Below are 226,561 nucleotides of genomic sequence, written 5' to 3' on the forward strand. Positions count from 1 at the left end.
GGGGTTGCCCATTCCTTTGAGGACGGCCACCTCGGTGCCGAAGCCGATGATCCGGGCGGTCGGTGCGAGGGCACGGACCGCGTCGAGCAGCTGTTCTGAGGTGACCGGCCCGTACACCACCGTGGTGGGGTCGAGGTCGAACGCGGTCACATCGACGCCGAGGCGACCGGCGAGTTCCGCCGCGAAATCTTCTGCTGTGACTGGGTTTTCGAGCAATGAGACGGTGGCGTGGCCGGCCGGTGACCAAGTCGGGTCGCCGTAGATGGACATGCCCGCCGAATCGGGTCCGCGGTCACACATCTGGTCGAGCATGCCGGTGAGCAAGGTCCCCAATTGGGGATACAGCGCCCGGTCACGTAGGTGCAAACCCACGATTCCACACATGTTGTGCTCCTCTTTCGTGACGGTCAGAAGGCGGTGAGGTACTGGTCGATCTCCCAGCGCGACACCGTGTTGTGCCAGGCGAAGAATTCCTCGCGCTTGAGACGCGCGAAATATTCGGCCACCCCGGGGCCGGCGATATCGAGGGCGCCGGTGAGTACGGAATCCTGTTCGAGCGCGTCCATGGCGTGCAGCAGGGTCATCGGCAACATGTCGCTCTTGCGGTCGCCGCTGCCCGGCGCGCCGGGATCGAGGGCCCGTTCGACGCCATCGAGTCCTGCGGCGACGGCCGCGGCAGCCGCGAGATACGGGTTGGCCGAGCCGTCGCCGCCACGCAGTTCGACCCGGTGCGAGTCGGGGACGCGCAGATAGTGCGTGCGGTCGTTGCCGCCGTAGGTCGCGAAACGCGGCGACCATGTGGCACCGCTGCTGGTGGTTGTGGCCCCCATGCGCTTGTAGGAGTTGACGGTCGGGGCGATCACGGCTTGCAGGGCACAGGCGTGCTCGAGTAGACCGGCGATGAAACCGTATGCGGTCGGCGACAATCCGAGACCCTTGTCATCGGTGGGATCGGGAAAGACCGCGCCGTTCTCGCTCCAGAGTGACAGGTGCATGTGCATGCCCGACCCGGTCCGGTCGGTGAACGGCTTGGGCATGAATGTGGCTTGCATGCCGCGCTTCTCGGCGATCACCGACAGCAGATACCGCGCGGTGATGACGCGGTCGGCGGTGATCATGGCGTCGGCGTAGTCGAAGTTCTGCTCGAACTGCCCGTTCGCGTCCTCGTGATCGTTGGCGTAGTTGCCCCAGCCCAGCGTGTTCATCGCGGTGGAGATCTCGGTGAGGTGGTCATACATTCGGGTCACGTCACGGGCGTCGTAGCAGGGCCTGCTGCTCAGATCGGACGCGTCGGCTGTGACGAGTTCACCCGCGGAACCGCGATTGACCAGGAAGTACTCGATCTCGGCACCGACGTTGACCGTGAACCCGAGAGCGGCGGCCCGTCGCAGTGTCTCCCGGAGGATGACCCGCGGCGAGTACGCCCAGGGCTTACCCGCCACGTGTGGGTCGCAGTGGACCAACGCCAGGCCGGGGCGAACGAACGGTATCGGGATGAACGACGACGCGTCGGGCATCGCGACGAGATCGGGATCCCCTGGCTGTTGGCCCATACCGCCCGCGGCATAGCCGGCGAAGCCGACACCGTCGTTCTCGAGTTGCCCGATAGCCTGCGCGGGAACGAGTTTGGCGCACGGTTTGCCACTCAGAGTGACGAACAGCGCGAGGATGAAAGTGGTTCCGGTGTTGTGAACCAACTCGGTCAGGGTCGGTCGCGGATCCAGGTTCGGGGGTGTGGCGGCGAGTGCCTCGGCGGTGTCGATGGCCATGTCAGGCTCCTACTCGGAATGGTCGAAAGGTGATGGGCCGATTCAGCGCATTTCGCCTGCGCCCTCGTAGGGGTGCGGGCTGAGCAGCAGATCGTTCTCGGCGAATCGGCTGTACCGGAAATCGAGGGGATCGACATTGGGCAGCGTCGTGGTTCCGGTGGTGAGCAGGTCGGCGACCAGTTCGCCGACCGCTGGGGAGATCTTGAATCCGTGGCCGGAGAATCCGGTCGCGAGGAACAGCCCGGCGACCGGCGCAGCGCCGATGACCGGGTTGTAGTCGGGCGTGACGTCGTAGGCGCCCACGTAGGAACTGGTGATACGTGGGTCGGGCATGTCGGGCAGACGCTTGTCGAGTTTCAGGATGGTCTTCTCGATGGTGTCTTCGTCCGCGCGGTTGACGAAGTTGTCGGGGTCGATGTATTGCGGTGCCTGGTGGTCCGAATTGCCCACCAGGAGTTCGCCGTTGGGTTCGCGGCAGATGTATTGCAAACCAGCCAGGTCCGACAGCACCGGTACCTCGGGTGTCGGTTCGCCTTGGTCGACCAGAACGAGTTGGGCGCGTTGAGCTTTGACGTCGAGATCGATCCCGGCACCGGCGGCCAGTGCGGGTGCCCACGGGCCCGCGGCCAGAATCACCGTCTCGGCGTGGACCTGGGTGCCGTCAGCGAGCTGAACGCCGTAGACCTCGCCGGCGTTGTGGGTGAGAAGGCCGGTGACCGTGATGGATTGACGGATCCTGACGCCGAGTGAGCGCGCCGATGCGGCGAAGGCCATGCCTGTCATGTAGGCCTCGCCGCGGCCACCGAGCGGTTCGTAGGCGAAGGCGGCGAAGTCGTCCAGGCGCATGCCCGGCCACAACTCCGCCATCGTGTCATGGCCGATGAAGTCGACGTCGATGCCGAGGCCGCGCATCATCGCGACGTTGGCCCGCAGTGGCGCGAGATTGTTCTCGGCGACCCCGACGACGTAGCCGCACTGCCGAAAAGCCATGTCGTCGCCGAAGAGCTCCGTGGCACGGGTGAAGATGTCGACGCCGTACCACGCCATCGCCGCCAGCGACGGGTTTCCGTAGTGACAGCGGACGACGCCGCTGGACTTGCCGGTCATGCCGGAGCAGAGGGTGTCGCGCTCGAGCACGAGAACATCGGTCTCGCCGCGGTGGGCGAGCGACCAGGCGATAGCGAGGCCTTCCAGGCCGCCGCCAACGATGACGTACTTGGCTGTTTGCTTCACGTTGCCCCGCTGGGTTTCATAATAGGAATCAGTGTTGTCTACTAGGAAACAGTTGTTGCATTACCGTTGTGTTACGCGCCGGTCAATCACGTGTGTCTAGGGCGGAGGGCTTGGGATTCGCCCTTGAGTCGGTACGGCTGTCGGTTTCCTGTAGATGGTCTATGTTTCATCGTGGCGCTTAACGAGAACGTCACCGCAAGGCGAACTGCTGAAATCTCGCCGTGGTCCACTGCTGGTGGACGATGATTCTCTATGGCAGACCACTGCCGAATGACCCTCTGAGGTAGACACAATGCAAGAAGCAATAGCCGCGGCGAATACCGCTTGGCTGCTCGCCGCCTTCGCCGCGGTGAGTTTGATGGTGCCCGGTCTCGCCATGTTCTACGGCGGCATGGTGAGCGTGAAGAACACCCTGAACATGGCGATGATGACGTTCGGCGCGTTCGCCGTCGTCGGCATCCTGTGGGTGCTGTTCGGCTATTCGGCCGTGCTGGGCAATTCGCTCGGCGGGTTTGGCCTGCTCGGCGATCCACTGGAAGCACTCGGCCTCGCGTCGATGCTGACGGCACCCGCCGTACCCGCGCTCCCGCCCGCGCTGGTTGCCGGGTTCCAGCTCCTGTTCGCTGCCATCACCGTCGCGCTGATCTCCGGTGCCGTCGCCGACCGGATGAAGTTCGGCGCCTGGATGGTCTTCGCGGGCATCTGGGCCACGCTGGTCTATTTCCCTGTCGCACACTGGGTTTTCGCGTTCGACTCCGCGGACGGCACGATCATCGGCGGCTGGATCGCCAACACGCTCGGTGCGATCGACTTCGCCGGCGGCACCGCGGTCCATATCAACGCCGGTGTCGCGGCGTTGGCACTGGTGCTTGTCCTCGGCAAGCGTAGGACGTTCCCGGCTCCGCCTCGCCCGCACAGCCTTCCGCTGACCATGCTCGGCGCGGGCATCCTGCTGTTCGGCTGGTTCGGCTTCAACGGCGGGTCCGCGCTTTCAGCGGGCAACAGTGCCTCGGTCGTCGTGCTGAACACGCTGGCCGCTGCCTGCGCGGGCATTTGCGCGTGGCTACTGGTCGAGAAGGTGCGTGAGGGGCACGCCACCTCATTGGGCGCCAGTTCCGGCCTGATCGCGGCATTGGTCGGCATCACCCCCGCCTGCGGCGCCGTGTCACCGATGGGCGCATTGGTCATCGGCGCGGCAGCGGGGGCGCTGTGCTGCCTCGCTGTCTCGATCAAGTTCCGCCTCGGCTACGACGACTCCCTCGACGTGGTCGGAATCCACATGGTCGGTGGCATTCTCGGCACACTGCTCATCGGTTTCATCGCCGATCCGAAGGCGCCCAACGGGGTCACCGGCCTGCTCTACGGCGGCGGACTGGATCTGCTCTGGCGTCAGACCGTCGCGGTTGCCGCGGTTGTCGCGTACAGCTTCATCGTCACCTGGTTGATCGCCAAGGCGCTCGACAAGACGATGGGCCTGCGCGTGCCGCACGAGAAGGAGGCCGAAGGGCTCGACGTCTCGGTCCACGGCGAATCGGCCTACACGATGGAGACGATCACCCTCGCATCCGTCCCGGCCGAGGAATCCGACGCAGTCGGAGCCGCCGAGGAGATCATCACCGACGCGGCGGCAGAAGCTCCGGTCGCAGGCCGCTGACACGCCCACGTGCCCCCTGTCGGCCGACCGCGGCAGGGGGTATTCGCTGTACGTATGGTTTCCTCAGAGGAAACTTCGGCCCGTTATGATCGACCTATGGCAGACCGACCGACCGTGCGCGACACCGGTGACCCCGCTCCCGTTCAGCGTGAGGTCATCGGGACCGCACCGACCGGAAACGACCTCGAGGAGGCGATTGCTCGACAGGTGCGATCGCTGCGTAAGGCCGCCGGACTGTCAGTGGGCGACATGGCCGACAAGGTCGGCATCTCCAAGGCGATGCTGTCGAAGATCGAGAACGCCCAAACCTCGTGCAGCCTATCGACGCTCGCGCGCTTGGCCGCCGGCCTCGACGTTCCGGTCACCTCGCTGTTCCGCGGCGCGGATACCGAACGGGAAGCTGTGTATGTCGAATCCGGTCACGGGGCGGTGATCGTCGGCCGCGGCACCAGGGTCGGTCACCACTACGAACTGCTCGGTGCGCTGCGCGGTCAGCACAAGCGACTCGAGCCGGTTCTCGTCACGCTCACCAATGCCAGCGAGGTCTTCCCCCGCTTCCAGCACGCGGGCACCGAACTGCTGTACATGCTCGAAGGCGTGATGGTCTACGGCCACGGGGACGCCGAATACACGTTGCGGCCCGGTGATTCGCTCCTGCTCGACGGCGAGGGCATCCATGGCCCGAACGATCTCGTTCGGTTGCCGATCAAGTTTCTCGCGGTCACGGCCTATCCCGACAACCACGAGTCGTGACACTGTCCCGCCGTGGCGTACGACAGGGCGGTTCGACCTTCGCTACAGGGCGAGTGCTCTACCACTGAGCTAAGGAGGGGTGTGAGCCCGACGTGTTACCGAGGACCGTGCGGGAACTAGATCAAGGCCGGGTGCAGGCGTAGTCGCGATTGAACGAGCCGGCGCTTCCGGTGCCGGTGGGGAGGTTGCGGGTGGCGTCTGCGTATGCCTGATCGGGGTTCGCCCCTTTACCGAAGGCCAGGATCGGGAACCCTGCGACGATCGCGAGCGGACTCGTCACGACTGCGCCGCAGCCGTTCGCGAACGTCACCGTCATCCGGCAGTCGATGATGCCTTGACCCTTGCACGCTCGGTCGGCGGCTTGAATGGCGTCGGCTTCCGTCGGGTGGTTGACCGAAAACGCGTAGACATTGCCCCACACGCTGAGGGAAGCGGCGCCCCAGTTGACCGGGTCGGCGGCGGCGGGCGGTGCCGCGAGGACGGCAGCGGCGCTCACCGAGAGCGCGGCAGCCGCAAAGGACTTGCTGAACATGTGGTGTGTGCTTCCTCTGCGCGCCGACCAGTGCGGCGATCGCATGGAAGATACCGCAGTACATGGACGCGGGGTCGCCCCAAAAGTCTTGGGGTCACGGCAAAGACCGTCACGAACTGCGGCGTTCGTGACGGATCTGCAGTTGTTGTCGCGAGCGGCTTCGCATTGGATAGACCATGAGTTGTTCAGCGGCAGGCAGGCGGTCGGATGAGTCAGTACTACGAGCTGGACGGGACCACGCTGTGGAATCCCTCGAACGGCGCTTCACGGCTGTTCTTGAACCAGTTGGGATTCTTCGAGGAGGAACTCGGTGTTCCCTCAGGGATCGGTCCGATGGAATCGGACGCGTGTGAGGTCACTCCTGTTGTGCTGGAAGGGTTTTTGGCGACGGTTCTAGCCTGGCGTGGCCGTACTGGTCACGCTGTTGTACAGGCGCTGTCCGACGGGTTTCTCGCCACATTGTTGGTCATCGCTGAGCGGGCGGGCATCACGATGTCTTGGGCTGCTCTGGTCGGCTGTGGAACGGGTGGGACAGATGGCGTTCAGGTTCGTTCAAGTCCATCATCCGGCCGCGGCGGCGAGTACGAATGGAGCGCCACTGTTCGTGAGCACGCGCGTCAGCTCGACAGCTTCATGGCACGATAACGCGACCGGCCGCACAATAGTCGGCATGACGTGGGGTGCTGTCCAATTCGCGATCACCAATCGAGCGGTGCCGAGATTCGGGAGCAGAACCAGGCGGCGGTGGCGCGTGGCCGATGACGGCGGTGGCGGCCTGGTGGCCCGACACAAAAAGCCCCTGACCGACGGAGAGTACCCGCTGTTCAGAGGCTATTTATTGCTCCCCCATCTGGACTCGAACCAAAACCTGCAGCTCGAAATACGTTGTGTCCCAACATTTTTCATTGATTCTCAACACGGCCTATCACCTGGGTATTTGTTGTTCAAGGCGTTCCCATTGCTGCCCAGCACATCCCGATACACCCCGTTGATTCCGTGTTGTGGTTCGAGTCTCGCGTTGTGGCGGCGAGGCTGTTACGGCTCTGGGAGCTCAGTCCCGGGTCGCCTCAGGTCGGGATGTCAGCCCTACATTGCCACGGGCCGATGGTGTATACCGTGGCGGCTTCGACCGGCGAGATATCGCGAGTAGTTACGGCAAACCGCGCCGCGGCCGCGGTAGCGGTGATCATGCTGTCGGCGGTGCCGATTGTCGGCCCGGCGGCGTGAGCGGCCGACATCAGGTGGCGTAGTGCGCGGTGGCTTCGATGTCGTAGGCCAGAACGCGACGGGCGGATGCCGGCAGGATGTGATTCTCCAACCAGTCCGTGTACTCGTCGTGGCGTCGCCTTATCAGCATCGCCGCGATACCGTCACGGAGTTCGCCGACGGTGACCGCCGACAGATTGTTCATCTCCGCCATGCCCTTCGGATGTTGGAGCCACGCTGGTGTCGGAGGGCCCGGCTACTCTCGCGCGCCATGGATCCTTCTTCCGCACACAACGCCGGACTGATCACCGCGATGGAATCGTTCGATGACCTGGAGCAGCGACACATCGAGCAGGCCCTGCACTGGCTCGCTGGAACGGCGGACATCTACCGGCGTATTCCGCCTGCGACGCCGTCACCACATTTGGTGTCCTACGTGGTGCTGGTCGACCCCGATGAGCGTGGAATCTATCTCGGGCTGCACCGCAAGTCCGGTCTTCACCTTCCGATGGGCGGGCATGTGGAGCCGTTCGAGCAGCCGCTCGCCGCGGCGCAACGGGAAGGCCGCGAGGAACTCGGCGTCGACCTCGGATTCGATGTCGTCGGTGACGGGCCGCTGTTTCTGGCTGTCACGCCCACGGTCGGCAAAACTGCTGGGCACGTTGATGTTTCGCTGTGGTTCGTCGCACGTGGCGATCGTGCCGACCAGTATGACCTTGATCCGGACGAGTTCGTCGGTGGCCGTTGGTGGGATCTCGACCCGCATGGTCTACCGGAGTCGGACCCCCACCTTGGTCGGTTCATTCGCAAACTCGATACGGTCCTGCAGTCGAGGATCATGCGATGAGTCCTCTGGTGGTGATCCGCGGCAATTCCGCTTCGGGAAAGTCCACGACCGCCGCAGCCGTTCAGGGCCGATTCGAACGCGGACGGTGCGCGGTGGTGTCGCAGGATGTGGTGCGGCGGAACATGATCCGGGAGCCAGACGAGCCGGACGGATTCAACATCGAGTTGATCGAGCAGATCGCTCGGTGGTGTTTGGATCGGGGGATGGTGGTGATCGTCGAGGGGATCCTCGACGCCCAGCGGTATGGGGCGATGCTCGGCAGGCTCGCGGATTCGGTGGATAGATCCCTGTTCTACGGTTTCGATCTCACCTTCGACCAGACCCTGGCTCGTCATTCGGGGCGCCCGCTGTCGGCGATCGTTGCGCCCGAACAGATGGCTGCGTGGTACCACGGTTGGCAGCCGCTGCCGTTCGTCGAAGAGGTTCGTATCGACGCGAACTGGACTCTCGATGCCGTGACGGATCGGATCTATCGTGATATCGGACTTTGCCGGAACGGGATCAGCTGATCGGTGACTGTGGGGGCGGCCGACAATGCAACGGTCGGCATCGGTGCCTGGCGTGCGGTCACGGAAATCGGGTCAGCGTGTCCGCTGTCGTTCATTCGTACTCGACTCCGTGACGGCAATACGAATTAAGTGGCACGTGCTGCGGACGGCGGCGATATCGACGAGGTCGCGAGGGAGACCGCCGAGGGTGCTGATGACTCCGGCGCAGGCGAGTTCGAGCAGAGGCTCCGTGGGGAAAGAGTCTTCGCTGGGCCTGGACAGCATCGTCTCTCCGCAGGCGCGGCACTAATCGAACGTGCCTGCCCGCGAAGATCTGGCCGCGCAGGTCTTGGTCGATGCCACCGCGGTGCTCGGGGCGCCGTAGTGGATGTGGTCGCGCATGACGATGATTGTGGCATCGGTACGCGGGTTGAGTCATCCGATTCCTTCCGATGAGGGGTTGTCTGTCTAGAGGTCGGGGAGCTCGTCGTCGCCGGTCTACTGATGCGGTGACGCTGGACACATCGATGACGTGGTATTCGCCGTGAGTGGGTTGCAGATCGCCCGCTCGCCGCCGGGCCGGCACCATATACAGTCCTTACCTGCATAGATAGGTGCTGGTAGGGAAAATTGTGTGGATTGCTGCCAATGTGCTGGAGTGTCCACGGGGCGAAGGGAGTCGACTCATTGACAGGCCTGCTCGCCGAGCGCGCGGGTGGCCGCTGGAAGGAATTCTTGTGATCATTTCGACCTGGGGCCGGCGGGCAATGGTGCTCGCGCTTCCGATTGCCGTCGGGACGGCCGCTGTGGGGATCGCCTCGGCAGCACCCTTGGAATCGGCGCCGGTGCAGGCCTCGGCCGCTGCGGTCGGCCAGCCCGCCCTAGTTCTGCCGCCTGTTCCTGGGATCCCTGACCCGTTCGTAGACGGCCGTCCGACCAGCGATGCCGTGACTTTCGGAGCGGTCGAGGGTGCCTTGCTCGGTGGTGGGCTCGGTGGGGGCGCGGGTGCCGTGATCGGTGGCGTTCCATTCATGGCGACCTCGATCGCCGGCGGTCTCATCGGCGGCGCGATCGGCTGCACCGTCGCCCCCGGCCCGGGCTGCTTGGTCGGCGGTGCGATCGGTCTTGGCGTCGGCATGGCGGCTGGCGGGGCATTGTTCCTGCTCCCCGCGGCAGCGGCGGGCGTCGCATTGGGCGCGGCGGCCGGCGGCGCCGCGGGTGCGTACGCGGGTGCGTACGTTGATTCGGTCCTGCCGAAGTGATCGCGGTTCCGCGCTGGAGTAGGGCCTGATCCGCTGGTGGCGTGCGCCCAATAAGACCGTGGCGAATTCGGCAGCTCGATAGCAAGCGTGGTTGTCGGTGACGATCCGCTTCAGGTAGACGGTCCCGTGTACATGGAAGAACGCTCGTACGCGATCTATGAACCCTGCTGCCGTCGAGGCTTTTTCATCACTGAGGGCTGCGGTGTAGGCGAGTCGGGAGTAGCCGTCGACCGCAGAGCAAGTAGACGTATCCGGCCTTTACGCTGCGTCTATTGGCGGCTTTGGTCGCCGTCCCTGGCAGCGTGGTGGAGCGGTGTCCTACCCATTCGTCAAGCTCGCTCATCTGGGTTCGGCTCCCGTCGTAGGTCGGCTCTTGATTATCCCCTCGACGTGCGCGTATGGGTCCGTTGGTGCCTCGCTGGCTAGCCTCCGCGGGGATGTGACGTTGGATTCTCGGTCTTGGACCACCTTCGGCACGTTCGTTATTGTGGCTTACGGAATGGTGTCCGAGGGGAGGGTGTCAGCGGACATGTCGGTTGTCGATGTCGATTCTGCGCGGTTGAAGTCGGAGATCGCCGCGTTCTATGCCGGGTTCGGGGTGCCGAGTGAGCTGTCGGCGGCGTTCGAGTCGTCAGCGCTGTTGGTGCCGTTGATCGGGCCCGAGGACCGGGTGTTCACGATCGAGTCCGGGGGGCTGGCGTGGTTGTGCGCGTTCACCGGAGTGCAGGAATACGCACGGTTCATGACCGCGCGGGGTGTCGGTGCCGATCAGACCTACCGGTTTCATACCTTTCTGGGGCGGCGGTTGCGGGAGTTCGCCGCGGATCTACCGGAGCCGACCGGTGTCGCTGTCGACATGCTCGGTGCGGCGCCGATGGCGTTCCCACCGGAGATCGCGGACGAACCATCGACGGATGGCGAACACGGCTGATGGCCGATCTCAATGTCGACCCGGCCCTGCTGACGCAAGCCGCGACCGGCATCAACGCCATCATCAGCGAGCTTTCGGAGCTGGGTGTCGGCGAGACCGGCGCGGTCGGGCGCGGGTTCGCGCAGTTGACGATGTCGGCGATGGAGGCAGGGACCGGCAACGTCCAAACGTGCTTCGAAACCTTCACTGAACGCTGGTCGTGGGGCGTGCGCGCTCTGGTGCAGTCGGGTAACGAGATCGCCAAAGTGCTTGATTTGTCGGCGGGCCGCTACAACGAGATGGATGAGCAGATCTCAAACACCTTCAAGCAGATGTTCACCCACCTGGCGGGCAACCCTCACCTGGGAAAGGCCGACATCGAGGCGATGGACTGGGGCCAGGTTTGGGACAACAGCAACTTCAATACCGCCAGACAACCCGAGTACAGCGCGGAATCATTCGGTAAGGCGTTCTCGCATATGGGTGACAACGTGTCGATGTTGGGCCAGGTCGGGCAGTATCTGGCCTCTGATGACGTGCCCGAACAATCTGGCCTCGGGGACATGTTCCTGGCCGATACCGGGGCAGCGGCGAAGGCAGCCGAGATTCAACAAGCACAACTCGCGGCTCGTGGGGGGAAATAGTTCGTGGGTCTCGGGGACTTCATCAACAGTGTCGGCGACAAGATCGAAGACGGGCTGGAAACCGCGACCGAGAAGGTCGGTCAGGCTTACAACACCGTCCTCGATGCCGAGTCCAAGGTCGCGAAAGCTGTTGGCGCTGACGGGTTGTCGAGCTGGCTCGATGATCTCGGCGACAAGGTCGTCGACGCGACCGGTGGCGCGGTGCCGGAGAAGCAACTCGGCGAAACCACTGATCCCAAGGAACTGATCCGGGGCGAGCCGGCCAAGATCTCTGAGGTCAGCGAGCACCTGGGCAAGATCGGGACCGCGATCGACCAAACCGGTGACGCGCTCCGCAAGATCGATGTCGCCGATTGGTCCGGTGATGCGTCCTCGGCGTTTCACGAGGAGTTCGCCAAACAGCCGAAGCTGTGGTGGGACGGCGCCGACGCGATGGGCAACGCCAAGCGCGCGCTGGATGCCTGGTTCCACGAGGTCACCGCAGCCCAAGCCAAGGCCGCAGACGCGATCGCGAAATGGGAAGCCGCCGATCGCGAGGAGCGGGACCGTAAGAACGCGTGGAATGCTCAAACCGACGAGCAGCGTAAGGGTAAGAACCTCACCGACACCTGGACTGACATCCGCAACGAGGCTCGTGCGATTCTCAATGGTGCTCGTACCCAACGCGATAACGCGGCCAACACCGCGGTCGCCGCGATCACCGCCGCGACCGAGACCGCACCGACCGAGCCACCGTTCCTGTCGCGGTGGGGAAGCAATTTCGAAGACTTGAGTGCCGCGTTGGATCACGCGAGGTTGAATTTCTCGTCCGGGTTGTTGACTTCGTTGACCGGGATGGTGCAGTTCGTGCGGGCGATCAACCCGTTCGATATCTACAACATGACCCATCCGGCCGACTATTTGTCGAAGATGTCGGATATGAGCACTGGGATGGTGCTCGCGGCGGCGGATCCGAAAGCGACTGCGTCGGCGATGCTCGCGGGGTTCAAAACCAATCCGTCTGAGGCGTTGGGTGCGCTGACCGGTGACGCGTTGACCACGCTGGCGACCGGTGGTGCTGGTGGCGCGGCGAAAGCTGCTGCTACGGTGGCGAATCGGGCTGACGATGTCATCGGAGCAGCCAATACTGGGCGCAACGTTCTCGACAACGCTGCCGGTTCCGCAGGCAGAAATGCGCCTGAGCCGCCCAGCGCCCCGACCCAGCCGGCGAGCGTGCCGGACAGTCCCTCGTCGCCGGCCACGAATCCCGCAGGGAACGCCGGTGATTCGCCCGCGCCGAATCCACCTTCCACCACACCCGATGCGCCGACGGCGAACCCGAGCGGGCAAGGGGGAGAGGCCGCGCCGACCAATACAGCCGGTACTCCGTCGGAATCTCCTAATCCGAACCCTGAATCGGCCCCTGAGACCCCGCGAAATCCGGACAACGATTCTGTGGTCCCGAACAACAACGCGCCCGAGTCTCCCGAGAACACACCGCCACCGAACGGCACCGATGAACCATCATCGGACAAGCCGACTGCCGATACCGATAAGACCGAGCCGAGCCCGGAAACCCCTGCCACACGCTCGCCCGACGGAAACGATTCCTCCCCGAACCCGAATCAGAACGACGACTCCCCGACCCACCAAGACGGTGACAACGGACCCTCCGACACCGAGTCCGGCAAACCCGCGCCCGACAACAGCGGAAATCTCGACGGCGACGGCGACGACGGGACCAACCCGGGCAGCCACAACGGGGATGCCAGCACTCCCGATCAGAACGGCAACGGACCCGAACCCGCGCCCAGACCGATGCTGGCGGAAACGGGCAAGAAGGCGTCGGCGATACGGCCCAGAAGAATCCACCCGAGACCGACTCCACCCGAGATCAGACCACCGAATGCCGTGACCCAGTCAACGCCGCCACCGGTGAATTCCTGCTCCCGTTCACAGATCTCGACCTGCCGGGCATCCTCCACCTGGCACTGAAGCGGGCCCACCATTCCAACTACCGGTTCGGGCGCTGGTTCGGACCATCCTGGTCGGCCACGCTCGACATGCGCGTGGTCGTCGAACAGAACTGTGTCACTGTTGTTTTCGAAGATGGAATGTTGCTGCCATACCCGCACGCGGAAGTCGGCGTGGGAGTCGAACCGATTACCGGCGGCCAGCGCTGGAAACTGACCCGCACCGACGTCGGCGGCTACCGACTCTGGGATCCCGACCGAGAGCTGGTCTGGCACTTCGCTCCCGAACCAGCCCTCGACGGACTGGATACTCTCCTCGGCAATTTCGCGATCTCCGCGATCACCGACCGACACCACAACCGAATCAGGTTCCACTACAACACCAACGGTGACCCGACCGAAGTCACCCACTCCGGTGGCTACCGCGTCGTGCTCGGCACCGCGGACGGACGCGTGACAGCAATCTCGGTCGCTGGTGAGGTGAACGGTTGCGAGACTCTCACCCGTGTCCGCGAATTCGGCTACGAACACGGCGAGCTGACCACCGTGGTCAATGGCGTCGGGGGTACCACCCGCTTCGCCTACGACGCTGAGAATCGAATGCTGTCGTGGACCGATTCCAACGGCAGCTGGGTCGCTAACACCTACGACGAATCCTCCCGCGTCATCGCGCAACGCGGCCTCGACGGTGTTATGAACGCGGACTTCGAATACCTCGAACTAGGTAACGAAACCGGCCGCCTCACCCGTCTCACCGATTCCCGCGGTGGGGTCACGGGATTCGGGTTCGACAATGACCTCCGCCTGCGCGACTTGCGCGATGCCGACGGCGGCCGCCGCCACATCGACTACAACGCTGCCCGCAAACCACTGGCTGTGACCGAACCCGACGGCGCGGTCACCCGCTACGCCTACACCGACAACGGCAACGTGGCGACGATCACCCGCCCTGACGGCACTGAAATCCGCATCGACTACGCCTACACAAACCGCCCCGCCACCGTCACCAACCCAGATGGCACAACCGCAATTCGGGAATGGAACAAAGCAGGCAATCTCGTTGCTGTCACTGACCCCGCGGGCGCCCGAACCGAGTACATCCATAGCGCGTGTGGCGCGATCACCGAGATCCGTGACCCGGATGGGGCGATCACCCGTATCGAGGTCGATGGCGCAGGTCTCCCCATCGCGGTGACAGACCCATACGGTGCAACTACGGCAATCCGTCGAGACCCTTTCGGCCGCACTGCGGAGGTGACCGATCCCCTCGGACATGCCACCCGTTACGAGTGGACGCCTGAAGGACGAACCGCTCGTCGTGTCGATCCCGACGGATTCGCAGAGTCCTGGACTTACGACGGCGAAAACAACCTCCTCACTCACACCAATCGCAACGGCGGCGTCACCACCTACACATACGGTGGCTTCGACACGGTCACCGCCCGAACCGACCCTGACGGTTCGACCACTCGATACCTGTACAACACGGAACGCCAGCTGACTTCCGTCATCAACCCACTGGGCCAACGCTGGACCTACGATTACAACCTCGCCGGGCGCTTGGTGTCAGAGACTGATTACACCGGCGCCACAACCACATATACCCACACGGTCACCGGTCGCGTCGCGACCGTCACACCAGCGACCGGAATCACCCGCCATCACCGCCACGACATCCTCGGCAATCTCACGTCCATCACGGCAGACTCCGGTGAGTACCTCGCCTACACTCACGACCTCGCGGGCCGAGTCCTCACAGCCACCAATGGCACCGACGAGACCCCCACCCACACCCTCGAATTCACCTACACACCAACCGGTCACGTCGCGACACAGAAACTCGACGAACAACCGCCAATGGTCAACGACTACGACCACCGCGGGCGGCGAATCCGGCGCACTAGCCCGACCAGTTCGGTCACTACCTGGCGCCACAATGCACTCGGTCAAGTCACGGCGATGGACGTCGACGACATCGGGATCTCGTTCAGCCACAACCGCGCTGGTCGGCTCACTGGCTGGCGGGTCGGCGAAGTGCAAATTGACCGAGCCTTCGCCCCCAACGGCTATCTCGCGACCCAAGACGTCACCGGCTTCCCCGCCGCTACCTTCTCCCTTGACTTCGGCGATACCCCAACTGCCCGCCCCGACCCGTTCGCTATCCGCCGCGACGAGTATGCCTACCGACCCGACGGCTTTCTCACCCACCACACCACGATTCGCCCCGAGACCGATGTCTCTCATTCCATATACACCCTCGACCCCATCGGCCGCGTCAACACCATCACGCGGAACGACATGCTCACTGAAGCATATGAATACGACTCTCTCTCCAACATCACTACCAGCCTCCCTACGTCGGATGGGTCCACGAAACCTCCGACCACAGCCGTCCGACGGGAAGGCCGCGAATATCTTAGCAACCTCCTAGTCAAAGACGGCCGGAACCACTACTACTACGACCCTGCGGGTCGTCTCATCCGTAAAGTCACCACGAGAATTTCCCGCAAACCGGCTGTTTGGCATTACCGTTACAACGCCTTCGATCAACTCTGTGACGTTTATACGCCGAACTGCGAATGGTGGAAATACACGTATGACGCATTTGGGCGCCGCACTAGCAAGCAGCTGATTGTTGACGAATCTGCAATCAAGCGAATCGATCACATCTGGGATGATGCCTCGCTTATTGAGGAATCGAATGAGAAGGCAACGCTTCGATGGCAGTACTTGCCGAGTTCGACTACGCCAATTGTCCAGACTGCAGACTCTGCAGTCTTGGCGATCCTCAGCGATCGTGTCGGCTTACCGACCGAGCTCGTCGACGTTCACACTGGCCGTATACAAGCGAGTGCCCACACTGAACTGTGGGGCGAAACGGAGTGGCGCGGGCAGGGGGCGACTCCACTGCGCTATCCAGGTCAGATATTCGATGACGAAACGGGACTGCACTACAACGTATTCCGAATGTACGATCCGACCACCGGAAGATATCTGACTTCTGATCCGCTCGGGTTGTCGGCAGCCGACAACCCGAGCAATTACGTCTCCAACCCAACCCGGTGGGCTGACCCGCTCGGGCTAATGCCGGATGAGTGCGAAAAGGTCACGGTATATCGGACGCAAGATACGAATGTGCCTCAAACTCTTCGGCTCGACGTGGATGCCGCTGGCGGGGTAACGCATTCGGGCTCCGGTCAACTCTATTTGAACATGACTGGAGATCCTTCGCATAGTCTCGGTTTTAAAGGCAATCAAATCGTAGCTTTTGATGTTCCGCGATCCTACGTAGATGGAATCGCCGCCGACTCACTGCCGCAGCGAATGCCATCCGATTGGCCAGGCACGCGACGGGAATGGAATCTAGCGAGGAAGTCGGCGCCGGATCGTTCCGATGCCCCCGGTCTGTACGGGTTGCCTGGCGGCTACATTTCAGGTCTAATGGACGCGATAATACCTGGTAGTGGCAGAATTCTGTGACAGGAGTCGACAATGGGTGAACGTGGCAATTCGGATGAGCTTGCTAGGATTTCTTCGCATCCGTTGACCAAGCCTACTGCGATCTTGGCGGTGTTCTTGGTACATCCAGCTGTGAGTCCTGAGTTGTATATTGAACGATTGCGAACACTGATTTCTGCCGCCGTCGGCATCGCTCAGAGTGTGAATTTTGACGAGGATTCGGACATTGCTCTCGACTCGTTGCCTGAATGGTTTCGAACGACAGCGGACGTAGCGAGCAGCGAGGGCGCTCGGAACTACGTCGATACAGGCCTGGGTGATATCTGGGATCCGGAAGAGTGGATCTACACTTTCGACCCGGACCTGCGTGCGTGGACTTGGTGGGACGTTACAGTGCGAGCCGATGGCGTGGCTGTATGGGTTGACACTCTTGGTGAGGCACACATTCCGCATGAGGAACTGCTGTGGGCGTTATATGTCTCCGGCGCCGAACGGGTAGATCCCCTGTGCATGGAAGATGCCGCCGTTTGGGTAGAGGAAACCTGACAGTCTCAAGGTCTCAAGGGGCCGTCCCAATGGATAAGAAGGCCTTGGAAGGTCTAGTCGCGGAGGCGATTTCCCGAGGTACCGTAGCGCCGAGCCTGTTCAGCAAAGTGCGCAACGCAAACGAAATAAGTATGCTGCCTGTGTCGAGGTCAATTCTTTTTCGTATCTATAAGAGAAGGTTGAAGCATGCACGCGGAAACCCTGTTCTCTTGGAGTCAACAGAAGAGTTGGTAGATTTCCTTGCCGACTATCCGAACGATGAGCTGCTGATGATAGACGTAGCTGATCATGATGACTGTCATGCCTTCCTGCTCGCTAGTCGTGAAACCTCCAAAGTCCTGCACTGGATGCGAATGTTCGGTGAGCGGAGCCCGGCAACCGGCGCCGAATAGTTACAGGTGGCGAAGCTCAGCTCCGTTTAGAATCGGCACACCACCATACCGAGCATAGAGGTAGCGCCGAGCGGTCGCTTCGGACATCCGCGGATTCAAGTCGGTAAACACGTACAGGCGCGTAGATCCGACTGGAAGTCGTACGTGTACCTTTCCCGAAATGAAATGGCGGTCTCATAGTTGTCAGGCGGTTTCATGTGGTCAACTCCCCCTCGACCTCGCGGCTGGATGCCCATATCAAGCGCATCGCGCTCAACGGCCACCGCGAGAAGGCGCGCCGTCAGCGAGTCATCCTGTCAGAGATGATGGGGATGGCCGTCCGGCATGACGCGATCGACCGCAACCCCGTCCGTGAGGTCGCCGACCTCCCGCGCAAACACACCAAGCCCCGTTCCGCCGACATGGCGACCCTTGCCCAATTGCGGGCTCAGCTCACCGATTGGGTCAATGGCGCTCCACTCGACGGATCGGCGGGCTATACGTACGGTCCCAAGCGCAACAAGCGAGTCCTCGATGTCGTCGACGTCGAACTCGGTACCGGTCCACGCCCGGTCGAAACCCTGGCACTCCGCTGGTCCGAAGTCGACCTCGAATCACAGCCCCCGCGAATCACCTTCGCGGGCACAATCGTTCGTCTCAAAGGCAAGGGTCTGATTCGCCAACCACGAACCAAGACCGATTCGGGCTATCGGACAGTACTGATCCCGCCATTCGTCGTCGAGACCCTGCGCCGTGTTCGATCCGAAGCGGTTCCCAACGATCTCGACTTGGTGTTCCCCAACCGCGACGGAGGCATCTGGGACCCGCACAACTTCAACCGCTTGTGGAAGCAGGCCCGGGGCGAGAAGTTCGCCTGGATCACGGCCAAGACCTTCCGCAAGACCGTTGCCACAATGATCGCGACCGCGCACAGCCCCGAGGACGCAGCCCGCCAACTCGGCCACTCAGGCGACGCGGTGACCCGCCGCCACTACATCGATCAACCGACTCAGGCTCCCGATTTCACGGAGACTTTGGAGCGGCTGAAACGATGAAAGTGTGACGTTTCCGTGTCATGATGACCCCGAAAAGCAGAAAACCAGGGTCAAACGATGACGTTTGCCCTGGTAGATGCTCCCCCATCTGGACTCGAACCAGAAACCTGCCGTTGTTCGTTCGGGTTGTTCCTGTGGTCACAGCTGGTCACTGGCAGTCACCACGCGCGACCTACCTGCGGATATAGCGAAACATAATACATTGGCGTCCACTGTCGATCACGCGCAGTCATTCCGAAATCTTGGGATATTTTTGGGATGGGTCAAATCTGCCGCACAGCGCCACTCGTTCGATCCCCGGCTGAGCTCATATTCCGTTTCCCTCCGTTGGCTGAATTGTCAGGTCCCGAACCACGACGGTCTCGACAAATAACGTGAGCGCAGGGGGTACTGCGGCGCCGGAGGACGAGCTGGGGACGAACCGTTCGTCACGCAGAAATCCGCGGCGAGACGCATCGAGTTGTCCTGTATGGGCTTGTCGAAGACAGCTGGCGGGCAGGGGTTCCCACTTGGTTGCGCTGGCCGGATCGCGCAAGTACCAGCGCCCGTCGTAGAAGTTGCGCGAGGAGAACTCCGCATTGTAGTGAATCAACTCGCGATGAGCGTGTCGTACCGTTCGCGGAACTCTATGCTCGCGTCGTCTTTCGCGATGTCGCAGAGAGCTCGCAGGGGTTGCATTTCGCGCACGATGCGGCGTGACTGCACTTGCTGTTCCAGGACGTCTACTGTCGTCAGGCCTTCTTCGAGGGCGGCGGATCTGTCACCCAGGCCAGCCAGGGAGGCGGCCAGGCAGGCGCGGTAGGTAACCCGGTCGCGCGGTGAGGAGTCGCTGCCGTCGGCGATCGCTCGGTACAGGTCCGCGGCAGATGCATGGTGGCCCAGGTAGCGTCGGCCCTTCGCCTCGTGTGCGCGGACTTCCGATACGGTGACGAACTGCAGCCACACGTCGTCACTATTATCCAGGCCGTGGTCGACTTCTCGCCATGCTTGCCCGATCGCACGGTCGAACCCGTGCGCGTCCTGGGCTGCGGCGTGCGAGATCGCAACGCGAGCCGCGACGAGTGCGTGTAGCCGGGGTGATTCCGCGCGGCGCGTGAGATCGGCGGCGCGGCCACTGAACCGCACCGCTTCCTGGGCACGCCCCAAGTGACACGATTGACGCGTCATTGATTGCAGTACCCGGATCATCAGGGTGTCGTCACCCGATTCCGCGGCGAGGGTGAGCGCTTCGGTGTAGCAACGGCGTGCGAACTCATGATCACCGTTGTCATACGCCAGCCAGCCCGCGCATTCTGCCAGCTCCCCGGTCACCCTGGCCAGCTGCAGCCCCGTGGAATTGGTGAAGCTGCCATTGTCGAGAAGTGCGCGGGCGCTGCGGTACTGCGCAATCGCTGAGTCACCGACATGACCTGAGCCGTGCTGCTGGTCGGCGGTGTTCAACGCGTCGACCGCGTTGCGGAAGAACGCGACACCGTCGATGCCGACTACGGCCCCGGATACGGGTACCGACATTATTGACGCCGCCACCCCGAAAACAGCGAGTTTCCCGAAATCTCTGCGGTCCACGCTTTCACCTCCTGAGACGTGGCCCTCCGACCTCTTGCCCGACGTTGCCTCGTTGTGTGTAGATAGGTTCAGTAGCAGCGGAAACAGCGCCGCTGGGGGCACGCCGAGAGTGTCTGTCACCGCGATCAACTTGCGGATGTCGAAGAACGCCCCGGAATCGCCGTTCTCGCCTTTCGCAATCCACGACTGCGCCCGGCTCATTCTCGCAGCGAGCTGGTGCTGAGAAACTTTCGCGGCATCGCGAAGCGCCGCGACCGCCCGGCCCGGGCTGTGCCGTATCGCCCACTGGTAGTGGTCGGTGTCCCACCATTCTCGACCCGCCATATCGAGACGATACCCGCGATCGAACCGAACAGCGATGCCGAAACGGGATCGAACTCGCTATAGCGCGGACGCGTTGCCAGGGGCCCAGTTGCTCAGCTGTCCTGAAGTGGCGCCGCTTCGACCGAGGCTGCTGAAGCTACACCGGAGGCACCCATGACCGTCCTAGTCGCTGAATGGACAATGACCAGTGATCTCGCCCGAGTCTGCGTACCGAGAGGTCCCCACCGGCGGTGTGTCAGGTGAGCTGGCTGCCCCCCGGTCGCTCGCGAACATCCGAGCCACACACGGCTGGCGGTACGAAAGCGCCGCACGGAGGTGACGGCGGCCTGCAGCGACAACAGCCTCTCGGTCATAGCGGCACCGACGTATCGGAATCATTTGCGTAGCAAATGATCCACGACGTAGATCCACATGCGGGAGCTTTCGATGTCGACATCGAGTCAAACGTATGGTCCACTCACTCGATTCTCACTGCCCTAGAACCGATCCAAGAAGTCAATCAAACTCTTACGGAGAAGCGATGACAATTCGCACTGGATTCGATATTCATCCATTGCCAGCAGAGAAACCCGCGCCGAAGCGTGGCATCACATTTCTCTGGCTGGAGCTGACGGGGCGCTGCCAGCTCAATTGCACGCACTGCTACGCCGACAGCGGACCCACCAAATCGCACGGTACGATGACGACGAGTGACTGGCTGTCGGTCATCGATGACGCAGCCGACATGGGTGTCCGCGACATTCAGTTCATCGGCGGCGAACCGACCCTTTATCCAGCGCTCCCGGAACTCATCCGTCACGCGTCCTCTCGTGGGATCGCTACAGAAGTCTACTCGAATCTGGTTCGCATACGCGCCGACATCTGGGACACCCTAGTCGAGTACAGGGTCCGTCTGGCGACCAGTTACTACACCGATCAACCGGAGCAGCATACGCTGATCACCGGAAATGCCTTGGCGCACAAACGAACCACCGACAACATCAGCAAGGCAATTGCGCTCGGCATTCCCGTTCGGGTCGGCATGGTGTCGGTACTCGAGGACCAGCGGATCGACGAAGCCCGTCAACTCCTGACCGATCTGGGAGTCCAGTACATCGATGTCGATCACGTCCGACGGGCTGGTCGGGCAAATACGGAGGCGGACACGCCTCTCGAAGAACTCTGCGGCCAATGCGCCGGCGATGTCCTTGCTGTGTATCCGGATGGCGCGGTGCGCCCGTGCGTCTTTACCAGGTCCCTCCAGGTGGGTGATGTGCTGAAGTCCAGCTTGCGACAGGTCATCGACAGCCCACAACTGGCTACCGCCAGGACCGCCATCGGGAACGCGACCATGGAGAACCACAGCCACCGGGACGGGAGTTGCGGGCCGAATTGTAGTCCGGTCTGTCACCCCGGCTGCGATCCGCGCTGTGTTCCTGGCCAGTTCGTCTGTAGGCCGCGCGGTGGTCAGTACTGAGAAATTGCGACGGAACAGCATGAACACTCCGAATCCGGGTCTTAAGACTCCCGGTTCGTTGCGAAATCTGGAAATGGCACGAACGAAGGAGAACTCAGTGTCAACAATGATCGGTCGTATCGGTCGAACCCCCACCAGGATGGGTTTGGGCCTGCTGTTTGCGTGCGCGGCGCTGCTCGGAACTGCGGGAGCCGCACACGCGGAAGGTCCTCCCTCAAACTCTGACTGTGAGGCGCGCAACTACAGCTGGCGCTCTATAGAGGACATCAACAATCCATTCGCAATGCCGAGCATCTTTGCCACCTACAGTCATAGCGACTACCACCCGAACACTGACACGACGACTCGTTGGTACACAACTAACGCAACAAACAACTACTGGTTGTCATGCAACAAGCCGGGGCGCCCCTAACCCACAGCGGAACGGATAGAGGTACGTGATGGTGTGAGGTGCCCGCGGACTCACACCACTCACTTCGGTCGGGTCGTTGAAGAAGGTGTCCCCAGATCGGTTCTTTTGCCCGACCTTGGACCGGTGTTAGTCCGGATAGCAGCAGCGCCGTGCGGGCCCACGCCCACCCGCGGCGGATACCTCCCCAGAGGAGCCCGATGTACAGCGATCTGATCGCGATCATGTTGCCCGCCATGGTGATTCGATCGTGCTGCGGCCACGCCCCACCCCCAGGGGCGTCATAGGGTCAGCGGAACCCTCTGTCGTTCGCCGCGAGTACTGGTCGTGCGGGTCCATTAGCGCAGCTTCGCCCCGCCCTGGGAAATCTCCGGGTATGGGAGGCAGACGCAGGCCGACTCGACGAACACATCCAGGCCGTCGCAGCAGCAGGGCTGATACCGAAGGCCCGCCGCCACAAGACGATCCTCACCGGAATCATGGGGCTTGCAGTTCGGTACGGCGCTCTGCCCGAGAACCCCGTCCGTGTGCTACGCGATCCACACAACTTCAACCGCACCTGGTTCAACCGCACCTGGCGCGACGCTCGCGGCACTCCGTACAAGGACGTCACTCAGTACACGTTCCGGAGAACGGTCGCCACCCTGATCGCCGAGGGGGCGGATGCGAAGACTGCGGCCAAGCAACTGGGCAGTCCCGGGAGGCGATTGCGGAGCGGCATTACATCGCGTCGGCGGAACTGGCTCCTGACTCGTCGGCGGTTTTGCAGAAGGGACTCGGCAGGGACAGCTGATCGTGCCGCTGGTGGCCCCGGCAGGCTCCACGGGGTCACGCCGCGCCGCCTCCTGACCTGTGGTGGCCGCAACGCCTCATTGGCTACTCGGCGGCGAGCTATGTCTTCTCAGTCCTGCTTGGAGCGTGAAGATCCCGGTCTACGTCGTCGTAGTGTGCGGGGTTTCGGCACGGCTCTTGCTTGTCGGCGGCGCTCGGATACTCGGCGTCCGTGTCATCGGTGGCCGACTCTGGCAGTGTCGCGTCGTTGATCAGTTCGTAGACATTGCGAACTTTCACTCGGGCCTTGGCGCGAGCGTTGTTCGGGTTATCCGGCACGAGTTGCTTGGCTACCTGCAGTCGTCTGCGGTCGCAGAGTTCCTTTGCGTCGCAGGCGCGTAGTAGTAGGCGCTTGATGGAAGCGTGTAAGGCCGCTGCCGCTCTCGTCGAGGATCTGAACCTCCGACGGCCGTCGCCCTTAGACGGTCTCGGGTGGAGGCAAGCTGAGGACCTCGCTGTTTCCAGGCGAAGTCATGTCGTGCCCACTGCGAAGACGTAGCCCTCCGGAGAGTTGCCTGCGGTCGGGAACTTCGAGCTAGATTGGTCGTCGGCGCCATACGAGCGCTCGAGTCGCATGAAACAGGCAGGGGGGCACACGATGTCGTCAGCAGGCGGACCGCTCGGGGGCGGAAATCCAAGCGGATCTGGAACCGGTGCTGGTAGCAGTGGAGGGTCTGGAGGCTGGAGCGGCGCAACGTTCGTAGAGCGGGCAACAATTATCGGTAGTGTTGGCACTCTCGTCGGTGTTCTTGTCGCGGTAGTTGCGCTCTTCGGGCCATTCGGATCTGACAACAAGGAAGCCAGCGGCAACGCAGCGTCTTCTTCGGAGCCCACCAGTACCGCTCCATTGCCGACGTCAACGGGTCAGAGCGACACCTCGGTATCGCCGTCAACCACAGTGGAGAGTGTGCAGTCTGAGCCGGACTCACCTCTTCCCTTCTCCACGGGAACCTTCAGTGATTCTCAAACGATTAGCAGGATGTTGAATCTCGATAAGAACCCCTGGGTCGGTGAGTCGTGGCCGTTTGACATCAATTACCTGTCGGTGAACAACGATCACCTCGGCGGTATCCAGATGGTGTTGCTCGCAGACGGTGTGAGCGCGACCTATCAGACCTGTAGGAGCCAGTCGTATTCCCGAACTCAGATCAAGTGGACGGAGCTGAAGGCGGGCAGCGAGTTGTGCTTGCGCGTGAAGGATCCGAAGAATTCCAACAAGACTCGAGTTGGCCAGATCACGATCGGCTCGTTGACTGTCTCCTCGGACAGGTTCAGCGCCGGGAGCTTCACCGGGCAGGTGTGGGAGCCTACTCGCTGACCACGTAGGGCTACGTTCGTGGCGTTCGGGAAACGACTGTCTACCGAACTTCGCTCGCACCGGGCAGACCGACCTCGTCGGGTGTCTTGTCGGTCCGGATCCCCCGAAAACTGGGGATGCCGAAGCAGACTGCCTCAGTCGGCTGCGAGAGTAGGCTCGTTCCCTTCGCTCTCGGGCGGAGTCCCGGAAGCGGTGAGCCATGAGCGACCACATCCAGATGGAACCCCCTGATTACCACCGGTGTTTCGACACCGTGTCCGCCTCGCCCGTCGCCTGCCGCGATCTACTGCAACGACTTTCGGAGATGACCGAGTACGACATCCACTCGCGGTGGTCACCGTGGAAAGGGCAGGAGCCCCCGCCTTACGGTTCGCAGGTCGGTGAACAGATTCCGGTCGAGGTGCAGCTGGTGATGCTGCAGGCCCAGTACGACTCCTACGGCGAGGTCGCCGACCTTCAACTTCGCGACCTCGCCGCGGTAGTAGGAGTGCACCCGATGCAGATACCTGCGGCGATTCCAAGGTGTGATGCACGTTCGGTCTCGGACGATCATCGACAATCGCTGTGAATTTTTGGTGTAACTTTGGAATGGGTCAAATCGGTTGCTGCCGTAGCGGTCTGGCTTCTTCGCGTGAAGACACCGCGTGCGTTGGTAGGGCCGGTCGGGGCCAACGGATGTGCATCCGGCGATCCTGCCGAACTGACTGTCGCAGGTTCGTTTCCTCGGCGGGGCACATCGAACATGGGAACGCAGACGACCTGCGGTTATCGGACGGGCAATTGGTGATTGAAGCCGATTTTCGGCTGTAGGCGGACGGTGACGTCGGTGAGATTCGTCATTTGGACGACCGGGTTCGTGGCTACTTCCATGCGCCGCGCACGCTGTATGCCCCAACCGTTTAGTTTCTTGTTGTCAATATGCGTGCCGCTCGACACGCTCGGATGCAGCCCGTGGACAGACCGCGTCGATTGCTTGCCTCAACAGGTCGGCCGCTCGTTGGGTGGGGCGAATCCGGTAGTTGAGCCTGGCCAACTGGAGGACACGTTCTGGGTCGGAATTGTCCGACAACCACAGGGCGGCGGCATGGTCGGCGAAGGCTTCTGGATGGCTACGCAGTAGCTGTTCGTAGCGGGCGTCGGCCCCCTCGCGCAGCATTCTTGCTTCCTCGCTGTCGGAGTGGATCAGCAACTGGGCGAGTTGGCCGGCGTATTCCGGGTCGTCGCTGACGGTGACGGCGTGGCGAAGGCGCGTGATCGCGGAATCGGTGTTGCCGAGGCAGACTTCAGCGGCTGCCAGATGGCCTTGTGCGGGTAGGTATTCGGGCAGTCGGCGCACCGATCGGGTGAACCATTCTGCTGCTCGTTCGTGTTCACCGGCGGAGAGCCAAAGGTGGCCACGATGGAAATCCAAGGTGGCCAACGGAAAAGGGGACAGGCCTCGGAAGAGTTCTCGGGCACGGTCGTAGTGCGATTCCGCAGTCTCGAGATCGCCTCGAGCGGCATGGTGGGCGGCAAGTCCGGCGGTGGCGGCGAAGCCGTTGTTCTTGGTGAACGCGGCGCGGCGCAGCGGCTCCGCGCGGTCGTAGTCGCCGATCGCCTCGAGCAACGCTGCTTGCTCGGAATGGACGCTGTCGGTGTCGGCGCCGAGGCTCAGCGCCCGCTCGAAATGCTCGTTTGCGTCGCTGAATCGGTGAAACGTCGCCAGCGTGTGTGCCCGAGCCACATGGGCGTGGGCGGAATTCGGCTGGTCGATGACGAATGAGTCAGCCTCGGCGGCTGCGGATTGGGTGTCGGCGATCAGTCCCAGCGTGTGCCCCCGCAGCACGAGGAACTCGATCAATGCGGCTCGGTCGACATCGGTGGCGGGTCGGGCTCGTCGTCGCCCCTGGATCTGGGCGGAAAGGTTGCGCACCGCAAGGTGTCCGGCGGTAGTGACGAGGGGTGCGGCCGGTGACATCAAATCGCCAACTCGGTGATCCAGCGCAGCGCGGTGAGGCTGGGCATGAAGAAGTAGTCGCCACCTCGGGTGACGACGAAAGTCGGGATATCGGAGAGTCGGCGTCGAATAGGTCGTTCGGGGATGGTGAACGTGCCGTGCCCGGCGTTGGCGCCCAACAGCGGATCCCGTTCACCGTTGTGGCCGATGAAGATTCCGCTGTTGATCCATTCTTCTTGCACGAACTCGAACTGGCGCCGCAACGAGGACCCGATACAGCCGAACATCATGCCGCGGTCGGCACCGTCGTCGACGAGCCCCTCGGGCAGGGGCGGTCCGTAGCTGGCTTCGCGGCGAATGATCCGGTGGCTGCGCGGATCTCCGAAAATCTGTCCGTCACGCGGGTTCATCCGCCGGATGTGCGAGCCGAGGGGACAGTCGAAACCCCGAGCGTCTTCGGCGCGATAGCCGAAGGCGTTGTTGCGGGTCGGGTCGGCTCCGAGGACGGGATCATCGAGGTCTGGCGCCAGCTCGAGGGGAGCGCCGCTGCGCCAGCGGCCCATGATCTTGGCGGCGAGAAGTTCTTCGTCAGCGGCATCGGTGGTATTGTCGTGCAGGTATCGACGGAACTGAGGTACGCGTTGCTGGAGCTTCCGCAGGACCAGATAGGTGCCGTTGCGGCCGAGTTCCTCCGGCTGGGGCACCGGCTCGAGCCGACCGGACTCGGTGGGGTAGCCGAGGATGAATTCACCTGCTGCGAGCGGCTTCTCGGCCGGATTGGTGTTCGGGAGTCCACTGCCCTCGACGGGCGGCTGACTGATGTTGTCGGCGTACCCGAATGCTTCACGGCCGTTGGAGGAACGTGAGTCCTGCCGGTAGACCAGCGTGACGCCCGGGGTGTCTGCGGTGATCCGCTCCTCGCGGGCAACCAATTCGTCGCGTCGACGAGTATCGGGTGCCATCGCGCTGAGCGCCACGTGAATATCGCTGCTGCCCAGCGGCTCCTCCCAGTTCTCCGGAGCGCTTTCGCCGGTATCGTGCAAGATCGCCGACCGCGCGCGCATCCCTTCCCGGAACTCGGGTGCGAAGCTGTCGATCGACGTGCTCGGCACTCCGAGCGCGCGTAACCCTCCCACGGTGAACGACACACTGAGCCAGACGTCGGCGTCGGCGTCGGTGGGGTCGAGCGCGTTACGTAACAACGGGATCAATCGTCGCAGCCACGCCCGGCCTGCCTGCGGGTCGTCGATTCTGAACAGGTCGACAGTTCCGGCGTAGGGGATGGGCAGCGGGTGGAGAACGCCGCCCTGGATGTCGTGCAGTTCCAGACCGCTCATGCGAGATCCTTCGGTGCCGTGGTGTGCTCGGTGTGTGTCCTACGCGGTTCGCCGGCTGTTCGGTGGGGCGAGGTAAGGGAATTCGGTGCCGGCAGGGACGGTCGCCTGGTCGACCCCGTCGCTGATACGAGGTCCGTTGCCGCCGTTGATGAACCATGTGTAGTAGGTGTCGAGGAAGTCGTCGTTGAGTGCCCGCCCACCGCAACTGGTGTAGGGCCGCCCCGCCAGCATGGATTGTTCGATCTCCGACCAACTGTCCTCGGCGAACGGTTTGCTGACATCGACGACGAGATAGTCGTCCAACAGCAGATCGGTCAGCGGGTGGACGCCGTGTTCGTCTGCGGGCCAGGCGATGTCGTGGTCGAGCCGATCGTAGAATCGGAGATTCGCGCTGAGCCGTTCGCGAAATGCGTTGCGGTAGGTCTCGCGGAGTGCGAAGGCGTCTTCGTCGTTGTAGACGTCGCGCACATCGATGTCGCGGTTGACCGGGTCGTTGCCGTTCCACTGCAAGCCGATGTTCTTGATCTCGGGTCGGCCGACACGTTCGAGGCGAACCGGCCGCGGCCCGGCGGCGAGCGTTTCACCCACCAGCGCCCACAGTTGGTGTCCCGGTAGCCACCGTTGGCAGTCGATCTCGACGACCACCGCGAGCACGTCGGCGTCCTGCATCGTGTTGGTGGTGTATTTGCCGAAAGCCATCTGGCCAGTGGTGATGGTTTCCATGATGGATTCGATCTGGAAGATGAACGGGTCCGAGGCCGGTCCAGCGAAGTAGCTGACTCCGGCGTCGGTGACGCCGGCTCGGTCGTCGACAGTCACGTGCAGGCCGATTCCGTCCGGTGTTGTGCACGTGCTGTGTTGGGTGCCGGTGTCGTCAGTGCTGTCGAACGTGCAGTCGAAGACGACCTCGGTATCGGCGGGGCCGACATCGAATCGAGCATCGATCCCCGTCGCGGCGATCTGCACTGGGCGCAACCGGAATCGGCAGATCATCGCGTCGGAAAACGCCGCCGTCGCACTGGCTCGAGGAAAGACCGTCATCACCAGGACCAGGCGACCGGCCTGGCGAGGGCTCGGGAACGCGTAGAGGTCGCAGATGTCGGAGGCCGGGTCGGCTACTGCACGCGGAGAAGACAGATGATCAGACATGGAATCTCCGGTTTCGAGCTCAGTCGGCCGCGTGGTCGAGCAGGGCTTGGAACTCGGAGGTCGTGATCATGTCCGCGTACTTCGGATCGCGTATCGCGGCCTGGAAGGCCGGCGAATCGATCAACCGGTCGAAGGCGTGGTGCACGGACAGTGCCTTGCGGATTTCCTGGACCGTGCCGTCGTAGAAACGCATGTACTCGATCGCGGTGGCCTGATGGGCGAGGATGAACTCGAACACGCCCGGGTCTTGGAGACCGAGCTCTGGCCACCCCTCGATATGGTTGAAGATCATCTCGAACGCTGCGGCGTTGTGCTCGGCGAACGCCTCGATATAGGGCACCCACTCGCCGTCGTAGTTGGTGGAGAACATCATTCGGGTGTCGTCGTCGAAGAGCACCCAACGGCGGTCGTGCAGTGTGCCGATCAGTTCACCAGCAAAGGTCTTCTCCTCGATCGGCCATGTGTCGAGGGTTTCCAGGGCTGAGCGGATCTGCTTCTCGTGGCCGGGCTTGACGTGCCAGAAGGTTGTCAGTTCGCCGGTGGCACCTTGGCGCCGACCCGGCCGGGGTGCTTCGGTTGCCTGCTCGGACGTCGATTGGTCAGCCATGATGTGTCCTCTCGATCGATCGAAGAGCTAGAAGGTTGTGGACATCGAATCGGTGAAGTCAGGCGGGCCCCTCACCGAACACCGCGGGTGATTGTTGTCGCGTCCATGCCCGTTCCTGACGTGAGCGCACCAGCTCCGCCGATTGCGCGGGGTCGATCGTGCGGTAAGGGCCGGAGTCGGCTTCGACCAACCCGACCATCTCTTCGATCAACGAGTCGGGAGGAAACTGGTTCGCGAATCGTTCCTTCAGCGAGGCCAGGTCTTCGGGGCGGGTGAAGTTCTGCTCAGTGGAGAACCACTCGTCGATACTCGCAATCATCGCGTCGTTGAACCCGGTCGCGAACGGGCCGGGATTGAGGGTAGCGACCTGAATTCCGTGCGGGGCGAGCTCATCGGCCATCGACTCCGCGATCGCTTCGAGCGCGTGTTTGGACGAGGCGTACGCGCCGAGGTACGCGCCCGCGGTGAGGCCGGCGATCGAGGACACGAACACAATTCGACCGCGGCCGCGCTCCACCATTTGAGCGGCGATCGGCTGGGTCAGCGCCAGCGTGGCAAACACATTGACCTCGAACACCTCCCGGACCCGCTGTAATGGAATCTCGGAGATCGGGCCGCCCGCGCCTATCGCGGCATTGTTGACCAAAACGTCGATATTCCAGCCGAGCGCGGCATCGCGATCAGACTCCGAAGTCAATTCCAGGACCGGAACGCGTAGCGACAGACCTTCGGCTTGTGCTTGGGTCTCGAGGTCTTGCCGCTGAGCGTCGTTGCGCACTGACGCGATCACATCGTGGCCGCGCGCTGCCAGGATCAACGCCGCACCACGCCCGAATCCAGAACCGGCTCCCGTGATCAAAACTGTTCGCGGCTTCACGCACCATCAACCCTTCAGTCGACCTTCACAGCGATCCGATGGCAATCAGTATCAACGTGCGATTCGAGCGACTCTCGATCGAGATTCTAGCGGAGCCGGTGGTCGCTCCGGGTCGGATCAGGTACACGCGGCGTGCCCTGCTCAGTGATGGTAACCGACACGACTGCCTGCACAGAGGCGTGTTAGGCGGGCGTTGTCGTGTGAATGAGCCAGAGGGTTCACCATGTGAGTGATACCGTCTGGATTCAAGGTGGTTGAGCCCGTCTGAATGGCTATCGTTCGACTGGTTCAGCGTTCGGCAACTATATGGCATCCATGATTGCCGTCGATGTTCAGCGGTTGACCGGTGGTCGAATCGAGCCGAAGAGCCGACCGACGTTGTCGGGGGTCGACGAATCCTGTTGCAAGGTCCTGGGTCCCGTAGAGCCCGTTGACCGGTGCGGCGAACCCGTTGCCGACTTCGCCGCCGGTGGCGGTCAGTTCGATGTCATATTGGGCCAGCTCATCAGCAACACAGCGACAGCCCTGATCGTCGTCCCGATCGCGGTCGCCATCGCCGAGGAAATCTCGGTGTCACCCGTGCCACTGCTGATTACGGTGGCTGTGCGGTGTGATTCATGAATAACATCTTGCGCATGCTGAATCGATTATCTTTTCAGATTGTAGGCCTCCTGCGTAGTGAATGCCCTTCCGCTGGGTAGCCGCAATGATCTGCAAAATGTAGAGGCTTGAAATGTTGGGTTATGGTGCTTGCGGTTTCGGCAACGCGCAACCGTGAAACCCTGGCGGGGACCGCAGTCGAGTGTTGCGTTGGGGTACACCCACATGTGATCAGATGAGCCGCACGTTTCCGAGGAAGACCTTGCCGCCGACCGACACAGCCAAGTAGTTGCTCTTGATCTCCCAGACTTCGCCGTCGCTGCTCCACACTTCGAGTTGCTTGTTCGAAGTGGACACGTCGTTGGCGACGGCGATCCGACTGCCATCGGTGCCGAGCTCGGTGCCTTTCGCGACGACGCCGGGGATCACGTACTCGCCTGTGTAGGCATCTACCACACGGCCCGAGTCGGAGGTCATGATCAGGGTTCCGATACCGCGTAACAGGAGTAGCTCGGGTTGGTCATCGGCACCGAATGACTGCCGCTCCCACAGGACGGTCCCGTTGCGCGGGCTGATCCCCGCGTATGTTGTTTTGTTGCCGTCGGTCTGGATGGCGGTCGGCACCGAAGTCTCCACCGGCCCCGGCTTGGATACGTTTGTCGAGTGCAGGCTCGGCCGCCAGCCTTTCGGTAGGTCCGCGGTCCTAGCACCGTCACGGTTGTAGATCCCGGTCGGTGATTCGCCGTCGGAGACGACGAATCCGTCGATGAAGACGTTCCAGTCGGTGCTACGGATCATCTCGACGGTGTCGCGGCGGAACACCTCCTTACCGTCTTCGAGCCGGATCACCCGGAATACCCCCTTCGACAACGGTTGCGATGGATCCGGAGCGGAGGTGACCATGGCCAGGCGGACCAAGCCGAAGACCTCGATCGAATACGGCGGATCCTGCGACGATGGATCCGGATCGGCATCTGGCCAGCTGATCGCTGGAAGTTCCCGGCCGTCCTCGCCGATCGATCGAAGCGACGGTGCCAGGCGATGACCCGGCCTGTCCACGAAGACGAAACGCCCACCCGCGGCGGTCAGGCTGTCGATCTCGTCTACAGCGGCAAAGGTTTCGATGACCCGGCTTGCCGCGAGGTCGATGACCACCACCGCGTCGGAGGCCCCGTCGAGATGGCAGGCAGCTGCCCCATGATTCGCGCTGACGACACAGCGTCCGAGGGTTCGTGGTTTCGTGTCCATCGCGATGGGCTCGGTGTCTGCTCGCAGCTGACCGGTGTTCGCATCGATGATGTCGAGGAACTCGATGGTGTTGGCGTCGGCCAGGCGGACTTTGCGGCTGAAGAGAACGATGTCGGAATCGCCGCCGAGTGCTGATACACCATCCGGCTTGGAGCCGGGAGGGCCAGGAATTTCCGGCAGTGTCCAGACCGGGGTGTCGGGCCGCTTGTCGAGCGAGGGCAGCATCGGCGTCACGGGCTGACGGGGCAGTCGCGCGGCTTCCTCGGCACCGGCGTCGGGCATCAACGCGCGGACACCGATCACGGCGACGATCGCCAATATTGCGGCTGCCGGTGCTCCGATGAGCAGCGGTATCCGACGGCGCCTAGTCGTTGGTGACCCCGCACGCCCCGGCCGCATCGGCGGGGCCGGACGATGTGGTCCGTGGCCGCCAGGCACCGGGTTGGCGACGGTGGCTGCGTAGCGGTCGGCCGTCGCACCTGATGATCGCCGTCGCTGCGCGGGCAGGGCGAGCGCTTGACCGAGCGCGGTCGCGAAGTCTCTGCTGGTGGGAAAACGATCCGTCGGGCTCTTCGCCATCGCTCGTGCGAGCACCGCATCGACTTGTGGCGCGAGATCGGGCCGACGCACTCGCACACTCGGGACCGGCTGCTGGGCGTGCGCCATGATCACCGCTACGGGGTTGGTGCCGGTGAACGGCTGCATACCGGTCAGGAGATCGAAGGCGGTGGCGGCCAGTGCATACTGGTCCGATCGCGGCTCGACCGCCAGTCCCTGCATCTGCTCGGGCGAGGCATAGGCGATGGTGCCGATGGTCAGGCCGGTCCCGGTGAGGTCGGAGTTCTCCGGGACCGACCGTGCGATTCCGAAGTCGGTCAGCAGGTAGTGGCCGGTCCTGGCAAGCAGGATGTTGGCAGGTTTCACGTCGCGATGGACCAACCCGCGAGCCCCGGCGTAGTCGAGCGCATCGGCGATTTCCGCGATCGCGCGTGCCACCTCGGTACCGGGTAACCCGCCCGGCGAGCTGGTGCGAAACGCTGATAGATCGACGCCGTCGATCAGCTCCAACGCGATCCACAACCGCCCGTCAGCTTCCCCACGGTCGTGGACGCTGACGATGCCGGGATGTGAGAGGGACGCGGCGAGGTCGGCCTCGCGTTCGAAGCGGCGCCGGTACGAGTCGTCGCGGGTGAACTGCGCGGCAAGCACCTTCACCGCGTCGAAGCGGGGTAGTCGTGGATGTCGGGCGGTGTAGACCTCGCCCATGCCACCGACCCCGAGTAAGCGTTCGATGGTGTAGCCGGCGAACACCGACCCCGGACCCAATGCCCCCAACGTTCGATCCTCTCCGATACACGATAGTGAGAAGATCACACCGTACTCATGGCTCGTAGGCAACTGCGTCGCCCGAGGAGCTGGGGAGTTGCGTTCTTGTGCTGGATCGCCGCTGTCAGGAGTGTTGTGCTGCAACCCACTTCGCAATGTCAGCAGTACACGGCAAAGACTTTCACCGATCTGGGTAAGAAGTATCGCATCGGTGGTATCGCGTCAGAGTGTCAGAACTCGACTGGATCGCGCAGGATCGGACAGGTCATGCAGTGTCCGCCGCCGCGCCCGCGGCCGAGCTCGGAGCCGACGATCGTGATGACCTCGACGCCTTGTTTGCGGAGTTCGGTGTTGGTGTGGATGTTGCGGTCGTAGGCGAACACGACACCGGGTTCTACTGCCACGAGGTTGTTTCCACTGTCCCATTGCTGGCGTTCGTTGGCGTAGTAGCCGCCGCCGGTCTCCACGACACGCAGGGCGTCGAGGCCGAGTGCTTTGGCGACGACGGTCAGGAATGGATCGGATTCGTCGACCACCTCGACCGGTTCCTTGTCGCCGGGTCGGAGCGAGAACGCGTGGATGCCGTAGACGATGTCGGGAAATACGGTCACCAGGTCTCGGTCAGCGAAGGTGAACACGGTGTCGAGGTGCATCGCGGCGCGGAGTTTCGGCATACCGGCGACGATGACGTGTTCGGCCACGCCGCGATCGAACAAGGCCTCAGCGACCTGGCTGATGGCCTGTCGGGATGTGCGTTCGCTCATTCCGATGAGGACGACGCCGTTTCCGACCGGCATCACGTCGCCGCCCTCGAATGTGGCCAGGCCCCAGTCCAGTTCGGGGTCACCCCACCAGATCTGCGATCCGGTGAAAGAAGGGTGGAAGGTGTAGATCGCTTTCATCAGCAGGGTTTCATCGTGACGCGCCGGCCAGAACAGTGGGTTGAGGGTCACTCCGCCGTAGATCCAGCAGGTGGTGTCGCGGGTATAGAGGGTGTTGGGTAGTGGCGGCAGGAGGTACTCGCGCACTCCACCCTGTTCACGTGTCAGTGCGCGATAGTCACGGCCGCAGTCGGGTACGTCGGCCACGGCGAGCCCTCCGATGAGATAGGTAGCCAGCGTTCGTTCGTCGAGCGATTCGAGGTAGCCGCGGGTGTGATCGATGAGCCCGAGGCCGACCTGGTTGGAAATCACGGTGCGGTCCAGGATCCAGGCCGTGGCCCCGGGGATGGCGAGGGTTTCGGCGAGCAGGTTGTGCAGCTCGACGACCTCGACCTCGCGGTCGCGAAGCTTGGTGATGAAGTCGAAGTGATCGCGTTTGGCGTTTTGCACCCACAGCACGTCGTCGAAGAGTAGATCGTCGCAGTTGGTGGGGGTGAGGCGTTCATGGGCCAGCCCGGGCGCGCACACGAGGACCTTGCGCAGGGTTCCGACCTCGGAATGCACACCGTAGACGGGCGGGGGCTGGGTTCCGGTCATCGTTGGTCCCTCCTGAGGGTGGTGATCGAGCTGACTAGATCGAGATCGAACCGGTGGCCAGCCCGATGATCCCGGCGATGGCGGCGACGATCGACACCACCAGCAGGACCACCTCCCAGCCCTGGAAGTACTTCTTGCCGCGCTCGCGGCGTGCCAGCACGAACAAAATCGTCCCGGGGGCGTAGATGATGAACGACAGCAGCAGGAATTCCAGACCGGCGGCCAAGATCATGAACGTTGTGTAGAACGTGGCAACCGCCGCGATGACGAGTTCTCTGCGCCGGTCCTGCGGGCGTAGATCGGTGTAGGTCTCGCGGGTGATGGCCAGCTTCAAGGCATACGCAGCGGCCAGTAGGTAGGGCACCAGCGCCAAGGAGCTGCACAGCTTGAGCGTGAACGTAAACGCGTCGTCGGAGAACAGAGTGGTGAGCAAGACCAGCTGGATCAGGACCGAGGTGAAGATCATCGCGACGACGGGAACCTTATGGTTGTTCACCCGACCCAGGAACGAGGGCATGTCGTCATCGGCAGCGGCGACGTAGAGGACCTCAGCGGCCATCAGCGTCCATGCCAGGTATGCGCCAAGGACCGAGATGATCAGGCCGATGCTGATGAACCAGGCACCCCAACTGCCGACGGCGGACTCGAACACCGGTGACATGGAGGGCTGCTGGATGGTGGCCAGTTGTTCGCGCGGCATGATGCCGAACGACACCATGGTCACCGTCGCGAAGATCGCCAGGACACTGAGGAACCCGAGTACGGTGGCGCGACCGACGTCGGCGCGTCGTCGCGCGTACCGGGAGTAGACACTCGCGCCCTCGATACCGAGGAAGACGAAGACGGTCACCAGCATCGTCGAGCGGACTTGATCGAACAGTGACTCCGAATAGGCGTCCCCGCCCCAGAAGTTGTCGACGAAAATACCTGCGTCGAAATAGAACAGCAACACGATGATGAAGACCAGGATCGGCACGACTTTGGCGATCGTGACGGCCTTGTTGATCGCCGCCGCCTCCTGAACCCCACGCAGCACCATGAAGTGGAATGCCCAGATGAATACCGTGGACAGCAGGACCGCGGGAACGGTGTTCCCCTCGCCGAAGATCGGAAGAACTTGTCCGAGAGTCGATTTGATGAGCACCCAGTAGGAGACGTTGCCGACACACGCGCTGGCCCAATAGCCGAACGCTGAGAAGAAGCCTAGGTATTCGCCGAATCCGGCCTTGGCGTAGGCGTAGACGCCAGCGTCCAGTTCAGGTTTGCGAACGGCCAGTGTCTGAAATACGAAGGCCAGCATCAGCATGCCGGTTCCCGCGATCGTCCACGCGATCAGAGCACCGAAACCGCCGGTTGCCTGCCCGAAATTCCGGGGGAGCGAGAAGACTCCCGCTCCTACCATCGAGCCGACAACCATTGCCGACAGGGTCAGCAGCGGCATCGTTTTGGTCGAATCTACTTCGGTTTTCGTCATCCGCAACTCCCGGGCCAACCTGGTGGACGTGACGGGATGGAGCAAGCCGAATGTTAACGCGGAGATCGGGGAGCCGCGAGAAGTAGGTAGGAATAGTAAGTATCCGTCACCGGATCGTGACAGCCCCGGTGATTTCAGTGGCACGGCGAAGGGTGTTCTCGGGCCAATGCAGCGGTATCGGGTCGTTTAGTTACCATGCTTGGCCGGGCGATTTAGTTTCCATGCTCGATGGGCGATCCGATCCTCATCCGGCGTGTAGCGGTCCCAATTCGGGTCTGGCGTGCGCGATTTCGTCTACAGTGCGAAACACATCGGAGTCGGCGGGGCTCTGAAATTGTCCGAGGTAGGGATGATGCTTACCGGCAACCGCGAGATCCGTGATCCTTCACTGCAGGACGCTATCGTTCCGCTGCTCGCGCTGACCGTCCTGATCGGCGGTTCGCTGCTGCTGTTCGGCCTCGATGCACTCGACGGACCCCTGCAAGCTGCGATGGTGTTGTGCGCGATGGTCGCGGCGCTGATCGCGCTGAAGAACGGGCACACCTGGGTAGCCGTGCAGGAGGCAGGTCAGGCCGCCATGTCGTCGATCACCTCGGCGATGTTCATCCTGCTCGCAGTCGGCGCGTTGATCGGCACCTGGAACATGTCCGGCACGATCCCGACCTTGGTCTACTACGGCCTGCAGGTCCTTTCGCCGGGGTGGTACTACCTCGCAGCAGCGCTGATCTGCGGCATCGTCGCCATGAGCATCGGTAGTTCCTGGACCACCGTGGGCACCATCGGCGTCGGCCTCGTCGGCATCGCCACCATGCTCGGGGTTTCGGCGTCGATCACCGCCGGGGCGGTGATCTCCGGTGCCTACCTGGGCGACAAACTGTCCCCGCTCTCGGAAACGACCATTTTGACAGCCCAGATGGTCGAGGTCGATGTCTACGAACACATCAAACGGCAAGCGTGGACGTCGGTCCCGGCGTTCCTGATCGCCAGTGTCGGGTTTCTCCTCCTCGGCCTGATCGGACCCGACGCCGACGATATGGTGGCTACGGCCAGCGAACTTACCGCGTTAAGCGACATCTATTGGATCACCCCGCTCAACCTTCTGCCGCTACTGTTACTGGTCATCCTGTCGATCCGCAAGATACCGGCGTCGCTGGCGCTGATCACCTCCGCGCTCTTTGCCGGCCTGCTGTCGGTGTTCACCCAGCCACAAGTGGTCAAGGACTTCACCGGCGACGACAACCCGATCATGGCGACCATACGCGGGACCTGGCTGGCCGTGGCCAACGGATTCACGATGAACTCCGGAATCGGCGAAATCGATAGCCTGCTCAGCCGCGGCGGCATGGACAGCATGCTCGCCACGCTCTGGCTGATCATCGCGGCGGTTACCTTCGGCACCCTCCTCGAACGATTCGGGCTCATCACACGTCTGATCACGCCACTGCTGTTCCGCGCCAAGTCCACTGGGCGGCTCTATGCCACGGTCTTCGGTTGTGGACTCGGGCTCAACATCGTCGCTGGGGACCAATACATCGCACTCGTCCTGCCCTCCCGCATCTTCCGGGCCGAGTTCGCCAAACGAGGGCTGGCCCCGACCAACCTGTCGCGCCTGGCTGCCGACAGCGGCACCGTGACCTCGCCACTGGTGCCCTGGAACTCCTGTGGTGCCTTCATGGGTGCCGCGCTCGGGGTCTCGACGCTGCTCTACCTGCCGTTCGCCTTCTTCAACATCGCCAGCCCTCTGTTGAGCGTCGCGTACGGATTCACCGGATTCAAAATCGAGAAGGTGTCACCGGCATCGCCCGAAGACACCACCGGATCATGAATTCCTGATTGCCTCAGCGCGAGCGCTTACCGGGGTGTGGCGAATCGCGTGGTCGTCGGAGTCGGTGAGGTTTCGAAATCGCACACCCCAGGATCTGGGCTGGCAGTGCCCTGGGCCAACTTCCAGCCGCCGTTACGGTACGTCATTCCGCGCGAACACCTTTCGGCCCACTGTGGTGTTGGTGTTGACTGTCGAACATGTCGCAGATTGGTGTCCGACCTTCGCAGCCGTCTCAGCCGCAGAAGACCACACAGCGCCGGGCCGGCAACAGCTTGTTGGCGGCCGCGATTCTGGTAGCCGGGATCGGCGGCGGCCTGCTGGCGTGGCATCCCTGGGACAAGGGAACAACAGTGACAGTGCCGACGAAGGACCCGCAGCAAGTCACAACTCAACGCATAGGCACGGTGTGGCAACCAGGTCTGTCCGGTCCGGGTTTGCCGGTCGAATGTGTCACCAACGAGACCGGCGGAATCTCGTGCCTGATCCTGCCTGACCCCTACGCGCACATCAGAAAGCAAGACAGCTGAATCATGTGGTGGCCGCTGCTGCGGATGTATCGGCGAAATCGGCGCTGGGTTCGGTGTGGTCAGCCACGCAGGATTCGGGCTTTCTGAACCTCGAACTCGGCGCCGGTGAGTACTCCGTCGGTGCGTAGTTGACCGAGACGCTCCAATTGCGCGAGTGTGGCGTCGAAGTCGGTCGGCGCGGCAGGTTGCGACGGTGTCGACGCAGGGACGGGAGCTGGTGCGGGTTCGACGGGTTGTGGCGCCGGATGGGATGTCGCCCAACGGGCTTGCTGGCGGCGTTGGACGCGACCGTGAACCGAGGAAGCGACCGCTGCGCGAGCGGCAGTTTTGAGCAGGCTCATCAGAGTCCTTCGGTCTCGGTCAGCGCGGTATCGAGTTCGTCGAGAGTCAACTGGCCTTCGGTGAGGAGTTTCGCGCCGCTGTTCTCCCACGCCGTGAGCACAGGCAGCATGGTGAGTTCCTCATAGACAAGGACAGCGGCGACACTGGCTGGGCTGAGTTCGGCAGCGATCTCGGCGAAGTCGCTGCGATCGAGTAGCCCCGAGGTCGCTCCGACGAACGGGACGAGGTCAGGGCCGAGATTCTCGATCGGGAGCAGGGCGCCGGTGGCGTCGACGAATTCCAGGTCCAGTATTCGGAAGGCGCCACGGTCGACGAGGTCGAGCAGAACGGCGAATCCGTTGGGATCGATACGCCCGTCGGGAAACTCCACGACGATGTAGTCGATAGGTCCGAAATGATCGGTGTCGCTCATGCTTGGTTGGCTCCTAAGACCCGGACCGGAGATCTGTGACGACAGCGGGGGAGAAATCGAAGAGGTTCGGGTCGAATTCGAACCCGATTGGGCTGATGTTGCACAGCGTGACCACCACGTAGACGCCACGGGCCATGTCGGTGAACTCGCCGGTGATCCGCCCGTCATACGAAGCAAGTTGAATACGGGGGCCCGCGGCGACCGCGCCAGCCGCGATCAGGCGTTGCAACAGATCAGGCGCATCCGGTCGGCGCCCGCTCAGGGAATCCAAACCGGCGGCACCCAAAATTGGGGCGGCTGCGATGGTATCGACCGCAGCCGTCGTGCATTCACCACGGATGACAGGAAAGACGTCGCGCCGGTTGGGGACGTTGAGCACGGCGTAGTCGATCTCGGCCCCCGAGACCGTCGTGTTGAGCTCGACCGGGACCACCTGGGGAGCTGTTTGCGCGAATGCCGCCGCGGGAAATGCGAGGATGCTGAGGACAGCCAGTCCCGCTGCCACACACGCGATACGGACACCGACGAACGTCGATCCACGCATAGATCTCTCCTTGCTATGGCTTACAAGAAAGGATAACCGCATATTTGCTCGTGGATCAGCGGACACGCAGAAGAGAACAACAGGCCGGGGACACCTATGAGCATTATTCGCCGGGCAGTCGGAGTCGCGATCGCCAGTTCAGTTCATGGTCGAATCCAACGGCGCCAGCATGCGCGCTGGGCAAATCAGAACCGAACTGTCGACTCGCCCGAGGCGGCCGGCGTCAAGCCCGACGAGGAGTCAAGCATCTCCTGATGACGAACCGTCAAGCATCTCCTGAGACCACACATCGACACTCGGTGCGTGGATGGCCGACAATCGTCGGTATGGCTGGCGAGGAACAGGTCGATACCGCCGACTCGACGGTATCGGGGCTGGAGGTATCGCCGAGTCAGGAGTTGCCAGATACTGCACGTGCGGGAGGCCAGGATGTCAGTCGTGGTCATCTGGGCGAGTTACCTGGTGCGCGTGGTGGCATCTCGGCGTCGTTCGAGATTCGCCATGTCGACGGTGCGGAAGGAGAGCGCCTCGCCGCGGTGCAGGCCAAGGCAATTGCCGCGCTGTTGGTCTGGCTCCGCGATCATGGGGACGGTGTGAGCTGAATCCGGGCGGTGTTGGCCAAGACAGGCGATCCGGTTGATCGGCGTGTCATCGCAGTTTGATCGGTGTGTCGTGCGCACCTAGGGCACGAACCTGCGACGCGTGACCTGGGGTTTCTTGTGATGTCTAGTTGGTTTTGCTCTGCAGAAATCGCCCTGAACTGCGGAAATGCAGTCGCAGGTTGGTGCCCCCGGCGGGGCACATCCAAGATGGGAACGCGGGTGACCTGGGTATTTCGCGCTGGCCAGCTGGTGGTCGAAGCGGATTTCGCGCTGGTCTGACGGCGTAGCCGACCGGACTCGGCGCCAAATGTATCGGGAACCGCAGCGCTCGGGCGGCGACGGATGGATCGTCAATAGGGCGAGGGCTTGGTTCCCAACTCGTGATGGCCGGTGATCAGGCTGCCGCGAGATGGATCTGCAGCAGCTCGCGGAGTTGGGCGTAGGTGCGGTTGAGCGGCGCGATGTTGCGATCTGCGATCGACATCATCACCGCGCCCTCGATTGCCGCGATTGTCGTGGTCGCGAGGCTCTCGGCCGTCCGTGCAGGCACGCCCTGTGCGATGACCTTCTCCGCAAGGCGTTGTTCCCAGCCGCGAAATGCCTTCCTGGCCAGTTCTCGCGCGCCGGGTGCTTCGCTGCCACCGTATGCCGCGGCAGCTATCGGGCATCCGGACTGGTAGTCGCTGCTCACCAGCACCTGTTTCCAATACTCGACGAAGGCGTGCAGCATCTCCGGCGCGGAGAGTGTCTCGGCCATCTGCTCGATCATCTGCTCGATCCAGGCCCCCGCGGTCCGGACGGACTCCTCGATCAACTCCGTCTTTCCGCCGGGAAAGTGCTTGTAGATCGACTGTCGGGCGGTGCCGCTGTGCTCGAGTAGATCGGCCACTCCTGTGCCGGCCACGCCTCTGCGCCGGACCAGCTCGATCGTGCTCTCGACCAAGCGTCGCCGTGCGTCGGTAGCCATGAGTCTCTCCCGCCTCGGTGCAGGCCACCAGCCTAGCGGCGAGCCAGAGAGTGGACCAATCGGTCCTCTAACCGGAGCCGCCGTCCTGGAAAGCTCTGGATTCTCGGGAGCGCCGCTCTTGCAATAGACCAGCTGTTCTACTAGCCTCGCAATAGCGTTACGCACGGTTACAGAAACTTTCGAGGAGAGATCAATGGCGATCGAACTGAACCAAATCCGGGCAGGTGACGATGTCGTCGACAAAGCCCAGCCGTATGCGGACACGTTGATGTTGCTGTCGGAAGCCTCGGTGCACAGGCACTTCGGCCCGTTCCTCGATATCGACTGGGAACATCCGGATTTCGACGTCGACGCCGCGCCTGAGCGCCGGATCCTCACCGAGCCCGGCGAGATGCTGGGATCGCACCCCTGTATCGGGCATTGCCGCGAGACCCTCAGATCGCGATCGGCAAGTATCGACAGGCCAACATCGCGAAGGTCGGCTTGCAGTTCGAGCTGCTGTTAATCAGCGGCATGATACAGCACACATACCGGCTGAACAAAGGCTCGCCGGAGTTCCGGTACTGCACTCACGAAATCATCGAGGAGTGCAACCACAACCTGATGTTCCAGGAGATGGTCAACCGCATCGGTATCGATGTGGCCGGGATGAACCGTGTTGAAAACGCTGCTCGGATACGTGGTCTCGCCCGCCGGAGCGTTGTTTCCGAACCTGTTCTTCATGGGGCATGCGCGCTGGCGAGAAACCCATCGATCACATGAAACTACTCGGCATCGACGCCGCCCACTACGCGCTACCGATCCGAGCCTCATCGTCGCCCAGCTGCATGAACCGGCGTTCGGCGCAAAAGCCGGTGCTGTCGCGGAATTGAGCCGCCGCCGCCAGCACCTCTGTGGTTGTCGGCCCGGCTGAACCCTGTTCTCGGCCGGGTCGACAACCATTCCCACCCGAGCTTGCCCCAGCCCACCGATTAGGAGCCGATCCACCATGCCCCAAACATCTATCGCGGAATCAGCCGCGCGAGCACCAGAGAACCCCGTCTTGAGTAGGCAGGGGAGATGGCTGGCCCTGGTCGTCATCTGCGCCGCGGAATTGCTCGTGGTCCTCGACAACACCGTCGTCAACGTCGCATTGCCATCTCTGGGTCTGCAGTTGCAAGCCAGCTTCGGCGGGTTGCAGTGGGTAGTCGATGCCTACACGCTCACCTTCGCGGGCCTGCTGCTGGCATTCGGTCACCTCGGCGACCGCTACGGCCGACGTAAGGTGATGATGATCGGACTGGCAGGCGTCGCCGTCATGTCCGTGGGCGGCGCACTGGCGACCGACCTCGGCCAGGTGATCGCCGCCCGCGCCGCGATGGGAGTGTTCGCCGCCGCTGTCTTCCCCGCGACCCTGGCGATAATCATCAACATCTTCACTGACGTCAAGGAACGGGCCATCGCCATCGCCGCCTGGACCGCGATGGCCGGCTTCGCCATCGCGATCGGACCCACCGCCGGCGGCTGGCTGCTCGAGCATTTCTCCTGGCACTCGGTTTTCTGGATGAATATCCCGATCGCCGTGGCCATCTTGGTTCTTGCCCGGATATTTGTTCCGGAGTCGAAGGCCGCACACACGGGCAGGCTCGACTTCTTCGGCATCGCCCTGTCGCTGCTGAGTATCACCGCCCTGGTGTGGACCATTATCGAAGCGCCGAACCACGGCTGGCTTTCCCCGGTCAGCCTGGTCGGCTTCGCCTTCGCGGTGGTCTGCTTCGTGGTATTCATCCGGTGGGAGATGCGCACCACCTCGCCGGTGCTGAACATGAGCCTGTTTCGAATCCGCCGGTTCTCCTTGCCCGCGGTGGCGATCATGGTCGCCTACTTCTCCATGTTCGGGTTCCTGTTCATGATCACCCAATACTTCCAGGGTGTGATGGAGCTGTCGCCGCTGCAGTTCGGTCTACATTCATTGCCATTCGCCGTGGCAATCGCGGTCGGCGCCCCACTGGCGACACTGATCGCCCAGAAGATCGGGACCACCGCGGTCATCGTCTTCGGTCTGGTCGTGATGAGTATCGGGATGTATATCGCCGGTCAGGTGAAAGTGGAAACACCGTATGTGGGTCCGGTGCTGGTCTCGATGGTGCTGATGGGGCTGGGACTGGCGATCGTGCAGGGCCCAGCGACGGAATCGATCATGTCGTCGGTGGCGCTCGATGAGGCGGGAGCCGGTTCGGCGGTCAACGACACGACCCGTGAGGCGGGCGGCACCCTCGGCGTCGCGGTGCTGGGATCGGTTGTGGCGTCGGTGTACACGACCAAGGTCGGCCCGCGCATCGATGCCATCCCGGACTTCCTGATGACAGCGAACGAGAAGAGCTTCGCTCGCGAGAGCGTCATTGCCGTACTCGAAATGGTCAAACGGCCGACCAATCCCGCCTTCGCGCAACAGAAGGCCGATCTGATCTACGCGATGAAGTCGGCGTCCTTGGAAGGGTTCCAGCTCGCGTCCTATGTGACGGTTTCGGCGTCATTGTTCGTCGCGGTTGCGGTCGCCATCTTCCTGCCGTGGAAACCCGCGGATGAAACCGTGCTCCTCGCCTGGAAAGACAAGCCATGAATTGGATGCTGCCCGACCGTTCCCGGGGAGCGCACCGCATGCGGCTCGCCGCGACTCGGCACCTGGAGATCGACATCAACGATAGGAATCGACAATGACCACGTCCGAACTGCCCAGCGGCGCAGAGTTGCTGAGTTCCCTCGCCGCATCCGGCAACGACCTGCCAGGGATCTGGTCGTTGCTCGGGATGGACGGCGTCGAGATCGAGAACGGAAAGGTGTCGTTCACTCTCGTCTCGCGGCCGGATTTCGCGAACCCGTTGGGGACCGTGCACGGAGGGATCTGCGCGACCTTGCTCGATTCGGTGATGGGCTGTGCGGTGCACTCCATTCTGGGCCCAGGGTTCGGATACAGCACACTCGAACTCAAGGTGAACTACATCCGCTCGGTCGGAACCGATGGTGTCCGACTTACCGGCACTGGAACGGTCATCCACACCGGACGCAGCACCGCCACTGCCGAAGGCCGCGTGCTCGACGAACAGGGACGGCTCATCGCGCACGGCACCACCACCTGCCTGATCCACGCACCGAACTGACATCGCGCTCGGTGCGCGGTTCGAGGTCGTCAACACCTACCGGGCCGCGTCACCCCTGGCGCCGTTCGGCGGCTCCGGCCGCAGCGGACACGGCCGCGAGAACGGCATCGACGCGGTCCGGGAATTCACCAAGACCAAGACAGTGTGGATCGAGACCGGCTCGTCGATACCCGATCCTTTCGTCCCGCGCCTCTAGAGGGTGGGCATGGGTCGGAGCAGGTCTGACGGCCGGACTGTGACCGGCTCGGTTAGCCGGTATTTGACTACAACAGTCTGTTCAGCTGGGAATGGACGCGGTCCAGTGGCGCGGTGGAGCGGGCGGCGATGCACAGCACCACCGCACCTTCGATGGCGGCGATCGTCGTGGTCGCGATGCCGGCGGCCTCGGTCTCGTCGACGCCGTGCGCGACGAGACTGAAGATCAGCAGTTCCTGCCACCGCCCGAAAACCTGCTCCGCGCGTTGGCGTGCGGTGGGGGCTTCCAGACCCCCGTAGGCCGCGGCGGCGATGGGGCAGCCGGCCTCGAAATCCGAGCTCGCGAGCAGGTGCTTCCAGAAGCCGACGAAGGCGCTCAAGGCCTCTGGTGGCGTCTGGGTCGCGACCAGCTCCTCGATGAACGTGCTGATCCGGTCACCGGCCTGCGCGACGGACACGGTGATCAATTCGTTCTTCCCGTCAGGGAAATGGATGTAGATCGATCGGCGTGCCACTCCGCTGCGCTCGAGCAGGTCGGCGATAGATGTACCCGCCACGCCGCGACGCTGCAGCAACTCGACGGCGCTGCCGATCAAACGTTCCCGCACCGACTCCGCCATGTGCCCTTCCTCCCTGGGTTATCCGATCGGCACAAACCCTTGCATTAGACCAATTGTTCTACTATTTTTATGGTACGGCAAGTAACAGTAACTTTGGATTGGAGTGATTGCGGTGAGTGGACGTGACTATGACGCGGTGGTCGTCGGATCGGGGCTGGGAGGTGTCAGCGCTGCGGCCTACCTGGCAGCCGCGGGCAAGCGGGTGTTGGTGTTGGAGCGCTATAACGTGATCGGCGGCAGCTCGCACGTGTTCCGCAGGCAGGGTCGATGGGAGTTCGACTGCGGGGTGCACTACATCGGGGATTGCGGCCCCGGCGGCGCCGTGCCCAGCTTTCTGCGCGGTCTCGGACTCGACGACCATATCGAGTGGCTGCCGTTGGATTCGGCAGGTTTCGACACGATCGTGGCCCCGGACTTCGAACTTCGCACACCGCATGGCTGGGATGCCTATCTGGAGAATCTGTGCGCGGCCTTCCCCGACGACCAGCGAGGGCTGAGGCGCTATGTCGGTGTCATGCGGGCACTCGGCAAAGCGTTCGACGATCGCGCTGTGAGCCTGTCCTCGACCAGTGAAATGAGCCGCGCGTTCCTGCGTTCCGGCTTCGCCGGGGTCTGGGCCATGGCGCCGTTCGCGTCGTTGTTGGCTGCGTGTGGCCTGAAGCCGCGCACCATCCTGGCGTTGTCTGTGCAGTGTGGTGCCCTCGCCTCGACGCCGACGAGCACCACGGTCGGAACCATGGTCGGGTTCCTTCAGTCGTTTGTGGGCCACGGCGCGTGGTACCCGCGCGGTGGTGGGCAGATGCTGTCGGCGGCGTTCGCCGAGGTCGTCGTCAGCCACGGTGGACAGATCCGTGTCAACGCCGAGGTCGATCGGATTCTGGTCGAAGGGTCACGGGTGTGCGGAGTCCGGCTCACCGACGGCGAAGAAGTGCGAGCCGACACCGTGGTTTCCGATGCCGACATCATCCGCACCTATCGTGACCTCGTCGGTTACGAACACCTGCCCCGCGCAACGCGGCTGCGGGTGGACAACTGGCGCATGTCGCGGCCGCTGATCAATGGTTGCTTCGGAGTTGAGATCGACATTCACGCCACGCCGAACTCGAACTTCTACGCAATACCGACCTGGGACGATGCAAACTCGCTGTTGAGCCTGACCCGCATGACGCACAACCTGTTCTCCGGTTCGCGTGATGCCGGCGACCGGCAGAAGTGGGCGAAGAACTTCGCCACCCGCCAGCCCATGTTCGTGCAGTGCTCCACACGCCGTGACCCCAGCAACACCCGCAGCGCCCCCGCAGGCCACGCCGCGATCGAAGTGCAGACGATCGTCCCCAGTTCCCCGAAGTTGTGGGGATACGACGGCCTCGACGCCCGGACCACCGAGTACCGGAAAGACCCCGAATACCTGGCGATGAAGGAACTCGTCATCGAGGGCATGCTCGATCGTCTCGACCAGGTGTACCCCGGCGCGTCGAGCCGGGTCAAGCTCACTGAGCTGGGCACGCCCGCGACCCAGACACGGTTCACCGCGACCACCGGCGGTGCATCCTTCGGTCTGGAACCCAACCCGCTGCAGTTCGGGCCGCTACGCCCTGGCGTGCGGACACCGGTCAACGGTTTGTTCACCGTCGGCACCAGCACCCGATGGGGGCCCGGCACCGAAGGCTCGATGATGAGCGGAGTACAGGCTGCCTCAGCCATCACCGGCCGCGATCTGATCGCCGAGATCCGCTCCGGAGTCGTGCTGGCCGACCGGGCGAAGATCCGCAACTGGAAACCCGGCGTCGATCCGCTGGCAGTACAGCGCGAACTCAGCTCCAACAACACCGAAGAGGTGACGACATGACTTCCACGATCAACCCCACCACCGGCGAACTGGCGACACGGGTAGCGATCGTCCGCGCCAAAGCCGCAACCCCCGGCTTCGAGGAGCCGATCGCGCCCGCGGATGTCGACATCGAGGCGTGGAACCACGTCGGTGACCCCCTCGCCGAAGCGCTCGTCGAATTCATGCGCGACCACAAGCTGATGAGCGGGGACTTCTACGCGACCGCACGCCGCCTGCAGGCCGAGGGCGAGCCGACCGCCGAGGCATTCTTCGCCGACGTCGAACATATTCCGGCCTGGGTCGACTTCGACGCGATGCGCCCCGGTGCCGACATGGGACGCCGCAACCCCATCGGCATGATGATGGGCATGCACGGGGCGCTGCCTGCCACCTACACCGACCCGGCGACCGCACGGGTGATGGCCAGCACCGGCAGGCTGGAGAAGGGCGGTGTCGACTTCCACCGCCGATTCTGGGAAACCGCCAGCGGCTTCGCCGGCGCCCTCGATGTGGACGGAATGAGACCAGGCGGCCCACGCTGGGAACAGTGGGTACGCATCCGGCTGCTGCACACGATGATCCGCCTGGGCATCCTGCGCAGCGGTCGCTGGGACCTGTCGGAGAGCACGCCGATCAGCCAGCTCGCCACCGCCGCCGCGACACACCTGTTCGGCCCGTACCGGGTGGAGATCATTCGCTCTTTCGGTGGGATCGCGACACGCGAGGAGGAAGACAGCTTCGCCCTCATGTGGCGGTGGATCAGCCGAATCGAGGGAGCCAACACCGAACTTCTCGGTACCACGCCCGACGAGCAATTCGCCGTTTCCCGACGCATCCACCAATTCCTCTACCGGCCCGACGCCGACTCCGTGGCATTGACACATTCGCTGCTCGACGGATTGAACACCATGCGAGCCTTCCCGCTGCCCCGGCGAGGCCACCAAGCAGTGCTGCGCCGCATCGGAACCGCGGAGATGGCGAGAACCATGGGTGATGTGGACTTCGCTGATGGCCTAGGCGTGAACCCCGCCCCGTTGGCCGAGTTCCTCCTATCTCTCGCCGCCTTGGGACTCCGGGGATTCAATCAGATCACCCGCGTCCCGCTCGTACGGCGCGCTGCTTCCAAGCACGGTCAGGGACTTCTCGACTACGTCGTCACCCGCGGACTAGAACGGCGTACCGCCCAATACCGCCCCACCCCGGTGCGCCACGATCCGGACAGTGCGAAGGGCACTACCTCCGAGAAGAAATCCGCATGACCACGACAAAATCACCGGCGGACTCGCCGTTCCTGCGCCTCACGCTCCGTTCCGGGGGTGTCTTGGTCGCGCTCTTCTTCCTCACCACGCCGCTGGTCACCACCGGCGTGGTCACCCACGACAGCTGGCTGGGACGCCGCGTCATGTGGGGGCACGGCGGCGAGGAGTACCTCGTCATGTTGGCGGTGATCAACATCGCCCTCGGTCTCTACCTCGCGTGGGCAGCCGGTGATCCCGGCCGCCGATGGCTGGCCATCGACATCTTCATCGTCGTCGAGGCTGTGCACGTGGCGTCGATGTGCGTGATGGCGCTGAAGCCCGAACATCACATGCACTGGCTCGGTGACGTCACCGCGCCGGTGATCGGCCTTATCTTCCTCGCATGCGTCTGGTTCTCCCGTCGCAGCGCAGTCATCGCAGGGAGGCAACAATGACCGCCGTAGCCGTGGCCGAACTGGAACTCGACACACTCACCCTGGAGCGGGATGGTGCGGTTCTCATCGCCCGCCACTCCAGCCCACCTCACCACTTCGTGACGATGGCGTTCGTCAAGGACTTGGACGAACTCACGCAGGCCGTCGACGCGGATGATTCGGTCCGCGCGGTCGTGCTGACAGGATCCGAACAAGGCTTCTTCCTCACTCATGCCGACCCGGGCGAACTCGGCGGCGCAATGACCGCCCCACTGCCACCCGTACCGCCGCAACTCTTGCGGTCGGGCTGGCGCGCGACCCGGACGATCATGCGATTACCGGGGGTGTTACGGCTGACCGAATCTGCCAGCAGTCCGGTATTTCAAGCCTTGGCCTGGGGGTATCGCTGGCGGCAGACGATCCTTCGGATGAACAACTCCAGCACCGTGTACCTCGCCGCGATCAACGGGACGACCACCGGCGGTGGCCACGAAATCGCATTGGCCTGCGACCTGCGATTCGTCTCTGATTCCCCCGACCTGCGGCTCGGCCAGATCGAAATTCTCGCTGGTCTCATCCCCGGTGGGGGCGGCACCCAGCGTCTGCCGCGCATGCTCGGCACCGCCCGCGCGCTCGAACACATGCTCGAGGGGACGCCGATCACCGCGCAGCAAGCACTCGACCTGGGACTGGTCAATGCCATCGTGCCCGAGAAGGACCTGCTGAATCACACGCGCCACATCGCGGCCAGGCTCGGCCGCCGCTCGCCCACCGCGGTGCGCGCGATCAAACAGCTCACCTATTTTGCCGCCGACCAGTCATTGCAGTCCGGACTCGATACCGAAATGGCCGGTTTCGTCAGGGCCGGAACCCTACCGGGTATGAAGGATGTGTTGACCGCCTTCACCCACGACCTCACCGAAAGCGGTCATTCTCCGCTGGCCGGGGCAGACCCACGCTGGGTCGACGGCAAACGAGTGTGACATGGCAGGCAAGGCGGCGGCGAGTCCCTCGCGGGTCTGCGACGCGAGCCCGGAGAACATGCCGAACATGGCGCGCCCGTCGGTGGTGCCGATGTCGATGCTGCTCCGACGGTTCCGGGCTCATGCCGCTTCCGTCGATGAGCAGAGTGCCGGCGTTGGCTCGGTAGCCGGTCTGGATCGGCTTCGGGTTGGGAAGCGTTGGTCGAAGTAGCGGCGCAGCTGGCAGTTCTTGTCGGAGACCGCGGCAGCCAGGCTCGAGTATTGGTAGCTCATACGCATGAATGTCGCACGGCCCACCGACAAGTTCTGTCGCTCAAACCCATGCTGCCGAGGTGATTTCGATAGTGCAGGACACTGTCTTGCATTGGCAAGTGCCGTTCGCGGTCCGCGAGGCGCGACCTGCACAGTCTCGGCAAGGTGCGGCCGTTGTCAATGCCGAGCCAAAGCTGATCGGGTGATGCCGCCACGGCAGAATCCGATCAGTATTCAGTCGGCACCGACACGAGCGCGAGACGGCTTTGTGTATCGCGCCGACGGTGCGTTTCGTAGTAGTGCGCGAAGGACAGCACGAACGAGACGTGTCCGCTCCGTACGGCTTCGGAGGCGACGGTGTCCACATCTCGAAACCAGGCGCCGTCGAGGCGGCCCGCTCGATACTTGGACAAATCGACCCACTTGGCCTGGTCGAGATAGACGCGCAGCATCTTCCGATTATCCGCCCTGCTGTCCAGGGGGTTTTGCCCAGCGCAAGGCCGAGATCGTCCTGTCGTTCTACAACGGCGACGCCGTGACATATGCGAGCACTACCGCCGTCGCCATCGCCATTGGCACCGACAAACATCGTCGCCAGTCTGTCGGCGGGCGCATTTGTGCTCAATCTGGCGAAGATGCCGCGCCGGTAGGCGACCGAGACGCCCGTGAACATGTTTGCGGGCGGCACTCCCTGCCGTGATAGGCGGCCTTCTGCTCGGCTGTAGACCGGTCGGCACAGCGGAAAATCGTTGGCGCACAATGTAATTGTGAGAGTATCTCCGTCGTGAGCATATTGGCGTGCATGGTCTGTGGAGCGGGCGAGGGAGCGCAGGAACGATCTGTTCCTCTCCGGACCGTTGCCTGCGATAAGTGTTGGGACGAGGCGGTCAATTTCCCCGACCGCGAACCAGAGCAGATCGACATCGAGCTAACAGCCGACCAGCTCCGTGTCGCACCAGCAGCCGACATGCGAGAAGGCACGCCAAGCACCTGCAAATACTGCGAGACCGAATGCTCATGGCATCGAACGCTTCGCGGGCGCTGGCTTCTTCTCGAGCCCGGCGGCTATCCGACTTCGAAGATCCCACCGGGCAAACGCTGGCGCGTCGCTGGGGACGGCACAGCGGTCAACTTGGGCGGTGCCAACCCCACGGATGAATGCAGGATCACCCACTTCGACGTTTGCCCTGCCAAACGAGCTCCCGAGGACGGCGCACTGTTGCTCGCTATATGGCGAGGCAATCGCAGGGACTGGATGGCCAGACAGAACCTCTGACAACCCACACGTGAGGGGCGCGGGTGCGTGTATCTGCCGGGCGGCAGCGTCGAGCGCCCAACCGGCTGGGAACGGCTGCCAACTCCCCGTCGTCAGTAACCCGAGCCCGAGACTTGGCTAGCGGTGCCCTCGGACCTCGTGATGGTGACGAGCAGTCAGTCGAACATGGTTGGCAGATCTGGTTTGTTCCAATGCTCGTGGAGAAGTCGGATTTGGGTGTCGAGTACACGGGTGGTCGACAGCTCGGGGAGGTTGTCGATGTCGAACCAGCCGATTTCCATGGTCTCGACGGGGCTGGGTTGGCCGTGGGAGATGGTCTCGCACAGGAAGAACAGCTTGTACACGTGGTAAGGGAAGGCGGGCTGGTGGCCCTGCACGTCACGATCGTGCAGCGCCACCAGCTTGCTGGCGCGCACCGTGATTCCGGATTCTTCCTCGACTTCGCGTTCGACTGCGAGCGAGGGTGGTTCCAGGACGTCACACCAGCCGCCGGGCAAAGTCCACCTCTCGTCGCTGCGGTCGCGGATCAGCAGAATGCGGCCCTCGTCATCGAAGACGCCGCCTCGAACGTCGACTTTGGGTGTCATGTATCCCTTTTCGAGGAACACGTTCTTCTGCAGGTCCTCGACGGTGCTGCTGCTGATGAGGGCGAGCAGGTCCGCGGCGATCTGTTCGGCCTGTTCGTAGCGTTGCCGGTCGAAGACGTCGGTGGCGAAGACGAGGCCGTTGTGTGCGAGGGCGGCCAGGGCGATGGCGTGGTGCCGGATCTGGGCCTCAGCTGTCGGTTGAGCGTTGTCCATTCGGGGTCCTTCGGTCTGGTCGGCGTTGTCGCGGTGGCTGTTCGACTTTGGTCAGGGGGTCCTGCGGTAGGTCGTGGACTGGCGTGGGGCGAATCCGAGCCGCTGGTAGAGCTGGTTGGCTGCGGTTTTCGTCGGGGTCGACGTGAGGTCGACTGTGCGCGCTCCGTGTTCTTTCGCGATGGCGAGCGCAGCGGTGGTCAGGGCTCGTCCGGCACCGAGCCCGCGCGCGGCTCGGTCGACGACGACATCTTCGATACGTGCTCGCAGCCCGGTGGGGATCGTGTACATGACCAGTGTCAGCGCACCGACGATCACTCCGTCGACCCGTGCGGTGAGCAGCCGCGTCGACGGGGAATCGATGACCGCCTCAAGGAGGTCACGGGTCAAAGGCGCGGCGGTGGTGGATAGTTGAGGTAGAAGTCCTGTCAGCGAGGCCAGGGTCTCGTCGTCTACCTGGTCCACGATGTCGATCACAACCGCCTCGGGTGTCTGCGACACCATGGGCTCCTCCTGTGTTGCGTCACGGATTCGACGTGTTGAGCAGCCGAAAAGTTAAGGGCTGGAACAGTTTTCGACCTATCCACCGGGATCGGCCGCACGTGGCGGCGGTGGCAGCGGCACCAGCGTATCCCGTGTGGTGTGCGGTGGACCTGTAGCGGACACGAGCTCATTCGCCCGGCTTGTTTGCACAACTGTCTCCTGATTCGGTCAGTGCTCCCGCACGGTGGCGGCGGTCTGGACTGGGTGAGCGAGTCGGTGAACCGCTGTGGGCAGGTCGGTGTCGGCGGAGTTGAAGATCGCGCTGCCCGCGACGAGTGTGTCGGCTCCGGCGTCGATGATCTGTGGTGCGGTGATGGTGGTGATGCCACCGTCGGCGACGAGTTCGACGGTGTCGAGTTTCAGGTTGTGCAATGTGGTGCGCAGGGTGCGGATCTTGTTCGGAACGGTGGGATCGAAGGTGCTGGTGCCGGGACGGCTGGTCATGAGGACGACGAAGTCCAGGTGTGCCAGGTAGGGGTCGAGGAGTTCGAGGCCGAGGTCGGGATTGAGGACCAGCCCTTTGCGGATGCCGGCCTCGTGGAGTGTGTCGAGGGTGGTGCCGATGTCGGTGGCGGCGTCGATGTGGAAGCTGATCCGGTCCGCTCCGATGGTGATGAGGTCGTCGATGTAGCGCTCGGGTTCGAGAGTCTGCACGTGGACATCGAGGAGAAAGGTTGTGTGCTGGCGGATGGCGGCGACAGTGCGCAGGCCGAAGCTGATCGCGGGGGTGTAGTGACCGTCCATGATGTCGAGGTGCAGGTACTTGGCGGTGCTGGCCGTGACACCGTCGATGGCCTCGCGCAGCGCGAGTGTGTCGGCGCCGATCAGTGCCGGGGCGATGGACACGTTCATGCGAGGGCCTCCTCGGAGTCGGTGATTGCGGTGGTCAGGCGGTCACAGACGAAGTCGACCTCTGCTGGTGACAAGTCCGGTCGGATCGGCAAGCACAAGGTTCTGGTTGCCTGGTTCTCGGCGTGTGGGTACTTCCCGTCGAACCCGTGGCGCGCGAAGGCGGGTTGGTGGTGGATGGGGACGGGGTAGCGGACGACGGCGTCGATGCCGTCCGAGCGCAGCTGTGCGAGAACGGCATCGCGATGAGGCACCGCGACCTGATACAGGTGGTAAACGTGGTCGCCGGGATCTTCCGATGGAGGTGGCGTTGTTATGTCGGGATGTGTGAGGGCGTGGGTGTAGCGGGCCGCGATGGTGCGGCGGTCGGCGTTCCAGGTGTCGAGCTGGTCGAGTTTGGCGTCGAGGACGATGGCCTGGATGGCGTCGAGTTTGGAGTTCGCCCCGAGCGTGACGTGGTTGTCCTGGCCGTCCTGTCCGAGGCCGCGCAACGTCCTGACTGTGTGCGCGATTACGGGGCTGTTGGTCACGAGGGCTCCGGCGTCGCCCGCCGCGGCGAGATTCTTGCTCGGATGGAAGCTGAAGGCGGCGGCAGCACCGAAGGTGCCGACCCGCTGGTTGTTCCAGGTGGCTCCGACGGCTTGGGCGCAGTCCTCGACAAGGGGGATCTGGTGGCGGGCGGCGATGGCGGTGACTCGGCCCATGTCCAGGCTGCGACCGAACAGGTGGACTACGAGGATGGCCTTGGTGCGCGGCCCACACGCTGCGTCGAGCGCGTCGAGATCCATCAGATAGGTATCGGGTTCGCAGTCGACGAGCACCACCCTCGCCCCGACAGTGGTGATCGCCAGGGCTGTGGCGTGGAAGGTGTTGGCGACGGTGACGACCTCGTCGCCCGCTCCGATACCGAGCGCGGTCAAGGCGAAAGTCAGTGCGTCGGTGCCGGTGTTGACACCGATCGCGTGGGTAGCGCCGAGGTAGTCGGCGAATCGGCGTTCGAAGTGGGCGACGGTATCTCCGAGGATGTAGTCGCCGGTGGCCAGCGTGTGCCTGATCTTCTCGGTGGTGGCGGTCAGGTCTGTGAACTGGGAGCGGTGGTTGTAGCGGGGGATTTTCATCGCGACTCCGAGGGAAGGAAGGGGCGGATCTGCACGATCGTTTTGCCGAGGTCGCCGCGGGCCGCGTTGGCGGTGAGATAGTCGGCAGCGGCGTCGAATCCGAGGATGCGTGTGGTGAGTCGCTTGACGCACAACGAGGGTGACCACCCGGCATCGGCGCTGCGCCGCAACAGGTTCAGGGCGGTCTGGAAGTCGGCGGAGGTGGCCTCGTGGGTGCCCGCGAGGTAGCGCCGCCCGCTCGACCACGCGAATCCGCCGACATCTTCGGTCCGGCGCAGTCGGTCGACGTCGATGCCAGCGAGCTGGTCACCAGGTTGTGTGCCTGCGAAGACGAGCAGCAGTCCGTCGTCGGCGAGCATGTCCGAGCAGGTCTCCAGCACGTGCGGTGTGGCGGCGGCGGTGGCCACGACGATGCGCTGAAACGGTGGGCGGTGTCGGTTGGAGTCGAAGACCCGCGAGGGCAGAGCACGGCGGCGGCGTAGGAACCCGAGACGCGGTGAGCTGGGGTTGAGCAGGACACACTGGTAGCCGGTGGCGGTGAGCACGGCACTGATCAAGGTCCCGGCCATCCCCGCACCGAACACCGCGACCACAGTCTCTGGTGCCAGGCCGAGGTCGGCGGTGACGGCGTGCAGCCGGGTAGCGCAGTGCACCGCGCACGCCAGCGGTTCGGCGAACACGGCCACCTTGTCGGGAATCCCTTCCGGGACCGGGACCAGCGCGGTACGCAACTGGTGGGAGTCACCGCTGAGTTCGACCAGTTCGCCGAATCCCGATGTCCGGTGAGCCAGCGTGGGGTGCGGATCGAATACCACTGTGCGCCCTTGCAGGTCTGCCAGGGCCGGGGTGCTGTCGAGGACGCTGCCGACGATCTCGTGGCCGAAGTCGCAGCGCCCGAACCGGACCCCACTGATCTCGCGCAGGTCCGAGCGGCAGACACCGACCGCTCGGGGGGCCAGCACCACATGGTCGGTCGCAAGTCCGCTGGGCGCACCGGCCACCGTGGCGGTGGTGAGGAAGGCGGCTTGGTCGCGGTGCTCGATACGCCGGTATGTCGTCGTGAGGGGTGTGGTCATCGGATCACCTCGAGGTGATCGGCCACGGTGGTCGACAGGTCGGCCTCGCGCGCGGGCCCCGACATCGTCAGGTCGACGACGACCTTGACGTGTTCGCCGAGAGGGCGTTCACCCCGGGCCATCGACGGGATATACAGGGCGGCTTCCTCGAGCGAGATCACGTGGCTGATGACTTTGCAGAATCGGCTGGGAGACGCGAGGAGATGCTGTTGGACTCGGTCGAGGTGGGCTGGCGATGTCCCGCGATGCCCGGTTACTCGCACCCGCTTGCCAGCTGGGGTGAACACTTGAACGTAGGGGGTGTTGGGGGATTGCCCGCAGATGTTGGAGCGTCGAACTGCCGACAAGTCGATGCCAGGCAGTGCTGGGTGGCGAAGTCCGGCGGGGATGCCGCCGAACAGGTCGAGCGCGCCCTTGTCGCAGAGGCTGGCGGTAGCCGCGCCGATGGCCGTGTATGTCGCCTCACGCGGCAGACAGATGACTGCGCCTTGGATGCTGGCCCGTTGTGTCCGATCGGTAAGGGTGCTCGCGGGGAGCACGCCGAGCTGGTCGATGTAGCGCAGTCGCTCTCGGCGCGGGTGAACGAGCTGCATCCGGTACCCGAGGTCCTCGCCCAGCATCGCCACCAGCAGGGCCGCTGAACCGCTGCCGAACACCGCGACCGTGGCGGCCGGGCGCAGATGTGGGGCCATCAGCTCCCACCCGTAAAGAGCGGTGGCGGTGGGTTCGACCAGCGCACCGAGATCGACTGGGAGGCCCTCGTGCGCGGGCACAACCCCGCAGGGGAGCGCGGTGGGCACGTAGTCGCGCAGGATGCCGTCGTAGCTGTGGCCCAGGATCACGTCCTGGTCGCCCGGGTCGACGGGATTGAAGATCTCGCAACCTCGTTTGTCCGGGGTGACGGCGAGACCTTCATGGCCCAGGATCGTGGCGCGGTCGGACCGCGCGCCGCGTTGGATCTGCAGGTCTGTGCCACACACGCCTACTCGCAGGACGCGGCGGACCGTGGGCGGTTCGGACGCGTCCGGCACCGGCGTGCGCTGAAGATGCAGCCCATCGCCGCTGCGGACGAGGGTTCGATTGACGGCGGCGGTGTCTATGGTGCTCATGCGGTGCACAGTTCGGTATGGAACGGGCGCACCGTCTCGGCTGCTGTGGTCAGCTCGGTCGAGGTGATGTCTTGGGCGAAGATCGCGGTGCCGATTTTGGTGAGCAGCGGGATGTTCTGGTTGCCGTCGCGGTGGCGTATCGAGTCCGACAAGCCCGCTCGCAGCATTTCGTCGGTGATGCAGGTGTGGCTCAGCGGCAGTCCGACGCGGGCCATCAGTGTCAGGATTCGGCCCAGGCATTCGTCGTCGATCAGTTCACGCTGTTGGGCGAGCACACACGACAGAGCGATGTCGATGGCGACCGCTTCACCGTGGTATAGCTTCGGTTTCGCTGCCAGCTCGAACGAGGGGCTGAAGGTGTGGCCGAAGTCGGGCAGTCGGGCGAGGTTGTCCTCCCACAGGTTCGGTTCCAGCTCCTCGACGATCGCTGTGATCGCGGCGTCGATGATGGGGCCGCTGACACTGGTGTTGGCCGCGAAACCGGGAGCGGTGGTCCATTCTCGCTCGATGCGGTCGAACAGCCCGCTGTCTTTGACCAGTGCGATCTTGAGGATCTCGGCCATCCCGTTGGATATCTGACGGTCGGGCAATGTTGACAGGAAGCTCGGGTCGACGAGGGTCTCGCTCGAGGCGTAGTAGGTGCCGAGCCGGTTCTTGCGGCCGTTGAAGTTGATCCCGGTTTTGACGCCCACGGCAGCGTCGACCATCCCTAACAAGGTGGTCGGCACTCGGACATAAGGCACGCCGCGGCGGTAGATGCTCGCGGCGAAGCCGACCACGTCGGTCAGTACTCCACCGCCGACGGCGACGACGGCATCGCGACGCCGGCTGAGTCCGAACTTGTCGTACTCGCGGACGATCCGGCTCACCGTCTCGGAGTTCTTGGTGCGCTCGGTCGTTTCGATCGGCACGACGGTGCACAGTGAGCTGTAGGTGTCGAAGTAGGCGAGGATCTTGTCGCCGAAAAAGCTCATGACCGTCGAGTCGACGAAGACCAGCGTGCGACGGTTGCCGATGCCCACGGCGTCGGCCAGGTCGCTGTTGTCGGGGTCTAGGCAGTCTCGTGTCCGTCGGATTCGGTAGCACATCGTTTGTGTCGCAGCGATACCCCAGATGCGGTCCATGTCAGTAGTTCCTTCCCCCAGGCCGGGCGGTTGCCGGTAGCGATTGCGCGCGAGCGAAAAGCCCCGCTCCGCGCAGTGGATCGAGCCCATCGGATTCCAGCCGCGAGATCCGGTCGCGAAAGACGGTGGGCTGGTGAGTGGAGACGAGGTAGAGACCGTCGGCTTCCAGACAGCGGTACATGCTGTTCATGTAGTGATCGGCGAGTGTGTCGACCACCCCGCCGGACAAGAACACGTGCTCGATGCGGGCGTCGATGGTCAGCAGGTACAGCAGTGCTCGCGCCAGCGGGGCGGTCACCGAGTCGAGAAACGTTGTGGCGTGCGGATTGTTGTTCTCCAGCGCGGCAAACAGGCGAGCCAGTGGTGATGGTTCGGTGGTCGCGTCCGCACCCAAGATGCTCGCCAGCTGCGCGAGCTGTCGGTCGATCGCCTTGCCCGCCGCGATGGCAGAGACGTGGCCGACAGCTCCGCAATCGCACACCGGCGGATCGGTCGACAGTGTTGCTGTGACAACTGCTGGCAGATGACCGATTTCGCCCTGAATCCCGTGCACCGGGTCCAAGACCACCTCGCCGGAATCCACGTCGATGGTGCGCGCGGCGATCCCGCTGCTGACCGTCACCGCCGCAACAGTTTTCACGCCCAACTCCCGGACCTCGCGCCTGTTGGCGATCGCTATCGCGAGACTTGTCACGTCGTTGACCACCCACCACCGGGCTCGTGATTCGTTCTCCCGCAGCACTACTCGCAGATCGAAGGGGTCGGCGCTGTCACCCCACAGCGGCGCACTGGCCAGGATCTGTCCGGTGTGACCGTTGGTGGCGGCACCGATCGAGATCCCCACATCCGCGACACCGGGATGGATTTCGAGAAGTCGACGGGTCTGGGCGAGAAGAAATTGCACCATCAGCTCGCGCAGTGTGGCGGTATTGCTCCCGGTACCGGCCTTGGTCACTGCCGGGTGCCGGTCGTGATCGGTGAGCACACCGGATGGGGACAAAATTGCGCAACGCCACCACGTCCCGCCCAGATCGAACACGATCACCGGACGGCCATCGCCAGCTACGTTCCTCATTCTCACGCCTGGCCTGGGTGGGCGGCGGCGTCGGCCAAGACATAACCGTCCTCACCGAGCACGACAGCGGCTGGCACCGGAGCAGCGCCTATGGCGGGCGTGAGGACTTTCGCCAGTGCCGCACTCTTACCGGATCCAGTGGCCAGCAGGATTCGAGTCGGCACCGCCCGCAGATAGTTCAACCCGAGGCTGACTCGCGTCTCGCGTTGATAGGTCGTGGCAACCACCCGCTGAAGGGGTGCTTCGTAGAGATTGTGGTCGAAGATCGAGGCCGTGTGGCCGTCGGTTCCCAACCCGAGGACCGCGATGTCGGGTACGCCCTCGGCGCGCATTCGCGAAAGTTGTTCGTCATATGCCGCAGCGGTCTCCCGGCTGTCCCCGCTCACCAGAATCGGGCACCAGGTTGCGCGATGACCCGGTTCGCTCAGACCCAGGGCAGTCTCGATCGACCCAGCGGATCGATCGGTTGGCTGCGGTGTCACCCGCTCGTCGGTCTGAACAAAAACGACTTTGGCCCAATCGATATCGAGTCTGCGCAGCTCTCGATAGGTCAAGACCGGTGTCGTTCCACCGGCCACCGCAATGAGACATTCTCCCGATGCGTCGATTGCCGAATAGATATGTGTGGCAATCAGATCGGCTGCTGCCGAGGCCAGATCCGCTGCTGTTTCGTGGACCGCGCATGTCAGCGGCATTGGGTACCTCCTGGGTGTCGAGACGTAGCCGGGACGAAGATCGAAGTCGAATGCCCCCTATCCGGATGGATGGTCGTCGGCGGTGCGGGCGGCAATCAGTGCCCGCAAGGTCGCGATGCGGGTCGCGTCGTGGGGAGCCAAGGTGTGGGCGCTGAGCTGGCTGGCGGTGATCAACCCCGCACCGAGCAGCCGGTCCACGAGCTGGGCGAGTTCTTCAGGCGTGGGCAGGTGGTGCTAATGCCAAACCAGCCACCCGATCGGGCCGTCGCGGCCATGGGCGGAGGTGGCCCACCAGCGACAAGCTTGTCGACGTACGCGGTCATCCCGGCGCGGCGCATGAACCCGAGCTGTCCGTAGTACGCCTCTGCTCTGTGCCGCCCTCGTACTCGTCGTCGCTGTCGTGGTCCCAACCCATCGTTTCGTGTCCTTTCGCGCTACGGCAGTTGGCCGATGGCGGCGTAGGCGGCCAGGTCCCAGGTGCCGGGGTGCAGGGGCCGCAGAGTGTCATGCTCGGTATCGGTGGGCCGCCACCGGTGCGGCGCGATCAACCCGGGTTCGACGAGCCGGTAGGGGGCCAGCATTGTGGTGATCGTGTCGCGGTCGCGCGAGTGAAAAGCGATGCCCGCGTCGCCCAGAGCTGCGACAGCGCTGCTGATGTCGTCTCCGGCGTTGTCGTCGGTGATGTGGCTGAACACGATCCAGGTTCCGGGCCGGAGCTGGCGAGTCAGGGCGTCGAGGACGGCGGGGGCGTCGGCGAGGAGTTCAGCGGTCCCGGACAGACAGACCGCCAAAGGCGCGGTGGAGTCCATGACCGCGGTGATCTCGGCGAGGACGGCGGCGGTGTCGGTGAGGTCGATATTGGCGACGGCGTTGTTCGGTTCGGTCAGCAGGGCACGGGAGTGGGTGGCGGCGAGGAGGTCGTTGTCGATGTAGAGGACGCGGGCGGTGTCACTTGCGTGGTTGGCGATCTCACCGATGTCGGGGTGTAGCGGGAGTCCGCAGCCGAGTTCGACCATCTGGGTCACCTGATGCGTGTGGCTGAGGTATTCGACCGCGCGCCGCGCGAAGAGGCGCGCTTCGGTCATGGCGGTCGCGAGCTGGCTGTCCACAAGGGGCTTGGCGATCACATGATCGAGCTCGTAGTGGTCTTTGCCGCCCAGCAACGCATTGCACACACGGGCGGTGTTGGGGCGGCTGGTGTCCAGCACTGTCTCGTTGGGGGTTGTCATGTCCTGTCCTCGCCGGAGGGTGCCGCGAATCACCGAACAAACCTCCTGGTCGCCGTGACAAGGGATGACGGCGTCGGGTTGTTGCGGGGGCTCGCGGGCGGTCGGATGGATCAGATGCCGGACTCGGTGTGGCTGGCCAGCGCCCGGGCCAGGATGGCGTGGGCTTCCTCGCCGTAGACGGCCGTGGTGGCGAGCAGGTCGAAGGTTCGCTCGACCAGCTCGACGGTGTCGGTGTTCTCGAACGGATCGATGATTCGCTCGTTGTCGGAGTCGGTGGCGGTGCTGAAGTCGAAACTGTCTGCTGGGGCGAGGAATTCGGCGTTGAGGGCGATGATGCCGATGCGGACGTGTGCGCGAGCGGTCAAGATGTTCATCAGGTGGCGGATCTGGGTGGTCATCACCTCGCAGCTGCCGACGGTGACTCGCAGCGCGGCCTCGTCGATGAGCATGTGGAACTCGTACCCGGGCGTGTCGAGAACGGTCTGGCGTTGCAGGCGCGCGAGCGCAAGCTCCTCGCTGTCGTCGGCCATACCCATCACGGCCGAGCATCTGTCGAAGAACGCACGGGCGTAGTCGTGGGTCTGCAACAGTCCCGGGAGGAGTTTGGTGCTGTAGGAGCGCTGATGGATGGTGTCGGACTCGCTGGCGATCAGGAAGCGCTGCAACGTTTCCGGCCCGCCATCGGTGGTGTCGTACCGGCTCGTGTTGACCATGGTTCTAACCTCTCCAAGTCGTTTCGTTGGTTGGGATTCGGTGGAGGGTTCCACCGGGTGTGGTTCGTGTGGGTCGGGTAGGCGTCCCGGAGGCCGGGAGGTTGGTCGGCGTCCGGGGACGTTCCCCACCCTCGGACCCGACCGGCTCGGAGGGGCGCCGGATTCGGTCCGAGGTATTCAGGTGGTCTGTGTGAACGGCCCCGTGTCAGGCCAGGGTGATCTCGCTGATCAGGGTCACCCCGTCGACAGTGCGGGTGGTCACCGTCTGTCGGGCGATCCAGGGCTCGGTGCTGGGCCGGAACTCGGCCACGGTCACCGCCCACTGCGCCGACTCGCCGCCGGTGGTCAACGGTGAGATGCTCACGCAGTGGCGGGTATCGGTAGGCGCAGCGTCGATCCCGGTCTGCAAACCGGTCACCAGTGGCGATCGCGGAGTCGGCTGTCAGGAATCGGCGCGCCCCTGCTCGGCGGATCGGTCCACGTAGTAGGCGTGATTGAACCCCAGGATCGCGGCCGGGCCGTTGGTGGTGTCACCGGGCCCGGAACCGGTGACCACGTCGGGTCCGGAGGTTTCCTCGCAAGCGAAACCGGTCGGCTGCGCACTCCCGTCCGGGGCCGTCACCACCGCGACGACTGCCAGTGCGGCGAGCCCTACCAGCACTCCCGCCGCTATCCATCGGTGGCGGTGTGACCGTGGGGTGGAGGCAGTGGTGGTGTCGAACTTCGCGTACATGGTTTTATCGGTCCTTCGGTGTGGGTGGCGGGGTTGGGGGTGGCCCCGGCAGTCGCTGGGAACGACTCCCGGGGCCGCCTTGGCGCGGGGCAAGCCCGGGTGAGGTGTCGTGTGGTCTCACCGGGCCGTCGTGCCAAGGTCATTCGGGCGGTCGGAAGGTGCGCTGGGCGCGGGTCAGGGCTGTAGGAACAATTTCTCGTTCGGAAGCCGGGGCAATCCGGCGCAGTGGCCGGGATAGACAGCGACTGCGCCGGGACGGCGGGCGGCCACATCACAGACGAACACCAGTGCGGCCGTCAGGCACGCGGCGAAATACACGCGCACACCGGCCAATTCGACCGAAAGGCGAACGTCGGGTTCGTCAGGGCGAGGTGACCGGCCGCCGTTGTTCATTGCCCGGTCTGCCTCAAGATCGATAGCGCGCATTCGATCACCACAGTCCCCGAGGGACGGAAAGCGCTGGTGGCCGGGGACACCCACGTGCGAATCATCAGCGGGTCCGGCACCGGGGACGGCAACGCTATGTCACCATCGCGGATTACCACGACTCGCGCCTTCCACAAGCGAGCTACCTCGGCGGGGTCACCGATCGGCTGAATGTCGGCCCGGACAAGGTATGTCCACATTTCTGCGCGGGGGTGACCGATGATTGACAACGGCGCGACACCGCGAAGGTCGAGACTGGTTTTGACCCGCTGAGCCAGCTCGGTCGGCATCATCACCGCCCCGACAAAACCGGCCCGCATCATGATCCGCCCCGAGGCCGGGTCGATCACGGTAGGCAGCGAGCACACGCTCCGATAGAACTGGCAGCGTGAGCGGGGCGATTCGGTCCATGCCCTGGGTGCGCTGGTCTGGGTCACCGCCACTCCCCAGCTGACGCGGTCACGTCCGCCGTGTCGGCGGCTTCGGTCGTGGTTACAGCGGGCGCAGTCGTGAGAAACCCGGCTAACGCCATCGCCTCGAGCGCTCTGACAAGCTCGGCACGCGACTGGTTGTGAGTAGCCTCAGCGACGGGCAGCGAGTCGACGGAAGAGCTGACGCTACCGCCCGATGACCGGGCACGCCTCGCCGCAAGCTGCGGGTTCAGCTCGTCGGAGTGTCTCATGCGCGGGCCTCCCTGGTGACGCTTCCAAATAACGAGGGGCACCCGTTAGACGTTTTCGCTACGGATTCCCTGAAACGGGTTCTGGTTCCAATCGTGGCCCGCCCACAGCATCGGCGGGAACCGCACAGTGGTGGCCTACCGGTGGCGTACTGGTCGCATTTCCCGGCCAGCTCCTGGAAACTACGGGGAGCCATAACGTGAGGGACACGTGTCGTCGCCTGAAATGAACTGAGACTGGCCAGCATTGGACCACCCGCCTACGGTTGAATCGCTGGAAATTTGATTCCGCCCAGTGCCGGAGTGAAACCGGTACCGGGCGCACAAACAACCTTGCTGGTTGACAATTAATCCCGGAAGTCCACGTAGGTACACGCGGTACACGCGCCGGTACATGCCCGGTACACGCTGGTACACAATCCCTTTCGCGAGGGGCCAGGAGTCGACTATGAAGAAGTGGACAGGAGCGGACGCGGCGGATTTGCGCGAAGCACTGGACCTGTCGCACGAACGCTTCGCTGTTCGCGCGAGCATCCACATCAACACGATCAAGAAGTGGTGCAAGCGCCAGGAAACGATCACGCTCCGCCCCGAGCACGCCGACCGACTAGAGGCCGTCCTCACCGCGGCCACCCCAGGCCAGCGAGCAAAGCTCAACCAACTGCAAACCCGGCGGGCACTCGCGCCCGGCACCCTCGAGATCGACGCTGATCCGGCGATCTGGAAGGCGTCGTGCGAGGACGTCGCCGACGACCTCGCACGGAAGGACCTTCTCGTGGATCGCCGCGAAGCCGGGACAACGCTCATCGGGGTCGTCGTCGGCGCGTATCTCCTCGAACCTCTCGAACGCTGGCTGCGTCAACAGCGCGGCACCACCCGCCCGGTCCCGGTCGTCACCGGCACCGGCGCCCAGGAACTCGACGAACTCGAGCATGCCGCCCGGCTGTTTCGTGAGTGGGACGACAAGTTCGGCGGTGGATTGCGACGCAAAGCCGTCGTCGGTCCAGTTGTCCGAGGTGAACGACATGGTGGCTGCTGAAACCAACCCCGGTCGACGTCAGCGCCTGGGCCACATCCGTGCTCTGCTCGCCGAAACGGCGGCCACCATGTCCTGGGACTCCGCCGAGCAGCACACCGCGCAGGGCTACTACATGCTCTCGGCCCGTTCCGCGCGTGAGGCCGACGACCCGAGCTTGTTCGCCAACGCACTCGCCGGCCTCGCGCGCCAGATGCTGACCCTGCAATCCGAGGGCAACGGCGTCGATCGAATCGTCTACTCCCGCGACCGCGCGAACGATGCCCTCGAACTCGTGCGCCTCGCCCAAGACGTCGTCGGACGGTCGATCACCCCGACCACCCGCGCACTGCTCCACACCCGCGAAGCGTGGGCATACGCCAAACTCGGGCGCCCAGCTGCATTCCAACGCGCCGCCGACAAGGCCCACTCCGCCTTCGCCGATACCTGCCCGGCTGACGACCCCTACTGGATGCACTACTTCGACGCAGCAGAACTGTCCGGCACACTCGGTGGCCGCCTGCTCGAACTCGCCCGAACCGAGCCCGAGTTCGCCGACGAAGCCGCCCAAGCGATCACCTTGGCCATCGCGTTGCGGCGCCCCGAACGATGGCGTTCCAGCGCACTGGATCGGCTCGGAATAGCCGAGGCCCGACTCATCCAGGGCGAATACGCCGAAGCTCTCCGCCTCGGCGAAGCCGCCATCGAGGACGTCAGCAGGACCAGTTCCCATCGTGTCCAGGCGAAAGCCCTGGAGCTGTACCAGCGCGCAGGCGAATGCGGAACCAGCCGACCAGTGGCCGAGCTGCGGGACATGCTGCGCCTACTGGTGCACTCCCCGGCATGATGGGCAGCATGAGGATCAGCGTCACCGGACACATGAACATCACCGCCGCGACAGCCGACCTGGTGCGGAAAGCGATCACTGATCTGCTCGCCGGAATTCCCGATCTCGTGGGCATCTCCTGCATCGCCAGGGGTGCCGACAGCGTGTTCGCCGAAGCCGTCCTCGACATCGGAGGTCGGCTGGAGGTGGTGTTGCCATCGATCGACTACCGCGAGGCAAAGGTGAAGCCGGACCACCTTGCGCAGTTTGATGCGTTGGTCGCCCGCGCCGCTACGGTGCGGGTCATGGACTTCGACAGTGCGGGCCGCGAAGCTTACGAGGCCGCGAACGAGGCGCTCGTCCAGGGGGTCGATCGGATGGTCGCGGTCTGGGACGGCCATGACGGTCAGCGCGCAGGCACCGGCACCGTGGTCGCGCTGGCGCGACAGCGCGGCGTTCCGGTCGACATCGTATGGCCAGAAGGCGCAGCGAGGGACTAGCGATGCCAACCGCTGATGCACCTTCGGTATCCGAGCACCGCCAACTGAAAGATCGGTGAATATGGTTGAGACACAGGCGGGACTCATCGTCTGGGACGTTGACGGCACGCTGATCCCGGCAGACTTGCGTTGGCTCCGACGGGCCGTGGCTCGCACGTACGACGTCGAGGAGTCCGCCGTCGTTTTTCCCCCGTCACGGGTGCACGGCTACACAGACCAGTCCATTGTTGTCGACACGGCAATCGCGTCCGGTGTCACCAGTGAAGCGGCTGAAGATGGCTTCAACCGGTACGCCGATGTACTGATGGAGGTCATGTCCGACGGTGCGGCGGAACTAGCCCGCGACCAGGCCGCGTATCCCGGTGCTGCCCATACGATCACCGCGTTGGCCGAACATGGATATGTTCAGACCGCCCTCACGGGCAACCTGCGGATTTCGGCTGAGTTCAAGCTTTCGGTTGCGGGCCTTGACTCACATCTGGACCTGGACATCGGCGCGTTCGGCTCCGATGCGCGGGACCGGTTCGATCTGCCCGCGTTCGTCGCCGACCGGTTCCGAGCAAAGTACGGGCACCCGATAGATCCCGGGCGAACCGTCATCATCGGCGACGCGCCGAACGATGTCGCCACCGCTCGACACGCTGGATTCGGAGTTGTTGCCGTAGCGCACCGACTGACGCGAGAAGAGTTGTCGGAGCACTCGCCGGATGCGATCGTCAGCGAGTTGGACCCGGAGGCGGTGTTGCAAGCGATCCGCTCGGCGCAAGCGATCCAGTCGACCGTTGGGATCGATCGATAGCCGGAATGCTGTCTAACTGCTCGCGCAACGCGAGGACCGGCCTCTCATGTTGCCAGGGAGCCATCCTTTCGATGGCTCGTTGTGCACGCTCGATGCCGCGATGATTGCCCATCGTCGCCAGCTCGTCGTAGGTTTCGCCGAGGACTCTGCAACCTTCTTCGAGCTCGCCGGACAGGGCGTACGCGCTGGCTAGGTCAACGTGGGCGGCGAGAGCGACGTTGGGGCTGTCCATCTCGGGCGTCGCCAAGGCTTCGTTGAGCGCGGCGATCGCTCGTTTCGGTTGGCCGAGGAGAAGTCGGCACGTCCCGACATAGACCTGGATGCGGGTGGTGTTCCAATCGCTGAACAGTCCGGCGCGGTCATGGTCATCGATGTCGTCGGCCGCACGTTGTGCTCGGGTCAGCGCTTGCTCGCATTCGTCCCGGAGTTCCAGCACTGCGTAGGCTTGCGCTTGTTCGGCTCCGATCCGTGCTCGCGCGGCGGGCGGCAGATAGTCGGAGAAGTTCGCGGCCTCCCTGAGTACTCGGAGCCCGATGACGACATCGCCGTCCGAGCTGATCAACGTTGCAGCGTCGGATCGAAGGTTGCTCTCGAATATGCGCGCAATCCCGCTCATCGTCTTGTCTTGGAGTTCGTCCGCGAGCTTCCGGGCGAATGCACAGTGGGTGAGCGCCATGTCGCGGTCACCGATGGCGCTCCACACCCGGCTCGCCACAACGGATGCCTCGCCCAGCAGCGCCCCAGCTTGCTGCTTGACGCGGTCATCGGTCGCAGCGCGAAACAGGGCGGCGACGGCGTCTCGATGAGCTTCTATCGGGCCGATCAGCGCGTCGGGTGCAATGCTTTGACGCTGGCCCGCCAATAGACGAGTGACGGCGGCGAAGCTGCTCAGGGACCTCTCCGAAGCCGCTCGCGATCGTCTCAGTGGCGAAGTCGTGTTGAAATCGAATGCCGCGACGACCCCTGGATTGTTCTTCACCGGCAAAGAGTCGTTGAGAGGAGAGGCGGAGAGCTCGGCCTTCGTTGGTGCTGTGGCCTCGTGCGAGAACGCGGGGTGTCGGTATCTCCACGCGGCTTCACCTTCGGCCACGATCTGATCGAACCGAGCCCTGTCTGCTGTCGTTGCATGTTGTGCGTAGGTTGTGTCCAAGATTTCTTGCGTTCTGGGTCGGAGTGTGACCACGCTCAGTCCCGAACGCCAATTACTGATCGTTGTCTTCTCGACACCCAGCAGGGCCGCGAACTCCCGGTTCGACTTTCGCATCGCTTCCTGCAGCGCAACCGCTTCGAAGCCGGTCCATCCCCGCCCTCGTATCATCGCCGCCCCTACTTTCCTGCCTCTGACCTGGGAAATGCAAACGATAGATCCAACGGTACCCCACTACTGCCGGTCCAGATCGCTGCTGCTTGAAGACCCGATCTGTACCAGCATCCGGTCGACGAACCCGATCTCGACTGCGGCCGGACCGACGTTGCAGGTGACTACCATGCGGCAGAGGTGTTCTCAGCAAGCGATTGCGGCTGTGCTGTAGAGGCCGTGGACGATGAGGACGGTGGAGCATGCCCCGTATTCGTTGATCTCGAGATTGAGTGCGAGCGGTTGTCTGATGCCGGGTACGCGCAGACGCATCGGTGTTGTGCGGGGCCAGTTGTAGGCGACTTGCATCGGGGTGCCGTCCCAAGCGCTGCGGAAGGCGATGTCTTTCCGCAGTGTGTGGAACAGTTCTTGGGCCTGGGGATCGTCGCGATAGCGGGCGAGCACAGTGCGCAGGTTACGGACCAGGTAAAGCAATTCGCCGTGCCAGCCGTAGACGCGGTCGCGGGCGGCGGGGGTGAGCATCCAACGAATGACGTTGTGGTCGACCTTGCCAAGGCCGGGCATCATCCGGTGGAGTACCTCGTTGCCGTGCACGACGGTCTGGAGCGGGTCCACGTAGCCGCCGAGGACCTCGTGCTGGTCGAGGTAGTCGAGGTGGGCTTGGACTCCCTGATCGGTGAGGCGGCGGCGCAGTTCGTCAGTGGACAGCAGACGCCCGGAGGGCTGCATCAGCTCTTCCAGGTGCCACCGCTGTGCGGGTGTCAAGCCGAAGAACCAGACGAGTTTATCGAACACGGTGGAGCCGGGAATCTTGCGTTGCCAGATGATCTCGTTGAGGTGAGTGCTGCTGATTCCAGCCTTTTGGGCTGTGGATTCGCGGGATAGCTTGCGGTTGTGGCGCAGGTATTCCACCGAGTCGTGGAAGTCGGGCATCCCGGGTAGCAGAGGCGGGTTGAACATGTCATTGGCCTCGCATGTGCGGTGGGATGAGTACGATGTCCACCTCGCGCTGGGCACGAGGTCCCGGTTTGGCGTCGTGATGGCTGGTGCGGGTGAAGACAGCGGTCATTGTCTGCTCCTGTGTCGGTGTTCGGTTGTCTCGCTGCGTGTTCGCTAAGACGAGTCGTTGTTGAGCGGGGCGGGTCAGAGGTGGGTCGGTGGGTCGCAGGGGTCGCGGTAGCCCATGCAGAATCGGAGATCCGGGGTGTCTCTGGTGCCGAGGTGTGTACGACCCTTGGCACCGAGGTGGATCCGGACGCAGTACAACTCTCCGGTGCCGGGTTCGCAGAGTCGGAGGGGTTCCTCGGTCTGGTAGCCGTAGGCGACCCCGAGCCTGGTGTTCCACAACTCGGTGAAAATGACTGAACCACACAACTTCTCGAACAGGGCCTGTGCCTGTGGGCTCTGACGGTAGATGCCGAACGCGGCGCGCAGGGACGCGACCAGGTAGGCGGCGGCGATATCCCAGTCCACGACAAGGGATTCGGCGGTGTGTGCGGTCGTGTCGGGATGGAAGAACCACAAGCTGACGTTGTCGTCGTAGTAGTCGATACCGGGCAGCTCGGAGCGAAATCGTTTGTTGGCGTGGACCAACGACCACAAGGGGTCGATGTAGGCGCCGACGAGGCCGCGCTCGTCGAGGCTGCTCAGTGTCGAGAGGTGGTCGCTAGCGCTGGGTCGGGTTCGCAGTTCCTCGACCGGGTCCAGCGACACAGGGGTCCGGGCGAGGTCGCGGGTGTGGCGGGCTTGGGCCATATCCAGGCCGTAGGTGGTGATCATCTGCTCGAGCACCGGCAGGGTGCACGGGGCGGTGCCGTACTCGATCTTCTTGAGCAGCTCGTAGCTGATTTTGAGCAGGCCGGCGGCCTCGGGCCGGGAGAGGTCGCGATGCTCGCGGACCCTGCGCACCCATCGGCCCAGGTCAGGTAGCTCGGATGCGGCGCGCCCCTGGCCTCGCCGCGGATCGTTGGTCGGGTTGGTCCTCCGGTTCATATCAAGCCCCTCCTACTACGGTCTTCCGTTGCCCTCCACCAGGAGTTAGGTTGAAGGGTTGACTCCCCCGAGTTGATTAATTCGTACCAGAAAGGGAGCGGTCCGGCCACCAATAATTCGCTGTGACCTGGCTGACAATTAGCTACCACCGCCGCGTCGGGCGTGTCGGGTATTCGGAGTGTCCTTTTGGCGGGGGGACAGGCCCCGGAAATTTTCTTATCTGACACTTTTCTTACCAGTTTCGCCGATCGGCGCAGGCCACCCGCTGTCGGCGGGGTGGTAACCGGAGTGGTACCACAATTTTTACCAGTCGAAAGGGTAGCGCTGCACTGGTTTTCGGGGCTGTGATGGTGAGGTACCCCAACCTCCTCCGAAAGGGAAATCATGGACCTCTACACAGTTTTGTCGGTACTCAGCGCTGGTGCGTCGCTAGTCTCGAATGCGCTGGCGATCGCGGTACAGGTGCTGCCGTTCTTCTGATCGGCCAACAGGTTCTCGCAGGCTAGAAGAATCGAGAGCCCGACTCTCCCGGCTGCGATCCACAGCCGGGAGACACGGGAATTTGTCGCAAATTCGCGCAATTCCTAGTCTTCTCCCTGGTCTTTTCCCTGTTCTTTTTCCACCTTCATTGAAGGGTTATTTGTCATGCCCAAAAATGGGAATACATCGTCGGTCGCTGTCGCGCTCCCGGTGCAAGGCTGCCACCCGGCCCGCAGCCCTCGTCTGCCCTACGGAGGGCGGATGCTGTGGAGTGGCCGCCTAGTGGCCGCTGGTGCCGTGCCGGTGCTGATGATGCTAGCCACCCAGCCCGCGAGCGCGATGGCACCGCTGGCCCCGATCGCGGACCAGCCCGGCGTCACAGCTCCTGCACAACCCGGAACCCAGGCTCCCGCACCGCCTCCGGCCCCGGAGCCTGAGCCACCGGTGTATGTCGAGCAGCCACCCGAGGTCCGCAACGGCCCGTCCCCGCGCCCGGCTCCCTCACCCGAGCCCGCGCCGCCGGTGTACGTGCTCGAGCTACACACTCCGGTGCCGGTGGAACCGGTCGCGCCGATCGAGCCACCGCCGGACACGATCCGGATCGGGACGGCACAATTCCCCGACCCGGAATGGCTGCCGCCCGAGGTCGGCGACACGATCAACACCGTCGCCGCCGACCTGGAAGCCCAGGCCGCGACGTTCCTGGACTCGGTCGGGCTCCCGGCCGGGCGTTCGGATCGGGTGGCCGGGGCCACGGTCGCCGGTGCCGGGGCCGGTGGCGCGATCGGCGGCACGATAACCGGTGCCCCGGCCGCAGTGGCCGGTGCGGCGGTGGGTGCGCTGGCGGGCGGCACGGTCGGTGGAATCGCCGGGGCCGCAATCGGAACGGTGGTGGCGATCCCGGTGATCGGGACGATTACCTCCGGCGTGGCCGGTACGGCAATCGGTGCGGCGGCCGGGGCGGTCGCGGGCGCGCTGGTGGCCGGTGTGCCAGCTGCGGCCGTGGGCGCGTTGGTCGGCGGCACGGTCGGTGCTGGCTTCGGTGCGGGCGCAGGGGTGGGCCAGCCATGACCGCCAGCCGTGTCCTCACCGCAGCCGTTCTGGCCACCTTCGCCGGTAGCCTCTGCGCGCCGGGCACCGTTGTCGCGCAACCGTCTCCGGCGGGGCCGAGCTGCCCGGCGCTGTGGGTGCTCGGGGTGCAGGGCACCAGCGAGTCCTCGCCGGGCGCCTCTGAGACGGTTGACAGCGGGATGCTCGGGCAGCTGCTCGGCCCGGTGGTGGCTGCCGCACCACATCTGGTGGCGCGCAGCTACATCGGCTATCCAGCCTCGTTCGGCGGTGCGGTCGGCACCGGTGGCGGGACCGACCCCTACGCGGTGTCGGCGGGCGCGGGCCTGGCCGGGCTCACCGATACTGCTGGGCGGATCGATGCCGACTGCCCCGGCACTGCCCTGGCTGCTGTCGGGTACTCCCAAGGCGCGCAGGTGGTTTCGTCTTTCGCTCAGGCGGTCGGGGCCGGGGAAGGCCCCGTCGATCCTGGACGGGTCGCGGGGATCGCGCTGTTCTCCGATCCGCAACGCGCGCCGGGCTCACCGGTGATCCCCGGCCGCCCCGGACAAACGACACCGGACCCGGCCCCCGGCACAAGCGGGGCAGCGGTATCGCAAGTAGCGATCACCACCGCGCCCGCCTCTGGTGGCGGAATCGCCACCACTTCGGGCATCGACTACGGCGCGCTGACCGGCCGAGTCGCCGACATCTGCGTCGAAGGTGACCTCAGTTGCTCGGCACCCGATCGCGCCGCACTATTGCGGATGTCGGCCCAGCTCGCTGCCCAGGCCGACTTGCGAGACCCGATCGCTGCGCTCGGCTCGATCCAGTCGCTGCTGTCCTCCACCCTCGGTGACGCCTGGACGACCGTGGTGCTCAACGACTTCCCGATCAGTCCAGGGTTCGTCGACTACGTGCCCGCAGCGAGTCTGGCCCAGCGCCTCACCGACGCCGCCGACTCCCGCACGCCCGCTCCGGGCCCTGCGGACAATGCCGCAGCGTCAGCGAAGTGGGCGCAGATCACCGCCGTGGTAGCCGCAAACCCGCTCACCCAGTTGCCAAACCTCGCCGCACGTTTGTCGGCCGCGTGGGGCCAGCTGGTCGCCGACAACGCCGATCTGCTCGATCCGACGGTGTTGCTTCGCTACGCCGATACCACCGCACGCCACACCAGCTATCACGCGACCGGGCAACTCGCCAGCTCGGTCGCGTGGATGACCGCCCTCGCCTACGACCTCGCCGGGAGATACCAGTGAAATTCAGCGACTTCTACCAAACACCGATCCTGCGCGACGGTGCCCGGCCCGGCGACCTCGTCCGCACCAGGCCCGTCTTCGCCTCCCAACTCGCCGGGGCAGCCGGGGCCTGGCAGGTCATCTACGTCACCACCGGCTCACGCGGGCAACTGCTGCCCGCCTCGGCGATCGTGCTGATCCCCGAAGCCACCGCCGAGCCCGGCAAGACCGCGATCCTGATGTACTGCCCACCTTTTCGCGGGCTCGCGGGAGTGTGCGCGCCCTCGCAACTCCTCTCCACCGGCACCGAACCCGACACCTACGCGATCGAAGCGGCCCTCGAGCGAGGGTGGGTGGTCGCCATCCCAGACGGGCAAGGACTCGGCGTAGCAACCGGGCCACACACTTTCCTCGCGGCACGTGACGGGGCCAGGGCCGTGCTCGACCTAGCTCGAGCTGTGTATCGGGGTGCGAACCTCGATCTGCCCGTCGCCCCCGTCGTGGCCTGGGGATACGCCGACGGAGGACGGGTCGCCGCCGCTGCCGGGGAACTGCAACCGTGGTACGCACCCGAAGTGGACCTGCGCGGCATCGCCGCCGGAGCTGTCGTCTCCGATCTGGTGGCCGTGGCCTCGGCGATCAGTGAGGGTGCGGTCGCGGGACTGGGACTGGCTGGGTTCATCGGGCTCGCCCGTGCCTATGACCAGCTCCCGCTGCGTCACGTGCTCAGCGAGGCCGGGCTGAAAGCGGTCGCCGAGGCACAACAGCTCACCGGTGTCGAACTGCGAGAGAGGTTCCCGCAACCATTGGCGCATTGGACCAAAGGTGCGGACCCTTGGAACGATCACTGGTGGCGGCGAGTGCTGGCGCTCGAAACGCTCGCCCACACCAAACCGCCCATGCCGCTGCACCTCTATCACGGTGAGCTCGACCTCGTCGTGCCCGTGCGCGCTGGTCGGCGCACGCTCATCGCCTACCGGCAGCGCGGCGCGATCGTGTCTTGGCGTGAGTACGAGGCCGATCACCGCTCCACCGCCCACCTCGCGGTCAGCGATGTCCTGGCCCGGCTCGGCGAGGACCTCACGAGTCGGCCGGCGACCTCGCTCACCCCGGCAGAGACCGGAAGCGAGCACACGAGCCGCCCATGACCCCTCCGGGGAACCTGCCCGCGCCCCACCCCTCCGGGGTGCGGGCAGGCCCCCGGAGCCTTTCCCGATCCGAGGCGAGCTGAATGGCGAGGTACCCCCAAAATCCACCCGATGACGGCGACGCCGAAGCATGGGTCGAGCTACCCCACTCCCAACCCGACCTCCACAACATTGCTGGCCAGGACACCGGCCCCGACGTCGACGAACCCGACCAGTCACCCTCGCCCGAGGACGACTGGCTCGTCGCACTCGGTGACCCTCCCGGCACGGCCGCCATCGACACGATGTCTGGATGGTGGACCGGCATTCGATACCGGATGCCGGTCGTAGCCTGGGCCGCCCTAGCGGCCACCGTCGCCCTGCTGGCCGGTGTCCTGACGGTCGGGACCGGCGACACCGGAGATACCGGCCAGCAGGTGCAGGCCACCGCCGCACCGCCGAGCCCAACCACGACGGCACAGGGTCCCTGCGCCGGGCTCTCGGGCACGGTGGTCACCGACCGCGCCGGTGACCCGAGCACTGTGGAAGGGCTGATTGCCTCGTTCGAAGCGGCTTACTACATCGATCGCGATGCCGGGAAGGCGACGGGACTGCTCGGGCCCGAGACTGGCATCACCGCTGAGGCTCTCGCCGCGGGGATCGCGAGCATCCCGCCAGGTACCCGGCACTGTGTGGCGATCACCCCGATCACCCCGAGTACCGCGAACGTTCACATCGCCGAGCTGCACCCGGATCGCAAACGCATCGACTACCTCCAGCTGATCAACACCCGACCCGCCGAGACCGGCACCGCGCTGTTGATCTCCAACTTCCAGAAACGGGGATAGGGCATGAGAACAGGCTCACAGGCGCCACTACTGATCGCCGTCGCTGGACTGAGCCCCCGCGCCGGAACCACCACGACCACCGTCGCACTCGCCCACTCCTGGCCCGGCCCGGAGACCGCCCTGATCGTGGAAGCCGACCCGTTGGGTGGGCAGCTCGCCGAGATGGTCGGCGCTGACCCGTATCTCGGGCTGGGGAGCATGGCCCGCAGGACCAACCCCGGCGAACCCATCACCCCGGACATCCTGGCGCGGCATGTGCAGCGACTGCCCGGCGGCGAAGCGCTGCTTGCCGCGCCACCACACCACGACCCCACGCGAGCCCTTCCAGCCGCCGAATTGCTCACTGATCCGCATGGCAGCTGGCGGGCACTCGTGGCGACCGTGTTCGCCGATTGTGGTGTGCCCGAGCCGGATTCGCCCGCGCATCCGGTCATCGCCGCTGCCGATGCCTGCCTGTTCGTGGTGCGCGCCGAGCACATCGACCCCGAGCCTGCCGCGCAACGCATCCTCGATCTCACCCGCCGCAGACGGCCCCGAGGGATCGTGCTCATCGGTGCCAACCGCGCCTACGCCGCCGCGATCGGGTTTCCGGTCCTGGGTACCTTGCCCGCCTCGCGCGCCGCTTCCCAGGCGCTCCTGAAGGGCCGCCGCACACGGCGGCACCTGATCTCACCCGCTCGCCTCATCATCAGCGACGTGGAAATCCAGCTTCGCGCCAATGGCCGCGACCGCCTCGCCCAGCCGCACACGCCCCGCCAGAACCGCCCGAGCCGTCGTGACGACGGTGGGCCGAGGATTTACAGCATCGACGGCGGACCTATGCCCGCCTCGCGACCTCGGCCGCCGGAGCCAGTGCTGGTGGAACCGGCCGAGCCCAGCACTCCGCCACCGGCTTCTGAGCCTGTGCTCGTCGAGGCGGCCGAGGATGCCGGCCACACCGGTGAGGACGACCTCGCCGCGGCGAAGTCCAGCCTTAACCTCGAGACCGAGATCGCGGACTCCGCACCGCTGCCGATGCCGACACCGGCCGAGCCTGCGCTGCGGTTGCGGGTGTTCGGGCCCACCCGGATCTTCTGGCGCAAGCCCGAAACTGGTGAGAGCGTGGAGATCACTTCGCAGTTACAGCCGCGTATCCGCGAGCTGCTGACCGTGCTCGCCCTGCATCCCGAGGGACTCCCGCGCGAACAGTTGATCGAACGGTTGTGGAGCCAGCGCCCTAGCCAGCGGGGCGGTAGTGCGCTTGCCAACACGTTGAGCCGCCTGCGCGCCGCGATCACTGCCGCCACCGGTGGCCAGATCACCAGCGTCCTCGCCGACGACAGGCTCCAGCTGTCGGACCTGCTACTGGGAGTCGACTACTGGGACTTCACCAGCGCGGTCGCCGCGCGCCGCCGCGCGAGCAACGACGCCGAGCAGGCCGACGCCGCCCGCCGCATCGCGGACCTGGCCACCAGCGAACTAGCCAGCGACCTCACCGACACCTGGGTCGAAGCACTGCGCGAATCAGCGCGGCGCACCTCCCTGAACGCCTTGAGCTGGTTGGCCACCCGCAACACCGAAAACGACCCCCACGCCACCTTGGGAATACTCGAGACAACCGTCGAGAACGACCCCTACAACGAATCGGTCTGGCAAGACATTCTCCGGCTCCATGCCCGCCTCGGCGAAAAGGCCGCACTTACCCGCACCTACACACTCCTGACCCACACACTCGCCGAGATCGGCCAGACTCCGAGTCTCGAAACCCGCCAGCTCCTCGAACGTCTCCGCCACGCCCCGAAATAGATAGACATAGGCCGGGTGTTCCCGTTTCGCCGTCGATCGATTAACGTGGTGATCGCATTTACCGCCATTCCGGAAATGGCGAAAATGGCGGGTTGTGGCAATCATGAAACTCTGTCGAAGTTGTTGAAATGGCCAGGTTTCCGCTGCGGAGAATTCTGCCAATTTTCAGGGGTTGGATATTCTGCGGCCTGGGTGGCTCGATGAAAATCAATCCGTGCATCGTTCGATGGTGAGGTTCCGTGCCCTACTCGGTGGGCGGATCAAAACGACCCACCCGTGCCCGGCAGACCGGCAGGTGGGAAGCGGTTTATCCGGGCGGATAGCAGCCGGGATTGTCTATACACAAAGCTGTATAGACATGCGTTGCCGGTCCGTCCATGCCTGTCTTCGGCATCCGGTTCGTGTCCTGCTCCTGCTGATCCATTCCGATTCCTTCCCCGTTTTATCATTCGTCTTTTATCTTTTGATTCCTTTCCATTCATTTGGTCGGCAGCTGGTTGTCGCGCCTAAGCATTACTGTGCGCATTTCATGTCCGTATTGCACTGCCGGGCTCGCCGTTGTCCGGAATAATTCCGGGAAATTCGCGCACTTTTGGGGTTGCGAGCCCGTTCGAGGTCGAGCTAGCGTCGAACCGTCCCCGGAATTCGCCGGGAAATTCGCAGAAATCCGAATGGCCGCCGTGCCGCACCTATGCCGAAACGGCGCACGAATTCGGAACTGATTTTCCAGGAGTTGCAATGCCCACCACACCCGCCACCGCCACCACTGCACCGGCCGCCGGTCGTCTGCCCAACGGGGAATTGCGGCGCATGGTTGCCGCTGCACTGGCCGCCGACCCGGGCCGCGAACAGTCCCCCCGCGAAATCGCCAAGGGTCTCAACCGATCCTCCGGGGCGGTTGGCAACGCCCTCGAGTCACTGGCCGCAGCCGGGCACGCCGACCGTACTTCGGCCACCCCGCGCCGCTACCGCGCCAATACCGCCACCGCCACCGCTGCCACCGCACCGGCCCCGGCAACCCCGGCGGCGGGTACGGCGGCGAAACCGGCCACCCGCCGCCCCCGGGCACCGAAAACCGCCAAACCGGCCCCGGTCACTGCCGCCGCCCCGGCTGCACCGGCGCGCACGGGTAACACGGTGGCCCGGCCGAACGGGCAGGACTACCACGTGCGCCAGCTGGCCGGGCGCGCCGATGTCGATGTGTTGGTGACGATGCGGGCGGCCGAGGTTCCGGTGCTGCTGTACGGGCCGCCCGGAACGGGCAAGACCTCGCTCATCGAGGCCGCCTACGGGGACCTGCTGACAGTGCAGGGCGACGGGGACACCACGGTCGCCGATCTCGTGGGCGAGTACACCCAAAAGTCAGATGGCACTTTCGTTTTCGTGCACGGGCCCATGGTCCGGGCCATGCGTGAGGGTCGGGTGCTGTTCATCGACGACGCGACCCTCATCCCGCCGACCGTGCTCTCAGCGGTGTACCCCGCGATGGACGGGCGCAAAGAGATCGTGATCAAAGCCAACGGCGGCGAGGTCATCAAAGCCGAGCCCGGCTTCTTCGTGGTGGCAGGCCATAACCCCGGCGTGCACGGGGCCATCCTGTCGGACGCGCTCGCCTCGCGGTTCGCGTTCCAGGTGCAGGTGGGCAGCGACTACGACCTCGCCGCCCAGCTCGGTGTGGAACGGCGCGCGGTGAAAGTAGCCCGCGAGCTGGCTGCCCGGCAGGCCAAAGGCGAGGTCGGGTGGGCACCGCAGCTGCGCGAGCTGCTCGCGTTCCGCAAGATCGCCGCCGCCACCGATCAGGCCACCGCCCTGGCCAACCTCGTAGGGGCCGCGCCGGAAGAGGACCGCGATGTCGTGGCCGCCGTGGTGAAAACCGTGTGCGGCCGTAGCCACGAGCCCCTGTCTCTGGGCCCCCGTTTCTGACCTGCCAACGCGCCTCAATCCACCACCACCACCACTGATCCCGGGAAAGGACCCCCGACATGACCGAACGCACCCTCACCGAGGCCCTCGCGATTCACGACTACATCGTCGCCGTGCGCGACCTGCGCGACGAGCTGGCCGTGCTGGCCCGACAGACAGAACACGCGCGACTCAACCTCGCCGCCGGACTACAGCTGCAGGACCCACCTCGCGGTGAACGGGTCTCGATGGCGATCAGCAAGGTCACCGCCCTCGCGCCGATCGCCCGGCGCGCGATCGGTGACGAGGCGCGATTCCTTGCCCTACACGCGGACCCGGACACGTTCGAACCAATGCCCCTGCGCCCTCGCCGCTGACTACCCGCCCGCCCACGAAAGGCACTGCCCGCCATGACCGGCCACGTGATCACAGCACCCGCCCCCGCCCCGACAACCGCCCCGGCCCCTGCCACCACGGCACCCTCCGCCCCGGCAACCGCACCCGCCACCTCGACACCCGCCGCCGTTGCCGCTGCCCCGGCACCCACACCCGCCTCGGCGTCGGTGCCTGTCACCGGCGGGTGGGCCACGCTCTCGGCGGCTATGACCGCCGAGGCCCCGCCGATCGCTGACCGCGACGACCTAACCGTCACCATCGCCCCGGGTGCCGCTTTCGGGCACCCGGCGGCGTTCGTGCCGAGCTGGGGTGCCATCGAGATCGATGGCACCCGCCTCAAAATCGACCCGGCTACTGCCCGCCCGGAACGTACCAGCGACCGCAACCGGTACCCGGCGGTGTGGGGCGCGTTGGTCCACGAGTGCGCCCACGCCCAACACTCGGTGTGGACCGCGCCGCCGGTAGCGCACCCCGGGGTCCTCGAGGCCGCGACGCTGCTCGAGGAATCCCGGATCGAGGCCGCCCAGATACGCCGCCGCCCCGACGACCGGCATTGGTTGCGTGCCTGCACCACCGAGATCGTGATCGGCGACAACGGCGGCGCGATCGCCGCCGCCCAGATTCCCCCGGTGCCCTACCACGCGGCTCGCAACGCCGCCCTCATCCTGGCCCGCCTGGACGGCGGGATCCTCGACGATGGCGAGTGCGCGCCCGCCGCCACCGCGATCGAGGCCATCCTGGGCACCGACACCCTCGAGAAATTGCGGGCGATCTGGCGCGAGGCCCACACCGTGGCCGACACCGACGCCGCCGCCATGCTCGAACTCGGGGCGCGCTGGCTCGACCTGGTCGGCCCCGACCCCCACGCCGACCCCGAACCGTCCTCGCCATTGGGGGTCGCGATCGGTGACACGGTGACCAACGTCGGCAAAGCGGTCGCCGCCGCCCCGGTAGAGCCAGACCCTGCCGAGGTCGCCGAGGCCGCGCGCCAGGCCGCCGAACAACAGGCGAAAGACGCTGCCGCGCAAGCAGGCAAGGTGTTCGGTTCCGGGGCGCGCCGGGCCTGGACCGCGAGCAGACGACGGACCCGTGACGCCCGCCCCGAGGAGCACACCGCCGCCCGGGTACTGGCTCGCGCCCTCAACACCGCCGCCACCCGCGAACGGGCCACGGTGAAAACGACCTCCGCGCTGCCGCCGGGCCGGTTGCGGATGCGAGGCGCGCTCGCCCGGGAGGCCCAACGCGCGGCCGGGGCGATGCCGACCGCCGAACCGTTCACCCGCACCACCCGCAAAACCGTTCCCCTACCGCCGTTGCGAGTCGGCATCGCCTGCGACGTGTCCTCGTCGATGGGCGACTACGCCACCCCCGTGGCCTCGGCCGCGTGGATCATCGCCCGCGCGGCGGAGCTGGCCACCATGCCCGCTACGACCGCGACCGTGACGTTCGGGGCCTCGGTCAAACCGATCACCTACCCGGGCACCGCACCCGCGCGAGTGACCGAATTCAGTTGCCCGGATGGCTACCACGCCCTCGACATCGCGGTAGAAGCCCTCAACGGTGGCCTCGATCTGGCCTACCCGGGCGCGACCCGGCTGTTGGTGGTCATCTCCGATGGCCACTACACCGGCAGCGAACGACGCCGCGCCCAGCAACACCTCGACAAGCTGCGCGCCGCCGGGTGCGCGGTGCTGTGGCTGGCACCGGCCGACAGCGGCCCCAACCCGCTCAACGGGGTGAACGTGCACCTGATCACCGACCCGGCCACCACGGCCGCCGCTATCGGCCGCGCCGCTACTGCCGCTGTGCGCGGCACCTAGCCCCGTGTTGCCCCGGGCGCGAAACCGCGCCCGGGGCACCAGGACCGGGGACCGCGACCACCACCCGCCCCCACTGTTCGCCCCAACACCACCCCGCCCGCACGGGCACCGACGACAGGACACGACATGACGAGCAAGGCCCACCCGATCCCCACCACGGCCGCACTCGACACCCTCTACGCCGCCGCCAACCCCGTCACCGGCGACCAGTTCGTCATCTACGCCCCCGGCTCACACGACGAACGCGGCATGTACACCGTCGCGCACGTGACCGGCAGCACGGACCGGCTCGCCATCCCGCGCGTTCACCTCGTGCACCCTGACGACATCGCCGCCTACGCCACCGGTGCGGTGAACCGGCTGCGCGCCAGCCACGCCGGGCACACGGTGAGCGTGTGGCTCGACCGCACCACCGGCCCCCTGCACGAGCACCTGACTCGATGAACACGCCAGCGACACAACCGAACCCGATACCGAACCGCGAACAGGAGACATCCATGCGCGAGATGAAGAACACCCAGAGCCACGACGAGTACGGCGTGATCAAACCCGGAGCCAAACTCAGCGGCAACGCCTACGTGTTGGTGAGGCTGCGCGATAGCGAGGACCCCTACGGCCGGATCCTGCTGGTGGGCAACCCCTCCCGCTGCAACCACGGCTACACCCTCTGTATCGAGTGCGCTGAGAGCTGGGAACTCGACCACCTCGTGCACTACGACCTGACCGGCGGCGGGCGACGGTTACGCGAGGCCCTCGACGTACAGCCCACCGAAGCCACCCGGTCCGCCGAGGCCGACTCATAGTGGGCACGACCCTCGACCGGCCTCGTGCTCGGTCCGCCTACTCGCCCGCGGCGAGGTCGGCGCGAGTGGCTCTCGCGCTGCCACAACAATTGCGCGCAAGTCGAATTCCTCTCGTGCCGTTGGCATTCCAGAAATGGAAGAGAGGAATTCGGGACCGGAATTTGTTTTCACGTTCCGCTTGACATCGGACACCGTATCGAGCGTCCATGGAACCCGGAACGCCACCGCCTCCGGGGAATTCGCCCCGACCGGAATGGCATTCCGTCCCGGCCGGGACACCACGAATTCACCGAAACCCACTGTTGGAAGGAATCCCCCCATGTCCAAAAGGAAGAACACCGCGAACGCTCCCACGGCACCGGCCGCACCCGTCCCCGAAACCGCCGCACCGGCCCCGGAATACGGTTCGACGGTGGTGCCCGTGCTGCGCAAACCGGCCACCCGGGCATTGTGGGCGGCGCTGGGCACCAACCCCGGCAGCACCACCGCCGCGCTGGCCGACACGGCGGGGATCGCGGTGTCGACGGTCCGCCGTCTGCTGACGGGGTGGGAATCGGCCCGTGCGGTGCGGTCCTACACCGACCCGGAAACGCCCCGGGCCGCAAAAACCTGGTTCATCGCCGGATCGGCCGCGCCCGAACCCGTCGCCGAACCGGCCGGACCCGTAGCCGCCGAACCGGAACCGGCCACCCCGGAACCGGCCGCGCCCGAACCCGCCGCCGCCGAACCGGTCGACCCGCAACCCGGCCCGGCAGTACCCGCCGCGCCGGAACCGGTGGCCCCGGAACCTGACTCGGCGGAGCCTGCCCCGCCGGAACCCGCTGCGCCGGAACCCGCCGCGCCGGAACCTGTTTCGCTCGACCCGGCCGACCCCGACGAGGAGGTGGCACCGGCCGACCCCGTGCCGGACAGCGCACCGGAACCGGCGGCAGCTGCCCCCACGGGCGACGATCCCGCCGAACCGGCCCCGGTGGCACCAACACCGCCCGCCGAACCGGCAGCGGCCGACGCGGAGTCGACGCTGGAGCGGTTGCCCGCCGGTGCGCTGCGGGGACAGGTCGAGGACTACCTGCGCGACAACCCAGGAGAGGAGTTCACTCCACACCAGATCGGCAAGGCCCTCGAACGGTCCAGCGGCGCGGTCCACAACGCCCTGGTCAAGCTGACCAAAGACGAGACCGCTCGCCAGACCAGCACGGTCCCCAAGAAATTCACCCTCGCGTCCTGACAAATGGGGCGATGCCGGAATCCCCGGAGCTCGAACCTCCGGGGAGTCCGACACCGCGCCTCTCAATGTATCTGCTGAGAAAGGTGCTCAACCATGTACGTCACTCCCACCCCCGCCATCCTGGCCCCATCCCTGTACCGGGTGTTCGCCAACTCCAGACAGGCCCCCGACAGCCTCGCACTGTGGCGCGACATCGCGGCCGAGGCCGTGCATGAGCTCAGCATGCCGGTGCAACCCGCTCTGGTGCCGTGGGTGCCGGTGGTGCTGCGCTACCGGCTCTACCGGACCGAGGGCGACTTCTTCCCGTACACCGGTTCCGTGCGGATCCTGTCGGGGCCGCTGGTCAGCAACACCTACGCCAATGCCGACAGCGCCGCACGGGCGGTTGTCGAGGCGACCCCGGCCCCGGTGTCGGACGTGATGCGGAATGTGTTGCCGTTGTGGCGGTTCCGCACTACGGGCTCCCCGGGCGCGTTCACACCGCGCGCCGTGCCGCCCCTGATCTCCTGACCCCGGCTACCGACTGAGACGGCCGATGGTGCCGAGCAATTCGCTCGGCACCATCGGCCGTCTCGCTGTGCATTGTGGGTCACTGTGTGGCGGTGGCTATTTCGTGCGGTCGATGGACCCGGCGATCCAGTCGATCAGCACGGGCGCGGCGGTGTCGTAGCCGGTGGCGTCGAACACGGCCGTGTCGCCGTCCTGGGGGGCGGTGCCGGTACCGGTAGTGATGTCGGCCCCGGTGGTGGCGGTGTTGTAGGTCTGGGTGAGCGCGGGGAACGTGGTGCCGGTGAACGCGCTGGCGGTGGCCGAGAGGAGATCGGCCGCAATCGGTGCCAGCCCGGTCAGTGCCAGGAAGGCGGTGACGGGGTCGCCTTTGGCGAGGGTTTCGGCGGCGGTCCAGGCGATCTCTTGTGCTTGGCCGATGCCGGTGGCGATGCGGGAGATGTCGAGTCCGGCCAGGACACCGACGATCTCGGCGGCGATCGTTGCCGCGCCGGTGGTGTCCAAGGGGGCGGCCAGCTTCAGTGCGCGGGCGACCAGGCGCAGGTCGAGTCCGGCGGCCATCTGCACGAGCGGGCTGAACTGGTTGTTGAGGTCGCCGGAGACTCGGTGCAGGCCAGGCACATCCGCTGCGGTGAGCAGGCCCGGCAGTTGGGCGAGGTCGTTGACGATGGCGGGCACGTTCGCGGTGAAGCTCGCGAGCCCGTTGAGGACGGTGACCACTTGGGCGAGAATCTGTGACGCGCTGAGCTGCCCGGTCGAGGTCGTCATAGTCGGCGCACTCGTCGTGATGGTGGGGACCTTCGCTGAGGTTGTGGTCGTGGGGGAGGCGGTGGTGGTCGGGGCCGGAGTGGATGTGGCCGAGGTGGCGGCGAGTGCACGGTTCATCGCGGCGAGGACCGGCGAGGACTCGGCGGTGGTCGAGCAGTAGCTGTCGCCTTCGATGCAGAGCGTGCGGACACGCTCGGCCAGCTCGCCGAAGCTCTGCGATCGCGAGCCGGTGACACCTTGCCCGGCGACCGAGTTGCCGAGCTGGGTGGTGGTGGGGTCGCGGCGCGGGTCGGAGACGAGCGCGACTGCCACGACTCGGGAGGCCGGGATCGGGCCCTTACTGTTGCCGATGCTGGTGGCGAGGTCGCCGGTGACCTCGGCGCCTTGGCCATAGCCGGCCAAAACGACTCGCGTGTCCGAGCACAGCCCCGAGACCGCCGCGGTGAGTTCTGCTCCGCTCACCGAACCGGCACCGGTCGTCGTCGTGGCGAGCGTGCGGACCTCGATGTCGCTGCCGTAGCGGGTGGTCAGTGATTGCCCGAGCTGGGTGAGGATCCCGGGCATGGCCTGCCCGGTGGCGGTGGGGGTTGTCTCGTAGGTGCCCGGCACCAGCAGTGTGGTCCAGCGCGGGCACTGCGCCCCGTTGCGGCCCGGTGTGGGTTCTGCGGCAGCGACACCGGCGGTCACGGTGGTCGCGGCGACGGCCGCGCACAGTGCCATACATGCGGCGCGGCGGGTGGTTTGAGTGTGGTTGTGGTGCATGAGGGTTCTCCGTCCGTGCAAGGGGTGATCAGGAGGTGGCGCGGGAGTCGTCGTGGGCGGGTGTTGGTCGGGTGGCGGCGTAGTAGTCGTCGCCGGGCCAGCGGTAGGGCGAGACCTGGACCGGCTCGTTGAAGGTGGGGGCGTGCACCATCTGGCCGCCGCCGAGGTAGATGCCGACGTGATGGACGTCGCCTGCGGTGCTGTAGAAGAGCAGGTCGCCGGGGGCGAGTTGGTCCTCGGAAACCGTTGTGCCGGTGTGGATCTGGTCGTAGGTGGTGCGTGGGATCGAGATTCCGGCGGCGCGGTAGGCGGCTTGGGTGAGTCCGGAGCAGTCCCAGCCGCCGTTCACGTCGGGTCCGTTGCCGCCCCACACATAGGGGAGGCCGAGTTGGGCGCAGGCGAAGGAGATCACCTGCGCGGCGTTCGGGTTCGATGGTGAGGTGGTGTGGCAGTCGCCGCCGGAGGTGGTGTCGGTGGCGCGGTGGCGGGCGGCCTGGGCGAGGACGTCACGGACGTACCAGTCGGCGTGGTTGTAGGCGAAGATCGCGTTGTACATGTCGTCGGGTGCGCCGGAGTCGCAGAGGTAGAACGCGGCGGCGTGGATGGCGTCGGAGGGGTTGTAGCGCGAGGGCGGGCTCGAACCACCAGCGGGCAGGGGATGCCGTGCGACGACTGAGTCGAAGGTGGCGGCGAGGAACTGCATCGGCCCGCCCGCCCCCGAAGCGTTCTCGCCCGAGGACACTCCCGGCAGCGTGGAGCGACCGTGGTCGGTTTCGATCTTGCCGATCGCGGCGAGCACCGACCAGTCCAGCCCAGGACAGTCCCCGGCAGCGGCCTGATACAGCACGAGCATCTCGGCCGGGATGTCTTGTTGGGCTTCGGTACTCGGGGACGACCCGGTGCCGGTCGAAGCTCCCGGGGCGGGCGCGGTGAGCGCGTGGTCGAACACGACGACCGTGGTGACCACTGTCGCGATGACGATCGTGAGGAACACGAACCCCGCGAATCCCGCTGCGAGTGCCTTGACCAGCATCGCTACCTCACCAGTGCTCGGAGGCCGGTGGCTGCGGGGGCGGTGGTGCGAGGACGACGAGCCCGTTCAGCGAGGGCGCGGGTTCCTCGGAGTCGACGCTGGTGGCAGGTGGGATTCGCCGTGGCCAGAGAGCGGGGAGCTCGTGCAGGCGCTTGCGGTCGGTGTCGGTGTCGGTGTCCAGTGGCAGCCACACGTGTTCGGCGGGGCTGGCTTCGGGTCTCGGGGTGAGGAGTTCGGCAGCGGCGGTGGCGACAGGTACGGCGTCGGGGTCGGGGAGCCGTTTCCAGGTCCGGCGCAGTGCCGCGCGAGTGTTCGCTTCGCGCATCGTGGTCGGTACCCACAGCAGCACGGGGGTGATGACGCCGGTGGTGCGGGCCAGCTCGGCGAATCCGTGCAACTTGGCCGCGACCCGGGCAGGGGCGGTGGTGGTGGCGAGGTCGTATTCGAGGAAGAAGTCCAGCGTGGTTTCGGCGTAGGTGTAGCGGCCGAAGGCGTCGGGGCGGGCGAGGTCTCCCCACAGACGCTGGCAGCGGGTCTGCGACCACCACGCCTGCACCTGAGCTTGGTTGCCGCGCTGGTCTCGGGGGGCGTGGGCGATCAGGGTGGTGAACCATTCGGCGACGCCGAGGGTGTGGGTCAGGTGCAGGCTGTGGGCGATGGCGAGGGCGCGCTGGTGGTTGTAGCCGAGCTCGCGCACGCTGATCCCGGCCTCGGCGGCGAGGACGGCGGCTCCACCGGGCGCGAGGACCCAGTGCACGGGCGCGCTGCCCCGGGTGCGTAAGGGCCGGAACCGTTCCAGGACGCCATAGCGGTGCAGCAAGGTGAGACGGCGCAACGCGATGGCAGGGGTAGGGAAGGCGAGTGCGGCGAGCTGGTTGGTGGTCAGGACGCGGTGTTCGTGCAACATCCGCAGGACCCAGCGGTCGCGCTCGGTCAGCCGCGCGACGAGTGCGGTGATGTCGAGCGGCCGGGTCCGGGCGGGCCGGGCCTCGGGGCGGGGTCGGCGGGTGTCGGTTTGTTGGTCGGGACGCGAGATCATCGGTGACGCAACCTTTCTCAGTACGGGCGCGGTGCGGTCAGGAGTGGCGAGGGTCGCGCTGTGGGCGATCGGGCCGCTCGTCGTGATCGCGGTGCGGTGTGCCGCTGTGCGGGGGTGCGGGTGCGGTGAGGCGGGCTCGGGCGGCGGCGGCGATCTCACGGGCACGGCCCGGGATCGGCGGGTCCAGGGGCCGGGTGGTGAGGGTGAACGGGCGGGCGTTGCGGCCGTCGACCAGCAGGCGGGCGGCGGCGTGGAAGGCGTCCAGGTGAGACAGGTCGTGCTCGGACAGCCAGGGCTCGGTGTGGCGGGCCAGGTCGCGTGCGTCATCGGGACTGACGGCGAAGACGATCTTGTTGCGGGCATTCGCCGAGATCCCGTCACGCAACTCCCGGGAGAGCTGGCCCAAGTTCTGATGGGCCAGCAACAGCGACAGGCGCAGTCCGCGGGCTTCGGCGAGCATGTCCTCGATCGGCGTCGATAGGTTGAGGAAGTTCTGCGCCTCATCCAGCACTAGCGCGGCGTCGGGCCGGTCAGCGGCGGGCACCCGGGCCCGCGCGGTCACTGCCTGCCATGTGCGTGCCACGAGCAGCGACCCGACCAGCCGTGAGGTCTCTTCGCCGAGTGAGCCTTTGGGTAGTCGGGCGAGGCAGATGCCGCCGTTGTCGAGGATGTCGGCGAACTCGACGGTCGAGGGTCCTCCGGCGATGGCCGAGCGCACGAATGGTCTCAGCAGGAACGCTCGCAGTTTGTTCAGCAAGGGGCCGGTGAGCTGAGCGCGGCCGGTGTCGGAGAGGGTCTCGTAGCTGTCCCAAAACCCGCGCAGGACGGGGTCTTTGGTGGTGCGGGTGACCCGGGCGCGGAAGGCGGGTTCGGTGAGCAGTCGGGGTAGGTCGGCCAGGGTGGCGGTGCCGGGTTGTGCGCAGAGTGTGAGCAGGCTGGCGCGCATGATGTCGTCGGTGCGTGGTCCCCACCATTGGTGGAAGATCCGGTGGAAGACGGTGACGAGGTTGTCGACGGCGAGATCCATTCCCGCGCGTCCGATCCGGTCGATGTCGAGGGGGTTGACGCACGGCGGCGGGGTGGAGGAGTCGGCGTCGAAGAGCACCACGCGATCGGCCATGCGGGAAGGCAGGCGGGATAAGACGTCGGTGACGAGGTCGCCTTTGGGGTCGATGACGATCACCCCGCGCTCGGCGTCGGCGTCGTCGAGGATGGTGCGTGCCAACAACGTTGACTTGCCGACACCGGTCGGGCCGAGGATGTGCAGGTGGTGTCGGGCGTCGGAGATTTTGACCGCGACCGGGCGGCGAGTTCCGGTGTCGGCCATCCCGAGGGGCTTGGTGAACTCGCCACCGACCGGTATCTCCGGGGCGGGAGACAGGGCGCGGGCTCCGGCCCGTTGCAGGCCGGGTAGCCCGGTGTCGGTGGGCAGGTGCGCGATCATGGCGAGTTCGGGCACCGACAGCACGTCCCCCCGGCCGAGACGCCGCTGCCGGATCAACCACGCAAGGCGCAGGCGACGACGCCGCCGGTAGAAGTTGTGGTCGGTGCACGCCCCGAACACGGTGGCGAGGGCGTCGGCCCGCCCGCGTGCCACCGCTCGCGCCTGCGACCTAAGGTTGGCGTCGTCGGGATCATCGGAGACCGGGATCGAGGCGGCGTAGCGGACTACGGTCTCCCAGTGCGCGCCACGCGCTTTCGCTGCCGCCGCGCGGGCGGCGGCGCTGTACTCCAGCACGGCTTGCCGGTCGCTGCCCCGGCCGTCGCTGCCACCCCCGGCGCGAGTGGTTCGGGCGGTGGTCGTGGCGGGGGTGAGCAGATTCAGCGCCTCGCGCAGCAACCCCACCACGACACCGGCCGAGGCGCCGGTGCTCGCCGCGGCGCGGGTAGCTCGGGCGACTCGGCGGCCGGTGACCGGCCGGGCGAGGACCTGCACGCACGCGGCTTGGCCGGGGCCCAGGTCGTCGGCGGCGGTGATCAGGTCGCGCACGAGATCACCCGAGTGATCAGTACTCAAGGGGAGTCCTTCACGCCGTCCGAGCCGCAGCTCGCCCCCGGCGACGATCCGCCGCTGGCCCTTCGCCGCGACCGGTAGCGGCGGCCGGGCGGGGGCGAGGGTGTCGGTGTGCGCGCCGGGCCACGCCGAAGCGATGGCGCGTTCGATGAGACCGGGTGGGATCGCGCCGGGGACCCAGAGCCGGATCGCGGCCCCCTCCTCGGGGGTGACGGTGTACTCGAACCCCAGATGCGGCTGCCCCAACAGCACCCGCGCCCAGGCCGGGCGCAACTGCCCGATCAAGTGCGCCCAGAAGGCGAGTGCGCCTTTGGCATCGACCTCGGGCGGGGTGAGCACGGTGATCTGGCGAGCACGTGCACTCAGCCGGCGCCGACGCCACTCGGCCACAATCCGTACCGCAGCGAGCACCGCGAGCACAACCGCCACCACGCCCAGCCCGGAGACGAACCCGAGGGCCTGTTCGATCGACTCGGTGAGATCGCGCAGGGCGGGGCCGGGCGCGAGAAGCGCCCGGCCCAGCCACCCCTGTTCGGGATTCACGCGGCAACCGGTCCCGGGCCGGTCGCATCGAGAGTCGGCAGCGTCGCAGCGGTGCCGAAAGGGAAACGTCCGTCCGTGCGGCGACGCTCGGTCGCGCTGGTGGTCTCGACCTTGGCCAAAACAACCACATCCTCGTGCGCTATGAGGTGCATCGGCAGCCCGGCAGCACGCTGTTTGACGACGAAGTCGCGTTGGAAAAAGCTCGACCTGGCGACGAGTTCGCCCTCGGTCAGGCGGCCCAGCAGTGCCACGCATCGCTCCACCGGCACGAGCCCGGCCAGCTCGCCGCAGGTGTAGAGGTGGCCGGGCAGGGGCACCAGTTCGGCGTGCTGACGCCATGGCCGTGCGGTGATCACGACATGTCCGCCGGGGGCGAGGTATTCGGCGGCCCCGGCGAGGATCTTGGTGAACCCGGTGAGTAGTCGGCCGAGGCCGACGTTGGCGAGGTTGCCTCGGTCGAGGATCTGGCCGTAGCGGTGGTTGGTCTTGCGTATTGGGTCAGCACCGTTGGCGCGCACGTGCCCATGCAGGGAGTCGCCGTAGGGCGGGGAGGTGATGACCAGGCTCGCCTGGCCGCGCAACTCGGCCGGGATCAGATCCGCAAGCTTGCGGGCGTCGCCGTGGTAGACGTTGGCGTCGAGATCGATCCCGGCTTCGCGAGCGAGCTCGATGTTGGTGCGCGCCAGCTCGGCCCACCGGCTCTCGTACTCGACGCCGACCGCGCGGCGGCCCAGGTGCAGGGACTCGACGAGGGTGGTGCCGATCCCGCACATCGGGTCCAGCACGAGGTCCCCGGGGCGGGTGTAGGTCTCGACCGCGTGTTGGACGATCGCGGGGAACATCTTCGCCGGGTGCGCGGTGCTGTCGGGGTGATACCGGCCCCGCCGTTGCGCGGCAGGGGCGTTCTGAGCGGTCGCCCACACTGACACCGGCAGTGCGGCCGGGCCGGTCTGTGCGGGGGTCGCGGAGTCGATGTTGGTATTGGCGTCGAGAGTCATGGGTATCCTTCGTGTGAGGGGTTCGGGCGGGGCGAGGGGTGCGGGTCAGCCATGGGAGGGCTGGAGGAACACGACGGCATCGGTGTGCGCGACGGCGTGGCGAGCGATGGCAGACGAGCCCGGTTCGGTGGGCGCGACGGTGATGGTGGTGCCGCTGACGGGTGCGGCGATGATGTGCTGGAGGTAGAGCAGATCGGCTGCCTGGGCGGCGGCCACGACCGACCCGGCCGGATCCAGCAGGATCCCGGAGTCGCTGTGTCGGCATCGGGAGAGAACGACCAGCAAACCGCCCATCGGCAGCACCTCGGTCGCGAGCGAGGTGACATGGTCGGCGGCGGCGTTCGGGTCGACGTGCTCGGCCAGCAGGCTCGCGATAACCAGATCTACCTGCTCCCCGGACCAGCTCCGGTCGGTGGGGGCATCGAGGCCATGGCGGTCCAGCTCACCGATCGAGGCCAGAGCAGTGGCGGTGTCGGGCTCGATGATCCGCAGTGCGCCCCGGGCGGCGGGGGCGGGCCAGCCCAGCAGCATCACCCGCGAGGCCGGTTCGGAGAACTCAGCGATCGCCTGCGCCAGGACCGGGGCGGGCCAGCGGTCCTCGGGATCGAGTGGTTCGGGGCCCAGCGCCCACAGGGTCGAGGGGACGCGCACCGGGGCAGACGTGGAGCGGTGGCGGGAATTGGCGGGCATAACGACTCCTGACGAGAGAGAGCGGTGTGTACTCGCTTACTTCCGCCGAAAAGCCGTTTTCGGGACACAATTATTAGAACTTTTTTCTGAGAATTTTCTGAGACAGAAATGGCGACAGGATGCCGTTCTGTGGGTGGCGGGTCGAACTTTTTTGAGAATTTTTCGGGTGGTTGCGAACCGGCTCGGATGGGATATCGGCAATCTATTTGAAACATATCCGGTTCATATCCTGAACCTATCCGCGCCTTCACGGTTGCAGGTAGATGGGCATATCAGTCCGGGTATGAGTGGGATATCGAGGCCCGAGCTAAGCGATAGCGAAATATTCGCCAGGTCGCCAAAGATATGACTTGGATATGTTTCAGATAGGTTTTGGATATGGTTTGGATATGTTTCAGATAGAGGCCGCAGGTGTCCTTGTGAGGTCGGAAGTTCTCGATCAAACAAGGAGTCTTTGTGGTGACGAATTCACACGTCGGGACATATGCGGGATCGGGCGGTAAACCGGGTTCTCCGCTGGCAGTAGTGCGGGCGGGTTTCGACCGCATCGCCACCGAGTTGTTGCCCGCCTACCCGCGTGCGGTGCCGACGCCGGACGCCGCCACGGCCAGCTCGGTACGGACGTGGGAGCAGTTGCGCGAGCGGCTGTGGGACCCGGCGGTGCCGATCGCCGAGATCGACGCGATCTGGGTATGGCTGATCGAACGCACACACAACCACGACCAGGACGCGATGCTGGTGTGCGCGGGCCTGGCCGTGCCGATGCTAAGCAGAGTTGCCGGGGAATACGCCACCCCGGGCAGCAGCAGCCGCCACGACGTCGAGTCCGAGGTACTGACCGGATTCCTCACCCACCTCGCTCGCGTCCCGTTGGACCGGCCCGGGGTGTGGCATCGCCTGCGGTGGGCGGCCTACCGCGCGATGATCACCGGGGCGAATCAGCAGCAATCACCAGCGATGTCAGCGGGTGACATCGACTGCGACCTCGGTCCGCTCGCAACGCGGGCGCGGTCGGCGATCGCCGAACCCGGCCATCCCGAGACGGTTCTGGCCCGAGCTGTGACGGCCGGAGTGATCTCCGCCGACGCGGCCGAACTCATCGCCGCTTCGCGGTGGGAGGCCCGCTCGCTGACTTCGCTGGCGGCTGAGCGTGGCGTGTCGTTGGGCAAGCTGCGCAAGCAACGCCGCCGCGCCGAACGCGCCCTGCTGGCGTGGCTGACCGAACGCGCCCGAGACCTGGACTCCGATCGCACCAGCTCCGTCGAGGCCGCGACGGTCACCGCACTCGCGCCGCCCTCACGGTTACCGCGGCGAGGTCGCCGGCCCAAGCGCGACTCCTCGGCACCGGCGCAGCGGATCACCGAGCACGGGCAGGTGGCGGCATGAACGGGAACCGAGAACACCTCAGCGTGGTGGCACTGTCCTCGACTCGGCAGGCGGTGCTGCGGCGGCGGCGGGCGACGATCCTCGCGGCCCTAGCCACGATCATGGCGTTGCTGGTGCTGATGGCCGGGTCAGCGTCGGCCGCCCCGCAGACAGCGGTGCTGGCGGTCGCGTCGTCGCTGGATGAGGTGATCGACAACGCCCGCAACTGGGTGATGGGGATCCTGGCAGGGTTGGCGACGCTGTGCCTGACCGTTGCCGGTGCGCGGTATCTGCTCGGCGCGGGAGACCCCGCCGAGACCGAGAAAGCCAAGACCGCCTTCCGTGCCGCGTGCATCGGCTACGGGTTGGCGGTGCTGGCACCGGTCATCGTGGCCGTTCTCAAGTCCATCGTCGGCGGCTGACGGTGAACGCCTCACACCAGCCCAGTCCCACCCGGGTCTGCGCACTCGTACGCACCGCCATAACGGCGGCAGTGGTGGCGGTGTTGGTGGCGGTCCTACTCGGGCTCACCGGCGCGGGTAATGCCGCCGCCCAGCCCGCCACGCCGACGCCCCCTGTGCCGGTGACCCCGACACCTGCCTCACCGACGACCGCTCCGCCGACTACGACCCCGCCGTCGCGGTGGGTGACGCCGCCCTCGACCACCACCCCGACCCCGGCCACGCCCACACCCTCTCCGGCTTCGCCGGGTTCATCGACCTCGGCCGAGTGCGGGGTCACCAACATCAACGGGTGCGTGGAGAACGCGATCGACGGATTCTTCCGGCGCATCGTCGAGTCCGCGCTCAACCCGCTGCTCGAGTTGCTATCGGAAACCCTGCTCACCACACCCGAACCCAGTGAGATCCCACAGATCGGTGTGCTGTGGAACCAGTCCTGGCAGATCGTCACCGCCCTCTACGTGCTCGTCGTGATGGCGGCCGGGGTGCTGCTGATGATGCGCGAGAACCTGCAGACCCAATGGTCGCTCCGAGAACTCGCCCCCCGCCTGGTGGTCGGGTTCGCCGCCGGGGGACTGAGCATGGCGATCGCCACGGCAGCGATCAGCTTCGCCAACGCACTCGCCGCCGCCGTGGCCGGAGATGGCGTCGACTCCGGCTCAGCCGCCGATGCGCTGACCGAGCTCGCAACGACCGGTCCACAGAGCCAAGGCTTCGCGCTGCTGCTCTATCTCGCGCTGGTGGTGATGCTGCTCGTGCTGCTCATCAGCTACGTCGTGCGAGTCACCATCACGATCCTGCTGATCGTGGGTGCACCGCTAGCGTTGATGTGTCATGCCCTGCCGGGTATCGACGGGGTAGCGCGGTGGTGGTGGCGCTCGTTCGCCGCGTGCCTGGGGATCCAGGTCGTGCAGTCGCTGATCTTGGTGACGGTTCTGCGGGTGCTGCTGGCCCCGGGCGGGTGGTATCTGTTCGGCCCGGACGCGAACGAGATCGTGAACATGATCGTCGCTTTGGCGCTGATGTTCGTGTTGATCAAGACCCCGTTCTGGCTGCTATCGGTACTCAAGATCGGGCAAGGCCGCAGCTTCGTCGGCTCGATTGTGCGTGGCTTCATCGCCTACAAGACGCTCGGCCTGCTCAAAGGTTCTACCGCGAGTAGCGCACGCAGCGCCGCCTCAGCGACATCCGGCCAGCGTGCGGCCCGGCCCCCACGAGCACCTCGTACCGCTACCAGCTCCGGACCTGTGGATCCGTTTGCGCGGGTCCGCTCGACGCGAGACGGGCAGCTGATGCTGCCTCTGGCAGGGGTGCGCCGCGTCGCCCGCCAGCCGAGCCCGACACCCGCCCACTCGACCAGCCCCACCCCACCGCCGAGACCGACGCGGGCTCAACGTGGACGCCAGCTCGCGTTCGACTTCGCCCCACCGGACCCATACCGGGGCATCCGCGCCGGGGCTGGCGGTCAGTACCCGCTCCCGATCCCGGTCCGCCGGGTCCGCACGACACCACCGGCCACACCACCACCCGAGCGACCCGGCCGCCGGGCAACACCTCAACAGCTCGCCTTCGATTTCACCGAGCCCGCCCCGGCCGACCCCTACGCCCGTCTCCGGCCGAACCGCAGCGGCCAGTACCCGCTGCCGTTCCCGGTGACCCGGGTCAAACCTGTTCCGCCGCCACCGAACCCGCCACATCCACCCGCATCCGCGCCTGCGCGTCCTGCGGGGCGGCAGCTGCATCTACCCATGCCCGACCTGCCCGTGCGCCGCCGCGCACCACGCGCTCCGAGAGGAGACACCCCGCAATGAGCACCATCGTGCGCATCCCCGCCGACGTCGACCGCTCCGACCGACTGCTGGGTCCGTTCACCGCCCGCCAACTCGCCGTCCTCGCCACCACCGCCGCACTGATTTACGTCGCCTGGATCACCGTCAAAACGGTGATCGAGCCGCCGATCTTTCTCGCCACAATGACTCCAATCGGAGTCATTGTCACCGTCGCCGTCGTGACCCGACGCGACGGTCTGTCGACCGACCTGCTCGCCGTCGCTGCGATCCGCCACCGCCTGCGCCCACGTCACCTGGTGAGAACACGCGGGCAGGCACCGCCCCCGCCGCAATGGATCACCAACCGCACCACCCGAACCCGGCCCCGCCCACCCACACCGGTCGCGTTCACCGCGCAGATGTCACCGCTGCCGGAGTCGGTGACGCAAACCGGTAGCGGTATCGGGGTGATCGACCTCGGTGCCGACGGGCTCGCCGTCATCGCGGTCGCCGGAACCCTGAACCTGAGCCTGCGTACCCCGGCCGAACAGGACAGTCTCGTCGGCCAACTCGCGGGATGGCTACACACGCTGCGCCAACCCGTGCAGATCCTGGTGCGCTCGGCACGGTTGGACCTCACAGAACAGATCACCGGCCTGCACTCCGCCGCCGAGCAGATGTCAACCGACCTCGCTGTGTCCGCGCTCGATCATGCCGATCATCTCGCCGAGCTGGCCGCGCGAGAGAACCCGACCCACCGCCAAGTGCTGCTGGTGTGGCGCGAACCCACGCAGAGCCTCGCCGCCACCGGGCTGCGTGCCCGGTGGCCCGGACGAAACCGGGCCCGGCGCGCGCTGTCCACCGGCGCGCGCCGGGCTGCGCAATCGCGGCTCCTACGCCGGATGGCCGAGGCAGCCGATGTCCTTGCACCGCTGGGAATCTCGGTCACCTCTCTCGAAGAGACGCAGGCGCGGTCGGTGCTGACCAGCTGCACCAACCCCGAGGGCCTCGTCTCGGTCGCAGCCGACATCGCCGAACCCTCCGCGATCATCACGTCTGACCCCGCCTCCGCAGTGGTCGACCCATTCGCCACCGAGACCGGGTTCGCGCCGGAATCACTCACCATCGGCACCCGGCATCTCGAGATCGGCTCGGACTGGACTCAGACCCTCGCGGTCACCGGATACCCGAGAGAGGTAACGGCCGGCTGGCTCGCACCACTGCTCTCACACCCCGGACGTGTCGAGGTCGCCATACACATCGACCCCGTCGACCCGGTCACTGCCGCCACCCGTCTACGCCGCCAGCAAGCCCGACTCGAGTCCTCCCGGATGCACGACACGGGCCGAGGCCGCCTCACCGACCCACAGGTCGATGTTGCGGTGGAGGACGCCGCCGACCTGTCCGCCCGGGTCGCGCGCGCGGAGGCGAGGTTGTTCCGCGTCGGGATATATCTGAGCGTGCACGCCGAATCCGAGGCCGAACTGGCTGACGAGGTTGCCGCCGTGCGGGCCTTGGCGGCCAGCCTGCTCGTGGATACCTGCACCCTGTCCTACCGAGCCGCTCAAGCCTGGGCCACCACTCTGCCGCTGGGCCAGGACTTGATCGGAGTCCAGCGCACCTTCGACACCACCGCCCTCGCCGCGGCGTTCCCTTTCGACTCCCCACAACTTCCCGCCGTCGATCCGGCGCAGGCCGCCCGCCCGCACGGGGTGCTCTACGGCCGCGACGCCGCCTCCGGGCTGCTGTTCGTGGACCGGTTCGCCCCCGAAGCACACAACCACAACCTGGTCGTCCTCGGGCGTAGTGGTGCGGGTAAGTCCTACCTGGTCAAAACCGAGATCCTGCGGTCGCTCTATCGCGGGATCGAACAGATCGTGATCGACCCCGAAGACGAATACCGCCGCCTCGCCGAAACTGTCGGCGGAACCACCATCCGCCTCGGAGCCCCCGGCGTGCGACTCAACCCCTTCGACCTGGAAATCCACACCCGAGACGACGGCCGCCGCAGTGCCCCGCCCGATGCGCTCACGCGGCGCAAGCTGTTTCTGCACACGTTGATGCAGGTGTTGCTCGGTGACCAGACCGCCGCGCAGAGAACAGCATTGGACTCGGCGTTGACGGCGACCTACGCCGCTGTCGGGATCACCGAAGACCCGGCCACCTGGACCCAACCGGCACCCACCCTGGGCGGATTGCGCGAGCAACTCGCCCGGATGGCAGCCCCCGCCGCCGCAGAGTTGGAGGCTGGGCTGCATCCGTTCGTCGGCGGCGGAGCCTACGGCGCTCTGCTGGATGGCCCGACCACCACCGACCCGGACGGTGGGCTCATCGTGTTCTCGCTGCGAGAACTGCCCGAGGAGCTGAAAACGATCGGCACCTTGCTGGTGCTGGATTTGACCTGGCGCCGGGTGTCGCACCCGGGCTTGCGACGACCTCGCATGATCACCGTGGACGAAGGGTGGCTGCTGCTGAGCCAGCCCGCCGGAGCACGGTTCTTGTTCAAGGCGGCCAAGAGTTTCCGCAAGCACTGGGCCGGGCTGACCGTGGCAACCCAGGACTGCGCCGACGTGTGCTCAACCGAGCTCGGACGCGCGATCGTGTCCAACGCTGCGACCCAGATCCTGCTACGCCAAGCACCCCAAGCCATCGACGAAGTCGCCACCGCGTTCCACCTCTCCGACGGAGAACAACAATTCCTGCTCTCGGCCGCACGGGGGAGCGGTCTCCTCACGGTCGGCGGAGATCGGGCTGTGTTCGGATCGCTGGCGTCGGCCACCGAGAACTCCATCATCACGACCGCTCCGGTCGAACTAGCCGCTAGGGATGACGAACCCAACACCGACGTCGAGATCGGCGATACGTTGGCGGACTCGTTGACCGGCACTCCTAACAAGCAGGAGACCGGCCACCCGAACATGGTCGCGTCTGCCAGCGACCGAGCCGAGGTGGTGGTCGGAAGTTATGGGGCATGAGCTCGTCCTGCTCCGGTCGTAGGACGCCCAAATCTTCTTCACCATCACGGACCCCGCATGCCCGGCGAGAGCGATCTAGCGCGGCCCGTCCGCGCATCCACGCGCTACCCAATCCGCCCGGAATCCGCCGCTGTGCCCGAACGGGGCGGTCGGCGAACGGGAAACCCCAAATCGGGCGACGCGACAGCAGAAACGTTGGACGAGAAGCTATTTGACTGCTCACCAACTACGGAGCGTTCATGGACCCGGTGTCGGAATGATCCGGTCCCTTCACGCAACCCATCACCCCGTCGCCGCCGACCCTTACTTGGCACCGGACACGCGGCGTGGTGCACGAAGAAAGCGAGGAATTGATGAATCCGAGAACTCCTGGCGGCGAGGTGGTCACGCCGCTGCACAGGCCCGGCGGTCCACACCGGACGGGACACAGGCGCTGGCTTAACCGCAGTGAGGCTGCCGACTACTTGGGCGTGCACCCTCGAACGCTGGCGAACTGGGCCGCGATGGGACGCGGCCCCCGCTACTCGAAGCCCTCCGGCAACTCGTGCATGTATCGCCTCGGTGACCTGGACGCCTACCTCAAAGCGTGCATGGTGCACACCGATGACCAACCCGAAGCCGCCTGACAGCCATCGAAAGAATCGAAAGAATCGAGAGGATCAATGCCACGACCAGCCACCGAGCTCGGCAGCTACGGCGATATCGGCACCAAGGAGCAGAAGGACGGGAAGTGGAGAGCCTGGGTCACGTTTCGTGACTACGACGGCACGGGCCGCGTCGTGGATGCACTCGGAAAAACCAAGAGCAAGGCCACGGCGGAGTTGCGGAAGAAGCTCACAGCTCGGCAGAAGCAGTACAAGGGCCGCACGCGCGGCAAAGTCACCCGCGATACACGCCTCACCGTCCTGATGGACATCTGGCTCGACGAGGTGTCACGAGATGAAGGCGTAGGCCAGCAGTCGTATGACCTGTACAAGGGCGAGATCGACGCGAGCGATGACAAGCGCGCCGACAAGGCGACGGTCAAGCTGCGTCCCGCGATCGGCAATCTTCGTGTCTGGGAGGCAGATACAGGTCGACTCGACGAACACATCCAGTCGATTGTCGCTGCCGGAATGAGGTCGAAGGCGCGGCTGCACAAGGTGATTCTGACCGGCATCATGGGGGTCGCCGTGCGATACGGAGCCCTGCCGGAGAACCCGGTGCGAGACACATCGCGTCTGCGCAGCCGCAAGATCAAACCTCAGACGATCGAGCGGGACCGCCTGGCAGGTCTGCGTGCTCAACTTCGGGAGTGGTTGGCGGGTAACGAGATTCCGGGAGCGCCCGCTTACACGCACGGCCCGAAAAGGGACCGGACGATACTCGATGTGGCCGATTTGATCCTGGGCTCAGGGGTGCGGCCAGGCGAAGCGCTGGCAGCGTCGTGGGATCAGTTCGATCTCGAGGCGAAACCGGCGACGTTCACCGTGTCGGCGACCATTGTCAGGCTCAACGGGAAGGGGTTGTTCCGGCAGGAGTGGGCGAAGTCCGATGCCGGGCATCGGACGGTGGCGCTGCCCGGGTTCACGATCGAGATGCTGAAGCGGCTACGCGACAGCCCGACCTGTGGACGGATGTGCGCGGTGAAGGCGCTGCGCGAGGTGGGTACCAACGTGGTGCAGATCGAAGACAAGGTCCCGCTCGTCTTTCCCGGTCGGGGCGCAGTGCTGCGCGATCCGAACAACTTCAATCGGACATGGCGGAATGCCCGGGGCACGTTGTATCAGGATGTCACGCAGTACACGTTCCGGAAGGCGGTAGCGACGCTGATCGCCGAGACGTCGGATTCGAAGACCGCCGCCAAGCAGTTGGGGCACTCCCGCGAGGCGATCACCGAACGGCACTACATCGCGTCACCGGAGCAGGCGCCGGACTCATCGGCCGCGCTGGAGCTGGGGTTCGGTACGTCGGGCTGACAACGACGTTCTTGGTGGCGAATTCTTGGTGTTTTCTTGGTGATGGCCCGAAAATGCAGGATAAACGAAGAAATCCCCTGACCATTTTGCCTGGTCAGGGGATTTCTTATGCTCCCCCATCTGGACTCGAACCAGAAACCTGCCGATTAACAGTCGGCTGCTCTGCCAATTGAGCTATAGGGGATTGCCCTGGGTGGCTAGACTCAGGCGGTCTGCCTTGGCGGGCTGACCGAGATGAAACTTTAGCGCATCGTGTCGCGGGAACCCAAATCGGGGCGCTACCTGCGGACATGCGGCGTATAACGATGTGTCGTCGGATGGTGGCCGGATCGACATGGATGGGGCGGCTGGGGCAGGATGGAGCGCGCACACAGACGTGGGAGGAGCTCCAGGAGATGCTGCGGTTGATCATCGGCGTAGCGGCCGGGTATGTGCTCGGTACGAAGGCCGGGCGCGCGCGCTACGAGCAGATCAGTGCGGCGACGCGGGCTGTCACGGGGTCCCCGGTGACGAAGAAGCTGGTGTCGGTGGGTCGGCAGAGGCTGTCGGACAAGTTGAGCACGCAGCAGAAGCTGGAGCCGATGGAGCCGATCGACGAGCGGACCACGGTGCTGATTCCCCACAATCAGCTGCGCCGCTGAGCTGAATCCAGGCGGCCGGGTACGTCGGTTCGCTTGTATGGAAGTCCCTGGCTGACGAGGAATCCGACTCGATGCAAGAGGGCTGTACCTGCTGAGTGGCGCCCTCGGCTAGATCTGGCTGAATTCGTTTACAGCACAGACACTTTCACTGTTCGCCTCGCGCTAGCCATCGAGCCGTTATCGAACTCTCGGACGACGGTTGTCAGAGCGACTCCGAGGTGCGCGCCGGTGGCCTCGCGGACGTCGGATTCGCTGACGCCCGGCGCGGTTTCGGCGAGGGTCAGGCCGTCGGGCCATCACGATGACCCGTTTCGCGCCGTGGACCAGGCCCATCGCGCCGCGCATGCCCTTGACCATCTATTGGGGTGTGGCCTTAACTTGGTTCGCTATGCGGACTATTGTTCGTATGGTGAACATGAGGCCCTCGTGCATGCCGAACTTCGGTGAGGGCTGCCGCGACGTAGCCGCGGGCCCGGTGCATCGACGTTCGCCGCGGGGCGAGCGCCACCGGTTCCCACGGGAGAAGGAGTCACGGCAGTCATGACCGAACCGTCGCCGGATTACGTGCAGTCCCTCGGGCGCGGCCTCGCCGTCATCCGGTCGTTCGACGCCGAACATCCCCGGCGCACCCTCAGTGAGGTCGCCCAGTCCACCGAGCTGACCCGGGCCACCGCGCGACGTTTCCTGCTCACCCTGGTCGAACTGGGCTACATGCGCTCCGATGGCACCCAGTTCTGGCTCACGCCAAGGGTTCTCGAACTCGGCTACAGCTTCCTGTCCAGCCTGAGCCTGCCCGACCTGGCAGGCCCGCATCTCGAAGCACTGGCCGAGAAGGTCCGCGAGTCGACCTCGGTATCGATCCTGGACGGCACCGACATCGTCTATGTCGCCCGTGTTCCGGTGAGCCGGATCATGACCGTCTCGATCAATATCGGCACCCGTTTCCCCGCGTTCGCCACCTCGATGGGCCGAGTACTGCTCGCAGATCTCGACGACGACGCGCTCGGCGAATACCTCGCACAGGCCGACCTGACGCCGCTCACCGACGCGACGGTCACCACGAAGCGCCAACTGCGCGCTGAGCTGGCACAGGTCCGCTCCGACGGCTTCTGCATCGTCGACCAGGAGCTCGAGCACGGACTGCGCTCCATGGCGGCGCCCCTGCGCGATCGGCACGGCACTGTGGTCGCCGCGGTGAACATCTCCACCCACGCCGCCCGCTACACGCTGCGCGAGGTCCGCGATTCCCTGATCCCCGCCCTGCTCGCGACCAGCACCGCGATCGAGCACGACCTGACCCAGATCCGTTCCAACACCTGACGTCAACGAGGAAGATCCATGCCCGAAGCTGTTATCTGCGAACCGCTGCGCACGCCCGTCGGCCGATTCGGCGGTGTCTTCAAAGACCTTGCCCCGCAAGAACTCGCCGCGACCGTGATCACGGAACTGATCGCCCGCACCGGGCTCGATCCTGCGACCGTCGACGACGTCGTCCTCGGTCAGGCATCGCCCAACGGCGACGCCCCCGCGATCGGCCGGATCGCCGCGCTGGACGCCGGCCTCGGTGTCGGCGTGCCGGGCGTTCAGGTCGACCGGCGCTGTGGGTCGGGCCTGCAAGCAGTGCTGCAGGCGTGCATGCAGGTGCAGTCGGGCGGCAGTGATCTCGTGCTGGCGGGTGGGGTGGAATCCATGAGCCGCACCGAGTTCTACGCCGCCGACATCCGCTGGGGCATCCGCGGCGACGGGCCGGTGCTGCACGACCGTCTCGCTCGCGCGCGAGTCACCGCCGGTGGCAAGAACTTTCGCGTCGACGGCGGCATGATCGAGACCGCGGAGAATCTGCGCGCGCAGTTCGGCATCAGCCGCGCGGATCAGGACGCGCTCGCGGTGCAGTCGCATCAGCGGGCCGTCGACGCGCAGCGGAATGGACGTTTCGACGCGGAGATGGTGACTGTCGCTGTGCCGCAACGGAAACAGGACCCGTTGCTGGTGCGGACCGATGAGCACCCGCGTGCCGATACCGACCTCGACACGTTGGGGCGGCTGCGTCCGATCCGGCTCGGTGCCGATCCCGAATCCACCGTGACCGCAGGCAATTCCAGTGGCCAGAACGACGGCGCGGCTGTCTGCATCGTCACCACTGCGGAGCGCGCGCAGGCGCTCGGCCTGCGTCCGATGGCGCGGCTCGCGTCGTGGGCGGTCGCGGGGGTACCGCCGGCCACCATGGGCATCGGGCCGGTCCCCGCGACCGAAAAGGCGCTCGCTCGACTGGATCTCACCCTTGCCGACATGGACTTGATCGAACTCAACGAGGCCTTCGCCGCGCAGACCCTGGCCGTGCTGCGAACCTGGAAGGTCGAACCCGACGATCCGCGCGTCAATCCCAACGGCTCGGGGATCTCCCTCGGCCACCCGGTCGGCGCCACCGGCGCCAGAATCCTGGCCACCCTGCTGCACGAGCTGTCTCGCCGTGAGGGTCGCTACGGGCTCGAGACGATGTGCATCGGCGGCGGACAGGGTTTGGCAGCCGTCTTCGAACGCGTCTGCTGATCCGGCACAGGTATCCTCTGGTCAGGCAGATCGCAGGATCCTCTGCGACCCACGCCGATGACCGCATGCGGATGCCGCTAGGCTCGGCGCCACTACCGCTCAGGTAAACCGATACACGGGGGAACACCCATGACTGATCCGAACACCGTCGGCGCCGCACCGGTGCCGTTGTTCAGCGCCCAGGATCACAGCGACGCGAGCACGGCGCCCGCCGAGCCGGTCGCAGGCAACCAGTTTCCGACCTTCCTGGCCGCCGTAGGAGATCCAGACGCCACCACCTGAGTCGAATCGACCACCAGCGTGGGTGTGCCGGGGCGGATAGCCTGGGGCGCAGTCACGTGGGTGGTCGTGCTGCGAAGGAGTGGTGATGGAGTTCGGGCCAGGGGCGATCCTCGCGGGATACCGCATCGAACGCAGGCTCGGTGGCGGGGGAATGGGCGCGGTCTATCTGGCCCAGCATCCACGACTGCCGCGCCGGGATGCGCTGAAGGTCCTCGATGCGCGGTTGGCGGTGGAGCCGACGTTTCGGGCGCGGTTCGAGCGCGAGGCTGACCTGGCCGCCCGGCTGCGGCATCCGAATGTGGTGCAGATCTTCGACCGTGGGGTCGACGGCGATCGGCTGTGGATCGCGATGCAGTTCGTGGACGGCCTCGATGCGGCGCAGTTGCTGCGCCAGGGGCTGTCGGTGCTCACGCCGGAGCGGGCGGTGCGCATTGTCGCCGAGGCGGCCGAAGGACTGGACTACGCGCACCGGCAGGGTCTGTTGCACCGGGATATCAAACCGGCGAACCTGTTGATCGCGCGGGCCGATGACGGCACCGACGAGGTGCTGGTCACCGATTTCGGGATCGCTCGAAGTATGGGGGAGACAACAAGTCTCACGTCCGCGGGTTCGGTGCTCGGCACCCTCGCCTACGCGGCCCCCGAGCAGCTGGAGGGTCAGCCGCTCGACGTGCGCACCGATGTGTACGCCCTCGGCGGCACGCTCTACGAGCTGCTCACCGGGTTCGTTCCGTTCCAGCGGGAGAGTCCCGCCGCGTTGATCAGCGCGCATCTGATCGAACCGCCGCCGCGCCCGTCGGCCGGAAATCCGGCGTTGCCGTTCGCCTTGGACGCGGTGATCGCGCGGGCGATGGCGAAGAACCCGGACGACCGGTACGCCAGCTGCGGTGAGCTCGCCGACGCCGCGGTCGCCGCGCTCACCGGCATCCCCGCTCTGACGGATACCGCTGTGCTGCGGCGAGATACGCCGCCCACACCACCGAGCGGACGCTCACGGACACGCCGGGTCCTGGTCGGAGTCGGCGCCGCGGCGGCGGTGGCGGGGGTGACCGCGTTCGCCGTACTGACCGCCAAGGATCGGGGTGGGTCGGACGCGCCGGTGACCAAGCCTGCCGCGCAGATCGGTGCGGTCCCGGGCAGTCCGAACGCGGCGACTGTCCTGCGCCCGTGGCTCGACGATGTCCTCGCCGGTGACATGAGCGCACTGGTCCGCAAATGCTGGACCCAGTCGCCCGCCGAAATACCTGGGATGTACGGCGACGTCGCCCAGATCACCGACGCGGTGCGCCGGCCCGGCGTGCTCGGCCAATTCGGACCCTACTGGCAGAACGACACGCTCCAGGTGAGCTTGCGGCCCAGCGAGTTGCGGTCTGTCTACGGCTGCCCGATCGTCAGTGATCGGTCCGCGACCCAGCTCACCGACGAGCAGGCGCGCTACACCGTCGAACGGTATCTGAGCCGGGTGGTCGGTGATCCGGTGAACCCGGCCGACGTGGAACCCGACTACCCGCTCCTGTGCACCGGCGCCCAGCCCGGCACCGCGCTGTCCGGGGTGCGGCGCTTCGAGGACAAAGCGCTCACGGTGCGCGGTTCGACCGGGTCGGCCGTAACCGTCAGCGCGCCGGTGACCGGCGCGGACGGTGCGAAAACATCAATCGAGTTCACCCTCGACCAGGCCGCGAACGGGTTCTGCGTCGCCGGGATCGAGGCATAGCTCGGCGACCTTTCCGTCGAGTCGGGCCAATCGTCTGTCGAGCCCGGCGGCGCGCTCGGGGGTGGCGCGGTCGCGGATCCGGAGCAGGGCGCCTCGAAGACCTGCGACGACCATCGGCGAGCGGGCGGCGAAGGCGATGTCATCGACACCTGTCCGGAGGAATTCCTCCCATCCCGGCAGATGTACGACGAGCCTTTCGACACCGTCGCCATCGGCGTGGTGCAGTGATTCCAGCCGTGCCGCGGCCGCCCAGCCGAGCAGATCCTCCAACTGGTCGAGGGCCTGGACGGTGGTCGCCGGATCGTTCACCGCCGCGGACAACGCACGCAGCCCGATATCGGCCAGCAGCCGAACCGCCAGCAGCGGATCCTGATCGAAGGTCCGTTCATCGCCGACGGCGAGCCCGCGCAGCACCGTCTCCGCGGACAACTCCCCGCCGTGCACCGTTGCCACGCGATCGCCGTGATGCAGTGTGGCGCCCGGACTCTCGTGCACGACGATGGTCACATTCGCAGCCGTGGCGGCGTCGATCAGCGCGGCCGTCTCGACCCGTTGCAGCACCGCCGGTGGATGCCGCCAGACCACCGTTGTCAGTGCCGGTGGCAGCTCTGGCGCGGCGGAGCTGTGTTCGGCGTACATGGTGTCGAGCACCGTGCGTCCGCGGTCGGCGATCGAGCCGAGCGCGGGCGCCAGCTGAATAGCGGCGAACGCCCGCAACTGCAGGGTCCGCAATTGCGCGATCAGCACGAGCAGCAGCACCATCGCGAGCACCGGCACGAAAGCCGTTACCTCGATCTTCCTGCCGATGGCGAGTGCGGCGGTAATGCAGAACACGACCAAGCCGAGAGCGAAACCGAAGGTTCGCCAGACGAGGGGATCGTCGCGGAACAGCATCAAACGGGGGGTGAACGTGGTGGTCACCCACTGCACCACCAGGAACAGCAGCGAGAATATGAGGGCCACCGCGCCGAGCAAACCGATCCCGATCGAGAGCAGCGCGTCGGTCACCGGGCCGCTCGATACGCGTGGTCCCCAGCCGATCCTCGGGACGACCAGCCCCGCGCCGAGTCCCGCGAGCATGAAGGCGAGCTGGGCCAGACCGGCTCGCAGGCGGCGCGGGCGGCGGGTTATCCGGGCGTGCACTCGGCGCGGTCCGCATCGATGAGGTCGAGCCCCCTGGCGTCGCCGGGCGGGTGGTCGGTGACCACGGCGCGTCGACCAGCGCGGATCATCGTGAACCAGCCATCGACTCAGCTCCTGTCGGCACGACCAACGCGGACCTTGCGATGGTCACACATCGACCCGCGTGCCCGGCTCACCCGAAAAGGGTGACTCCCTCGGATTCGCGCCTCGGCGCGGCTCGTCCGGGGTTCGCCGCGGGTGTGTCTACAGTGGCCGGGTGCGACGGTGGCGGGGGGAGAGCGGGTCGGTTCGACCCACCTCAGGGGTAACCCCTGGGAACGTCTTGTCAGTTGGGCTCAGCGTCCGGAGCAAAGGCGCACGCTTCGCGTGCCGCGCAGCACCGCAGACGAAGGATTCTGGTCGCCCCGTCACTGTCGCACGCCGATGAGCCCGGCGATCGAGCCCGATCTGGCTGCGCGGCTGGCACGTTCGTTCGAGCTCCTCGACGACGGGTGGGGGTCCTCGACACTGGCCGAGGCGTTCGCCGAAGTGCTCGAACCGGGGCCGGCGCAGGAGCTCGCGGGGCGGGTGATCGACCTCATGCCGGTCGAGCCGGTGGATCCGGTGAACACGTTGCGCCGGGTGCTGGTCGACCTGCCGAAGCTGCCGACGACTGTTGTCACCCTCGATCCCGTTGTGGCGCCGATGCGATTCGGCGCGGTCGAGATCCCGGATCTCGCCGCGCTGGCCCTGTTGCTGAACGTGACGCCGACCGAGCTCGAGTGGTTCGCCGATCGGGGTGGCTGGCTGCGGCGCGCGTCACAACCGTTGTCGCACTATCGATATCGGCGACTACCGAAGGCGAAAGGGATGCGGCTCGTCGAGGCGCCGAAGGTGCGGTTGCGTGAGATCCAGCGCCGGATCCTGCACCGGGTGCTCGCCGGCATCCCCGCCGACCCCGCGTGTCACGGCTTCGAGAAGGGTTGCAGTGCGGCATCTTTCGCCGCGCCGCATGCCGGAACCGCGGTGGTGGTCCGGCAGGACCTGCGTGACTTCTTTCCCACGATCGGCGTGGCGCGGGTGCGTGCGGTGTTCGTGGCCTGTGGTTACTCCCCGCCGGTGGCCCGCGTTCTGGCCGAACTGTGCACCACCGCGTCCCCGGTGGCCGAACTGCGCGGACTCGACTACTTCCAGCGCACCATGCTCGCCGCCCGGCACCTGCCCCAGGGTGCCCCGACCTCGCCGCGCCTGGCCAACCTCGTCGCACGCGGCCTCGATCGCCGCCTGACCGGCTATGCGCGCCGCCACGGCCTGACCTACACCCGCTACGCCGACGACCTCGCCTTCTCCGGCAACGACCTCGATACCGCCCGGCTGATCTGGACGGTGACCCGAATCGCCCGCGACGAGGGCTTCACCGTGCACACCGGCAAGACCCTGATCCGCCGCGCCCACCAGCGACAGGTGCTGGCCGGGCTCGTCGTCAACGACGCCCCGGCCGCACCCCGCGACCGCTACGACGCCGTCCGCGCCCTGCTCCACAACTGTCTGCGCACGGGTGCCGCGGCTCAGAACCGCCACGGACACAACGACTTCCGCGCCCACGTCTACGGGCTGATCTCCTGGATCGGCGAAACCGGTCCGCATCGCCGCGCCAGACTTCTCGCGATGGCCGACCGAGTCGACTGGACCAGCTGACCTGCGCCGTCGCAGCGGCCGCGGTTAGTGGTCGACGAGGTCGTCGGCCGACATCCGCGCGAGTTCTTCGGCGAGAGCGGTGACGGTGTCGCGGATCTGGTCTTCGGAGTGGCAGGCCGTGACGAAGAAGCGGAGCCGGGCCAGATCCTCCGGGACGGCCGGGTAGATGATCGGGTTGACGTTGATCGCGCGGTGCAGCAGCGCGGTGGACAGTTTCAGCGTCTTCATCGAATCGCCGACAATGCACGGGATGATCGGGGTGTCGTGGCTGTCGCCGGTGTTGATACCCGCCTCGCCGGCGAGGCGCAGGAACAGTTCCGAGTTGCGCCGGAGACGGTCGAGCGGCTCGCGGTCGGCCCGCAACAGTCGCATCGCGGCCAAGGACGCGGCGGCGTTCATCGGCGTCATGCCGACGCTGTAGACGAAACCCGGGGTGGTGTACTTCAGGAACTGGACCAGGTCCGCGCTGCCTGCCACATAGCCACCGCAGCCCGCGAGCGCCTTCGACATCGTGCCGGACCACAGTTCGACATCACGGCGGTCGACATCGAAGTATTCGCCGATGCCACCGCCGTTCTCGCCGAGCACGCCGACGCTGTGCGCCTCGTCGATCATCAGCAGGGCCTGGTGCTTCTTCTTGATCTCGATGATCGCGGGCAGATCCGGGATATCGCCGTCCTGGCTGTAGACGCCTTCGATGAGAATGAGCACCCTGCGGTACTGGTGACGGATTTCGGTCAGCAACGCGTCGAGGGCGGCGTGGTCGTTGTGCGGGAACGGTCTGCGGGTCGCGCCGGACAGCTGGCAGCCCTGCAGGATGCTGTCGTGCGCCAGGCTGTCGTGGATCACCAGGTCTTCGGGGCCGACCAGATGGCCGATGACGGTGACGTTCGTCGAGTGGCCGCCGACCAGCGCGATCGCGTCCTCGGTGCCGAGCAGGGCGGCGAGTTCGGCCTCGAGTTCGCGATGGATCGGCTTTTCGCCGGAAAGCAGGCGGCTGGCCGAGACCGAGCTGCCGTAGCGGGCCACGGCGTCCTGAACGGCGGCGACGACGGCGGGGTGGCCGGACATCCCCAGGTAGTTGTAGCTGGAGAAGTTGACCACCTGCGTGCCGTCGATGAACGAGGTGTCCCGGGTGACGCCGTCGTTGATCAGGAAGTAGGGATTGGCCAGGCCGAGCGCATGCCCGCCGGCGAGCCGATCGGCGATGGCCCGCACTTCGGCGAAGTCGGAGATCCGATACTCGGGTTCGACGGCGGACGGCCTGACTTCGGCTGCAGGAGAGGTGATTTCGGTGGTGCCCGGCATCTCGGCCGACACGTTTCGCCCGGACGGTGAATCGGTGAAGTGGGCGATGACGTCGCCGAGCGTCGTTGTCCCCGTGATGAGCGTCGGGTCGATGGTCGTGCCGGGGAGTTTGCGTGCCAGGCCGGCGAACAGGTCGGTCAGCATGAGCGAATCGAATCCGAGGCCGTCACCGAGTGTTCGCGCGTCGTGCAGCCGGTCGGCGGGGAACCCGCTCACCCTGGCGAGTTCCGCGCGGACGATGTCGGCGACCGCGTCCGGGGCCCGATCGCGGCGCGCGGTGTCGAGGTGCGGGCCGGGCGCATCGGCGGGTGCCGTGAGCAAGCCTGCCAGCACCGCGTTCTGTTCACGGAAGAGCGCGATCAGTGGTTCGATCATCGTTGCCTCGGTATGTGCTTGCGGTGGTGGGGATTTCGGATCGAGTGCCGAGGCGCCGATTTCGCTGACAGCGGGTGGCTCCACCCAGAATCGGTGCGCGACGGAGAATTCGTACACGGGCAGGCGTCGGCGGACGCGCTGCGCGGGTTCGTAGAGCTCGTTCCACGCGGGGTCGAGACCGTCGCGGTACAGCGCGGCGACGGTGGTGGCGAGTTCGTCGCCGGTCGCGCTCGGGCCGGGGCTCGGGGACAGGCAGCGGGTGCCGAGGCCGGGGTCGATTCCGCGTACCGCCGCGGCGAGTACGCGGCGGGGTCCGACTTCGATGAGGTGTGTCGGGTCCGTGGCGAGCGCGGCTTGTACGGCGTCGCCGAAACGGACTGTGGCGCGGACGTGTTCGGTCCAGTATTCGGCATCCATCACCTCCTCGGGCTCGAGCGGTCGGCCGTGCACCGTCGAGTAGATGGGCAGGGTGGCGGCGCGGTAGGCACAGGTACTGGCGACCGCCTCGAACTCGGCCAGCATCGGTGCCATCAGCGGACTGTGGAACGCGTGCGACACGGTGAGTGGCTTCGCGCTCACCGCCAGTGGGCGCAGCGCCGAGGCGATGCGGTGCAGCGCTCGGGCGTCGCCGGAGAGGACGAGATCTCGCGGGCCGTTGACGGCGGCGATCACGATAGCGGGTTCGTCGGCGAGCAGGTCGGCGAGCTGCTCGGTGGTGGAGCGGACGGCCAGCATCGAGCCACCCGTCGGCAGCCGTTGCATCAGCCGCCCCCGTGTGGTCACCAGCTTGCAGGCGTCATCGAGATCGAAGACTCCCGCCACCGCCGCGGCGGCGAATTCGCCGATGCTGTGCCCGATCAGCCAGGCCGGCCGGATGCCGAGGTCGGCCAGCGTCTTGGCGATGGCGTATTCCATGGCGAAGATCGCCGGTTGCGCGAGGGCGGTGGGGTCGACGTCGGCGTGCTCGTCGAGCAGCAGGTCGCGGACCGAGCGGCCGAGGTGGGCGCCCATGGTGGTATCCACCAGGTCGAGCGCCTGCCGGAACCCGTGGCTCGCCTCGTGCAGCGTGCGCCCCATTCCGGGGAATTGCGATCCCTGGCCGGTGAACATCCAGCCGACGCGTACCGGCCGCGCGACACCCTGCTGTTCTGCCCGCAGGCTCTCGTCCTCGCGCGTGCGGTCGCCGGTGCGCGACGGCGCGGTCGGCTCGTTGCGGGTGCGACCATCGGATGACGCGCCGGTGCGCAGTTGCGCTATCGCCTCGTCCCGGTTGTGGGCGACGACAGCGAGCCGGTGCCGACCCGACGACTTGACCTGATTGCTCGTCCAGCAGAACTGGGCGAAATGGTCATCCGGCACCGATCTCAATGCCTCGGCCATGCGAATCGCGTTGCGCCGCAATCCTTCCACGCTGTCCGACGACAGGGTGATCACCCTCGCCCCGGACGCCCCTGAGGTCCCGGTCGTTGCGGAGGCCCCGGACGCTGCGGGCGCCGTGGTGGCGCTGGCGCTGGCCAGCACCATGTGTACGTTCGTACCGCCGAGCCCGAAGCTGCTCACCCCACAGTGCGCGGGCCGGTCGAGTGGCATCGGGTCATCGAGCAGGCGCAGGCCGTGCCGTGCCATCTGCAGGCGGGGGTTCTCCTGGTCGGCGAATCGCGACGGCGGGACGAGACCGTGGTGCAGGCTGAGGACGGCTTTGATGAGTCCGGCCACGCCCGCCGCCCCCTCGGTGTGGCCGAGGTTGCCCTTGATCGATCCGATCCCGCAGGGTCGCGCCCGATTGCCCCCGTGCAGCTTGCCGAGCGCCTTGACCTCGATCATGTCGCCGAGAACCGTTCCGGTGCCGTGCGCCTCGATGAAGTCGATGTCGGTGGCCGGTACGCCCGCCCGTCGATAGGCCTCGCCGATCACCTTCTCCTGCGCCCACCGGTTCGGCGCGGTGATGCCGTTGCTGCGCCCGTCGGAATTGACCGCACTGCCTTTGATCACCGCATAGATCGGCAGCCCCTCGGCCTGCGCGTCGGCCAGGCGGCGCAGCACGAGCACCGCGACGCCTTCACCGCGCACGATTCCATCGGCGTTGCCGCTGAACGGTTTACACCGTGCGTCCGGCGCCGACAGTCCTGCCTGGGTGTAGAACACACCGACGGCCGGGGTCAGCACGAGGTTGACCCCGCCCGCGACGGCTTGGTCGCAATCGCCCGCCGACAGGGCATTGCACGCGAGATGGACCGCGACCAGCGACGACGAGCATGCCGTGTCGACCGCGATACTCGGCCCCGCGAGGTCGAACTGATAGGACAGCCGGTTCGCGGTCATGAAGTATCCGTTGCCGGATCCGTGCTGTGGGGTGATCGCGGCGTAGTCGCTCATCTGCAGGTTGGCCCATTCGTTGGCCATCACGCCGACGTAAACTCCGGTCCGCGAACCGGATTGCGCACGCGGATCGAGCGTGGCGTCCTCGAACGCGCGCCAGGTGGCCTGCAGCAGCAGCCGTTGTTGCGGGTCCATCGACTCGGCCTCGTGCGCGGTGATGCCGAAGAACTCCGCGTCGAACGCGTCGGCATCGTCGATGAAGCCGCCGCTGCGGGTATTGATGGTGCCGGGCGCGCCGGCCGGGTCGTGGAAGTCGTCGGCATTCCAGCGGCTCGACGGGACTTCCGAGATCGCGTCGCGGCCGTCGATCAGCAACTGCCACAACCGCGCCGGGTCGGCGGCGTGGGGGAAGCGGCAGTCGAGGCCGACGACAGCGATATCGGTCATGCCGCGACGGAGATTTCGGCGGTGAGGTAGGTGGCGATGGCCGCGATGGTGGGGTATTCGAAGACCAGGGTCGGGTCGATGTCGAGCATCCACCGGTCTTCGATCTCGCCGCACAGGGCCACCGCCGACACCGAGTCCATGCCGAGTTCGGCGAGCGGGATCGTCGGATCCACCTGGTGCGGTGCGCGTTCGGTGTAGTCGGCGACCCGCTCGATGAGCCAGTCCTCGGTCGTCGCGGCGTGGGTGGTGATGGTGGCGAACATGTTTCGGCTCCTCAGCGGGTCGCGGTCGATGATCGGCTCAGGGCCGGTTCGAGATCTTCGTGCAGGACGGTCGACAGGCTGTTGTCGAGGAAGGCTTCGCGCATCGAGGCCCGTTGGACCTTGCCGCTGGTGGTGCGGTGTACGGAGCGGCTTTCGACGAGAACGACACTCGGTGCGGGGACATCGAAACCGCGGGCGACCGCGATCTTGATCGTCGAGGTCAGCTCGGCGAGGGTGGTACCGCGCAGCAGCGCGGTCTTGATGCCCTGCATGACGACGAGTCGTTCCCGGCCACCGGCTTCGACGGAGACGGCCACGCCGGTCGTGAGCGCGGGGTGCGACTGCTCAACCAGTTCCTCGACATCCTGCGGGTAGAGGTTTCGGCCATTGATGATCAGTAGGTCCTTGAGCCGCCCGGTGACGAACAGTTCGCCGTCGCGCAACATCCCGAGGTCGCCGGTGCGCAGGAACGGCCCTTCGTCGCCGAGATACGCGTCGAAGGTGTGGCGGGTCTCCTGCGGCCGGTTCCAATAGCCGGCCGCGACGCTGTCGCCGCGAACCCAGATCTCGCCGACGGTGTCGTCGATGGCCTGCTGCCCGGTGTGCGGGTCGACGATGCGGACGGTGAGACCGCGCGCCGGTTGTCCGCAACCGACCAGCAGGCTGTCGGTTCCGGCGGTGACGACAGGCTGTGCGTCGATCGGCCCCGCGGTGACGAGCAGCGTCGCCTCGGCCAGGCCGTAGGCGGGTAGCAGTGCGGTCGGACGCCACCCCGCGGGCGCGAACCGTTCGCGCATCGCGGCGATGGTTCGTTCGCGGACCGGCTCGGCGCCGCACAACGCCACCTCGAGGGTGGACAGGTCGAGGGTGGCCAACTGTTCGTCGGTGACGCGCTTGGCGATCAGCTCATAGGCGAAGTTCGGTGCTGCGGTGCAGGTCGCGCGGTACTTGTCGATCGCCTGCAGCCAGCGAACGGGGCGCTTGAGAAAGGTGGTGGGCGACATGAACACCAGGTTCGCGCCGGCGTAGATCGAGGCGAGCAGCGATCCAATCAGGCCCATGTCGTGAAATTGCGGGATCCAGGTGACCCCGGTCGAGGCGTCGTCGATGCCGATCGAGGTGGAGATCGCGGCTTCGTTGTGCAGGAGGTTGCCGTGGGTCACGACGACACCCTTCGGGGTGCCGGTCGAGCCGGAGGTGTACTGCAGGAACGCGATGGTTCCGGTGTCGATGGCGGGCAGGCGCCACGCGTCGGGGTCACCGAGCTGTTCGTCGGTGGCCACCACGGCCGCGGTCGTGGCCGCGGCGACCATCGGCTGGAAGTTGGCGGTGGTGAGCACCAAGCGGGCGCCGGAGTCGGCGATGATGCCCGCTACGCGCCGGGTGCTGCGCTCGTCGTGCGGCAGCGGCGCGGGCACCGCGATGACGCCGGCGTAGAGGCAGCCGAGGAAGGCCCGCAGGAAAGCCATCCCGTCGTGGTAGAGCAGGACGACGGGTTCCGTCGATTCCGGGCGCTCGGCCAGCCACGCGGCCAGGGCTCTGACATCGCTATCGAGTTCGCGGTAGGTGAGGACCTCCTCGGTCAGCTCGCGCCCTGCCTCACGCAGGTAGGTGTAGGAGCGCGTCTCGCCGTAGACGCGAACCTGCTGCCTGACGTGGTGCACGTAACTGAGCTGCATGTGGCGTTCCTTCACAGGGGAGAAAGTCATAGGGGTCGACTATGACTATCCGCTCTCTGTGTCGGTCCGGATAGTGCCCGCAGGTATCACCCAGCTAACCCGGGGGTGGTCTCGCCGCACCCTTGGGTGTGGCGGCCGAACCGCCCGAATCCGCGTCCGCTGTTGGTGCGAGAACGGCTCAGACGACGATGACCCGACGCCCTCGCGAGTGACCGGTCCGGCTATCGATGTGGGCCGCGGCGGCCTCGGACAGCGTGTACGACTGCTCGACCGGGATACGGAGCTTTCCCCGCGCGATCAGCGCGGCGGCCGTGGCGAGTGCGTCCGGCACGCTCCCGGCCACGCCGGAGAACCGCACCCCGAGCTTCGGCGCGTCGAGATCCGCGATGGAGACGACCGACTGTGGATCCCCGGTCAACTCGACGAGTTCGCGGATCACCCCCGAGCCCGCCAGATCGAGGGCCGCGTCAACAGCGCCGAGCCGCCGCACCCGCTCGACCCAGCCCTCGCCGTATGTCGTGGTGCGAGCGCCAAGGCTCCGCAGATAGTCCTGGTTCGCGGCCCCCGCGGTGCCGATCACCGTGATGCCACCCTCGCGCGCGATCTGCAGCACCGCCGATCCGACACCCCCGGACGCACCGCTGACCAGCAGCGTCTGTCCGGCCTGGACCCCGACCTCACCGATGACGCGCAACGCGGTCTCTACCACGGAGGGGTATCCGGCGGCTTCTTCGAAGGTCAGGCCCTCGGGCATGGCGGCCCAGGCCGACAGCACGGCGAACTCGGCATAGGTGCTCGAGCCTTCGCCGAACACGTGGTCGCCGACCTCGACGTCGTCGACGCCCTCGCCGACTTCGTCCACCACCCCGGCCGCATCCAGCCCGACTCCGGCGGGCAACTCGATCGGATGGGCCCCGAGGATCTGGCCTTCGCGCAGCCGCCAGTCGACCGGGTTGACGCCCGCCGCGCGCACCGCGACGCGTATCTGGCCGGGGCCCGCGTGGGGTTCCTCGGCATCGATGAGTTGCAGGACGTCCGGACCGCCGAACTCGGCGAAGATCACTTTCTTCATGTCCCGAAGGTAACACTAACAGTTAGTATTTTGAAACGGGTAGGACTTCATAACTGATTCAGGTTCGTAACTGGTAGCCTCCTGGCATGACCGTGCCGACCGGACGTCGTGAGCGCAAAAAGGCCGCGACCCGCCAGAAGATCGCCGATACCGCCCTGCGGCTCTTCCTGGAACGCGGGTACGACGAGGTGGGCATCCGCGAAGTGGCCGCTGCGGCCGACGTGGCTGTCACCACGCTCTTCGCCCACTTCGCCGCCAAAGAGGCCCTGGTGTTCGAGCGCGATGAAGTCTTCGAGCAAGGACTGGTGCGCGCGGTCACCGACCGGGCGGCCGACGAACCGCTCATCCCCGCGCTGCGTCGCGAAATCCATTCCATGGTGCGACATTGCTCGGCGGACGGCGCCGCCCCGATCTGGCGCATGATCGACGGATCGCCCGCGCTGCGCAGGTACGGGGAGTCGATGCGGCTACGTCATGCGCAGGCGCTGGCAGCGGCCATCGCCGCCGATCCCGCACTGGCGCGGACCGCGACGGAGAGCGCGGCCATCGCCAGGTTCGTGATCGACGCCTATTCGCTGGGCCGGGAGGCCGCCGATCCAGCGGCTGCGGTCGACGAGATCTTCCAGATGATCGAGGCGGCCTGGGAGGTCACCCGCCCCGGGGTTCGCGCGTAGCGCCTGTCCCGGGTCTCGCCGGGCAGGTCACATGGCTCGGTGATCGCCGAGCAACTATCGGTCCGGCCGACCGCGGGTGTGCGTAGTGGTCGGCCGGACCCGGTGTGCGCGTTACCCGACGGCTGCCGGGGCGAATGTCGAGCGTTCGAAGCGCCCGGCCGGGGCGAACTTCGCCAGCAACTCGCCCGCGTCGGCCCCGGTGACCTCGGCGACGTAGGCGGCGGCGTCGGCGGGGGAGTCGATGGGCAGGAACGGCTGTGGGCGGTGCAGCAAGCCGACCAATGCCGAGGCGAACTTCGGGTTCACCGCGGCGGTGGCGAAGAACTGGCCGCTGATGTCGGCGAATTCCGGGTCGCTGAGGAACAGGCGGGTCACCTTGGCGGCGGCGTCGCTGCGGGCAGCGAGGAAGGCGGCGTACTGGTCGCTGATCCACTGCTCGTCGAACGGTCCGTCGTGCACGGCGGCAGCCGCGACCAGGCGCTGCGCTTGGATCAGCCCGCTCTGCGCGCCCTGACCCGCGACCGGGTCGTAGGCGACCGCGGTGTCACCGAGGGCGGCGACCGGATGACCGCCCGCGGTGCGCCCCACCCCGGCCCGCACGACCGGTCGGACCGCGCCCTTGAGCCAGGAGTGCGGGTCTTCGGCGATCACCTGGGTGGCCTGCACTTCCGGTAGATCCCAGTCGATGTAGTCGCGGTAGAGATCCTGCACGATCCGCAACGCCGATTCGGCGGAATCGGCTGCGGCGAAACGGGTTTCCCAGTCGCTGCCGGGGCGGGCCCAGCCGAGGAACGCCCAGCTCGGGCCCGCGTCCTTGTGCAGGTACGGACCCCACCACGCCTCGCCCTGTTCGGCGAGAATGGAGAACAAGCTGTGCGCGCCACCGGCGGGGCTGCGGTGCGCGAACACTCCGGGGTCGAAGTCGAGGCCGGTCACGGTGACCGTGAGCAGCGAGCGCTGCGGCTTGTCGTAGACGGTGCGCTCCTCGTCGATCGGGAACAGGTCGGCCAGCCCGCCGCGGCCGGTGGCGACCAGGGTGAGGTCGTTGCCGGCGGCGATGGCGTCGAGGGATTCAGGGGTGACCGGTTCGACGACGAAATCGCCGCCGCGTTCGATGAAGGTCGTGAGACGTTCGTCGGCCTTGAGCCGGGTGTCGACGGCGACGCCGACGTAACCCTCGAAAGTGCCGTCGAAGGCGATCAATTCGGCGTTCTCCGGCCCGGCGATGCGCACACTGAGCCCCGTGTGGCGGGGCGCGCGGCCGGTATAGCTGTCGAGTCCGAGCGCGGCCTCGGCCTGCTGGGTCTCGCCGAACTCCAGGGCGGTGCCGGTGGCGGGAACGTCGTCGCGGAGTGCGCGCTGATCTCGGTCGCTGTAGAGGGTCACGGTGAAACCGGCGTCGAGAAGACCTAGCGCCGCAGTGACGCCGGTTTGGCCGGCGCCGATTACCGCGGCCGAACGAGAGGAACGGGAAACGGGAGTCTGCGATGTCATACCGGAATGGTGCGCTTGCCTCGGTCCGATGATGAGTGTTGCGATCAGCGGGAATCGATCTAAATACCTTGTACCACAACGTATGTCAATGCACGCACGCCGATCTCGCCGGGCCGGGGTCGGCCTGGCGCGAACATCGACGGAGACGGCTGGAGCGCGGCTGGGGCCGGTGGCCGTCAGGCCGGAACTGTGGGTACCTCCACCGGTTCGGGACGCGACTGCTCGGGTGGCAGAGCGGTGGAACGCGGACCGCCGACGCGATACCCGGCGCCGCGGTGCTCCGGTGGAAGCCGGTCACCGGCGCCGAACAGAACATTGCGCAATGTGCCCGGCTCGTATCCAGTGCGGTAGACCCCGCGCTCGGTCAATACCGGAACAACGTGGCGCACAATATCTTCGAACGTGCCCGGCGTGATCGCGTAGGCGAGGTTGAACCCGTCGAGGTCGGTGTCGGTGACCCACTCCTGCAACAGGTCGGCGACGGTTTCGCCGGAGCCCGTGAATACCGGGCCCATGCCGCCGATGCCCGCCCAGCGTCCGATATCGCGCACCGTCCATTCGCGACCGTCGTCGTCGAATTCCTGAAACGCCGCGACCGCCGACTGGATGGCGTTGCTCTGCACGTCGCCGATCGGATCGTCGAGGTCGTAGCGCGACAGGTCGATTCCCATCCAGCCGGACATGAACACCAGCCCGCCTTCGATGCTCGCGTAGGACAGGTACTCCGCGCGTTTGGCCCGCGCAGCCTCGTCCGTCTCGTCGGTGATGATGGTCGCCAGCGCGTAGATCCGGGCGGCGTACCGGTCACGGCCCGCGGCCTCCAGTGCGTCACGAACACGCGAAACGGTCTGCGCCAGCACTCGTTTCGACGGGCCGGCGATGAAGATCGCCTCGGCGTTCTCGGCCGCGAACCGCACACCGCGCGGTGAGGCGCCCGCCTGGTAGATCACCGGCGTGCGCTGTGGCGACGGTTCGCAGACGTGGATGCCCGGCACGGTGTAGTGCTTGCCGTAATGGCCGATGTGGTGCACCTTCGACGGATCGGTGTAGACGCCGCGTTCGGCATCGCGCACGACCGCGTCGTCCTCCCACGAACCCTCCCAGAGCTTGTAGAGCACCTCGAGGTATTCGTCGGCCTGGTTGTACCGCTCGTCGTGGTCGAGTTGGTCGTCGGCGCCGAAATTTCGTGCGGCGGAGGGCAGATACCCGGTCACCACGTTCCAGCCGAGCCTCCCGTTCGTGAGGTGGTCGAGGGTGGACAGGCGGCGAGCGAACGGAAACGGGTGTTCGAAGCCGGTGCCGGTGGTGATCCCGAAACCGAGGTGCTCGGTCACCGCCGCCATCGCCGACACCAGCAGCAGCGGGTCGGCGACCGGTGTCTGCGCGCCCTGGCGCAGTGCGGCGATGTCGTTGCCGCCGTACACGTCGTAGGTGCCGAGCACGTCGGCGATGAAGATCCCGTCGAACCGGCCGCGTTCCAGCAGTTTCGCCAGCTCGGTCCAATAGCCGATGTCGGTGTAGCGGTGCGATTGATCTTCCGGGTGCCGCCACAGCCCCGGCGACTGGTGGGCGACACAGTTCATGTCGAAGGCGTTGAACCGGATCGGCCTGCTCATCGCGTCGCCTCCGCGGAAAGCGCGGCGCTCGCCTCCGAGCGAAGGTCCTTCGCCGAGGCGTCGAGCTCGGATTCCGCCGACCTGCCATCGTGTTGCGCCGCCGCGCCCGCGGTACGTTCGCCCGCACTCCACCCGAAGGGCAGGTCGGTACCGTTGAGTAGGTAGTCGCCGACCGCACGCGCTTTGAAGAGGGTGGGATTGTGCACGGAGACGGTGCGTGCGTTGCGCCAGTGTCGGTCCAGGCGTAGTCGTTCGGACACGATCGAGGCTCCGCCGAGTTCGAACAATCGCGTGGTGGCGTCGAGCACGATGTCGATCACCCCGAGTTGTGCTTGCGCGGCGGCCAATTCGGCGGCCACGAGATCCTGCTCGTCCTTCGCCCCTGCGTCGAGGACCCGGTCGAGCACATCCGCCACCGCGAGCACCGCCGCTCGCGCGGTGAACGCCGCCGCCGACAGCTTGCCGATCACCTGCTGGACAAGCGGATCTTCGCGCGGCAGATCAGCGGCGGCGTGGGTGTAGGTGCGGGTGCGCGCACTCACCCACTCTCTGGCATCGCGTTCGGCGCGTGCGGCGATCCCCGCGAGCACCGCGAGCTGCACCAGCTGCAGATAGGCGGTGCCGTAGGTGGGGCCCGCGACACCGTAACCGGGGCCGAGGACGCGGTCCTCGGCGACGATGACGTCGGTGAACTCGGTGGTGCCGCTCGCGGTGAGACGCTGCCCGAAACCGTCCCAGTCATCGTGCTGCACAACCCCATCGGCATTCGCGTCGACCAGCACGCCGAGCCGCTCACCGTCGCGGTCGGCCGCGACGAGGATGTGATCGGCGAACAGCGATCCGGTGCTGTAGTACTTCACGCCGTTGAGCAACAGTCGGTCAACGTCGCGCGTCAGCCGGGTGCGGTACCGATCGACCGCACCCACCCCCGGTTCGGTGATCGCATTGCCGACCAGGGTGCCCGCCGCGACCGCCCGCAACCACCGCTCCCGCTCCGGACCGTCCTCGGCCAGGAGCTGATCCTCGACGAACGACCAGTGCACCCGCAGTGCCTGCGGCAGGTTCGACTCGGCCGCCGCCAAGTCGATGAGCAGCCGGAACAACTGCCGCACACGCACGCCGTACCCACCGAACTCGACCGGCACCCGCAGGGCGCCGAACCTGGCCTCTTTCAGCCAGCCCACCTCGTCGAACGGCAGCCGCCGGTCGGCTTCCCGCTCGACCGCGCCTGCGGCGATCCGGTCGAAGATCGGGGCGAAGACGGCGTCCAGCTCGGAATCGGTGGTCGATGGCGCGGCGGTGGAAGTCATGGGTCCACGATCGCGCAGGGGGATGCGGGATTCACGGGTTGCGCGCAGCGCGATCACAACGGGTGCGGCACCGCTGACACCTTTCCTCGGCCGGTGAGTCGCGGAAGTCTTCGGCTCAACTCCCGCCGGCGCCGACCAGTCGTACAACGCTGTCGCGCAGCACCACCTCCGCCTCCGCCTGCGTCATCCGGCCTGACCTGACCTCGTCGCCCGCGGCATGGCTGACCGCGACGATCGCGGTGACGAGCCACTGTGCCGCCATGGCGTCATCGAACTCGCCCGCCTGCTGGCCCCGGGTGACGAGTCGAAGCAGGCGGTCGTTGACCGGGAGCTGGCGGTCCTCGTCGCGCTGCCGGGCGAAGGAACCGACATGGTGGGCCAGCGGTGACACCCGGAAGAATCGCCAGCCGACATCCAGCATGCGCAGCAGCGCGTCGGTCGCGGGCCCGCTGTCGAGGTCGGCGGCGCGCATCGCCGCCACGGCCTGTCCGGTCGTGCGTTCGACGACGGCGTTGATCAGGTCGCCGCGAGAAGCGAAGTGCGGAGATCTCCGTGCTCGTCCGAAGTATCCGCTCGCTCGCCCTGCTCACCATCGACCTCCTGGTCGGCGCATTCGGTTACGGCGCAGCCAATCTCGTCCCGACCTTCCATCGCGTCCCGCTGCAGGTGCGCCTGGAATTCCACACCGAACTGATGCAGAACAACAGCAACAGCATGCAGGCCACGATGGCCGCCGCCGCGCTGAGTTGTCTGGGTGCGGCCGTACTCGCGACCGGTCGGGACCGGATCGTCGCCGCGCTCGCCACGACACTGGTGCTCGCCTCGTTCGCCATCACCAGACTGGGCAATGTGCCGATCAACCACCGGATCAACCGGTGGGCACTCGACGGCGCACCGGCGGACTACGCCGCGATCCTCACCCGCTGGGACATATTCCATTTCCTGCGCACCGGAACAGCATTCGTCGCCTTCGCGCTCATCATCGCGCTCGTGATGTCGGCCAGACGCGACAATTAGTCCACCTCGGTGGGAACATCTCGCGATGTGGAAGGCTGTTCCGATGTCTGTAGCCCTCCGTCGCATGGCCGCGCGACAATTCCCTGCCTGGCTCGAGCGCAGTCGAGACGAATACGCCAAAGATCTTGTCGCCGTGGGTCAGACGCCCGAGGCCGCCCTGCGGCAGGCGGACGACAGCGTGGCCGGCTCATTTCCCTCCGGTGCACCGGCTCCGGGTCACGCGGTCTTCGATGTGGTCGATGATGCCGGCGACATTCTCGGCTACCTCTGGATCGGCCCGGACACGAGCCCCGACCCCGGCGCCTGGTGGATCTGGGACATCCTGATCGACGCCGACAAGCGCGGTCGGGGCTTTGGCCGCGCGGTCATGCTCCTCGGCGAGGAATATGCCCGTGAGCAGGGCGCGCACACCCTCGGCCTGCAAGTCTTCGGGTTCAACACGAGGGCACGAGGCCTCTACGAGACGCTCGGTTATGAGGCGACCTCGGTCAAAATGCACAAGCGACTGAACTGAGCTACTTCGCGGCTGAGGGTCACGGGGTTCCAGGGGTGACCAGGCCGGATTCGTAGGCGAGGACGACGAGTTGGGCTCGGTCGCGGGCGTGGAGTTTGGTCATGGCCCGGTTGATGTGGGTTTTGGCGGTGTGGGGGCTGATCACCATGTGGCGGGCGATGTCGTCGTTGGACAGGCCTTGCGCCACGAGAGTGACGGCTTCGCGTTCACGGGTGGTCAGTTCGTTCATGGCGGCGCCGGGGGTGGGGGTGCGCGGCTGGGTGAGGTAGCGGTGGATCAGGCGGCGGGTGATCGAGGGGGCGAGGAGGGCATCGCCGCGGGCGGCCACCCGGATGGCGTGGAGGAAGTCCTCTGGCTCGATGTCCTTGACGAGGAAGCCCGCGGCACCCGCGCGCAGGGCGTCGAAAACGTATTCGTCGAGGCCGTAATTGGTCAGGATGACGACGTGGACGCCGGACAGGGCCGGGTCCGCGGCGATACGGCGGGTGGCTTCGATGCCGTCGACCACCGGCATCTGGATGTCGATGAGCGCGATGTCGGGCAGGTGTTCGCGGGCAAGTTCGACGCCTTCGCGTCCGTCGGCGGCTTCGGCGACCACCTCGATGTCGTCCTCGATGTCGAGGAGTGCGCGAAAGCCGCTGCGGATGAGCGGCTGGTCGTCGACGAGCAGGACCCGAATCATGTTCTTTCCACGGGTAATTCGACGTGCACGGCGAAGCCGCCGCGGGCTCGTGGCGCGGCGTGCAGGTGGCCGCCGAGTGCGGTGACGCGTTCGCGCATCCCGAGCAATCCGACTCCGGGGACCGGAACAGCGGCGGGATTCGCGGTTCCGTCGTCCTCGACATCGACGACGAGACTGTCTGCGCCGTAATCGATTCGGACCGTGGCCGTCGCGGCGGCGGCATGGCGGGTGACGTTGGTGAGGGACTCCTGCACGATCCGGTAGACGGTCCGGTCGACCGCGACGGGCACGTTCGGGTGCGCACCTTCGATCGTGAGGGTCGTGTCGAGGCCCGCGGACCGGACACGCTCCACCAACTCGGGGACGTGGGCGAGGCCGGGGCGCGGGGAGGTGTCGTCGTCACGCAGCGCTTCCAGGGTCGCGCGCAGCTCGCGAGCCGCCTCGCGACCGGCTTCGCGGATGGCGAGCAGCGCTGCCGGGACCTCGTCGCCACGCTTGCGTGCCACATGAACAGCGGCCTCGGACTGCACCTTGATCACCGAGATCTGATGGGTGAGCGAATCGTGCAGCTCGCGTGCGATGTGCAAGCGCTCCTCGTCGGCCCGGCGGCGCGCGGTTTCCTCTGTGGTCCGTTCTGCTTCGTCGGCCCGGCGTTCGGCCTGGCGCAATGCCTCACCCGCCGCGCCCGCCGCGATCAGCCAGGCGATCTCCAGCGCGTCGCGGCCCCGAGCGAGCGATGCGGCGATGTCGTGCAGCGACAGCATGGCCGCGAGGGGTAGCGCCGCGATCAGCGCCACCGAGGCCAGTACCGCCACAACGTGGTGACCGGCCCGGACGGTGGAATACACCGCGAACAGGAACGCGACAGCGGGCAGGTCGATATCGAGCGCCTGATAGCCGAACGCGCACAACCCGGTCACGATCAGCACGGCCACCGGCGCGCGCCTGCGTTCGACGAGGGCGAGCCCGCTGATGACGAGCAACCCGTAGCCGAGGACGTCGAGGCGGGATCCGGCGGGCTCCGTGGTCAGCCCGGTGACCAGCGGGACCGCGGCCACTGCGACCGCGATCGCGCAATCGATGACTCGTGCCCTGCTCATCTGTGCACCCTAGCCCGGCTCGATCGGGACCGCGTCCAGCATCGGGATGATCCTGCGGCTACCGCGATCGTGGTAGTCCCGGCGCTACCGCCTGCCGTCGCGGTATCCCACTGCCGCCCTCGTCGCAGCGCGAATTGTCCACGGCCGCACGATGACCGAGCCCTTGTACACGTCGACGATGGAAGCAGTCACCGACGGAGCGGCCACCGCCAGCTGCCGGTACCGAGAACCCAGCGAGTGACCAGAGACGAAGGAGCACCCATGTCCATCCGCCCGCTCACCACAGCCACTGTCACCGTGGCCATCGTTCTCATCGCCGCCGCCCCTGCCTCGGCGGATACCAGCACTCTCGCCGACTCCTCTGGGATGACGACCGACCGCTTCTTCGCGACTTCGGCCGCCTTCCTCGGCCTGGCCGCCGCGATCGTGGGCGGTTGGGCCCTGGTCCGCGACGGAAATCCGATCCGATCGATCATCGCGATCGGTGGGGGCGCGGTCGCGGCGATCGTCGGCGCGATCGGCGTCGCGACCGCGGACGGCGGTCCCGGCACCGGAAACGGCATCGTCGGCGCGGCGATCGCGATCGTCCTCGGCGTATCGGCCATCGCACTCGGCGCCCGTGCGCGCGCCCGCGCCCATCGTTAGCGGGCACGCGTCACGGGGGCGAGTTCAGTGTCCTCGGGCGATCCAGTCGGCGAGTGCGGGCCGTTCGGTGCCGATGGCCGTGTTGTCGCCGTGGCCGGTGTGGACCGTCGTGGCGTCGGGGAGGGCGAAGAGCCGGTCCCGGATGGAGTCGATGATCGTGTCGAAGTCCGAGAACGAGCGGCCCGTGGCGCCGGGGCCGCCGGCGAACAGGGTGTCGCCGGTGAACAGGGCCGCGAGATCGGGGACGTGCAGGGAGACCGAGCCGGGGGAGTGGCCGGGAGTATGCAGGATGTCGATGTCGGTGCCCGCCACGGTGATTCGTGGAGTATCGGCCAGGGAGCGGTAGTCGGCGTCGGGGTGGGTCATGCGCCAGAGTGGCTCGTCGCCGGGGTGGAGCAGGACGGGTGCGTCGAGGCGCTTCGCGAGTTCCGGGGCGACGGTCACGTGGTCGTTGTGGCCGTGGGTGCACAGGATCGCGGTGACCTGGCGGTCGCCGACCGCGGCGGCGATGGCATCGGCGTCGTGGGCGGCGTCGATGACGAGCACCTCGTTGTCGTCACCGATCAGCCACACATTGTTGTCGACATCCCAGGTGCCACCGTCGAGCGCGAAAGTGCCCGAGGTGACGACTCTTTCGATGCGGGTCACCAGACCACCACCGAACGCAGCACCTTGCCCTCGGCCATCGCGGCGAACGCCTGCTCCACCTCGTCGATGCCGATCTTCTCGGTGACGAACCGGTCCAGCGGCAACCTGCCCTGCCGGTAGAGGTCGATGAGCATCGGGAAGTCGCGTTCGGGCAGGCAGTCGCCGTACCAGGACGACTTCAGTGACCCACCGTGCGAGAACAGATCGATGAGCGGCATCTCCAGCTTCATCTCCGGAGTGGGAACACCGACGAGCACCACCGTGCCTGCCAGATCGCGGCCGTAGAACGCCTGCTGCCAGGTCTCCGGGCGGCCGACCGCGTCGATCACCACGTCGGCACCGAAGCTGTCGGTGAGTTCCTTGATCCGTTCCACGACGTCTTCGCTGGTCGCGTCGATGGTGTGGGTGGCACCGAAGTCCTTGGCCCAGTCCAGCTTTCGCTGATCGCGGTCGATCGCGATGATCGTGCCCGCCCCGGCGAGGCGCGCACCGGCGATGGCGGCGTCACCCACACCGCCGCAGCCGATCACCGCGACACTGTCACCGCGCGAGACGTTTCCGGTGTTCATGGCGGCGCCGATGCCGGCCATCACGCCACAGCCGAGCAGGCCCGCGACAGCTGGGTCGGTCTCGGAATCGACCTTGGTGCACTGCTTTTCGTGCACAAGGGTCTTGTCGGCGAACGCGCCGACTCCGAGGGCCGGGGTGAGTGGGGTGCCGTCGGTGAGCGTCATCGGGACGCTGGCGTTGTGGGTGTCGAAGCAGTACCAGGGGCGCCCGCGACGACACGCTCGGCACTCACCGCAGACCGCGCGCCAGTTGAGGACGACGAAGTCGCCCTCGGCCACATGGGTCACGGCGGCGCCGACGGACTCGACCACACCGGCAGCCTCGTGACCGAGCAGGAACGGGAACTCGTCGTTGATCCCACCCTGGCGATAGTGCAGATCGGTGTGGCACACCCCGCAGGACTGGACGCGGACGACCACATCGTGCGGCCCCGGATCGGGAATCACGACATCGACGGTTTCGACCGGCGCATCCTGCGCGCGAGCGATGACCCCGCGGACGGTGTCGGGCATGCGAACCTCCTCATTGTTGACGTGAGCTACGCCAACGCTAGCGGGGTCGCGCGCCCGATCAGTCCGGGATGGGTGGGATCTGTCCGGTCGGAGTGCCGAGTTCTTCCTTCACGTGATGCTCGACGAGCAGCGGGACATAGTCGCGGATGTGCACTTTTCCGAACGCGTCGTACACGTTGTGCACGATGTCGGCGAGCTCAGCGGGTTCGATGGTGGGGTACCTGATGATCAACCGCTCGATGACCTCATCGAGCTGTCGGTTCTCGTTAGTGGTCATATGCCTGGGTTACCCGCAGACCGCGACGATCAACGGGGGCGGTGCCTACTTTTCGTCGAAAACCAGATCGGTAGGCGGGTGGGTGAGGCGGACGGTCGCACCGTCGATCACCGTGATCGCGTCGAGTCCGGTGGTGGAGTGGCCGGTCGACAGGATGAAGAAGCGGTCGGCCGCCTGGGCGAGGAAGGCGGGGAAGCCGTCGAGCGACAGGTCGCCGTCACCGAGTTCGAGGTAATCCGCGAGGCGGCGGAACAGCTTGGGGAGCAAGACGATGTCGTCGGTGAGGGAGGTCGGGGAGGTGATGGTGGCACCGGTCGTCGTCGCGTCGGCGGGCCAGACGCCGAGGCCGGCGGCCGCGGTCGAGACCGCGATGAACTCGTCGCGCAAGGCGGGGAACAGGCTGCGGTAAAACGTGGGGTAGGCCAGGCCGGTCGCCAGCTGATGGTGGTTGAGGGTGAGCCGCAGCAGCGCGACATCGACGAAGGTCTCGCTGCCCGAGTCGCCGGGTGCGGGTCCACGCCCGGCGAACGCGACGCATCGTCCGTGCAGGTCGGCGCCGCGGGTCAGGATGAAACCGGGTACGTCGGCCTGATCGGTGCTGGTCACCGTCTCGCTCGCGTTACGCACGACGCCGGTGAACCCCAGCCACGCCAGCAGCTCCCCGGCGGCGGCGTGGGCCAGTTCGAGCGGCTGGTGCATGCGGGTGCCGTGCCTGGGCGTGTAGTGCGTTTCGAGTGAGTCGATGCCGTCGAGGCGCAACTGCGCGGCACCCGAGGCGTTGCGTTTGACGCGATGCGGACCGCCGACGCGATCCCACAGGGCGGGGTCGTCAGGTCGGAAGCGGACCGAATCGCCATCGGGCTGTGCGCCTTTGGCGACGAAGACTCCGGAGATCAACAGAAACGGCATCGCGCATCCTTCGGCTCGTCGATGGTCGCCGACCCGGAACGCACGGGGAACCGCGTGGGGCGGCAGGGATCTCGACCACGCTGTCGAACAGGCATTCAGTCTGGGCACATGGTGTCGCACAGGGCAATACACACCGGTGATGGTTCCGCGCTGTTCACCCTGCGGTCACCGCGGTTGACCCGGATGCGGCGGGCGGCCGGCGGGCGCATCCCTGCTGGGCCGCGACGCATAGACGGTGTCGATGGTCGCGATCGGCGCCGCGTCCTGGACGCGGGGCGATCGGGTGGGCACGGTGGAAGGGACCTGACCAGAGGAGAGATATGAATCCGGCTCGCCCGACAGTTCGTGGCCCCCGCGCGGCCGTGCTCGCGCTCGCGATTCTCGCGGTGGGCGTCGGTGCCTGCTCCGCCGACCCCGGGACGGCGGGAACCGGCGCGTCGACCTCGGCGGCGCCGGCCGCGACCTCAGCAGGGTCCGCCGCCGCTCCGCAGGCTCGGCAGCTCGATCACACGCTGGACGACGATCTCTACGCCGCGGCAGCGGGCAACGACACCGCGCAGGTCCGTGACCTGATCGCCCGCGGCGCCGACATGGAGACGCGCGGCGACCACGGCCGCACCCCACTGGTCGCCGCCACCAAGAACAAGGCCGCCGAGGCAGCGGTGGCGCTGATCGAGGCGGGCGCCGACGTGAACGCCAAGGACGACCTCCAGGACTCCGCCTACCTGTACGCCGGCGCCGAGGGCCTCGACCAGATCCTCGAAGCGACCCTGCGCCACGGCGCCGACCTGCGCAGCGTGAACCGTTACGGCGGCACGGCACTCATCCCGGCGAGTGAGCACGCGCATGTGACTACCGTGCGAATGCTGATCGCCGCGGGCGTCGACGTCAACCATGTGAACAAGCCGCAGTGGACGGCACTGCAGGAGGCGGTCGTCTATGGCGACGGCTCTCCGCGCTACCAGGAAACCGTCACCGCACTGCTCGCCGCGGGCGCCGACCCGCAGATCCGCGACGCCGAAGGCCGCACCGCGCTGCAGAACGCCGAGCGTCTCGACCAAGACGCGATCGTCGCGCTGCTGCGCTGAGTGGACACGACAGCGGTCGAAGCTCACCGCACGTGTTCGCGCACCAATTCTGCGAACGCCGTTGCGGCGGCACTACGATGACCCTCGGCCGCGCGCAGCAGAGTGACTGTTCTGCGAGGTAAGCTGGGCCACAACGGAATTCGTGTCAGCTGTGGGTGGGTGCCGGTGACCGCCTCGGGCAGGATCGTCACCAGACTCGAAGCGGACACCGCCTCCAGCAGCGCCTGAATCGAGTCGACCTCCAAGGCGATTCGGGGCGAAATATCCTGCGCGCGCAGGTAGCTGTCGATGTGATGGCGCGTCGCGAACGACGGATTGAGCAGGGCGAGATCGTGGCCGACCAGATCGCCGGGTGCCATGGTTTCCGGTAGCGAGGGGTGGGCGGCGACGCCGAGTACCGCGGCCAGGTTCTCCTCGAACAACGCTTCGGCCGCGATGCCGGGCAGACGCGGCGGCGCGAAGGCGATGCCGAGGTCGATGCGGTCGTCGAGCAGTTCGGACTCGATGGTGTCCTGGGAGGACTCGCCGAACTCGACGGTGATCCCCGGATAGCGCGCCCGAAACCCCGCGATGAGCGGCCCCACCAGGTAGGGCGTGAAAGTGGGCGTCGCGGCGAAGCGGAGCAGCCCGCGACTCAGATCGGTGACATCGTGCACGGCCCGCTGCGCCGCCGCGACCTCCTCGACGGCCCGGCGGGCATGCGCGAGATAGGCCGCCCCGGCGTCGGTGAGCCGCACACTGCGCCCCGCCCGATCGAGCAATACCGCCCCCACGGCCCGCTCGAGCTGCTTGATCTGATGCGACAGCGTCGGCTGCGACACGTGCAGCTCCTCGGCTGCCCGGGTGAAATTCCCGTGCTCGGCGACGGCGGCCAGATAACGCAGGTGCCGGAGTTCTGGCGTCACCGCCCGAGAATACGCGCGAGCACCGCCCGCGTCGTCAACCGAGAATCGACCTGCCGTCCGGGCCGATCTTCGTCAGCACCGCGTTGACCACCAGGCACGCGCTGTCCACCACATCGGTCATCGGTTGGCGGTAGTCGTCGAGCACCCACTTCTGGGCGATGATCACGATGGCGCCGACCAGGCCGAACAGCACTGTGCGCACGCTGACGGTGGGGTGGGTTTCGAGGTCGACGTGCGGGGTGATCAGGGCCAGGCAGATGTCGACCAGGGCGTCGAGAACGCCGTAGTAGGCCCGGTCCACCGCAGCGCTCACGCCGAGGATCTCGAAGAACGCGATCCGGGGAACCCGTGGGTCGTCGAGGATGAGCTGGAAGTACGCGGTGAGCGCGACGCGCACCTGGGTCTCGACGTCGGCGTCGGGATCGCGCAGGCCGGTATGGATCGCCTCGATCATCCTGGCGGCTGTCTCGCGATACACCTCGAGCAGCAAATCCTCACTGTCGGCGAAGGATTCGTAGAAGTAGCGCTTGCCGACACCTGCCGCCGCGCAGATCGTGGTGACCGTGGTGTTGCGGTAGCCGTCGACACCGAAGGCTTCGGTGGCCGCTTCGATCAGCCGGGTGCGGCGTTCCTGCTGACGTTGCCCGGGTGCGGCGCCACGGTATCGGCGGCCGTCGTCGAGTTCGGGCGCTGTCACAGTGTCGATTCTGTCAGGTGACCGGTGCGGGATTCGCGCGGGCGCTGATCATGGCTTGCCCAGAACATGTTCTTGCGATCGAACGTGACGCGCGCTACGTTACTTCCCGGTACGGGAACGTTGTGGTTCCCGATGGTGGAGGGCTGAACCGAAGCATGATCAAACATCGTGGGCGGCTGGCTGCGCTGGTCGCATCCGTCGTCGTGTTGGCAGGCGCCGTGGCATCCGCACCGGTCGGACAAGCATCGCCGAACGCTGAGGGTCTCGACGCGCAGTTCGTCGCCACCCACAACGGGCCCCAGCAATTCCCCAATGTCTTCATCGAGTGGGATGTGCCGATCACGATGAGTGACGGCACCGTATTGAAAGCCAACGTCTATCACCCGGCCGGCGCCGACGGTCAGCCGATCGCGGAGCCGACACCCACCATCGTCAACATGACGCCCTACACCAAGCTGGTCACCAACATCGCCGACTCGGCGCTCGCGGTGCCCGGCCTGTCGGACGTGCTGATGCCGGTGCTGCAGAACCTGGACTTCTCGCCGTTCGGTTTCAGCAGCCTCAGCGACATGATGAAGGCGCTGCCCGGCGGCGCCGCCCGCACCTTCGGCGTCGACCGGAACCTGATCCGCGGCGGCTACACCCAGGTGGTCGTCGACGTGCGCGGCACCGGTTTCTCGCAGGGCACCTGGCAGGTGTTCGGCGAACGCGAACAGCTCGACGGCGTGGAAGTCGTCGACTGGGCGGCGAAACAGGGCTGGTCCGACGGCAAGATCGGGATGAGCGGCATCTCCTATTCGGGGATCAACCAGCTGCAGACCGCGCAGCGCCATCCCGAGGCGCTGAAGGCGATCTTCCCGATCGTCCCCGGTAACGACCTGATCCGCGATGTCGCCGCCCCCGGTGGCGCGCTCGGCATCGGCTTCATCCCGCTCTGGCTGCTCGCCGTCGACGGCGCGAAACTGCTGCCGGATGTGGTCGCGATCCTCACCGGCAAGTTCGACTGGACCTGGATGGCCGACCGGATCCGTGACCCGTTCACCTTCTTCAACGTGCTCATCGCCGCACTGGCCACGCCGACCGTCGAACAGATCCCACCGGAGATGGCCGCGATTCTCGACGACGAGAGCCCGCTGCGGACCGCCTGGGTCGGCGAGCCCGACAAGGTGCAGGTGCCGACCTTCCTCTACGGCGGCTGGCACGACATCTTCACCTACTCGACTCCGCGCATCTACAACGCCGTCGACGTGCCAGCCGAGCAGAAGAAGCTCATCATGGGCGACGTCTACCACGTGACGGTGAGCTCGGGCCTCGGTCAGCCGAATGCGCCCGCGCCGCTGGAATCGCTGCAGCGCGCGTGGTTCGACAAGTGGCTCAAGGGAATCGACAACGGCATCGATCGCTACGACCCGGTCACCCTGTGGCAGCAGGGAAGTGGGCAGTGGACCACCGATGTGGAGTTTCCGCGCCCTGGCATGCAGTACCGGCGGATGTATCTCGACGGCGCCTCGTCGGGGACCGCGCCGGGCGCGCGGTACGACGGCAGTTTGGTAGCCGCGCCCGGTGCGGCCCAGCGTGTTTCGGTCGATCCGAGCCTGACGACGATCTGTTCGCGGGACGCGGCGCAGGGCACGGCGGGCATGATTCCGCTGCCCGATATCTGCGCGAAGGACGCCAGGATCAGTGAGGGCGCCGCGCTCACCTTCACCACTGCCCCGGTGACCCAGCCGACCAGGATCTCCGGTGAGATCGCCGCGCACCTCAACACCGTGCTCGACACCACCGACGGCTACTGGACCGTCACGGTGAACGACGTCGCGCCCGACGGCACTTCGACAGTGTGGACCCAGGGCCAGCTGATGGCCTCGCTCCGCGCGGTCGACGAAGCCAAGTCGACCCGCTCACCCAACGGCGACTACACCGACCCCTACCCGATCCTCACCCTCGACACCCGCCAACCGATCGTGCCCGGCGAGCCGACCACCATCGACATCGGCATCCGCGCCACCGACGGTGTGCTGTTGCCGGGCCATCGGCTTCGGGTGGATGTGTTCGCGGGCAACTTCCCCAGCGGAATCCCGTTGCGGCCGTTGCTGAACGAGAGCGGGCTGCGCACCCAGCATCTCGAGCTGGATCCGTCCCGGCCGAGCTGGATCAACGTTCCCTTGGACGTCGATCCCGGCTGGTGAGCCCGGTTCACCCCGGTTCGAACAGCCTCGTCAGATCGTCGACGAATTCGGCATATGCCTCGGTGCGATCGGTCGCGGTGGTCACGACCGCGACCGTTCGTGGGTCGCCAAGTCGGGCACCCGGGTCACGTCGGCGCCCGCACCCGCCGCGAGGTGGGCGAAGGTGACCGCGTCGCGCACCGCCGCGCCACCGTGGTCGTTGTTGAAGTAGACGTAGCTGTCGTCGTCGGGCGACCAGGTGTCGAGCAGCCGATGTGCCCAGCCGCTCAGCGCCTGCTTGCCGTAGGACGGTAGGGGAGTGGCGCGGCCCGCGTGCAGGCGCAGGTAGGCCCAGTCGGTGGTTCGCCACAGCGGCGTGACCGGGCGGGAGTCGCGATCTGCCCAGGACAGTGCCGCGCCACGGGATTTCAGGACCGTGCGGATCTCGTCGGTCCACCAGGAATCGTGGCGCGGTTCCACCGCTACCCGCACCGAATCCGGGAAGCAGCGCAGGCAGGTGTCGAGGAGATCGGAGTCCGCGCGCAGGGTCGGCGGCAGCTGGAGCAGGATCGGGCCGAGTCGCTCGCCGAGGCCCGCGGCGTGGTCGAGTAGCCGCTGCACCGGTTCGGCCGGGTCGCGCAGCCGCTTGATATGGGTGAGATAGCGGCTCGCCTTCACCGCCACGACGAAGCCGGCGGGCGTGCGTTCCCGCCAGGTCGCGAAGTTCTCCCGGCTCGGCAATCGATAGAACGCGTTGTTCGACTCGACGGTCGAAAACGCCTCCGCGTACTGCTCGAGCCACAGCCTCGCCGGCACCTTCGGTGGATACAGCACGCCGCGCCAATCGCGGTACTGCCAACCGGAAGTGCCGACGTACATGGTCATGTCGGTGCCTCAGATCTCCGAGCGCAGCAGCGGCTGGAGTTCGCTGCTGTAGAAGTCGAGGAACGCGTCCATGTCCGGTCCCGCGTTCATCAGCACCACGTGATCGAAACCCGCGTCGACTGCCTTGCGCACCGCCTCGACGTAGCGTTTCGGATCGTTGCCGCAGACAAAGGACTCGAGCATGTCGTCGACTCGCACGGTGCTCGACGCGGCTTCGAAGTTCGCCGGATTGGGCAGCTCGCTCATCACCTTCCAGCCGCCGGTCGACCACCGGTTCGTCGACAGCGCGGCCTCGGCGCCTTCGCGATCGCTCTCGGCGAAGGCGACGCCCACTTCGACATAGCGCGGACCTGTGCCGCCATCCTGCTGAAAGGCCTGCACCAGTGCGGGATCCGGCGCGGTCGCGAACAGCCCGTCGCCGAGTTCGGCGGCGATCTTGGCCGCGCTGGGGCCGCCCGCCGCCACCGCGATCACCGGCAGCGTCTCCGGTAGATCGAACACCCGCGCGTCCGACAGCTCCAGAAACTCGCCGTAGTAGTTGCGGTAGCCGCCGCGCCACAACAACCGAATGATCTCGAGCGCCTCGCGCAACATCCGCTGACGGATCAGCACCGGCGGGAACTCGTGCCCGACGATGTGCTCGTTGAGCCGCTCGCCCGAACCGATTCCCAGGGTGAACCGCCCGTCCGATACCAGGGCGGTGGTGGCGGCCGCCTGGGCGATGATCGCGGGGTGATAGCGGATGATCGGGCAGGTCACGCCGGTGGCGAGCCCGATTTCCTCGGTGCGTGCCGCGATCGTGCCGAGGACCGTCCAGGCGAAGGGGGAGTGGCCCTGATTGTCGAGCCACGGATGGAAGTGATCGCTCATCTCGACGAAATCGAAGCCGACCGATTCGGCCCGAACCGCCTGTCGGACAAGTTCCTTCGGGCCGAATGCCTCGGCCGCCAATTTAAATCCGAGCTGCATGGCGAACCTTTCGCAGTGGGTCAGCCGCGGCCGAGGGCGTTGGCCAATTCCTGCTTGTTCATCTTGGAGCGGCCGTCGATATTGCGGCGCCGGGCCTCGTCGTAGAGCTGATCGCGGGTCTTGCCGCTGCCCTGGGTTCGTTGACCGCCACGTCGTTGCGAGGAACTGCCGGATTTCTTGCTGGATCCCTTTGTTTCGCCGTGCTGGGCGCGAGTCTTGTTGACCGTCCGCGCGGCGATCTCCTCGGCCCGTTCTTCGCTACGGCCACGGTCGCGCTCGGACTTCTTGATGTCTTTGTACTGGCGTTCGCGCTTGTCGCTCCACGCTTGCTGCGGCATGGCGTAGACCTCCTCCTCGATCGGTGGGCATCTTGGGTGTCGCCTACCCGGTAGCCGAGGACGGAAACAGCGGCCGGTCACGCGATGATGGCGTCCACGGTCGGTGGGCGCCATCACGGTCCGAGCCTGGCGGATCAGATGAAGAAGTTGAAGATCACGGTAGCTAGCCACTGAAAGAAGTCGATGACCATAACGGCTCACCTCCTTCCCCGAATGTCCATCCAGCTATTGCCGCTCACCGCGGGACGAAGTGTTCGAGCCGTGGTGTCATAGCTGGTTGTGGTTCCGATACCCGACATATCGTGAGTACCCGAAACTGTGTTAGCAATAACATAGCTACCTGCATGTGGTCGCATCGACCTGCCACACTTACCTGGTGGGCGCACCAGGCGGAATCGCGATTCGTGCATGGCGGTGGATCCGCAGCGCGCCCGGCACCTACCTCTGGCTCACCGCCCTCGCCGTCACGACGGTGATCATCGATCGTCTCCCGCCCGATGAAGCCGAACAGTGGCTCGGTCACCGCTCGACCAACCTGCATCACCTCGGTGAAGATCCGCTGCGGGTGCTGATCGCCAGTGCTTTCTGGACCGACGGCGGCGGATGGTTCGCCTATGTGGTGCTGTTCACCGTCTTTCACGCCAATGTCGAACGCTGGCTCGGCACCCTGCGCTGGCTGGTGGTCGTCGTGCTCGCGCATGTGGGCGCCACCTACCTCAGTCAGGGCGTGCTGCTGTGGGCGATTCGCAGCGACGACGCGCCCGAACGCGCGATGTATTTCCTCGATGTGGGCGTCAGTTACGCGCTGGCCGGTGTGGCCGCGGTGCTCGCGTACCGGGTGGTGACGCCGTGGCGCTGGTTATACGTGGTCGCGGTCCTCGCGGTCGTGCTCCCGCCGATCTTCCTGAACCGCGCGTTCACCGACATCGGACATGCGAGCGCGGCCGCCATCGGTTTCGCTTGCTACCCGCTGACTCGAGGCCGCGGGCGCGCGTGGGATCCCGCGGTAGTCCTGCGGAAATCCTCGACCGAGCGCTGATTGCTAATAGTTAGCCGACCGGCCGTGGGTGCGGGACGGGCGACCGCCGAGCGTCCTGTGCTCACTAGGGTGGGACCGGTGATCTTGCTGGCGATAGGTGTGGTTCTGCTCGGTGTGTTCGCGCTGCGCTTCCGTCAGGAGCGGCGCCGATTCAGTAATGGCGTGTTGCTGCTGCTCGGAATTCTGTGTGCCGGTGGCGCATTGATCGGTTCGGGTGCCGAAGGGGCGGGCCCCGAGATGCTGGTCTTCTTCGCGCTGGCGTTGTCGCCATTGCTCGTGCTCGCGCTGTCGGGGCTGCTGATGCTCAACGGGGTGGTGATGCTGCGCCGCGAGGGCGTGCGCGTGGCGAACCTGCTCTCCCTCGGACTCGGCGTCGCACTGTTGGTTCCGTACGTGTTGCTGGTGCTGGCGGTGATCGCCGAGTGGGAGGTGCTCGGGGTATTGCTGCTCGCGGTCGTGCTCGTCGCCGCCTACCTCGGCTTCGTGCTCGTCGCGTTCCTGTTCTATTCGCTCGTCTACGGCTGGGTGACACGTACCGACGACGTGGTCGCGATCGTCGTGCACGGCTCCGGCTTGCTCGGTGACCGGGTTCCGCCGCTGCTGGCGAGCAGGCTCGACCGTGCGCTCGGTATCTGGCGCACCGCCCGCGCGCACGGCCGGACGCCACTGCTGGTCACCAGCGGTGGCAAGGGGTCCGACGAGAAGGTCGCCGAGAGCACCGCGATGGCCGCCTACCTCGTCGAACACGGCGTGCGCGACGACGAGATCCTGCGGGAGGACCGTTCGACTACCACCCGCGAGAACCTGCTGTTCAGCCGCGAATTGCTGGCCAGACAGGGGATCGAGAGCCGCATTCTGCTGGTCACCAGCAATTTCCATGTGCTGCGGACCGCGTTGCTCGCGCGCTCGGTCGGGATCGACGCCAAGGCCGTCGGCGCGCCGACGGCCCGCTACTACCTGCCCAGCGCCATCCTGCGCGAATACGCCGGGATTCTGGCCGAGCACAAGGTGCTCAATGCCGTGCTGTGCGGGTTGCTGGTGGCGGCTCCGGTCGCGCTGGCGATCTTCGGCGAAGCCGGCTGACACATTTAGGTGTTACGTACAGTTATGGATAGTTGTATCATCGGAACTACCGAGCAGGGCGCAACGTCGCGACCTGGTGCATGGCAGGCCGTGCGCGGTTGATCGAGGAGTACCGATGAAGATATTTCCTTGGGGACGAGAGCATCCGGACATCGATCCGGGCGTGGTGGCATTGCACGCGCGCAATGTCAGCTTCGACTGGTCTGGCATCGACCTCCAGTGGATGTCGGCGGAACCGATCGCCGGCCACCTGATCAGCGCGCTCAACATGTTGCTGCCCGAGGGCGAGCGCATGTTCATCGAGACCTATCGCGAAGCATTGCCCTACGTCAAGGACGAGAAGCTGCGCGAGGACATGCTCGGTTTCATCGGGCAGGAAGCCATGCACGCGCAAACCCACGCGAAGGTGCTCGACGACGTCTTCACCGCCCATGGCATCGACGCGAGTCCCTATCTGCGGCAGATGGAATTCCTGTTTCGTGTCTCGCTCGGCCCGCGCGGTGGCGACGATCGCGCAGGCCGCCAGATGCTGGTGGAACGCCTCGCTTTCATCGCCTGCCTCGAACACTTCTTCGCCTGGCTCGGCGACTGGATTCTCAACGCCGATCTGGAGCAGTTCGGCGCCGACCCGCGGATGGCCGACCTGTTCCGCTGGCACGGTGCCGAAGAGGTCGAACACCGCAGCGTCGCCCATGATGTCGCGGAGTATTTCGGCGTCGGCTACGTCCGTCGCTGCGCGTCCATGACGCTGGTGTTCCCGATCTTCCTCATCGTGCTGGTGCGCGGTGCGCGGTTCCTCGTCCAGCAGGACCCGCGGTTGCCCGATCGGGGCTACCCGCGGCTGCTCACCGGGGTGTTCGGGGCGATGTGGCGCGGTGCGCTGCCCGGCGTCCCGTCGTTGCTGGTAAGTGCGCTGTCGACCTTCCAGCCCGGCTACAACCCGCAATCCGTCGGCTCGACGGCGCAGGCGATCGCGTATCTGGCCGCCTCGCCCGGTGCCCGCTCGGCAGCGTCGTGACCACGCGCGACATTCCCGCCGATCTCTACGGCAAGTACCGCCACGATCCGGCGATGAAGGTCATCGACGCCATCGCGGCTACCCGGCTGCGCTGGAGCGCGCTGGTCAACCGAGCTGATCTGCGACCGCGCGTCGACGACCGCCGCCTGCCGGTGGTGGTGACCGAACGCCGGATCGAAGCGCACGACCAGGACGTGGTGAGTCTTCGCCTCGAAGCCCCCGACGGTCGCGTGCTGCCGCGCTGGCGGCCCGGTGCGCACCTGGATCTGGAACTGCCGTCGGGTCGGCTGCGCCAGTACTCGCTGTGTGGCGATCCCGCCGACGAGCGCGCGTACCGCATCGCCGTGCGCCGTATTCCCGGTGGCGGCGGTGGCTCGATCGAGGTGCACGACGAACTGCCCGCCGGCTCCCGGCTGGTGGTGCGCGGCCCGCGCAACGCCTTCCCGTTCGCGGTGCCCGGTCACGGATCACCTTCGCAGCGGCTGCATTTCGTCGCAGGGGGCATCGGCATCACCCCGATCCTGCCGATGGCACGGCTCGCCCACCGGCTCGGTGTGCCGTGGACGCTGGTCTACAGCGGTCGCAGTCGCGACACCATCCCGTTCCTGGCCGAGATCGAGAGCTTCGGCGCGAATGTCGTCGTGCGCACCGATGACGAGCACGGCCTGCCCACCGCGCCGGATCTGCTGCCGGGCGTAGGTCCCGGCACCGCGGTCTACGCGTGCGGCCCGACACCGATGACCTCGGCGATCGTCGCCGCCGTGCGCGAGATGCCCGATGTGGAACTGCATTTCGAGCGATTCTCGCCGCCACCGATCATCGACGGCACGGCATTCGAGATCGAATTCGCCTCCAGCGGTGCGGTTGTCACGGTCGACGCCGACCGGTCGGTGCTCGACACGATCCTCGATTCCCGCCCCGACCAGCCCTACTCGTGCAGGCAGGGCTTCTGTGGCACCTGCGTGGTGCGGGTTCGCTCGGGCGAGCCGGACCATCGCGACACCACGCTGTCCGATGCCGACCGTGCCGAGGGTGCCATGCTGGCCTGCGTATCCCGTTCCCGCGGTGAGCGATTGGTGCTCGACCTGTGATTTCTCTGCTGGACAAGGAGTCCGAACGATCATGACGAACGACAGCCCGCAGCCCGTCAACCAGCGCACCGTCCGCAGCGGTGATTTCGACATCGCCGTGTTCGAATACGGCGACCCGGCCGCCGACACCATCGTGCTCGTGCACGGCTGGCCCGACACCCACCACCTGTGGGACCGGGTGATTCCGCTGCTCACCGACCGCTTCCATGTGGTCGCCTACGACACCCGCGGGCACGGCGAATCCACCCGCACCCAGCGCACCGACGACTTCCGCCTCGACGAACTGTCACGCGATTTCTACGCTGTGCTCGACGCGGTGAGCCCCGACCGCCCCGTGCACGTGCTCGCCCACGACTGGGGCTCGGTGCAGGTGTGGGAGGCGGTATGCGAACCGCAGGCCGGCGAGCGCGTCGCCTCGTTCACCTCGGTCTCGGGCCCCAATCTCGACCACCTGTCCAGCTGGGTGCGCGACCGGCTCTCCCGCCCGACCCTGCGCAATGTCTGGCAGCCGATGACCCAGCTCGCCTCCTCGGCCTACACCTTCTTCTTCATGACGCCCGGGCTGCCGCGCGCGACATTCAACGCCATCGGCACCGAAAAGCTGTGGCAGCGTGCGGTTTCCCTGATGAACGACACGCCCGTCGCGAATGTGAAGCTCGGCCCCACCTTCCGCCGTGACATGGTCGACGGACTGCTCATCTATCGCGCGAACATCGTGCAGCGCATGCTCTCCCCGCGTGAGCGCCGCACCGAGGTGCCGGTGCAGCTGATCGTGGCCGGACGCGATGTCGCCGTGCGACCCGCGGGCTACGACGATTCGGGCAAGTGGACCGACCGGCTGTGGCGTCGTGATGTGCCCGCCGGGCACTGGATGCCGTTCTCGCATCCGGAACTGCTCGCCACCGCGACCACCGAGCTGATCGACGCACTCGACGGTGCCGCGGTCTCACGCGGGCTGGCCAGGGCTGAAGTAGGCCCTGCGCGAAGGGAATTCGAGCACAAGCTGGTGGTGGTCACCGGTGCGGGTAGCGGCATCGGCCGCGAGACCGCGCTGGCCTTCGCCCGGCTCGGCGCCGAAGTGGTGGTCTCCGATGTCAACGAGCTCGCCGCCAAGGCCACCGCGGAACTCGTCGCCGCGGAAGGTGGTGTGGCGCATTCCTATCCGCTCGATGTGTCGAACGAGGACGCGGTGCGCGCGCATGCGGACACGGTGATCGCCGCGCACGGCGTGCCCGATGTGCTGGTCAACAATGCCGGCGTCGGCCAGGCGGGCGGGTTCCTCGACACGCCGTCGGAGGAGTTCGACCGCGTCCTGCGGATCAACCTCGGCGGCGTGGTCAACGGCTGCCGGGCGTTCGGTGCGGCGATGGCCGATCGCGGGCTCGGCGGGCACATCGTGAACCTGTCGAGCATGGCCGCCTACAGCCCGCAGCGCGACATGGCGGCCTATGCCACCAGCAAGTCGGCGGTGTTCATGTTCTCCGACTGCCTGCGTGCCGAACTGGCCGACCGCGGCGTCTCGGTGTCGACGGTGTGCCCCGGCATCGTGCACACCAATATCGTCGCCACCACCCGCATCTCGGGTGTCTCCGCCGAGGAGGAGACGGCCAAGCAGCAGAAGTTCGACAAGCTGTACGAGCGACGCGGCTACACTCCCGACCGTGTGGCGGCCCAGATCGTGAAGGCCGTGCGGACCGGACGTGACATCGTGCCGGTGACGCCGGAATCGTGGGTGCAGTACCGGCTCAACCGGATCGCCCCCGGTGCGGTGCGCTTCGCCGCGCGCCGGATGAAGCTGGTCTGACTCGGCTACGCCCGGCGCAGTTGCTCCTGCACGGCGGCGACGTGCCGGGCGTCCACGCCCCAGGGGTTGTCGACGCCCACCTTTCGGTCCAGGTCCCAGAGCACGCACTCCTCGTCCGGCCGCGCGACCAGCGACCAGGCCACCACGGTGCGGCCCAGTTGTTCGACCATGGTGCCGTGATTCTGGGTGCTCTCGCCGACGCCCTCGGGGAAATGATGCAGGAAACGGCCATAAGCCTGCGCACAGAAGTCCGCGTAGAGCTGGGTGCAGAGGATGAAGCCGTGCCAGGCCTCGTCGACCGCGTGCGAGGGCATGCCGATCACCTGGTCGTCGCGAATGGCGGCGCCGCAGCACCGCAACCATTGGCGCAGACCGGTTTCCACGAGCTCGCGGGGCTGCCACGGTGAGGTCTTGAAGATCGCGTCGGGCAAGCGCAGCGCATCGACGGTGCGGTCGACGGTGGGGAGGTCGACTTGCCGTCTGCCCGCTCGCGGGAAAGAGAACGCCACAATTCACTGTAAGGCCACTGGCCGCGGAGCAGCCGTGGGATCCGGGCAGTCCGGCCGGTGGACATTCTGTGATCCAGGCCTCAGCGCCCTTGACCTGAACTTCACTTCAGGTTTCATGCTTGACTCGTTCGGTCAACACCACGAAGGAGTCGCGATGCGTGCAGTGCAGGTCAAGGAATTCGGTGGTCCCGAAGTCTTGGAGGTATTGGAATTCCCTGCGCCACAACCGGATTCGGCCGAAGTGGTGGTCGACGTCGAGGTGGCCGACGTGATGTTCCTCGACACCCGGTTGCGCAGCGGGTGGGGGCAGGATTACTTCGCGTTGAGCCTGCCCTATGTCCCCGGCGGCGCTGTCGGTGGTGTGGTCAGCGCGGTCGGCGCGCAGGTAGATCCCCGCTGGCTGGGCAAGCGCGTGGTCACCCAGACCGCCGCCAGCGGCATCGGTGGCGGCCTGCCCACCGGCGGCTACGCCGAGAAATCCCTCGCCAAGGCGGCCACCCTGACCGAGATCCCCGACGGACTCACCACTGAGCAGGCCGTCGGTCTCGCCCACGACGGACGCACGGCTCTGTCCGTCTTCGACACCGCCGCGGTGCAACCGGGTTCGTGGGTGCTGATCACCGCCGCCGCGGGTGGCCTCGGCACACTGCTCACCCAGCTGTCGGTCGCCGCCGGCGCGCACGTGGTAGCGGCTGCCCGTGGCCAGGAAAAGCTCGCGCTCGCAACACGATTGGGCGCCACGGCAGTGGTCGACTACTCCGCCGACGGGTGGGAAGAGCGAGTCCGTGAGATCACCGGAGGGGGTGTGGCCGTAGTCTTCGACGGTGCCGGCGGTGAGATCGGCGGCGCGGCGTTGACGGCCGCTGCCGATGGCGGCCTGTTCCTCGGATACGGCTCTGCCGCGGGTGATTTCGCGCAGGGCGACACCGAAGCGGCGGTCGCACGCGGTGTGCGAGTGCTCGGGCTGTTCGATGTCGTCGAGGACGATGTCGACTGGGTCGGTATCACGGCCCGCGCGCAGCAGGCGGTAGCCGAGGGTGCGCTGGAAGTGGTGATCGGGCAAACCTTCCCGATCGACCAGGTGCGACAGGCGCACGCCGCCATCGAGAGTCGATCCGCCCTCGGTCGTACCTTGTTGACGCTCGGCGCGTCATTGTAACTTATCAAGCACCGCAACGGAATACACGTTAAGTTATGTTCTGTGCAGGGACTGATAATCATCGCAGTGATAGCTGCGGTTCTGTTGTTGGTAATAGGAGTCATCAAGTTGGCCAGCAACCCAGGGGGCAACATCGAACGTCGCGACCGCGACGCGCGAGTGCGGGGTGGCCAGCGAGCTGAACGCTCGTAACCCATCCCCCGGGTGCCGCACGACAACGGCGATCGGTCGCCGCGCCTTCCTAGGAAGCCGCGGCCCCCGATCGCCGTTCCTGTCCCACCTCCGACACGACCGCCGCGTCAAGTGGTCAACCCCGCACTCCGCCGGGTACCATGCGACTCGCCCGCGGAGACCCCCGCGGCGAGGGGCGGTAGCTCAGTCGGTTAGAGCCGCGGACTCATAATCCGCTGGTCGTGGGTTCGAGCCCCACCCGCCCCACTTCCCCCTCTGACCTGCTGATATTCGCAATCAACTCTGCGCGTCGACGGTCCGGGCGCGGTGCAGCAGGGTCTCGGTGAGGGCGGATAGGCGGTCGGCCGCTTCGGGGTCGAAGGTGTCCACCGACTGATACGTCGCTCGAATTCGTTCGATCACCCGCCGGTTCTCGGCTACCAGACTCGAGTCCGCCTCGCCCTCGCGGGCACGCTCCGGCTCGATGACCCGGAATTGGCGGCCACCCACTTCACCGCCCTGCTCACCGGCAGCATCGACACCCGATCCAAACTCGGCACCTGCCCCCTCGCGATCCCCGAACTACGCGTTGTCTCCGACGCGGCGGTGACAACCTTTCTGAGAGCTTTCGGTACCCCTACTTCGCCCTGAGCCCCGCGATGAGGAGGCCGACCATGCGGCGCGGGTTGTAGCGAGGAGTACTTCCGCCGACGCAGAGGTTGCCGACAGCACGGAGGATTTCGTAGGGGTCGGTACCGGGGCGGATTTCGCCTGCGGCGGTGGCGGCGGTGAGGAGGGCCTCGCAGGTGGGGACCAGGCGGTCGAGGAAGTAGGTGTGGAGGGTTTCGAAGGTGGTGGCGTCGGATTGAAGTGCTTCCGCGAGACCGTGTTTGGTGGTCAGGAAATCGGCGAAGAGGTTGATCCATTCGCCGAGTGCGGCGTGGGGTGAGGTGTTGGTGGCGAGGAGGGTGGGGCCAGCTTCGGCGCAGGCTTCGACCTGGTGGCGGTAGACGGCGACGATGAGGTCGGCCCGGGTGGGGAAGTGGCGATAGATGGTGCCGACCCCGACGCCGGCGCGGGTGGCGATCTCGCGGACGGGGACGTCGACGCCGGAGGCGATGAAGGCGGCTGCGGCAGCGTCGAGTAGCGCCTGCTGGTTGCGCCGGGCGTCGGCTCGTCGGCGCGGCGGCTCGGTCGGGTTGTCGACCACGAGACCTCCCTCTTGCTAAGCGGAACACTGTTCCGTATGTTGATTAGCGGAACATTGTTCCGCTTGGTTGAGGATGCCAGAACCGGCGAGCCGAACCAAGCTCATCTGGGAGGAACCGCCATGCAGTACCGCACTCTGGGTCGTACCGGCGTTCAGGTCAGCGCGCTCGTGCTCGGCGCGATGAACTTCGGCAAGCTGGGAAAGTCCACGCAGGACGAGGTCACCGCCATGATCGATGTCGCGATCGAGGGCGGCATCAACCTCATCGACACCGCCGACATGTACGGCCACGGTGAATCGGAAGAACTGGTGGGCAAGGCTATCGCTGGCCGTCGCGACGACATCGTGCTGGCTACGAAGGCGAGCATGCCGATGGGCGAGGAGCGCAACCATCGCGGCGGTTCGCGCCGCTGGCTGACCACCGCGCTCGACAACAGCCTGCGCCGCCTCGACGTCGACCACGTCGACCTCTATCAAATCCACCGTTGGGACCCCGAAACCAGCGACGAGGAAACCCTCTCGGCGCTGACCGACCTGCAGCGCGCGGGCAAGATCCGCTACTTCGGCTCCTCGACATTCCCCGCCTACCGCATCGTCCAGGCGCAATGGGCAGCCGCGGAGCGCCACCTGAGCCGATATGTGACCGAACAACCCAGCTATTCGATCCTGCAGCGCGGCATCGAAACCCACGTCCTGCCGGTCACCGAGGAATACGGCCTCGGCGTCCTCGCGTGGAGTCCGCTGGCGTCGGGCTGGCTCTCGGGCGCGATCCGCGCCGACCGCGAAATATCCACCAGCCGTTCAACCTTCATGCCCGACCGCTACGACACCACGATCCCCGCCAACCACGCCAAAATGGCCGCCGTCGAGCAACTCGCGAAGCTGGCCGACCAGGCGGGCCTGACCCTGATCCAACTCGCCCTGGCGTTCGTCACCACGCACCCCGCCATCACGAGCGCCATCATCGGACCACGCACCATGGACCACCTGCGCTCCCAGCTAGCCGCCGCCGACACCGTCCTGCCGCCCGACGTCCTCGACGCCATCGATGCGATAGTCGCCCCCGGCACCGACCTCGCTCCCCACGAAAAGCATGACACGCCACCATCTCTGCTCAACCCAGCCCTACGTCGTCGATGATGAGGGCGTTCGCACCGGCGGCATAACCAGAGCACCGATCGACGGTGGGATCAGTCGCGTGGCTCGAGGATGACGATTGGGATCGTGCGGTTGCCTGCGTTGCGTTGGTAGAAGTCGTAGCTGGGGAAGGACTCGACGAACCTCGGCCACAGGCGGTTTCGTTCGGTGTCGGCGGCTATCCGGGCTCGGACGGGGAGTAGGTCGGCGCCGATTTGGATCGTGGTGTCCGGGTTGGCTTTCAGGTTGTGGAACCAGGCTGGGTGGGTTGGTTGGCCGGCTTTGGATCCAGCTATGGCGATGGCGTCGCCGTCGTGGTGGTACATGACGGGTGAGGTTCGGTGGGTGCCGGTTCTGGCGCCGACGTGGTTCAGGAGCAGGACTCGGGCATCGGGGAAAGCGGGGAAACGGCCGCCGAGTCGGCCGTTGGTGCGGCGGTACAGGGCTACATGGACCTTCGTTGATCGGCGGCCGAGGTAGATTCCGCGCTTGCTCGCGAATCGGGATAGCGATTCCACCAACCGTGCTGTCAACGGCGTTGTGGTACTGCGGTTTTGGTTCTGATCGTGCACTGCCCCTCCAGAGTCTCGATCTACTACGCACCATAGTAGACGTGTTGTCCGCCGGTGGGGTGGTGATTCGTCAACAGTGGCCGATGACTTTTGTCATGGCGCAACCGTGCGAATCCCATCGGCGATCGGTGACTGCGCTTACTACTGGTGACGCCCCGCGTCGACCACCGTAGAAGGCATGAGAAACACAGACGTGATCACCGCACGCGGGCTGCGGCGAACATACGGTCGCGGCGAGGACGCGTTCGAAGCCGTCAAAGGCGTGGACCTCGAGGTGCACGAGGGCGAGGTGTTCGCCCTGCTCGGAACCAACGGTGCGGGCAAGACCTCGACGCTCGACATGCTGGAAGGGCTGGTCGCCCCGTCGGCAGGCGAGATCGAAGTCTTCGGTCTCGACCCGCTGCGGGACCGCGACCAGGTCCGCCCGCGGGTCGGCATCATGTTGCAGTCCGGCGGGCTGCCCGCCGAGCTGACCGTCGCCGAGACGCTGGAGATGTGGCGCGGAACCTGCACCGATCCGACCACCGCGGCCGCCGTCTTGGCGCAGGTCGGCCTGACCGATCGCGCGGGCGTCCGGGTCGGTTCGCTCTCGGGTGGCGAAAAGCGCCGCGTCGACATGGCGTGTGCCCTGCTCGGACAGCCCCGATTGCTGTTCCTGGACGAGCCGACCACCGGCCTCGACCCGGAAAGCCGGCGCGGGACATGGCAATTGCTCGCCGACCTCAAAGCATCCGGGGTGACGATGGTCCTCACCACGCACTACCTGGACGAGGCCGAAGCGCTCGCCGACCAGATCGCGATCATGCACAAGGGCGCGATCGCCCGCAGAGGCACCCTGCGCGACATCGTCGACGATCATCCGGCCCGCATCGCCTTCGACCATCCCGGCCTGCCCGTGCCGCAGTTGCGTGGTGCCAGGGTCGAGGCACACGCGCGAGTCACCGTCAGCACCAACGACTTACCGGGCCACCTGTTCGAACTGCTCGGCTGGGCCCGCGAAGCTGGGGTGCAGCTGACCGGGCTCGAGGCGCGCGCCGCCTCGCTGGAATCGGTCTTCCTCGACATCGCCGAAGCGACCACTCCCACCTTGATCGGAGCACGATGACCACCACCCTGCCCGCCGGCGGATCTCGCCGTCGACCGCTCACCGCGCTCGCCAAGGCGGAATGGTTGCAGTTCCGGCGCAACAAGACTCTCGTCTACATGGCAACGGTGTTCCCGATCGGGCTTCCGTTGGCCACCTTCTTCATTGCCGGCAAGGACACCGAGCCGACAACCGCGATGGCGGCGGTGACCTTCGAATTGCTCGCGGTCCTCGCCCTGCTGTTCGTGCAGTACTACTCGGTGCTGTCGATGGTGACGACGCGCCGCAGCGAGGGCGTGCTGAAACGGCTGCGCATCGGTGAGGCCGCCGACTGGCAGATCCAGCTCGCTCCGGCCATACCCGGCGCCGTCATGACCGTCGCGTGCACCGCCGTCGTGGCCGTGGTGGTCTACGGCAGCGGCGCACCCGCGCCGGTCAACCCACTGGCGATCGTGCTCGCCCTGGTCGGCGGGACAGTCCTGTTCACCCTGCTCGCCCTGGCGACCAGCGCCTACACCAAGAACGCCGAGGCCGCGCAGATCACCTCGCTGCCGGTGATGGTCATCGCGATGCTCGGCATGGCCTCCATCCGCGGCTTCCTGCCCGATCGACTGGCGCAGGTCGCGGAGTGGACCCCCTTCGCCGCGGTCTCCGACCTCATCTCGCTCGGCACGATGGGCAAGCTGTCGGCGACCGCCGAATCCGACGCCGCGCTCAGCTTCGCCGACACCGTCACCCAAGCAGGCCGACCGTTTGCGACACTGGCGCTATGGACCGTGCTGGCGCTCGTGCTGACCCGCAAGAGCTTCCGCTGGGACGACCGCGGGTGATGCGCGCGACCGCCTGGTGGCACGAGTTGTCGGGGGCCGCCAAGTTCCGGCTCTACACCCGGCTCTCGTTCCAGGCGGTGATCGCCGTGCTGGTCGTCGTGCTGGCGATCAGCGCCGAGTCGGTGGTCTCGGTGCTCGGGATCGTTGCCGGTGGTATCGCGGCCGCGGTCGCACTGGAGGCGCAACCCGATTTCGCCACCGTCCCCGGTGTGGTGACGCGGCCACGGATGTTGCCGGCCGCCCTCGCGGTGCTGGTCGCGCTGTGGGCGATCAGTGGGGTCGTCGCCCGGTTGGCGAGCGGCGAACCGACTGTCCTCAGCGCGCGCACGGTGGGTGTGTCCACGGTGGTCATGGCGATCTTCTCCGTCATCCCGTTCACTCGCCACAAGTGGTGGATTCTGATCGGCCTGAGCGTGGCCACCCCGCTGGTGGTCTTCGGCAGGCCGCTCGGCATGGGTCTGCAGGGGGCGGCGGTACTTCTTCTCATCGGGATATTCGCGATCGTGTTGACGCGGCTCACGGTGTGGGGGCTGGGAATCATCGATGAGCTGGAGCGAACCAAAGGTGTCGAGGCGCAACTGCAGGTCGCCGAGGAACGACTGCGTTTCTCGCGCGACCTCCACGACGTCGTCGGACGCGGGTTCTCGGCTATCGCGGTGAAAAGTGAACTGGCGGTGGCACTGTCGCGCGCGGGCGATGCCGATCGCGCGGTGGCGGAGATGGAGGCGGTCAGAACGCTCGCGGTCGAATCGATGGGACAGATGCGGACCCTGGTGCGCGGTTACCGCAATATCGACCTGCGCGGGGAAGTGGCCGGGGCGCGGTCGCTGCTGTCGGCGGCGGGATGCGTACTGGTGGTCGAGGGAGACGCGGCCAAGGTGCCAGCGCCATTCCATGAAGTCGCGGCCTGGGTGGTCCGGGAAGGTACGACCAATATCGTCGAACACTCGGCAGCGACGACGGCGACCCTCGCACTCGGCGGGTCGGGTATGTCGCTGCGCAACGACCGTCCGCAGGGCGCGATCGGTGAACGATCGGGGCTGCGCGGCCTCGGTGAACGACTCGCCGCCGTCGGCGCGACCCTCGACATCGTCACCTCCGGCGACGAGTTCACCCTCGAAATCCATTGGGAGAATCAGTGATTCCGGTATTCCTCGCCGATGACGAAACCCTCATCCGCGCCGCCATGGCGACGATGCTCGGCCTGGAGCCCGATCTCGAGGTCGTCGCCCACGTCGGCTCCGGTGCGGAACTCGTCGCCGCGTGGCGCCGTCGGGCCGCGGACGGTGAGCCGGCCGCGGTCGCCGTCATCGATCTGCAGATGCCGGGCATCGACGGCATCGACACCGCTGTCGAGCTGCTCCGAATCACGCCCGGCGCAGGCACTTTGATCGTCACCAGCCATGGCAGACCCGGCTATCTCAAGCGCGCTCTCGCCGCGGGTGTGCGCGGTTTCCTGCCCAAGACGACCTCGGCGGCGACGCTGGCCGAGGTGATCCGGTCGGTGCACAACGGTGGTCGCTACGTCGATCCCGAACTCGCGGCCGAAGCCATCAGCGCGGGGGACACCGTGCTCACCGCCCGGGAGGCCGACGTCCTCGAATTCGCCGCCGACGGCGCCTCCGTGGAGGACATCGCCAAACGCGCCCACCTCTCCCCGGGCACCACCCGCAACTACCTGTCCTCGGCGATGACCAAGCTCGGCGTGTCCAACCGCTACGAAGCCGCACTCAAAGCCCGTGAGAAGGGGTGGATCTAGCCCGATTTCGCCTAGGGTGTGGGGCATTACGGTGCGATGAGAGGGATATCGATGGCTGCTGCGCTGGTCAAAGGGCAGAACGCGGGCTTGGTTTCGGACGAGGTGGTGCTGTCGGTACGGGGCGGGGTCGCGGCCGATCTCTCGGCGCTGTTGGTGACCGAAACGGGCAAGGTTCGCTCGGACGCGGACTTCGTCTTCTTCAATCAGCCGCAGGCGCCGGGTGTTCGGTTGACCGGTGCGGGCCTCGAGGTTTCGCTGGGCGCCGTGCCGGGCGAGATCGCGCAGATTCGCGCGGTGATCACCGTTGCGGCGCAGGGGCAGACGTTCGGCACCGCCGCGGCTCCGCTGGCTTCGGTCGCCGACCGCGCGGGAAATGTGTTGCACGAGTACGCGATCGACGGGCTCGACAGCGAGTCGGTCGTGATCGCGCTCGAGCTCTATCGCCGGGGCGAAGCGTGGAAGGTCCGTGCGGTCGGGCAGGGATACGCGGGCGGGTTCGCCGACTTGGTCACCGACCACGGGGTGAGCGTCGACGACGAGCCGGAAGTGGTCGCCGAAGTTCGGACGGTTCCGGGCGAGGCGGCGCTGTCGTTCGAGAAGCGGCAGCAACTGGACATGCGCAAACGCGAAGTCGCGAAGGTGCTGATCGACAAGAATGCCTTCGGTGCCAGAGCGCGGGTGGTGCTGGTGATCGACAAGACCGGCAGCATGGAGAAGATGTATCGCGCAGGCACCGTGCACCGGGTGGTCGAACGGATGATCCCGGTCGCCACCCAGCTCGATGACGACGGGACGCTCGAGGCCTACCTCTACGCACTCACCTACGCGAAACTGCCCGACATCACGGTCGCGGGCGGAGAACAGTGGGCGCGGACCTACCTCCACCTCAAGGGCACCCACCAGGGCATCGATTACAACGCCATCGGCGGCCGCAACGACGAACTGCCGATCATGCGCGCGATCATCGACACCCTGACCGAACCCACCCTGGTGCTGTTCTTCACCGACGGCGGCTTCGCGAAAAAGCGCGAGATCGCCACCCTGATGCGCGAGGCCGCCCACCTCCCCGCCTTCTGGCAGTTCATCGGCCTCGGCACAGCGAACTTCGGCGTCCTGCGCACCCTCGACGAGCTCGACGACCGCGTCATCGACAACGCGGGCTTCTTCGCCCTCGACGACATCGACCAGGTCGACGACGCCGAACTCTATCGCCGCCTGCTCGGCGAATTCCCGGACTGGTTGCGCGCCGCCCGCGCCGCGGGGATCGTCAACTCCTGAGCCATGGACCGGGCGGTCCGAAATCGGGTTGTCACTGACCAGGGGGATCGTTAGCGTGTCTACCGTTTGCTGTTCGGCAAACTGAAAGGACGAGCTCATGGAACCCATTACCGAACGCGACATCAGGTCGTCGTTCGTCAACTGTTCGAAAGGTGACGCGAAGCGGTTGAATGTGCCGCGTGACCTGGGGGAGCGGCCCTGGGAGGATCTCGACTTCCTCGGCTGGACCGACCCGTCGTACGCGGGGCGCTGCTACATCTCGGTGCCGCGGGCGGACGGGCTGGTCAGTGTCGCGTTGCGGCACGAGACCGGCGGGTCGGGTAAGACGCAGATGTGCACGATCTGTCTCACCACGCATTCCGGTGGCGGCGTTTCGCTGATGACCGCGAGCAAGACGGGCGAGTCGGGGCGCAAGGGCAACACGGTCGGCAGTTACATGTGCACCGATCTGGCCTGTTCGCTGTATGCGCGCAACAAGAAGCGGCCGTCGATGGGCAGCCGGTATCGCGAGGATCTGACACCGGAGGAGAAGGCGCAGCGGGTGGTGGAAAACCTGAACGCCTTCGTGGACCGGCTCTACACCTAGCCGGCCCGCCCCGCTGATCGATGAGGAGGTAGATGCTGTGCGCCGACACTCACCAACCCATTAGGCCCGAGTTCTGTTGAACCTCAACAGAACTCGGGTCGATGCTTTCCTGGCTGGTCGAGTCTGCCCGGGTTGATGATCCCGGACCGTCCCGAGTGGAGCAGGAAACCTCAGAGCATCGCGTTCATGATCGTGCCCGCGCTGGTGGCGACGACGCCGCCGATCATCGCGCCGGCGACCATCTTCGGCGATTGCATGGCGCCGCCGGTCCATTTCTCCCAGGCGAACTTTCCGCCCGCGACAGTGATGGCGACGATGCCGGACAACAGGATGAACCAGGTCAGGTAGCTGACCATCTGCATGATCTTGTCCGCGAGCGGTGGTGCTTCGGGGGTCGGATTGCCGATCTGCGCCAAGGTATCGGTGACGGCGGCCAGAAACATGGGGTCTCACTCGGTAGCTCGGAGGAACGGAACGACGATCAACTCTGCACTGATGGTATCCGGTCATCTGCCACCATGTCGGTGGCCATCTGGACCGAACCGATCGGTTTTGTTGGTGTGCAGGGGGTTCGCGCCCGTATCCTGGACCACGATCGAATACGGCAGGGCTGGAACGCAGTTCGCGTCACGCGATAGGGGAGCAGGCTATGAGCATCATTCTGACGTCGATGGCCGACACCATCACCACGTATGCGCAGATCGGCAACCCTACGCCGGAAGCGCCTCCGCTGTCGGACAAGATCATGAAAATGGTCCAGTACTTGACCTGGTTCATGATCCTGTCGGGTGTGCTCGCGATCACGGTCGCCGGTGGAAAGTTCGCCTGGGAGAAGTGGAACGGCAGCGCGATGGAGTCGCCGAAGATGATCGCGGGTGCGATGATCGGCGGGGTGGTCGCCACCAGTGGCGGCACCATCATGAACGCGATTCTCGGTTAGATCCGCGCGCCCTTGGCGCGATTGCAGGCCCGGCACAGGATCTGCAGGTTCGTCGCGCTCGTCGCACCACCGCGGCTGAGCGGGATGATGTGGTCGAATTCCAGGTAGTGGCCGTCGCCGCATTCGACGCACGCGCCACCGTCGCGTTGCCACACCTGGGCTTTCACGTCCTGGGGGATGCTTCGGCTGTCGAGCTGTCCCGGTGTCAGGACCAGGCGTTTCGACACGCGCAGCGCACCTTCCAGCGCCGCCGCCACATAGTCGGGGTCGGCGACGCCGAAGGTCGCGCCGCCGCGTGCGGAGGTCGCGGCGAGCACGACGGTGCCGTGCTCGGGATGAACCGACACCACCCGGTTCCACGGCAGTTCGATGCCGGTGCCGTCGCCGACGAAGCGCAGTTTCTTGGAGCTGCCGATCAGGCGGCCCTCGGTGTTGCGTGGGCCGCGGGCGAGCATCCGGATGTGGACGGCGGGCAGGTCGAGGTGGACGCGCTCGTCGGGGTCGAGGTGCAGGCCCGGGGTGTTGATGGTGGGCAGCTCGCCGGCGCGCAAGCGGGACAGGGTGCGGCCGCGGTGCATTCGGCGGCGCAGATCGTCGACGACGCCACCGGACAGCGCCAGTTCGCTGACGACATGTTCGAAGGCTTCCAGCTCCTCGGCGAACACCTCACCGTCGGCGAAGGCGAAGGCGACCATTCGCTCGACCTGGGTCAGGCCGGCCTCGCGCAGCAGTGTCCGGCCGCGTTCCTCCTCGATGCGCTGGAAGCGCAGCGCGGCCCACACCTCGATCCATTCCCGCGACATCGTGCCAGGGCCCGCGAGGGCGCGCCTGGCTCTGTTGCGCCAGTGGGTGAGGAATTCCTCGACTTCGTCGGCACAGTTCTTGCACGGGCCGTGTCCACCGAACAGCTTGCGCCGCAAGGGGTTACCGCAGCGAGTGCAGCGGGTTCGGTGATCGTGGAGGTGGGGGTGGACGCTGGCGGTCCACTCGTCGCCGTCCCACCAGCGCAGCTGATCGGGGTTCTCCGGGTCGGGGTGCCAGTCGGCGAGCTCCGGGTCCTGCGGTGGTGGCGGTGGGACGTCGATGACGCGGCGGGACAGGGCCGGTGGGCGCGTCGAGGTCGGTCCGGTGTGGTGTCGCGCCGGCGGCTCAGGGGTCGCGGTCCAGCTCCGTCGGTCGCGGTGGGCATCGGCTGGATCGCTGCCCGTCGGGTCGGTGGTGGTCGCCGCGTCGTGTCGGGAGGGCACGCTCGCGTATCGATCGCCGGGATGTGCGTCGTCGGCCTGGAACGCTCGCGCGGGCACTGTCGACCTGTGGCCGGCGCCGGGGTGCCCGGCGGGCTCGTCCACCGTGACTCCGAATTCACCGGCCAGACCGGCCAACCCGCCGGACCAGCCCTGGCCGATCGCGCGGAAACGCCACTGGCCGTCGCGGCGGTAGAACTCGCCGAACATCATCGCCTTGACGTCCTCGATGCCGTCGATGGTGAACTGGGCGATCGGGCCGTCGGCGGCGTGGACGGTCAGGGTGAGGTCGGGGAGTTGGTCGAAGGTGGCGTCGTCGAGGGACGCGCTGACGACGATGCGGGCCACGTCGGGTTCGGTGCGGGGCAGCGAAATGCTCAGTCGCGCGGTGCCGGGGGCGGGTTCCTGGTCGAGGGTGACCGCCTGGGAGGCGTGGCGCGGGGCGTTGAAGAAAACGAAATCGCGGTCGCCGCGGACTAGGCCTGATTCGGTGACCAGCAGGGCATGCGCGTCTACCGTATGCGCGGATCGCCATGAAACGACCACGGCGAGAAGCGATGTCGGGACCGGCGCGTGTGCACCCTTGCGTAGTTCCATGGTGTTCGCATGATGTCATGGGGGTCTGACAGGGTTTGAGTGCTGGGTGGGGGTGTGTGGGGTTGGTGGGCGTTGGTGGCCAGGGATGACCGGGGTTTGAGTAGTCCCAGATGGTTTGACGCTGTGTTTATTGGAGCGCTGGCGCGCTCGAGTCGCGGCCCTGAGGGGCCGCCGGTTAGGCACCGGGGCTTGCTCCTTCGTCGCCTACGCCCCGGCGCCTAACCGGCGACCCGGCCGCGACCGGCCACTGTGTGGCCGTCCCTCCCTAAGGGTCGGGAGTGCGGTGGCTGGGTTGGGTGGGTTGTGGAAGGCGGGGACGGGCTGGGGTGCACGGCGTGGTTTGGGTTGGGTGGGTTGTGGAAGGCGGGGACGGGCTGGGGTGCACGGTGTGTTTGGGTTGGGTGGGGCGTGGAAGGCGGGGACTGGCTGTGTGCGCGGTGTGCGGGAGTGTGGTGGTTGGTTGGGTGGGTTGTGGAGGACGGGGACGGGACGTGTGGGTGGTGCTGTTTTTGGGCGGGTGGTGGGGCTTCAGTGGGACACGGAGCTGGGCTGGGGGTGTGGTCCCTGCGGCGGCGGCGTCCTTGCGGCACAGTGGGGTTATGACGAACCCGAGGAAGCGGGGGCGCGCGGAGGAGTCTGCTCCGGCGGCGCAGGCGCGGAAGGTGCCGGGGGCTGACTTGTTGTCGGCCGCTCAGGCGGCGGTGGGGGCTGCGCAGGCTGCGGCGGGGCAGGCTATCGATGCTGCTCAGCAGACTGCGGGGTACGCCTTCGATACGGCAGTGCGGTTGCCGCCTGCTTCGGCGCAGTTGGCCGCGCAGTTGCCGGATCTGGTGGAGAACTTGTCGATCGCGGTCGATCGGCTCAACAGCACTATCGATCGGCTGGATCGGACGTTGGCGCTGGCTGATCCGGTGTTCGCAACCTACGATCGGTTGCTGCCGCGGCTCGAGGCCCTGATTTCCCTGGGTGAGGACGTGTTGGGCGCGGTGGCGAAACTACCCGGCGTCGGGTTGCTCGGGCGGATCGCCGGGCGTGGGGGCGAAGAACCCGCGCCGGAGCCGGAACCGGACAAGCGCGGCCGCCGCCGACGCTGAGTGCGCGAACGCCGTGCCGAACCGGTGTGTGGCCGTACCGGTATTGATGCGTGTCGAACTCACGGATCGGGAGTCAACGCCCGGAACGTCGCCGCGGCCTTGAGCACCATCTCCGCGTACTCGTCCTCGGGATCGGAATCGAGGACGATCGCGCCGCCCGCGCCGATCCGCCACTCGTCGTCGTAGCGGACCGCCGTGCGGATCACGATATTGAGGTCGGCGGTGCCACTCAGGCCGAGAAAGCCGATGGTGCCCGAGTAGATGCCGCGCGCTTGGGTTTCCAGTTCGTCGAGGATCTCCATGGTCCGCAGCTTCGGCGCCCCGGTCATCGAACCGCCGGGGAAGCAGGCGCGCAGACAGTCGATCACGCCGGCGTCGCGCAGTAGGGTCCCGCGCACGGTGGACACCAACTGGTGCAGGGTGGAATAGGTTTCGGTGTCCATCAGCTTCGGCACGTGGACCGAGCCGACCTCGCAGACGCGGCCGAGGTCGTTGCGCAGCAGGTCGACGATCATCAAGTTCTCGGCGCGGGTCTTCGGGTCGTCGGCAAGTGCGCGACGCAGGATCTCGTCCTCGTCTGCGGTCGCTCCGCGCGGGGCGGTGCCTTTGATCGGCTTGCTCTCGACCACCCGGTCCCGATCGACCTTGAGAAACCGCTCCGGCGAGGAACAAGCCACATCGAGGCCGTCGAAGCGCAGGTAGGCGGCATACGGTGCCGGGTTGCAGCGGCGCAGCCGACGGTAGAAGGCGAGCCCGTCGTCGGGCGCGGCAGCGACGGCGACCGCATCGGTCAGACAGATCTCGTAGGACTCGCCCGCGTGCAGCCGGTCCTGACATACCGCGATATCGGCCAGATAGCGGTCGCGCCCACGCACCAGGTGTGCCTGCACGGCGTCGGGATCGGCGGGCACGGGCAGGTCGGCGGGATTGACCCAGGTCGGCAGATCGTCGAGGGCGTCCGCGGTCTCGCGCAGCCACTGCTCGGCGTCGAGTTCGCCCTCGGTGAGGGCGAGCAGGTAGGTGCGCCCTGCTTCATGGTCGACCACGATCAGCCGGTCGGCGAAAATCCACTGGGCATCGGGTGTGGGGGAGCGGTGGGCATCGCGCGCACCACAGTCGGCCTTCACCTCGTAGCCGAGATAGCCGACATAACCTCCCGCGAAATCGAAAGGCAGCGGCGGGATTTCGCAGTGCCTGGCCCGGAGTTCGCGGTCGAGGTAGTCCAGGACGGTACCCGCGACCGCGCGGGTGCCCTCGGCGTCCGTCACGGTGACAGAGCCGTCGCCCACCCGGTAGCCGACGATTTCGGCATGTGGCCCGCTCGCGTCGCCGAGGAAGGAGAAGCGATCGAGACCGGGTTCGACGTGTTCGCTGTCGAGCCAGAACGCGGTCGGCGCCGAGGCGTAGAGGCGCAAGAAGATGGCTTCGGTGTCGATCGCCCGTTCGATCACCTTGTCTCGCAAGCGAAATGAGCGTTCATGCGACGCAGGCGCGACGACCGCTGGTCCGCGGACGAGCACCGGTGCGGAAACCCGCACGCGCGCCTTGGTGAGATCGGCGAAGTTACGCAGCAGCGCCGCACCGAATTCACTCGACACCGACTCGGGATGGAACTGCACACCCCATTGCGGCCGTTCGCGATGCCGCACCCCCATCACCACCCCGTCGCTCGTCGACGCGGTCACCTCGAGCGACGCGGGCAGCGGCTCGCGCGCCGCGAGCGAGTGATACCGCACGACGGTGAAACCCTGCGGCAGACCCGTGAACAGATCCCGATCGTCATGGGTCACCTGATCGAGAAAACCGTGCCTGGCCTGCGGTGCGCGCTCCACGGTCCCGCCCGCGCCGAGCACGATCCCCTGATGGCCGAGGCACACGCCGAGCAGCGGCAGGTCGGCCTGCGCGATCAGGGCCGTCGAGATTCCCATGTCGCGGGCGCGGTCCGGGCGGCCGGGGCCGGGCGAGATCACCACATTGTCGAAGTGCGCGAGATCCACCGGCCCCTCGTCGTTGCGCACGACGGTCGGCTCGCTCCCGTTGACCTCGCTGATCAGCTGATAGAGGTTGTAGGTGAACGAGTCGTAGTTGTCGATCAAGAGCGTGCGCATCGTGGCAGAGACATTACGCCGGGCGCCCGCGCGCGCATTCCCGCGCAGTCCCCGTCGATCTCCGGGCACAATGTGCGGCATGGCTGTTTCTCAACCTGTCGATGTTGACCCGGCGATCGCCGATTTCGCGGCAATCGGGCGGTGGATGGACGAACAGGGCTTGCCCGGGGCGGAATTCGACGCGGTCACCGCGCTCGGTGGTGGCACGCAGAACGTGATGCTGCGCTTCACCCGGGGCGGGCGCGAGTATGTGCTGCGGCGCGGCCCCAAGCATCTGCGCGCCAAGAGCAACGAGGTGATCGGCCGGGAATCGCGACTGCTCGGCGCGATCGCCGACACCGAGGTGCGCTCGCCCCGGGTGATCGCCGCCTGCGACGACGAGTCGGTGATCGGCGCGGTGTTCTATCTGATGGAGCCCATCCGCGGCTTCAACCCGCAGACCGAACTGCCCGAACTGCACGCCGGTGATCCCGAGATCCGGCGCCAGATGGGTCTGTCCGCGGTCGAGGCCATCGCCCGGCTCGGTTCCCTCGACTACCAGGCGCTCGGCCTCGACGACTACGGCCGTCCGGCGGGTTTCCTCGAACGGCAGGTGCCGCGCTGGCTGCGCGAGCTCGACTCCTACAACGGCAACGAGGGCTACCCCGGCCCGCAGATCCCCGGCGTCGAGCGGATCGGTGACTGGCTCGAACGGCACCGGCCTGCGGACTGGATGCCCGGCATCATGCACGGCGACTGTCACCTGGCGAACATGATGTTCGACTACGACGGTCCCGAGGTGGCGGCGATGGTCGACTGGGAGATGTCGACGATCGGCGATCCGCTGCTCGACCTGGGCTGGCAGCTGGCGACCCGACCCGAACCCGGCACCGTCGGCGCGGGCCTGATGGGCACGCTCGGCACCGTCGGCGGTCTGCCGACCGAGGCGGAGATGATCGAGCACTACGGCAAGTTCTCCGACCGCGACCTCAGCGCGGTCACCTGGTACACCGTGCTCGCCTGCTTCAAGCTGGGCATCGTGCTCGAGGGCACCTACGCGCGGGCGTTCGCGGGCAAGGCACCGAAACCGGTTGGCGACTTCCTGCACGCGGTGACGCTGGAACTGTTCGAGCAAGCGAACCAGCTCGCCGAATGATGCCCGGATCTCGCCGAAATTTGGCGTGATATTGATGGAGCGCAATAAGCGGACAACCTAGGCTGATTCCCATGATCGTCCCCGACACCAAGAACTGGACCTGGGTCCTCGAACGTCCCTGTTCCGAGTGTGGATTCGACGCTGAGACCACCGCGTACTCGGCCGTCCCCGAGCGCGTCCTCGACAGCGCCACCCGGATCGGCTCGGCGCTCGAACGCGACGACGCGCGAGTGCGTCCGGACGAGCTGACCTGGTCGGTGCTCGAGTACGGCGCGCACGTGCGCGATGTGTGCCGGATCTTCGACACCAGGCTCGCCCTGATGCTGGCCGGTGACGGCGTCGAGGCGCCGAGGTTCGAGAACTGGGACCAGGACGCGACCGCGGTTGCCGACCGCTACGGCGAACAGGATCTCGCTGTCGTCGCTTCGGAACTGACCGTCGCCGCTGATCGGGTGGCCGCCGCGTTCGCCTCGGTGCCCTCGGATCGGCTCGACCTGCGGGGTGCGCGCAGCGACGGCTCGCTGTTCACCGTCACCTCGCTGGGTCGGTACTTCCTGCACGACCTCGTGCACCACGTCCACGACGTGCGCGGATAGAAATTTCTCGAGAAATTTCTAGAACGTGTTTCAGAAATCGGTGATTTGTCGTTAGGGTGAGTGCAGTCACAACGAGGCACGAGCTTGGCGAGAGGTCTACCGGCATGAAGACGAAGGGCGCGATCCTGTGGGGCACCGATCAGGAATGGTCGGTCGAGGAGATCGAGGTCGGCGACCCCGTCGCCGGTGAAGTACAGATCCGGATGGAAACGGCGGGCATGTGCCACTCCGACCATCACATCGTCACCGGCGCGACGCCGATGCCGGGCTATCCCGTGATGGGCGGACACGAGGGGGCGGGTGTCATCACCAAGCTCGGCCCGAACTGTCCGGCCGACCTGGCGGTGGGCGACCACGTCATCCTGTCGTTCATCCCCGCGTGTGGCCGCTGCCCCTCGTGCGTCGCCGGCAATATGGCGCTGTGCGATCTGGGTGCCGGACTGCTGATGGGACAGGCGATTTCGGATGGCACCTACCGCATCCAGGCGCGCGGCGAGAACGTCATCCCGATGTGTCTGCTCGGCACGTTCTCCCCGTACATGACGGTGCACCACACCTCGGTGGTGAAGATCGACCCCACCATCCCGTTCGAGGTGGCGTGCCTCGTGGGCTGTGGTGTGCCGACCGGGTTCGGTTCCTCGACTCACGTGGCGCAGGTGCAGCCGGGCGAGACCGTGGTGATCGCGGGCATCGGTGGCGTCGGCATGAGCGCGCTGCAGGGCGCGGTGCTCTCCGGTGCGTCGAAGGTCATCGCCATCGACCCGAATCCGTGGAAGCTCGAGCAGGCGCAGAAGTTCGGCGCCACCCACACTTACGAGAGCATGGCCGCCGCGATCATGCCGATGATCGAGGCCACCGAGGGGCGGATGGCCGAGAAGGTCATCCTCACCATGGGTGAGATGCACGGCGAGTACGTCGAAGAGGGTCTGATCCTCACGGCCAAGGCGGGCACCCTGGTCGTCACCTCCATGGGCCGCATGGACGAGAGCGACGTGAAGATGAACAGCTTCCTGCTGTCCATGCTGCAGAAGACGGTGAAGGGCTGCATCTTCGGCGGCGGCAATGCCCGTCAGGACGCACCGCGCCTGCTCCAGCTCTACAAGTCGGGTCAGCTCAACCTCGACGACATGGTCACCCGCAGCTACTCGCTGGAGGAGATCAACCAGGGCTACCAGGACATGCTGGACGGCAAGAACATCCGCGGCATCATCCGCTTCACCGAAGCCGACTGGTAGTCAGCTCTTTTTCGGCCCGCTCGGCGAGGCGGACCGCGACCTGGGCGATCAGGTCGTGGGCGAATCGCTTCGCCGAGCGGACTGTCGATCTAGGTCCTGACCAGGACTTCATCGGGGTGACCCGCGGCTTTCAGTCGACCGTCTCGCAGGAGTAGGCAGTGGTCGGCGCCGGCCGCCTCGGCCAGGTCGTGGGTTGCCTGTACCACCGTCACGCCGGTCGCGCTCACCTGCCGCAGCGCGCGGGAGATCTCGGCCTGCGACGCCTCGTCCAAGCCCGCCGCCGGTTCGTCGAGCAGCAGAAGATCGGACTCCTGCGCCAAGGCCTGCGCGAGCAGCGTGCGTTGTCGTTGACCGCCCGACAGGGTGTCGAGCCGCCGAGTTGCCAGATCGGTGAGCTCCATTCTCTCCATGCAGGTCCGCGTGATCTCGCGATCCTCAGCCCGCAGGCGGCGCCAGGGTCCGCGGTGTGCCCAGCGTCCCATCGCGACCGCGTCTCGCACGGTGATCGGCAGAGTCGGCGGAATCGCCGTGTGCTGCACCACGAAAGCGGGCCGCCGGGTGGTGCTCCGGTCCACCCTCCCTGTTTGCGCCGCCACGGTTCCGGCGAGGACGCCGAGCAGGGTCGATTTTCCTGAGCCGTTCGGGCCGACGATCGCGGTGATCCGGCCGCGGGGGATCGTGGCCGTCACTTCGCGGAGCACCGGCCGTCGGGCATAACCCGCGGTCAGGCGCTCGATCCGGATTGCATCTGTGTGCTGCATCTCACCTCAATTGAAACGATAATCATTTTCAGTATATCGTCTCGCGCTATGGAATGGCTGTTCGCCCCGTTCGAGGTGGCTTTCGTACAACGCGCGCTGTGGGGTGGGCTGCTCGTTTCGTGCGTCTGCGCGCTCGCCGGGACCTGGGTGGTGGTGCGCGGCATGGCATTTCTCGGCGACGCGATGGCGCACGGGATGCTGCCCGGTGTCGCGGTGGCGGCGTTGCTCGGCGGGAACCTGATGGTCGGTGCCGCGGTCAGTTGCACCGCCATGGCTGCCGGGGTGTCGCTGCTCTCGCGCAGTAAGCGGTTCGCGGCCGATACCGCGATCGGGTTGCTGTTCGTCGGGATGCTCGCGGCCGGGGTGATCCTGGTGTCGCGGTCGCAATCGTTCGCGGTGGATCTGACCGGGTTCCTGTTCGGTGATGTGCTCGCCGTGCGCACCGTCGACCTGTGGTATCTCGTTGCGGCGCTGGCGCTTTCGCTGATGATCGCCGTGTTCGGCCATCGTGCGTTCCTCGCGCTGACCTTTGATCCGCGCAAAGCGCACACGCTCGGGCTACACCCGAAAGCGGCACAGGTGGCGTTGGTCGGGCTGCTGACCCTGGCGATCGTGGCCTCGTTCCACGTCGTCGGGACGCTGTTGGTGTTCGGGTTGCTCATCGCTCCGCCCGCGGCCGCGGTGTACTGGTCGGATCGGATTCCGGTGGTGATGCTGATCGCCGCGCTGGTCGGCGGGTTCTCTACCGTTGCGGGACTGGTCATTTCGTGGCACGCGGGGACGGCTGCGGGGGCGACCATCGCGGCCGTGGCGGTGGGGTCGTTCTTCGTATCGGCGATTCTCTCGGCGGTGCGGGAGCGCGTCGGGAAGGTCGGGGCCGCGTCGGTGGCCGCGCTGGCCGCACTGCCGTTGGTCGGGTGCGCGACGGCGGAGGAACCCGCGGTGGCCGAAGAGACGCCGCACGGATTCGTGGCCGGTGCGCAGGAGATGAGCGAGGCGCAGACGCGCCTGGTTCTCGCCGATGCGGGCGGGGCGGTGCGGGTGATCGATCTGCTGACCGAGAAGGTCACGTCGATAGACGCTGTGCCATCGGCAACGCCTGGCAGTGCCGGTCAGTCGCCGAGCGGTGGGGACCAGCGGGTGCCGACCGTCGCGGCGGTGGGTGACGGGCGCTTCGCGTATCTGAGCGCGGGCGCGTCGGTGCGGGTCGTGGACAGCGGGGCATGGACGGTCGACCACGGCGACCACCGGCACTACTACCAGGCTCCGATCCGGGAAGTCGGCGCGGTCGTGGCGGGCGACAGTGGCGCGGCCGCCGAGCCGGGCGCCGGCAGCGGCGCGGGAGGTTCCGGGGTTGTCGGCGCGTACAGCGACGCCGCCGTTGCGTCGGTTGTCCTCGACTCGGGCGCGACGATCTTGTTCGACCGTCCGGCGCTGGACGGCGGTGTCGCCCGGACCCAACGCCGGGTCGAGGGCATCGCGGTGCCGTATGCCGAGCGGATCGTGGTCGCCGACAGCTCGGGACGCGTCGAGGTGCGCGGGCGAGACGGCGCGGCGGGTCAAGCGCAGGCCGTCACCTGCCCACAGCCGCGAGGGCAGGCCGTCACCCGACGCGGAGTCGTCTTCGGTTGTGCTGACGGCGCACTCGTGGTAGCACAGCGGGACGGCGAGTTCGTCGCCGAGAAGATTCCCTACCCGGCGCCGACCACGGACCGGGCGAGCACGTTCACCCACCGCCCCGGCAGCACCACGCTGACCGCGCTCGCCGGTCGCGATGGCGTGTGGACGCTCGACATCAGGAAGAAGACCTGGACGCGGACCGTGATCTCCGAGGCGGTCGCGGTGAACACCGCAGGTGAAGGATCGCCGCTGCTGGTGCTCACCCGGGACGGCGTCCTGCGCAGTATCGACCCCGTAACCGGCGCGGAGACAGCACATCTCGCTGTTTCGGATGGGCCCGTCGAAGGGCAGCCGGTGATCCGTGTCGACCCGGATCGCGCCTATGTCAACGACATTCGTGGGCGCAGGATCCACGAGATCGCTTACAACGACAACCTCCGCGTCGCGCGCACGTTCTCGCTGGATATCGCGCCGTCGCTGATGGTGGAGACAGGCCTGTGAACCACGCGTTTCCAGAGAATCAGTGCCCAACGTTCGATGCGGGTCACTCGGGACGGCGGCGCCTGGCGTCGACGCGCCTGGTGGTCGGGTTGATCGCCGCAGCCGCATTGCTCGTGCCCTTGGTGACCGCGTGCACCAGTGGCGCCGAACGGTCCGGGATCGTGGTGACCACGAATATTCTCGGCGATCTGACCCGGGCCGTGGTCGGTGACACGGTGCCGGTGACGGTGTTGATGCAGGCGGGTGCCGATCCGCATTCGTTCGCGATCTCCGCCCGTCAGGCCGCCGATATCGAACGGTCGGCGCTGGTGGTGCACAACGGACTCGGGCTCGAGGAGGGCGTAGCCCGGCATGTGCAGGCGGCGGTCGCGGCGGGCGTGCCGACGCTGGCCGTCGCTGAGCGGGCCGATCCGATCCAGTACACCTCCGACGAGTCCGCGGGACAGCCCGATCCACACTTCTGGACCGATCCGCGACGGGTGCGCATGGCTGTCGAGGCGATCAGCGCCGAAGTGCTCGACCAGGTCGACGGCGTCGATGCCGGTGCGGTGCGGGCGAATACGCAGCGCTATCTCGGCGAACTCGACGAATTGGACCGCTGGATGACCGATCGATTCGCCACCATCCCGGTCGAGCGCAGGCAGCTGGTCACCGATCATCACGTGTTCGGTTATCTCGCACAGCGATTCGGGTTCCAGGTGATCGGCGCGGTGATACCGAGCGGCACCACCCTCGCCTCGCCGAGCGCGTCCGACCTCGACGACCTCGCCACCGCGATCAGGACCGCCGGTGCGCGCGCGATCTTCGCCGATTCCGCGCAACCCGACCGGCTTTCGCGCGTGCTCGCCGAACACACCGGCTTGCAGGTGCAGGTGATCGCCCTGCATACCGAATCACTGACCGAACCGGGTGGGGGCGCGGCGACCTATCTGGAGATGGCGCGCGCCAACACCGAGGCCATCGCCCGTGGCTTATCCGGGCCCACCACGTAATTCACGCACAAGAGATGGAGCACTACATGAACACCACACGGACCACCACGATGGTGGCCATGTCCGGGGCCGTCGCCTCGGTTCTGGCGCTGAGCGGTTGTGGCACAGACGATTCCGCCCACGATCATGAGCACACCCCTGGCGCCGAACCGATCGCCCTCACCTACGACGGCGGCATCTACGTCCTCGACGGTGCCTCGCTCGCCCAGGAAGGTGAGGTGAAGCTCGAAGGGTACAACCGGCTCAACCCGGCCGGCGACGACGACCATCTGATGGTGTCGACCAAGGACGGATTCCGTGTCTTCGATGCCTACGCCGCCGAGTTCACTGGAACCGATTACGCCGCAGCCAAACCCGGCCACGTGGTGCGGCACGCGGGCAAGACCGTGCTCTTCGCCGACGGCACCGGCGAGGTCACCGTCATCGACACCGACAAGATCGACAGCGGAAAGTCCTCGGAGGTCTACAAGGCCGCCGCCGCGCACCACGGCGTCGCGCTCGAACTGAGCAACGGGAACCTGCTGGTCACCCTCGGTACCGAGGACTCGCGGGTCGGCCTCATGGCCCTCGACAAGGACCGCAAGGAGATCACCCGCAACGAGGACTGCCCCGGGGTGCACGGCGAAGCCGCCGCGCAGGGCGAAGCTGTGGTGGTCGGCTGCCAGACCGGTGCCGTCATCTACCGCGACGGCAAGATCACCAAGGTGACCAGCCCGACCGCCTACGGCCGGATCGGCAACATGTCCGGCAGCGAGGTCTCCCCGATCGTGCTCGGCGACTACAAGCAGGACAAGGACGCCGAACTCGAACGCCCACAGCAGATCTCGCTGGTGAATACCGCCGACGGCACACTGCGCCTCGTCGACATCGGCACCAGCTACACCTTCCGCTCGCTGGGCCGCGGCCCGCAGGGTGAGGCCCTGGTGCTCGGCACCGACGGCAAGATCCACGTGATCGACCCCGTCGCGGGCAAGGAAGTTCGCACCATCCCGGTGATCGGCACCTGGTCCGAGCCCCTGGACTGGCAGCAAGCCCGCCCTGCGCTGTTCGTGCGCGACGGTATCGCCTACGTGAGCGACCCGGCGACCAAGCAGGTGCACCGCGTCGACCTCGCCGACGGAAAGGTCACCGCCACGGCCACGCTCGCCGCATCGCCGAACGAGATCACCGGCGTCACCGCGCACTGAGGCTGTGCGTGTCCGGCTCGGTGAGCTGGATGCCATCGCGGTGTCGACCGGGACCGGCCCGATCGGGAGATCGGGCCGGTCGATGTGCTATCGGTCGGCGCACCGCACGACGACCTCGCGCAGATTGCGACTGCGGACATCATCGAGAATCGCCATGCCGAGGCGGTTCATGCTGTAGCCGAAACCCAATCCCGTTGTCGGATCGGCGAATCCGAACGAGCCGCCCAAACCGGTTGTGCCATAGGCGCGCTTGTCGGAGCCGAAGCGGAAAGAGCCGCGCGACTTGCGGAAACCGAGGTGATAGCGGCTCTTGGTGTGCAGCACCAGGTCGTCGGCGGGCACATCGTCGGCGGTGTCGGCCGCCGCGAGCAGGTCGAGAACATCGTCGCTGATCGACAGCGCACCGGTGCGGCCCGCCGCGGCCCCGTAGACCTTCGCCAGCGCGCGGGCATTGCCGACACCGTTCATGCCGGGCCATTCGATTTCGAGGAACTCCCGCCGGGCGGCACGAGCGGGGGCGCCGGGACGCGGATTCGTCAGTGCCGCATAGGAATACCCGCGCTTGGCATAGAGTTCGCCGCCGAGTCGCAGCGGCAGATCGCGGCGCTCGTAGCGCATGATGTCGAGTCCCTTGGTCGCCGAGAGCTGGGCAATCCGCTCCATCGGCTCGTCGGCGGGCAGCCCGATGAACAGGTCGGCGCCGACCGGGCCCGCGACCTCTTCGGCGAAGAAGCGCCCGAGACTACGGCCGGCCGGATCGACTCGTCGCAGTAGTTCGCTCTGATACAGGCCAAGCGTCAGCGCGTGGTAGCCGTGCCGGGTACCCGGCACCCACGCCGGTTTCTGCGCGGCGAGCAGCTCGCCGAGGGCATCGCGGTCGGTGAGCTCACGCAGTTTCACGATCCGGTCCAGCCCCGACAGCCCGGCCTGATGGTCGATCAGCTGACGCACGGTGATCCGTTCCTTGCCGTGCGCGCCGAACTCCGGCCAGTACTTCGCCACCGGCGCCTCGTAGTCGAGCAGCCCGCGCGAGACCGCCGTCGCGAGGGTGAACGCCGACATCCCCTTCGACGAGGAGAACACTGGCACGATCGTGTCGCGCTCCCACGCCACCTCGCGCTTGCGATCGCGATGGCCTGCCCACAGGTCGACCAGTGGCTGGTCACCGGCGTACACGGCGACGGCGGCGCCGATCTCGCCGTGGTCGATGAAGTTGCGGCGGAAAGCGTCGGCGACGGGGCCGAAACCGGCCGCCACGTCGCCGTGGATCGATGGTGCGGGACTCATGGTGTCCTCGATCGTAGCCGCGTCTCGTACGCTGCCGATATGCGATCGTTGCAGCAGGTTCAGCACTGGCCGGTCAAGAACGCCGCCGCCGCCGTGGTCACCACCGGCGGTGCGTCGAGCATCGGCGATACCGAACGGGTGTTCCGGCTCGCCTCGGTGACCAAACCGCTCGTCGCCTATGCCGCGCTCGTCGCGGTCGAGGAAGGCGCGGTCGAACTCGATCAACCCGCGGGTCCGCCCGGTTCGACCGTGCGGCATCTGCTCGCCCACACCTCGGGCGTCGCGTTCGATACGCCCGAGGTGCTCGCCGAACCCGGCGCCCGCCGCATCTACTCGAGCGCGGGCTTCGAACTGCTCGCCGGCTTCCTGACCGAGCAGACCGGCATCGAATTTCCGCAGTATCTGCGCGAGGCCGTTTTCGAGCCGCTCGGCATGACCACCGCGGTCCTCGACGGATCAGCCGGCCACGCGGCCAGCGCTTCCCTCGCCGACCTCACGCTATTCGCGGGCGAGTTGCTGGTACCCCAATTGATATCTCGGCAAACACTGGATGACGCGACGTCGGTGCAATTCCCGGACCGCAACGGAGTACTGCCCGGATACGGCTCCCAGCGCCCCAACGACTGGGGATTGGGATTCGAAATCCGCGACGGGAAAACCCCGCACTGGACGGGATCTGGCAATTCCGCCCGCACCTACGGGCACTTCGGCCAGTCCGGCACGTTCCTCTGGGTCGACCCGGAAATAGGGGTGGCGACAATCGCGTTGAGCGACGAGAATTTCGGTGACTGGGCCAGAACGGCGTGGCCGAAATTCAGCGATTCCGTTATCGCAGAGACACATAACACGCAGTAAAGTAACACGCGCAACACCGCACACTTCAGTACACTCGTGCCACGCCAGACCGCGACGGGCCGTTGGGGAAGACGTTCCTTGTCGAGGCTGGAGGTGTTGTTAGTGCGCGCATCGAGTCAGTTCGCTGACGCGACGGCGGGTGTGGTGTACATCCACTCATCGCCCGCCGCGTTGTGCCCGCACGTGGAATGGGCGTTGTCCACCGCGCTCTCGTCGCCCGCGAAATTGCGCTGGAACACTCAGCCTGCCGACGGACAACTCCGCGCGAGCAGCGATTGGGTCGGCCCCGTCGGTACCGCGGCCCGGATAGCCCAATCATTGCGCACCTGGCCCGTGCTCCGTTTCGAAGTCACCGAGGACCCCAGCGAAGGCGTCGACGGCGAACGCTACAGCTTCGTCCCCACCCTCGGCCTCTGGCACGGATCCACCGGCGCCAACGGCGACGTGATGCTCGGCGAAATGCGATTACGCGCCCTACTCCAAGCCGCCACCGAACTCGACTCCCACGGAACCTTCGACCTCTCCACCGAACTCGACCGCGCACTTGGCTCACCCTGGGACGAGGACCTCGAGGCATTCCGGCAGGGCACCGACAGCGTCGGTGCCGAAGTCACCTGGTTACGACGGGATGTGGGCTGACGGCATCCGGTCGGCCGAGCGGGGTCTGATCCCGACGGCCACACCGATCGCCGGCGAGCGTCAGTCGGCGAGGTCCATGCGGAGGAACTCCGTGATGCGCAGGAGTTTCGGTGGGCGGGCGATCTCTGGGGGTAGGGCCTGGAAGGCTTCGTCTCTGTCGACGACGCGTGGTGCGGTGAGCGCGAACTCCTGGCCGTCCTTGCGGAGTCGCGCGGTGCCGGCGGCGAGGATGTTCTGCACCCAGTCCGCTGCCGATCCGTAGACCAGGACGAAGAGGTAGCCGCCTTCGACGGGGTGGGCGTCGAGCGGGGTGTGGTACGTCGTTCCCGAGGTGCGGCCGGTGTGGGTGAGGACCGGCCATTTTCCGCCCGCGACGGCGCGAGGGTTGAAGACGCGCTTGTTGATGTGGCCCCACCAAATCGGCATAGGCATGGGGTGCTCCCTTGTTCGGGCCGGTGTGGCTTACACTTGTAAGGCTGACTTACGACTGTAAGCTTGTCAACACTTCAGCTCCTAGGAGGTCCGATGCCCGTACGGCAACCGCTCAGCCGCGAGCGGGTGCTGGCTGCCGCGATTCGGGTCGCCGACCGAGGGGGAGCGGAGGCCATCACGATGCGGCGGGTGGCGCAGGAGTTGGGGGTGGAGGCGATGTCGCTCTACAACCATGTGCCGAACAAGGACGCGATACTCGACGGGGTCGTCGACGCGGTGTTCGCGGCGATCGCGCTACCCGAAGCGGGGAGTGCCGATTGGCGAGACGCGATTCGCGGGAGGGCGTGCTCGGCGCGCGCGGTGCTGGCGCAACACAGCTGGGCGCTCGGGCTGATGGATTCCCGCCGGAACCCGGGGCCTGCGACACTCCGGCATCACGACGCTGTCCTCGGAGTTCTTCGGGAAGGCGGGTTTTCGCTGCCGATGGCCGCGCACGCTGTCTCGCTGATCGACAGTTATGTCGGTGGGTTCGTCCTCCAGGAGGCGAACCTGCCGGTGTCCGAGCCGGCGGATGTCGAGGAAGTCGCGGGTGGCATTCTGGCGAACCTTCCGGCGGACGAATTGCCGTATCTCACCGAGATGATCGTCGACCACGCGCTGCGACCGGGATACGACTACGCGAGCGAATTCGGGTTCGGTCTGGATCTGATCCTGGATGCGCTCGAAACGCGCCGAGGTGAGCACTGAAGCCCCGATTGCCCGGGCACCGCCAGCACTGCGCGCGGTCCACGCCGTGGCCGTACGGCTGGCTGTCTTCAGGCCGTGCGTCGGGCGGGTAGGGCGATGCGGTCGAGATCGTGGGCGAGGACTGCGTCGGGGAAGGCCGCCTGTTCGATGAACAGGTGGTCCTCGCTTGCCGTGTATCGCTCGGAAAAATGCGTCAGGACAAGGGTTTTCACGCCGCAAGCGCGCGCTACCTCGCCCGCCTGACGCGCGGTGAGATGGCCGCGTTCGTGTGCCTGATCCGTCTCGGAGTCGAGGAAGGTCGACTCGATGATCAGCATGTCGACACCGTCCGCGAGTTCGAAGACGTTGTCGCACAGGCGCGTATCCATGACGAACGCGACCTTCTGGCCCGGCCTCGGCGCCGAGCATTCCGCGAGCAGCGGCCCCGACAGCTCACGGATCGCGGCGCCGGAGATGCCGTGCTCGCGTAGCTTCTCGGGCAGAAACGTTCGGCTGTCCGGTTCGGCGAGGCGGTATCCGTAGGTGGGGATGCTGTGGGCAAGCGGGAGTGCGGTGAGAGTGAAACCGTTGCCCTGCAACGTTTCGCCTGCGCCACGCACCGGGTGCTCGACGAGGGTGGGTGAACCGTAGTAGCTCGTCGCGTACCTCAGTCGTTCCCAGTACTCGGCACCCTCGGCGGGGTAGACGGCGTGCACGTCGTGGGGTACTCCGTCGCGACCGAGCCGTTGCACGATGCCTGGGACACCCAGCGAGTGGTCGCCGTGGAAATGGGTGACACACAGCCAATGCAGTTCGGTCGCGGAAGCGCCCGCGTGCGCCATCTGGCGCTGCGTACCCTCGCCCGGATCGAACAGCACGCCCTGCCCGTCCCAGCGCAGCAGGTAGCCGTTGTGGTTGCGGCGGCGGGTCGGCACAGCGCCTGCTGTGCCGAGGACGACGAGTTCTCGTGTCGACATCGCCCCATCCTGGCGGGTCGCCGCGTCGGTGTCACGTCGATGGGCGCGGCGATTGCCGTGCAGGGTGGTGTGATGGGTCGAGTGCGCGCTGTCGGCCGACGCGCGCACCGTGGCACGGTCACCGGAGGACGACGATGGATCTGTTCGACTACGACGCCGAACTGCGTCTGCACACTGCGCATTTCTTCGCTGCCGCACGGGTCGGTGCCGGTGATCGCGTGCTCGACATCGGCTGTGGCACAGGGCAGACCACGCGCGAGGCGGCTCGCGCGGCGGTCGACGGGAGCGCGGTGGGGGTCGATATCTCACCGGTGATGCTCGAAAAGGCCCGTCGGATCAGCGAGGACGAGGGGCCGTCGAACGTCGGTTTCGAGCTGGCGGATGCGCAGGTGAAACCGTTTCCGCCCACAGCTTTCGACCTCTGCATCAGCAGGTTCGGTGTGATGTTCTTCGCCGATCCGGCCGCCGCGTTCACCAATATCGCCCGCGCACTGCGTTCGGGGGGCCGTCTCGCGTGGCTTGTCTGGCAAGGCCACGACCGCAACGAATGGGCGACCGTGTTCAGCGACGTCCTCGCCGCGTCGATCGCCACGCCCGGCCGCGGCCCGTTCTCGCTCGCCGATCCGGACGCCACCGAACCCCTTTTGACAGCAGCAGGTTTCACCGATATCAATTTCGCGGAGATCGACGAGCCCGTCTACTACGGTCCCGACAGCGCCGCCGCCTACGACAACCTGCTCCGTCTGACAGGATTCACGGCCTACCTCGCTGCGCTCGAGCCCGCGAAAGCCGACCGAGCCCGTGCGCGGTTGCGCGAGGTTCTGGCCGACCATGAGACCGAAACCGGTGTGTATTTCGACTCACGGTCTTGGCTCATCAGCGCACGTCGTCCTTGACGGGCTCCACGCGACACCTCCGGACACTTCACCCGGGGTCGCGCAGATGTCGAGTGTCGTCGAGGAGGAACACCTGATGGTTGTGGAAGAAGTCGTCTTCCCTGAGCTCGGTGATCCCGCCGGGGGTGGCATGGAAGGCCGTGTATCCCGCCGCCTCGATCGGCATTCCGATCCATGCGGCCACCACAAAGGTGAGGCTGCCACCGTGCGTGACGATGACCTGGTGTCGGCAGGTGCTGGCCAGGATCGAGTCCATCGCTGCGTAGACACGGTGCGCGAAGTCCGCTGGGTGAGCTCGGAGTCGTACCATCCGCCGACGAGTCGCTCGACGTGGTGCGTCGCCTCGGGATGTGTGACCACGTAGATCTTGCGCAACTCTCGTCCTCCCGAAGGTGCTGCCGCCGGATCCAGGTCATTGTCGCCGTGGGTGGCGGCTTCACGCCAGGGGCAGGTGTGGCCAGTGGGACAGGTCGGTGAGCATCTGGCGGTCGTGGGTGGCGATGACGATGGCGGCGGGGGTGGTCGAGAGGGCGGTGGTGAGGTCGTCGACCAGGGAGATCGACAGGTGGTTGGTTGGTTCGTCGCAGAGCAGGAGGTGGGGGCGGGCGGCTAGTTGGATAGCCAGGTGGAGTCGGCGTTGTTGGCCCTGGGACAGGCGGGCGACGGGGGTGTGGCGGGATCGCTGTTCGAGTAGGCCGGTGGCGGTGAGCGGGATCGGGTCGATGTTGTTGTGCAGGTGGATATTTCGGGTGTGCTGGTCGTAGAGATCCTGGGCGGTTAGGTCGGGGTCCCAGTCGGGGACCTCTTGGCCGATGAGTGCGATGCGGGCAGGGCCGTGGTGGCGGACAGTGCCGGTGGACGGCTCTAGTGTGCCCGCGAGTGTGGCTAGGAGGGTGGACTTGCCCGCACCGTTGTGGCCGGTGATCAGGAGGCGTTCGCCTGCTTCCAGCGACAGCGTGACGGGGGAATCGAGGCGACCGGTCACCGTGATGTCGTCCGCGCTGATCACGGGTGTGCCGGGACGAGCGCGCAGCTCGGGAAAGCGCAGCCGCAGCGGCGGTTCGGGCACGGTGACGACGTGGTCTTCGAGGTCGGACTGGCGTCGCTTGAGCGCCTGCACCAGACCGGGCGACCGCGACTGGCGTTGATGCTTGCCGGTTCCTTTGTCGGGTCGCCAGCCGGTGCTGAGGCGGTCCCTGGCACCGGCCACCGCTTCGCGCAGGCGCGCACGTTCGGCCTGTTGTTCGTCGTATTCGTTTTCCCAGCGGTCGCGTGCGCGTGTGCGGCCCTGCTGCCACCCCGGGTAACCGCCGGCGAACACCTGAGGGCGACCGTCCTGGCTGGGATCGAGGTCGAGGAACTCCCCGGCGACATCACGCAGCAGCGCACGGTCGTGGCTGACGACCACCAGCCCGCCGGAATGGGCGCGCAGGCGGCCGGTCAGGAAGTCGAGGCCGTCGCGATCGAGGTGATTGGTCGGTTCGTCCAGCAGCAGGATGTCCTGCGTCGAGCCGAGCAGGCACGCCAGCCGGACTCGATAGCGTTGCCCGACGGACAGCGTCGCCAACGGGCGCTCCCGATCGGTGCAGGCGTGCAGGGCCGACAGCGCGATGTCGACGCGGCGTTCGGCATCCCAGGCATCGAGCCTGGTGGCGGCGTCCAGGGCCGCCGCGTAGGCGTCGTCGGCCCCCGGTTGTTCGTCAGTGAGCGCGAGGGTGGCGGCATCGAGGTCACGCAGTGCTCCCAACGCCGGTTCGATCGTCTCGGCCACCAGATCGCCGACGGTCTCGTTCGCGCGAAAAGCGATGGCCTGCTGGGCGACACCCACGGTGCCGACCCGGCTGACCGACCCGCCGTCCGGGACGAGCAAGCCGGCCAGCACATGCAACAACGTGGTCTTGCCACGCCCGTTCTCGCCGACGATGGCGAGCCGGGAACGGGCCGACACCGTGAGTGAGACGTCGGTGAGCACCGCGCGCGATCCGAGGGTGACGTGGATCGACGTCGCCCTGATGTGGGCGTTCGCGCCCGCCGGAAGGTCGGTGGACAGGCCGGATCGGCCGGTATGCGAGATAGACACAGATTCTCCGCAGCTCGAGGAAGGAGCCGGGACAGCACGAATTGACCGCCCGGCGTGAATACCCGGGACAGCGGCGTCAGAAAGGGGATGGAATGCGGGTCGCCGCCGTCAGCGGAGCGACCAGGGCTTCATCATCGCGGTGTGCATGATGGGAACGATACCGAGGAGCGCGTCGGTTGCCAACGAGATTTCGGGCACGTCGCGGTTGTGCCACGCTGGGGTCGGGCGATCGGGTGCGGGCGGATTTTTCGGACGCGGGTGAATCCTTTCGCGTCGTCGGTGCCTCTTATGTGTGTCGCGACAGCACGTCGGGACAGGACACGGAGGTGTGTTGTGGTCATCGGTATCGGAGTTGTCGTCGGTCTGACGCTGCTGTGCACGTGCATGTATGTCGTGCGGCGCAAACGAGCTGGGCGTGGGTGAATCGCGCTGGCCCGACCAGCAGTTGATCGTCGCCGCGCAGGGCGGTGACGTGGATTCGATCGCCGCGTTGGTATCGGGCTCGCATCCGCATATTCAGCGGTTCGCCCATTCCCTGTGTGCCACACCGGAAGACGCCGAGGATGCGGCGCAGGAGGCGTTGATCATCCTGTATCGCAAGATCGGGATGCTGCGCGCCTCCGGTGCGTTGGCGTCGTGGATGTTCCGGATCGTCCGCAACGAGTGTCTGCGTCGCGCGCGGACGAGCCTGTCGGCCCGAATCACCGTGCAGGACACCATCTCAGCGGCCTCGGCTGAGGACGAGGTGCTGCAACGGCTGGAAGCGGGCAGGGTGGCGGCCGCGGTGGCCGCGTTGCCCGCGGATCAGCGCAGCGTGCTGATCATGCGCGACATCCAGGGCTACAGCGGGCGGATGGTCGCCGACGCGCTCGGGATCGGTACGGCGGCGATGAAGTCGCGCCTGCACCGGGCTAGGACGGCGGTTCAGCAATCGCTGCAGGCCACGCCCGGCGAGGCTGCTGGAGGACATGATGAGTGCTGACTTCGCGAGTAGATCCCTGTTCGAGCACCTGGTACGCGGCGGGGTGGGGTTCGGCGCGCTGATCGGGTCGATCGCGCTGATCCCGGTTGTCGGGCCGGTCGCTCTGTTGCTGCTACCTGTCGGGTTGGTCGCGCTGCGCGGGTGCCCGACCTGCTGGGCGATCGGACTGATGCAGACCTTGTCGCGAGGCAAGCTGCAGCGGACGTGTGAAGACGGGCAGTGCACGCTCACCGTCAGCGGACACGACCGCCATCAGGCTACGTCCTGACGCTCTGACGCCGTCGAGCGACCGGTTGATCTACCGGTCGCTCGGGGGCGAGATCAGTTGGCGTGCACCAGGTTTCGACTCGGCGATGTGCGGTGGGCGCTGCGAACTCGGATCGCGAACGTGATCTTCCACAGTCCGATGAACAAGGTCGGAAGTCGCTCGTAGAGTCCGGCGAGCGAGTCCGCGCCCGCCGGGGTTGTTTCGACCGCGGTGAAGAATGCGCCGACTGCCGCCAGCGAGAAGGCGGACCAGCCGGGGGCCGTGCCGACGGCCCGAATACGGATTCGGCGTGATGTCCGCCGAATTATCCTGCGGCACAAGCTATATCGGACATGCCGGCGGAATCACCGGCTACGCCACTTTCTCCGGCGCCACCACAGTGTGCGGGCCGCCACGATCGTCTGGACCGAACCGCCCAACCGGCAGCCGGACATGATGGCCATCCTGAACCGCTCACTGTGCCTGACACAGCTAACCCCCGAACAGCAGATACAGCCCGGTGAACGTGAAGCCGACCATGGTCAGCATCAACGCCAGCTGGCCGGTCAGCCGGTGACGCGGCGGGAGAAGGAGCAGGCAGCGGTCGTGGGCGGCGGCGACGCCGAGGACATGGCCGATCAGGACCGCGAGCACCTTGCAGGTGGCGAGCACACTCGGATGACTCGACAGCACGTAGGCCACGTCTCGATCGGCCAGGCCCGCGATGTTCCATCCGCGGTCGAGCGGGTCCGCGAACAGCAGTACCGTCGCCTGCCCTTTCTCGAGGAGAAACGTGAGGTAGTGGGCGATCAGATAGCCCGCCACGATCGGGGTGAGGCTCAGTGCCAGCCGCCGCGGCAGCAGCGCTCGATCGGCGCGGGAGACACCGCCGGTGGCCCGCGCGGCGACGGAAAACAGCCCACCGACCACGCCGATGAAGACCAGCAATCCCGCCGTACGCACCAGCGTCGCGTCGATGACCGGAGCCAGGCCATCGACTAGTTCGCGCCATCGCGGGAAAGTCGAGAAGCTGTCGAAGGCGGTGGATCCCAGCAGCGTCGCCGCGACTGCGACAGATCCCGCGCGTCCGGGAGTCCCCGCGAGATTGTTGAGCGGCATCCGCAACACCGGCAGCCCCGCGCGGTCGCGGCCGTAGGCGCTCAGGTGCGACAGCAACGTGCTGTACACCTCGAGCGGATCGGCCCGCTCGGCCCAGACGGTGCCGAACAGCACGAGTCCGATCGTGGTCACGACCAGGTAGCCGAGTAGCCAGATCAGCACCGCGCTCACCGATCCGGGGGTGCGCCAAGCCAATTCCAGCCAGACGAAGGAGAACAGGCCGAGCGCGGCTGGGCGGTAACCCCATTCCTCGCGATAGCGGAGAAGTCCGTGTTCCGGCGCGCGTCGCAGCAGGAGGCAGCCGAATCGATGGATCGCCCTGACCGGGGAGACGACCTTCCACACCGGTCCGATCAGCAGGGACGCGACCATCACCCCGACCCAGACGCCGATATACAGCACTCCTGGAACGGGATTCGAGGCCGGATCCGAGGAACCGAACACCGCGGTGACGATCACGCAGGCGGTGACCGTCACGCTCGCGAGGGCGATGACCGTCCGCGTCGCGCGTGCGTCGATCATCCGGCGTACCGGCGTCGGCAGCGGGAATCCCGGCGAGTCGGGGTCGAGTCGTGGCCGACGCCAGGTGAACAACAGCAGCGCGAACGAGAAGGTCAGCGCCCACGCCGCGCCGATCAACGCGTAGGTGAGCGGAATCGGCAGGTCAGCGGCACCGTTGAGGCCGTGGGCGAGGGGACTCACCGCCGGACCAGCAGCGTCGTCACCGTCCGTCCGAGGTGGTGCAGTTCGATCTCCACCTGGCCCGGCACCGTCACGGTGAAGTCGAACTGCTGGCCGGAAGCCGCGGCGACGGGAAAGGTGTGCGCGGGGGCGGAGTGGACATGTAGTTCGTCGGTGGTGTCACTGTCGACCCGCAACACGATGCGTTGTCCGACCTCGGCTTCGGTGCGCGTATTGGCCGGGGACACCGCGCCGTTCGCGATCCGGATGTCGATGACGCGGGCCGCGTTCGCGGGGTCGTCGGTCGAATCGGACCCGGCCCCCGACGAGCAACCCAGCAGCAGCGCGGCGACCGTGACAAGCCCGTACCGGACCCGGCGATGTGTCACGGATGCTCCTCGGTGTGATCGGATTGTGCTCGCGCGTCGACGTTTTCGCGTTTCTCCGCGCGCCGGTCGCGCAGCGCGATGAACAGCACAAGCCCGACCAGTGCGACGGCGGGCAGGAAGGCGGGGATCGCCAGCAGGAGGGAGTGGTCGGCGAGAATGTCGACGTTCTCCTGGCGAATCATGGTTCGACCGTGGGCTTGTGGTTCGGTGTGCAACCCGCCGCCAGGTAACGGTCGTTGACGCGAGCCGCGCCCCACCCCATCGCCGCGATCAAGGCCAGGCTGCACGCCAGCACCACCAGGCTCGCGAGGCCGATGAGCCAGGACGGATGGTCGAAGGATCGCTCGCGCTGCAGTACCGAGATCTCCTCGACGAACGGCCGCGTGAAGCTCTCCGGCGCGGGCACCTCCGCGGCGTCGATACCGCGATCGAGCGGCATGAAGATCGGGAGCGCGGATTGCATGCGTCCGTCCTGCAGGCGCAGCACCGTCTTCCAGGTGCCGTGCACGGGCACCGGCCGGGTGGAAACGAAGTGGTCGTCGGCGACGCGACGCAGCTTGTCCACGACGAGGCCGTGGCCGGGGCTGTCATCGCCGGTACCGCCCTGCCAGGCAAGGATCTCCACCCATTCCGGATCGGAACCGATCAGATCCGCCGGGGCGAGCCGGATGTCGGCGGTGACCATCCGCCCGCCCTGTTCGGGAGCGGCGTCGGTGAGCGCGACGGTCGCCGACGCGTTCTCCGGCACCCGGATGATCACCCCGTTCGCGGTCGCCGCGCCCGCGATCACCACGGCGGCGACCACGAGTCCACGCCGCACCGCGGGCCTGGGTAGTGCCTCGCCGCGCAAGACGGTGCCGAGCATCGCACCGATCACACCACCCGCCACACCGACCGGCACCGCCATCGCGAGCAGCTCCGGCCACATCCCGCCGACCCAGGGATTGACGAACACCCGCTCGACCCACAGCGATTCCAGCCAGATGCCCACTGTCGCCACACCGAGCCCGGTGAGCGCGCCCCACCAGAGCGGTCGGCGGCGGATCAGCGGCACGACGGCGAGCAGTTCCACCACGATCGCGGCACCGAGGTAGAGCGGAAACACATTGCGTGGCGCTTCGAATCCGGTGCCGACCAGGACCGCGACGATGTACCGCACCGCGAAGGCGAAGGCCACGAGGACCAGCGTGCTGAGGGCGCCGAGCGTCAATCGCGCCGAGATCAGGGCGATGGTGGCGGCGAAGACGATCAACATCGGTTGCAGCACCAGCCGGAACTGCTCGACGCCGAAGTCGAACTCGACTCCGAACACCGACAGCCCGATCACCAGGCCGCCGAAAGCGAAGGCCTGGATCGCCCAGAGGAACCGTCCGTCTGCCCGCTCGGGATCAGGCCGGTTGTATCGGCCTTCGAGCTCGAGTAGCAGCACGCCGATCAGCGACAGACCCGCACCGCCGATGAGCATGAGGTGCGTGGGTCCCCAGAGCGTGACGTCCTGTCCGAACAGCCGATGCCAGATGTCGTCGAGCGGGAAACCGATCAGCGCGTACAGACCGGCACCGGCGATCAGGATGCCGCCGACGGGGGCGTACCAGTCGCGGGTGATCTTCACCGCGGCCCTGCCCGGCTTCTCGTCGAGCGGCAGGATGACAGCCAGCATGCCCGCCATGAAGAGGAAGAAAAGGCCGACCAGGATGAAGTAGTGCGCCGGGTTGGCCAGTGGTCCGGCGTCGCGGCCCTTGCCCACATGCAGGCTCACATCCCAGATGAAGCCGAGAAACGCGGTCAGGATGGTCGCGAGGAACATCGCGATCGGCAACGCCACCCAGCCCGGACGGTTCATGAGGCGACCGCTGAAGTCGGCCAGCCGGCGCAGCCAGGTAATGCGTCGCGTCCGATGCAGGTACGCCACCCACAGCAGCACCGCGCCCACCACCGCGGCCGCGCCGGTCATCAGCGCGACCTGATCGAGGGCGGCACCACCGCCTTCGGCGCCCTGCGCGACCAGAATCGTCGCCGGATCGGTCATCGCTGTGGCCATGGCAGTCCTCCGATGTGTCGAAGCGCCCGGTCTGTGGGGTAACGAACAGTATCCCGAATTCCGCGCCGCGCCGATACCCCGCGCGCGGGTCGCGGTCGAGCGCTCAGCCGCGCGAGGTGGTGTCTACCCGGCCGGACGCAGCTGCTCGCGGTACTGCTCGCCCCAGGTCTCCATCAGCAGGATGATCGGGACGAGGCCGCGGCCGAAGTCTGTCAGCTCGTAGTCGACCCGGGGCGGAACCTCCGGATACACGGTGCGGGTGAGGACGCCGTCGCGCTCGAGTTCGCGCAGCTGCGCGGTGAGCATTCGCTGGGTCACGTGCGGCATGGCGCGGCGCATCTCGTTGAACCGAGCCGTTCCCTCACTCAGATGGAAGACGATCATCCCCTTCCATTTGCCGCCGATCACATCGAGGGTGACCTCGACCGGGCAGTCGAAATCGAGATCCTGCTTACGTTTGGCCATGCACATCCTCGTCTCACCGGCAAAGGTATGAAAAAGGGTACTGGGTAACAGAAATGTGCGCTCTTACGCGGATATTCCCCGTCGGGCAGGCTCGAACCCGCAAGCAGACCCAGCCCCGACAGGAGTTTCCGAGATGGCCCAGCTACTTCAGCTCGATGCCAGCCCGCGCCGGTCGCGCTCCCACACCCGCACGCTGGTCGGGGAGTTCGTCGCGCGCTGGAGCGAGGGCAGGCCCGATGACACGGTGATCCGCCGCGACCTCGGCCACGAACCGCCGCCGCACCTCACCGAGGACTGGATCGCGGCCGCCTTCACTACGCCCGCGCAGCGAACGCCGTCGATGCGCGAGGCACTGGCCCTCAGCGACCAGCTGGTGGACGAGGTGTTCGCCGCCGACGTGCTGGTGCTGGGGGTTCCCATGTACAACTTCGGCGTACCGGCGATGCTGAAGGCCTACATCGACCAGATCGTCAGGGTCGGCCGCACCTTCTCCTTCGATCCCGATGCCGCGTCGCCGTACACCCCACTCACCTCGGGCAAGCGGGCCTTCGTCATCGTCGGTACCGGCGACGCCGGCTACGAGGCGGGCGGTCCGCTGGCGAGCATGAATCACGTAGAGCCGTATTTGCGCACGGCCCTGGGTTTCATCGGCATCGACGAGATCGAGTTCGTCTACACGGGCAACGACGAATTCGGTGGTGAGCGACTGCTGCGGTCGCTCGAACGTGCCCGAAACCGGGTGGCCGACCTGACTTCCGAGCGCGAAGCTGTCGGCGTCGCCGGCTGAAGGCGACCGCGGTGACTCCGAAACCCCGGACAGAGCCCGGGGTTTCGGTAACCGACCTGGATGACTCAGAGTCAGCGAGTGGCGATGATCGCCGAACCATGGCCGAAGAGGCCTTGATTCACGGCGATGCCCGCGCGGGCGTTGTCCACCTGGCGGCCTTGGGCCTGGCCGCGCAACTGCCAGGTCAGTTCGCAGATCTGGGAGATGGCCTGTGCGGGGATGGCTTCGCCGAAGCAGGCAAGGCCGCCGCTGGGGTTCACCGGTACCCGTCCGCCCAATGTCGTTGCGCCGCTGCGCAACAGAGCCTCCGCTTCGCCCGTCTCGCAGAGGCCGATGTCCTCGTACCAGTCCAATTCCAGGGCGGTGGAGAGGTCATAGACTTCCGCGAAGGACAGGTCGGCGGGACCGATGCCTGCCTCTTCGTAGGCGGCGTGCGCGATGGCCGATCGGAAGGTGCGGGACGGGGGCTCGACGGCCACGGCCGAATCCGTCGAGAAGTCCGGCAGGTCGAGCACGGTTTTCGGGAACGTCGGTGTGACCGTCGACAGCGCGGAGATGCGCACCGGATCCGCGATGCCGTGGCGACGTGCGTAGTCCATCGACGTCAGCACCAAGGCTGCCCCGCCGTCGCTGGTCGCGCAGATGTCGAGCAGTCGCAACGGGTCCGACACGACCGCCGACGCGCTGACCTCCTCGGCCGAGACTTCCTTGCGGTAGCGGGCATTCGGGTTGTTCAGGCCGTGCCGGGAGTTCTTCACCTTGACCGCGGCGAAGTCGTCGAGGGTGGCGCCGTGCAGCGCCATCCGGCGGCGGGCGTAGAGCGCGAAATAGATGGGGTTGGTGGCGCCGAGCAGATGGAAGCGCAACCAGTCCGGGTCGTCGCGGCGTTCGCCGCCGACCGGTTGGAAGAAGCCCTTCGGGGTGGTGTCGGCGCCGACCACCAGCGCCACCTCGCACAGCCCGGCCAGGATCTGGGCGCGCGCGTTGGCGATGGCCTGCGCACCGGAGGCGCAGGCGGCGTAGCTACTCGAGATCTGCGCGCCCGACCAACCCAGTGCCTGTGCGAACGTCGCGCCGGAGACGAATCCGGGATAGCCGTTGCGGATGGTGTCCGCGCCGGCGATGTAGCCGACGTCGCGGTGGTTCAACCCGGCGTCGGCCAGTGCCGCACGCGCCGCCACCAGACCGTATTCGACGAAATTGCGCCCCCACTTGCCCCACGGGTGCATGCCCGCGCCGAGGACGGCGATATCGCGATCATTCGTATCAGTCATTGACCGGCCTCCACATCCACACCGTGTGCTCTGCGTCCTCGTCCTCGTACAGCGTGCCGACGGTCAATTCGACCGGCATGCCGACGGCGAGGTCGTCCACCGTGAGACCGCGGACGACCTGCCCGAGGATCACCATCTGCTCGACCTCGAGCTCCACCGCCGCCACGACATAGGGCACGAAGGGATCGGCCGAGACGTAGGGCGCGGGCGGCTTGTATCGGGCGTCGGCGTACGACCAGATCCGGCCACGCGTGGAGAACAGGTACTCGACGAGCTCGGAGCCGTCGTGGGTACCTGTGCACTGGGGGTTGCGGCAGGCGAGTGTGTTCTTCGGGAAGTACGGCGTGCCGCAGTCGTTGCAGCGAGTTCCTTTGAGGCGTACCTGGCCGTCATCCGCAGTGAACCAGTCAGCCACGGCGGGGCGTTGTTCTTTCTGCACGTGGCCGACGGTATAGGAACACGTTCTATTTTGGGGCGGAATTCCGTTCCGGCGCTGCTCGGGCGCGGGTACGGTGAGCGGATCGAGGACGCGATGACATCGATCTGGAGTACCGCGCGATGGACACCAAAGCTATTGACCCGCAGTCGATTCGCAACGTCACGATCATCGGCGATCCCGACGAGGCGACGCGAGCGGTGCACCGGCTGCGCCGATGTTTCGGCGTCACGGAGAATACGGTCCACTGGTCGACGGACGGTGCCGAATACACGATTCGGGTCGCCGCGCTGTCGAGCGACGCACGCATCGCCGACCTGGAACGCTCCATCCGCGTAGCCGACGGCGTCATCGCGGTCGTGAACGCCGCCGTACGAGGTACCCCGCGGCTCGAAACCATGTTGCGCGTCGCCGACGACCATCAGGTCGCCCGCTTGTGCCTGGTCGACGGGCTCGATCAACCCACCGCCGACTTCGATCGCTGTGTCCGTACGATCGCCGACACGCGCGGAGCGGCGCCGTTGGTACTGCAGATACCCCTCGGCATCGGCGCCGGCTTCGGCGATGTCGTCGACCTGGTCCCGATGACGGCACTCGACCCCACGGTGCGCGAATCCTCCCGAAACCATGGGAAAGCCGCCCAGCGGTGGTGCCGCGAACTCCTCGAGATCCTGACCGATCAAGACCCCGCGGACTCGAACTCCCTGACCCTCCGAGACCTGCACCGCCGCATCCGCCGCCGCACCCGCAATGGTGACGTCGTCCCCATCCTGTGCGCCACACCCCGCGCGAGCGACGACATCGCCCCCTTCCTGGACGCCATCGTCCGCTATCTGCCGTCGCCCATGTACGTCTGCCAGCCAGAACACGCCCTCGACTACTGACTCTCCGCAGGCCCGTGCGCCGGGCTGCCACAGTCACTTCTCGGCCTCCGGCCTGGTGTCGGGAGAGAAGAGGTACGAGATGCGCTCGCGGCGTGTGTGGAGAGAGCGCGCGGTGCAGGTATGGATGGGTCACCTCTGGGCAGCTGGGATGGTGCCGGGGGCGGTTTTGAAGGAGATGGCTTCCATCAGTGGCTTTCGCTGGGTGTTGTGGAACGCGGCCACCCGCCACCGCCCGTCCGACTCGCGCACGAACGTGCATGTCTGAACCTTCGACAGCTTCGAGGACCTGGGCGTGGTCGCTCCCTTGTAGGTGTCGCCGCGGGCGGTGACGATCGCGGCGTCCGGGCCGTAGAAGCGGATGTCGGTGATCTCCGCGGCGAGTTTGGTGTTCTTCAAGAACTTCGCGAACAAAGTGCGGTGGCACTCCACGATGTCGGCTCTGCCGCTGTAGTACGTCCCGACGAACGTGACGTACGTCGCGTCCTGGGTGAACAGCGCCCCGTACGCGTCGGCATCGTTGCGGGCCCATGCGGTGTTCAGCTCGGCCATCACCGCGGTGATGGCCGCCTTGTCGTCCATGGTGGTCATGCCGTTCTCCTTGTCGTTAAGATGAAGCAGAACCTGTGTTCTAACAATATCTGCATCATTGCAACTATCAGCTTAAGGGGCATCCCTACCAATGGCAAACACGGCACCTCGGGACCAGCACGTGATCTTTCGCGAGTATCTCGACGCGGTGGGCCTGCACGGCATGGCCGGGGCGGAAGCCGCCGGACTTCAGCCCACCGAGTGGTACGCGGTGAGCCTGGTCACCTTGGCCGGCCAGATGAGCTCCGGCGACCTGGCCGCCCGAGTAGGTCTGACCACCGGCGCGACGACCCGGCTCATCGACCGCCTCGAGAAGGCGGGCTACCTACGACGCACCTCGGATCCGGCCGACCGCCGACGGGTCATCGTCGAAGCCTCGGCCGAGACCTTCCCCGACATCGAGGACGTGGTCGGTCCCGCCCGCCGACTGATCGCCGAGGTCTTGGACCGCTACACGGCCGAGCAGCGCGAGGTTCTCTTCGACTACTTCGCTCATGCGGCCCCGGCCTACCGGGCAGCCGCCGAAGAAATCCGCACCCGCGCCGCACGCGGCCGCCGCCCCGGCCCTAAACCCAAGCAGAGTGATTGAAATGACCTTTTCGCTGAGTCAGGAAATGCCGCGGAAGAAGGTGCGGATGTCGTTCGCGAGCAGCTCCGGCTCCTCCATCGCGGGGAAGTGACCGCCCTCGGTGAATTCGCTCCAGTGGCTGATCGCCTTCCACGGGTCCATCGTGCGGCGGATCAGCGGGTGGGTGTCGAACACAGCCCATCCGGACGGCACGCCGGCGGCCATGACCAAGTCGATCCCCGAGTGCTCGGCCTCGTAGTAGAACTGCGCGCTCGACTCGCCGCTGCGGGTGAACCAGTACAGGCTGATGTTCGTGAGGAGCTGGTCGCGGTCGACCGACTCGTCCGGCGTCCGGTAGTCGCCGACGGCCCTGGTCTTGAACTTCTCGGCGATCCACGCGAGCTGACCGACCGGCGAGTCGGTAAGCGCCGCACCGATCGTGTCGGGACGGTGGTTCTGCATCAGGAGATACCCGTGATCGGCCGCATCCGCGGTGCGCACTGCCTCGAACTGGGCGATCTCGTCCTCGGACAGACCTTCGGGGAAGGGGAACTTGTCGCCGACCAACCCGAGCAGCCGGGGATCGCAGCCGATGTGCGTGCCGATGACGCGCTGCGGGTGGAGCGCCGCGAGCCGCAGGCTTGTGCCCGAACCGATGTCGGTGCCGTGGGCCGCGAACCTCTCGTAGCCCAGACGCGTCATGATCTCGGCATAGGCGCCGGTCGTCCGCGCCAGCTCCCAGCCGGTCTCTGACAGCGGGGTGGCGAAGCCGAAGCCGGGCGGCGACGGGATGACCACGTGGAACTCGTCGGTCAGTAGTGGGATGAGCCGCTGGTACTCGACGAACGAACCCGGCCAGCCGTGGTTCAGGATCAGCGGGGTCGCTTCCGGGTTCGCCGATCGCGTGTGGACGACGTGGAACCTCTGGCCGTCGACGACCGTCGTGAACTGTTCGAACTCGTTGAGCTTCGCCTCCTGCGCACGCCAGTCGAACCCGTCGCGCCAGTACTCGGCGAGCTCCTTCAGGTACACCAGCGGGATGCCCCGGCTGAAGTCGGTGCGATCGTCTCGGCCCGGCACGGGGATCGGCCAGCGCGTGTGTGCCAGCCGGGCGCGCAGGTCGTCGACGTCGGCTTGCGGGATGTCGATGCGAAACGGGGTGAGTGCGTTGTTCTCGTTCATGACATCCACGGTCGCGGGTATTGCGGCAGGCTAGCTTCCGCAATTGCTGAAATGATCGAAAACATGTTGGAGACCTCGGCCCGCCTGCTCGAACTGCTGTCGTTGCTCCAGCTCAAGCGCGACTGGACGAGCTCCGAGCTCTCGAGTCGGCTCGATGTGAGCACGAGGACTGTGCGCGCCGACATCGGCAAGCTGCGCTCGCTCGGGTATCCGGTGGACGCGCGCCCCGGCGTGGCGGGCGGGTACCGGCTGGCCGCCGGCACGGCGATGCCCCCACTCCTGCTCGACGACGACGAGGCCGTCGCCGTCGCGGTCGGATTGGGTGCGGTCGCGACCCAGCGGATCGGCGTCGAAGAGACCTCGCTCACCGCGCTCGCGAAGCTCGAGCAAGTGCTGCCCGCGCGCCTGCGTCGGCGGGTCGAGGCGGTACGCGAGGCGACAAGCGTCGTTCCAGCGCCTCAGCCGACGCTCGATCTCTCGGTACTCGGCGCGGTCGCCGCCGCGATCCGCGGCCACGAACGGCTCCGGTTCGGATACACGAAGCCCGGCGACAGCGAGGAGGCCCGCCACACCGAACCGCAACGACTGGTGAGCTGGGGGCCGCTCTGGTACCTGCTCGCATGGGATCTCGACCGTGCCGACTGGCGGATCTTTCGGGTCGACCGCATGGTCTCGCGCACACCGACGGGTGCGCGGTTCCAGCCTCGCGAGATCCCGGCAGACGATGCCGTCGACTACGTCGTCAGACGCGTCAGCAAGGCAACCTGGCAGTACCGCGCCCGGATCCTCGTGCACGCTCCCGCCGCCGAGGTCGCCGCGAAGATCCCCATCCCGGTCGATATCGAGGTGGTCGACGAGTCCACGTGCCGTGTCGAGCTGGGTTCCGACGACCCGGACCGGCTCGCGCTGCGGATGACGCAGCTCGACGTCGACATCGAGGTGATCGACGGAGACGAGCTCGCGGTGGCGTTCGATCGCCTCGCGACGAGGTTGCGCCGAGCGGCGGGCCGTGAGGGCTAGCTCGAAGGCCGCCTTGCGAGCCTTCTATTGCGAAGTATGTGGGCGCAGAGGGGATCGAACCCCCGACCGCTGGTGTGTAAAACCAGTGCTCTACCGCTGAGCTATACGCCCTGGCACCGCCGGGGAGTACCGGCGGTGTCGGGTTATGAATCTAGCGCGGCGAGGGCTTTCTCCCAAGCCGCCTGGTCACGGGCTTGTCCGGGGCTGTTCATCTCCGCGAAGGTGATGTAGCCGGACTTGTCGACGACGAAGGTTCCGCGGTTGGGGTAGCCGGATTTCTCGTTGAAGACGTCGTAGGACTGGGTGACGGCGCCGTGCGGCCAGAAATCTGACAGCAGGGGGAACAGGTAGCCCTGTTCCGCGGCCCAGATCTTGTGGGTGGGTGGGGGGCCGACGGAGATCGCGATGATCTCGGCGTCGTCGTTCTGGAACTTGGGCAGCTCGTCGCGGACCTTGCACAGCTCGCCCTGGCAGATGCCGGTGAAGGCGAGTGGATAGAACACCAGCAGCACGTTCTTCTTGCCGCGATAGTCCGACAGGGTGACGGGCTGGTTGTTCTGGTCCTTGAGCGTGAAATCCGGCGCGAGAGTGCCAACCTCTAGCGGCATAGGTACGAATCCTCCGTCGTGTCGGGTCTCAGCCGGGCGTCGAGCCCAACTGAGACCCTAGCGAACGGCGGATTCAGCGCTGTTTGGACGGTGCCTTCGGCTGAACGAGGCGTGAGCCCGTCCAACTGCCGAGGCTGATGGTGGATGTCTGGGTCAGGCCGGCCGTGGGTGCGGCTTCGGCGATCTCGCTCGGATCGACATGGCCTGATTGCCCGGTTTTGGGGGTGAGGACCCAGATGAAGCCTTCATCGGCCAGCGGGCTGATGGCATCCATCAGCTCGTCGGCCAGATCGCCGTCACCTTCTCGCCACCAGAGCAGGACGGCGTCGACGACCTCATCGGAGTCTTCGTCGACCATTTCGCCGCCGCTGACCTCCTCGATCTCGGCGCGCAATGCGTCGTCGGTGTCCTCGTCCCAGCCCAATTCCTGAACAACCAAGCCGTGAGAAATGCCAAGCTTCTGAGCGTAGTTCTGCGCGTCCGCCGCGGCGACCACGGTGGTGTCCTCCCTAAACTTCCGACAGTAAGATAGGTGCAAGCGAACATGGTTATCCGTCGCAGCGCAAGCTGATCGGATGAATCGGTACCGTATGCCGCGTGTCGGGAAGGCGAAATCGACGGTCTCAGCAGGCGTCGTGGACCGCGGTCCGTGCCTGGTTGATGGCCCGGCTGGCCTCGTTGAGCTTGCCGACTGGTGAGTTGTAGGTCATCTTTCTGGTTTGCGCGGACAGTTCGCGCGCGGCGAGCACATAGGCGCCGAACTTTTCGGCCAGCTCGGGCGGCAAGGCGCCCGCCGCGGCGATGACACCCCCCTCGACTTTGGCCGCCGCGTTGTCCAGGGTGGTGGCCGCGGACTCACGCTTGGCCGCGTAGTCGGGCGCGTTGCTGTCGTGTGCGGACACGAAATCGTTGTAGGCGGTGACTCCGGCGCCGGTGGTGGTGGGGAACTGGCCGCAGTTGTCGGCGATCGCCCGTTCCTGCGCGGCCGCGGCGCGCGAAGACGCGGCGGCCGAGGACGACGCGGCGGCCTCGGTCTTGTAGGCGGCCACCTCGGCCGCGTCGGTCGTCGGCGTGCCGGGGATCTGCTCGGCGCACCCCGCCACCACCGAACCCGCGGTTACGGCGGCCACGGCACAGATCAGCCCCAGCCGACGCGCGTGCAGCACCCTCATCGTTCGACGTTCCCTCTCACTCACGTGTGCGACTCGTCTTTCTCCTGCAGAACCTACCCAATGGTTTTCCCGTCGAGATGATGACCTGGGCAGCCGTTTCGGTAAGGATGGGGGGTGCACCCGAACCTTTCGTCACGGGTGGTCCGCACACCAAGCGGGCAGGCCCGGGGACAGCGACGCCGACCAGCAGTTCAGCCCCCAGTACGAGGAGCAGATTTGACCGACCTGATCCACTCTGCAGCTTCCGACGATCCAGCAGCGTCCCCCACCACGGCCGGTGAATCCACCACCAAACCCACCGGTGAACGGGTACGGGTCATCCGCGAAGGAGTGGCGTCGTACCTACCGGATATCGACCCCGAAGAGACCAGCGAATGGCTGGAATCCTTCGACGACATGCTCGACCGGGAAGGCCCGGGTCGCGCCCGCTACCTGATGTTGCGACTGCTCGAGCGAGCGGGCGAACGCCGTGTGTCGATTCCGGCGCTCACCTCCACCGATTACGTCAACACCATTCCCACCGAGAACGAACCGTGGTTCCCCGGTGACGAGGAAGTCGAGCGCCGCTTCCGCGCCTGGATCCGGTGGAACGCCGCGATCATGGTGCATCGCGCGCAGCGCCCCGAAATCGGTGTCGGCGGCCATATTTCGACCTACGCGTCCTCGGCGGCGCTCTACGAGGTGGGCTTCAACCACTTCTTCCGCGGCAAGGACCATCCCGGCGGCGGCGACCACGTCTACATCCAGGGCCACGCCTCGCCCGGCATCTACGCGCGCGGTTTCCTCGAGGGCCGCCTCAGCACCGACCGCCTTGACGGCTTCCGTCAGGAATACAGCCACGGCGGCCTCGGCAAGGGCCTGCCGTCCTACCCGCATCCGCGGCTGATGCCGGACTTCTGGGAATTCCCGACGGTGTCGATGGGCTTGGGCCCGATGAACGCGATCTACCAGGCCAGGTTCAACCACTACCTCACCGATCGCGGCATCAAGGACACCTCCGACCAGCACGTCTGGGCGTTCCTCGGCGACGGCGAGATGGACGAACCCGAATCGCGCGGCCTGATCCAGGTGGCCGCCAACGAAGCCCTGGACAACCTCACCTTCGTGATCAACTGCAACCTGCAGCGGCTCGACGGCCCGGTGCGCGGCAACGGCAAGATCATCCAGGAACTGGAGTCGTTCTTCCGCGGCGCCGGCTGGAACGTGATCAAGGTGGTCTGGGGTCGCGAATGGGACGCGCTGCTCGGCGCCGACCGCGACGGCGCGCTGGTGAACCTGATGAACTCCACCCCCGACGGCGACTACCAGACCTACAAGGCCAACGACGGCGCCTATGTGCGCGACCACTTCTTCGGCCGCGACCCGCGCACCAAAGCGCTGGTGCAGAACATGTCCGACAGCGAGATCTGGAATCTCAAGCGCGGCGGCCACGACTACCGCAAGGTCTACGCGGCCTATTCGGCGGCGATGGCGCACAAGGGTCAGCCGACGGTGATCCTGGCCAAGACGATCAAGGGCTACACCCTCGGCAAGCACTTCGAGGGCCGCAACGCCACCCATCAGATGAAGAAGCTGGCGCTGCAGGACCTCAAGGACTTCCGCGATCTGCAGCGCATCCCGGTCAGCGATGCCGAGCTGGAGAAGGACCCGTACCTGCCGCCGTACTACCACCCCGGCATGGACGATCCGGCGATCGAGTACATGCTGGCCCGGCGCAAGTCGCTCGGCGGTTTCGTGCCGGAACGTCGTTCGGCCGCCAAGCCACTGACGCTGCCCGGCGACGAGGCCTACCGCTCGGTGCGCAAGGGTTCGGGCAAGCAGAAGGTCGCCACCACGATGGCGCTGGTTCGCCTGGTCAAGGAACTGTTGCGCGACAAGGAGATCGGCGAGCGGATCGTGCCGATCATTCCCGACGAGGCCCGCACCTTCGGCATGGACTCGTGGTTCCCGACGCTGAAGATCTACAACCGCAACGGCCAGCTCTACACCTCGGTCGACGCGGAACTGATGCTCGCCTACAAGGAGAGCACCGTCGGTCAGATCCTGCACGAGGGCATCAACGAGGCCGGTTCCACCGCGTCGTTCACCGCGGTCGCCACCTCCTATGCCACCCACGGCGAGCCGATGATCCCGCTCTACATCTTCTATTCGATGTTCGGGTTCCAGCGCACGGGCGACAGCTTCTGGGCCGCGGCCGACCAGCTCGCGCGCGGATTCGTGCTCGGCGCCACCGCGGGCCGCACCACCCTCACCGGTGAAGGTCTGCAGCACAACGACGGTCAGTCGCTGCTGCTGGCGTCCACCAATCCCGCGGTGGTGACCTACGATCCGGCGTTCTCGTTCGAGATCGCGCACATCATGCGCGACGGTCTGCGCCGGATGTACGGCGGCGGCGAGGCCCCGGCCGGTCTGCTGCCCGGCACCGACGTGTCCGCGGTCGGCACGTTCGGCGGGGAGAATATTTTCTACTACATCACCCTGTACAACGAGCCCTACCAGCAGCCTGCCGAGCCCGACGACCTCGACGTGGCGGGTCTGCTCAAGGGCCTGTACCTGTACCAGCCCGGTGGTGAGGGCGAGGTTCGTGCCCAGATCCTCGTGTCGGGCGTGACCGTGCCCGACGGTCTGCGCGCGCAGGAGCTGCTGGCGCAGGAGTGGGGTGTGGCCGCGGATGTCTGGTCGGTGACCTCGTTCGGCGAACTCCGCCGCGAGGCGCTCGACAAGGAGATCACGGCGTTCAAACACCCCGATTCGGATCCGGGTTCGGCCTACGTCACCCAGGCGCTCTCGGCCGCGCGCGGCCCGGTGGTCGCCGCGACGGACTGGATGCGCGCGGTGCCGGATCAGATCCGGCAGTGGGTGCCCGGCGACTACATCACCCTCGGCACCGACGGGTTCGGCTTCTCCGACACCCGCACGGCCGCGCGCCGGGTGTTCAACGTCGACGCGCAATCGATCGTGGTCGCGGTGCTCGAAGGGCTGGTGCGCGACGGCACCTTCGACAAGGCGAAGGCGGTGGAAGCGGCCGCGAAATACGGCATCGACAGCGTGGCCGCCGCGCCGAAGCCGAGTGCGGACGCGGCAGAGGAACTCGCGTAGCGGACTATTGGACTGTGGAGCGCAAACCGCCGCGGCCCCGTCGGATCACCGAGGGCACCAGCGAACACGAGGTCTATCTGCCGACGGGGGCGCTGTCCCCGAACCGGCAGAACCGTGATCCGCTGCCCGACACGCTGCTCAAGCGGGTCAAACAGTTCTCGGGCCGGCTGTCCACCGAGGCGGTGGGGTCGATGCAGGATCGGCTGCCGTTCTTCGCCGACCTGGACGCCGCGCAGCGAGCGGGCGTGCAGATGCTGGTGCAGACGGCGGTCGTGAACTTCCTGGAGTGGTTGCAGGATCCCGACTCCGATATCCGCTTCAGCCTGGACGCGTTCCAGGTGATTCCGCAGGATCTGGCGCGGCGGCTCACGCTGCGCCAGACCGTGGACATGGTGCGAGTGGCCATGGACTTCTTCGAACAGTGGCTGCCCGCGCTGGCCCGCAACGATCGTCAGCTGGTCGCGCTCACCGAGGCGGTGCTGCGATACGGGCGTGAGCTCGGCTTCGCGGCCGCCTCGGTGTACGCCAGCGCCGCCGAGTCCCGTGGCGCGTGGGATACCCGCCTGGAGGCCCTTGTGGTCGACGCGGTGGTCCGGGGCGACACGGGTCCCGACATGCTTTCCCGGGCCGCCACGTTGAACTGGGACGCCACGGCGCCCGCCACCGTGCTGGTCGGCACACCGCCGCTGGACCAGGGTGTGTCGACCGTCGGCGCGGTGCACACCATCGCGACCAAACACGGCAGGGCCGCGCTGGCGGTGGTGCAGGGCGCGCGACTGGTGATGGTGGTCAGCGGGCACCTGGGGGAGTCGGGCATGGGTTCGCCGTTCCTCACGGATCTGCTGGCCGAGGTCTTCTCCGACGGTCCGGTGGTGATCGGCCCGACGATGCGCACACTCGGCGCCGCGCACGCGTCGGCGATCGAGGCGTTGGCGGGGATGGAGGCCGTGGTCGGCTGGCGCGGGGCGCCAAGGCCCGTTCACGCCACGGAATTGCTACCGGAACGCGCGTTGCTGGGCGATAGAGCTGCGATAGAGGCGCTGAACGAGTATCTTGTGGTGCCGTTGGCCGCTGCCGGATCTTCGTTATCCGACACACTCGACGCGTACCTGGATTGTGGCGGAGCAGTAGAAACTTGTGCTCGGCAGCTGTACGTACATCCAAATACCGTTCGGTACCGACTCAAACGAATCGGTGAAGTCACCGGCCGCGATCCCATGAATCCCCGAGACGCTTATGTGCTCCGGATCGCAGCAACAGTGGGCCGTTTGACACGAACGCATAACGAATCATCACCTCCCGTCACAGAAACCCCGCCCATCCCAGTGGCTCACGACCCCCTGTAACGGGATTGGTGAATCGGTCGATCCCGACACCCCACCTCGGATTTTGTGGGACCCCTACAAAAGCGATCGGAAAGCTTCATTCGCGCCGACATCTCTTGCGGCGGGGGTCACAGTGTTGTCTTAGGGAGTGATCGCGTTGCTCACCCCTGGACAGGGGTCCCAGACACCCGGCATGCTCACGCCGTGGCTCGCACTTCCCGGTGCGACTGATCGCCTCGAGCTCTGGTCGAAGGCCGCGGGCCTCGACCTGGTCCGTCTCGGTACCACCGCGACGGCCGAGGAGATCGTCGACACCGCGGTGACGCAGCCGCTCGTGGTCGCCGCCGCCCTGCTCGCGTTTGCCGAAATCGCCCCCGGGTCGATTCCGGCCGATACGATCGTCGCCGGACACTCGGTCGGCGAATTCGCCGCAGCCGCTGTCGCCGGTGTCATCACCGCCGACGAGGCCGTCGCCCTCGCCGCCATCCGCGGCCGGGAGATGGCAAAGGCCTGCGCGTTGGAGCCGACCGGCATGTCCGCGGTGCTCGGTGGCGACGAAGCCACCGTGCTCGCACGGCTCGCCGAGCTCGATCTCGTCCCGGCCAACCGCAACGCGGTCGGCCAGATCGTCGCGGCGGGCAGCCTGGAAGCTCTGGCGGAGCTCGCCGCGAACCCGCCGGAGAAGGCACGGGTCCGCGCGTTGCCCGTCGCCGGTGCGTTCCACACCGCCTTCATGGCACCGGCACAGGAAGCTGTCGCCGATGCCATCGCCCAGATCTCGCCGAGCGACCCGATCCGGACGCTGCTGTCGAACTTCGACGGGCAGCCCGTCACCTCGGGCGCCGACGCGATCGACAAGCTTGCCGCTCAGGTCACTCGCCCCGTGCGCTGGGACCTGTGCAACGAGACCATTCGCACCGCGGCCGTCTCGGCCGTGGTCGAGCTGCCGCCGGCAGGCACCCTGGTCGGCATCGCCAAGCGGGAGCTGAAGGGCACGCCCAATCTGGCCCTCAAGACCCCCGAAGACCTCCCCGCGTTGGCCGAACTGACCACCTCGGGCTAGCTTTCCCCCCGGCGGTCATGCACAGCGAAGTGCAGGCCGTTCACGACCCTACAAATAGAAACAAGAAGGGAGCCACCAAAGTGGCCGCTCTGACCCAGGAACAGATCGTCGAAGAACTCGGCAAGATCATCGAAGAGGTTACGGGTATCGAACCCTCCGAGGTGACCCTCGAGAAGTCCTTCGTCGACGACCTGGACATCGACTCGCTGTCCATGGTCGAGATCGCTGTGCAGATGGAAGACAAGTACGGCGTCAAGATCCCCGATGAGGATCTGGCCAGCCTGAAGACTGTCGGTGACTCCGTCGCTTACGTCCAGAAGCTCGAGGCCGAGAACGCCGACGTCGCCGCAGAGCTCAAGGCCAAGTTCGACAGCGCCGGCGAGTAGGGCTGACACTGTGACCACTCCTTCCACTTTGAACGGGAACTTCCCCAACGTTGTCGTCACCTCCATGGCGGCGACCACGTCGATCGCTGGTGATGTCGATGCGACGTGGAAGGGACTCCTCAACGGTGAGAGCGGAATCGACGTTCTCGAGGATCCTTTCATCGAGGAATACGACCTGCCGGTGCGAATCGGCGGTCACCTGAAGGTCAGCCCCGACACTCTGTTGAGCCGGGTCGAGATCCGCCGCATGGCGTATGTCGAGCGCCTGGCGACCGTCCTCGGTCGTGAGGTGTGGAAGAACGCGGGCAGCCCGGAGGTCGACAACGACCGTCTCGGCGTCGCGATCGGCACCGGACTCGGCGGCGGCGACGCCCTGATCGACTCGGTCGACAAGCTGAAGAACGGTGGCTATCGCAAGATCTCGCCGCTGGCTGTTCAGATGGTCATGCCGAACGGTCCGTCGGCGGTCGTCGGTCTCGAGCTGAAGGCCAGGGCGGGAGTGGTCACTCCGGTCTCGGCGTGCTCGTCGGGTTCGGAGGCCATCGCCAACGCGTGGCGGATGATCGTGATGGGTGACGCCGACATCGTCGTCACCGGTGGTGTCGAGGGCTTCATCTCCGATGTGCCGATCGCGGCGTTCTCGATGATGCGCGCCACGAGCACCCGCAACGATGATCCGAAGGGCGCGTCTCGGCCGTTCGACAAGGACCGAGATGGTTTTGTCTTCGGCGAAGCAGGCGCACTGATGGTCATCGAGACCGAGGAGCATGCCAAGGCGCGCGGGGCCACCATCCACGCACGCCTGCTGGGTGCGGGCATCACCTCCGACGGGTACCACCTGGTGGCACCTGATCCGACGGGGACCGGTGCAGGACGCGCGATGCAGCGCGCGATGCAGACCGCCGGATTGTCCCCGCGTGACATCGCGCACGTGAACGCTCACGCGACTGCGACTCCGATCGGCGACCTCGCCGAGAAGAACGCGATCCATTACGCCGGGGTGCAGCATGCCTCGGTGTACGCGCCGAAGTCGGCACTTGGTCACTCGATCGGTGCCGTCGGCGCCCTCGAGTCGATTCTCACGGTGCTCGCGATCCGGGACGGCATTGTTCCGCCGACACTGAACCTGGACAACCAGGATCCGGAGATCGATCTCGATGTGGTGCACGGGGAAGCCCGTCGCCAGGAAATCGAGTACGCGATCAACAATTCCTTCGGTTTCGGTGGGCACAACGTCGCGCTCGCCTTCGGTCGGGCGTAAAGCCGCAGACTGCACATCCGATCCCCGGTGGGGGTCGTGCCAACTGAATGGTTCGACTCCCACCGGCGGTTCGCCACAGCAGCCGCCGTCGCGGCAATTTTCTCGAAGGAGTGAGCGCGATGACCATCATTGCTCCCGCGTTTCAAGACACCACCACCGATCCGCGCGACCCACTGGGTCGGCTCCAACGTTTCTTCGACCCCGGCACCGTCCTGCCGCTGCATCCGCGTGACCGCTCCGGCGTGCTCGCCGCGATCGGCGAGGTCGACGGGGTCCGCACCGTGGCCTACTGCTCCGACGCCACCGTCATGGGTGGCGCGATGGGCGTGGAGGGCTGCAAGCACATCGTCGACGCGATCGACACCGCGATCGAATCCTCCATCCCCGTTGTCGGGCTGTGGCACTCCGGTGGCGCGCGCCTGGCCGAGGGTGTCGAGGCGCTGCACGCGGTCGGCCTGGTCTTCGAGGCCATGGTTCGCGCGTCCGGCCTGGTGCCCCAGATCTCGGTGGTGCTCGGCTTCGCCGCCGGTGGCGCCGCCTATGGTCCCGCGCTGACCGACGTGGTCATCATGGCGCCCGAGGGCCGCGTGTTCGTCACCGGACCCGACGTCGTGCGCTCGGTGACCGGCGAGAACGTCGACATGGCGACCCTCGGTGGTCCCACCACACACTTCAAGAAGTCCGGCGTCTGTCACATCGCCGCCGATGACGAGGCCGACGCCATGCACCGCGCGCGCCGCCTGGTCTCGATGTTCGCCGAACAGGGCGAATTCGACCTGGTCGCGGCCGAGCACGGCGATGTCGACCTCAAGGCGATGCTGCCGGAGTCGGCCAAGCGCGCCTACGACGTGAAGCCGATCGTGCACGAGCTGCTCGATAATGTCGACGGTGAGTCCTCGTTCGAGGAACTCCAGGGTGGTTACGCCCGCAGCATGGTCACCGGCCTCGGCCGTCTGGGCGGTCGCACCGTCGGCGTCCTCGCCAACAACCCGCTGCGCCTGGGCGGCTGCCTCAACTCCGAAAGTGCCGAGAAGGCTTCCCGTTTCGTGCGCCTGTGCGACGCGTTCGGCATCCCGCTGATCGTGGTCACCGACGTCCCCGGCTACCTGCCCGGCGTCGGCCAGGAACTCGAGGGTGTGGTTCGCCGCGGCGCGAAACTGCTGCACGCCTTCGCCGAAGCCCGCGTTCCCCGCGTCACCCTGGTGACCCGCAAGATCTACGGCGGCGCCTACATCGCGATGAACGCCCGCGCCCTCGGCGCCACCGCCGTCTACGCCTGGCCCGGCTCCGAAGTAGCCGTCATGGGCGCCAAGGCCGCCGTCGGCATCCTCCACAAGAAGGCCCTCGCCGCCGCGCCCGAGTCCGAACGCGAAGCCCTCCACGAACGCCTCACCGCCGAACACGAGCAGCTCGCGGGCGGCGTCGACCGCGCCGTCGCCATCGGCGTCGTCGACGAGGTCATCGACCCCGCCAAGACCCGCAGCATCATCGCCGCGGCCCTCGCCGCGGCCCCGGCCCGCAAGAGCCACCACAAGAACATCCCGCTGTGATCTGAACTGACACAACGACTTCGGGCCCCGGGAGATCGATCCCGGGGCCCGAAGTCGTTCCGGGTCAGGCAGTCGGTCGGGGGCGAACCTTGTCCACCGCGCCACTGTCGTGCTTGTTCGGGGGATAATGCCAGGGTGCGCTATGAGGAACTCGCAGACGCCCCGTGCTCGATCACGCGGCCGCTGGTGATCTTCGGTGATCGCTGGACCTTGCTGATTCTGAAGTACAGCTTTGCCGGGGTGCGTCGTTTCAACGCCTTCCAGGGTGCGCTCGGCATTTCGCGAAGCCGTCTGCGTGACCGTCTCGATCGGCTGGTCGAACACGAGATCCTGGTGAAGCGCCCCGTCGATGACGGCGCGTACGAGGAGTATCGGCTCACCGAGAAAGGCCACGCGATCTACCCGATCCTGATGGCGATCCGCGAGTGGGGCGACACCTACATGGCGCCGGACGGACCGCCGGTGGAGTACCGGCATCGTGGCTGCACTGGCGAGGCGCGCGCGCACCTGACCTGCGACGAGTGCGCCGCGGAGATCACTGCCCGCGACATCGAACCCGAAGCGGGTCCCGGCCTCACCTCGCGCGCTCCGGACAATTGATCACCAGGCCGAGGTCGCGCCGCCCGAGGGGGTTCGCCACCAGGGCCTGATGATCTTGATCCGTCAGGAGGTGTGCCAGGTGATCTGGTCCTCGAGGGGTGCTCGGGCGGTGCGGAAGGCGTTGATCGGGTGGGCGAGGTCGGGGTGGCCGAAGGAGATGCCGAAGACGACCTTGCGGGTGTCGGAGATGTCGAAGTAGTCGCGGATGAAGGGGGCGTAGGAGGCGAGGGCGGCTTGGGGGGCGGCGCCGAGGCCGAGCGCCTGGGCGCCGAGGAGGAAGTTCTCGAGCCAGAGGCCGCAGTCGATGGCGCCGTAGATGCCGAGGTCGGCCTCGGAGGTGACGATGGCGACGTGCGGGGCGTCGAAGAATTCGAAGTTGCGCACCATCTGGCGCATGGTCTTCTCGTGATCGCCCTTGACGATGCCGACGCTGTCGTAGAGCTGGAATCCGCAAGCGCGGCGACGGTCGCGATAGATTCCCTCGTACGCGGCGGGGAACTCGAAATCGGGTGTGGTGCCTACCGTTTGGATGTGATCGAGCAGCTCCTTGCGGAACCGGTCGGTGCCTTCACCCTCGGTGACCACGACCTGCCACGGTTGGGTGTTGCACCACGATGGGGTGCGCTGCGCGAGGGTGAGCAGCTGTTCGATGGTCGTGCGGTCGACCTGTTCCGGCGTGAACTGGCGGCAGGTCCAGCGTGCGTCGGCCAGCCGCTGGAGGGTGGCGAAATCGCTGCTGTGGTGGTCGGTCTGCGCCATCGCGCGGCTCCCTCTGTTGCGGAGAACTGGTCTCATTTCGAGACTGAATCTAGCAGTTCCGCCGCTACCGCGGAACCCGCCGGCACCACGAGTCCGGGTGCCGGCGGGCGATGATCAGCCGCGTCGACGGCCGACGACCAGGATCGCGACACCGATGCCGACGACCAGCGCCACACCTGCCCCGATCAGGACGTACCAGGCCCACGGCCGCGCGACCGTCGCCGGACTGCTCACGGCGACAGGCTGTTCCGCGGCCGGCTGCGCACTGGCGCCGAGATAGGTCGGGCCGGGCTCGGCCGCCCCCGCCACAGTGATGTCGAGCTGCACCGGCGTCGGCGGCATCGCATCGGCGCCGGTCGGGACGCCGATCTTCACCGCGAGGTAGTACCAACCGGCCACCGACTGCTCGCGAACGTCGTATTCGCCACGGTTGGCGTACCGGATCGGCACCGATGCCAGGCGAAGCTCGGCACTCGATCGGCCGGTATAGGCGCTGGTGTCGGAGTCGATTTCGGTGCCGAGCGGGGAGTACAGCGTGGTCGTCACGTTCGAGGCCGCGATGCGGTTGGCGCCGCCGGTCTCGGCGAAACCCACCCGGTAGGCCAACCCCTGCCCCCAGTCGAGCCGAACGCGATAGAAGACGTACTCGCCCGACTGCACGGTGTCGGTGTAGCTGCCGCCGCCCGGCAGCGTCGCGGCGGTGGTGAACGAGCCACTGCCGCTGACCGTCTGGGTGGGCGACGTCGGTTCGGTGAACGCGGTCTTGGTGGTCGAAGCGCCCGGGCCGGGATCGGTGACGCCGGGTTCGATACCGACCAGAATTTCCACCGGCAACCGATCGGACGAGCCCTCCGACACCAGATCCCAGGTCAGCTCGAAGGTGTAGCGACCGGCGCCGGTGCACTTGTCGGACTCGAACAGCGGTTCGGCCGCGCCGTCGAAGGCCTTGGCGATGGTGAGGGTGGTGCCGTCGCTGGACCTGGTCTCGAGTTCCCGTTCGCGGTTGCCGCACTCCATGCTCTCGCGCCCGAAGAGGCGAAGGTCGAGCGCGTTCATGTCGTTGGTCGTCGAGGTGCTACGCCCGCGGGGGAACGAGACGATCCCGGTGAAGTAGACCGTGGCGCCCTCGGGCACATCGACCGCGTAGTACCGCTTCTGCCGCTGGCCGAGGGTATCGAGGTACTGGCCGGGGCCTGCGACCGGAGCGGTGCCGATGGTGTCGGTGCCGGTGATGGGCGTGCCGGTGGCCTGGTAGTCGCGCAGCGCGGCCGAACTCACCCGCGGCAGAATACGTTCCAGGGCGGCGCCGTCGGCGGCATCGCTGTAGGTACCGCCGGTGGCCTGCGCCATGCAGGTGAGCTGAGCGCGCGCCTTGTCGTCGACCGCGAACCCGATCGAGTGCACGATCAGATCGACACCCTGCTGCTTCAACTCCTTGGCGACCTCGCACGGGTCGGGCGGGGAACAGGTGTCGTCACCGTCGGACACGAGCACGATCGAACGCGGACCGGCATCGGGCAGTGCGTCGGCGGCCTGGCGCAGCGCGGTGCCCATCGGGGTCCAGCCGCGCGCGTGGATGCCGTCGACCGCGGCCGTGAGGGCGGGCTTGTCGATGGTCGTCGGCTGCGCCAGCACCTGGACGTCGCGGCAACCTGCGGCCTTGTCGGCCTCGGAATTACTGGTGCCGGTGCCGTAAGTGGTGAGCCCGACCGATGATTCGGCGGGGGCCGAGGCGACGAAGCTACGCACCGCCCGCTTGGCGGAGTCCATCATGGTGCCGCCCTGATCGGGGCGCTCCATCGAGCCCGAGGCATCGAGGATCAGCATGGTCGGCGCGTATTGTCCGGGGTCGGCCTGCGCCAGGACGGGGAGTGACGCGGGCAGCACGGTGAGGACTACGGCGGTGAGGGCGGCGGTCAGCGTACTGATTCTCGGCATCGTCCTGGGCTTCGGTATCGCGGAGTGAAACCGGACAGACGTTACCCACCGCGCGGTGGCCGCTCTACCCCTGATGCAGTGGTGCAGCCCACCGTTTGAAAGCCGCGACCATGTGTGCGCAGGTGGGGGCGTTATGTTCCGGGTCGGCTCGCGCCTGCGGCGAATCGGTGCAGTTGCGGGGCACAATCGAACGCATGGCTTTGCAGGCCCGCGACGCGCAGGAGCGCAAACGGCACGGCAGGCACTACACGCCACCGGAGCTCGCGCGGTTCCTGGCGCGCCGGGCGCTGCGCTACGCCCCTCGCACCGGGGCGCTGCGCGTGCTCGACCCGGCGTGCGGCGACGGTGAACTGTTGCTGGCGGTCCATCGGGAAATCACGGCCGGCGCACCGGATGTCGCGGTGCGCCTCACGGGCTTCGACCTCGACCGAAAGGCTGTCGACGAAACCGCCGGGCGGTTCGCCGACCTCGACATCGAAATAGACTGTCGTGCGGGCGATTTCCTGGCTGCCTCCGCCGATCTGGCCGACGGATCGTTCGACGTGATCATCAGCAATCCGCCCTACGTACGGACCCAGCAGCTGGGCGGCGCGACTGCCCAACTGCTGAGCAAGCAGTTCGGTCTCCGCGGGCGGATCGACCTCACCCACCCGTTCGTAGCCATCGCACCACGGCTGTTGGCCGACGGAGGCGTGCTCGGATTGCTGTGTGCCAACCGGTTTCTCACCACTCGGGCGGGGGCCAACCTGCGTCGCATCCTCACCAGCGAACTGTCGCCGGTGGAGCTGTACGACCTCGGTGACACCAAACTCTTCGCAGCCGCGGTGTTGCCCGCGATCACCGTCGCCCTGCGCGCCACCGGTCCACCCGGCTGTCGCTACGTCTCGGTGTACGAGGAACTGGGAGTCGAACCCGACTGCACTACTGCGCTTTTCGACGCGCTGGCGGGCGACGATGCTTGCCTGGTCGGTGCCGGTGGCCGAGTGTTCGCAGTGGAGGTCGGCGTGTTGGCGACGGGTGCGGCGATGACGGGCGAACCCGCGACGCTCCCGAAAGGCGGACGGCTACCGGACCCTCCAGTGATGAACCCGCCGACGCCGGTCAGCGCGGAACCGGCAGCGCGACAAGCCGACTCGCGAACAGTCAATGGTAGTCGTCACGGTGACACCGCCTGGCGCATGTCCCGCCCCTCGGTCGATCACTGGCTGGGCCGGATCGCCGATCGCACTTGGCGCTCGTTCGGCGAGGCCGCGCGCATTCGGGTGGGGATCAAGACCACCGCGGATCGAGTGTTCATCTCGGATCGGTGGGATCAGATGGATCCGATGCCCGAGCGGGAACTGTTGCGGGAGTTGATCACACATCACGATCTGCAGCCGTGGCGAGTCGCGATGGCGCGCGGCACGCGGGTGCTCTATCCCTACGATCTGCTCCAACCCCGGCGAACCCCGATCGACCTGGCCGAATACCCGTGCGCGGCAGCATATCTCCAGTCCCATGAGCAGATACTGGCTGGTCGGCGATACGTACTCGATGGTGGCCGCAAATGGTTCGAGATCTGGGTTCCGCAGCGCCCACACCTCTGGGGCGCACCGAAGTTGGTGTTCCCCGACATCAGTGAACGCCCGCGTTTCGCGCTCGACCGGTCGGGGGCGGTCGTCAACGGCGACTGCTACTGGATCTCGCTCACGGATCTGGGGGCGGGCAGATCCGCCACCGATCTGGCATATCTCCTGATGGGGGTGGCGAACTCGGCGCTGGGGCTGCGGTTCTACGACGCGGTGTGCGGCAATCGGCTGTACTCGGGTCGGCGCCGGTGGATCACCCAGTATGTCGCGCGATTGCCGCTGCCCGATCCGGCCGGTCCGGCAGCGGGCGAGATCGTGCGCCGGGTTCGCGCCCTGCTCGAAGAGGGTGTGTCAGTGGCGGATTCGGGCATCGACGAGGTGGTCGAGGCGGCGTTCGGCGTCTCAGTGGACGTCGCGGATGCCGACCATCGGTAGCAGCGTGCGCCGCGCGAACTCCCGCCCGGCTTCGGCGTCGTCGAGCGGGATGAGCCCGTCCGGGGTCAAAGCCAGCGACAGGGCGAGCCGCGCCATGATCTCGGCGACCAGATCGGGATCGAATTCCGGCACCGGCGCGCTGGCCTGCAGCTCGCGCAGCTTCTCGGCCAGATACGCGCGCCCGACCGCGAGGATCGGCCCGGCGTCGGTGGTGAGCCGGGGCAGGATGATCTCCGGCTCGGTGCTCAGCAACCGGCGTAGCAGTTCGTTGCCCGCGATGGTGGTGACGAAGGCGACGAAGATCTCGACCAGCTGCTCGCCGGGTTCGGTGACCGCGCGCACGCGCTCGTCGATATCGGTCACATAGCGCTGCGCTTCGCGCACGCCGACGGCTTCGACCAGGTCGTTCTTGGATTCGTAGCGCCGGTAGAGGGTGGCCGGGCTGATGCCGGCCCGCCGCGCGATCTCGCCCATACTCGTGCGTTTGATCCCGAAGTCCAGAAACGCCGACAGCGCGCTGTCGAGCAGTTTCTCCCCGTCGGTGACGGGCTTTTCGAGTATTCGCGCGAGGATCGACGAGACGGTAGGCATTACCCCATTATCCCTGTGGGGGCAGATCCAACGCGGCCATCTCCTGCTCGATCGCATTGGCCGCGAAATGTACTCCGCGAGAACGGAGTTCGTGAACGCGGGATTGGAGTGCCTCGATCCCGCCGGGCTGCGCCGCGATATCGGCCACGCTGAGCCGTCCTGCCGCTCGGCGCACACCGGAATGCACGTATGCCACCGTGATACCTCCTGCCTCGCGTATCCGGTGCCGATCGTCACTCTCGTGATCGTCACGCAGTACGCAGGACAAATGCTATCAGGGTTCCCTACTGGTCACTTGCTCAGTGTGATGGGTCACAATACTTCGGCATCGCGGTGGTTGGTCAGATTGTGCAGGTACACCGCGGCGTTGAGCTTGATCCCGTCCTGCTGGGCGGGGGTGAGTTCGCGGCGCACCTTGCCTGGCACGCCGGCCACGAGCGAGCCGGGCGGAATCTGCGCACCCTCGGGAATCAGGGCATTTGCCGCGATCAGGCTGCCCGCGCCGATCACGGCGCCGTTGAGCACCGTGGCGCCCATGCCGACCAGTACGTCGTCACCGATGGTGCAGCCGTGCAGAATCGCGTTGTGGCCCACCGAGACTCCGGTGCCGACGGTCAGCGCGAAACCGGGGTCGGCGTGCAGCACGCAGCCGTCCTGGATATTGGTGCGCGCGCCAATGCTGATCTGTTCGAGGTCACCCCGCAGCACCGCCGAGTACCAGATGCCGACCTCGGCGCCCAGGCTCACCCGGCCGATCACAGTCGCGTTCGGCGCGATCCAGGCCGTGTCGTCGATCTCGGGCGTGAAGCCGCTCACCTTGATGATCATGAACCGATTATCGCGCTGCCCCGCGAACCTGTGCGCGGTGGGCCGCCGGGAAGGTCCCCAGCGTGCGGTGGAAGTGATGGACGAACCGTGGGCAATGCAGTGATCGTCGCCGTGCGCGCGCAGGGGGCGGGGTCGTTTCCGGAGTAGGTGTGCGTGTCGCCTGACTCGGTCGCGACACGCGATCGAGGCCGCGGCCGTGCTCCGGTGCAGGTCCTAGGCTTGGCGGATGACGCGAACGGGCGTAATCGTCGGGGTGCCGACGGAGGTCAAGCCGCAGGAATTCCGGGTGGCGCTCATTCCGGCGGGCGCCGCCGAACTCGTCGCCCACGGGCACGAGGTGCTCGTGCAGGCGGGTGCCGGTGCCGGGTCGGGTTTCGCCGACGACCAGTACCGGGCCGCGGGCGCGCGGATCGCGGCGGACGCCGATCAGGTCTGGGCCGAGGCCCACCTGGTGGTGAAGGTGAAGGAGCCGATCGCGCAGGAATATTCGCTGATGCGCCGCGATCAGGTGCTGTTCACCTTCTTGCATCTGGCGGCGTCGAAAGAGTGCACCGACGCGATCCTGTCGTCGGGGATCGTCGCCATCGCCTATGAGACGGTCCGCGGGCCTGACGGGTCGCTGCCGCTGCTCGCGCCGATGAGCGAGGTGGCAGGGAAGCTGAGCGCCCAGGTCGGGGCCTATCACCTCATGGCACCGATGGGTGGCGGCGGCGTACTGCTCGGGGGAGTGCCCGGAGTCCGGCCGGCCGACGTGGTGGTGCTGGGCGGCGGCGTCGCGGGCACGAACGCGGCGAGTGTCGCGGTCGGGATGGGCGCCAGGGTGAGCGTGCTCGATACGAATCCGGCGCGGTTGCGTGAGCTCGACGCACGCTTCGGCGGCCGGGTCGGCACGCTCGCCTCGCACGCACTCGAGATCGACAAGGCCGTGGTCGCCGCCGATCTGGTGATCGGGTCGGTACTGGTACCAGGTGCGCGAGCGCCGAAGCTGGTGTCCGACGAGCTGGTCTCACGCATGCGGCCCGGGTCGGTGCTGGTCGATATCGCCGTCGACCAGGGCGGTTGTTTCGCTTCCACCCGGCCGACCACGCACGCGAATCCGACCTTCCCCGTGACGGATTCGCTGTTCTATTGCGTGGCGAACATGCCCGGCGCGGTGCCGCACACCTCGACGGTGGCACTCACCAACGCGACGCTGCCGTTCGCGCTGGCGATCGCCGACAAGGGTTGGCGCGGCGCGTGCGCCGCCGACCCCGGCCTGGCCGCGGGGCTCACGGCGGTCGACGGCAACCTGCTGTCCGCCGAAGTCGCCGCCGCGCACGGGTATTCGCTCGGCGCCTGACTACTTGCCGCCACCCAGGTACCAGTCCGGGTCGCCCTCGATGGGCAGATCGCGGAGCTTGTCGGGGTTGCGCACGACATTGATCGCCACCACGCGACCGGCGTCGATGACGAACGAGAAGACGCCGGCGTTCTTGCCGTCGAAGACGATCAAGCCGGGCATGCCGTTGACCAGCACCGCGCGGCCCCAGCCGTCCGCGGCGGTGTACCAGCCGAGCAGCATCTTGGCGATGAGCTCCGCGCCGCGCACCGGCTGGCGGATGGCGGGCACCTTGCCGCCGCCGTCGGCCGTGAGGACCACGTTCTCGTCGAGCACGCCGAGCAGCGAACTCAGATCACCGGAGCGCCAGGCCAGCGCGAACGCCGAGACGACCTTCTCCTGTTCGACGGGCGAAGCGGGAAAACGTGGGGTGCCGTTCTCGACGTGCTTGCGGGCGCGCGAGGCGAGCTGGCGGACCGCGGCGGGCGTGCGCCCGACCACCTCGGCGACCTCGGGGCCGGTCATCCCGAACACGTCCTGCAGCACGAACGCGGTGCGTTCGGCGGGCGAGAGGGACTCGAGCACCACCAGTAGCGCCGTGGTGACGCGTTCGTCCTGGGAGATGCGGTCGGCCGGATCGTCCCAGGAAGTGACCTCCGGTTCCGGCAGCCACTCGCCGACGTACTGTTCGCGGCGGGCGCGGGCGGAGCCGAGCTGATCAAGGGCGAGGCGGCCGATGACGGTGGTGAGCCAGGCGCGCAGGTTGTCGATCTCGTCCGCCTTGCCCGCGTCGAACTGGCGTTGCAGGCGCAGCCACGCGTCCTGCACCACGTCCTCGGCGTCGCTGATGCTGCCGAGCGTGCTGTAGGCGAGTCGCCGCAGGTAGGGGCGGTGTTCCTCGAAGCGCCGGGCCAGCTCGGCCTGGTCGAGAGGCTGCGGTGAGGTCATGGTGTGCGCCCGTTCGGTTGATCTTGCTCGGTCCCGGCGAGTCTAGAAGTGCCGTCACAGTGATGACGAACCAGCGGTCGTGGGTGTGACATTCGCGCCGCCCGCTACCCTCGGCCGGTGCGGAAAGCGACATCGACGGCGGTCGGGCTGGTGCTGGGGTTCGTGCTCGATCGGGTTTTCGCCGATCCACGGCGTTGGCATCCCGTGGCCGGATTCGGCACGGCGGCAGCGGCATTGGAGAAGACGACCTATGCCGACAATCGCCGGGCCGGGGTGGTGCACGAGGTTGTCGCGGTCGGGTCGGTGGTCGGTATCGGCGCGCTCGTCACTCGCGGTCGGGGGTCCGGCGGTGTACTGGTGACCGCGTTGGCGACGTGGACCGCGCTGGGTGGTCGTAGCCTCGTGCGCGCCGGGCACGCCATGGCGGACCGGCTCGAAGCCGGGGATCTCGCCGGCGCTCGTGAACTGCTGCCGTCGCTGTGTGGGCGGGATCCGTCGGTCCTCGACGCCGAGGGGCTGGCGCGGGCCGCTCTCGAATCCATCGCCGAGAACACCTCGGATGCGACTGTCGCTCCGCTGCTGTGGGGTGCGGTCGCGGGCGTACCGGGGGTGCTGGGTTATCGGGCGGTCAACACACTCGACGCGATGATCGGGTACCGGAACGAGCGGTACGAGCGGTTCGGGTGGGCCGCGGCCCGGGTCGACGATGTCGCCAATCTGGTTCCGGCTCGGCTCACCGGCCTGCTCACCGCTGGGCTCGCGCCGCTGGTCGGTGGGAATGCGTCGGGTGCGCTGGGGGCGTGGCGACGTGATGCCGCCAAGCACCCGAGTCCCAATGCGGGAGTGGTCGAGGCGTCCATGGCCGGTGCGCTCGGGATCCGGTTGGGTGGGCGCACTCAGTATCGACACGGCACTGAACTTCGCCCCACTCTCGGTGACGGTCCGACGCCGACGCCAGTGGACTTGCGACGCGCGGTGCGCATGTCGGCGGGTGTGCAGGTCGGTGCGCTTGCGGTCGCCGTCGTGGTCACGACGCTGCGGCGCAGGGGCCAGGCAGCGCCTGCCTAGCGGCCGTAGCGGTCGGCCAGGCGAGCTTCGGTGGTGGTCTTCGGGGGGAGTTCCGGGCCGGTGGTCGAGGTGGGGCCGGACTCCGCAGAGCTCGACGATCCGGCGCGGTCGCGGCGGCGGGCTCGCAGTTCGGCGACCACGAAATAGCCGAGGCCGAGCGGGGCCATGAGGCCGAAGGCCAGCCATTGCAGGCCGTAGGAGAGGTAGGGGCCCGCGTCCAGTTGGGGGAGGGGGGTCGGGGTGAAGGCGCCGGGTTGGCCTTCGGCCAGTTGGAGGTAGCCGCCCTTGTCGGTGCCGGTGGGGATGGGGGTGAGGGGGGTGTCGAGGACGGTCGATTCCTGGGTGGTGTCGACCGTGTACACCTGGCGGTAGCCGTCCTGGGTGCTGGGGAGTTTGTCGGGGACGACGCCCTCGGAGGCCCGGACGCGGGCTTCGATGCGGTGTGGGCCCGCGGGTGGGTCGGCTATCGCGGGTGGGCGGGTGCCGTCCACGGCGGCGACCAGTCCTCGGTCGACCAGCAGGGTGCGGCCGTCGTCGAGACGGAAAGCGGCCAGGACCGCGTAGCCGGGGGCGCCGTCCAGGTGGCGTAGACGAACCAGGACCGTCGACTCGGGGACGAAGGCGCCGGTCGCGGTGACCTTGCGCCATTCGGTGTGGGAGCCGGCGTTGTCGAGCACGTCGGTGACTGCCACGGGGTCGGCGCGGACCGAGTCGGCGATCAACTGGTTGCGGTGTTCGGTGCTGTCGTTCTTGCCCAGCTGCCAGGGTGCCAGGACGGTGAAGCACAGGTAGGCGAAGGCGGCGACGATCACGGCGAGGATCAGCCAGCTCGGGCGCAGCAGGAAGGTGAGTTTGCGCATCAGAGTTGCACGTCGGCGCGGTCGCGGGCGTCGAGTTCGGCGTGGACCCAGTCGAGCAGGCCGGGGATGGCGGCCTCGATCTGGTCGCGGACCAGGTCGAAGTCGGACTGGTCGCCGTAGTAGGGGTCGGGTACGTCGCGGCCGTCGGCGGCGGGGTCGAAGCTGCGCAGCAGTCTGCGCTGGTCGGTGGGGACGCCGCGGTGCGCGAGCTCGCGGTCGTGCCCGGAGTCCAAGACGATGATCAGGTCGGCGTCACTGTGCTCGGGACCGAAGGTCGCCGCGGTGTGCTCGGTGGGGTAGCCGGCGCGGCGCAGGGTGGCCTCGGTGCGCGGGTCGGCCGCGTCGCCGACATGCCACGAACCGGTGCCCGCGCTGCTCACCCGCACGCGATTCGCCAGACCTGCTCGATAGAGGTGCGCCTCGAACATCTTCGCGGCCATCGGTGACCGGCAGATATTGCCTGTGCAAATGAACGAGACATGTAGTGGACCCACGGGAGCCATTGTCGCCCGTGGCGCCGATTCGCCGCCACGTAGGGTGTGCAGTTGTGCTCGAGGACTCTGTCGACCCCGCGATGTTGCGCCACCACGGCGACGTGGAGGCGCGCCCGGGCATGCTCGATTTCGCGGTGAACGTCCAGGGCCTCGCCCCGCCCACCTGGCTGCGCGAACGCCTCGCCGCCCGCCTGGCCGACCTCGGTCGCTACCCGAGCGCCGACGACGAACACGCGGCCCGCACGGCCGTCGCCGCCCGCCACGGCCGCTCGCCCGACGAGGTCCTGCTGCTGGCGGGCGCCGCCGAAGGCTTCGCGATGCTGCCCCGCCTGGCTTCCCGCCTCGCGGCCGTCATCCACCCGTCCTTCACCGAGCCGGAACTGGCATTGCGCGAGGCGGGCGTCCCGGTCACCCGGGTGATCCTCGAACGCCCGTACACCCTCGACCCCACGCTGGTCCCCGACGAAGCAGACCTCGTAGTCCTCGGTAACCCCACCAACCCCACCTCGATCCTGCACCCCGCCGAAACCATCCAGGCACTGCGCCGCCCCGGCCGGATCATCGTCGTCGACGAGGCGTTCGCGGACGCTGTCGTCGGCATCGCCACCGGATCCGCCGCCTCCGAAACGCCATCGACGATCAACGGGCTCGCCGGTTCCGGCGAGGACCTGGTCGATGCGCGTTCCGCGGGCCCGGTCGCCGGTGAACCGGAGTCGCTGGCAGGTCTTCCGGCTCCCGATGTCATCGTCTTGCGCAGCCTCACCAAGACCTGGGCACTGGCGGGCCTGCGCTGCGGCTACGCCCTCGGCGCCCCGGAGATCCTGGCTCGTCTGACGCACGGCCGACCGCACTGGCCGCTCGGCACCCTCCAACTCGAGGCGATCATCGCGACCGCTGAACCCTCGGCCGTCGCGGAGTCCCGGCGCTACGCCGACCGTATTGCCACCGACCGCACCGCCATGATCGACCGACTCACCGGACTCGGCCTCGACGTCCACACCCCGGCCACCGGCCCGTTCCTCCTGCTGCACGTCCCCGACGGCGCACTCCTGCGCAAGCGGCTCGCCGACCGTGCGATCGCGGTTCGCCGTGCCGACACTTTCCCCGGCCTTGGGCCGGACCACCTTCGCGTGGCGGTCCGTGGCATCGCCGAAGTCGACCGATTGATCGAGGCCATGCGTGCGGCACTGTGGTGATTCACCCGGAATTCATGCGTTGCGAGGTGATCGAATGACGAAGGTTCCCATGGAACGAAGGAGGCGGCGGTGACCGATTTGGCCGAACTGATCGGGGTACTCGACGCGGCGTACCCGCCGAGGCTGGCCGAATCGTGGGATTCGGTGGGGCTCGTCTGCGGTGACCCCGCGCAGGAAGTCACCAAAGTGATGTTCGCCGTCGATGCGACCACCGCTGTTGTCGACGAGGCAATCGGCTGGGGCGCACAGGCTTTGGTCGTGCACCATCCGCTGCTGCTGCGCGGGGTTGACACCGTTGCCGCACACACGCCGAAAGGCGCTCTGCTGCACCGGTTGATCCGATCCGGCTGCGCCCTTTTCTCCGCGCACACCAACGCGGACTCCGCCGACCCCGGCGTATCCGACGCGCTCGCGGCCGCGGTCGGCCTCACCGTCACCGGTCCGCTCGATCCCAAACCCCTTTCCTCCGTGGACAAGTGGGTCATCCAGGTACCGCAGACCCACACCGCTTCGTTGATGTCGGCGTTGTTCACCGCGGGCGCGGGCTCGATCGGCGACTACCGCGAAGCCGCCTGGTACACCGCGGGCACCGGCCAATTCCTGCCCGTGTCGGGCGCCAACCCGGCCATCGGTGCGATCGGCACCATCGAAACCGTCACCGAAGATGCCGTCGAGGTGGTCGCGCCCCCGACCTCCCGCCTCGCCGTCCTCGCCGCTCTGCGCGCCGCACACCCCTATGAGGAACCCGCCTACCACGTCACCGAACGCGCACCCCTGCCGTCTTCGCTGGGCATCGGCCGCATCGGCGAACTCGCACAGCCCGAAACCCTGCGCGAATTCACCGCCCGGGTCGGTGTCGGTCTCCCGCGCACGGTGTGGGGCGTGCGCGCCGCCGGCGACCCCGACCGGATGATCGAACGAGTCGCGGTCTGCGGTGGCGCGGGCGACTCCTACCTCGACAAGGCCATCCGCGCCGGCGTCGACGCCTACCTCACCTCCGACCTGCGCCACCACCCCGTCGACGAGCACCTGCGCCGTGGCGGCCCCGCGCTCATCGACGCCGCCCACTGGGCCACCGAGTTCCCCTGGTGCGGTCAGGCCGAACAGTTCGTCAACACCGCCCTGCCCGCCGTGGAAACCCGCGTCAGCGCCCTGCGCACCGACCCGTGGACGGTCAGCGGCTGACCCGGCCGTGCCCGTCTTCGGGTCTTGGCTAGATCACACCGCGCGGCGCGGTACGGTTGATCGATCCATCCATCCACTGTGTTCAGGAGTTCGTGCGCGTTGAATGTCGAACCGTCGGTCCAGACCAAGCTGTTGCAGCTCGCAGGAGTCGATGCCGAGTTGACGCGCATCGCCCACCGCCGTTCCGCGCTGCCCGAGCAGCTGGAAGTGACGCGGCTGGCGACCGAGCGCAACGGCTACAAGGACGCGGCCGTGGCGGTGGAGATCGGCATCGATGATCTGGACCGCGACATCCGCAAGCTCGAGGGCGAGGTCGAGGCCGTCCGCAAGCGTGAGGACCGCGACCGCGGCATGCTCACCGCGGGCACCGTCGCCGCCAAGCAGCTCTCCGAGATCCAGCACGAACTGGGCAGCCTGGAGCGCCGCCGCTCGGTACTCGAGGACGAACTGCTGACCGTGATGGAGCAGCGCGAGGCGATGCTCGCCGACCACGACCACGCGGGTGCGCGGCTGAGCAAGGCCGACCAGGATCTCGAAGACGCCGAACGTCTGCGCGACGAGGCGATGGCCGATCTCGAAGTGGCACAGCAGCGTTGCGAGAAGGACCGCTCCGAGCTGATCGGTCTGTTCCCGGCCGAGCTGATCGCCGTCTACGACAAGCAGCGCTCGGCACACGGTGTCGGCGCGGCGCTGCTGCAGGCCCGTCGGTGTGGCGCCTGCCGGATCGAGATCGACCGTGGCGAGATGCAGCGCATCGCCCAGGCCGCGCCCGACGCGGTCCTGCGCTGCCCGGAATGCAGCGCGATCATGGTGCGCACCAAGGAATCCGGTCTGTGATCGGAGCGGTACGCCGATGAACGAAGTGATCGTCGAAGCCGACGGTGGCTCGCGTGGCAATCCCGGCCCGGCCGGTTACGGTGCGGTGGTCTTCGCCGCCGATCACGTGCGGGTGCTCGCCGAACGCAAGGAGTTCATCGGCGTCACCACCAACAATGTGGCCGAATACCGCGGTCTCATCGCGGGTTTGGCGGCGTCGGCCGAGTTGGGCGCGCGGGTCGTCACGGTGCGGATGGATTCCAAACTGGTCGTCGAGCAGATGTCGGGACGCTGGAAGATCAAGCACGCCTCGATGATTCCGCTCGCCGAGCAGGCGCGGGCACTGGTCGCCGGATTCGACCGGGTGAGCTTCACCTGGATTCCGCGCGCCGAGAACTCGCACGCCGACCGGCTCGCGAACGAGGCGATGGACGACGGCGACCTCACCGCGACCGTGCGCGAGGCCGTCGCGGCCGGACATGTCGCCGGTGACGCGGTCGCGGTGCCGAAATCGGCTGACGCGACCAAGGTTTCGCCCGGCTGGACCGGCGCCGTCGGCAAGCCGACCCGCCTGTTGCTGCTGCGCCACGGCCAAACCGCGCTGTCGGTGGAGCGCCGCTACTCCGGCCGCGGCAACCCGCCGCTGACCGAGCTCGGTCGCGAGCAAGCCGACCGCGCCGCGAAAATGCTTGCCGCCAAAGGTGATATCTCCGCGGTCGTGAGTTCTCCGCTGCAGCGGGCCAGGTCCACCGCCGAAGCCGCCGCGACCGCCCTCGACGTGCCACTGCGCATCCTCGACGGCCTCACCGAGACCGACTTCGGTGACTGGGAGGGTCTCACCTTCGCCGAGGCCGCCGAGCGCGATCCGCTGCTGCACAGCGACTGGCTGGGCGACACGTCGATCCTGCCGCCCGGTGGCGAGAGTTTCGATCAGGTGCGCGAGCGCGTCGAAGGCGTGCGCCGCGATCTGGTCGCGCTGTACCCGGGTCAGAACGTGGTGGTGGTCAGCCACGTCACCCCCATCAAAACCCTGCTGCAGCTGGCGCTCGGTGTCGGCCCGTCGCTGCTGTACCGCCTGCACCTCGACCTCGCGTCGCTGTGCATCGCCGAGTTCTATCCCGACGGTGGCGCTTCGGTGCGCCTGGTCAACGACACCTCATACCTGTGAGCTAGCCGCTCGTCACCCGGGCACGGTACGGTCGCCCAGGCTGACGGTCGGCGTAACGACGACCGCGTACCGCCCGAAAGGTTTCTCGGGCGTGCGGACTGCCGCGGCCACACAGGAAAGGTACTTGATGAGGTTTCTACGGATGGCGGCGTTTGCGGCGGCCATCGCGGGGGTGCTCACCGCGTCCGCGGGTGCGGGTAGCGTGACGGCCGACCCGAGCGTGGTGCTCGGCGCCGCTTCGGGCATCGTCTTCGACAACAACTCCGGTTGTTCACTCACGGCCATCGGCCACGACAGCGCGGGCCGCCTCGTCGGTCTCACCGCGGGACACTGCGCGCCGACCGGTTCGCGCGTGGGCGCCGAACAGGCGCTCAACGCGGGCGTGATCGGCACCGTCGCGTACTCCGACGATGGCGACTACCTGGATTTCGCCGTGCTGCAACTGGATGCGTCGAAGGTGCTGCCGGTGCGCACCATCGGTCAGACCACCGTCGCGGGGATCGGCGCCTCGCCCGGCCCCGGCGCCACGGTGTGCTCGGACGGGCGCACCAGCGGTCGCAGCTGCGGCGTGGTGTGGGGTGAACTCGAGGGCACCTCGATCAACCAGTACTGCTCGCAGCCAGGCGATTCCGGCGGCCCCGTCGTCGTCGGCGACCGCCTGATCGGCATGAACCAGGGCCGCCTCACCGGCCTTGGCCCCGTCGACTTCGACGTCCCCTGCACCGGCGGCGCCAATCCGATTCACTCGCCCGCCTACTTCCAGCCGATCCAGGTCATCCTGGACGTGCTCAACCGCGCAGGCGGCGTAGGCGCGGGCTTCCAGCCCATCTGATCCACCCGCGAAACCACAAGGGGCGCAGCACCATACAGGTGCCGCGCCCCTTGTCGTATCGGTCAGGCGTGTAGCTTCCGCAGGGCCGCGGCGGTGGTGTCGTCGAGAGGATAGAAGAACTCGATGGCCAGTTCGGACAGTGTCACGTCGGCTGGTGCGCCGAAAGTGGCCATCGTCGAGAACATGGACAGTGTGCCGGTGGGTGTGGTGATGCGGATCGGCACCTGGAACGGTCCGGTGGATTCGGACGACGTCCGCGAATCCGGTGGCGCGGGATAGGAGTTCACCTCGTCGTAGAGGGCGCGCAGGCGATCGTCGCCGGTGGCTCCCACCTGGCGGCGCAACCGTTCGAGGAAGAGTTCCCTGACCTGGTGCAGGTTCTCCAGCCGCTGTGCGAGACCGTCCGGGTGCAGGACCAGCCGGTAGACATTCGGACGGGGGAGCAGCAGCTGCTCGGGAACGCCGGTCATCAGCACCGGCATGGCGGCATTGCCCGCGACCACGTCCCACCACCGGTCCACCACGACCGCCGGATACGGTTCGTGCGCGCGCAACATCGTCTCGATTGCCGCCCGAGCCGCCGAGAGTTCGGCGGCGTCGAGCCGCGACTCCTGATAGGCGGGCGCGAATCCGGCCGCGAGCAGCAAGGTATTGCGTTCTCGCAGTGGCACTTCGAGTGCCTCACACAGGCGAAGCACCATGGCCCGGCTCGGCTTGGATCGCCCGGTCTCCACATAGGAGAGATGCCGCGCCGAAGTATCCGCGGTCAGCGCCAGATCGAGCTGACTGAGCTTGCGTCGCTGCCGCCACTCGCGCATCAACGGGCCGACCCGGTCGCTCGTCGTCGTCACCGGGCCAGCGTATCGGCCCGCGCGCAGACACAGCCATGACCTCCGAGGTCATTGCCACGCTGACCCGCCCGCCGCACAGTGGGGTCATCCCAGAGTCAGGAGAAGACGATGACCTCGATCGCCGGCCCGCGACCCGGCCTGCTGCCCATGGTGTTACGCGTGGACGGCTGGAGCACAGGCCTTTTCGGCATTGCGATGGCCGCCACCGCCGGCATCGTCTTCCTCCTCACCGGCGCCGCCTTGGTCGCGACCTTCGCGGCCCTCGAGTACGTCGCTCTACGGCGGGCGGACCAGTGAGCGGTGCCCGCCCCACCGACGAGCAGCGTCCAGATCCGCACGGCCGCGGCGAATCCGGGCAGTTCAGGGGCGCAGGACCGACACCAGGAAATCGGTCTGGTCGCGCACTACCTGTTCGAAGACATCGTCGAAGTACACGTCGAAGTGGCCGACCGGATATTGCTTGACCACAGCGTGTTTGGTGCGTTCGGCGGCCTTGCGGGTGGGGCCCGCGGGGGCGATCGAATCGTTTTCGGCGATCGCGTAGAAGACGGGGACCTTCAAGGACTTCGCGCGGCGGCCGGGAGAGTCGAACAGGGTCGAGAAGGCGACGCGGGCACCGACTTTGGGGTCGTAGGTATCGCTCTCCTCGGCTAGTCGGCCGTAGCCCTCGGGCACATCGGTAGCGCTCATCAAGGCCGCGGAGCGTTTGCGCCCGGCCAGGCGGATGCGGATGGGTTTGCGCCGGATCGGGCCGAAGAGCAGGTCGGTGGCGGCGATGGTGGCGACCTTGGTCAGGCTGATCGGGCCCTTCGCCATCCCCGACGCCCACCCGCTGGTGAACGGCACCTGGGCCACCACGGCGGCGAGGTAGTCGTCGTCGGGCGCCACCGCGAGCACATGCCCACCGCCGAACGAGGTGCCCCACAAGGCGATCCGCGTGGCGTCGAAGCCCCGGATGCTGCGCGCGTAGGCGATTGCGGCCTTCCAGTCCTGCCGCTGACGAGCGATGTTCAGTACCTGGCGAGGGGAACCCTCACTGGCACCGAAATTTCGGTAGTCGAAGGCCAGCACCCCCATTCCCGCGGCGACGAACCGCCGCGCATACCGATCCAACCCCATCTCGCGGGTCGCCCCGAGCCCGTGTCCCATGATCACCAACGGACGCGGACGAGGCGCGCCGTCGGGCAGGTAGAGCCACGCGGCGCACTGCTGGTCACCCGAAGGGAAACTGACGTCGACACGTTCCATGAGTCAATACCGTAGCGAGTACTCTGTACCGGCGGGCGAGTCGGCCGGGCGACCGCGGTAACGGGAACGGGCACATTCAGTGTCGCTGCTCGGTGCCGAGGAAAGTCCGGACTCCACAGAGCAGGGCGGTTGTTAACGGCAACCCGGGGTGACCCGCGGGACAGTGCCACAGAAAACAAACCGCCGCACGCACGTGCGGTAAGGGTGAAACGGTGCGGTAAGAGCGCACCAGCGCCCCGGGTGACCGGGGCGGCTAGGTAAACCCCGCCCGGAGCAAGGTCGAAGGTCGCATCGGCAACGGTGCGGCTGCGCAGGTGTTCGAGGGCTGCTCGCCCGAGCCTGCGGGTGGACCGCTCGAGGCACCCGGCAACGGTGTGTCCAGATGGATGGTCGCCCCCCGATGCGAATCGGGGACAGGATCCGGCTTACAGGCCGGCTCGCCCGCCCACGAAACGCGAAGGCGGCGGCTCCCCGCGGGGAGCCGCCGCCTCGCTTCGCTGACAATCAGCACATCAGCTTGGACATCTGGTAGACGGCCGTGGCCTCTTCGGTGGTCGGGGTGGTGTCGCCGTTCTTGGCCGCCTTGATGATCGTGGCGACAGTGTCGGCCTCGGACTTGCCCGCCTTGATGTCGGAGCAGGAATGGTTCAGCACCGCGGCGATGGTGGCGTCGTCACGACCCTCCGACAACTTCGGGAAGGCGCTGCGGTAGCTCACCACGAACATGCCCGCCTTGCTGGCTTCGATCTGGAAGGCGGGTGCGGCGGTCGTGCTGGCGGCGGGGGAGCCCGCGGCGGAAGAGTCGTCGCTGCAGCCGGCCAGAAGCAGGGCGAAGACGGTGGCGCTGGCCGCGATGGCGGCGGTAGTTCTACTCACGGAGCGGGATGCTAGCCGCCCAGGAAACACGCCGCTTCCCGTGTGGTTAACGGGAAGCGACATGTTCAGGGTCGAAGCGGTGAGCTACAGCGGGTTGATCGCCAGCATATGCGCCCAGTAGCTGGCCGCGTCCGGTCCGAGGATCGGCGACAGGTAATCGAAAATAATCCACGACATGCGTTCGCAAACTCCCATTTGTCGACGTGAGTGCTGCGCGAGGCGGCAGTTGCCGAGTGCGCCGCCGCCACAGTAACAATTGCCCGGTATGTCGCCGTGCTCGTGTGTCGAGACGGTGAAAATGCGCTGGAACTCGCCGGGAACGTGAGCGAGGTCATAGAGTGATCGCCGTCGGCAGGGCTCGCCACTTCCTCGGGCCCAACACATTCGATCGCGGAAGCAGGTCACATTTACATGCGGGTAGTTCGTTCCATTGTCGCCGGTGCATTGATCGCCGGAGCCGCTGCGGTTTTCGCCTCGCTGGGTGCCGGTTCGGCGAGCGCGGTCGCGGTGACCCCGCTCTCCGGCGGGATTCAGGTCGACCTCAGCCACGCTGACACCACCTGGGTGCACCAGAACCGGTTCGGCCTGACCCTGGCAGGTCTGCCGCACCCGTCGGCGGCCTCGTTCGGTCAGGCGCTCGACGCGGCCGCGACCGTGTCCTCCGCCGTCCCCAACGGCCGGGTCACTTTCACCGTGTACGGCCCGATCGATCAGCTCAACGGCACCATGCTCGCTCTGCAGTAATACTCGCTAGTCTGCGAGTGTGGACTCAGAACACACGACGAGCACTTCACCGGATCGGGGTCGGACGGCCGGCCTTCAACTCCATCAGAGGATCGTCTCGGCGCCGGTAGACTTCGGCGCCATCCGTTCCGAATTCGGACTGGCCTCGGATTATCCGGCCGAGGCCGTCTCCGACGCCCGCGACGCGGTAGACGCGTTCGCGGGCACCCGGGTCGACCGGACCGACATCGAGTTCGTGACCATCGACCCGCCCAGCGCGCTGGATCTGGACCAGGCGCTGCATATCGAACGCACGCCCACCGGCTTCACCCTGCACTACGCGATCGCGGATCTGGGTGCGGTGATCGTGCCCGGCAGCGCGCTCGCGGCCGAGGCCGAAATACGCGGGCAGACCTTCTATCTGCCCGACGGCAATGTTCCGCTGCATCCGACGGTGCTGTCCGAAGGCACCGCGAGTCTGCTGCCCGGTGTCGACCGGCCTGCCGCGTTGTGGACCATCGAGCTCTCCGATGATGCTGTGCCGCTGACTTTCTCGGTGACGCGGGCGTTGGTTCGTTCCCGGGAGCGATTCGATTACGCGCAGGTGCAAGCCGCCGCCGATGCCGGAACCTTGCATCCGTCGCTGGTGGCATTGCCCGAATTCGGGCGGCTGCGCATCGAAGCGGGCTTGGCTCAGGGAGCGATCTCGCTGCGGTTGCCCGCGCAGGAAGTAGTTCCCGACGGCGAGGGCTGGCGGCTCGAGCTCGAGCCTCGGACCGACGCCGATGACTGGAACGAACAGGTTTCGCTGCTCACCGGCATGTGTGCGGCGCGAATCATGGTGGAGCACAACGGTATCGGCCTGCTGCGCACGATGCCGCCACCACCGCCGAGTGCGATCGAATCGATGCGGCGCACGGCCGCGGCGCTCGGGGTGCGCTGGCCTGCCGAGATGCCGGTGGGGCGGATGCTCGCCGGGCTCGACGCGAATTCGCCCGCGGCGCTGGTATTGATGTCGGAGGCCACCGGGTTGTTGCGTGGGGCCAGCTACACCTCGTTGGCCGAGCTCGATGAACCGTCGCCGGAGCAGTTGACGCACAGTGCGATCGGGGCGCCGTACGCGCATGTGACGGCGCCGCTGCGGCGGTTGGCCGATAGGTTCACGACCGAGATCTGCCTGGCTCACTGCGCCGGTGTCGAAGTGCCGCAGTGGGTAACGGACGGGGTGAAGGCAGCCGCGGAGACGATGCGGCGGACCGACGCTGTCGCCGGCAAAGTCGATCGCGCGTGCGTCGATCTGACCGAGGCCACGGTGCTCGCGCCGCGCGTCGGCACGGATTTCCCCGCCGTGGTTCTGCGTGCCGCCAACGGGTCCCGGCCTGCGGAGGTCTTCGTCAGCGCGCCGCCGATTCTGGCCCGGTGCGAAGGCGAGCCGCCGGAAGGCGAGACCGTCGCTGTGCGACTGGCGATCGCTGATCCGGCGACTCGCACGATCGGGTTCGAATACGACGGGGCGCGTTGACAGTCGGGCTCCGTCAGCCCGCTGCGGAGATGAAGGCGGCGGCAGCGGGGTAGTGGGCGATGGCCCGGCCCGCGGCTGCTTCCTCGGTGTCGGCCAGGAGTTCGTAGATGGTCGATGCGGGGGCGTGCGTGCCCGCGGCCACCACCAGGATCGCTTCGCGGGATTCGACGGCGTCCCGGTGGTCGCCGAGCACCGATTGCAGGCGTTTGGCCCGGGCGCCGAGATCGGCGGCGTCGGGGCCGAGGACCGTGCCCGCGGCTTCGCAGGAATAACGTAACCGCTTGGCGCCCTTGCGGATGTCGTGCAGGAGTTCCACCCGGTCGGCCGGGGTGGCGGTGGGTTCGGCGAACACCAACTTGCGCAGGCGCTTTCGATCGCGACGCAAGACTTTGTCGAAGACAACGGTGGCGTCGTCGCGGGCGAGTTCGGGAGCCAGCGGGGGATCGGTGCGCCAGGTTTTCAGGACTTTGCGCAGACTGCGGTAGCGCTTGCCGTCCAGCGCCGTCAGCACCACTGCGTGGGCATCGGTGTAGGCCTGGCGGGAGGCGCCGACCAGCGCTTCGGTGACCTCGGCCGGGACTGCGTCGTAGGTGGCGAGCAGGTCGGTGAAGCGCTCGCCGCGGACCTCGGCGTCTCTGGCCACGCCGAGCAGATCGGCCAGCCACTTCAGCTCCGCTCCGGTGGCGGCGGCCTCGTCGGCGTCGAAGAGCTTGCGATAGGAACGCAGGACACTGCGGAGCCTGCGCGTGGCCACACGCATCTGATGGACCGAATCGTAGGCGTCGGCGCGGACGTCCGGTTCGGCGGCGAAAAGCCGGTCGATGTCCTCGCGTAGTGCCGCGACGACAGCTTTTCCCGCCTTGTGCGCCATGATGTCAGCCTCGCTTCCCGAACGTATCGGTCGCCTCCACCAGGTGATGGGTGATGCCGGGCTCGTGCGCGGTATGCCCGGCGTCCTCGACGATGTGCAGGGTCGAGGACGGCCACGCAGTGTGCAGATCCCATGCGCTCGCCGCGGGGCACACGATGTCGTGGCGGCCCTGCACGATCACACCGGGGATGTCGGCGATCCGATCTATGTCTCGCAGCAACTGTCCCTCGTCGAGGAACCCGCCGTGGCGAAAATAGTGGTTTTCGATCCGGGCGAACGCGAGGGCGAAGCGTGCCTCGGCGGTTTCGGCGACCCGATCCGGTTGCGGGATCAGCGAACTCGTCGCACCTTCCCACGTCGACCAGGCGACGGCGGCATCGAGCGCGACCTGCGGATCGGGGGAGTGCAGCAGCCGGTGGTACACCTCGACGAGGTCGTCCGCGCGTTCCTCGACCGGCACCGGCGCCAGGAACTTCGCCCACTCGGCGGGGTACACATTGCCTGCGGCGCCGTTGTAGTACCAGTCGATTTCCTTGCGCCGCAACAAGAAGATGCCGCGCAGCACCAGCTCCGTCACCCGCTCCGGGTGGGCCTGGGCGTAAGCCAAGCCGAGGGTCGACCCCCACGAACCGCCGAACACCTGCCAGCGGTCGATCCCGAGTCGCTCGCGCAGCAGTTCCATGTCGGCGATCAGGTTCGGCGTGGTGTTGCCGTCGAGGCTCGCGCCATCGGCGATGTGCGGCATGGACTTTCCGCAGCCGCGCTGATCGAACAGCACGATCTTGTACACGGCCGGATCGAAGAAACGCCGCTGCAGCGGGCCGGTGCCACCGCCGGGGCCGCCGTGGACGAACACCACCGGCTTGCCGTCGGCGTTGCCGCTGACCTCCCAGTACACCGACTGGCCGTCACCCACGTCGAGAAGCCCCTGCTCGAGCGGTTCGATCTCGGGGTAGAGGGTACGCATCAGAACGCCAATCCCGCGGCGAGGGAGGGCAATTCGAGGGCGGTGAGCGCCTCGGTCCGCACCTCGGGGCAGCTCTCGGTGGTCACCCGGTCGATCATCGCCTTGTCGGCGAGCACGTGGCCGTTGATGCCGCCGTTGCGCAAGCCCCAGTCGTGCACCATGGCGTTGAGCGAGATTCTGCCGAGGGTCGGGCCCTGTACGCGGAAGTTGGACAGCTCGGGCTTGATCATGTCGCACAGCTGTGTGGCGGATGAGGGGCTGATGGTCAGAGTCCCGGCGGGCGTCGTTGTCGCCGCGGACGAGGTGGTGGTGCCCGCGCTGCCGGAGGGCGCCGGTTGTACACCCCCACACGCGGTCAGGGAAGCGACAGCGAGCGAGCCCGCCATCAACAGCACAGAACGGGAAATCCAACGGCGTCGCGGCATCGGTACCTCTGGTAGTCGAACAGTGTCGTTATCGAGTCTGCCATTGGTGCGTTGGGTGTGAGAGCGGGGAATTGGGGTTTGGGTAGTCCTGAAGGCGCTGGCTGTGTTTATTGGAGCGCTGGCGCGCTCGAGTCGCGGCCCCTAGGGGCCGCCGGTTAGGCGCCGTTGCTTGCTCCTTCGTCGCCTACGCAACGGCGCCTAACCGGCGACCCGGCCGCGACCGGCCACTTCGTGGCCGTCCCTCCCTAAGGGTCGGGAGGGCGGTGGTTGGGTTTTGTGGGGTGTGGAAGACGGGGACGGTTTGTTGTTCTGCGGTCAGAAGCTGTGTTCGGGGCCTGGGAAGGTGCCTTGGCGGACTTCGGCGGCGTATGTGGCCGCGGCGGTGCGGAGTTCGTCGCCGACGTTGCCGAAGCGCTTGACGAACTTGGCGGTCTTGCCGCTGGTGTAGCCGGCCATGTCCTGCCAGACCAGTACCTGGGCGTCGCAGTCGGCGCCGGCGCCGATGCCGACGGTGGGGATGGTGAGCTTGCGGGTGACCTGGCCCGCGATCTCGGCGGGGACCATTTCCATCACCACCGAGAACGCACCGGCTTCCTGCACGGCGATCGCGTCGGCGACCAGTTGCTCGGCGCCGTCGCCGCGGCCCTGCACGCGGAAGCCGCCCAGGGTGTTCACGCTCTGTGGGGTGAACCCGATGTGGGCCATCACCGGAATGCCGGCGGAGGTGATCAGCGCGATCTGCTCGGCGACCCGTTCGCCGCCCTCGAGCTTCACCGCGTGCGCGCCGCCCTCCTTCATGAAACGGATGGCGGTCGCCAGCGCCTGCTGCGGCGAGGACTCGTAGGTTCCGAACGGCAGGTCGGCGACGACCAGCGCGTGCGGTGCGCCGCGGACGACACCGCGCACGAGCGGGATGAGCTCGTCGATGGTGATCGGCACGGTGGTGTCGTAGCCGTACACGACATTGGCGGCGGAATCGCCGACCAGGAGAACGGGGATACCGGCTTCCTCGAACAGCCGGGCGGACGAGTAGTCGTAGGCCGTCAACATCGACCAGCGCTCACCGTCGACCTTCATCTGCTGTAGATGCTGGACGCGGGTCTTGCGGCGTGGTTTGGTCTCGGCGGGAGTGGCACCGTAGGCAGGACTCTGCTCATCGGATACGGACATCATCGTCCCTTTCGTCTGGTTCCTCGAGGCCCATACCGGGTCCCCGGGCTTTTCTGACAATCCCAGTGTGCCACCTGCGTACGCGCGGATTTAAGGCCCGGTGGCGGTGTGATCGGTCACATCGTCGATTCGGCTACCGTGATACGAGCCCATCCGGGCGCATTGTGTGCGCCGCAGGGCGCGGAAAGGTGGGCCCACTGTGCAGCGAGGCCGGCTCGTCGTGCTCCTCGGCGCTGTCTCTGCGTTGATCGTCACCGGATGCAGCACCGGCGAGGGCAGCGCACCCCGCGCTGAACTGCCCCCGTCCCCACCCGGCCTGAACGCCTTCTACGACCAGCAGATCAGCTGGGGCTCGTGTGCGGAGTACGGCAGCCCGGAGGACCGGTTGCCGCCCAATACCGAGTGCGCGCGCATCACCGTGCCGATCGATTACGCGCGCCCGGACGGCCCGACTGCCCAGATCGCGCTCTCGCGGATCCCGGCCACCGGCAAGAAGGTCGGCTCGCTGCTGATGAACCCGGGCGGGCCCGGCGTCTCCGGCCTGTCGATGGTCGGCGTCGGCAACCGCACCGAACTGGCCGAGAAGTTCGATCGGGTCGGCTTCGATCCGCGCGGTGTCGGCTCGTCGGTGCCCACAATCGTCTGCCTGACCCCACAGCAGGCCGACGCCGAACGCGCCGAGCCGCCCACCGACAACACCCCGGCCGGCATCGCCGACGCCGAGGCCGACAACCGCGAGTACGCCGACCGCTGCGCCCAGCGCTCGGGAGTCGACCTGCTCGGACACGTCGGCACGCGCGAGGTGATCCAGGACATGGATGTCATGCGGGCGGTCCTCGGTGACGCGAAACTGAGCTACCTCGGCTACTCCTACGGCACCCGCCTCGGCTCTGCCTACGCCGAGAAGTACCCCCAGAACGTCCGCGCGCTCGTGCTCGACGGTGCCGTCGACTCCTCCCAGGACCCAGTCCAGGAATCGCTGCGCCAAGCGGCGGGCTTCCAGGGCGTGTTCAACGCCTACGCCGACGACTGTTCCAAGAACGCCGATTGCCCCCTCGGCACCGATCCGGCCAAGGCGGTCGCCCGCTTCCGCGAGCTGGTCGGCCCGCTCGAGCAAACCCCGGCGCCGACCACCGACCCGCGCGGCCTCAGCTACAACGACGCCATCACCGGCGTCCAGCAGGCCCTCTACAGCGACGATCTGTGGCAGATCCTCACCCAGGGCCTCACCGAATTGCGCGCGGGCAACGGCGACACCCTGCTGCAACTGGCCGACATGTACGACGGCCGCCGCGCGGACGGCACCTATTCCAATACGCAGGACGCCTTCAACGCGATCCGCTGCATCGACGATCCCCGCGTCACCGATCCCGCGGTGACCGGTCGCCAGGACACCGAATACCGCAAGGCCGCCCCGTTCCTCGACGACGGCAAGGGCACCGGCGCGGCCCCGCTGGAACTGTGCGCCGCCTGGCCGGTGGCCAACACCAGCTCTCCGCACCGCATCTCGGCGCCCGGGCTGCCCAAGACGGTGGTGGTCTCGACGACCGACGACCCGGCCACGCCCTATCAGGCCGGTGTCGACCTGGCCGCCCAGCTCGGCGCCGACCTGATCACCTTCCGCGGCAACCGGCATACCGCCGCGCTCGTGGCGGGGGATCAGTGCCTCGACCGCGCGGTGATCGACTACCTCGTCGATCTCGCCACGCCCGCATCCGGTCTCACATGCTGAGAGTGACTTTTTCTCACCGCGCCCCGTCGTGGCCGGTGAGATGTGCGAACGATGTGACGAGATCGCAAACCCGTCCGCGTATGTAACACGGATTTAACGCCGGGTGCTTACGCTCGCCGGTATGGATCGCCAGAAGGAATTCGTGCTGCGGACGCTCGAAGAACGGGATATCCGCTTCGTCCGTCTCTGGTTCACCGATGTGCTGGGCTACCTCAAGTCCGTCGCGATCGCCCCCGCCGAGCTCGAAGGCGCCTTCGAGGAGGGCATCGGCTTCGACGGCTCGGCCATCGAAGGCTTCGCGCGCGTGTCCGAGGCGGACATGGTGGCGCGGCCCGATCCGTCGACTTTCCAGGTGCTGCCCTGGGCCAGTTCCAAGGGTCACCAGCACTCGGCGCGGATGTTCTGCGACATCGCCATGCCCGACGGTTCGCCGTCCTGGGCCGATCCGCGCCACGTGCTGCGCCGCCAGCTGAACAAGGCCGCCGACGCGGGCTTCAGCTGCTACGTGCACCCCGAGATCGAGTTCTTCCTGCTGAAGAGCCAGCTCAAGGACGGCTACGAGCCGACCCCGGCCGACAACGGCGGCTTCTTCGACCAGGCCGTGCACGACGCCGCGCCGAACTTTCGCCGCCACGCCATCGACTCGCTCGAGTCGATGGGCATCTCGGTCGAGTTCAGCCACCACGAGGGCGCTCCCGGCCAGCAGGAGATCGACCTGCGCTACGCCGACGCGCTGTCGATGGCCGACAACGTGATGACCTTCCGCTACCTGATCAAAGAGGTCGCGATCGACGAAGGCGTGCGCGCGACGTTCATGCCGAAGCCGTTCTCGCAGTACCCCGGCTCGGCCATGCACACGCATATGAGCCTGTTCGAGGGCGAGAACAACGCCTTCGCCGATCCCGACGACCCGAACAACCTCTCGGGCACCGCGCGTTCGTTCATCGCGGGCATCCTCGAGCACGCCCCCGAGATCAGCGCGATCACCAACCAGTGGGTCAACTCCTACAAGCGCCTGATCCACGGCGGCGAAGCCCCGACCGCGGCCTCCTGGGGCCGGTCCAACCGGTCGGCGCTGGTGCGGGTGCCGATGTACACGCCGAACAAGTCGTCCTCGCGTCGCGTCGAGATCCGCAGCCCAGACTCGGCCTGCAACCCGTACCTGACCTTCGCGGTGCTGTTGGCCGCCGGTCTGCGCGGCATCGAGAAGGGCTACGACCTGCCCCCCGAGGCCGAGGACGACGTCTGGTCGCTGACCGATGCCGAGCGTCGCGCCATGGGCTTCCGCACCCTGCCCGGCACCCTCGACGAGGCCCTGCAGGCGATGGAGCGCTCGGAGCTGGTCGCCGAAACCCTCGGCGAACACGTCTTCGACTTCTTCCTGCGTAACAAGCGCCGCGAGTGGGCCGACTACCGCAGCCAGGTCACCCCCTGGGAGCTCAAGGAGTACCTGAGCTTGTGACGTGACGCAGTCGGTGGCGTAGTAGTTTTAACCCCATGGTCCGGCCACCGACTGCCCGCTCCGCTGTACCCGGCGTCGGCCGGCTCGGTTTGCTCGAACCGGCAGCGGCGGACTCACTGCACCAGCTCGGCTGGGACAACGTCGACGGTGTACCCGTGCTCTGGGCACTGTCGCGTTCGCCCGATGCCGATCTCGCCCTGTCGACGCTCGTGCGGATACGCGAATCGCTCGAAGACGCCTGGCCTGAACTGGATTCGGCGATCCGGTCCGATACCACCCTGCGCGGCAGGCTGTTCGGGTTGCTCGGGTCGTCGACGGCGTTCGGCGACCACCTCGTCGCCGTCCCGGACGCGTGGAAAGTGCTGCGTCAGAACGAACTTCCCTCCCGCGACGAGCTGATCGCCGATCTGCTCGACGCCGTGGACGCGACACCGGAGACCGGACCCAACGCGGGACCGATGCTGTTCCGCGCCGGTATCGCGGGTCCGGAAGCAGTGGCGTTGCTGCGCAGCAGATATCGCGATCAGCTGATGCTGCTGGCAGCGGTCGACCTCGCCTCCACGGTCGAGAACGAACCGGTTCCGCCGTACCTGGTGGTCGGCAAGCACCTGTCGGATCTGGCCGATGCCGCGCTCACCGCCGCCCTGTCGGTCGCGGTGGCCCGGGTGTGCAAGGACGGCCCGGTGCCGGTGCGCCTCGCGGTGATCGCGATGGGTAAATGCGGTGCGCGCGAACTGAATTACGTCAGCGATGTCGACGTGGTGTTCGTCGCCGAACCGGCCGACGCGACCGCGACCCGGTTGGCCGCGGAGATGATGAGCGTCGCGAGTTCGGCCTTCTTCGAGGTCGACGCCGCGCTGCGCCCCGAGGGCAAAGCGGGCGCCCTGGTGCGCACCCTCGACTCCCACCTCGCCTACTACAAGCGGTGGGCGCGCACCTGGGAGTTCCAGGCGCTGTTGAAGAACCGGCCGATGACCGGCGATCTGGAACTCGGCAAGCAGTACCGCGACGCGCTGATGCCGATGGTCTGGACCGCGTCGGAACGCCCCGACTTCGTCGCCGACGTCCAGGCCATGCGCCGCCGAGTGGAGGACCTGGTCCCCGCCGACATGCGCGAGCGCGAACTCAAGCTCGGCGCGGGCAGCCTGCGCGATGTCGAATTCGCTGTACAGCTCCTGCAATTGGTGCACGGCCGGGTCGACGACGCGCTGCACGTGACCAACACCGTCGAGGCGCTGACGGCCTTGGCCGCGGGCGGCTACGTCGGCCGCGACGACGCCGCCAACCTCGCCGCGTCCTACGAATTCCTGCGCCTGCTCGAACACCGCCTGCAGCTGCAGCGGCTCAAGCGCACCCACACGCTGCCCGCCGCCGACGACGCCGACGGCATGCGCTGGCTCGCCCGCGCCGCCCACATCCGCCCCGACGGCCGCCAGGACGCGGTCGGCGTGCTCGACACCGACATCCGTCGCAACGCCGTGCGGGTGCGGCGCCTGCACGCGAAACTCTTCTACCGTCCGCTGCTCGACGCGGTCGCCCGGATGGACTCCGACGCCCTGCGCCTGAGCCCCGACGCCGCCGTCCGCCAGCTCGCCGCCCTGGGCTACGGCGCACCGGCCAACGCGCTCGGTCATCTCAAAGCACTCACCGGTGGCGTCTCGCGCAAGGGCCGCATTCAGGCGCTGCTGCTGCCGACGCTGCTCGAATGGCTCGGTGACACACCGAATCCCGACGCGGGCCTGCTCGCGTACCGGCGCGTGTCCGAGGGGCTGGACGACCAGATCTGGTTCCTGCGCGAACTCCGCGACGAAGGCGCCGTCGCCCAACGTCTGATGATCGTGCTCGGCTCCTCGGAATATCTGCCCGACCTGCTGATCAACGCCCCGGACACGATCCGGATGTACGCCGACGGCCCCGGCGGTCCGCAGCTGCTCACCACCAAACCCGAAGATGTCGCCCGCGGCATGCAGACCGCGGCGGCCCGCTACGACGACCCGAAACGCGCTGTCGCGGCGGCACGTTCACTGCGCCGCCACGAGCTGGCCCGCGTGGCCTCGGCCGACGTGCTCGGCATGCTCGACGTCCCGCAGGTGTGCGCCGCACTGTCGTCGGTCTGGGTCGCGGTACTCGAGGCGGCACTGAGCGCCGTCATTCGCGCTTCCGAGGCCGAACGCGGCGCGCCGGCACCCGCCGACTTCGCGGTGATCGGCATGGGCAGGCTCGGCGGTATGGAACTGGGCTACGGCTCCGACGCCGACGTGCTGTTCGTCTGCGATCCGCGCCCCG

220 protein-coding genes, 3 tRNA genes, 1 other RNA gene and 2 pseudogenes (2 of these 226 cut by a window edge) are annotated in these 226,561 nt (G+C 66.6%); 117 read left to right on the forward strand and 109 right to left on the reverse strand.

The genetic code is table 11. The features are described 5' to 3' along the window. The 3 genes in view from ACWZHB_RS02670 to ACWZHB_RS02680 are tightly spaced (at most 42 nt apart) and all read right to left on the reverse strand, a layout consistent with a single transcriptional unit that may run on beyond the window. Positions 1-384, reverse strand: partial view of a class II glutamine amidotransferase gene (locus tag ACWZHB_RS02670; protein ID WP_427906342.1) — the 5' portion only. It extends 516 nt beyond the left edge of the window; only the first 384 of its 900 coding nucleotides appear in the window; the start codon lies at positions 382-384; its stop codon lies beyond the left edge, outside the window. A gap of 23 nt (positions 385-407) precedes the next feature. Continuing rightward, positions 408-1,769 carry a type III glutamate--ammonia ligase gene (glnT, locus tag ACWZHB_RS02675; RefSeq protein WP_427906343.1) on the reverse strand — a complete coding sequence of 454 codons (1,362 nt, stop codon included), beginning with the start codon at positions 1,767-1,769 and terminating at the stop codon, positions 408-410. Positions 1,770-1,811: 42 nt separating this feature from the next. Further along, positions 1,812-3,002, reverse strand: a complete 1,191-nt coding sequence (locus ACWZHB_RS02680) for an NAD(P)/FAD-dependent oxidoreductase (protein WP_427906344.1) — start codon at positions 3,000-3,002, stop codon at positions 1,812-1,814. Positions 3,003-3,294: 292 nt separating this feature from the next. Between ACWZHB_RS02680 and ACWZHB_RS02685 the strand changes: the two genes are divergently transcribed. Both ACWZHB_RS02685 and ACWZHB_RS02690 read left to right on the forward strand, forming a co-directional pair. Then, positions 3,295-4,656 (forward strand): ammonium transporter, encoded by a 1,362-nt coding sequence (locus ACWZHB_RS02685; RefSeq protein WP_427906345.1) that lies wholly within the window; start codon positions 3,295-3,297, stop codon positions 4,654-4,656. A 96-nt stretch (positions 4,657-4,752) separates the two neighbouring features. Next, complete coding sequence (locus ACWZHB_RS02690; protein WP_427906346.1) at positions 4,753-5,409, forward strand: helix-turn-helix domain-containing protein; 657 nt, start codon at positions 4,753-4,755, stop codon at positions 5,407-5,409. A 121-nt stretch (positions 5,410-5,530) separates the two neighbouring features. Here ACWZHB_RS02690 and ACWZHB_RS02695 read toward each other — a convergent pair whose 3' ends face one another. Further along, a complete protein-coding gene (locus tag ACWZHB_RS02695; RefSeq protein ID WP_427906347.1) occupies positions 5,531-5,941 on the reverse strand; it encodes a DUF4189 domain-containing protein in 411 nt (136 codons plus the stop codon). 207 nt (positions 5,942-6,148) lie between these two features. Between ACWZHB_RS02695 and ACWZHB_RS02700 the strand changes: the two genes are divergently transcribed. Next, positions 6,149-6,586 carry a DUF6086 family protein gene (locus ACWZHB_RS02700; RefSeq protein WP_427906348.1) on the forward strand — a complete coding sequence of 146 codons (438 nt, stop codon included), beginning with the start codon at positions 6,149-6,151 and terminating at the stop codon, positions 6,584-6,586. Positions 6,587-7,178: 592 nt separating this feature from the next. On the opposite strand, the gene ACWZHB_RS02705 is transcribed toward ACWZHB_RS02700, so the two are convergent. Then, positions 7,179-7,361 (reverse strand): PIN domain-containing protein, encoded by a 183-nt coding sequence (locus tag ACWZHB_RS02705; RefSeq protein ID WP_427906349.1) that lies wholly within the window; start codon positions 7,359-7,361, stop codon positions 7,179-7,181. 57 nt (positions 7,362-7,418) lie between these two features. Between ACWZHB_RS02705 and ACWZHB_RS02710 the strand changes: the two genes are divergently transcribed. The 3 genes from ACWZHB_RS02710 to ACWZHB_RS02720 all read left to right on the forward strand — a co-directional run bounded on the left by ACWZHB_RS02710 (position 7,419) and on the right by ACWZHB_RS02720 (position 9,744). Next, positions 7,419-7,994 carry an NUDIX domain-containing protein gene (locus ACWZHB_RS02710; RefSeq protein WP_427906350.1) on the forward strand — a complete coding sequence of 192 codons (576 nt, stop codon included), beginning with the start codon at positions 7,419-7,421 and terminating at the stop codon, positions 7,992-7,994. Further along, positions 7,991-8,503, forward strand: a complete 513-nt coding sequence (locus tag ACWZHB_RS02715) for an AAA family ATPase (RefSeq protein WP_427906351.1) — start codon at positions 7,991-7,993, stop codon at positions 8,501-8,503. Before ACWZHB_RS02710 ends, ACWZHB_RS02715 begins: the two co-directional genes overlap by 4 nt. A gap of 716 nt (positions 8,504-9,219) precedes the next feature. After that, the gene (locus ACWZHB_RS02720; protein WP_427909395.1) at positions 9,220-9,744 is read left to right on the forward strand and encodes a hypothetical protein; all 525 of its coding nucleotides are present in this window, start codon (positions 9,220-9,222) and stop codon (positions 9,742-9,744) included. Positions 9,745-9,759: 15 nt separating this feature from the next. Here the strand turns inward: ACWZHB_RS02720 and ACWZHB_RS02725 are convergent. Then, positions 9,760-10,003 (reverse strand): annotated as a pseudogene (locus ACWZHB_RS02725) (DDE-type integrase/transposase/recombinase); the annotation flags it as partial. A 270-nt stretch (positions 10,004-10,273) separates the two neighbouring features. On the opposite strand from ACWZHB_RS02725, the gene ACWZHB_RS02730 reads away from it, so the two are divergent. From ACWZHB_RS02730 to ACWZHB_RS02760, 7 genes are all read left to right on the forward strand, one after another. Beyond that, complete coding sequence (locus ACWZHB_RS02730) at positions 10,274-10,675, forward strand: hypothetical protein (RefSeq protein WP_427906352.1); 402 nt, start codon at positions 10,274-10,276, stop codon at positions 10,673-10,675. After that, entirely contained in the window at positions 10,675-11,298 is a 624-nt protein-coding gene (locus ACWZHB_RS02735) for a hypothetical protein (protein ID WP_427906353.1), read from the forward strand. The genes ACWZHB_RS02730 and ACWZHB_RS02735 overlap by 1 nt, the downstream gene beginning before the upstream one ends. Positions 11,299-11,301: 3 nt before the next feature. Beyond that, positions 11,302-13,272, forward strand: a complete 1,971-nt coding sequence (locus ACWZHB_RS02740) for a WXG100 family type VII secretion target (protein ID WP_427906354.1) — start codon at positions 11,302-11,304, stop codon at positions 13,270-13,272. Then, positions 13,245-16,730, forward strand: a complete 3,486-nt coding sequence (locus tag ACWZHB_RS02745) for an RHS repeat-associated core domain-containing protein (protein WP_427909061.1) — start codon at positions 13,245-13,247, stop codon at positions 16,728-16,730. The genes ACWZHB_RS02740 and ACWZHB_RS02745 overlap by 28 nt, the downstream gene beginning before the upstream one ends. A 12-nt stretch (positions 16,731-16,742) precedes the next feature. Next, positions 16,743-17,255, forward strand: coding sequence for a hypothetical protein (locus ACWZHB_RS02750; RefSeq protein ID WP_427906355.1), 513 nt, complete (start codon positions 16,743-16,745; stop codon positions 17,253-17,255). A 29-nt stretch (positions 17,256-17,284) separates the two neighbouring features. Beyond that, positions 17,285-17,647 carry a hypothetical protein gene (locus ACWZHB_RS02755; RefSeq protein ID WP_427906356.1) on the forward strand — a complete coding sequence of 121 codons (363 nt, stop codon included), beginning with the start codon at positions 17,285-17,287 and terminating at the stop codon, positions 17,645-17,647. 197 nt (positions 17,648-17,844) lie between these two features. Next, positions 17,845-18,681, forward strand: coding sequence for a tyrosine-type recombinase/integrase (locus ACWZHB_RS02760; protein WP_427906357.1), 837 nt, complete (start codon positions 17,845-17,847; stop codon positions 18,679-18,681). A gap of 588 nt (positions 18,682-19,269) precedes the next feature. Here the strand turns inward: ACWZHB_RS02760 and ACWZHB_RS02765 are convergent. Continuing rightward, a complete protein-coding gene (locus tag ACWZHB_RS02765) occupies positions 19,270-20,571 on the reverse strand; it encodes a helix-turn-helix domain-containing protein (RefSeq protein ID WP_427906358.1) in 1,302 nt (433 codons plus the stop codon). Positions 20,572-21,091: 520 nt separating this feature from the next. On the opposite strand from ACWZHB_RS02765, the gene ACWZHB_RS02770 reads away from it, so the two are divergent. The 3 genes from ACWZHB_RS02770 to ACWZHB_RS02780 all read left to right on the forward strand — a co-directional run bounded on the left by ACWZHB_RS02770 (position 21,092) and on the right by ACWZHB_RS02780 (position 25,153). Next, the gene (locus tag ACWZHB_RS02770) at positions 21,092-22,027 is read left to right on the forward strand and encodes a radical SAM protein (protein ID WP_427906359.1); all 936 of its coding nucleotides are present in this window, start codon (positions 21,092-21,094) and stop codon (positions 22,025-22,027) included. Positions 22,028-24,174: 2,147 nt separating this feature from the next. Beyond that, positions 24,175-24,585 carry a hypothetical protein gene (locus tag ACWZHB_RS02775; RefSeq protein ID WP_427906360.1) on the forward strand — a complete coding sequence of 137 codons (411 nt, stop codon included), beginning with the start codon at positions 24,175-24,177 and terminating at the stop codon, positions 24,583-24,585. 199 nt (positions 24,586-24,784) lie between these two features. Then, positions 24,785-25,153 (forward strand): hypothetical protein, encoded by a 369-nt coding sequence (locus tag ACWZHB_RS02780; RefSeq protein WP_427906361.1) that lies wholly within the window; start codon positions 24,785-24,787, stop codon positions 25,151-25,153. Positions 25,154-25,498: 345 nt separating this feature from the next. Here the strand turns inward: ACWZHB_RS02780 and ACWZHB_RS02785 are convergent, their stop codons facing one another. From ACWZHB_RS02785 to ACWZHB_RS02820, 8 genes are all read right to left on the reverse strand, one after another. Next, positions 25,499-26,497: a tetratricopeptide repeat protein gene (locus tag ACWZHB_RS02785; protein ID WP_427906362.1), complete on the reverse strand. Its 999-nt coding sequence runs from the start codon at positions 26,495-26,497 to the stop codon at positions 25,499-25,501. A gap of 44 nt (positions 26,498-26,541) precedes the next feature. Next, positions 26,542-27,858: a Dyp-type peroxidase gene (locus tag ACWZHB_RS02790; RefSeq protein WP_427906363.1), complete on the reverse strand. Its 1,317-nt coding sequence runs from the start codon at positions 27,856-27,858 to the stop codon at positions 26,542-26,544. A gap of 39 nt (positions 27,859-27,897) precedes the next feature. Further along, positions 27,898-29,007 carry a DUF4331 family protein gene (locus ACWZHB_RS02795; protein WP_427906364.1) on the reverse strand — a complete coding sequence of 370 codons (1,110 nt, stop codon included), beginning with the start codon at positions 29,005-29,007 and terminating at the stop codon, positions 27,898-27,900. Between the two features lie 19 nt (positions 29,008-29,026). After that, positions 29,027-29,614 (reverse strand): hypothetical protein, encoded by a 588-nt coding sequence (locus ACWZHB_RS02800; protein ID WP_427906365.1) that lies wholly within the window; start codon positions 29,612-29,614, stop codon positions 29,027-29,029. 58 nt (positions 29,615-29,672) lie between these two features. Next, positions 29,673-30,491, reverse strand: a complete 819-nt coding sequence (locus ACWZHB_RS02805; protein WP_427906366.1) for an SDR family oxidoreductase — start codon at positions 30,489-30,491, stop codon at positions 29,673-29,675. A gap of 831 nt (positions 30,492-31,322) precedes the next feature. Then, on the reverse strand, positions 31,323-33,674 hold the full coding sequence (locus ACWZHB_RS02810) for a protein kinase domain-containing protein (RefSeq protein WP_427906367.1): 2,352 nt from the start codon (positions 33,672-33,674) through the stop codon (positions 31,323-31,325). A gap of 221 nt (positions 33,675-33,895) precedes the next feature. After that, a complete protein-coding gene (locus ACWZHB_RS02815; RefSeq protein ID WP_427906368.1) occupies positions 33,896-35,143 on the reverse strand; it encodes an arginine deiminase in 1,248 nt (415 codons plus the stop codon). Positions 35,144-35,177: 34 nt separating this feature from the next. Next, entirely contained in the window at positions 35,178-36,617 is a 1,440-nt protein-coding gene (locus ACWZHB_RS02820; RefSeq protein ID WP_427906369.1) for a basic amino acid/polyamine antiporter, read from the reverse strand. 352 nt (positions 36,618-36,969) lie between these two features. Here ACWZHB_RS02820 and nhaC point away from each other — a divergent pair, with 352 nt between their 5' ends. Together nhaC and ACWZHB_RS02830 are read left to right on the forward strand one after the other, a co-directional pair. Next, positions 36,970-38,442, forward strand: a complete 1,473-nt coding sequence (gene nhaC / locus ACWZHB_RS02825) for a Na+/H+ antiporter NhaC (protein WP_427906370.1) — start codon at positions 36,970-36,972, stop codon at positions 38,440-38,442. A gap of 197 nt (positions 38,443-38,639) precedes the next feature. Then, positions 38,640-38,969: a hypothetical protein gene (locus ACWZHB_RS02830; protein ID WP_427906371.1), complete on the forward strand. Its 330-nt coding sequence runs from the start codon at positions 38,640-38,642 to the stop codon at positions 38,967-38,969. Between the two features lie 59 nt (positions 38,970-39,028). On the opposite strand, the gene ACWZHB_RS02835 is transcribed toward ACWZHB_RS02830, so the two are convergent. From ACWZHB_RS02835 to ACWZHB_RS02845, 3 genes are read right to left on the reverse strand one after another with little or no spacing between them, the layout of a single operon-like run. Beyond that, on the reverse strand, positions 39,029-39,310 hold the full coding sequence (locus ACWZHB_RS02835) for an SHOCT domain-containing protein (protein ID WP_427906372.1): 282 nt from the start codon (positions 39,308-39,310) through the stop codon (positions 39,029-39,031). Next, positions 39,310-39,723: a DUF6325 family protein gene (locus ACWZHB_RS02840; protein ID WP_427906373.1), complete on the reverse strand. Its 414-nt coding sequence runs from the start codon at positions 39,721-39,723 to the stop codon at positions 39,310-39,312. Before ACWZHB_RS02840 ends, ACWZHB_RS02835 begins: the two co-directional genes overlap by 1 nt. Positions 39,724-39,736: 13 nt before the next feature. Further along, positions 39,737-40,228 (reverse strand): hypothetical protein, encoded by a 492-nt coding sequence (locus tag ACWZHB_RS02845; RefSeq protein WP_427906374.1) that lies wholly within the window; start codon positions 40,226-40,228, stop codon positions 39,737-39,739. Positions 40,229-40,593: 365 nt separating this feature from the next. Here ACWZHB_RS02845 and ACWZHB_RS02850 point away from each other — a divergent pair, with 365 nt between their 5' ends. Then, entirely contained in the window at positions 40,594-40,869 is a 276-nt protein-coding gene (locus ACWZHB_RS02850; protein WP_427906375.1) for a hypothetical protein, read from the forward strand. A gap of 394 nt (positions 40,870-41,263) precedes the next feature. Here ACWZHB_RS02850 and ACWZHB_RS02855 read toward each other — a convergent pair whose 3' ends face one another. Beyond that, positions 41,264-41,836, reverse strand: coding sequence for a TetR/AcrR family transcriptional regulator (locus ACWZHB_RS02855; RefSeq protein ID WP_427906376.1), 573 nt, complete (start codon positions 41,834-41,836; stop codon positions 41,264-41,266). A gap of 268 nt (positions 41,837-42,104) precedes the next feature. Between ACWZHB_RS02855 and ACWZHB_RS02860 the strand changes: the two are divergent. The 4 genes and pseudogenes from ACWZHB_RS02860 (at position 42,105) to ACWZHB_RS02875 (ending at position 45,172) form a co-directional block, all read left to right on the forward strand. Further along, positions 42,105-42,598 (forward strand): annotated as a pseudogene (locus ACWZHB_RS02860) (diiron oxygenase). A gap of 226 nt (positions 42,599-42,824) precedes the next feature. After that, entirely contained in the window at positions 42,825-44,438 is a 1,614-nt protein-coding gene (locus ACWZHB_RS02865) for an MFS transporter (RefSeq protein WP_427906377.1), read from the forward strand. 94 nt (positions 44,439-44,532) lie between these two features. Then, positions 44,533-44,976 carry a PaaI family thioesterase gene (locus ACWZHB_RS02870; RefSeq protein WP_427906378.1) on the forward strand — a complete coding sequence of 148 codons (444 nt, stop codon included), beginning with the start codon at positions 44,533-44,535 and terminating at the stop codon, positions 44,974-44,976. A 1-nt stretch (position 44,977) separates the two neighbouring features. Further along, a complete protein-coding gene (locus ACWZHB_RS02875; RefSeq protein WP_427909062.1) occupies positions 44,978-45,172 on the forward strand; it encodes an aldehyde dehydrogenase family protein in 195 nt (64 codons plus the stop codon). A 67-nt stretch (positions 45,173-45,239) separates the two neighbouring features. Here ACWZHB_RS02875 and ACWZHB_RS02880 read toward each other — a convergent pair whose 3' ends face one another. After that, positions 45,240-45,791 (reverse strand): TetR/AcrR family transcriptional regulator, encoded by a 552-nt coding sequence (locus ACWZHB_RS02880; protein ID WP_427906379.1) that lies wholly within the window; start codon positions 45,789-45,791, stop codon positions 45,240-45,242. Positions 45,792-45,903: 112 nt separating this feature from the next. On the opposite strand from ACWZHB_RS02880, the gene ACWZHB_RS02885 reads away from it, so the two are divergent. Genes ACWZHB_RS02885 through ACWZHB_RS02900 form a run of 4 tightly spaced genes read left to right on the forward strand, consistent with a single transcriptional unit; the run spans position 45,904 to position 50,277 of the window. Further along, positions 45,904-47,640: a phytoene desaturase family protein gene (locus ACWZHB_RS02885; protein WP_427906380.1), complete on the forward strand. Its 1,737-nt coding sequence runs from the start codon at positions 45,904-45,906 to the stop codon at positions 47,638-47,640. After that, positions 47,637-48,881: an oxygenase MpaB family protein gene (locus ACWZHB_RS02890; RefSeq protein ID WP_427906381.1), complete on the forward strand. Its 1,245-nt coding sequence runs from the start codon at positions 47,637-47,639 to the stop codon at positions 48,879-48,881. Before ACWZHB_RS02885 ends, ACWZHB_RS02890 begins: the two co-directional genes overlap by 4 nt. Beyond that, positions 48,878-49,315 (forward strand): DUF6632 domain-containing protein, encoded by a 438-nt coding sequence (locus tag ACWZHB_RS02895; RefSeq protein ID WP_427906382.1) that lies wholly within the window; start codon positions 48,878-48,880, stop codon positions 49,313-49,315. The genes ACWZHB_RS02890 and ACWZHB_RS02895 overlap by 4 nt, the downstream gene beginning before the upstream one ends. Then, the gene (locus ACWZHB_RS02900) at positions 49,312-50,277 is read left to right on the forward strand and encodes an enoyl-CoA hydratase/isomerase family protein (RefSeq protein WP_427906383.1); all 966 of its coding nucleotides are present in this window, start codon (positions 49,312-49,314) and stop codon (positions 50,275-50,277) included. The genes ACWZHB_RS02895 and ACWZHB_RS02900 overlap by 4 nt, the downstream gene beginning before the upstream one ends. Positions 50,278-50,756: 479 nt before the next feature. On the opposite strand, the gene ACWZHB_RS02905 is transcribed toward ACWZHB_RS02900, so the two are convergent. Further along, the gene (locus ACWZHB_RS02905) at positions 50,757-50,981 is read right to left on the reverse strand and encodes a hypothetical protein (RefSeq protein WP_427906384.1); all 225 of its coding nucleotides are present in this window, start codon (positions 50,979-50,981) and stop codon (positions 50,757-50,759) included. Between the two features lie 350 nt (positions 50,982-51,331). Between ACWZHB_RS02905 and ACWZHB_RS02910 the strand changes: the two genes are divergently transcribed. Continuing rightward, positions 51,332-51,805 carry a DUF6083 domain-containing protein gene (locus tag ACWZHB_RS02910; RefSeq protein ID WP_427909063.1) on the forward strand — a complete coding sequence of 158 codons (474 nt, stop codon included), beginning with the start codon at positions 51,332-51,334 and terminating at the stop codon, positions 51,803-51,805. Between the two features lie 155 nt (positions 51,806-51,960). Here ACWZHB_RS02910 and ACWZHB_RS02915 read toward each other — a convergent pair whose 3' ends face one another. The 15 genes from ACWZHB_RS02915 to ACWZHB_RS02985 all read right to left on the reverse strand — a co-directional run bounded on the left by ACWZHB_RS02915 (position 51,961) and on the right by ACWZHB_RS02985 (position 63,642). Then, a complete protein-coding gene (locus ACWZHB_RS02915; RefSeq protein ID WP_427906385.1) occupies positions 51,961-52,605 on the reverse strand; it encodes an NUDIX hydrolase in 645 nt (214 codons plus the stop codon). A 51-nt stretch (positions 52,606-52,656) separates the two neighbouring features. Further along, the gene (locus tag ACWZHB_RS02920) at positions 52,657-53,106 is read right to left on the reverse strand and encodes a GNAT family N-acetyltransferase (RefSeq protein WP_427906386.1); all 450 of its coding nucleotides are present in this window, start codon (positions 53,104-53,106) and stop codon (positions 52,657-52,659) included. A 207-nt stretch (positions 53,107-53,313) separates the two neighbouring features. After that, on the reverse strand, positions 53,314-53,997 hold the full coding sequence (locus ACWZHB_RS02925) for a ribulose-phosphate 3-epimerase (RefSeq protein WP_427906387.1): 684 nt from the start codon (positions 53,995-53,997) through the stop codon (positions 53,314-53,316). Continuing rightward, a complete protein-coding gene (locus ACWZHB_RS02930) occupies positions 53,994-55,112 on the reverse strand; it encodes a DegT/DnrJ/EryC1/StrS family aminotransferase (protein ID WP_427906388.1) in 1,119 nt (372 codons plus the stop codon). The genes ACWZHB_RS02925 and ACWZHB_RS02930 overlap by 4 nt, the downstream gene beginning before the upstream one ends. Continuing rightward, positions 55,109-56,188, reverse strand: coding sequence for a hypothetical protein (locus ACWZHB_RS02935; protein WP_427906389.1), 1,080 nt, complete (start codon positions 56,186-56,188; stop codon positions 55,109-55,111). Before ACWZHB_RS02935 ends, ACWZHB_RS02930 begins: the two co-directional genes overlap by 4 nt. Further along, a complete protein-coding gene (locus ACWZHB_RS02940; protein WP_427906390.1) occupies positions 56,185-57,297 on the reverse strand; it encodes a hypothetical protein in 1,113 nt (370 codons plus the stop codon). The genes ACWZHB_RS02935 and ACWZHB_RS02940 overlap by 4 nt, the downstream gene beginning before the upstream one ends. Further along, on the reverse strand, positions 57,294-58,421 hold the full coding sequence (locus tag ACWZHB_RS02945) for a sedoheptulose 7-phosphate cyclase (RefSeq protein WP_427906391.1): 1,128 nt from the start codon (positions 58,419-58,421) through the stop codon (positions 57,294-57,296). The genes ACWZHB_RS02940 and ACWZHB_RS02945 overlap by 4 nt, the downstream gene beginning before the upstream one ends. A 1-nt stretch (position 58,422) precedes the next feature. After that, positions 58,423-59,496 (reverse strand): ROK family protein, encoded by a 1,074-nt coding sequence (locus tag ACWZHB_RS02950; RefSeq protein ID WP_427906392.1) that lies wholly within the window; start codon positions 59,494-59,496, stop codon positions 58,423-58,425. Between the two features lie 2 nt (positions 59,497-59,498). Continuing rightward, the gene (locus ACWZHB_RS02955; protein ID WP_427906393.1) at positions 59,499-60,191 is read right to left on the reverse strand and encodes a 6-phosphogluconolactonase; all 693 of its coding nucleotides are present in this window, start codon (positions 60,189-60,191) and stop codon (positions 59,499-59,501) included. Between the two features lie 57 nt (positions 60,192-60,248). Continuing rightward, the gene (locus ACWZHB_RS02960; protein ID WP_427906394.1) at positions 60,249-60,389 is read right to left on the reverse strand and encodes a hypothetical protein; all 141 of its coding nucleotides are present in this window, start codon (positions 60,387-60,389) and stop codon (positions 60,249-60,251) included. A gap of 236 nt (positions 60,390-60,625) precedes the next feature. Beyond that, entirely contained in the window at positions 60,626-61,420 is a 795-nt protein-coding gene (locus tag ACWZHB_RS02965) for an SAM-dependent methyltransferase (protein ID WP_427906395.1), read from the reverse strand. 110 nt (positions 61,421-61,530) lie between these two features. Further along, complete coding sequence (locus ACWZHB_RS02970) at positions 61,531-62,133, reverse strand: Scr1 family TA system antitoxin-like transcriptional regulator (protein ID WP_427906396.1); 603 nt, start codon at positions 62,131-62,133, stop codon at positions 61,531-61,533. A 205-nt stretch (positions 62,134-62,338) separates the two neighbouring features. Further along, positions 62,339-62,497 (reverse strand): hypothetical protein, encoded by a 159-nt coding sequence (locus tag ACWZHB_RS02975; protein WP_427906397.1) that lies wholly within the window; start codon positions 62,495-62,497, stop codon positions 62,339-62,341. A gap of 78 nt (positions 62,498-62,575) precedes the next feature. Continuing rightward, positions 62,576-62,866: a hypothetical protein gene (locus ACWZHB_RS02980; protein WP_427906398.1), complete on the reverse strand. Its 291-nt coding sequence runs from the start codon at positions 62,864-62,866 to the stop codon at positions 62,576-62,578. Positions 62,867-63,255: 389 nt separating this feature from the next. Further along, positions 63,256-63,642, reverse strand: coding sequence for a DNA-directed RNA polymerase subunit beta (locus tag ACWZHB_RS02985; RefSeq protein ID WP_427906399.1), 387 nt, complete (start codon positions 63,640-63,642; stop codon positions 63,256-63,258). Positions 63,643-64,419: 777 nt separating this feature from the next. Here ACWZHB_RS02985 and ACWZHB_RS02990 point away from each other — a divergent pair. From ACWZHB_RS02990 to ACWZHB_RS03005, 4 genes are all read left to right on the forward strand, one after another. Then, on the forward strand, positions 64,420-65,010 hold the full coding sequence (locus ACWZHB_RS02990) for a hypothetical protein (RefSeq protein WP_427906400.1): 591 nt from the start codon (positions 64,420-64,422) through the stop codon (positions 65,008-65,010). Next, the gene (locus ACWZHB_RS02995) at positions 64,997-65,833 is read left to right on the forward strand and encodes a hypothetical protein (protein WP_427906401.1); all 837 of its coding nucleotides are present in this window, start codon (positions 64,997-64,999) and stop codon (positions 65,831-65,833) included. Before ACWZHB_RS02990 ends, ACWZHB_RS02995 begins: the two co-directional genes overlap by 14 nt. A gap of 32 nt (positions 65,834-65,865) precedes the next feature. Next, entirely contained in the window at positions 65,866-66,312 is a 447-nt protein-coding gene (locus ACWZHB_RS03000; protein WP_427906402.1) for a hypothetical protein, read from the forward strand. Positions 66,313-66,373: 61 nt separating this feature from the next. Further along, the gene (locus ACWZHB_RS03005; protein WP_427906403.1) at positions 66,374-67,111 is read left to right on the forward strand and encodes an HAD family hydrolase; all 738 of its coding nucleotides are present in this window, start codon (positions 66,374-66,376) and stop codon (positions 67,109-67,111) included. Here the strand turns inward: ACWZHB_RS03005 and ACWZHB_RS03010 are convergent. The 3 genes from ACWZHB_RS03010 to ACWZHB_RS03020 all read right to left on the reverse strand — a co-directional run bounded on the left by ACWZHB_RS03010 (position 67,029) and on the right by ACWZHB_RS03020 (position 70,421). After that, complete coding sequence (locus ACWZHB_RS03010; RefSeq protein ID WP_427906404.1) at positions 67,029-68,201, reverse strand: hypothetical protein; 1,173 nt, start codon at positions 68,199-68,201, stop codon at positions 67,029-67,031. The two genes, ACWZHB_RS03005 and ACWZHB_RS03010, sit on opposite strands and share 83 nt — an antisense overlap. 414 nt (positions 68,202-68,615) lie before the next feature. After that, positions 68,616-69,389 carry an MmyB family transcriptional regulator gene (locus tag ACWZHB_RS03015; RefSeq protein ID WP_427906405.1) on the reverse strand — a complete coding sequence of 258 codons (774 nt, stop codon included), beginning with the start codon at positions 69,387-69,389 and terminating at the stop codon, positions 68,616-68,618. Positions 69,390-69,572: 183 nt separating this feature from the next. Then, entirely contained in the window at positions 69,573-70,421 is an 849-nt protein-coding gene (locus tag ACWZHB_RS03020) for a helix-turn-helix domain-containing protein (RefSeq protein WP_427906406.1), read from the reverse strand. Positions 70,422-71,162: 741 nt separating this feature from the next. Here ACWZHB_RS03020 and ACWZHB_RS03025 point away from each other — a divergent pair. From ACWZHB_RS03025 to ACWZHB_RS03080, 12 genes are all read left to right on the forward strand, one after another. Beyond that, positions 71,163-71,972, forward strand: a complete 810-nt coding sequence (locus ACWZHB_RS03025; RefSeq protein ID WP_427906407.1) for a hypothetical protein — start codon at positions 71,163-71,165, stop codon at positions 71,970-71,972. Further along, entirely contained in the window at positions 71,969-73,207 is a 1,239-nt protein-coding gene (locus ACWZHB_RS03030) for a cutinase family protein (RefSeq protein WP_427906408.1), read from the forward strand. The genes ACWZHB_RS03025 and ACWZHB_RS03030 overlap by 4 nt, the downstream gene beginning before the upstream one ends. Then, on the forward strand, positions 73,204-74,334 hold the full coding sequence (locus ACWZHB_RS03035) for a lipase family protein (protein ID WP_427906409.1): 1,131 nt from the start codon (positions 73,204-73,206) through the stop codon (positions 74,332-74,334). Before ACWZHB_RS03030 ends, ACWZHB_RS03035 begins: the two co-directional genes overlap by 4 nt. Before the next feature lie 83 nt (positions 74,335-74,417). Next, entirely contained in the window at positions 74,418-75,161 is a 744-nt protein-coding gene (locus tag ACWZHB_RS03040) for a hypothetical protein (protein WP_427906410.1), read from the forward strand. A gap of 3 nt (positions 75,162-75,164) precedes the next feature. After that, positions 75,165-76,946, forward strand: a complete 1,782-nt coding sequence (locus ACWZHB_RS03045; protein WP_427906411.1) for a BTAD domain-containing putative transcriptional regulator — start codon at positions 75,165-75,167, stop codon at positions 76,944-76,946. A gap of 738 nt (positions 76,947-77,684) precedes the next feature. Then, positions 77,685-78,869, forward strand: a complete 1,185-nt coding sequence (locus ACWZHB_RS03050; protein WP_427906412.1) for an AAA family ATPase — start codon at positions 77,685-77,687, stop codon at positions 78,867-78,869. Between the two features lie 59 nt (positions 78,870-78,928). Further along, positions 78,929-79,225, forward strand: coding sequence for a hypothetical protein (locus ACWZHB_RS03055; protein WP_427906413.1), 297 nt, complete (start codon positions 78,929-78,931; stop codon positions 79,223-79,225). A gap of 45 nt (positions 79,226-79,270) precedes the next feature. Next, a complete protein-coding gene (locus ACWZHB_RS03060) occupies positions 79,271-81,064 on the forward strand; it encodes a VWA domain-containing protein (protein WP_427906414.1) in 1,794 nt (597 codons plus the stop codon). 126 nt (positions 81,065-81,190) lie between these two features. Then, positions 81,191-81,508 carry a hypothetical protein gene (locus ACWZHB_RS03065; RefSeq protein WP_427906415.1) on the forward strand — a complete coding sequence of 106 codons (318 nt, stop codon included), beginning with the start codon at positions 81,191-81,193 and terminating at the stop codon, positions 81,506-81,508. Positions 81,509-81,561: 53 nt separating this feature from the next. Further along, entirely contained in the window at positions 81,562-81,867 is a 306-nt protein-coding gene (locus ACWZHB_RS03070; protein WP_427906416.1) for a hypothetical protein, read from the forward strand. Between the two features lie 319 nt (positions 81,868-82,186). Then, positions 82,187-83,095 carry a hypothetical protein gene (locus ACWZHB_RS03075; protein ID WP_427906417.1) on the forward strand — a complete coding sequence of 303 codons (909 nt, stop codon included), beginning with the start codon at positions 82,187-82,189 and terminating at the stop codon, positions 83,093-83,095. Positions 83,096-83,188: 93 nt separating this feature from the next. Beyond that, positions 83,189-83,605: a hypothetical protein gene (locus tag ACWZHB_RS03080; protein WP_427906418.1), complete on the forward strand. Its 417-nt coding sequence runs from the start codon at positions 83,189-83,191 to the stop codon at positions 83,603-83,605. 96 nt (positions 83,606-83,701) lie between these two features. On the opposite strand, the gene ACWZHB_RS03085 is transcribed toward ACWZHB_RS03080, so the two are convergent. From ACWZHB_RS03085 to ACWZHB_RS03110, 6 genes are read right to left on the reverse strand one after another with little or no spacing between them, the layout of a single operon-like run. After that, entirely contained in the window at positions 83,702-85,132 is a 1,431-nt protein-coding gene (locus ACWZHB_RS03085; RefSeq protein ID WP_427906419.1) for a cutinase family protein, read from the reverse strand. 28 nt (positions 85,133-85,160) lie between these two features. Continuing rightward, positions 85,161-86,165 carry a C40 family peptidase gene (locus ACWZHB_RS03090; protein ID WP_427906420.1) on the reverse strand — a complete coding sequence of 335 codons (1,005 nt, stop codon included), beginning with the start codon at positions 86,163-86,165 and terminating at the stop codon, positions 85,161-85,163. A gap of 7 nt (positions 86,166-86,172) precedes the next feature. After that, positions 86,173-87,204 (reverse strand): replication-relaxation family protein, encoded by a 1,032-nt coding sequence (locus ACWZHB_RS03095; RefSeq protein WP_427906421.1) that lies wholly within the window; start codon positions 87,202-87,204, stop codon positions 86,173-86,175. Positions 87,205-87,241: 37 nt separating this feature from the next. Further along, positions 87,242-89,761, reverse strand: coding sequence for a type IV secretory system conjugative DNA transfer family protein (locus tag ACWZHB_RS03100; protein WP_427906422.1), 2,520 nt, complete (start codon positions 89,759-89,761; stop codon positions 87,242-87,244). After that, positions 89,758-90,759 carry a TRM11 family SAM-dependent methyltransferase gene (locus ACWZHB_RS03105; protein WP_427906423.1) on the reverse strand — a complete coding sequence of 334 codons (1,002 nt, stop codon included), beginning with the start codon at positions 90,757-90,759 and terminating at the stop codon, positions 89,758-89,760. The genes ACWZHB_RS03100 and ACWZHB_RS03105 overlap by 4 nt, the downstream gene beginning before the upstream one ends. Positions 90,760-90,804: 45 nt before the next feature. Next, positions 90,805-91,449 (reverse strand): hypothetical protein, encoded by a 645-nt coding sequence (locus tag ACWZHB_RS03110; protein ID WP_427906424.1) that lies wholly within the window; start codon positions 91,447-91,449, stop codon positions 90,805-90,807. A 459-nt stretch (positions 91,450-91,908) separates the two neighbouring features. Here ACWZHB_RS03110 and ACWZHB_RS03115 point away from each other — a divergent pair, with 459 nt between their 5' ends. Together ACWZHB_RS03115 and ACWZHB_RS03120 are read left to right on the forward strand one after the other, a co-directional pair. After that, positions 91,909-92,835, forward strand: coding sequence for a hypothetical protein (locus ACWZHB_RS03115; RefSeq protein ID WP_427906425.1), 927 nt, complete (start codon positions 91,909-91,911; stop codon positions 92,833-92,835). Then, complete coding sequence (locus ACWZHB_RS03120; RefSeq protein ID WP_427906426.1) at positions 92,832-93,236, forward strand: pilin; 405 nt, start codon at positions 92,832-92,834, stop codon at positions 93,234-93,236. Before ACWZHB_RS03115 ends, ACWZHB_RS03120 begins: the two co-directional genes overlap by 4 nt. Here the strand turns inward: ACWZHB_RS03120 and ACWZHB_RS03125 are convergent. Further along, positions 93,214-93,606 (reverse strand): hypothetical protein, encoded by a 393-nt coding sequence (locus ACWZHB_RS03125; protein WP_427906427.1) that lies wholly within the window; start codon positions 93,604-93,606, stop codon positions 93,214-93,216. The two genes, ACWZHB_RS03120 and ACWZHB_RS03125, sit on opposite strands and share 23 nt — an antisense overlap. Here ACWZHB_RS03125 and ACWZHB_RS03130 point away from each other — a divergent pair. The 4 genes from ACWZHB_RS03130 (at position 93,572) to ACWZHB_RS03145 (ending at position 99,977) form a co-directional block, all read left to right on the forward strand. Further along, a complete protein-coding gene (locus ACWZHB_RS03130; RefSeq protein WP_427906428.1) occupies positions 93,572-95,086 on the forward strand; it encodes a hypothetical protein in 1,515 nt (504 codons plus the stop codon). The two genes, ACWZHB_RS03125 and ACWZHB_RS03130, sit on opposite strands and share 35 nt — an antisense overlap. Next, positions 95,083-98,019: a TraG/VirB4 family ATPase gene (locus tag ACWZHB_RS03135; RefSeq protein WP_427906429.1), complete on the forward strand. Its 2,937-nt coding sequence runs from the start codon at positions 95,083-95,085 to the stop codon at positions 98,017-98,019. The genes ACWZHB_RS03130 and ACWZHB_RS03135 overlap by 4 nt, the downstream gene beginning before the upstream one ends. Before the next feature lie 353 nt (positions 98,020-98,372). Next, on the forward strand, positions 98,373-98,645 hold the full coding sequence (locus ACWZHB_RS03140) for a helix-turn-helix transcriptional regulator (protein WP_378952948.1): 273 nt from the start codon (positions 98,373-98,375) through the stop codon (positions 98,643-98,645). 36 nt (positions 98,646-98,681) lie between these two features. Next, on the forward strand, positions 98,682-99,977 hold the full coding sequence (locus ACWZHB_RS03145) for a tyrosine-type recombinase/integrase (RefSeq protein ID WP_427906430.1): 1,296 nt from the start codon (positions 98,682-98,684) through the stop codon (positions 99,975-99,977). A 111-nt stretch (positions 99,978-100,088) separates the two neighbouring features. Here the strand turns inward: ACWZHB_RS03145 and ACWZHB_RS03150 are convergent. Then, positions 100,089-100,161: transfer RNA gene (locus ACWZHB_RS03150), tRNA-Asn, on the reverse strand. 211 nt (positions 100,162-100,372) lie between these two features. Between ACWZHB_RS03150 and ACWZHB_RS03155 the strand changes: the two genes are divergently transcribed. The 5 genes from ACWZHB_RS03155 to ACWZHB_RS03175 all read left to right on the forward strand — a co-directional run bounded on the left by ACWZHB_RS03155 (position 100,373) and on the right by ACWZHB_RS03175 (position 105,164). Further along, positions 100,373-100,618, forward strand: a complete 246-nt coding sequence (locus tag ACWZHB_RS03155) for a hypothetical protein (RefSeq protein WP_266298859.1) — start codon at positions 100,373-100,375, stop codon at positions 100,616-100,618. A 540-nt stretch (positions 100,619-101,158) separates the two neighbouring features. Beyond that, the gene (locus tag ACWZHB_RS03160; protein WP_427906431.1) at positions 101,159-101,938 is read left to right on the forward strand and encodes an IclR family transcriptional regulator domain-containing protein; all 780 of its coding nucleotides are present in this window, start codon (positions 101,159-101,161) and stop codon (positions 101,936-101,938) included. Positions 101,939-101,956: 18 nt separating this feature from the next. Further along, a complete protein-coding gene (locus tag ACWZHB_RS03165; protein WP_427906432.1) occupies positions 101,957-103,168 on the forward strand; it encodes an acetyl-CoA C-acetyltransferase in 1,212 nt (403 codons plus the stop codon). A gap of 129 nt (positions 103,169-103,297) precedes the next feature. After that, entirely contained in the window at positions 103,298-103,450 is a 153-nt protein-coding gene (locus tag ACWZHB_RS03170; protein ID WP_427906433.1) for a hypothetical protein, read from the forward strand. 85 nt (positions 103,451-103,535) lie between these two features. After that, on the forward strand, positions 103,536-105,164 hold the full coding sequence (locus tag ACWZHB_RS03175; protein WP_427906434.1) for a serine/threonine-protein kinase: 1,629 nt from the start codon (positions 103,536-103,538) through the stop codon (positions 105,162-105,164). Here ACWZHB_RS03175 and ACWZHB_RS03180 read toward each other — a convergent pair. Continuing rightward, the gene (locus ACWZHB_RS03180; RefSeq protein ID WP_427906435.1) at positions 105,102-106,307 is read right to left on the reverse strand and encodes a DUF2254 family protein; all 1,206 of its coding nucleotides are present in this window, start codon (positions 106,305-106,307) and stop codon (positions 105,102-105,104) included. The two genes, ACWZHB_RS03175 and ACWZHB_RS03180, sit on opposite strands and share 63 nt — an antisense overlap. 423 nt (positions 106,308-106,730) lie before the next feature. Here ACWZHB_RS03180 and ACWZHB_RS03185 point away from each other — a divergent pair, with 423 nt between their 5' ends. Continuing rightward, positions 106,731-107,984 carry a reverse transcriptase family protein gene (locus ACWZHB_RS03185; RefSeq protein WP_427906436.1) on the forward strand — a complete coding sequence of 418 codons (1,254 nt, stop codon included), beginning with the start codon at positions 106,731-106,733 and terminating at the stop codon, positions 107,982-107,984. Positions 107,985-108,008: 24 nt separating this feature from the next. Here the strand turns inward: ACWZHB_RS03185 and ACWZHB_RS03190 are convergent, their stop codons facing one another. From ACWZHB_RS03190 to ACWZHB_RS03205, 4 genes are all read right to left on the reverse strand, one after another. Next, entirely contained in the window at positions 108,009-112,433 is a 4,425-nt protein-coding gene (locus tag ACWZHB_RS03190) for a type I polyketide synthase (RefSeq protein ID WP_427906437.1), read from the reverse strand. Next, entirely contained in the window at positions 112,430-112,696 is a 267-nt protein-coding gene (locus ACWZHB_RS03195) for an acyl carrier protein (protein WP_427906438.1), read from the reverse strand. The genes ACWZHB_RS03190 and ACWZHB_RS03195 overlap by 4 nt, the downstream gene beginning before the upstream one ends. Before the next feature lie 11 nt (positions 112,697-112,707). After that, positions 112,708-114,405: a fatty acyl-AMP ligase gene (locus ACWZHB_RS03200; protein WP_427906439.1), complete on the reverse strand. Its 1,698-nt coding sequence runs from the start codon at positions 114,403-114,405 to the stop codon at positions 112,708-112,710. 148 nt (positions 114,406-114,553) lie between these two features. Next, positions 114,554-115,447, reverse strand: coding sequence for an NADP-dependent oxidoreductase (locus ACWZHB_RS03205; protein WP_427906440.1), 894 nt, complete (start codon positions 115,445-115,447; stop codon positions 114,554-114,556). A gap of 86 nt (positions 115,448-115,533) precedes the next feature. Here ACWZHB_RS03205 and ACWZHB_RS03210 point away from each other — a divergent pair, with 86 nt between their 5' ends. Continuing rightward, a complete protein-coding gene (locus ACWZHB_RS03210; RefSeq protein WP_427906441.1) occupies positions 115,534-116,121 on the forward strand; it encodes a TetR/AcrR family transcriptional regulator in 588 nt (195 codons plus the stop codon). 111 nt (positions 116,122-116,232) lie between these two features. On the opposite strand, the gene ACWZHB_RS03215 is transcribed toward ACWZHB_RS03210, so the two are convergent. The 4 genes from ACWZHB_RS03215 to ACWZHB_RS03230 form a co-directional block, all read right to left on the reverse strand. After that, positions 116,233-117,615 (reverse strand): styrene monooxygenase/indole monooxygenase family protein, encoded by a 1,383-nt coding sequence (locus ACWZHB_RS03215; protein WP_427906442.1) that lies wholly within the window; start codon positions 117,613-117,615, stop codon positions 116,233-116,235. A 176-nt stretch (positions 117,616-117,791) separates the two neighbouring features. Continuing rightward, positions 117,792-119,231, reverse strand: coding sequence for an LLM class flavin-dependent oxidoreductase (locus tag ACWZHB_RS03220; protein ID WP_427906443.1), 1,440 nt, complete (start codon positions 119,229-119,231; stop codon positions 117,792-117,794). Next, positions 119,228-120,541 carry an acyl-CoA dehydrogenase family protein gene (locus ACWZHB_RS03225; RefSeq protein ID WP_427906444.1) on the reverse strand — a complete coding sequence of 438 codons (1,314 nt, stop codon included), beginning with the start codon at positions 120,539-120,541 and terminating at the stop codon, positions 119,228-119,230. Before ACWZHB_RS03225 ends, ACWZHB_RS03220 begins: the two co-directional genes overlap by 4 nt. Positions 120,542-120,656: 115 nt before the next feature. Continuing rightward, positions 120,657-121,022, reverse strand: coding sequence for a hypothetical protein (locus ACWZHB_RS03230; protein WP_427906445.1), 366 nt, complete (start codon positions 121,020-121,022; stop codon positions 120,657-120,659). Between the two features lie 71 nt (positions 121,023-121,093). Here ACWZHB_RS03230 and ACWZHB_RS03235 point away from each other — a divergent pair, with 71 nt between their 5' ends. Together ACWZHB_RS03235 and ACWZHB_RS03240 are read left to right on the forward strand one after the other, a co-directional pair. Continuing rightward, positions 121,094-121,558 (forward strand): anthrone oxygenase family protein, encoded by a 465-nt coding sequence (locus ACWZHB_RS03235; protein WP_427906446.1) that lies wholly within the window; start codon positions 121,094-121,096, stop codon positions 121,556-121,558. Positions 121,559-121,622: 64 nt separating this feature from the next. Then, entirely contained in the window at positions 121,623-122,072 is a 450-nt protein-coding gene (locus ACWZHB_RS03240) for a GNAT family N-acetyltransferase (RefSeq protein ID WP_427906447.1), read from the forward strand. 19 nt (positions 122,073-122,091) lie between these two features. Here the strand turns inward: ACWZHB_RS03240 and ACWZHB_RS03245 are convergent, their stop codons facing one another. Both ACWZHB_RS03245 and ACWZHB_RS03250 read right to left on the reverse strand, forming a co-directional pair. Next, on the reverse strand, positions 122,092-122,754 hold the full coding sequence (locus ACWZHB_RS03245; protein ID WP_427906448.1) for a response regulator: 663 nt from the start codon (positions 122,752-122,754) through the stop codon (positions 122,092-122,094). Next, on the reverse strand, positions 122,751-123,854 hold the full coding sequence (locus tag ACWZHB_RS03250; RefSeq protein ID WP_427906449.1) for a sensor histidine kinase: 1,104 nt from the start codon (positions 123,852-123,854) through the stop codon (positions 122,751-122,753). The genes ACWZHB_RS03245 and ACWZHB_RS03250 overlap by 4 nt, the downstream gene beginning before the upstream one ends. 261 nt (positions 123,855-124,115) lie before the next feature. Between ACWZHB_RS03250 and ACWZHB_RS03255 the strand changes: the two genes are divergently transcribed. Further along, positions 124,116-124,499, forward strand: a complete 384-nt coding sequence (locus ACWZHB_RS03255) for a DUF6223 family protein (RefSeq protein WP_427906450.1) — start codon at positions 124,116-124,118, stop codon at positions 124,497-124,499. Positions 124,500-124,523: 24 nt separating this feature from the next. Here ACWZHB_RS03255 and ACWZHB_RS03260 read toward each other — a convergent pair whose 3' ends face one another. From ACWZHB_RS03260 to ACWZHB_RS03275, 4 genes are read right to left on the reverse strand one after another with little or no spacing between them, the layout of a single operon-like run. Then, on the reverse strand, positions 124,524-125,150 hold the full coding sequence (locus ACWZHB_RS03260) for an MBL fold metallo-hydrolase (RefSeq protein WP_427909064.1): 627 nt from the start codon (positions 125,148-125,150) through the stop codon (positions 124,524-124,526). Then, the gene (locus ACWZHB_RS03265) at positions 125,144-126,229 is read right to left on the reverse strand and encodes an S-(hydroxymethyl)mycothiol dehydrogenase (RefSeq protein ID WP_427906451.1); all 1,086 of its coding nucleotides are present in this window, start codon (positions 126,227-126,229) and stop codon (positions 125,144-125,146) included. The genes ACWZHB_RS03260 and ACWZHB_RS03265 overlap by 7 nt, the downstream gene beginning before the upstream one ends. Before the next feature lie 58 nt (positions 126,230-126,287). Further along, the gene (locus ACWZHB_RS03270) at positions 126,288-126,506 is read right to left on the reverse strand and encodes a three-helix bundle dimerization domain-containing protein (protein WP_427906452.1); all 219 of its coding nucleotides are present in this window, start codon (positions 126,504-126,506) and stop codon (positions 126,288-126,290) included. A gap of 45 nt (positions 126,507-126,551) precedes the next feature. Further along, positions 126,552-127,415, reverse strand: a complete 864-nt coding sequence (locus tag ACWZHB_RS03275) for a hypothetical protein (RefSeq protein ID WP_427906453.1) — start codon at positions 127,413-127,415, stop codon at positions 126,552-126,554. Between the two features lie 320 nt (positions 127,416-127,735). On the opposite strand from ACWZHB_RS03275, the gene ACWZHB_RS03280 reads away from it, so the two are divergent. Further along, entirely contained in the window at positions 127,736-128,503 is a 768-nt protein-coding gene (locus tag ACWZHB_RS03280) for an ankyrin repeat domain-containing protein (protein ID WP_427906454.1), read from the forward strand. Positions 128,504-128,526: 23 nt separating this feature from the next. Here the strand turns inward: ACWZHB_RS03280 and cynR are convergent, their stop codons facing one another. After that, on the reverse strand, positions 128,527-129,408 hold the full coding sequence (cynR, locus tag ACWZHB_RS03285; protein ID WP_427906455.1) for a transcriptional regulator CynR: 882 nt from the start codon (positions 129,406-129,408) through the stop codon (positions 128,527-128,529). A 34-nt stretch (positions 129,409-129,442) separates the two neighbouring features. Continuing rightward, on the reverse strand, positions 129,443-130,105 hold the full coding sequence (locus ACWZHB_RS03290) for a TetR/AcrR family transcriptional regulator (RefSeq protein ID WP_427906456.1): 663 nt from the start codon (positions 130,103-130,105) through the stop codon (positions 129,443-129,445). Between the two features lie 155 nt (positions 130,106-130,260). Here ACWZHB_RS03290 and ACWZHB_RS03295 point away from each other — a divergent pair, with 155 nt between their 5' ends. Then, the gene (locus tag ACWZHB_RS03295) at positions 130,261-132,294 is read left to right on the forward strand and encodes a CocE/NonD family hydrolase (protein WP_427906457.1); all 2,034 of its coding nucleotides are present in this window, start codon (positions 130,261-130,263) and stop codon (positions 132,292-132,294) included. 81 nt (positions 132,295-132,375) lie between these two features. On the opposite strand, the gene ACWZHB_RS03300 is transcribed toward ACWZHB_RS03295, so the two are convergent. Genes ACWZHB_RS03300 through ACWZHB_RS03310 form a run of 3 tightly spaced genes read right to left on the reverse strand, consistent with a single transcriptional unit; the run spans position 132,376 to position 134,465 of the window. Then, positions 132,376-133,158 (reverse strand): DUF72 domain-containing protein, encoded by a 783-nt coding sequence (locus tag ACWZHB_RS03300; RefSeq protein ID WP_427906458.1) that lies wholly within the window; start codon positions 133,156-133,158, stop codon positions 132,376-132,378. Positions 133,159-133,167: 9 nt separating this feature from the next. Next, the gene (locus ACWZHB_RS03305) at positions 133,168-134,127 is read right to left on the reverse strand and encodes a TIGR03557 family F420-dependent LLM class oxidoreductase (protein WP_427906459.1); all 960 of its coding nucleotides are present in this window, start codon (positions 134,125-134,127) and stop codon (positions 133,168-133,170) included. Between the two features lie 20 nt (positions 134,128-134,147). Beyond that, complete coding sequence (locus ACWZHB_RS03310; protein WP_427906460.1) at positions 134,148-134,465, reverse strand: plasmid stabilization protein; 318 nt, start codon at positions 134,463-134,465, stop codon at positions 134,148-134,150. Between the two features lie 376 nt (positions 134,466-134,841). Here ACWZHB_RS03310 and ACWZHB_RS03315 point away from each other — a divergent pair, with 376 nt between their 5' ends. The 5 genes from ACWZHB_RS03315 to ACWZHB_RS03335 all read left to right on the forward strand — a co-directional run bounded on the left by ACWZHB_RS03315 (position 134,842) and on the right by ACWZHB_RS03335 (position 140,500). Next, complete coding sequence (locus ACWZHB_RS03315; protein WP_427906461.1) at positions 134,842-135,504, forward strand: rhomboid-like protein; 663 nt, start codon at positions 134,842-134,844, stop codon at positions 135,502-135,504. A 78-nt stretch (positions 135,505-135,582) separates the two neighbouring features. Then, entirely contained in the window at positions 135,583-136,587 is a 1,005-nt protein-coding gene (locus ACWZHB_RS03320) for a YdcF family protein (RefSeq protein ID WP_427906462.1), read from the forward strand. A gap of 115 nt (positions 136,588-136,702) precedes the next feature. Then, positions 136,703-137,605: a metal-dependent hydrolase gene (locus tag ACWZHB_RS03325; protein ID WP_427906463.1), complete on the forward strand. Its 903-nt coding sequence runs from the start codon at positions 136,703-136,705 to the stop codon at positions 137,603-137,605. After that, entirely contained in the window at positions 137,602-138,696 is a 1,095-nt protein-coding gene (locus ACWZHB_RS03330; protein ID WP_427906464.1) for a PDR/VanB family oxidoreductase, read from the forward strand. Before ACWZHB_RS03325 ends, ACWZHB_RS03330 begins: the two co-directional genes overlap by 4 nt. Positions 138,697-138,727: 31 nt before the next feature. Beyond that, complete coding sequence (locus ACWZHB_RS03335) at positions 138,728-140,500, forward strand: SDR family oxidoreductase (protein ID WP_427906465.1); 1,773 nt, start codon at positions 138,728-138,730, stop codon at positions 140,498-140,500. A gap of 5 nt (positions 140,501-140,505) precedes the next feature. Here ACWZHB_RS03335 and ACWZHB_RS03340 read toward each other — a convergent pair whose 3' ends face one another. Beyond that, a complete protein-coding gene (locus tag ACWZHB_RS03340) occupies positions 140,506-141,009 on the reverse strand; it encodes a glycine-rich domain-containing protein (RefSeq protein ID WP_427906466.1) in 504 nt (167 codons plus the stop codon). Positions 141,010-141,163: 154 nt separating this feature from the next. On the opposite strand from ACWZHB_RS03340, the gene ACWZHB_RS03345 reads away from it, so the two are divergent. Then, a complete protein-coding gene (locus tag ACWZHB_RS03345) occupies positions 141,164-142,168 on the forward strand; it encodes a zinc-binding dehydrogenase (RefSeq protein ID WP_427906467.1) in 1,005 nt (334 codons plus the stop codon). 364 nt (positions 142,169-142,532) lie between these two features. After that, positions 142,533-142,606, forward strand: a tRNA-Ile gene (locus ACWZHB_RS03350). A 30-nt stretch (positions 142,607-142,636) separates the two neighbouring features. Here ACWZHB_RS03350 and ACWZHB_RS03355 read toward each other — a convergent pair. Next, the gene (locus ACWZHB_RS03355; protein ID WP_427906468.1) at positions 142,637-142,849 is read right to left on the reverse strand and encodes a hypothetical protein; all 213 of its coding nucleotides are present in this window, start codon (positions 142,847-142,849) and stop codon (positions 142,637-142,639) included. Here ACWZHB_RS03355 and ACWZHB_RS03360 point away from each other — a divergent pair. Continuing rightward, positions 142,835-142,990: a hypothetical protein gene (locus ACWZHB_RS03360; protein ID WP_427906469.1), complete on the forward strand. Its 156-nt coding sequence runs from the start codon at positions 142,835-142,837 to the stop codon at positions 142,988-142,990. The two genes, ACWZHB_RS03355 and ACWZHB_RS03360, sit on opposite strands and share 15 nt — an antisense overlap. On the opposite strand, the gene ACWZHB_RS03365 is transcribed toward ACWZHB_RS03360, so the two are convergent. After that, entirely contained in the window at positions 142,977-143,549 is a 573-nt protein-coding gene (locus tag ACWZHB_RS03365) for a TetR/AcrR family transcriptional regulator (RefSeq protein ID WP_427906470.1), read from the reverse strand. The two genes, ACWZHB_RS03360 and ACWZHB_RS03365, sit on opposite strands and share 14 nt — an antisense overlap. 120 nt (positions 143,550-143,669) lie before the next feature. On the opposite strand from ACWZHB_RS03365, the gene ACWZHB_RS03370 reads away from it, so the two are divergent. After that, a complete protein-coding gene (locus ACWZHB_RS03370; RefSeq protein ID WP_427906471.1) occupies positions 143,670-144,689 on the forward strand; it encodes an aldo/keto reductase in 1,020 nt (339 codons plus the stop codon). 50 nt (positions 144,690-144,739) lie between these two features. Here ACWZHB_RS03370 and ACWZHB_RS03375 read toward each other — a convergent pair whose 3' ends face one another. Beyond that, on the reverse strand, positions 144,740-145,204 hold the full coding sequence (locus tag ACWZHB_RS03375; RefSeq protein ID WP_427906472.1) for a nitroreductase family deazaflavin-dependent oxidoreductase: 465 nt from the start codon (positions 145,202-145,204) through the stop codon (positions 144,740-144,742). A 232-nt stretch (positions 145,205-145,436) separates the two neighbouring features. On the opposite strand from ACWZHB_RS03375, the gene ACWZHB_RS03380 reads away from it, so the two are divergent. From ACWZHB_RS03380 to ACWZHB_RS03405, 6 genes are all read left to right on the forward strand, one after another. Further along, positions 145,437-146,363, forward strand: a complete 927-nt coding sequence (locus ACWZHB_RS03380; protein ID WP_427906473.1) for an ABC transporter ATP-binding protein — start codon at positions 145,437-145,439, stop codon at positions 146,361-146,363. After that, on the forward strand, positions 146,360-147,172 hold the full coding sequence (locus ACWZHB_RS03385; RefSeq protein ID WP_427906474.1) for an ABC transporter permease: 813 nt from the start codon (positions 146,360-146,362) through the stop codon (positions 147,170-147,172). The genes ACWZHB_RS03380 and ACWZHB_RS03385 overlap by 4 nt, the downstream gene beginning before the upstream one ends. Beyond that, positions 147,172-148,314 carry a sensor histidine kinase gene (locus ACWZHB_RS03390; RefSeq protein WP_427906475.1) on the forward strand — a complete coding sequence of 381 codons (1,143 nt, stop codon included), beginning with the start codon at positions 147,172-147,174 and terminating at the stop codon, positions 148,312-148,314. The genes ACWZHB_RS03385 and ACWZHB_RS03390 overlap by 1 nt, the downstream gene beginning before the upstream one ends. Then, positions 148,311-148,931 (forward strand): response regulator, encoded by a 621-nt coding sequence (locus ACWZHB_RS03395; protein ID WP_427906476.1) that lies wholly within the window; start codon positions 148,311-148,313, stop codon positions 148,929-148,931. The genes ACWZHB_RS03390 and ACWZHB_RS03395 overlap by 4 nt, the downstream gene beginning before the upstream one ends. Positions 148,932-148,982: 51 nt before the next feature. After that, on the forward strand, positions 148,983-150,209 hold the full coding sequence (locus ACWZHB_RS03400) for a vWA domain-containing protein (protein WP_427906477.1): 1,227 nt from the start codon (positions 148,983-148,985) through the stop codon (positions 150,207-150,209). A 97-nt stretch (positions 150,210-150,306) separates the two neighbouring features. Next, the gene (locus tag ACWZHB_RS03405; protein WP_427906478.1) at positions 150,307-150,795 is read left to right on the forward strand and encodes an FBP domain-containing protein; all 489 of its coding nucleotides are present in this window, start codon (positions 150,307-150,309) and stop codon (positions 150,793-150,795) included. Positions 150,796-150,965: 170 nt separating this feature from the next. Here the strand turns inward: ACWZHB_RS03405 and ACWZHB_RS03410 are convergent, their stop codons facing one another. After that, entirely contained in the window at positions 150,966-151,238 is a 273-nt protein-coding gene (locus tag ACWZHB_RS03410; RefSeq protein ID WP_378952254.1) for a hypothetical protein, read from the reverse strand. 206 nt (positions 151,239-151,444) lie between these two features. On the opposite strand from ACWZHB_RS03410, the gene ACWZHB_RS03415 reads away from it, so the two are divergent. Continuing rightward, positions 151,445-151,735 carry a hypothetical protein gene (locus ACWZHB_RS03415; RefSeq protein WP_378921229.1) on the forward strand — a complete coding sequence of 97 codons (291 nt, stop codon included), beginning with the start codon at positions 151,445-151,447 and terminating at the stop codon, positions 151,733-151,735. Here the strand turns inward: ACWZHB_RS03415 and ACWZHB_RS03420 are convergent. Beyond that, a complete protein-coding gene (locus ACWZHB_RS03420; protein WP_427906479.1) occupies positions 151,732-153,525 on the reverse strand; it encodes a TerD family protein in 1,794 nt (597 codons plus the stop codon). The genes ACWZHB_RS03415 and ACWZHB_RS03420 overlap by 4 nt on opposite strands. A gap of 650 nt (positions 153,526-154,175) precedes the next feature. Here ACWZHB_RS03420 and ACWZHB_RS03425 point away from each other — a divergent pair. Then, positions 154,176-154,670, forward strand: coding sequence for a hypothetical protein (locus tag ACWZHB_RS03425; protein ID WP_427906480.1), 495 nt, complete (start codon positions 154,176-154,178; stop codon positions 154,668-154,670). 59 nt (positions 154,671-154,729) lie between these two features. Here ACWZHB_RS03425 and pabB read toward each other — a convergent pair whose 3' ends face one another. Further along, the gene (gene pabB, locus ACWZHB_RS03430; RefSeq protein WP_427906481.1) at positions 154,730-156,778 is read right to left on the reverse strand and encodes an aminodeoxychorismate synthase component I; all 2,049 of its coding nucleotides are present in this window, start codon (positions 156,776-156,778) and stop codon (positions 154,730-154,732) included. A 70-nt stretch (positions 156,779-156,848) separates the two neighbouring features. On the opposite strand from pabB, the gene ACWZHB_RS03435 reads away from it, so the two are divergent. The 3 genes from ACWZHB_RS03435 to ACWZHB_RS03445 all read left to right on the forward strand — a co-directional run bounded on the left by ACWZHB_RS03435 (position 156,849) and on the right by ACWZHB_RS03445 (position 159,744). Next, positions 156,849-157,913: a phosphotransferase family protein gene (locus ACWZHB_RS03435; protein ID WP_427909065.1), complete on the forward strand. Its 1,065-nt coding sequence runs from the start codon at positions 156,849-156,851 to the stop codon at positions 157,911-157,913. 71 nt (positions 157,914-157,984) lie between these two features. Then, positions 157,985-158,509: a DinB family protein gene (locus ACWZHB_RS03440; protein WP_427906482.1), complete on the forward strand. Its 525-nt coding sequence runs from the start codon at positions 157,985-157,987 to the stop codon at positions 158,507-158,509. A gap of 104 nt (positions 158,510-158,613) precedes the next feature. Continuing rightward, positions 158,614-159,744, forward strand: a complete 1,131-nt coding sequence (locus ACWZHB_RS03445; protein ID WP_427906483.1) for an NDMA-dependent alcohol dehydrogenase — start codon at positions 158,614-158,616, stop codon at positions 159,742-159,744. A gap of 89 nt (positions 159,745-159,833) precedes the next feature. Here the strand turns inward: ACWZHB_RS03445 and aztA are convergent, their stop codons facing one another. After that, positions 159,834-160,505 (reverse strand): zinc ABC transporter ATP-binding protein AztA, encoded by a 672-nt coding sequence (aztA, locus tag ACWZHB_RS03450; RefSeq protein ID WP_427906484.1) that lies wholly within the window; start codon positions 160,503-160,505, stop codon positions 159,834-159,836. 48 nt (positions 160,506-160,553) lie between these two features. On the opposite strand from aztA, the gene aztB reads away from it, so the two are divergent. Continuing rightward, positions 160,554-162,626 (forward strand): zinc ABC transporter permease AztB, encoded by a 2,073-nt coding sequence (aztB, locus tag ACWZHB_RS03455; RefSeq protein WP_427906485.1) that lies wholly within the window; start codon positions 160,554-160,556, stop codon positions 162,624-162,626. Positions 162,627-162,669: 43 nt separating this feature from the next. Here aztB and ACWZHB_RS03460 read toward each other — a convergent pair whose 3' ends face one another. Beyond that, a complete protein-coding gene (locus ACWZHB_RS03460; protein ID WP_427909396.1) occupies positions 162,670-162,798 on the reverse strand; it encodes a hypothetical protein in 129 nt (42 codons plus the stop codon). Here ACWZHB_RS03460 and aztC point away from each other — a divergent pair. Both aztC and aztD read left to right on the forward strand, forming a co-directional pair. Next, the gene (gene aztC, locus ACWZHB_RS03465; RefSeq protein ID WP_427909066.1) at positions 162,746-163,618 is read left to right on the forward strand and encodes a zinc ABC transporter substrate-binding protein AztC; all 873 of its coding nucleotides are present in this window, start codon (positions 162,746-162,748) and stop codon (positions 163,616-163,618) included. The two genes, ACWZHB_RS03460 and aztC, sit on opposite strands and share 53 nt — an antisense overlap. A gap of 26 nt (positions 163,619-163,644) precedes the next feature. Continuing rightward, on the forward strand, positions 163,645-164,805 hold the full coding sequence (gene aztD, locus ACWZHB_RS03470) for a zinc metallochaperone AztD (RefSeq protein ID WP_427906486.1): 1,161 nt from the start codon (positions 163,645-163,647) through the stop codon (positions 164,803-164,805). Between the two features lie 87 nt (positions 164,806-164,892). Here aztD and ACWZHB_RS03475 read toward each other — a convergent pair whose 3' ends face one another. Beyond that, entirely contained in the window at positions 164,893-166,092 is a 1,200-nt protein-coding gene (locus tag ACWZHB_RS03475) for a serine hydrolase domain-containing protein (RefSeq protein ID WP_427906487.1), read from the reverse strand. 39 nt (positions 166,093-166,131) lie between these two features. Here ACWZHB_RS03475 and ACWZHB_RS03480 point away from each other — a divergent pair, with 39 nt between their 5' ends. Both ACWZHB_RS03480 and ACWZHB_RS03485 read left to right on the forward strand, forming a co-directional pair. Then, on the forward strand, positions 166,132-166,947 hold the full coding sequence (locus tag ACWZHB_RS03480; RefSeq protein ID WP_427906488.1) for a serine hydrolase domain-containing protein: 816 nt from the start codon (positions 166,132-166,134) through the stop codon (positions 166,945-166,947). A gap of 102 nt (positions 166,948-167,049) precedes the next feature. Further along, on the forward strand, positions 167,050-167,586 hold the full coding sequence (locus ACWZHB_RS03485) for a DUF3145 domain-containing protein (protein WP_427906489.1): 537 nt from the start codon (positions 167,050-167,052) through the stop codon (positions 167,584-167,586). 60 nt (positions 167,587-167,646) lie between these two features. On the opposite strand, the gene ACWZHB_RS03490 is transcribed toward ACWZHB_RS03485, so the two are convergent. After that, positions 167,647-168,018: a nitroreductase family deazaflavin-dependent oxidoreductase gene (locus ACWZHB_RS03490; RefSeq protein WP_427906490.1), complete on the reverse strand. Its 372-nt coding sequence runs from the start codon at positions 168,016-168,018 to the stop codon at positions 167,647-167,649. 93 nt (positions 168,019-168,111) lie between these two features. Between ACWZHB_RS03490 and ACWZHB_RS03495 the strand changes: the two genes are divergently transcribed. After that, entirely contained in the window at positions 168,112-168,765 is a 654-nt protein-coding gene (locus ACWZHB_RS03495; protein ID WP_427906491.1) for a TetR/AcrR family transcriptional regulator, read from the forward strand. Between the two features lie 68 nt (positions 168,766-168,833). Here the strand turns inward: ACWZHB_RS03495 and ACWZHB_RS03500 are convergent, their stop codons facing one another. Then, complete coding sequence (locus ACWZHB_RS03500) at positions 168,834-169,721, reverse strand: ribonuclease Z (protein ID WP_427909067.1); 888 nt, start codon at positions 169,719-169,721, stop codon at positions 168,834-168,836. A gap of 134 nt (positions 169,722-169,855) precedes the next feature. Here ACWZHB_RS03500 and ACWZHB_RS03505 point away from each other — a divergent pair, with 134 nt between their 5' ends. Continuing rightward, the gene (locus ACWZHB_RS03505; RefSeq protein ID WP_427906492.1) at positions 169,856-170,617 is read left to right on the forward strand and encodes a class I SAM-dependent methyltransferase; all 762 of its coding nucleotides are present in this window, start codon (positions 169,856-169,858) and stop codon (positions 170,615-170,617) included. A 28-nt stretch (positions 170,618-170,645) separates the two neighbouring features. On the opposite strand, the gene ACWZHB_RS03510 is transcribed toward ACWZHB_RS03505, so the two are convergent. Next, positions 170,646-170,873: a histidine phosphatase family protein gene (locus ACWZHB_RS03510; protein ID WP_427906493.1), complete on the reverse strand. Its 228-nt coding sequence runs from the start codon at positions 170,871-170,873 to the stop codon at positions 170,646-170,648. A gap of 180 nt (positions 170,874-171,053) precedes the next feature. After that, positions 171,054-172,697 (reverse strand): ABC-F family ATP-binding cassette domain-containing protein, encoded by a 1,644-nt coding sequence (locus ACWZHB_RS03515; RefSeq protein ID WP_427906494.1) that lies wholly within the window; start codon positions 172,695-172,697, stop codon positions 171,054-171,056. Between the two features lie 415 nt (positions 172,698-173,112). Between ACWZHB_RS03515 and ACWZHB_RS03520 the strand changes: the two genes are divergently transcribed. Together ACWZHB_RS03520 and ACWZHB_RS03525 are read left to right on the forward strand one after the other, a co-directional pair. Next, the gene (locus ACWZHB_RS03520) at positions 173,113-173,679 is read left to right on the forward strand and encodes an RNA polymerase sigma factor (RefSeq protein ID WP_427906495.1); all 567 of its coding nucleotides are present in this window, start codon (positions 173,113-173,115) and stop codon (positions 173,677-173,679) included. Continuing rightward, positions 173,669-173,947: a hypothetical protein gene (locus ACWZHB_RS03525; RefSeq protein WP_427906496.1), complete on the forward strand. Its 279-nt coding sequence runs from the start codon at positions 173,669-173,671 to the stop codon at positions 173,945-173,947. The genes ACWZHB_RS03520 and ACWZHB_RS03525 overlap by 11 nt, the downstream gene beginning before the upstream one ends. Positions 173,948-174,418: 471 nt before the next feature. Here the strand turns inward: ACWZHB_RS03525 and ACWZHB_RS03530 are convergent, their stop codons facing one another. The 5 genes from ACWZHB_RS03530 to ACWZHB_RS03550 form a co-directional block, all read right to left on the reverse strand. After that, complete coding sequence (locus tag ACWZHB_RS03530; RefSeq protein ID WP_427906497.1) at positions 174,419-175,747, reverse strand: hypothetical protein; 1,329 nt, start codon at positions 175,745-175,747, stop codon at positions 174,419-174,421. Then, positions 175,744-176,115 (reverse strand): hypothetical protein, encoded by a 372-nt coding sequence (locus tag ACWZHB_RS03535; RefSeq protein ID WP_427906498.1) that lies wholly within the window; start codon positions 176,113-176,115, stop codon positions 175,744-175,746. The genes ACWZHB_RS03530 and ACWZHB_RS03535 overlap by 4 nt, the downstream gene beginning before the upstream one ends. Then, a complete protein-coding gene (locus ACWZHB_RS03540; protein WP_427906499.1) occupies positions 176,112-176,297 on the reverse strand; it encodes a hypothetical protein in 186 nt (61 codons plus the stop codon). Before ACWZHB_RS03540 ends, ACWZHB_RS03535 begins: the two co-directional genes overlap by 4 nt. Beyond that, complete coding sequence (locus ACWZHB_RS03545) at positions 176,294-178,156, reverse strand: hypothetical protein (RefSeq protein ID WP_427906500.1); 1,863 nt, start codon at positions 178,154-178,156, stop codon at positions 176,294-176,296. The genes ACWZHB_RS03540 and ACWZHB_RS03545 overlap by 4 nt, the downstream gene beginning before the upstream one ends. Positions 178,157-178,279: 123 nt before the next feature. Continuing rightward, positions 178,280-178,621: a winged helix-turn-helix transcriptional regulator gene (locus ACWZHB_RS03550; RefSeq protein ID WP_427906501.1), complete on the reverse strand. Its 342-nt coding sequence runs from the start codon at positions 178,619-178,621 to the stop codon at positions 178,280-178,282. Between the two features lie 133 nt (positions 178,622-178,754). Between ACWZHB_RS03550 and ACWZHB_RS03555 the strand changes: the two genes are divergently transcribed. Next, positions 178,755-179,408 (forward strand): FMN-dependent NADH-azoreductase, encoded by a 654-nt coding sequence (locus tag ACWZHB_RS03555; RefSeq protein ID WP_427906502.1) that lies wholly within the window; start codon positions 178,755-178,757, stop codon positions 179,406-179,408. Positions 179,409-179,479: 71 nt separating this feature from the next. On the opposite strand, the gene ACWZHB_RS03560 is transcribed toward ACWZHB_RS03555, so the two are convergent. Next, positions 179,480-180,682, reverse strand: a complete 1,203-nt coding sequence (locus ACWZHB_RS03560) for a lipid-transfer protein (protein WP_427906503.1) — start codon at positions 180,680-180,682, stop codon at positions 179,480-179,482. Further along, positions 180,675-181,121, reverse strand: coding sequence for a Zn-ribbon domain-containing OB-fold protein (locus tag ACWZHB_RS03565; protein WP_378996296.1), 447 nt, complete (start codon positions 181,119-181,121; stop codon positions 180,675-180,677). Before ACWZHB_RS03565 ends, ACWZHB_RS03560 begins: the two co-directional genes overlap by 8 nt. Positions 181,122-181,240: 119 nt before the next feature. Here ACWZHB_RS03565 and ACWZHB_RS03570 point away from each other — a divergent pair, with 119 nt between their 5' ends. Then, positions 181,241-182,002: a GTP-binding protein gene (locus ACWZHB_RS03570; protein WP_427906504.1), complete on the forward strand. Its 762-nt coding sequence runs from the start codon at positions 181,241-181,243 to the stop codon at positions 182,000-182,002. 129 nt (positions 182,003-182,131) lie between these two features. On the opposite strand, the gene ACWZHB_RS03575 is transcribed toward ACWZHB_RS03570, so the two are convergent. Then, entirely contained in the window at positions 182,132-182,590 is a 459-nt protein-coding gene (locus ACWZHB_RS03575; RefSeq protein ID WP_427906505.1) for an SgcJ/EcaC family oxidoreductase, read from the reverse strand. A 91-nt stretch (positions 182,591-182,681) separates the two neighbouring features. Here ACWZHB_RS03575 and ACWZHB_RS03580 point away from each other — a divergent pair, with 91 nt between their 5' ends. Beyond that, complete coding sequence (locus tag ACWZHB_RS03580; RefSeq protein ID WP_427906506.1) at positions 182,682-183,179, forward strand: MarR family winged helix-turn-helix transcriptional regulator; 498 nt, start codon at positions 182,682-182,684, stop codon at positions 183,177-183,179. An 18-nt stretch (positions 183,180-183,197) separates the two neighbouring features. Here the strand turns inward: ACWZHB_RS03580 and ACWZHB_RS03585 are convergent, their stop codons facing one another. After that, the gene (locus ACWZHB_RS03585) at positions 183,198-184,340 is read right to left on the reverse strand and encodes an epoxide hydrolase family protein (protein WP_427906507.1); all 1,143 of its coding nucleotides are present in this window, start codon (positions 184,338-184,340) and stop codon (positions 183,198-183,200) included. 63 nt (positions 184,341-184,403) lie between these two features. Between ACWZHB_RS03585 and ACWZHB_RS03590 the strand changes: the two genes are divergently transcribed. Next, positions 184,404-185,360 carry a helix-turn-helix transcriptional regulator gene (locus ACWZHB_RS03590; RefSeq protein ID WP_427906508.1) on the forward strand — a complete coding sequence of 319 codons (957 nt, stop codon included), beginning with the start codon at positions 184,404-184,406 and terminating at the stop codon, positions 185,358-185,360. Between the two features lie 39 nt (positions 185,361-185,399). Here the strand turns inward: ACWZHB_RS03590 and ACWZHB_RS03595 are convergent. From ACWZHB_RS03595 to ACWZHB_RS03610, 4 genes are all read right to left on the reverse strand, one after another. After that, positions 185,400-185,471, reverse strand: a tRNA-Val gene (locus ACWZHB_RS03595). A gap of 32 nt (positions 185,472-185,503) precedes the next feature. Further along, positions 185,504-185,968, reverse strand: a complete 465-nt coding sequence (locus tag ACWZHB_RS03600) for a peroxiredoxin (protein ID WP_427906509.1) — start codon at positions 185,966-185,968, stop codon at positions 185,504-185,506. Between the two features lie 73 nt (positions 185,969-186,041). Continuing rightward, on the reverse strand, positions 186,042-186,464 hold the full coding sequence (locus tag ACWZHB_RS03605) for a DUF3052 domain-containing protein (RefSeq protein WP_379331167.1): 423 nt from the start codon (positions 186,462-186,464) through the stop codon (positions 186,042-186,044). Positions 186,465-186,591: 127 nt separating this feature from the next. Then, positions 186,592-187,140 (reverse strand): hypothetical protein, encoded by a 549-nt coding sequence (locus ACWZHB_RS03610; protein WP_427906510.1) that lies wholly within the window; start codon positions 187,138-187,140, stop codon positions 186,592-186,594. Between the two features lie 216 nt (positions 187,141-187,356). On the opposite strand from ACWZHB_RS03610, the gene aceE reads away from it, so the two are divergent. The 7 genes from aceE (at position 187,357) to ACWZHB_RS03645 (ending at position 196,424) form a co-directional block, all read left to right on the forward strand. Beyond that, entirely contained in the window at positions 187,357-190,239 is a 2,883-nt protein-coding gene (gene aceE, locus ACWZHB_RS03615) for a pyruvate dehydrogenase (acetyl-transferring), homodimeric type (protein WP_427906511.1), read from the forward strand. Between the two features lie 44 nt (positions 190,240-190,283). After that, on the forward strand, positions 190,284-191,585 hold the full coding sequence (locus tag ACWZHB_RS03620; RefSeq protein ID WP_427909068.1) for a PucR family transcriptional regulator: 1,302 nt from the start codon (positions 190,284-190,286) through the stop codon (positions 191,583-191,585). A gap of 127 nt (positions 191,586-191,712) precedes the next feature. After that, positions 191,713-192,627 carry an ACP S-malonyltransferase gene (locus ACWZHB_RS03625; protein WP_427906512.1) on the forward strand — a complete coding sequence of 305 codons (915 nt, stop codon included), beginning with the start codon at positions 191,713-191,715 and terminating at the stop codon, positions 192,625-192,627. Between the two features lie 80 nt (positions 192,628-192,707). Beyond that, positions 192,708-193,013: a meromycolate extension acyl carrier protein AcpM gene (gene acpM, locus ACWZHB_RS03630; protein ID WP_056821158.1), complete on the forward strand. Its 306-nt coding sequence runs from the start codon at positions 192,708-192,710 to the stop codon at positions 193,011-193,013. 10 nt (positions 193,014-193,023) lie between these two features. Continuing rightward, complete coding sequence (locus ACWZHB_RS03635; RefSeq protein WP_427906513.1) at positions 193,024-194,274, forward strand: KasA/KasB family beta-ketoacyl-ACP synthase; 1,251 nt, start codon at positions 193,024-193,026, stop codon at positions 194,272-194,274. Between the two features lie 119 nt (positions 194,275-194,393). Next, positions 194,394-195,824, forward strand: coding sequence for an acyl-CoA carboxylase subunit beta (locus ACWZHB_RS03640; RefSeq protein ID WP_427906514.1), 1,431 nt, complete (start codon positions 194,394-194,396; stop codon positions 195,822-195,824). A gap of 135 nt (positions 195,825-195,959) precedes the next feature. Beyond that, the gene (locus ACWZHB_RS03645; RefSeq protein ID WP_427906515.1) at positions 195,960-196,424 is read left to right on the forward strand and encodes a winged helix-turn-helix transcriptional regulator; all 465 of its coding nucleotides are present in this window, start codon (positions 195,960-195,962) and stop codon (positions 196,422-196,424) included. A gap of 63 nt (positions 196,425-196,487) precedes the next feature. Here the strand turns inward: ACWZHB_RS03645 and ACWZHB_RS03650 are convergent, their stop codons facing one another. Next, entirely contained in the window at positions 196,488-197,183 is a 696-nt protein-coding gene (locus tag ACWZHB_RS03650; RefSeq protein ID WP_427906516.1) for a nitroreductase, read from the reverse strand. Positions 197,184-197,297: 114 nt separating this feature from the next. Then, positions 197,298-199,121, reverse strand: a complete 1,824-nt coding sequence (locus tag ACWZHB_RS03655) for a vWA domain-containing protein (RefSeq protein WP_427906517.1) — start codon at positions 199,119-199,121, stop codon at positions 197,298-197,300. A 194-nt stretch (positions 199,122-199,315) separates the two neighbouring features. Here ACWZHB_RS03655 and ACWZHB_RS03660 point away from each other — a divergent pair, with 194 nt between their 5' ends. Next, the gene (locus tag ACWZHB_RS03660; RefSeq protein WP_427906518.1) at positions 199,316-201,124 is read left to right on the forward strand and encodes an Eco57I restriction-modification methylase domain-containing protein; all 1,809 of its coding nucleotides are present in this window, start codon (positions 199,316-199,318) and stop codon (positions 201,122-201,124) included. On the opposite strand, the gene ACWZHB_RS03665 is transcribed toward ACWZHB_RS03660, so the two are convergent. From ACWZHB_RS03665 to ACWZHB_RS03675, 3 genes are all read right to left on the reverse strand, one after another. Then, positions 201,092-201,715, reverse strand: a complete 624-nt coding sequence (locus tag ACWZHB_RS03665) for a TetR/AcrR family transcriptional regulator (protein ID WP_427906519.1) — start codon at positions 201,713-201,715, stop codon at positions 201,092-201,094. The two genes, ACWZHB_RS03660 and ACWZHB_RS03665, sit on opposite strands and share 33 nt — an antisense overlap. A gap of 7 nt (positions 201,716-201,722) precedes the next feature. Then, positions 201,723-201,911: a hypothetical protein gene (locus ACWZHB_RS03670; protein ID WP_067456688.1), complete on the reverse strand. Its 189-nt coding sequence runs from the start codon at positions 201,909-201,911 to the stop codon at positions 201,723-201,725. 116 nt (positions 201,912-202,027) lie between these two features. Then, positions 202,028-202,543, reverse strand: a complete 516-nt coding sequence (locus tag ACWZHB_RS03675) for a gamma carbonic anhydrase family protein (protein WP_427906520.1) — start codon at positions 202,541-202,543, stop codon at positions 202,028-202,030. Positions 202,544-202,769: 226 nt separating this feature from the next. Between ACWZHB_RS03675 and ald the strand changes: the two genes are divergently transcribed. Beyond that, on the forward strand, positions 202,770-203,882 hold the full coding sequence (ald, locus tag ACWZHB_RS03680; protein ID WP_427906521.1) for an alanine dehydrogenase: 1,113 nt from the start codon (positions 202,770-202,772) through the stop codon (positions 203,880-203,882). Here the strand turns inward: ald and sigJ are convergent, their stop codons facing one another. Further along, the gene (gene sigJ, locus ACWZHB_RS03685; RefSeq protein WP_427906522.1) at positions 203,883-204,809 is read right to left on the reverse strand and encodes an RNA polymerase sigma factor SigJ; all 927 of its coding nucleotides are present in this window, start codon (positions 204,807-204,809) and stop codon (positions 203,883-203,885) included. It lies immediately after the preceding gene. A gap of 117 nt (positions 204,810-204,926) precedes the next feature. On the opposite strand from sigJ, the gene ACWZHB_RS03690 reads away from it, so the two are divergent. Continuing rightward, positions 204,927-205,877: a cobalamin biosynthesis protein gene (locus ACWZHB_RS03690; RefSeq protein ID WP_427906523.1), complete on the forward strand. Its 951-nt coding sequence runs from the start codon at positions 204,927-204,929 to the stop codon at positions 205,875-205,877. Here the strand turns inward: ACWZHB_RS03690 and ACWZHB_RS03695 are convergent. Then, positions 205,874-206,737 carry an SURF1 family cytochrome oxidase biogenesis protein gene (locus ACWZHB_RS03695; protein ID WP_427906524.1) on the reverse strand — a complete coding sequence of 288 codons (864 nt, stop codon included), beginning with the start codon at positions 206,735-206,737 and terminating at the stop codon, positions 205,874-205,876. The two genes, ACWZHB_RS03690 and ACWZHB_RS03695, sit on opposite strands and share 4 nt — an antisense overlap. Then, positions 206,737-207,240, reverse strand: a complete 504-nt coding sequence (locus ACWZHB_RS03700; RefSeq protein ID WP_427906525.1) for a low molecular weight protein-tyrosine-phosphatase — start codon at positions 207,238-207,240, stop codon at positions 206,737-206,739. The genes ACWZHB_RS03695 and ACWZHB_RS03700 overlap by 1 nt, the downstream gene beginning before the upstream one ends. 44 nt (positions 207,241-207,284) lie before the next feature. Here ACWZHB_RS03700 and cobC point away from each other — a divergent pair, with 44 nt between their 5' ends. From cobC to ACWZHB_RS03725, 5 genes are all read left to right on the forward strand, one after another. Continuing rightward, positions 207,285-208,427: an Rv2231c family pyridoxal phosphate-dependent protein CobC gene (gene cobC / locus ACWZHB_RS03705; protein ID WP_427906526.1), complete on the forward strand. Its 1,143-nt coding sequence runs from the start codon at positions 207,285-207,287 to the stop codon at positions 208,425-208,427. Between the two features lie 69 nt (positions 208,428-208,496). Beyond that, positions 208,497-209,612 carry a Nif3-like dinuclear metal center hexameric protein gene (locus ACWZHB_RS03710; RefSeq protein WP_427906527.1) on the forward strand — a complete coding sequence of 372 codons (1,116 nt, stop codon included), beginning with the start codon at positions 208,497-208,499 and terminating at the stop codon, positions 209,610-209,612. A 99-nt stretch (positions 209,613-209,711) separates the two neighbouring features. Next, positions 209,712-210,449, forward strand: coding sequence for a zinc ribbon domain-containing protein (locus ACWZHB_RS03715; protein ID WP_427906528.1), 738 nt, complete (start codon positions 209,712-209,714; stop codon positions 210,447-210,449). A gap of 16 nt (positions 210,450-210,465) precedes the next feature. Next, the gene (locus ACWZHB_RS03720; protein WP_427906529.1) at positions 210,466-211,596 is read left to right on the forward strand and encodes a bifunctional RNase H/acid phosphatase; all 1,131 of its coding nucleotides are present in this window, start codon (positions 210,466-210,468) and stop codon (positions 211,594-211,596) included. 142 nt (positions 211,597-211,738) lie between these two features. Next, positions 211,739-212,428, forward strand: coding sequence for a S1 family peptidase (locus ACWZHB_RS03725; protein ID WP_427906530.1), 690 nt, complete (start codon positions 211,739-211,741; stop codon positions 212,426-212,428). A gap of 62 nt (positions 212,429-212,490) precedes the next feature. Here ACWZHB_RS03725 and ACWZHB_RS03730 read toward each other — a convergent pair whose 3' ends face one another. Further along, complete coding sequence (locus ACWZHB_RS03730) at positions 212,491-213,246, reverse strand: helix-turn-helix domain-containing protein (RefSeq protein WP_427909069.1); 756 nt, start codon at positions 213,244-213,246, stop codon at positions 212,491-212,493. Positions 213,247-213,387: 141 nt separating this feature from the next. Between ACWZHB_RS03730 and ACWZHB_RS03735 the strand changes: the two genes are divergently transcribed. After that, on the forward strand, positions 213,388-213,576 hold the full coding sequence (locus tag ACWZHB_RS03735) for a hypothetical protein (RefSeq protein ID WP_427906531.1): 189 nt from the start codon (positions 213,388-213,390) through the stop codon (positions 213,574-213,576). 63 nt (positions 213,577-213,639) lie between these two features. Here the strand turns inward: ACWZHB_RS03735 and ACWZHB_RS03740 are convergent, their stop codons facing one another. After that, entirely contained in the window at positions 213,640-214,527 is an 888-nt protein-coding gene (locus tag ACWZHB_RS03740; RefSeq protein ID WP_427906532.1) for an alpha/beta hydrolase, read from the reverse strand. A 36-nt stretch (positions 214,528-214,563) separates the two neighbouring features. On the opposite strand from ACWZHB_RS03740, the gene rnpB reads away from it, so the two are divergent. Next, positions 214,564-214,971, forward strand: an RNA gene (rnpB, locus tag ACWZHB_RS03745) — RNase P RNA component class A. 60 nt (positions 214,972-215,031) lie between these two features. Here the strand turns inward: rnpB and ACWZHB_RS03750 are convergent. Continuing rightward, positions 215,032-215,403 (reverse strand): hypothetical protein, encoded by a 372-nt coding sequence (locus ACWZHB_RS03750; RefSeq protein WP_427906533.1) that lies wholly within the window; start codon positions 215,401-215,403, stop codon positions 215,032-215,034. A gap of 411 nt (positions 215,404-215,814) precedes the next feature. On the opposite strand from ACWZHB_RS03750, the gene ACWZHB_RS03755 reads away from it, so the two are divergent. Both ACWZHB_RS03755 and ACWZHB_RS03760 read left to right on the forward strand, forming a co-directional pair. Beyond that, entirely contained in the window at positions 215,815-216,147 is a 333-nt protein-coding gene (locus tag ACWZHB_RS03755; protein ID WP_427906534.1) for a hypothetical protein, read from the forward strand. Positions 216,148-216,238: 91 nt separating this feature from the next. Continuing rightward, positions 216,239-217,648 (forward strand): RNB domain-containing ribonuclease, encoded by a 1,410-nt coding sequence (locus ACWZHB_RS03760; RefSeq protein ID WP_427909070.1) that lies wholly within the window; start codon positions 216,239-216,241, stop codon positions 217,646-217,648. A 13-nt stretch (positions 217,649-217,661) separates the two neighbouring features. On the opposite strand, the gene ACWZHB_RS03765 is transcribed toward ACWZHB_RS03760, so the two are convergent. From ACWZHB_RS03765 to panB, 4 genes are all read right to left on the reverse strand, one after another. Next, positions 217,662-218,519: a CHAD domain-containing protein gene (locus ACWZHB_RS03765; RefSeq protein ID WP_427906535.1), complete on the reverse strand. Its 858-nt coding sequence runs from the start codon at positions 218,517-218,519 to the stop codon at positions 217,662-217,664. A gap of 4 nt (positions 218,520-218,523) precedes the next feature. Beyond that, a complete protein-coding gene (gene pip, locus ACWZHB_RS03770; protein WP_427906536.1) occupies positions 218,524-219,486 on the reverse strand; it encodes a prolyl aminopeptidase in 963 nt (320 codons plus the stop codon). Then, positions 219,486-219,872, reverse strand: coding sequence for a hypothetical protein (locus ACWZHB_RS03775; RefSeq protein ID WP_427906537.1), 387 nt, complete (start codon positions 219,870-219,872; stop codon positions 219,486-219,488). Before ACWZHB_RS03775 ends, pip begins: the two co-directional genes overlap by 1 nt. Positions 219,873-220,226: 354 nt before the next feature. Then, the gene (gene panB / locus ACWZHB_RS03780) at positions 220,227-221,081 is read right to left on the reverse strand and encodes a 3-methyl-2-oxobutanoate hydroxymethyltransferase (protein ID WP_427906538.1); all 855 of its coding nucleotides are present in this window, start codon (positions 221,079-221,081) and stop codon (positions 220,227-220,229) included. A 199-nt stretch (positions 221,082-221,280) separates the two neighbouring features. On the opposite strand from panB, the gene ACWZHB_RS03785 reads away from it, so the two are divergent. The 3 genes from ACWZHB_RS03785 to ACWZHB_RS03795 all read left to right on the forward strand — a co-directional run. Next, positions 221,281-222,813, forward strand: coding sequence for an alpha/beta hydrolase (locus ACWZHB_RS03785; protein ID WP_427906539.1), 1,533 nt, complete (start codon positions 221,281-221,283; stop codon positions 222,811-222,813). Positions 222,814-222,934: 121 nt separating this feature from the next. Next, on the forward strand, positions 222,935-224,275 hold the full coding sequence (glnA, locus tag ACWZHB_RS03790) for a type I glutamate--ammonia ligase (RefSeq protein ID WP_427906540.1): 1,341 nt from the start codon (positions 222,935-222,937) through the stop codon (positions 224,273-224,275). A gap of 35 nt (positions 224,276-224,310) precedes the next feature. Beyond that, positions 224,311-226,561: the 5' portion of a bifunctional [glutamine synthetase] adenylyltransferase/[glutamine synthetase]-adenylyl-L-tyrosine phosphorylase gene (locus ACWZHB_RS03795; protein ID WP_427906541.1), read on the forward strand. It continues 764 nt past the right edge of the window; only the first 2,251 of its 3,015 coding nucleotides appear in the window; its start codon is at positions 224,311-224,313; the stop codon falls past the right edge of the window.

It is taken from the genome of Nocardia sp. FBN12 (assembly GCF_054031145.1).

Bases quoted from the DNA above. Each gene is read 5' to 3' on its own strand.
- ACWZHB_RS03305 (WP_427906459.1), bottom strand. From the start codon at position 134,127: ATGCAGCTCGGATTTAAATTGGCGGCCGAGGCATTCGGCCCGAAGGAA.
- ACWZHB_RS03580 (WP_427906506.1), top strand. From the start codon at position 182,682: ATGGCAAACACGGCACCTCGGGACCAGCACGTGATCTTTCGCGAGTAT.
- ACWZHB_RS03215 (WP_427906442.1), bottom strand. From the start codon at position 117,615: ATGACATCGCAGACTCCCGTTTCCCGTTCCTCTCGTTCGGCCGCGGTA.
- ACWZHB_RS03105 (WP_427906423.1), bottom strand. From the start codon at position 90,759: ATGACTCTCGACGCCAATACCAACATCGACTCCGCGACCCCCGCACAG.
- ACWZHB_RS03090 (WP_427906420.1), bottom strand. From the start codon at position 86,165: ATGCTGGTCAAGGCACTCGCAGCGGGATTCGCGGGGTTCGTGTTCCTC.
- ACWZHB_RS03020 (WP_427906406.1), bottom strand. From the start codon at position 70,421: ATGAACCGGAGGACCAACCCGACCAACGATCCGCGGCGAGGCCAGGGG.
- ACWZHB_RS03265 (WP_427906451.1), bottom strand. From the start codon at position 126,229: ATGCCCGACACCGTCCGCGGGGTCATCGCTCGCGCGCAGGATGCGCCG.
- ACWZHB_RS03015 (WP_427906405.1), bottom strand. From the start codon at position 69,389: ATGTTCAACCCGCCTCTGCTACCCGGGATGCCCGACTTCCACGACTCG.
- ACWZHB_RS03200 (WP_427906439.1), bottom strand. From the start codon at position 114,405: ATGACTTTCTCCCCTGTGAAGGAACGCCACATGCAGCTCAGTTACGTG.
- ACWZHB_RS03120 (WP_427906426.1), top strand. From the start codon at position 92,832: ATGAACGGGAACCGAGAACACCTCAGCGTGGTGGCACTGTCCTCGACT.
- ACWZHB_RS02780 (WP_427906361.1), top strand. From the start codon at position 24,785: ATGAGCGACCACATCCAGATGGAACCCCCTGATTACCACCGGTGTTTC.
- ACWZHB_RS02750 (WP_427906355.1), top strand. From the start codon at position 16,743: ATGGGTGAACGTGGCAATTCGGATGAGCTTGCTAGGATTTCTTCGCAT.
- ACWZHB_RS03695 (WP_427906524.1), bottom strand. From the start codon at position 206,737: ATGCGCAAACTCACCTTCCTGCTGCGCCCGAGCTGGCTGATCCTCGCC.
- ACWZHB_RS02910 (WP_427909063.1), top strand. From the start codon at position 51,332: ATGGTCTGTGGAGCGGGCGAGGGAGCGCAGGAACGATCTGTTCCTCTC.
- ACWZHB_RS02840 (WP_427906373.1), bottom strand. From the start codon at position 39,723: ATGAGCGACACCGATCATTTCGGACCTATCGACTACATCGTCGTGGAG.
- ACWZHB_RS02735 (WP_427906353.1), top strand. From the start codon at position 10,675: ATGGCCGATCTCAATGTCGACCCGGCCCTGCTGACGCAAGCCGCGACC.
- ACWZHB_RS02935 (WP_427906389.1), bottom strand. From the start codon at position 56,188: ATGACCACACCCCTCACGACGACATACCGGCGTATCGAGCACCGCGAC.
- pabB (WP_427906481.1), bottom strand. From the start codon at position 156,778: ATGCGCACGCTCTTGATCGACAACTACGACTCGTTCACCTACAACCTC.
- ACWZHB_RS03480 (WP_427906488.1), top strand. From the start codon at position 166,132: ATGCGATCGTTGCAGCAGGTTCAGCACTGGCCGGTCAAGAACGCCGCC.
- ACWZHB_RS02700 (WP_427906348.1), top strand. From the start codon at position 6,149: ATGAGTCAGTACTACGAGCTGGACGGGACCACGCTGTGGAATCCCTCG.
- ACWZHB_RS03210 (WP_427906441.1), top strand. From the start codon at position 115,534: ATGACCGTGCCGACCGGACGTCGTGAGCGCAAAAAGGCCGCGACCCGC.
- ACWZHB_RS03065 (WP_427906415.1), top strand. From the start codon at position 81,191: ATGACGAGCAAGGCCCACCCGATCCCCACCACGGCCGCACTCGACACC.
- ACWZHB_RS02890 (WP_427906381.1), top strand. From the start codon at position 47,637: ATGACTTCCACGATCAACCCCACCACCGGCGAACTGGCGACACGGGTA.
- ACWZHB_RS03730 (WP_427909069.1), bottom strand. From the start codon at position 213,246: ATGCGCGAGTGGCGGCAGCGACGCAAGCTCAGTCAGCTCGATCTGGCG.
- ACWZHB_RS03660 (WP_427906518.1), top strand. From the start codon at position 199,316: ATGGCTTTGCAGGCCCGCGACGCGCAGGAGCGCAAACGGCACGGCAGG.
- ACWZHB_RS03415 (WP_378921229.1), top strand. From the start codon at position 151,445: ATGAGCATCATTCTGACGTCGATGGCCGACACCATCACCACGTATGCG.
- ACWZHB_RS02730 (WP_427906352.1), top strand. From the start codon at position 10,274: ATGTCGGTTGTCGATGTCGATTCTGCGCGGTTGAAGTCGGAGATCGCC.
- ACWZHB_RS03095 (WP_427906421.1), bottom strand. From the start codon at position 87,204: ATGATCTCGCGTCCCGACCAACAAACCGACACCCGCCGACCCCGCCCC.
- ACWZHB_RS03140 (WP_378952948.1), top strand. From the start codon at position 98,373: ATGAATCCGAGAACTCCTGGCGGCGAGGTGGTCACGCCGCTGCACAGG.
- ACWZHB_RS02940 (WP_427906390.1), bottom strand. From the start codon at position 57,297: ATGAGCACCATAGACACCGCCGCCGTCAATCGAACCCTCGTCCGCAGC.
- ACWZHB_RS03400 (WP_427906477.1), top strand. From the start codon at position 148,983: ATGGCTGCTGCGCTGGTCAAAGGGCAGAACGCGGGCTTGGTTTCGGAC.
- ACWZHB_RS03335 (WP_427906465.1), top strand. From the start codon at position 138,728: ATGACGAACGACAGCCCGCAGCCCGTCAACCAGCGCACCGTCCGCAGC.
- ACWZHB_RS02790 (WP_427906363.1), bottom strand. From the start codon at position 27,858: ATGAGCGGTCTGGAACTGCACGACATCCAGGGCGGCGTTCTCCACCCG.
- ACWZHB_RS03175 (WP_427906434.1), top strand. From the start codon at position 103,536: ATGGAGTTCGGGCCAGGGGCGATCCTCGCGGGATACCGCATCGAACGC.
- ACWZHB_RS03495 (WP_427906491.1), top strand. From the start codon at position 168,112: ATGCCCGTACGGCAACCGCTCAGCCGCGAGCGGGTGCTGGCTGCCGCG.
- ACWZHB_RS03475 (WP_427906487.1), bottom strand. From the start codon at position 166,092: ATGAGTCCCGCACCATCGATCCACGGCGACGTGGCGGCCGGTTTCGGC.
- ACWZHB_RS03045 (WP_427906411.1), top strand. From the start codon at position 75,165: ATGAGAACAGGCTCACAGGCGCCACTACTGATCGCCGTCGCTGGACTG.
- ACWZHB_RS03740 (WP_427906532.1), bottom strand. From the start codon at position 214,527: ATGGAACGTGTCGACGTCAGTTTCCCTTCGGGTGACCAGCAGTGCGCC.
- ACWZHB_RS02710 (WP_427906350.1), top strand. From the start codon at position 7,419: ATGGATCCTTCTTCCGCACACAACGCCGGACTGATCACCGCGATGGAA.
- ACWZHB_RS03190 (WP_427906437.1), bottom strand. From the start codon at position 112,433: ATGACCGATATCGCTGTCGTCGGCCTCGACTGCCGCTTCCCCCACGCC.
- ACWZHB_RS03050 (WP_427906412.1), top strand. From the start codon at position 77,685: ATGCCCACCACACCCGCCACCGCCACCACTGCACCGGCCGCCGGTCGT.
- glnT (WP_427906343.1), bottom strand. From the start codon at position 1,769: ATGGCCATCGACACCGCCGAGGCACTCGCCGCCACACCCCCGAACCTG.
- ACWZHB_RS03720 (WP_427906529.1), top strand. From the start codon at position 210,466: ATGAACGAAGTGATCGTCGAAGCCGACGGTGGCTCGCGTGGCAATCCC.
- ACWZHB_RS03755 (WP_427906534.1), top strand. From the start codon at position 215,815: ATGCGGGTAGTTCGTTCCATTGTCGCCGGTGCATTGATCGCCGGAGCC.
- ACWZHB_RS03385 (WP_427906474.1), top strand. From the start codon at position 146,360: ATGACCACCACCCTGCCCGCCGGCGGATCTCGCCGTCGACCGCTCACC.
- ACWZHB_RS02995 (WP_427906401.1), top strand. From the start codon at position 64,997: ATGGTGGCTGCTGAAACCAACCCCGGTCGACGTCAGCGCCTGGGCCAC.
- ACWZHB_RS02820 (WP_427906369.1), bottom strand. From the start codon at position 36,617: ATGACGAAAACCGAAGTAGATTCGACCAAAACGATGCCGCTGCTGACC.
- ACWZHB_RS03075 (WP_427906417.1), top strand. From the start codon at position 82,187: ATGTCCAAAAGGAAGAACACCGCGAACGCTCCCACGGCACCGGCCGCA.
- ACWZHB_RS02765 (WP_427906358.1), bottom strand. From the start codon at position 20,571: ATGGCGGGTCGAGAATGGTGGGACACCGACCACTACCAGTGGGCGATA.
- ACWZHB_RS03540 (WP_427906499.1), bottom strand. From the start codon at position 176,297: ATGATTCGCCAGGAGAACGTCGACATTCTCGCCGACCACTCCCTCCTG.
- ACWZHB_RS03085 (WP_427906419.1), bottom strand. From the start codon at position 85,132: ATGCACCACAACCACACTCAAACCACCCGCCGCGCCGCATGTATGGCA.
- ACWZHB_RS03490 (WP_427906490.1), bottom strand. From the start codon at position 168,018: ATGCCTATGCCGATTTGGTGGGGCCACATCAACAAGCGCGTCTTCAAC.
- ACWZHB_RS03440 (WP_427906482.1), top strand. From the start codon at position 157,985: ATGATCGTCCCCGACACCAAGAACTGGACCTGGGTCCTCGAACGTCCC.
- ACWZHB_RS03170 (WP_427906433.1), top strand. From the start codon at position 103,298: ATGACTGATCCGAACACCGTCGGCGCCGCACCGGTGCCGTTGTTCAGC.
- ACWZHB_RS02835 (WP_427906372.1), bottom strand. From the start codon at position 39,310: ATGAGCCTGCTCAAAACTGCCGCTCGCGCAGCGGTCGCTTCCTCGGTT.
- ACWZHB_RS03300 (WP_427906458.1), bottom strand. From the start codon at position 133,158: ATGACCATGTACGTCGGCACTTCCGGTTGGCAGTACCGCGATTGGCGC.
- ACWZHB_RS03295 (WP_427906457.1), top strand. From the start codon at position 130,261: ATGATCAAACATCGTGGGCGGCTGGCTGCGCTGGTCGCATCCGTCGTC.
- ACWZHB_RS03040 (WP_427906410.1), top strand. From the start codon at position 74,418: ATGGCGAGGTACCCCCAAAATCCACCCGATGACGGCGACGCCGAAGCA.
- ACWZHB_RS02930 (WP_427906388.1), bottom strand. From the start codon at position 55,112: ATGAAAATCCCCCGCTACAACCACCGCTCCCAGTTCACAGACCTGACC.
- ACWZHB_RS03275 (WP_427906453.1), bottom strand. From the start codon at position 127,415: ATGCCGTTTCTGTTGATCTCCGGAGTCTTCGTCGCCAAAGGCGCACAG.
- ACWZHB_RS03145 (WP_427906430.1), top strand. From the start codon at position 98,682: ATGCCACGACCAGCCACCGAGCTCGGCAGCTACGGCGATATCGGCACC.
- ACWZHB_RS03505 (WP_427906492.1), top strand. From the start codon at position 169,856: ATGGATCTGTTCGACTACGACGCCGAACTGCGTCTGCACACTGCGCAT.
- ACWZHB_RS02990 (WP_427906400.1), top strand. From the start codon at position 64,420: ATGAAGAAGTGGACAGGAGCGGACGCGGCGGATTTGCGCGAAGCACTG.
- ACWZHB_RS03765 (WP_427906535.1), bottom strand. From the start codon at position 218,519: ATGGCGCACAAGGCGGGAAAAGCTGTCGTCGCGGCACTACGCGAGGAC.
- ACWZHB_RS02695 (WP_427906347.1), bottom strand. From the start codon at position 5,941: ATGTTCAGCAAGTCCTTTGCGGCTGCCGCGCTCTCGGTGAGCGCCGCT.
- ACWZHB_RS03725 (WP_427906530.1), top strand. From the start codon at position 211,739: ATGGCGGCGTTTGCGGCGGCCATCGCGGGGGTGCTCACCGCGTCCGCG.
- ACWZHB_RS02900 (WP_427906383.1), top strand. From the start codon at position 49,312: ATGACCGCCGTAGCCGTGGCCGAACTGGAACTCGACACACTCACCCTG.
- ACWZHB_RS03665 (WP_427906519.1), bottom strand. From the start codon at position 201,715: ATGCCTACCGTCTCGTCGATCCTCGCGCGAATACTCGAAAAGCCCGTC.
- ACWZHB_RS02920 (WP_427906386.1), bottom strand. From the start codon at position 53,106: ATGGTGTCGCAGACACCCGAGGCGGTTGTGATCGACATCGTGGACCAG.
- ACWZHB_RS03370 (WP_427906471.1), top strand. From the start codon at position 143,670: ATGCAGTACCGCACTCTGGGTCGTACCGGCGTTCAGGTCAGCGCGCTC.
- ACWZHB_RS03160 (WP_427906431.1), top strand. From the start codon at position 101,159: ATGACCGAACCGTCGCCGGATTACGTGCAGTCCCTCGGGCGCGGCCTC.
- ACWZHB_RS02870 (WP_427906378.1), top strand. From the start codon at position 44,533: ATGACCACGTCCGAACTGCCCAGCGGCGCAGAGTTGCTGAGTTCCCTC.
- ACWZHB_RS02830 (WP_427906371.1), top strand. From the start codon at position 38,640: ATGTCGCAGATTGGTGTCCGACCTTCGCAGCCGTCTCAGCCGCAGAAG.
- ACWZHB_RS03550 (WP_427906501.1), bottom strand. From the start codon at position 178,621: ATGGCCAAACGTAAGCAGGATCTCGATTTCGACTGCCCGGTCGAGGTC.
- ACWZHB_RS02705 (WP_427906349.1), bottom strand. From the start codon at position 7,361: ATGGCGGAGATGAACAATCTGTCGGCGGTCACCGTCGGCGAACTCCGT.
- ACWZHB_RS03255 (WP_427906450.1), top strand. From the start codon at position 124,116: ATGTCCATCCGCCCGCTCACCACAGCCACTGTCACCGTGGCCATCGTT.
- ACWZHB_RS03225 (WP_427906444.1), bottom strand. From the start codon at position 120,541: ATGACTTCCACCGCCGCGCCATCGACCACCGATTCCGAGCTGGACGCC.
- aztA (WP_427906484.1), bottom strand. From the start codon at position 160,505: ATGCAGCACACAGATGCAATCCGGATCGAGCGCCTGACCGCGGGTTAT.
- ACWZHB_RS03675 (WP_427906520.1), bottom strand. From the start codon at position 202,543: ATGATCATCAAGGTGAGCGGCTTCACGCCCGAGATCGACGACACGGCC.
- ACWZHB_RS03080 (WP_427906418.1), top strand. From the start codon at position 83,189: ATGTACGTCACTCCCACCCCCGCCATCCTGGCCCCATCCCTGTACCGG.
- ACWZHB_RS03025 (WP_427906407.1), top strand. From the start codon at position 71,163: ATGCTGTGGAGTGGCCGCCTAGTGGCCGCTGGTGCCGTGCCGGTGCTG.
- ACWZHB_RS03380 (WP_427906473.1), top strand. From the start codon at position 145,437: ATGAGAAACACAGACGTGATCACCGCACGCGGGCTGCGGCGAACATAC.
- ACWZHB_RS02690 (WP_427906346.1), top strand. From the start codon at position 4,753: ATGGCAGACCGACCGACCGTGCGCGACACCGGTGACCCCGCTCCCGTT.
- ACWZHB_RS02945 (WP_427906391.1), bottom strand. From the start codon at position 58,421: ATGGACCGCATCTGGGGTATCGCTGCGACACAAACGATGTGCTACCGA.
- ACWZHB_RS02880 (WP_427906379.1), bottom strand. From the start codon at position 45,791: ATGGCGGAGTCGGTGCGGGAACGTTTGATCGGCAGCGCCGTCGAGTTG.
- ACWZHB_RS03525 (WP_427906496.1), top strand. From the start codon at position 173,669: ATGAGTGCTGACTTCGCGAGTAGATCCCTGTTCGAGCACCTGGTACGC.
- ACWZHB_RS02855 (WP_427906376.1), bottom strand. From the start codon at position 41,836: ATGGCTACCGACGCACGGCGACGCTTGGTCGAGAGCACGATCGAGCTG.
- ACWZHB_RS03135 (WP_427906429.1), top strand. From the start codon at position 95,083: ATGAGCACCATCGTGCGCATCCCCGCCGACGTCGACCGCTCCGACCGA.
- ACWZHB_RS03410 (WP_378952254.1), bottom strand. From the start codon at position 151,238: ATGTTTCTGGCCGCCGTCACCGATACCTTGGCGCAGATCGGCAATCCG.
- ACWZHB_RS03030 (WP_427906408.1), top strand. From the start codon at position 71,969: ATGACCGCCAGCCGTGTCCTCACCGCAGCCGTTCTGGCCACCTTCGCC.
- ACWZHB_RS03345 (WP_427906467.1), top strand. From the start codon at position 141,164: ATGCGTGCAGTGCAGGTCAAGGAATTCGGTGGTCCCGAAGTCTTGGAG.
- ACWZHB_RS03510 (WP_427906493.1), bottom strand. From the start codon at position 170,873: ATGGACTCGATCCTGGCCAGCACCTGCCGACACCAGGTCATCGTCACG.
- ACWZHB_RS03325 (WP_427906463.1), top strand. From the start codon at position 136,703: ATGAAGATATTTCCTTGGGGACGAGAGCATCCGGACATCGATCCGGGC.
- ACWZHB_RS03585 (WP_427906507.1), bottom strand. From the start codon at position 184,340: ATGAACGAGAACAACGCACTCACCCCGTTTCGCATCGACATCCCGCAA.
- ACWZHB_RS03650 (WP_427906516.1), bottom strand. From the start codon at position 197,183: ATGGCGCAGACCGACCACCACAGCAGCGATTTCGCCACCCTCCAGCGG.
- ACWZHB_RS03655 (WP_427906517.1), bottom strand. From the start codon at position 199,121: ATGCCGAGAATCAGTACGCTGACCGCCGCCCTCACCGCCGTAGTCCTC.
- ACWZHB_RS03240 (WP_427906447.1), top strand. From the start codon at position 121,623: ATGGCCGCGCGACAATTCCCTGCCTGGCTCGAGCGCAGTCGAGACGAA.
- ACWZHB_RS03610 (WP_427906510.1), bottom strand. From the start codon at position 187,140: ATGAGGGTGCTGCACGCGCGTCGGCTGGGGCTGATCTGTGCCGTGGCC.
- ACWZHB_RS03310 (WP_427906460.1), bottom strand. From the start codon at position 134,465: ATGCCGCAGCAAGCGTGGAGCGACAAGCGCGAACGCCAGTACAAAGAC.
- ACWZHB_RS03070 (WP_427906416.1), top strand. From the start codon at position 81,562: ATGCGCGAGATGAAGAACACCCAGAGCCACGACGAGTACGGCGTGATC.
- sigJ (WP_427906522.1), bottom strand. From the start codon at position 204,809: ATGACCTCACCGCAGCCTCTCGACCAGGCCGAGCTGGCCCGGCGCTTC.
- ACWZHB_RS03000 (WP_427906402.1), top strand. From the start codon at position 65,866: ATGAACATCACCGCCGCGACAGCCGACCTGGTGCGGAAAGCGATCACT.
- ACWZHB_RS03700 (WP_427906525.1), bottom strand. From the start codon at position 207,240: ATGGCTCCCGTGGGTCCACTACATGTCTCGTTCATTTGCACAGGCAAT.
- ACWZHB_RS03205 (WP_427906440.1), bottom strand. From the start codon at position 115,447: ATGAAGAAAGTGATCTTCGCCGAGTTCGGCGGTCCGGACGTCCTGCAA.
- ACWZHB_RS03425 (WP_427906480.1), top strand. From the start codon at position 154,176: ATGACGAACCCGAGGAAGCGGGGGCGCGCGGAGGAGTCTGCTCCGGCG.
- ACWZHB_RS03110 (WP_427906424.1), bottom strand. From the start codon at position 91,449: ATGCCCGCCAATTCCCGCCACCGCTCCACGTCTGCCCCGGTGCGCGTC.
- ACWZHB_RS02980 (WP_427906398.1), bottom strand. From the start codon at position 62,866: ATGTACGCGAAGTTCGACACCACCACTGCCTCCACCCCACGGTCACAC.
- ACWZHB_RS02850 (WP_427906375.1), top strand. From the start codon at position 40,594: ATGGCTGGCGAGGAACAGGTCGATACCGCCGACTCGACGGTATCGGGG.
- ald (WP_427906521.1), top strand. From the start codon at position 202,770: ATGACGCGAACGGGCGTAATCGTCGGGGTGCCGACGGAGGTCAAGCCG.
- ACWZHB_RS03390 (WP_427906475.1), top strand. From the start codon at position 147,172: ATGCGCGCGACCGCCTGGTGGCACGAGTTGTCGGGGGCCGCCAAGTTC.
- pip (WP_427906536.1), bottom strand. From the start codon at position 219,486: ATGCGTACCCTCTACCCCGAGATCGAACCGCTCGAGCAGGGGCTTCTC.
- ACWZHB_RS02965 (WP_427906395.1), bottom strand. From the start codon at position 61,420: ATGACAACCCCCAACGAGACAGTGCTGGACACCAGCCGCCCCAACACC.
- ACWZHB_RS03185 (WP_427906436.1), top strand. From the start codon at position 106,731: ATGAGCCCGGCGATCGAGCCCGATCTGGCTGCGCGGCTGGCACGTTCG.
- ACWZHB_RS03165 (WP_427906432.1), top strand. From the start codon at position 101,957: ATGCCCGAAGCTGTTATCTGCGAACCGCTGCGCACGCCCGTCGGCCGA.
- ACWZHB_RS02770 (WP_427906359.1), top strand. From the start codon at position 21,092: ATGACAATTCGCACTGGATTCGATATTCATCCATTGCCAGCAGAGAAA.
- ACWZHB_RS02905 (WP_427906384.1), bottom strand. From the start codon at position 50,981: ATGCTGCGCGTCTATCTCGACCAGGCCAAGTGGGTCGATTTGTCCAAG.
- glnA (WP_427906540.1), top strand. From the start codon at position 222,935: ATGGATCGCCAGAAGGAATTCGTGCTGCGGACGCTCGAAGAACGGGAT.
- ACWZHB_RS03575 (WP_427906505.1), bottom strand. From the start codon at position 182,590: ATGACCACCATGGACGACAAGGCGGCCATCACCGCGGTGATGGCCGAG.
- ACWZHB_RS02755 (WP_427906356.1), top strand. From the start codon at position 17,285: ATGGATAAGAAGGCCTTGGAAGGTCTAGTCGCGGAGGCGATTTCCCGA.
- ACWZHB_RS03570 (WP_427906504.1), top strand. From the start codon at position 181,241: ATGGACACCAAAGCTATTGACCCGCAGTCGATTCGCAACGTCACGATC.
- ACWZHB_RS02895 (WP_427906382.1), top strand. From the start codon at position 48,878: ATGACCACGACAAAATCACCGGCGGACTCGCCGTTCCTGCGCCTCACG.
- ACWZHB_RS03220 (WP_427906443.1), bottom strand. From the start codon at position 119,231: ATGAGCAGGCCGATCCGGTTCAACGCCTTCGACATGAACTGTGTCGCC.
- aztD (WP_427906486.1), top strand. From the start codon at position 163,645: ATGAACACCACACGGACCACCACGATGGTGGCCATGTCCGGGGCCGTC.
- ACWZHB_RS03555 (WP_427906502.1), top strand. From the start codon at position 178,755: ATGGCCCAGCTACTTCAGCTCGATGCCAGCCCGCGCCGGTCGCGCTCC.
- ACWZHB_RS03545 (WP_427906500.1), bottom strand. From the start codon at position 178,156: ATGGCCACAGCGATGACCGATCCGGCGACGATTCTGGTCGCGCAGGGC.
- ACWZHB_RS03155 (WP_266298859.1), top strand. From the start codon at position 100,373: ATGCTGCGGTTGATCATCGGCGTAGCGGCCGGGTATGTGCTCGGTACG.
- ACWZHB_RS02815 (WP_427906368.1), bottom strand. From the start codon at position 35,143: ATGACCGGAACCCAGCCCCCGCCCGTCTACGGTGTGCATTCCGAGGTC.
- ACWZHB_RS03560 (WP_427906503.1), bottom strand. From the start codon at position 180,682: ATGACTGATACGAATGATCGCGATATCGCCGTCCTCGGCGCGGGCATG.
- ACWZHB_RS03245 (WP_427906448.1), bottom strand. From the start codon at position 122,754: ATGATTCGGGTCCTGCTCGTCGACGACCAGCCGCTCATCCGCAGCGGC.
- ACWZHB_RS02865 (WP_427906377.1), top strand. From the start codon at position 42,825: ATGCCCCAAACATCTATCGCGGAATCAGCCGCGCGAGCACCAGAGAAC.
- ACWZHB_RS03640 (WP_427906514.1), top strand. From the start codon at position 194,394: ATGACCATCATTGCTCCCGCGTTTCAAGACACCACCACCGATCCGCGC.
- panB (WP_427906538.1), bottom strand. From the start codon at position 221,081: ATGTCCGTATCCGATGAGCAGAGTCCTGCCTACGGTGCCACTCCCGCC.
- ACWZHB_RS03005 (WP_427906403.1), top strand. From the start codon at position 66,374: ATGGTTGAGACACAGGCGGGACTCATCGTCTGGGACGTTGACGGCACG.
- ACWZHB_RS02685 (WP_427906345.1), top strand. From the start codon at position 3,295: ATGCAAGAAGCAATAGCCGCGGCGAATACCGCTTGGCTGCTCGCCGCC.
- ACWZHB_RS02970 (WP_427906396.1), bottom strand. From the start codon at position 62,133: ATGGTCAACACGAGCCGGTACGACACCACCGATGGCGGGCCGGAAACG.
- nhaC (WP_427906370.1), top strand. From the start codon at position 36,970: ATGCTTACCGGCAACCGCGAGATCCGTGATCCTTCACTGCAGGACGCT.
- ACWZHB_RS03195 (WP_427906438.1), bottom strand. From the start codon at position 112,696: ATGTTCGCCACCATCACCACCCACGCCGCGACGACCGAGGACTGGCTC.
- ACWZHB_RS02925 (WP_427906387.1), bottom strand. From the start codon at position 53,997: ATGAACGTGTCCATCGCCCCGGCACTGATCGGCGCCGACACACTCGCG.
- ACWZHB_RS03125 (WP_427906427.1), bottom strand. From the start codon at position 93,606: ATGCGCCGGAAGAATCCGTCGATCGCGTTCTCCACGCACCCGTTGATG.
- ACWZHB_RS02950 (WP_427906392.1), bottom strand. From the start codon at position 59,496: ATGAGGAACGTAGCTGGCGATGGCCGTCCGGTGATCGTGTTCGATCTG.
- ACWZHB_RS03250 (WP_427906449.1), bottom strand. From the start codon at position 123,854: ATGAGCAGGGCACGAGTCATCGATTGCGCGATCGCGGTCGCAGTGGCC.
- ACWZHB_RS03405 (WP_427906478.1), top strand. From the start codon at position 150,307: ATGGAACCCATTACCGAACGCGACATCAGGTCGTCGTTCGTCAACTGT.
- ACWZHB_RS02795 (WP_427906364.1), bottom strand. From the start codon at position 29,007: ATGTCTGATCATCTGTCTTCTCCGCGTGCAGTAGCCGACCCGGCCTCC.
- ACWZHB_RS03280 (WP_427906454.1), top strand. From the start codon at position 127,736: ATGAATCCGGCTCGCCCGACAGTTCGTGGCCCCCGCGCGGCCGTGCTC.
- ACWZHB_RS03270 (WP_427906452.1), bottom strand. From the start codon at position 126,506: ATGACCACTAACGAGAACCGACAGCTCGATGAGGTCATCGAGCGGTTG.
- ACWZHB_RS02955 (WP_427906393.1), bottom strand. From the start codon at position 60,191: ATGCCGCTGACATGCGCGGTCCACGAAACAGCAGCGGATCTGGCCTCG.
- ACWZHB_RS02800 (WP_427906365.1), bottom strand. From the start codon at position 29,614: ATGGCTGACCAATCGACGTCCGAGCAGGCAACCGAAGCACCCCGGCCG.
- ACWZHB_RS03435 (WP_427909065.1), top strand. From the start codon at position 156,849: ATGTGCGGCATGGCTGTTTCTCAACCTGTCGATGTTGACCCGGCGATC.
- ACWZHB_RS03445 (WP_427906483.1), top strand. From the start codon at position 158,614: ATGAAGACGAAGGGCGCGATCCTGTGGGGCACCGATCAGGAATGGTCG.
- ACWZHB_RS02715 (WP_427906351.1), top strand. From the start codon at position 7,991: ATGAGTCCTCTGGTGGTGATCCGCGGCAATTCCGCTTCGGGAAAGTCC.
- ACWZHB_RS02915 (WP_427906385.1), bottom strand. From the start codon at position 52,605: ATGGACAACGCTCAACCGACAGCTGAGGCCCAGATCCGGCACCACGCC.
- ACWZHB_RS03735 (WP_427906531.1), top strand. From the start codon at position 213,388: ATGACCTCGATCGCCGGCCCGCGACCCGGCCTGCTGCCCATGGTGTTA.
- aztB (WP_427906485.1), top strand. From the start codon at position 160,554: ATGGAATGGCTGTTCGCCCCGTTCGAGGTGGCTTTCGTACAACGCGCG.
- ACWZHB_RS03055 (WP_427906413.1), top strand. From the start codon at position 78,929: ATGACCGAACGCACCCTCACCGAGGCCCTCGCGATTCACGACTACATC.
- ACWZHB_RS03590 (WP_427906508.1), top strand. From the start codon at position 184,404: ATGTTGGAGACCTCGGCCCGCCTGCTCGAACTGCTGTCGTTGCTCCAG.
- ACWZHB_RS03500 (WP_427909067.1), bottom strand. From the start codon at position 169,721: ATGTCGACACGAGAACTCGTCGTCCTCGGCACAGCAGGCGCTGTGCCG.
- ACWZHB_RS03775 (WP_427906537.1), bottom strand. From the start codon at position 219,872: ATGGCGGGCTCGCTCGCTGTCGCTTCCCTGACCGCGTGTGGGGGTGTA.
- ACWZHB_RS03600 (WP_427906509.1), bottom strand. From the start codon at position 185,968: ATGCCGCTAGAGGTTGGCACTCTCGCGCCGGATTTCACGCTCAAGGAC.